The sequence below is a fragment of the Micromonospora sp. NPDC049240 genome, assembly GCF_040647835.1.
GTDB lineage: Bacteria > Actinomycetota > Actinomycetes > Mycobacteriales > Micromonosporaceae > Micromonospora.
This window is the reverse complement of sequence record NZ_JBEZCX010000001.1, coordinates 57,045-284,401: the sequence shown is the minus strand read 5'-3', so window position 1 is coordinate 284,401 and position 227,357 is coordinate 57,045. Positions and strand designations below refer to the sequence as shown.

Here is a 227,357-nt window from a genome sequence, read left to right as displayed (position 1 = left end):
CCGATCAACCAGGCCAAGCGCGTCACCGAGGAGATCATCGGCACCGGCCGGGCCCGGCGTACGGTGATCGGCGCCTCGGTGGGTGGCACCGGCGCCACCGGCGGCGGGGTGCGGCTCAACGCCGTCGAGCCGGCCGGTCCGGCGGCGGCGGCCGGGATGCGTACCGGGGACGTGGTGCTCCGGCTGGACAAGCACCCGATGACCGACCCGACCGACCTGGTGGCGTTGGTGCGCAAGTACGCGCCGGGTTCGGTGGTGACGGTGGAGTACCGGCGCGGGTCGGCTCGGCAGAACACCTCGGTGACGCTCGCCGCGGACGCCAAGTGAGGACCGGTGACCCCCTCCCGCCGGGCCGCCTTCCGTGCGTAGTCTTGCCCTGACACGGACGAGGAGGCCGGAGTGTTCGAGAACCTGAACTGGTGGGAGATCGGCGCCCTGCTGCTCCTGGCATTGTTGATCTTCGGGGACCGGCTGCCCAACGTGATCAACGACGGCCTGCGGATGGTGCGCAACCTGCGGAACATGGCGCGGAACGCGACCGGAGACCTGAGCCGCGAGCTGGGGACCGACATCCAGCTGGAGGACCTGCACCCGAAGGCGTTCATCCGCAAGCACCTGCTCAGTGAGGACGACGAGCAGGCGATCCGGAAGCCGCTGCAGAGCATGTACGACAACCTGCGCTCGGACGTCACCGGCGTGCACGACGAGCTGAAGGACGTGGCCAAGGCGGCGGACCTGCGCACCCCCACGCCCCGCCCGGCGGTGGGGACCCCCACCGCCACCCCCACCCCCACCACCCCGACCCCGCGCCCGTCCTACGACGACGCCACCTGACCCCGTCCCCCACGGGATCCGCGGGGGAGGGTGAGGGGAAGTGGGTCAGCGGCCGGCGGGCTTGAGGCCGAGCGGCTTGCCGAGCAGGGACTCGCGGCGCACGGCGAGCCGGTCGGCCACCTCGAACATGGCCTTCGCGGCCGGCGCGTCCGGCTGGGTCAGCACGATCGGCTGGCCGGCGTCGCCGCCCTCGCGGACCCGGGTGTCCATCGGGATCTGCCCCAGCACCGGCACCTGCGCGCCGATGGTCCGGGTCAGCGACTCGGCCACCGCCGCGCCGCCGCCGGCACCGAAGACCTCCATCCGGGAACCGTCCGGCAGTTCGAGCCAGGACATGTTCTCGATCACACCGACCACCCGCTGGTGGGTCTGCAACGCGATGGCGCCGGCCCGCTCGGCCACCTCGGCGGCGGCTGCCTGCGGCGTGGTGACCACCAGGATCTCGGCGTTCGGCAGCAGTTGGGCCACCGAGATCGCGATGTCGCCGGTGCCCGGCGGCAGGTCGAGCAGGAGGACGTCCAGGTCACCCCAGTAGACGTCGGCAAGAAACTGCTGGAGCGCGCGGTGCAGCATCGGGCCGCGCCAGACCACCGCCGCGTTGCCGGGAGTGAACATGCCGATCGAGATGACCTTCACGCCGTGCGACTGCGGCGGCATGATCATGTCCTCGACCCGGGTCGGCGCGCCGTCGGCGCCGAGCATGCGGGGCACCGAGTGGCCGTAGATGTCGGCGTCCACCACGCCGACCGACAGGCCGCGGGCGGCCAACGCGGCAGCCAGGTTGACCGTGACGCTGGACTTGCCGACGCCGCCCTTGCCGCTGGCCACCGCGTAGACGCGGGTCCGTGAGCCGGGCTGGGCGAACGGGATCACCGGCTCGGCGGTGCCACCGCCGCGCAGCTTCGACTGCAACTCCTGGCGCTGCTCCGGGCTCATCACCCCGAAGATGATCTCGACGCGACTCACCCCGGGCACCGCCCCGACCGCGGCGGTGATGTCGGTACGCAGCTTGTCCTTCAGCGGGCAGCCGGCCACGGTGAGCAGCAGCTCCACCCGCACCACGCCGTCGTCGTCCCGCTCCGCGGAGCGGACCATGCCGAGTTCGGTGATCGGCCGACGGATCTCCGGGTCGTTGACGGTGGCCAGCGCGGCCTGGATCGCGTCGGAGACGGTGCTGACGGGTGCTGACATGCCGGTAATGCTACGTCGGGCTCTGGTGGCGGGCGTCGTGGGCGTGGTCACCGTCGAGCTCGTCGCGGGGCTCGTCGAGCGGGCGCCCACCGGGCGGTCGCCGTGCCCCTCGGTCCTGCTGTCCGCGGTCCTGCTGTCCCCGCTCGTGCTGCCGCCGTTCCAGCTTGCGCCGCCGCTCGGCTGCCTCGTCCAGCTCCTCGGCCAGCCGGGTCAGCTCGGAGCGGAGGAAGTCCCGGGTCGCCACGTCCCCCATCGCGATCCGCAACGCGGCGATCTCCCGGGCCAGGTACTCCGTGTCGGCCTTCTGCATGGTGGCCCGCCGCCGGTCCTCGTCCAGCGAGACCCGGTCCCGGTCCGCCTGCCGGTTCTGCGCGAGCAGGATCAGCGGGGCGGCGTACGAGGCCTGGAGGGAGAGCACCAGCGTCAGGAACGTGAACGTGTACGGGTCGAACCGCAGGTGCGCCGGGGCGAGCGTGTTCCACAGGAACCAGGCGGCCAGGATCAGCGTCATGTAGACCAGGAAGTTGGCCGTGCCCATGCCCCGGGCGATGCCCTCGGCCCAGCGGCCGAAGGAATCCGCGTCGATCCGGGGCAGGTGCAGGCCCCGGGGGGCGCGCGGCTGGTCGAGCCGCTCGCCGCGTCGCTGCTCACTCATCGTCCACGGTCCCGTCGTCGGTGGCGGACGGGGTCGGTGCCGCGTCCCGGTCCCGCCAGTCGCGCGGCAGGGAATGGTCCAGCACGTCGTCCACCGTGACGGCGCCGACCAGCCGGTTGCTCCGGTCCACCACCGGCATGCCCACCATGTCGTAGGTGGCCATCCGGCGGGTGATCTCGGTCAGCGGGGTGGACGTCCGGAGCGGGTCGATGTCGTTGACCACGATGCCGCCGAGCAGGTCGGCCGGAGGCTCGCGGAGCAACCGCTGGAAGTGCACCATACCCAGGTAACGGCCGGTCGGCGTGGTCAACGGCGCGCGGGTCACGAAGACCTGCGCCGCCACGGCGGGCGAGAGCTGCACCTCCCGGATCCGGGCCAGGGCCTCGGCGACGGTGGCGTCCGGTGGCAGGATCACCGGCTCGGAGGTCATCACGCTGCCGGCGGTGCCCGAGGCGTAGCGCAGCAGTTGGCGCACCGGATCGGCCTCGTTCGGCTCCATCAGGTCGAGCAGCACGTCCTGCTCCGGCGGGGGCAGCTCGTTGAGCAGGTCGGCGGCGTCGTCCGGGTCCATCTCCTCGAGTACGTCGGCGGCCCGTTCCCGGTCCAGGGCGGCCAGGATCTCCACCTGGTCGCGCTCGGGCAGCTCGCTGAGCACGTCGGCGAGACGCTCGTCGTCGAGCGCGGCGGCCACCTCGTTGCGCCGGGCGTCGGGCAGGTCCTGGAGCGCGTTGGCCAGGTCGGCCGGGCGCATGTCCTCCAGCACGGCGAGCAGGTTGGCCGTACCCCGGTTGTTGTCGCCCACGACGCCGAGGCCGCGGACCCGGTCCCACTCGACCTGGTGCAGGTGGCCGCGGCGGGTGAGCCGGCCGGTCTGCTCGCGGACGGCGACCCGGGTCAGCGCCCACTCGCCGCCGCGGCTGTGCTCCATGGCCACGTCCACCACCGAGCCGGTCGGCCCGCTGTCGAGCTGGACCCGCCGGTCGAGCAGTTCCTGGAGCACCAGCAGCTCGTTCGGTCGTTTCTCGAACCGGCGCAGGTTGAGCGTGCCGCTGCCGAGCACCACGGCGTCCGGGTCGATCGAGGTGATCCGGTTGATGGAGAGGAAGATGCGGCGCCGCATGGGCATCTCGGCGACCAGCCCCACCACCTCCGGCGGTCGTTGGGTCGGACGCATTCGGGCGACCGCGTCGCGGACGCGGCCCACCTGGTCGCCGTTCGGGTCGAAGACGGCGACTCCGGCGAGTCGAGCGATGTAGACCCGGTTCGGCGTGCTCACGGGCACCAGCCTAAGGGCCTACTCTCTAACAGCATGTCGACCTTGGCCTACGAGATCGTGGACGTCTTCACCGACCGCCCGTTCGCCGGCAACCCGCTGGCCGTGGTGTTCGGCGCGGAAGCGCTGGCCACCGAACAGATGCAGGCGCTCGCGCTGGAGTTCAACCTGTCCGAGACGGTCTTCGTGCTGGCGCCCACCCAGGCCGGCGCCACCTACCGGGCCCGCATCTTCACCCCGACCGACGAGCTGCCGTTCGCCGGGCACCCCAGCGTGGGCGCCGCGGTGACCGCCGGCCGGCGCGGCCTCTTCGAGGTGGGCCGGGTCACCCAGGAATGCGGCGCCGGCGTGCTGCCGGTCGAGGTGACCCCCACCGGAGCGACGCTGACCGGGGGCACCCCGACGCTCGGCCCGGAACTCGACCCGGAGCCGCTGCTGGAGATCGTCGGGCTCACCGCGGCCGACCACGCCGGGCCACCGCCGCGCGTCGCCGGGTGCGGCCTGGAGTTCCCCTACCTTCCGGTACGCCCCGACGCGGTGGCCCGGGCGCGGCTGAACACGGCGGCGGCGGAGCGGTACGGCGTCGAGCACGTCAGCCTCTTCTCCTGGGACCCGGAGTCGCAAACCGCGCACGCCCGGGTCTTCGTGCCCGGGATCGGCGTCCCGGAGGACCCGGCGACCGGTTCGGCCGCGCTCGGGCTGGGCGTCTGGCTGGTCGCCAGCGGCCTGCTGCCGGGCGAGGGTCGGACGCCGTACGCGGTGCGCCAGGGCATCGAGATCCACCGGCCCTCGTCGTTGGCCTGCACCGTGACCGCGGCCGGCGGGACGGCGGTCGGCGCGACCGTCTCCGGTCAGGTGGTGCCGGTGGCCCGCGGCGAGATCACCGTCCCGCCCTTCGTCGGCTGAGCGGCCCGTTGACGGTTGAGCCGTCTCCGGCGGCGGGCCATGTGCGGGGGCGCCGGCGCTGTCGGTGCGCAGGAAGGAGCAGTCCGCCGCGCCTACGAACTTGATGGCGTGAACGGTTCACCGGTCCCGTGAACCGGCATCGGCTGCTGGCGACCGGGTAGCGGTGACCCGTCGACGCCATCAAGTTGGTAGCGCCGTAGGTGAGGTCTCCCGTGCGAGCCCGCCCGCTCCGAGGAACCCATCCGGCGGTGGTAATGCGGGAGGATGGGCGGGTGAGCGACGAGGTGGACGAACGGGTGAGCCTGCCGTTGGTGGACGAGGCGGTGAAGAAGGCCGCCGTCTGTTGGGTCGGCGTCGGCGACGGCCCGGCGTACGCGCTGTGGTGCCTGCCGCTGGACGGCGCGTTGCTGGTGGTGACCGGCCCCGGCGAGCAGGCGGCGCCTGGGCTGGCCGACACCGAGGCGGCCGAGGTGACGCTGCGCGGCGACCACGGCGGGCGGATCGTGAGCTGGCCGGCGCGGGTGGGTCGGCTCCGGCCGGGCACCGAGGAGTGGGACACCGTCGCGCCGCTGGTGGCGGCGAAGCGGCTCAACGCGTCCGGCTCGGCCACCGAACTGGTGGCCCGGTGGGCGGCCGAGGGCTGCGCGCTCAACCGGCTCACGCCGGCCGGCACGGCGGTGAGCGGCACCGACCTGCCGGACGGCCCGTTGACCGAACAGCCGCGCCCGGCGTCCGTGGTCCGAGCCGTCCGCAAGCCGTTCCGCCTGCACCGCGTCCGCCGCCGCTGACCCGCCGCCGCTGACCCGCCGCCGCTGACCCGCCACGGAACGTAGGGGGCGGCGGTCAGTCCCGCAGCGGCGGCGGGTCGACCGGCACCGGGACCGGCGCGGCGCGGCGGCCGGCCCGCGCGCCCCCGAGCACGACCACGGCGACGCCCACCAGCAGCAGCGCCAGCCCGGGCAGGGCCAGCGGCCGGGGTAGCTGACCGAGCCAGACCCAGCCGATCAGCGCCGCGCCGGGCGCCTCCAGCAGGATCAGCACGCTGACCGTGGTGGCGGAGACCCGGTGCAGCGCGTAGTTGAACATCGAGTGCCCGAGGAGCTGGGCGCCGGCCACCAGGCCGAGGATGGCCAGCCACGTCCCGCCGTCGTAGCCGTGCAGGCGTACGCCGCCGACCAGGCAGACCACCAGCAGGATCAGCGCGCACACGCCGTAGCAGACGGTGGTGTAGCCGGTGGTGCTGACGCTGGCCCGGGCACGTTCGCCGAGGGCGGTGTAGACGGCCGCGAACATGCCGCCGGCCACGGCCAGCAGGTCGCCGGCGAACGCCCGGCCGGAGACGGCGACGTCGGCGCCGGTGGCGAGCGCCGCGCCGAGCACCGCCACCGCGATGCCGGCCCAGACCGCCGCCGGCAGCCGATGCCCCTGCCAGCGGGCGATCAGCCCCTGCCAGACCGGCTGCGTCGCGCCCAGCGCGGTCGCCGCCGCGACCGAGGTGAGCTTCGCGCTCGGCATCCAGGTGGCGAAGTGGGCGGCCAGCGCCACCCCGGAGAGCACGCAGTACAGCCCCTCCCGACGGCCCGGCCCGACCAGGAGCGCCCGGAGTTCGGCCCGTCGACGGGTCACCGCGACCGGACCGAGCACCGCCACCGACAACATGTTGCGCCAGAACGCGACAGCCAGGGCCGGCGCGGCGGCGAACGCCACCAGCGGCGCGGACGACGAGACGGCGGCGACGGCCAGCGCGAGCGCGCCGACGGTCAGCGTGTCGAGCGGCGGGCGGTGTCCAGCGGTGTGCACGGCTCCGATCATGCGCGTTCCGGCGCTCCCCGGGCCGAACTGTCGCCGAACCGGCCACCGGAGCGGCCGCGGTGCACGACAGTGCGGGAGTGGAGGCAGAGCGGGACGACGCGGCGGAGTCGGGCACCGTGGTCACGCCGTCGGCCGAGTTCCCGCCGCTCGACGCCGAGGAGCGGGCCGCGCTCGGCCGGCTCGGCACGCGCTGGCACGGCCCCCGGGAGGCCGGCGACCCGCCCGTCGACCCGACGCTCGGCCGGCGCGGGCAGTCGCCCCGACCCACCCGGTTCGGGCGGTTGGCCCCGATCGACCTGTTCGACGTGGCGCAACCGGACGAACTGGTCGCCACCGGACCGGCGTACCTGCCCGGCAACCGGGCCGGCCGGGCGGTGGCCCGGGTCCGCCGGACCCTGCTCGGCCCGCCGCTGGCCAGCAGTTCCGTGCTCTACGAGCGGATGCGCAAGCTGGTCGCGCTGCCGGTGCTCTCCTCGGACCTGCTCAGCTCCGTCGCGTACGGGCCGGAGGCGATGCTCGCCGTGCTGGTGCTGGCCGGTGGTGCCGCGCTCGGGCTGGCGTTGCCGCTGGCCGCGCTGCTGGCGGTGCTGATGGTCGCGGTCGGGCTCTCCTACCGGCAGACCATCCCGGCCTATCCGCACGGCGCCGGGTCGTACCTCGTGGCCGGGGACAACCTGGGGCGTACGGCGGGACTGGCCGCCGCAGCCGGGCTGATGCTCGACTACGTGCTGACCGTGTCGGTGTCGGTGGCCGCCGGCGTGCACGCGGTCACCTCGGCGCTGCCCGGGTTCACCAGGTGGACCGTGCCGCTCGGGGTGCTGGTGATCGCCGTGCTGCTCGCCGGCAACCTGCGTGGCGTACGCACCGCCGGCAACATCTTCGTGCTGCCCACGTACGCGTTCGTGGTGGTGGTCCTCGCGGTGCTGGCGGTCGGCTACGCGAAGGCCGCGGCGCGGGGTTTCGCGCCGGTGCCGCCGCCGACGGTGCCCGCCGCGGAGGGGTTGGGGCTGCTACTGGTGCTGCGCGCGTTCTCCTCCGGCGCGGTGTCGATGACCGGCATCGAGGCGGTCTCCAACGCGGTGCCGGCGTTCCGCCCGACCGAGTGGCGCAACGCCCGCACCACGCTGGGCTGGATGGTCGCCATGCTGGTCACGCTCTTCGCCGGCCTGGTCGGGCTGATCCACCTCGACGGCCTGGTGCCCCGGGCGGACGAGACCGTGCTGTCCCAGCTCGGCCGCGTCACGTTCCCCACCGGCCCGGGGTACGCGATCCTCCAGGCCACCACCGCGCTGATCCTGCTGCTGGCCGCGAACACCGCGTTCAACGACTTCCCCCGGCTGCTGTTCTTCATGGCCCGGGACGGGCACGCGCCGCGCCGCTTCCTGCACATGGGTGACCGGCTGGCGTTCAGCAACGGGCTGGTCGCGCTCGCGCTCGCCGCGGCGGCCGTCTTCGTCGCCTTCGGTGGGCACACCCAGACGCTGATCCCGCTCTACGCGGTCGGCGTCTTCCTCGCGTTCACGCTGTCGCAGATCGGGATGGTGGTGCACTGGCGACGCCGGCGCGGGCGGGGCTGGCGGCGCCGGCTCGCGGTGAACGCGGTCGGCGCGACGCTCTCCGGGCTGGTGCTGCTGACCGCCGCGGTCGCCAAGTTCACCGAGGGCGCCTGGGTGGTGGTGGTCGCGGTGCCGCTGCTGGTGCTGCTGTTCCGCCGGATCCACCGGCACTACGCCACGCTGCACCGGGCGCTGGCGCTGCACCCGCCGCCGCCCGGGGCGCCGCCCGGCCCGGCCGGCTCCGCCGAGGGCGAGGAACTGCCCCAGCAGGTACGCCACCTGGTGATCGTGCCGGTGGCCCGGCTGAACCGGGCCTCGCTGCGCGCGCTGGCGTACGCGGCCTCGCTGGGCCGGCCGACGCTGGCCGTGCACATCGCGCCGGAGGAGGCCGAGGCGGACCGGTTCCGGGACCAGTGGCGGGCCTGGGGCGACCACCTGCGGCTGGAGACGATCGTGTCGCCGTACCGTTCGGTGATCGGGCCGCTGGCGCACTACCTGGAGGCGCTGCACGCCGCCGGCCCGGAGCTGACGCTCACCGTGATCGTGCCGGAGGTGGTGCTGCGCCGGCGTCGGCACCGGTTGCTGCACAGCCGCGCCGAGCAGCGGCTGCGCGCCGCGCTGCGGGCGCTGCCCGGCGTGGTGGTGACGAGCGTCCCGGTGCACGTGTCGCAGTGACGCCTCAGACGTCGTGGACCTCCAGCACGCGGGTGGTGGGGGCGGCGTCGCCCAGCTCCGCCCGGAGCGCGGCGCGCTCCGGGTCGACCAGGAACGCGTCGAGCCCGTCGCGGGCGGCGAACCGGATCACGTGCACCTCGGTCTCCCCGTCCCCGGTGCGCAACCGTCGCTCCAGCCGCCCGCCGTGCCGGTCGAGCAGCGCCAGCACCGCGTCCTCGTAGCGCCGGCCGGCGTCGGCGTCGGCGCTCAGGTCGACCAGCGCGACCAGCAGGACCTCGTTCCCCGTCGTCATGGCGTCGAGTGTCCCAGCCGGCCGACCGGCGCGGTGTCCCGCAGCGGCCCGGCCGGTCGGCGCGGTCCCTCAGCCGGCGAGACCGACGGCCTCGGCGCTGGCCGTCCAGAGCCGGGCCGCCAGCGCCGGGTCGGCCGCCCAGGGGCGCGGCCGGTGCGGCCTGCGGTCGGCGTAGTAGCCGCCGTCGATCAGCCGGGACGGGTCCTGGCCGGCGAGCCAGACCAGCGTCTCCGCGCCCTTCTCCGGGGTGCGGAACGGCAGCAGCCGCATGCCGAGCGCCACCACCCGGCTCTCGTTGCCGAACCGGGTGCTCACCACGCCGGGGTGGAACGCGTACGACCGCACCCGTGGCCAGCGCCGCGCCGCCTCGGCGGTGAACAGGATGTTCGCCTGCTTGCTGGTGCCGTACGCGCGGAACGGCCGGTAGTGGCGCAGCGTGGCGTTGAGGTCGTCCGGGTCGAGCACGCCGCTGCGGTGCGCGTTGGAGGCGGTCACCACCATCCGGCGCACCCGGTCGGCCAGCAGGTTGCTGAGCAGGAACGGGGCGAGGTGGTTGGCCTGCATGCTCAGCTCGAAGCCGTCGACCGTGGTGACCGGTTCGAGCACGATCGCGCCGGCGTTGTTGGCCAGCACGTCGATCCGGTCGTAGTTCGCGCGCAGCCGCTCGGCGAGCCCGCGTACGTCGTCGAGCACGGCGAAGTCGGAGCGGAACAGCTCCGGCTGCTCGCCGCTGGACTCGCGCACCCGCTCGCCGGCGGCGCGCAGCCGGGCCGGGTCCCGACCGACCAGCACCACCTGGTCACCGCGGCGGGCCAGCTCGACGGCGGCGGCCAGCCCGATGCCCGAACTCGCGCCGGTCAGCACCACGATCCGACGCTCAGTGAGATCTTCCACAGGTCCATTCACCCCGGTCACGGCACGAGGTTACCGTGACGTAGCCCCGTCCTTTGGGATCGTTAAGTTCCGACTTCCACCGCCGCGTCGCGTGCTGCCGCCGGACGCTGATAGGAGCGCATCCATGACCGCTGTCGGTCGCCCCCGCCGGTCCTGCCTGGCGGTTCCCGGGTCCAGCGTCAAGATGCTCGGCAAGGCCCAGGGCCTCCCTGCCGACCAGGTCTTCCTGGATCTGGAGGACGCGGTCGCCCCGCTGGCCAAGCCGGACGCGCGCAAGAACATCGTGGCCGCGCTGAACGACGGGGACTGGGCCGGCAAGACCCGCGTGGTCCGGGTGAACGACCTGACCACGCCGTGGACCTACCGGGACGTCATCGAGGTGGTCGAGGGCGCCGGGGCGAACCTGGACTGCATCATGCTGCCGAAGGCGCAGAACGCCGAGCAGGTGCACTGGCTGGACCTGCTGCTCACGCAGATCGAGAAGACGCTCGGGCTGGAGGTCGGCCGGATCGGCATCGAGGCGCAGATCGAGAACGCCGCCGGCCTGGTCAACGTGGACGCCATCGCCGCCGCCTCGCCCCGGGTCGAGACGATCATCTTCGGCCCGGCCGACTTCATGGCCTCGATCAACATGAAGTCGCTGGTGGTCGGCGCGCTGATCCCGGACTACCCGGGCGATCCCTACCACTACATCCTGATGCGCATCCTGATGGCCGCCCGGATGCACGACAAGCAGGCCATCGACGGCCCGTTCCTCCAGATCCGCGACACCGACGCGTTCCGCGAGGTGGCGAAGCGCTCGGCCGCGCTGGGCTTCGACGGCAAGTGGGTGCTGCACCCGGGCCAGATCGACGCCGCGAACGAGGTCTACTCGCCGGCGCAGGCCGACTACGACCACGCCGAGCTGATCCTCGACGCGTACGACTTCTACACGTCCGAGGCGGGCGGGAAGCTGGGCGCGGTGATGCTCGGCGACGAGATGATCGACGAGGCGTCCCGGAAGATGGCGTTGGTGATCTCGGCCAAGGGCCGGGCCGCCGGGATGACGCGTACCTCCTCGTTCACCCCGCCCTCGGCGTGACCGCGCGCCGGGCCGCCCCGCGCGGGGCGGCCCGGTCGCGTCAGTAGTTGGTGGAGCTGTCCGAGTTGATGGCGATCGCGATCATCACGATGTAGAAGATGATGCCGGCGACCAGCAGGGCGGTGAGGATCCAGCCGACGATGATGGCCGCCTTCGCCATCCCCTCGCCCTGCTCGCCGGTCTCCCGGATCTGCCGCTGGGCCACGTGCCCCATGATCGCGCCGATCGGCGCGGTGATGCACGACGTGAAGCCGACCAGCGAGAGCACCAGCGCCACGATGGCCAGCGTGTTCGTTCGGCTCGCCGGCGGCGCGTAGCCGGGGTAGGCGCCGGGCGGCGGGTACGCGCCCGGCTGCGGGTAGCCGGCCGGCGGGTAGCCGGGCGCCGCGTACGGGTCGCCGGGCGGGGGCGCGTAGGGCGACTTCCCGACCGCGTACGGGTCCTCGGGCGCGTAGGGGTCGACCGGCGGGCTCGACTGCGGCCCGGCCGAGGGGTCGTGCCAGCCACCGGGCGGCGGGGGATAGCTCATCTGATCATCTCCAGGTACGTGGTCCGGGTCAGGGTAGCCACCACCGGAAAACCCGGAGCACCCCCTTTCCGGGTGCCGCATTGCCCGGAAGGTCCACAGCGGGCAGGATCCTCGACATGGCACTTGACGCGCGTGGGGGTCGGTCGCGACGGGACACGAGCCGGCCGGGGTCGGTGCGCCGCCCGCGCGCCGGGGAGCCGGCGGGCGCCGCCGACCAGGAACGGGCCGCGCCGCTCCCGGAGCCGGCCACCATGCGGCTGGACGGCCGGGTCGCGCTGGTGACCGGCGCGGGCAGCGCGGACGGCATCGGGTACGCGACCGCGCGCCGGCTGGCCGACCTGGGCGCCCGGGTGGCGATCGTGTCGACCACCCGACGGATCCACGACCGCGCCGAGGAACTGGGGGTCACCGGTTTCGTCGCCGACCTCACCGACGAGTCGGAGGTGGGCGCGCTCGCCGACGCGGTGGCCGAGCAGCTCGGCGACGTCGAGGTGCTGGTCAACAACGCGGGCCTGGCCAGCCGGGCCAGCCCGGAGGTGCTGCGGCCGGTGGCCCAGTTGACCTACGACGAGTGGCGCGGCGAGATCGACCGCAACCTGACCACCGCGTTCCTGTGCAGTCGCGCGTTCATCAACGGGATGTCGGAGCGCGGCTGGGGGCGGATCGTCAACCTGGCCGCCACCGCCGGTCCGGTCAACGCGCTGCCCACCGAGGCGGGCTACGCGGCGGCCAAGGCCGGCGTGGTGGGGCTGACCCGGGCGCTGGCGATGGAGATGATCGCCGACGGGGTGACCGTGAACGCGGTGGCGCCCGGCATCATCCACACCGCCGCGTCCACCATGGCCGAGATCAAGCAGGGGCTCGGCACGCCGGTGGGCCGCCCCGGCCTGCCGGACGAGGTGGCCGCCGCGATCGCGTTCCTCTGCTCACCGGCCGCGTCGTACATCACCGGGCAGATGCTGGTGGTCGACGGCGGCAACAGCGTCCGGGAGGCGCAGTTCCGCTGACGCGTCAGTAGCCGTTGTTGTCGGCGTTGGCCCAGATCGCCAGCCCGATCCAGCCGCAGCAGACCAGCAGGCCGAGCGCGGTGAAGACGTAGCTGAGGATCAGCCCCCAGGTGGCGAGCTGGTCGCCCTCCTCGCCGGTCTGCCGGATCTGCCGCTTGGCCAGGTGGCCGCAGACGATGCCGGCGGGCGCGAAGACGAACGCGAAGACCAGCGACAGGATGGCGAGCACGTTGGGGCCGCCGCGCGGGCGCGGGCCCTCGCCGGGCGGGCCGTACTGGCCGTAGGGCGGCTGCGGGGCGTACGGCGGCTGCTGTCCCCACTGCGGCTGGTGCCCGTACGGCGGTTGTGGCCCGTGCGGCTGGCCGCGGTCCGGCGGCTCGTACGGCGACGGTGGCTGCTCGTCGGTCACGCCGGCCCCCTCGGATCCGCAGGTCAACCGCCCTTTCTCTTGCGGACGCTACCCGCAGCGGTGAACCTTTTCACAGCGGTTGTGTGGACTGGTCACCTTGGCGCGGCCGGTTGCGGGGCCGATACTGACCGAGCGTTCAGTTACCCATGAGTAATGCGCCGACCCCGGAGGCTGAGATGGCCCGACTCGCCCAGACGCCCGGCCTGACCGATGTGCAGCGGTCGATCCTGGAAACGGTCCGGGAGTTCGCCGACAAGGAGATCATTCCGCACGCCCAGCGGCTGGAGCACGCCGACGAGTACCCGACCGACATCCTCGACGGGATGCGCGAGATGGGGCTGTTCGGCCTCACCATCGACGAGGAGTACGGCGGTCTCGGCGAGTCGCTGCTGACCTACGCGCTGGTGGTCGAGGAGCTGTCCCGGGGCTGGATGTCGATCTCCGGCATCGTCAACACGCACTTCATCGTGGCGTACCTGGTCTCGCAGCACGGCTCGGCCGACCAGAAGGCCCGCCTGCTGCCGAAGATGGCCACCGGCGAGGTGCGGGGCGCGTTCTCCATGTCGGAGCCGGAGTGCGGCTCGGACGTCTCGGCGATCAAGTCGAAGGCGGTCCGCGACGGCGACACCTTCGTGCTCAACGGCCAGAAGATGTGGCTGACCAACGGCGCGTACTCCTCGGTGGTGGCCACCCTGGTCAAGACCGACACCGGGGCCGACTCGGTCTACGGCAACATGAGCACGTTCCTGCTGGAGAAGGAGCCCGGCTTCGGCGAGACCGCGCCCGGCCTGACCATCCCCGGCAAGATCGACAAGATGGGGTACAAGGGCGTCGAGACCACCGAGATGGTGCTCGACGGCGTCGCCGTCCCCGCCTCCGCCGTGCTCGGCGGCGAGGAGCAGGTCGGCCGCGGCTTCTACCAGATGATGGACGGCATCGAGGTCGGCCGGGTCAACGTGGCGGCCCGCGCCTGCGGCATCTCGATCCGCGCGTTCGAGCTGGCCGTCGCGTACGCCCAGCAGCGCAAGACGTTCGGCCAGCCGCTCGCCCGGCACCAGGCGATCGCGTTCAAGCTCGCCGAGATGGGCACCAAGATCGAGGCCGCGCACGCGCTCATGGTCAACGCGGCCCGGCTCAAGGATGCCGGCCAGCGCAACGACGTCGAAGCCGGCATGGCCAAGCTGCTCGCCTCGGAGTACTGCGCCGAGGTGGTCCAGGAGGCGTTCCGCATCCACGGCGGCTACGGCTACTCCAAGGAGTACGAGATCGAGCGCCTGATGCGGGAGGCCCCGTTCCTGCTGATCGGCGAGGGCACCTCGGAGATCCAGAAGACCATCATCTCCCGCGGCCTGCTCAAGCAGTACAAGCTCTGAAGGACGGGCCCCCTCTTAACGTTTCCGGTAGAGAAGGGGCCCCCTCTCAACGCTTCGGCCGACGCGCGACGGGGTCGGCGGCAAGGTGTCGGCGGGCGCCGCCTGTCGAAACGGTCAGCCGTGCCGGGTCAGGCCGGCCGCGGCCCGCTCCACGATGAGGCACCTGTCCTCGACGTAGTCGATGCCGGCCGCCTCGGCGATCCGGCGCGCCTCGGCGGAGACGATCCCGAGCTGCAACCAGACCGCCGGCGCGCCGACCGCCACCGCCTGTCGGACCACCTCGACCGCGTCCCGCGCCGGGCGGAACACGTCCACCAGATCGACCGGGTGCGGGATGTCGGCAAGCGTCGGATATGCCTTCTCGCCGAACAACTCGTCGACGGTCGGGTTCACCGGGATGATCCGCCACCCGTGCCGCTGCATCTCCAGCGGCACGCGGTGCGCGGCCTTGCCCGGATCACGGGAGGCCCCGACGACGGCGATCACGGCGGAGTCGGCGAGGAGCTGCTGGGCGGACCGCATTCACCGAGACTAACCCGCCCGCCCGGTCACAGCAGGGCGAGCTGTTCGGCGGCCGGTGTCGGTGGCGTGGTGTCGGGCAGCCGCCGGTTGTCGCCGACCTCACCGCGGTGCAGCCCGTGCCGGCGGGCCGCCATCCGGACCCGCGCGGTCACCTCCCGCTGGTACGCCTGCGGCGCGTACGCCCCGGCCTGGTAGAGCTGGCGGTAGCGCGGCACCAGGTGGGGGAACTCGCGGGCCAGCCAGCGCGCGTACCACTCCCGGGCGCCGGGGCGCAGGTGCAGGGGCAGCGGCGTCACGTCGACGGCCCCGGCGGCGGCGATCGCCGCGACGGTGGCGTCGATCGACTCCTCGTCGTCGCTGAGGCCGGGCAGGACCGGGGCCATCAGCACGCCGACCGGGAAGCCGGCGTCGGTGAGCCGGCGGACCGCGTCCAACCGGCGGCGCGGGCTCGGCGTGCCCGGCTCGGCCAGGCGCCAGAGCGTCTCGTCCACGAAACCCACCGAGTAGGACAGCCCGACCCGGGTGACCTCGGCGGCCTGGCGCAACAGGGGCAGGTCGCGCAGCAGCAGGGTGCCCTTGGTCAGGATCGAGAACGGGTTGGCGAAGTCGCGCAGCGCCGCCAGGATCGGCGGCATGAGGCGGTAGCGCCCCTCGGCCCGCTGGTAGCAGTCCACGTTGGTGCCCATGGCGACGTGCGCGCCCCGCCAGCGTGGGGCGGCCAGCTCGCGCCGGACCAGCTCGCCGGCGTTGACCTTGACGATCACCTTGCGGTCGAAGTCGGCCCCGGCGTCCAGGTCGAGGTAGGTGTGGGTGTTGCGGGCGAAGCAGTTGTGGCTGACCACCCCGTTGGCGATGAAGTCGCCGGTGCCGGTGGTGATGTCCCACAGCGGCAGCTCCAGCCCGAGGTCCTCGATGGATGTCACCTGGAGCCGCGCCGCGCACTTGAGCGCCGTGCCCTCGATCGAGCGGCGGTCGGTGACCGCCGGATCGGTCAGGTGGAAGAAACGCAGCCGCTCCGGCAGGCCGCCGGTCAGCCGGATCTGGAGGCCCCCGTTGCGGTTGCCGGCATCGTCGAGCGCCCACCGGAAGTCGAGCCGGTCGAGCGCCTCGACCGTGTGGCGCCGGCTCTCGTCGTCGGTGACGCCGATCCGGAACACGCCCCGGCGGCAACTGCCGGCGGCGTCGAACATGCCGGCCAGGAAGCCGTGCCGCCAGTCGTCGGTCGGCTCGTCGGGTGGTCGGACCAGCGCGGCGACGACCTCGGCCCGGACCGGCCCCACCGTGCGCAGGGTGGTCAACCGGCGGGCCGGTCGCCCGGTCGTCCGCTCGACGTCGACCCCGGCGTCGGCGAGGAACCGCTCGGCCCGCTCCAGCGCCTCCGCCTCGACGGTGCGCAGCCGGAAGCGGAGACGCGGGCCGTCGGCCTCCGCCTCGTGCCGTGGCAGCCGGCGTCGGTCGGCGTCGCGGACCAGCGCGTGCAGGTAACCCCGGTGGTAGTCGGTGGAACGCTTCGGCGGAACGGCGAACCGGCCGGTGCCGAGCAGGCGGTTGCGGGTGGTCAGGTGCGGGCGCCGCCCGCCGCCGCGCATGCCGCCGGTGACGTGCTTCCAGCCGCGTTCGGTGAGGAAACGGTGGTCGCCGCTGGCCACCAGCGTGGTGCCGTCGGCCAGGGTGACCCGGTAGGCCCGCTTCACCGTCGACCAGGCGTCGAGCACGGTGGTGACGACGTAGTGCCGGTAGGCGCCGCGCCGCTGGGTGCCGTAGATCCGGTCACCGGGCGTCAGCTCGCTGATCGGCCGGGTGCGCCCGTCCGCCATCAGGATCGGCGTGTCGCCGGCCAGACAGTAGGTGCAGGCGTGGGAACAGCCACGGTAGGGGTTGATCGTCCACTCGAACGGCACGCGCGACTGACCGGGCACCCGGTTGATGATCGACTTGGCCTGCACCTCGTAGAACGTCATGCCGGCGAAGTCGGGGGTGTCGAACGTGCGGACGACCGCGTGGGGCAGCGCCAGCGGCAGGGGTGGAGCCGCTGGCGCTGCCCGGTCAGGAGTCCCCTCGTCCGGGGGAGCGGAGAGGTTGTCCCAGCGCATGGCGTTCATTCGAACACGTGTACGAACCAAGCGCAAGTGACGCGCCGGACACCGCGCGCCGTCGCGGCCGGCACGGGTGCAGGATGGACGCATGGAGACGTCGACCTTCGTGTACGACGGCGACTGCGCGTTCTGCACCCGCTGCGCGCAGTTCATCGAACGTCGTATCCCCACCGGGGCCCGGGTGGTCCCGTGGCAGTTCGCCGACCTGGCGGCACTGGGCCTGACCGAGGCCGAGTGCGAGGAGGCGGTGCAGTGGGTGGGCGCCGACGGCTCCCGGGCCGCCGGGCCGGACGCCATCGCGCGGCTGCTCGGCGACAGCGGGCCGCTCTGGCGCGTCGCCGGGGGTGGGCTGCGGCTGCCGCCGGTACGCGTCGCGGCCTGGCCCGCGTACCGCTGGGTGGCCCGCAACCGGCACCGGCTGCCCGGCGGCACCGCCGCGTGCGCCCTGCCCCAGGAGGCCCGCGAGCGCCTCTACGGCCCGACCGGCCGCCCCGACCCCACCCCCTGACCGCCCACTCCCACCCGGCCCCAACCCCGGCCCCACTGCGGCGTGATCAAGGAGTTTGGGTCGGCGTCGATCTCTGCGGAGACGCGAACTCCTTGATCACCGTGGCGGGTGGGGAGGACGGCGGGGGTGGGGTGGGGCGGCGGCGCAGGCGGCGGGCGACCGCCACCGGGCGGACCTTCTCCAGCGGCAGGAACGCGGTCATCGCCACCAGGTGCGGCGCGAACGAGATGGTGATGGTCGCGACGGTCACCAGGTGGAACGAGTAGAAGAAGCCCACCATGGCCGTCCGCCACCGCGCGGGCAGCACGAACACCAGCGGGCTGAGCAGCTCGAACGCCAGGATGCCGAACTGGGCCACGATCAGCAGGTGCGGCACCTGCGCGATCAGGTCGGCGAAGTCGGTGCCGCGGCGGATGATCGCCCGGGCCAGCACCGAGCCGGTGGCCCAGTCGAGGCCGCCGAAGCGGAACTTCGCCCAGGCGGCCAGGAAGTAGGTGCAGATGACCGCGATCTGGGTGACCCGCAGCGCCCAGCCGCCCGCCTCGGTGCGGGTCGGGTCGCCGTGCCGGGCCCGGCCGGCGGTGGGCAGCGCGGCCAGCGCCACCAGGAGCCCGAACCGGTCGTGGTCGACCTTGCCGTAGCTCATCGCCACGATCATCCACTCGAAGTAGAGCGCGAAGACCGTCCAGCCGAGCAGCCGCGGCGCGCGGCCGGTCGCGGCCAGCAGCGCGGCCACCAGCAGCACCCAGAAGACCACGCCGACCAGGGCGGGGGTGGGCGTGGGCAGCGGGAGCAGCCGGCCGACGAGCAGCGGCTGGTAGAGGTCACCGGGCACGTCGACGCGGGTGCGGACCCAGGGGGTGAAGACGACCAGGTCGGCGGCGACGAAGAGGTAGACGAGCGTGCGGAACGCGGCGATCCGGCCGCGCGGCACCGCCTCGGTGAGCCAGCCGGTCATCCGGCGGTGTCCCAGCGTACGGCCGTGCGATCGGTCCACTCGCCGGTCGGGCGTCCGCCCCGGATGTCGTGCAGGCGGACCACGATGCGCACCTCCACCAGCGCCGGTGCGCCGGGATGGCGTTCCGCGTACGCCTCGGCGACGGTGCGCAGCAGGCTGGGATCGGCGGCGTACCGGTCCTGCTGGCCCTCGATCTCGGCGCGGCGGATGCCGGTGGCGTCCTGGCCGAGCGGGACCACGGCGCCGCTCTCGTCGACACCCTCGACCCGGGTGTCGGGGGCCGGCGCGTCCGGCGGGTCGGAGGTGGAATACATCCGGAACGGCCCGAACGGGAAGTCGTCGTCCGTGCCGTGCACGGTGCCGAGCAGGAGCAGCGCCATCCCGAGCAGGGTGGCGCCGAGCCGGACGGCACGCCCGCGCGCGGTCAAGGTCTCCATCAGGCCGTGACGATACGGGAGTGAACCGTCCGGAACTGTCCCTCAGTCGGCCATTTCCCACTGCCCGTCCCGCCGGTCACCCCGGTACGCGAAACGCCGCCGGCCGGTCCCGCGAACGGGCCCGGCCGGCGGCGGAAGACGCGCCGTGCTCAGTGCTTGTGCTCGGCCAGCTTCTTGCGGACGTCGTCCATGTCCAGCTGCTCGACCTGCTCGATGAGGTTCTCCAGCGCCGACTCGGGCAGCGCGCCCGGCTGGGCGAACACGATGACGCCGTCGCGGATCGCCATCACGGTCGGGATGGAGCTGATGTTGAACTTGGCCCCCAGCTCCTGCTGCGCCTCGGTGTCGACCTTGCCGAAGACGATCTCCGGGTGCTTCTCCGAGGAGCGCTCGTAGACAGGCGCGAAGCGCTTGCACGGAGTGCACCAGTCCGCCCAGAAGTCGAGCAGGACGATGCCGTCCCGGCTGGTCACCTCGTCGAAGTTGGCCGTGGTCAGCTCAACCGTTGCCATGTGCTCTCTCCGATCACCGCGGATTGCCGTACGTCCGGTGGAACCAGGGTCGGTCCGTGAGAATTCCCGTGACCTGCGCGACGAAACGCCGGCCGCTCCGGACGTGTCCTCCAACACATCGAACCTTATCTGTTCGCAAGATCGTGCGGATCGCAAGTGCAGGACGCATTTGCGTGACGGGACGTGATGGGAGCGTTTCCAAGGAGATCACGCTGTGTTGCCGCTACGAATCGGTAATTTGCGTGCTGACAAGCGGTGATCCGGCCTGCGGAGATCGCTTAGGGGGAGGCGACCAGTAACTCTCAGTATTGTTACGAAAAGATAAATGTGACGCCGGTCTCTGTCGAACCCTGGCCCCGTACGGCAGAATCTTTCACATCAGAGCGTGGGCGGCGGGTGCCGGGGAGGGCCCCGCCGCTCATTGCGTCTCCCCCCGGGTGGCGCCCGGTGTGACATTTCCACCGCGCGAGCGCCCCGGCCCTTGCCTTAACCAGCGGTAAGGCATGCTGTGCCGAACTCCATCGCCGCCCGTCGAAGGGACCAGGATGCAGTTCGGCCGCTACTACGAGGAGTTCGAGGTCGGCGCGGTCTACCGGCACTGGCCGGGCAAGACCGTCACCGAGTACGACGACCACCTCTTCTGCCTGCTCACCATGAACCACCACCCGCTCCACCTGGACGCGCACTACGCCGAGTCCGCCTCCCAGTTCAAGCGCAACGTGGTGGTCGGCAACTACATCTACTCGCTGCTGCTGGGCATGTCCGTGCCGGACGTGAGCGGCAAGGCGATCGCCAACCTGGAGATCGAGTCCCTGCGACACGTCGCCCCGACGTTCCACGGCGACACCATCTACGGCGAGACCACGGTGCTGGACAAGCGCGAGTCGGCCTCGAAGCCCGACCGCGGCGTGGTCGCGGTGGAGACCCGCGGCTACAACCAGGACGGCACGCTGGTCTGCGTCTTCCGCCGCAAGGTCATGGTTCCGAAGCAGGAGTACGCGGCCGCCGCCGTGCCGGAGGGCGTCGACCCGGAGCGCCCGAGCTTCCCCGAGCCGCGCTGAGTCGGGCACCCCGCCGACCGGGTCCCGGTCCCGTTCCCCGGGGACGGGACCCGGACCGGCCTCCGGGGCATATGCTCTGGCTGGAGGTCCCCATGAGCCACTCCGTCGCCGGAGAGCCGCCCTCTGCCGGTCGCCGCGCCGCACCGCTCACCACCGCCGCCTACTCCGCGGCGGAATGGGACCTGTTGACCGACCTGCCCGGCCGGGTCCTCGTTGCCGCCGCCTCGCCCGGCCCCGGCCGCCCGCCACGGGGGATCGCCGCCGGGCTGGCCGGCCTGGACGCGGTGGCCGCCGGCCGCGCCTTCGACAGTGATCTGATCCGCGCGGTGGTCACCGCCATCTACGCGCGTCACGACGGGGCCGCCGTCCGGGCCGAGCGCCTCACCGACCTGGTCGACCTGCTCGCCGCCGCCCGGGCCGCGGTGCGCGTGCTGCGCCGCCGGGCCGACCCGGCCGACTCCGCCGCGTACCGGCAGTGGGTGGAGTCGGTGGCCGCCCGGGTGTGCCGGGCCGGCGGGACGGCGCCCAGCCCGGCCGACCGGCGTTTCCTGGACCGGTTGGCCGGCGCGCTCGACCTGCGCTGACGGCGCGCGCCGCCGGGTGCGTACGCTCGGCAACCGTGACCGACGACCAGCTCGACGTGGGGGTGGGGCCGTGGACCGGTGACCCGCCGGACGACCCGCGACTCGACCCGGAGCTGCTCGCCGCCGGCGACCGGCGCAACGTGGTGGACCGCTACCGCTACTGGCGGCGCGAGGCCGTGGTGGCCGACCTGGACCGGCGGCGGCACGACTTCCACGTGGCGATCGAGAACTGGCAGCACGACTTCAACATCGGCACCGTGGTCCGCAACGCCAACGCGTTCCTCGCCGCCGAGGTGCACATCGTCGGGCACCGGCGGTGGAACCGCCGGGGCGCCATGGTGACCGACCGCTACCAGCACGTCCGGCACCACCCGACGATCGAGGGGTTCGTCGCGTGGGCGGCCGGGGAGCGGCTGCCGGTGGTCGGCATCGACAACCTGCCCGGCTCCCGGCCGCTGGAGACCGCCGTCCTGCCCCGCCGCTGCGTGCTGCTCTTCGGCCAGGAGGGGCCGGGGCTGTCACCGGTGGCCCGGACGGCCTGCGACGCGTTGTTCTCGATCGCCCAGTACGGCTCCACCCGCTCGATCAACGCGGGGGTGGCCAGCGGCATCGCCATGCACTCCTGGGTCCGGTCGTACGCCGGCCCGCCGCCGCCCGGCTGACGGATCGCGGGTGTGTCGCCGGGCGAAAATCCCACGTTCGTCGGCCCGCCCCGCTTGACGGCCCGCCGCCTCGGCGGGACGGTGAAGGCGTGACTGTCGCGGTGAGTTGTCCGAGATGTGCGGGCCCGGTACGCGAGCCGGACCTGATGCACGGCGAGTACCGGTGCCTGCGGTGCGGCCCGGTCCCGCCCCTGCACGTGCCGGAGCACATCGGCTCCGAGATCATGGCGAGCGTGGTCGAGCGGGTGGCCGCCGACGGCGACACGCCCGACCGGCCCGGCGTGCCGCTCTGGTGTCCGTGGCCGCTCCCACCGGGTTGGACGCTGACCGGCGTGGCCTGGGCGGGCGACGAACGGGCCGGCATCCGGGCCACGGTGGTCGCCTGCGCCGGCCCGGCGCCGCTCGACGGTGGACCGGCCGACCTCATCTTCGTCGCCGAGGAGCCCGGTGTGGGCCTGGGTTCCCGCTTCGCGGGACTGCCCGGCCCCGATCCCGGACCCCAGGTCGAGGAGGCGCTGACCGATCCCGGCCCTGGTCACCCGGAGCGTGTGCCGCACGCGAAGATCCGGGTGGCCGGCCATCCGACTCCACTGTGGCTCGTCCGGTCCGAAACGGATCGAAGCGCGTACGCCGGAGAGGCTCGGGGAATGTGGCTCCATGCGATAGCCTGGCCGGCGAGCGCGGGTCACCTCCTCGCGGAAGAAGTCGTCCTGTGCGACCTCACCGAGTGGACACCGCCCGAGCTCGTGTACGGCGCACCGTCCCCGTACCTGCACGGGCAGGCCTGACCGGCCGGCACCGGCGAGTCGGGGAACGGACGCAGATATTCACGGTAAGACACCATGCTGATACTCTGGGTGCCGCTGCGGTACTTGGACCCGGCTCCGCGCGAGAGGATGGCCCGCTATGGTCAAGAAGGTCCTCACCTGGGCCGGCATCGCATTCTTGATCTTCTTCGTCGCCTACCGACCCAACTCGGCGGCCGACGTGTTCAAGTCTCTCGGTGGCGGCATCATGGACATCGCGCAGGGCTTCGGTGATTTCTTCACCAACCTGGTCGCCTAGCCGGCCATGGGAAGCCCTTCCGGTCCACCCTTCGACCCGGACGATCCCGACCGGGCACGCCGGGAGCGCGACACCGAGCCGATCCCCCGGATCGACCCGGACGACGGTCCCGGCTACGGCGCCGGTCCCGGCTACGGGGCCGGCCCCTCCCTCTCGGGCGACGCCGCGTTCGGCGACGGACCGGGTTTCGCCGGTGAGGGTCGCTCCGGTCGCGCCTGGGCGCGTGACCCGGAGGGCTATCCGGAGCAGCCGATCTCCGAGGAGGAGTTGGCCGGTCTCCGGGTCGACGCCTCCGGCATGGCCCCGCGCCGGGTGCTGCCCCTGGAGGACGAGCCCAGCTCGCTGGTCGCGCGCTACCTCTTCCCCACCGAGCGCTACCGGGGCGAGTGGAAGCGGCACTGGATCCACCTCAGCACACCGATCATCGTCGGCATCGCGGCCACGTTCGTGCTCGGCTACCTCTCCGGCTTCCTCGCCGGGCGGGACGTCGGCGCGCTGACCACCATCGCGGTGCTGCTCTGGTTCGCGGTGATGGGCTGGGTCGCCTGGCGGGTCGCCGACTGGTGGTACGACCGCTTCATCCTGACCAACAAGCGGGTGATGGTGGTCAACGGCATCATCACCCGCCGGGTCGCGATGATGCCGCTGGTCCGGGTCACCGACATGAAGTACGAACAGACCCCGACCGGCCGGGCCCTCAACTACGGCACGTTCGTGCTGGAGTCGGCGGGTCAGGAGCAGGCGCTCCGCGAGGTCAAGAATCTGCCCAACCCGAACGAGCTCTACCTGCGCGTGGTGGAGGAGATGTACGAGCCGCAGGCCGTCGAGGCGCGGTTGGGCAAGGAGGCCGACGAGGCCAAGGCCGACGACGGCGCCTGAAACTTTTCGTCCGAACATCTCAAGGACTGCGCACCTTTCGCCGTCGACCCGACCCGCTCGGTCGTGGGAGCCTGCCAGGCAGGACGGGGGCGCGGAGGTGGGCGTGGCGAGCAGGGATCCGCTGGAGGAGGAGTTCCGCGAGTTCGTCGCGGCCCGGTCCGGCGCCCTGCTGCGTACCGCCTATCTGCTGGCCGGTGACTGGGCGACCGCCGAGGACCTGCTCCAGACCGCGCTGACCAAGACCTACCTGGCCTGGAAGCGGCTCGGCGGGATCGACGCCATCGAGCCGTACGCCCGCCGGGTCCTGGTCAACACGTCGACCAGTTGGTGGCGTCGCCGCTGGCACGGGGAACGGCCGACGGAGGTGCTGCCCGAGCGAGCCGGCGTCGACGAGATCGAACACCAGCTCGACCGGGACGCGCTCTGGCGGCACCTCCAGGCGTTGCCCGCCCGCCAGCGGGCCGTGCTGGTGCTCCGATTCTACGAGGACATGTCGGAGGCGCAGACGGCCGCCCTGCTGGAGATCTCCCCGGGCACGGTCAAGAGTCAGACCTCCCGGGCGTTGAACACGCTACGCCGCCGCCTCGGCTCGGAGGCAGCCCTGGGCCTGCCGGGCGAGCCGGCCCCCGCACCCGGCCCGGCCGCCACCCCACCCCGCGTCCTGCCGGCCCCGGCCGGTCCGCGGGTCGGGCGCGCGCCGGCGGCCCGGCAGCCCGTCGTGCCGCCGACATCCCGCCTCCCGGCCGGGTCGGCCCGGCCGCCGGCCGCCCCCCGACCCGCCCGCCGTCCGGCCGGGTCCACGCCGTCATCCGTCGAGACGTCGACGCCGCGACTTCCGGCCGGGTCCACGCGGCAGCCCGCCGTCCCGCCGCCCGCCCCGACCACGCCGCCGGCGGCGACCGCGCCGGCCCCGGTCCGGCCCGCCGCCCCGATCCCGGCGAAGACCCGATGAGCGGCGTCCGGCCCTCCGGTGACAACCGAACCAGCAGCCCGGAGCGTCCACTCCCCGTGGGGGAGGCCGAGCTGGAACGGGCGCTGCGGGAGACGTTCTCCCGCCGGGTCGACACGCCCGCGCCGCGCCGCGCCGACCCGGCGGGGGAGGTGCTGCGCCGGGCCCGCCGCACCGGACGCCGCCGGACGCTCACCGGCCTCGCCCTGGCCGGCGTCGCGACGGTGCTGGTCACCACCGGCATGGCGCAGCTCAGCGGGCCGGACGGGCGCGGCGGTACGCCGACCGTGGTGCTCGGCGACCCGCCCGGGCTCTCCCTCTCCCCGCTGCCCAGCGAGCCGACGCCGGTGTACCGGCCGGGGCCGGTCCGCGCCGAACTCGACCTGCTCGTCGGTGACCAGCTCGACACCAGCGGCGGCCAGCGCCGGGAGCTGACCGGCGTGGACGGCGTCGAACGGGCGCAGCGGATCCACGACGGGGAGGGCTGGCTGCTCACCTCGGCCGCCACCGCTGCCGGCCGTACCCTCTGGTGGGTGTCGGCCGACGGGGGCACGCCGCAGGTGATGCTCGCCGCCGCGGACGCGGTCGCGGTCTCCGCGGACGGCCGGCAGGTGGCCTGGCGGGACGGCCCGGACGTGGTCGCCGCCAGCGTGGTCGCCGGCCAGCTCATCGCACCCACCCGGGTGAGCGCGCCGACCGGCGTCGTGCCGGTCGGCTTCACCGGCGACAACGTGCTGATCGCCCAGCCCGGCCAGGGTGGCATGAGCGTCTGGCGGCGGGCGATGGGCGGCGCGCCGGGCACCGTGAACCCGAACGTCCGCGTCGTCTACGGCACCCGTCCGGACGGCCGGCTCGTCGCCCTGGTCACCACCGGGCCGACGCGGCGGCCCTGCGTGGCACTGCTCGACCCGGCGCGCGGTCTCACCCCGACCCGGACCGGCTGCGTCGCCGAGCTGGCCGCCGACGGGCTCGGCGCCGTCTCGCCGGACGGGCGGTGGCTGCTGGTGAACGGCACCGGGCGTACCGCCCTGCTGATCGACCTGGCCGACCCGGCCGCCGCGCCGGCGACCCATCCGGCCGGCCCGAAGCTGGTCGGCCTGGTGGCCTGGACCCGGGCCGGTGTCGCGTTGCACGTGGACGCCGCCGGCGGGCTGGTCCGGGTCCGGCCGGAACGGGTGCTGGCCGGCGAACGCCCGACCCCGTCCACGATCGACGGGATGGCGCCCGGGCAACGGCCGGTGGTGGTGGCCGACACCCCCGCGCTGCCCGACGGGGCGTAGCGTCGGGCCGGTGAGCGTTCCCGCCCGCATCGACCTGCACACCCACTCCACCGCCAGCGACGGCACGCTCGGCCCGGCCGAACTGGTCCGGGCCGCCGCCGACGCCGGGCTCGACGTGGTGGCCCTGACCGACCACGACACCACGGCCGGCTGGGCGGCGGCCGTCGCCGCCCTGCCGCCCGGTCTCACCCTGGTCCGCGGCGCGGAACTCTCCTGCCGCTGGTCCGGCACCGAGCCGGCGCTCCCGCTGCACCTGCTCGCGTACCTCTTCGACCCGGCCGAACCGGAGCTGGCCGCCGAACTGGCCCGGGTCCGGCGGGCCCGCGAGGAACGCGGCGAGCGGATCGTCCGGCTGCTCCAGGCCGACGGCATCCCGGTGAGCTGGTCGGAGATCCTGGCCGGGGCGGCCGGCGGAACGGTCGGTCGGCCGCACATCGCACAGGCGCTGATCCGGGCCGGCCTGGTCGCCACCACCACCGAGGCGTTCGGCAGGGACTGGCTGGGGGAGCGGTACCGGTTGCCCAAGGACGACATCGACGTGTTCCGGGCGGTCGCGCTGGTCCGGGCCGCCGGCGGGGTGCCCGTCTTCGCCCACCCGAGGGCCAGCCGGCGCGGCCGGATCGTGCCCGACGAGCTGATCGCGGCGTTGGCGGCGGCCGGACTGGCCGGCCTGGAGGCCGACCACGAGGACCACAGCCCGGCCGAACGGGAGCACGTCCGCCGGCTCGCCGCCGAGCTGGGGCTGCTGGTCACCGGCGCGTCGGACTTCCACGGCACGCACAAGACGGTCCGGCTCGGCGCGTACACCACCGCCCCCGAGGCGTACGAGGGAATCGTCGCGCTGGCCCGGGGGGTGACCCCGGTCGCTTCAGGCTGAAGCGTTCCGGCGGCACGGCTACCGTGTCCGCGTGGATCTCAAGCTCTTCGGCGAGGTCTTCGTGACCCTGCTGGTGATCGTCGACCCGCCCGGAATGATGCCCATCTTCCTCGCGCTCACCGGGCCGCTGCCCGCCCGCGACCGGAACCGGGCCGCCTGGCAGGCCGTGGCGCTGGCGCTCGGGGTCATCGTGATCTTCGCGGTGGCGGGGCAGACGATCCTGGCCTACCTGCACGTCGACCTGCCCGCGTTGCAGGCCGCCGGTGGGCTGCTGCTGGTGCTCGTCGCGTTGGAGCTGCTGACCGGCAAGGCGGACGACCCGAGCCAGCAGGTCACCTCCAACATCGCGTTGGTGCCGCTGGGTACCCCGCTGCTGGCCGGGCCGGGCGCGATCGTGGCCACCATGCTGTTCGTGCAGCAGGCCGGCGGCGTCACCGACTACGTCGCCATCGCGCTGGCCATCGTCGCGGTGATGGTCGCGGTCTGGGTGGTGCTGCGCTTCTCCGGCGGGATCGTCAAGGTGCTCCGCCCGGGCGGCATCGAGGTGCTCACCCGGATCGCCGGCCTGCTGCTGGCCGCCATCGCGGTGCAGCTCATCGCGGACGCGATCGCCGCGTTCGTGACCGAATACGTCAACAACGCCTGAGCCTGTCGTCCGGTGTCGGACCCGGGTGGCAGGATCGCAGGCGTGCGACGACCCCCATCGACCGGCCGCCCCGCGTCGAGCAGCCGACCCACCGGTGGCCGGGCGCCCCGGCCCCGCGCCGAGCAGGCCGAGCAGCTCGGCTTCGACGGCATGCCGGAACGGCTCTTCGTCTGCACCCCCAGCAAGCTCGGCGCCTACGCCGACTGCCCCCGGCGCTACCGCTACGCGTACGTGGACCGGCCCGCCCCGCCGAAGGGGCCGCCGTGGGCGCACAACTCGCTCGGCGCCAGCGTCCACACCGCGCTCAAGAACTGGTATGCGTTGGCCCTCGACCGCCGCCGCCCCGAGGTGCTCGGCACGCTGCTCAAGGGCACCTGGGTGCGTGAGGGGTACCGCGACGACGAGCAGGAGCGCGACGCGTTCCGGCGTGCGCTGACCTGGTTGGAGTCCTACGTGGCGGGCCTCGACCCGGCCGACGAGCCGGTCGGGGTGGAGCGGGTGGTGGCGGTGAAGACAGCGGTGCTCGCCTTCAACGGCCGCACCGACCGGATCGACTCCCGCCCCGGCCCCGACGGGCGGCCCGAGCTGGTCATCGTCGACTACAAGACCGGCCGCACCGGGCTCGACGCCGACGACGCGCGCGGCTCGCAGGCGCTCGCGCTCTACGCGTACGCGGCCGAGCGGGTGTTCCGGCGGCCGTGCCGCCGGGTCGAGCTGCACCACCTGCCCACCGGCACGGTCGCCGCGCACGAGCACACGCCGGAGTCACTGCACCGGCAGCTCACCCGCGCGGAGGACACCGCCCGCGACATCATGGCCGCCGAGCGTGCGGTGGCCGACGGGGCCGACCCCGACGAGGCGTTCCCCACCGAGGCGGGGCCGCGCTGCGGCTGGTGCGACTACCGGCGCACCTGCCCCACCGGTGCGCAGGTCCCCGGCAAGGAGCCGTGGTCCGCCGTCGACCGTCCCGCGCAGCCCACCGCTGACGCCGGCTGAAACCGGCGCCCGCTGCCGCAGCCCTCATCGGCACCCGCGCTGTCGCCGCTGCCGGCCGCCGCAGCCGCCGGCTCAGGCCGCCGCGAGGCGGGCGGCGCGTTCCTTGGCGGCCTGCTGCAACGGCCCCTCCCGATAGCGCCGCGGCACCGCCGCCAGCGCCAGCCGCAACGCCCGCACCCCCACCTCCGCCGACAGCGCGGTGGTGGGCAGGCCCAGCCCGCCGTAGAGCCGAAGCGCCCAGGGCGGCAACAGACCCAGCGCGGTGCCGGCCACCCCGAGGTACGCCCAGCGCGGCGGGCCGAGACTGAGGCCGAGCCGCGCCGGCAGGTTGAGCTTCCAGGGGATCGGCGGGGCGGTCAGGAACAACGCGGTCTCGGCCGCCTCGCGGGTCATCCGCAGCTCCGGGCGTACGTCCCGGTAGTAGGCCTCGATCTCGGCGGCGGTGCCCGGCACCCCGGCCGGGTCCAGGCCGACCAGGGCCGCGGCCCGGCGCTGCTCGGTGTAGTAGCCGTCCACCTCGTCGTCGGTCAGCGCGAGCCCGGCCCGGCGGGCGGTGCTCACGAACGACTCGACCTCGGTGACGTGCACCCACCGCAGCAGGTCCGGCTCGTCGACGCGGAACTCCTCGCCGGTGACCGGGTCGGTGGCGCGCATCCGGGCGTGCAGCATCCGCAGCCGCCGGCCGGCCGCCTCCGCCTCGGCGGTGGTGCCGTAGATCGTCGTCGCCACGTAGGTCGAGGTCCGGACCAGCCGGCCCCACGCGTCGGCGCGGTAGTTGCTGTTCTGCGCGACGCCCGCCATCGCGCGTGGGTGCAACGCCTGCAGGTAGAGCGAGCGTAGGCCGGCGACGATCAGGATCGGTTCCTCGTGCACCTTCCACGTGACCGATCCCGGACCGAACAGGCCGAGGTCGTCGGTGTCCACCGATCAAGAGTGCCACGCCGGCCGGACCGGCCCGGTCGGGCCGGCTCAGTCGTCGGCGGAACGACGGGACTGGCAGGCCGGGCAGAGACCCCAGAACGTCACTTCCGCCTCGTCGAGCTGGAAGCCGTGTGCCTCGTTCGGGTCCAGGCAGGGGGCGCTGCCGACCGCGCAGTCGACATCGGCGATCACGCCGCAGCCACGGCACACCACGTGGTGGTGGTTGTCGCCCACGCGCGCCTCGTAGCGGGCGGGACTGCCGGCCGGTTCGATCCGCCGGGACAGGCCGGCGCGGGAGAGCGCGCCCAGCACGTCGTAGACCGCCTGGGTGGAGACCGAGTCGAGCCGTTCGCGGACCCGCCGGGTGATCTCGTCGACCTCCAGGTGACCGCCGTCGGCGAGCACGGCGAGCACGGCCAGCCGCGGCCGGGTGACCCGCAGCCCTCGCGACCGGAGCAGTTCCTCACCCGTGGCCATGCGCTCATGACAGCACGGAGCCGGCCGGGCCGACAAGTGAGCGTTCCGCCACGCCGGTGCCGGCCGCCGCGTGAACCGGCGCGGCGACCGGTGCGTGTGAGCAGGTGTGCGGCGGCGCCCCGTCGTAGGCTGACCGCGCGAATCCGTCCACTCGCCGGAGGTGTCGGTGTTCAGGGAAATCAACGGCCTGCCGGGCCACGTTCTGGTCATCCACGCGGTGGTGGTGCTGGTGCCGCTGCTGGCCGTGCTCACCGTCGCGTACGGCGTACTGCCCCGCTGGCGGCCCCGACTGGACTGGGCGGTGGCGGCGCTGGCCGTGGTCACCCCGATCGTGGCCTGGGTGGCGACCGAGTCGGGCGAGGAGTTGGAGGAGGCGCTGCGGTCGCGGGGCTACCCGCCCGAGGGCCTTCAGAAGATCCACGAACATGCCGAGTACGGCGAGACGCTGCTCTGGTTCACGCTCGGCCTGGCCGTGGCGGCGCTCCTGCTGCTGCTGTCCACCGCGGGCTTCGCCCGGACCCGGAACCTGCCCCGCTGGCTGCCGCTGGCGCTTACTGCCGTGGCCGCCGTGCTCGCCGTGTTCGCGCTGGTCTACGTCTACCTGACCGGTGACAGCGGCGCCAAGATGGTGTGGGACGGCATCGTCTGATGGCTACGAGCTGCATGTCTCCGCCAGTTACCGTGCGTGACTTCCGGCGAGGGAGCTATCTATTGTGAGGCACTTCAGTGTCGCCGGCCCCGACACGCCGGAACACGGCGGCCGGCGCTTCAGCGGTGCGCGACCTCGCACCGACGCTAGAACAACAACCGCGAGCAGAGCAGGCACATCAGCAGCACCAGCACCACGCCGACGACCGCGCCGATGCCGTAGGTGAGCTGTTGGGCACGCTGTTCCGAGCGGTCCATGGCGGCCATGTCCTGCGGTGGGAGCTGCCGGGGCGGTGGCGTCCGCACGTGCACCGGCGGTCGCCAGCCGGGGGGCGGCGGCGTGCTCGGCGGCGGCCCGGCGTACCCGGCCGCTGCCGGCCCGCCGGCGTTGGGCGGTCCGCCCGCATACCCGCCGGTTGCCGGCCCGCCCGTATACCCGCCGGTTGCCGGATCGACTGCGGTCCCGGGCGGGCCGGGCCACTCGCCGCCGGTCGCGGTCCAGCCGCCGGTCGGTGCGGCCGGGTCCGGCCTGGCCCAGGGACTCTCCGCCGCACCCGCACGCGACCACGGGCTGGCGGCCTCCTCGACCACGCCGGCCCCACCGGCTGGGGGCCCGGTCCCGTGCGTCCCGGCGGTGTGCGGTCCGCTCCCGTGCGTCCCGGCGGTGTGCGGTCCGCTCCCGTGCGTCCCGGAGGTGTGCGGTTCGGCGGTATGCGGTCCGGTGCGTGGCTCGGCCCTGCCGGGCTCGGTGGTGGAGCGCCCGATCGGGTCCGTCCCGGTGGTGGAGTGCTCGATCGGGTCCGTCCCGGTGGCAGACCAGGTTGCCGTGCCGCCCGCGGTCGTGGGCTGTTCCGTCGATCCAGTGTCCGGCCCGTCGTCGGTGCGGGTTGTCGGGCGACCGGTGGCATCGGTGCCGGGTGGAAGGTCCGCGTCCGTTCTCCCGGGGCGATCGGCATCGGCCGGGTCGGCGTCGACGGTGGGATCTGTCTCCGAGGGCGTTTCGGGGCTCACCCCGGCTGGCGGATGGTCAGCGGGCTGGTCGTCGGGCGGTGTCCCGTCCGGGGCGGCCGGCTGCTCGGGGCGTCGCCAGGTCTCGTCGTCGGTGCTGCCACCACTCGGCGTCGTCACGCCGACCGACGCTACCAACGCCACGGCCGACCGGCCGCCCGACGCGGCGAAGCCCGACCTACCCACGCCACACCCCACACGCCCCGTCCAGCCCGCTGATTCACGGAAAGCGTGGCTATCGGGCGCGTAATGACCCCTCTTTCCGTGAATTTGCGAGCGGGGTGACCGAGGGGCGTGACGGCCCGCCCGGCGGCGGTATCGTTGCTGCTCGTGACCGAACCCGGCATCCGTGTCCCGCGCGGCGACGACGACCGCGTGGTCGACCTCAGCGACGATCTCGTGGTGCTGCCCGAGCAGACCACCGACGACACCGACCACGGTTGGGGCGAGCGGCCCGGCGGCGATGACGACTGGCTGCTCGCTGAGCGTCCTCCGCACTGGGGCTGACCACGCCGGACCGGCACCGGCCGATCTCCCGCCGGGCGACACGGGCTGGTCCGGGCGGCGGTGGTCAGTTGCGGACCACCACGGCGAAGCGGCTGCCCTCGGGCAGCCCGACCGCGCGCCGGGCCTGCTCGGGCGGCAGAGCCAGGTAGAGCGCGGACGAGCCGTCGACCGCCCCGCCGGCCCCCACCACGTCGAGCACCAGCGCGCGCGGGGCGAGCAGCATGGGGTCCGGAGAGCCGCCGGCGGGCACCACCAGCAGGTCGACCCGGGCGCCCGGACGCAGCACCGCGAGCGCGGCCGGTTCGGCCAGCCGGATCGGCACGCCCACCGACCCGTCGGGCAGCGGCTGAGGGCCGGCGGACGGTGCGTCGGCGGACGCCGTGACGCCGGTGCCCGCGGACGATCCGGACGGAGCCGATCCGGACGGAGCCGATCCGGACGGAGCCGACCCGGACGGCGGTGAGCCGGACGGCGGTGGCCCGGGCGGACAGCCGGCCGGCGTCCGGAGCACTGCTGCGGCCAGCCCCAGCAGCACCGCGACCAGCGTCACCCGCACCAGCGTGCGGCGTCGGGGCAGCCCGCGCCAACGCACCGGCCGTAACGTCGTCTCCCGACCCGTCACCGCTGCCTCCCGCCCGCCGGCCGACCGTTCCGTCAGCAGGCTAGGCGCGCCCGGTACCGCCCCGTCGCCCCGTCGCCCGCGCCTGTGGACAACCCGGTCGCCCTGTGGACAACCGGCGACGGCGGGCACGGAAGTGGCCGCCCCCGGGCGAGGACGGCCACTTCGGGTCAGCGCGTGATCAGGAGGAGCTGGAGGCCGCCGGCGCCTTGCTGGCCGACGAGCCGGAGCCCGAGCCGGACGAGCCCGACCCGGAAGAGCCCGACCCGGAGCCGGACGAGCCGGAGCCCGACCCAGAGGACGAGCCCGACGACGACGAACCGGACGAGGACGAGTCGGACGAGGACGAGTCGGACGAGGACGAGTCGGACTTCCCCGGCTTGCTCGCGGGGCTCGACGCGCTGTCGGAACCGGACGAACGGGAATCCGTCCGGTAGAAGCCGGAGCCCTTGAACACGATGCCGACCGAGTTGAAGAGCTTGCGCAGCCGCCCCTCACACGCCGGGCACTCGGTCAGCGGCTCGTCCGAGAAGGACTGCACCGCCTCGAGCTGGTGGCCGCACGCGGTGCAGGCGTACTGGTACGTGGGCACGTTCTCCTCCGGATCTCTGGCAGGGCCGGTCTGGCACTCGTGGTCTTCGAGTGCCAATGGTGCGTCATCGCACCCGGATTCGTCCAGCGGAAGCGCCCGGTCCCACACCCGGCACCGCCACCAGCCCGTCCCCGGGTGTGATCACGCAGTGCACCGGCCGGTCGTGCGGATCGGCGGGCACGGCCGTGACCAGCTCGCCGTCGTGCAGCAGCGCCACCGTCGGCACGGTGGCGGGCACCCGGGCCAGCGCGCGGTCGTACGAGCCGCCGCCCCGGCCCAGCCGGACGCCCCGGCGGTCCACCGCCAACGCGGGCACCACCACCAGGTCCGCGCCGGCCACGGCGGTCCGGCCCCACGGTGGCCCGGTCGGCTCACGCAGCCCTCGGCCGGCGGCGCGCAGTGACTCCCGCCCGGTGTAGGCGGCCCAGTCCAGGTCCAGGTCGTCCCGGAGCACCGGCAGCAGCAGCTCCGCCCCGGGCGGCAGCGCGGCCCGCAGCACCTCCGGCAGATCGTCCCCGCCGGGCTCGGAGGCGACCGGCACGTACGCGGTCATCCGGGCCGGGCGCAGCCGGCGTACCAGGGCGGTCAGCTCGGCCTGGACGGACGCCGCCGCCTCGGCGCGACGCGGCGCGGACAGCGACCGGCGGGCGGCGAGCAGCGCGACGCGCAGTTCCCGCTTCGCCTCGTGCACCTCATCCGAAAAATCCGGCACGCAACACTCCTGACGCAACGCTTGCCTACCGGTCGCTCTGTGTCAGCATCGCACCAAGGGGCGCGGAACTTCCGGGGGGAAGGCTTTTGACGCTACGCGGGCGGTTGACGGTGGCCTTCCTCGTGGTGGTCCTCGGCCCCGTCCTGCTCGGCGCGTTCTTCGTCGGCGCCACCCTCAGCGCGGTCGACCGCAGCCGCGCCACCGAGCGGCTGGGCCTGGCCGCGGCCGGTGTGCGTACCTCGGTCGACGCGCTCTGCCAGCAACTGCGCGCGGCGGCCGACGCGGTCGCGCTGGTGGCCGACCCGGTCGCCCGGTCGCGCGCCGCCGACCAGGTGGTCGGCCGAGGGCTGGCCACCGCCGTCGTGATCGCCGACGCCGCCGGCCGGACCACCTACGCCACCGCCGGTGGGCCGGCCGGTCCCTGGCAGGACTGCGCCGGCGCGCCTACCGGCCGGGTGGGGGCGCTCGCCGTCCAGGTCCGGCTCCGCGACCCGACCGGCGCCGACCTGGGCGCGGTCGCCGCCGCGCAGCCCGTCGACCCGGCCTTCGTGGCGCGGCTCGCGGCCGTGACCGGCGTCGACGTCACCCTCCTCGACGGCCCCGGGCGGATCACCCACACGACCGAGGATCCGGGGGTACGCGCAGCGGTGCTGGCCGCCGCCGGCCAGGCGGTCGGGGACCGGGTGGCCGGGACCGGCGACGGGCGGTACGTGCGTCGGGTCGGGCCGTCCCCGGAGCAGCCGCTGCCGTTGGTGCTCTCGGTGCCGGCCCGGCGTCCACCCGTCCTGTTCGGCGCGCTGGCCGCGGCGGTGGCGTTGGCCGCGCTGCTGGCCGTGCTGGCCGCCTGGCGACTGGCCCGGGTGACGACCCGGCCCCTGGTCGAGCTGGCCGGCGCGGTGGACCGGGTGGCGCACGGCGACCTGACCGCGCGGGTGCCGGTCCGCAGCCGCGACGAGATCGGGCGGCTGGCCGCCGCGTTCAACCGGATGATGCGCGAGACCGGCAGCTACGTGGCGGCGCTGACCAGCAGCCGGGACCAGCTCCGCAACCACCTCGTCGTGCTCGGCGACACGCTGGCCAGCACGCACGACCTGCAACGCATCCTGCGGGTGATCCTGGACAGCGCGATCGCCGGGACCGGCGCGCGGGCCGGCGCGGTGCTGCTGCTCGACGGCCACGGCGTGCTGGTCGGCCAGTGCGTCGAAGGGCTGGCCGGGCGCTGGCCGACCGACGACCCGGCGGACCCGGCGACGCTGCGGGTGCCGGTCGGCACCGGCGTGGTCGGCGCGGTGGCCGCCACCGGCGAGCCGGTGCGGGGCCGCTGGACCGCGCCGGACCCGCCGACCGGGGAGCCGACCTGCGAGACGTACGTGGCGGTGCCGTTCGCCGCCCCCGACCCGCGCGGCCCGGAGCGTCCCGGGCACCCGCCGGTGGACGGCGACCCGGCCGCGCCGCCCAGCGCCGCGCTCGGCGTGCTGGCCCTCTACGACCGGCTCGGTGGCCACGAGTTCGACGACGACGACCTGGCCACGCTGCGCACCTTCGCCGGCCACGCGGCGGTGGCGGTGGAGAACGTCCGGGTGCACGAGGAGGCGCAGCGGCTCTCGCTCACCGATCCGCTGACCGGGCTGTGGAACTACCGCTACCTGCGTGAGTCGATCCGGCGGGAGGTGGAACGGGCGAACCGGTTCGGCCGGATGCTCAGCGTGCTCGCGCTCGACCTGGACCGCTTCAAGCACGTCAACGACACCTGGGGGCACGCCGCCGGGGACGCCGTGCTGGTCGAGTTCGCCCGCCGGGTACGCGGCGTGATCCGCGAGGTGGACCTGGCGTTCCGGCACGGCGGCGAGGAGTTCGTGGTGCTGCTGCCGGAGACCGACGCCCGGGGTGCCACGATCGTCGCCGAGCGGCTCGGGGCGGTGGTGCGGGACCAGCCGGTGTCGGTCGACGGTCACGGCGACGAGCCGTTGCGGGTGCCGGTGACGGTCTCCATCGGCATCGCCGTCTACCCGGACCACGCCGCCGGCGGACAGCAGGTGCTCGACGCGGCCGACGACGCGCTGTACGCGGCCAAGGCGGCCGGGCGGGACGGCTACCGGATGGCCCCCGTAGCCGTCGGAGATCCGGCTCTCACCCAGGAGATTCCGGTGGTGGCCGCCACCGTCAGCCCGCCCGACGGGCTGCCCCGGGCCGGCGCGGCGGACCCGGCGGGCGCCGCGCAGGGCGGCGCGTCTTCCGGTCCTCACCCGCCGCGGCAGAGCCGTGGCCGATAGTCTCGCGGCATGTCGGAGCACTCAGCGAACCCCTCAGCGACCCCCGGTCGCTCCCGTGCGGTCAAGGCCGTCATCCCGGCCGCCGGCCTGGCCACCCGGTTCCTGCCGGCCACCAAGGCGGTCCCGAAGGAGCTGTTGCCGGTCGTCGACCGGCCGGTTCTCCAGTACATCGTCGAGGAGGCCACCCAGGCCGGCATCACCGACGTGCTGCTGATCACCGGGCGGGGCAAGACCTCGATGGTCGACCACTTCGACCGGCGACCCGACCTGGAGGAGCGGCTCGCCAAGAAGCCGGAGCTGCTGGCTGCCGTCAAGCGCACCGAGGAACTGGCCGCCGTCTACACGGTCCGCCAGCCGGAGCAGCTCGGCCTGGGCCACGCCGTCGGGTTCGCCGAGTCGCACGTCGGCGACGACGCCTTCGCGGTGCTGCTCGGCGACGAGTTCGTCAAGCCCTCCGAGCCGTTGCTGCCGGCCATGCTGGAACTCCAGGCCCGCACCGGCGGCGTGGTGCTCGCGTTCTTCGAGGTCGACCCGGCCGAGACCAGCCGCTACGGCATCGCCTCGGTCGAGCCGGCCGAATCGGAGTACGCCGACATCGCCGAGGTCGTCAGGGTCACCGGCATGGTGGAGAAGCCCAGCCCGGAGGACGCGCCCAGCAACCTGGCCGTCCTCGGCCGGTACGTGCTGCCGGGGCGGATCTTCGACGCGATCCGGCGTACGAAGCCGGGCAGCGGCGGCGAGATCCAGCTCACCGACGCGATGGAGCTGCTGCGCACCGAGGGGGTGCCGGTGCACGCCATCGTCTACCGGGGCACCCGCTACGACACCGGCATGCCGCTCGGCTACCTCCAGACCGTGGTGCAGATCGCCGCCGAGCGGGAGGACATCGGCACCGAGTTCCGCAAGTGGCTCGCGGAGTTCGTCAACAACGGCGACGAGACCGTCACCGACGCGGTCCTGGGCGGGCTGCGCAACGCGTCCGGCGGTGCCGATACATGACCGCGACGGCCGACGCCGAGGCGGCCGCGAACGAGTTGACGCCGCTCGCCGACTACCTGGGCAGCGTGCTGCGCAGGTTACGCGCGCTGCCTCCGCTCGACCTCGACCTGACCCAGGCGTACGGCAACGTGCTCGCCGAGGACGTGGTCGCCCCGCACTCGTTCCCCGCCTTCGACCAGGCGGCGGTGGACGGGTACGCCGCGCGCTGGGAGGACATCTCCGGAGGGAGCCGGGGGCCGGGCTACGTCCCGGCCCCCTCCGGTATCCGCGGCGGGCGCAGCATCCGGCTCAACGTGGTCGGTGACCTGGGCGCGGCGAGCTGGCGGCCGGTCCGGCTCACCCCCGGCGCCTGCTTCTCGGTGGCGGCCGGCGCGCCGCTGCCGGTGGGCGCCGACGTGGTGGTGCCGGTGGAGTGGACCGACCAGGGCATGGCCGCCGTGGAGATCTTCCGCGCGCCCAAACGCGGGTACGGCCTGCGCCGCGCCGGTGAGGAACTCGTCGCCGGCACGCTGCTCGCCCGCGCCGGCGCGTACGTCTCACCGGCCCTGGTCGCGGTGTTCGCCGCCACCGGCATCGGGCACGTGGTGGTGCGCCCCAGCCCCCGGGTGGTCATCGTGGCCACCGGCGACGAACTCGTCGACGTGGGACGGGGCAGCCAGCCCGGTCAGGTGGTGGACACCAACTCGCACGCGTTGACCGCGGCGGCGGCCGAGGCGGGCGGGCTCGCGTACCGGGTCGGGATCTGCGACGACGACCCGGAGGCGCTGCGCGGCCTGCTGGAGGACCAGACGCTGCGGGCCGACCTGATCATCACCACCGGCGGCACCGGCACCGGGCCGGGCGACATGGTCCGCCGCATCCTGTCCCGCCGCGACGGCGGCCGGGCCGGGCCGGTGGCCTTCACAGAGGTGGCCCTCTATCCCGGCACGGCGCTCGGGTTCGGTACGGTCGGCGCCGAGGAGGTGCCGGTGGTGTGTCTTCCCGGTGAGCCCGGCGCGGCGCTGATCGGTTTCGAGGTGCTGGCCCGCCCGGCCATCCAACTGCTGGCCGGCGCCGAGCCGGTGTTCCGGCCCAGCGTGCGCGCGCACCTGCTGGAGACCGTCTCGTCGCCGGGCGGGCTGCGCGAGTTCCGCCCCGCGCACGTGGCCGAGCGGCGCGGTGGCGGCTACACCGTGCAGCCGCTGGCCGGTGGGCCGTACACGCTCTCCGGCCTGGCCGAGGCGAACGGCCTGCTGGTGCTCGGCGAGCGGGTCACCACCGCCGCCGCCGGCTCCACCGTGGACGTGCTGCTGCTGGACCGGCGCCGGTGAGGTTCCGGCGGGCGCCGGGGTGGCCGGCGGTGCTGGTGGACGGTCCGGTGGTGCTGCGGCCGTACCGGCGTTCCGACGCGGCGACCTGGTCGGCGATCCGGCGCGCGAACCGGGAGTGGCTGGCCCCGTGGGAGTCGCACGTGCCGGGCGGCTGGGACGCGACGAACTCGCCGGCCGCGTTCCGTCTGGTCCATGCCGACCAGCGGAGGTCGGCGCGGACCGGGGACGGCATGCCGTTCGCGGTCTGCCTGCGCGAGGACGGGCAGGAGCGGCTGGTCGGCCACCTCAACGTGGGCAGCATCGTGCGGCGGGCGTTCTGCTCCGGGTACGTGGGCTACTGGGTGGACTCGCGGGTGGCCGGGCGAGGTGTGATCCCGACCGCTGTCGCGCTCGCCGTGGACCACGCGTTCGGCCCCGGTGGCCTGCACCGGATCGAGGTGAACATCCGGCCGGAGAACGTCCCGTCCCGGCGGGTGGTGGAGAAGCTCGGCTTCCGCGAGGAGGCCTACCACGTGCGGTACATGCACATCGACGGCGCCTGGCGGGACCACATCGGATACGCGATGACCGGCGAGGAAGTGGCCGCCGAGGGCGGTCTGCTGGCGCGGTGGCACCGCGTACGTGACAGCCGGCGCTGAGCCGTTCCGGCCGTGACGCCCGGCGCGGCGCACGGTGAAGCGGGTCGGCGGCCCGTAACCTCAAGTAACTGCAAGCTGTGGCAAGCGCTGCTGGTCCGCACGATGTGCGCCGTTAACGAGAGTCGACGGAAGAAGTTGCGGCCGTGTGGCGCTCGCCCCGAACTTGGTGACGGGAGGGGTGAGGGTGCCGACGTCGGTGCTCCTCGCCGTCCTCGCCGCCGCCGGTCTGCTCGCCCTCGCTCCGGCGCTGGTCCGCCGGTACGACGCCACCGAGCGGCTGGTGGCGGAGCGGGCGCAGTCGACGGCGCGGGTGCTTCAGCGCCAGCGTCGTCGACGCACCGTGCCCGGACGCCAGCCGGTACACCCGCCCCGCACCCTCGTCGTCACCTTGAGTGAGGACTCCGACACGGGTAGTCTGGCTCGTCCGGTCTCCGCGCCCCCCGTCCGGCGGCGCTCCGGCCGGCTCCGGCCCGTCTCGGCGGCCCCCGCGCAGTCCCGCCGACGGCACCCGCCCCGCCGACGACACACCCCGGCCGTCTACCGCCGCCGCCGGGTGCTCGCCGCACTGCTGCTGCTCAACCTGGTCGAACTGGTCGGCGTGATGCTGGTCGGGCCCGGGTTCTGGATCAGTGTCTCGGTCACCGGCGCGCTGCTCGTCGCGTACGTCGTACACCTGCGGCAGCGGGCCCTCGCCGAACGCCGGCGGCGGCGCGCGGACGCCCGGGAAGCGGCCTGGCTGGCCGCCCGGCAGGCCGAGGTGCGCCGCGAACAGGCCCGGCGCGCGGCGGCCCGGCGGGAGGCGCAGCGCCGGCTGGCCGCCCAGCGGGAGGCGGTCCGGCGTACCGCGATGGGCCTGGACCGGCCGGCGGACCTGCCGCCGGCCGCGAGCGGCGGCTCGGTGTCCTACCGGCGGGCGGGCGGCCTGCGTGGTCGCCCGTACCAGTCCGGCCGGGGCGCCTGACCGCGCCTGTCCTCGGGCGCTCGCCCCGCAGGGCGCTGCGTCGATCTTGGAGTTGTGGTGCCAGGATTCGCCCCTTTGCGGGCTTATCGGAGGTGCCACAACTCCAAGATCGACGGGCCGGGTCGGGTGGGGCCTCGGGCCGGGCGGGGCGGTTCGCGTGGTGGGGCGTGACCTGTTAGCCTTGTGCCGGCCCGCCCGGTGCAAGCCGGGTGGGACCGACGCTGGTCCGCCAGCGGAGGGGCTGTGGCGCAGACTGGTAGCGCACCTCGTTCGCATCGAGGGGGTCAGGGGTTCAAATCCCCTCAGCTCCACCCAGTTCAAGGCCGTTTCCCGTTACGGGAGGCGGCCTTTGTCAATCTGGTACCGCAGTCAGGCTTGCGCTGGTCTGACCTCTGAGTGGCCACAGGTGGGCAACTCGGCACACGGACAGCATGGTGACCTGTCTGTGTTTGTGGAGTGTAGGCACGCGGGTGAGGCCGTGAAACCTGGCGCGCGCACCTGTCGCCTCGGGCACTTCAAACGCACGGCGCGTGTTATCAGCTTCCCGACAGGAGCGTTCCCTGCCTGTCCTCGCCCAGTGATTATGGGCAGCTTCGCTATTCGAATGTGAGGAAGTTCGATGCTGGGAGTGTCACGGGAAGCACTGCGACGCTCGTACGAGTGGTCACCTGAAATTTCGGAGGCTTTCCCAGCCTGCGCTCAGTTGGTTGACAAGGTTCTCACGCTGCACCGAAAGCGTTACCGGCGACTCGCGAGCCTACATGTCATCTGGTTCAAGGTGATTGGTGCGATCGAGATCGTTCTGAGTATCACGCTGCCGCTGCTATTCGTGGTTCCCATCATCCGTGACGAGCACATGAACTACGTCTTCTTGGCAGCGGTCAGCGTGGTCGTGGCCATAGCCGCCGGCCTCAGAAATTTCTACTCCTGGGACACGAACTGGCGGCTGTATCGATCCCAGGAGTTCATCTTGGCCGGCATGGTCGCGCAGTGGGAGGTGAGGATGTTGCAGATCATCGGCGGTGAAGCGACCGACGCTCAGGCTCTTGCACTCGATGAAACTGCGGCCATGCTAGCGAAGCTCACTGATCTTTTTGAGCATGAGAACAGCACCTTGTTCAATGCGGTGCTCCCGCCGGAAAGCATTAAGAGGAACGTGCGGATCGTTCAACCGTCAAGCCCGCCGTCAGCGCCATGACGCGAGTTCAGTAAGACGGAAACGGTCATGCCCGTCGGTGGAATGAACGACAACTTCCGCCATGCTCCCGTCGTCGAATCGCAACGTGAAGACGGGGTCGAGGTCGCACAGAAGGTCGAGGTATTCCCGCTCGTCATCAGTGGTGTCGACCAGGCAACCGTCGGCCGCCCAACCCGCTTCGGTCGTGGTGATCACGACGACTGCCTCGAAACAACCGAGCATCGTGGTGGCATTCGCCCACCAATCCAACCAGCACCGACTCTCGATGAACTCCACGCCACCGGTGGCCATGGCCGGCATCGGTTGTCGAAGCTCGGGCAATCGTCCCTCGCCGCTCATATGTAGTGCCGCCACAGGGGCGCCGTCACCTCATGCGTCCGGAACTCCTGGTCGATGTAGTGGGCGAGGTCGTGGCCGTAGACGATGGTGTCCGTGAGCCGGTGGATGGACAGCACCGGATGGCCGGAGGAGCCACGACCCGCCGGCAGATAGCGATGGGCGTAAACGGGAATCATCCGGGGAATCCGGGAGAGGTGCCGCCTCGCTTTGGCCTCGCGCGCGACGAGGTCGTGTGGGCGCCTTCCCCATCCGGGTGGCCACTCGCCCTTGAGGATCTCGTCGAGGGCGGTGGTGAGCGGCCAGTCGAGCTGCTCCTTGAAGGCATCGGAGCTGGGCTGACGCCAGTTCGGCCAGCCCCAACCCTCGCTGTCGGGATCGTCGACGCAGCCGGCCGTCCGGACCGGCAATCCGACACTGAGGAATGCGCGATGGTCCTCGGCGAACTCGAAGCCGAACTTCCTCTCGATGCAGTCGAACTCGGCATCGGTAAGCCCTGGCTGGATGTCCACCACATTCAGCCCGGCCAGCCGACGAGCGGCCTCGACGCCCAACGCGGCACCGGCATCCGTCACCAGGGGAGCGTAGCGGGTAGGTCAGGTGCTGAGGGATGTGCGGCGGCAGGTGTCCGGAGGCACCGAGCATGCGGTGGAAGTGCCGGTGAGGCGTCGTCGCGGTCGGTTCAAAGGCTGGTTCCCCCGTCGGAGACGGGCCTCTCCGACGGTGGTGTGAGCCAGGCGAGGGGTTGGCCGGCCAGTGCGGCGTCGGCGAGTTGCTTTGCGGAGGCGGTGGTGAGCGCGGCGCGGCTACTGTCGATCCACCGTTGGACGTTGTCGACGCCCTGGTGGCGGTATTCGACGGCTTGGACGAGGCATTCGAGTTTGTCGGCGTCCCGGGCGACAGCGGCTTCGAGGGTTTCGCCGGCTTCGTACTCGGCTACGGCCGCAGTGATGGCGTCGGTGACGCCGGGTGGGCAGCCGGCCACCTGGTCGGCGGTGACCGCGGTGTTGGGGACGGCGCTGAGGTAACGCCTGGCGATGTGTGGGATATCCGTGATGCGCGTTTCCTGGGTGTCGTGCAGGACGCAGAGCATCGTGGTCCGGGCGGGATCGGCGCCCTCCATGGCGGCGAGGATCATGCCGATCAGGGCGGTGCGGTGGGAGTGTTCGGCGATCGACTCGGGGTGCTTTACCCCGGCGAACCACCAGCCGGTACGCGCGGCGCGTTTCAGGACGCCGGCCTCGAAGATGAACCTCATCGCTGCGGCGTACTGGTCCTCGCTCATCTGTCCGTCCCTGTGCCGGTGATGCCCTCTGTACGCAGGCTGTAGACGACAGAGGTTAGTTCCTTGCGGGACTGCGCGGAGATCTGGTCACTGTCGAGGACGGCGCCGGCACGGTTGGCGAGCGCTTGTCCGGTGGCAGGGTGGTCGTAGACGAGCCCGCGTCGGGCAGTGAGCAGAGCCCATAGGTTGTGGATGTTGAGGTCGATGAACGGGTGGTCGGCGTCGAGGCGCTCGACGAGGTGCCGCAGGAGACGGGTGCCGCGCCAATCGTCGATGGTGGCGGGCATGAAGTTGTCGTTGGGCTGGCGGTAGGGGATTTCGCCGACCCAGTACGCGGAGTAGTTGAGGGCCGCGCGCTGGCAGGCGTCATCGGGATGCGCGCGGGCGATGAAGTCTCGTAGTGGCTCGACATCTCCCTGGTTGGCCATGGAGGTGACGATGGACCGGGCATCCGGCCACAGCGGTGACCAGGTGTGGAAAGCGCGGGTCCCCGGGGACTTGCGGGTGGTGCTCCGGTTGAGCCATGCGGCGGATGAGCCCGTGGGATCCATGCCGGCGAGGAAGCATGCCTGCCGGTGTAGCAGCACGTCGGGGAGGCGCTGGGCTGAGGCGCGTTCGGCCAGGACGTGTAGGGCCACGAAGAAGACGCGCTGGTCCTCTGTCCGCAGAGTTGGACCGGTGGCGACTGGGCCGCGTCGACGGTGGGACGACGGCAGGCTTCTGACGAAGGAGGGTGTCTGACCGAGGACGGCCCAGAGGATCAGGTCGGTCAGCCGATGGGTGAGCACCATGCAGCCGAGGGGTTGCTCGGCAAGGTCTGCCCGCTCGATCCTCGGATCGAGCAGGGCGGCGAGAACGGCGTCGGCCTCGACGGCGTCTCCCACGGCGTCGAGCAGCACCGGATTCGCGCCGAGGCTACCGAGCCGCTGCCGGATTCTGGCGGCCTGGCCGAACGGGACGGCGAGGAACGGTCTCCGTCCTGACTCCCAACTCTGAACGGTCGCGCGGTCGACGCCAAGCTCCACGCCGAGCTGCTCCTGAGTCAGGGGGATGGACTCCCGAATCAGCTTCAACAGGTAGCCGGTTACGTCGCCACGAGCCGAGGTGGATCGTCCGAGTGATGCCATCGCCGTCCCTACGGTGACCGGCAGTCGACGTTTCCCCATCGTGGACAGCGATGCCGGCTGACTGCTGACCAGCTCATTCGTACTGCGGGTGAGTCCTACGCGCGTCGCCGCGATCGTAGCGTCACGGTTACTGAATGTGCCAGGCCTGATCCTGTACGTGCGGGCGGGCCCTGCCAGCGGAGGTACGGATGAGTGAGGACGCCCCAGCCGAGAGCCGAGGCGAGCGGATCGAAGCAGCGGAACGTGAGGCCGCGCGGCAACGGATCCTCGCGCAGGCGGAAGCGGATCGGATACCGGCCGAGGAGACCACCCGGGCCGTGCCGGATCGGCGGTGGCGCCGTGGACAGCAGTGAGCTGTTGCCGATCGGTCGTCGGGTGGCGTACTGGCGAGGACGACGGAAGCTGTCGCAGCAGGTGTTGGCGGATCGGCTGGGCAAGTCGAAGAGTTGGGTGGACAAGGTCGAGCGCGGCGTCCGGTCGCTGGACAAGGTGTCGACGCTCCAGGACATCGCCGCCGTGCTGCGGATCGACACGGCGGTGCTGCTCGGTCGGGACAGCCGGCCGGTCGAGGTGACCGAGCGCGCCGAGGGGGTCGAGCGGATCCGGGCGGCGCTGTCGACGTACGAGATCGCCTTGCAACGGCCGGCTTCCCGCCGCCCGGTGGTGCCGGCGGACCGGATGGCGCGGGAGGTCGCGCATGCCTGGACCACCTTCCAGCGCGCCCGCTACCCGCAGGTGGTCGACCTCCTGCCGCAGGTGGTGGCCGACGCGCAGCGCGCCCACGTCCACGATCCTGGCGGGGGCCGGGTGCCGCTGGTGGAGGCGTACCGCGTGACGGCGGCGGTGCTGGTGAAGCTCGGCGCTCCCGACCTGGCGTGGTTGGCCGTGGACCGGGCGATGAGCGCCGCCACCGGGGACCGGGTCCTGGTGGCGGCCACCGCCGTGCAGCTCGGTCAGGTGTTGCGCGCGTCGTCGCGGGCGCGGACGGCGAAGGCGGTGATGCTGGCTGCCGCGTACCGGATTGTTTCGCCGGTGGTCGAGTTCGGCGACGTGGCGGAGCTGTCGCTGTGCGGGACCCTGCTGGCGCAGGGTGCCCTGGCCGCTGCCCGCGACGGCGACGACCGCGCCGCCGTCGAACTGGTCGACGAGGCCGCGGAGATGGCGGCGCGGGTGGGAGACGGGCAAGACCACCACCGGACCGGGTTCGGGCCGACGGCGGTCGAGCTTGCCCGGATCGCGGTAGCGGCGGAACGCGGTGACGCGGCAGACGCCGTGGCCCGGCACGAGCGGGTGATCACGCGGGACGGGTGGCGGTGGCTGACCGCCGAGCATCGGGCCGCGTACCTGGTGGACGTCGCCCGTGCGTACCTGCAAGCGGGTGACCCGGTCGGCGCCGGCCGGCTCGTGGTGGAGGCCGACCGGCTCGCGCCGGCCGAGATCCGCCACCGGCCGGACGGCCGGGACGTCCTCGCCCGGGTCGCCCGTGATCCGCGCGCCCCGGCGATGCTCGTCCACCTCGCCGCGGCGCTCGGGGTGGGATGACCATGACCGCGCCGTTTCTGCCCCTGGCCCGGATCCGCAACCGGCTGATTGTCGCCACCCGGTGGATTCTCCGCGTTCCCCGCAGGCTGATTGACGTCGGACGAGCCTCCACCCGATCCGTCCGCGGCCGGTTCGCGTCAATGGCGTGGGTGCGCCTGCACCATTGACGCCAATGGTCGGCGAAGTTCAAAGCGAGTGGGCGAGCGGCGAGGTTGCCGCAGACAGTTGGGATGCCGATCCCGCGTCATCCCGCTGCCTGCGGCAACCGCACCACATCGTTTATCGGTTCGTCCGACCAGACGACGCGTGGCGATGCCGTGGTGGCTTTCCGCGCGTCACTCGCCGGTTCGGATCAGGTCTTGTCCCGCTGCTCCCCACCGACAATCGCCGTGCAGCAGCCGGGGTTCGCCCAACCCTGCGCGGTGAGGTTCCAGACGATCGTCTGGCCCTCCGGGAAGTCGTAGTTGCAGGTCTTGGAGGTGCCCGCGCCGTTGCTGTTCACACACTGGCCGCTGCGGCTGCCCACCTGCCAGAAGGCGATTGCGGCCCGCCCGTCGCTCTCGTCGTCCCACACGGTGAACTTGTCGCCGTAGCTGCTGAAGTTCGCGTGCGCGATCCGGTTCGGCCAGAATCCGTAGATGGTGTCGCCGGAGTCGGCGAGTGCGGGGGTCGCGGATGCGGCAACAAGTGCCACCACAGCACTGGCGGTGAATCCGATCCTTCGGGCTATCTTCATGACGAACTCCGTTCCCGGGCACCGCATTCGGTGCCTTCATGGTTCGTTGAACACGACATCCGGGGAATCGGCACACCCGCCGCCCCCCAGCGATCTCCGCCGAGCATAGTCCACTGTGTCTACCCCCGTTCGAAAACGTCGATGGGTGATCGGTCGGTGACGCGGAGACTGCGATAGGAGCGCTCCCAAGCGCAGCTATCGGTAAAACCGCTAGAGTGCATGATAATCGCTGCTCTGGCCCTATTCGGACTGACTTATCGGGTGTCACCCGGCATGACAGGTTCAAATCCCGCGCAGTTCGACGGCCCGCCGTTGTCCTTTTCGGACTCGGCCCTGGTCGGCCATACCGCCCACCGCCACGGGTGGCCGCTCTTGAGTCGGATAGCCGCTTGTCGGATCGCTTGAGGGCCCGAGTCCCCGGCACCAGACTTGAGCGGGTTTTCACGAGTCGATGGGGGACGCTGATGCGGGAAGGCATGTCCGACTACGAGGCCCGGGCCTGGTCCAGCCTGCTGGAGAGCGAGCGGAAGCGCCGCGACGGCGTGCGGGCGCGCATGGTCGGCCAGGTCGCATCGCTCACCAGGCGTGCCGGCGAACAGATCAAGAAGATCCCCGGCGGGGGCAGGACCATGCAGTTCGGCGACGACACCATCATGAAGGCGCTGGAGGGCGGCTTCCGGGCGATCTTCCTGCCGGCCGTGCGCTCGGCGTCGCTGACGAAGCGGGCCGAGCGGTTGCGCCGTGACCACCCGGATCTGGCCGAGGGCTCGCCGTTCGGCTCGCTCGATCTCAAGGACCTCGACAAGGGTCGGCCCGCGATGACGATCCCGTTCGTCGGGGTGATCGAATCCGGCCTCGCCTCCGTCGCGGTCACCGGCGCCACGGTCAGCACCACCGTCAGCGGCGGCACGACGGCGGGAGTCGCGGTCGCCGCGGTGGCGTCGGACGTGGTGATCTCGCTGGCGCTGCTCGGCCGGGCGGTGGCGGAGGTGGCGGTCCACTACGGCTACGACCCACGGGACCCCGAGGAGGAGTTGTTCCTGATGGGGGTCCTGAACTACAGCATGGCGTCGTCGTCCGCGAGCAAGACGGCAGCGCTCGCGAGCCTGTCGCGCCTCACCCAGCAGATGATGCGCCGCGCCACGTGGAGCCAGTTGGGCCGGGACCCCCTCGTCCGGATCATCCAGCAGATCTTCAAGCTGCTCGGGCTGCGGCTGGTCCGGACGCGGCTGGCGAACGTCGTGCCGATCGCCGGCGCGCTCGTCGCCGCCGGGCTCAGCTTCGCCATGCTCCAGTCGGCCATCGAGGACGCGACCCGGCTCTACCGCGCCCGCTACCTGGCGGAGAAGCACGGTCTGTCGTGGGAGGAGTGGATCACGAAGTCGACGTCGGCGGCGGACGCGGCGGAGCCCGCCCCGCAGGCGGACGCGACGGTGGTCGAGGTCGACGAACTGCTCGACGACGTCACGTCCGTCGGGCAGGGCGACTCGTCCGTCGGGAAGGAGGCCGACGTCGTCCGGCCCGCCTCGGACGACCGGCTGAACGGTCCCCGCGGCTGACGGGTGGCGGTGGGCGTGGACACCGCCGTGAGCCGCACCAGCATGGGAATCCCGGCGGACCGATGACTTTCCGGGCCGACGACTGTCGACCGGAGCATGACCACGCACACGCTCCAGACACCCGACGTCGATCTCGTCTACGACGTGCACGCCCCGAACACCACCACCGGCGCGCACCGGCCGCTGCTCATGATCGGCCAGCCGATGTGCGCCGACGGCTTCGCGGCGCTGGCCTCGTACTTCCCGGACCGGACCGTGATCACCTACGATCCGCGCGGGCTCGGCCGCAGCGTGCGTCGGGACGGCCGGACCGACTCCGTGCCCGAGACCCAGGCCGGCGACGTACGGGCCGTCGTCGACGCGCTCGGCACGGGCCCGGTCGACATGTTCGCCAGCAGCGGCGGCGCGGTGACCGCGCTCGCCCTCGTCGCGGCGTACCCGGACACGGTGGGCACGCTGGTGGCGCACGAGCCGCCGCTCGTCACGCTGCTGCCCGACGCGGACGCCGCCGCGCGGGCCACCGCGGCCTGCCAGGAGGCGTACCAGAAGAACGGCTGGGGTGCCGGCATGGCCGCGTTCGTGGCCATGACGTCGTGGCGCGGCGAGTTCACCGACGACTACTTCGCCCGGCCCCTGCCCGACCCGGCGGCGTTCGGGATGCCGGTCGAGGACGACGGCTCCCGGGACGACCCGCTGCTCTCCGACCGGTCCGCGGCGGTCACCAGCTACCGGCCCGACGTCGACGCGCTCCGTGTGGCACCGACCCGGCTGGTCATCGCGGTGGGCGAGGAGTCGGCGGACACGTTCACCGGCCGCACGTCGGTGGCGACGGCCGAGCTGCTCGGCGGGCGGCCGGCGGTCTTCCCGAGCCACCACGGCGGCTTCGTCGGTGGGGAGGGCGGCTACGCCGGCCAGCCGGAGGCGTTCGCCCGCCGGCTGCGCGAGATCCTCGACGGCCAGGGCTGACCGGTCGGCCCCGGCCTTCCCGCCCGGCCACCACGTCGCGGGCGTCGCCGGCGAGCCGGTCACCGCACGACGGCGTCGCGGTCGCCGCGGCCTCAGGCCCGGCGCAGCTCGGTGACCATGACCGGGTAGGGGCCGGCCGGCGTGTCGGGGCCGGCCTGGTCCGCCGGGACCACGTTCTCCATCACCAGCCGCAGCGTCACCGGGTCGGCGGCGTCCAGCGTGATTCGCCACCCCCAACCGCCGGCGTACTCGGCGGCCAGCTCGATCGCCGACGCCGCGCCCGTCGCGCCGGTGAGCGTCATCGCGGTGGGCTGCTGGTGCCACGAGTCGCCCCACCAGGCGGCCAGCGAACCCGGCTGCTCCCCGCTGGCGATCACGAGCAGGCCGTCCTGCGGGCCGTCGTCCGGATGCGTCCACGCGTACGCCACGGTGGTCAGGTGGCCGCCGGCAGCGGTCGCCACGGTCAGCGTGGCCGGCGACTCGGCGAACGGATCGGCGGGCAGCATCCGGAAACCGTTGGTGCCGGCCCAGGAGCCGGTGGCGTCAGCGATGATCACCGGCCCAGCATAGGGGCGCGGAAGTCGACGACTGCCCGCAGGCGGGCGCGGGGTTTACCCGGCAGTTGAGGTGGACGCTCGTCCACGGTCACCGCCCTGCCGACCATCCGGCAGCTATGCGGCACGCCACCTCGGTTGATCCTCACCGGCCTTGCGCGTACAGCGCATCAACGTGCCCTTGGCGGTGTGGCCGAGTGCGCCCTCCGGCTTGCAGAAGGCACCCGGATGAACGGAGCCCTGGACCGTGCTGTGGGACGGCTTGGTGGTCCGAGGCGCGCTGGTGGTCCGCTTCGGCGTCGGTCGAGGGCTGGTGCGCGTCGGCTTCGGCTTGGGGGTGGGTCTTGCGGCGGCAGTTCGTGGCGCCGGATTCGGGGACCCGGTCGTCGGGGATGCCGACGGGGACTCGACCGGCGTGATGACCGAAGGGGAGCCAGCAGGGGAAGCGACCGCTGCCGGGCTGTCGCCGCCGTTAATCGAGGGCGAGACCGCGGCGATCGATGTCGGCTTCTCGTCCGTGGAGCCGCTTACTGCGGCGACCCCGCCGCCGCAGCAGCAGAGCACCAGCACGCCCGAGGCCACGACCGCGACCCTCGCGCCGCTGGAGAGCCGGCGCCACCAGGACTGTCTCGGAGCGGGATACGCCGGGCGGGGACCCGGGACCTGCGGTGATGGGTTCGTCACGCACCACAGTCTGCTTGCGTGCGCAACGATTGCCAGCGGTCAATCGGTGCGCTCCACATCGACGCTGCGGCAGCGTCCGGCGACGACGAGTCGCGGGATTCGGACAAGCGGTGGGCCCCGGTGGCGCCCGGTCGACCGCCCCCCGACCGGTGACCGACGACGGCCAGCCGATCGGCCCGCCGCGACACCGCCATAGATCTTGGTACTGGGCCGTCCTCGCCAGGGCCGTTCCGCACCAAGATCTCGTGCGGCGGGAACGACTACTCCGGTGGCAGCAGGGCGGTCAGGTCGGCGGCGTGCCGCAGCGTGTCGGCCAGCCGGCCGTGCAGCGCCTCGTCCAGCGGCACCGCGTCGGCCCGCCGCAGCAGCCCACGCGCAACCGCCGGCTCGTCCAGCAGCAGCGCCAGCTCGGCGCGGTAGACGAGCGCCTCGACGTGGACGGCCGGGTTGTCGGCGGCGTCGGGCCGGGCCAGCGCGCCGTCGAGGATCCGGGCGGCCTGCTCGGGCATCCCGCGCGAGTCGGCCTGCACCACCGCGTTCCGCAGGGCCCGGGCCAGCCCGGCCCGGTCGTCGTCCGCGTTCGGGGTGGCGGCCCGGGCCACGAACCGGATCCAGTTGCCGCCGGGGTCGACGATGCTGAACCCGGTGTGCCCGTCGGCGTTGTGCCGGAGCCGGGGGCGCGTCATCCGGGGCACGCCGGAGACGAGCACCTTGCCGTAGGTGGCACGCAGGCCCGCCGCGAAGGCCCGGTGGATGCCGACCGGATCGTCCACCACGACCAGGCAACTGCCGTACGAGGTGGCCGGATCGAACTCCGGCATGCCGAAGAAGTGCAGGTTCAGATCCTCCCGGCGCAGCGCCAGGTACGGGTTGGGGCGCGCCTGCCGGTGCGTCACCTCGAAACCGAGGGCCCGGTAGAACGGCGCGACGTCGTCCAGGGAGCGGCACGGCAGCAGCGGGATGGTGGTCTCGTTCGCCATCCGTCGAGCCTGGCGGCCGGCGAGTGGCACACGCACATGAAAAGACCCGAACGGTCCGGCGGCACCGACCGAACGGCCCTCGGGGCCGGCCCTCGACGGGACCGGCCCCGGGCGGGGTCACGCGCCGGTCAGGGCTTCCAGGACCCGGCGGTACGCAGGTGGTGCTCGTACTCGACGACGCCGTTGCGGTCCTTGACGTCGAAGATGAGCTGACCGCTGCGCTTGGAACCGGCCGGCAGGTTGTTGCCGGAGGTCATCAGCTTGCCGCAGCCGGAGAACGCGCCGGCGATGCCGCTCTCCTCGGTGCCGTCCGCGCCCTTCCAGGTGAAGAAGAACGGGTTGATCGAGCCGGTGCCCTTGGTGACCTCGGCGGACACGTCGGCGATCAGGAACGTGCCGTTCTTCGGGGCGGACGCGTACTCCCGGCAGGCGCTGTCCTTGGTCCGGAAGTTGCCGACGATGATCTCCACCGTGCCCTCGTCGTCGTTGACGATCAGCTTGTCGCCGGCGGGCATGTTGAACGTCTCGTCGTCGGTCGTGCCCGGCTGGGGCGTGGTGACGGACGGGTCACCGGTGGGCGGCGGGGGATCGATCGGGTTGCTGTAGCTGATGTCCGGGGTGGGCAGCGTGTCGATCGCTTCCTTGGTCTTCTTCGCGCCGCTGTAGAGCGCGAAGATCCCACCGCCGCAGCAGAGCAGCAGCAGGACCACCACCACGATGCCGACGGTGAGCCAGACGTTCCGGCCGGACTTCTTCGCCGGTGGCCCGAACGGCTGCCCCGGTGGCGGGTACGGCCCGGTCGCCGGGTACGCCTCACCGCCCGGCGGCGGATACTGCCCACCCGGCGGCGGGTACGGCGCGCCCGACGTGGGCGGATACGGCGGCTGCGCCCCGCCCGGCGGCGGGTAGCCACCCGGCGGCGGGTAGCCACCTGCCTGCGGGTAACCCTCCGCCTGCGGGTAGCCGCCCGCCTGCGGGTAATCCTCCGCCTGCGGGTAGCCGCCCGCCTGCGGGTACGCCCCACCCGGCGGGTACGGCGCGCCCGACGTCGGTGGCGCCGGCGGGTACGCCTCGGTGGACGGTGGCGGCGGGAACGCCTGGGTCGACGGCGCCGGCGGATAGGCCTGGGTCGGCGGGGCCGGCGGGATCGCCTGGGTCGGTGGGGCCGGCGGGATCGCCTCGGTCGGCGGGGCCGGCGGGATCGCCTCGGTCGGCGGCTGGGGCGCGCCGGAGGTCGGCTGGGACGGGAACGCCTCGGTGGCCTGGGCCGGCGGGAACGCCTGGGTCGGCGGGGCCGGCGGCTGGGGCGGCCCGGAGACCGGCGGCTGGGGCGGGTGGGGCGCGCCCGAGATGGGGGCCGTCGGCGCGTCCGAGGTCGGCGGCGGCGCCCAGGGGCTGCCGGACACCGGCGGCATCGGCGCGGTGGGGAACGCCTGCGTCGGCGGTTCCTGCGGCTGCTGGTCCGGGTCCTGTGACCCGGACGGAGGCTGAGGGTGGCTCACCGTACTCCTTGGGCACCTTCGGGAGGAGATTTCAGTCGGGACGACGGTACAAGCCGTCGACAACGCCGCCGTCCGGCCCTCACCGACGTGCCAGGACGGCGGCGGTACGGATCAGGTCGTCGTCCACCACGAACCGTCCGGTGATCGACGACGGCGGATCGGGCACCGGGGCGGCGGCGAGCCGGGCCGGCGCGATCTCGGCGCGGAACGTGCCCGCGTCGGGGTCGAGCGTGAGCCGGGCGTCCGGGAAGCCCAACCAGGTGCCGACGAGCGGGTACCAGACCTTGTAGACGGTCTCCTTGGCGCTGAACAGCACGGTCGGCCAGGGGAGCCCGGACGGCAGCCGGACCAGGTCCGCCTCCTCGTCGGGGCGGCACACCTTCCGGCGTACCCCCGGGGTGAGCGGGCGGTGCCGCTCGGCGTCGATGCCGACCGCGCGCACGTCGGTGGCGCGGGCGACGGCGGCGGCGCAGTAGCCCTGGGTGTGGGTGATCGCTCCGACGACGCCGGCCGGCCAGACCGGGGCGCGGTCCGGGCCGGTGGGCAGCGGCGTGACCGGCAGGCCGAGCGCGGCGAGCGCCCGGCGGGCACACGTCCGGCCGGCGGTGAAGTCGCGCCGGCGACGGGGCACCGCGCGGTCGCCCAGGCCGGCCCGCTCGGCCGGCAGCAGCGTGCCGGACCAGTCGGCCGGACCGGCCACCGCCACCGCCACGGTGGACGGCAACAGGTCACGCACGTGCGTCAGTGGGTGACGGGGACACGCGGTGACCGTACCGTAACGGCGAAGCGCAGTGTGGCGCTGAAGGAACGTTGTGGGGGGAGGCAGCGTCATCGACATCGATGGAAGGAGTGGCCGATGGCCCCCTGTGTGGAGGCGTCGGAACCACGGTCCGGCGAGCACGTCCCCGTGACGCCCGACTGGACCTGCGGCTCGTGCGGCGAAGACTGGCCCTGTGCCACCAAACGCCGGAACCTGCTGATCGAGTACCAGGTGGACCGGGCGTCGCTGAGCGTCTATCTCGGTTCCTGCCTGGCGGCCGCCACGCACGACCTGCGTGCCGCGCCGGTCACCGCGTTGCAGGACCGGTTCATCGGCTGGGTGCCGCGCGGTTCGCGTACGGTCTGAGTGTGGCGCTTCCGGTGGCCGCCGCGTCGGGTTCGCGGCGGCCACCGGTCGCGGTCTCAGCGGCGGCGGGGCCGCCGGGTGAGGGCGAAGCCGACCACGCCGGCCACGGCGGCGAGCACCCCGCCCACGCTGGTCCACACCCAGCGCGAGCCGGCTTCGGGGAGCCAGCCGGTCAGGTCGGTCTCCTCCTCGGCGGCCGGCTCCGGCGTCGGCTCGGCGGTCAGCACCGTCCCGGCCCGCGTGTTCGGCACCAGTGGCGCCGCCAGTTCACCGTCGTCACCGGACGCGCCGCCGGAGTCGGTCGCGCCGGCCAGCAGGTCCACCTCGATCGGCAGGCCCAGGTCGGGCTCGGGCAGGTCGGTGACGGAGAGCCGGACGTAGTAGGTGCCGGGCAGCGGGTCGCCGGACCACGGCTCGGCCCACGGCCGCACCCGGCGCAGCGTGCAGCCGAGCGTCACGCCGGTCGCCGACGCGTCCACGGTGGGGGTCTGCGCGCCGGCCGTGCACGCCTGCCGTCGACGCAGCCCGTCGAACACGTCGACCGTCCAGGTGGACGGGCCGGTGCGCGGCTTTCCGAAGGCGACCGTGACGCCGACCTCGTGCACCTGCCCGGCCTCGGCCCGGAACGACCAGTACAGGTGGTCGCCGGTCGAGGCGCCGACCCGTACCGGCTGGCCGGCGGTGATGGTCGTGGCGGTGAGGAACGAGGTGCCGGCCTTGGTCACGGTGGTCGCGCCCGGGGACGGGCTCGGTGCGGCGAGGGCGGCGCCGGGCGCGAGCGCGAGGCCGGCGGCGGCGGTCGCCGCGGCGACGCGGATGAGCGTACGCATCCTCAGTTCTCCCTCCAGGTGGCGACCCACCAGCGGGTGAGCAGCCCGGCGACCAGGCCGGTGACGAGGCCGGCCAGGGTGAGCAGGAGCAGCAGGGCCCAGCCGCGGCCCAGGTCCGGCCCGTCCGGGGCGGGGGAGGCGGCGACCACGTCCACGGTCAGCTCCACCGGCATGCCCGGTTCGGCGCGGGTGCCGGCGCGGGCCGCGAACGAGTTGCTGACCACCAGGCAGACGGTCCGGGCCGCCGCGGTCGCGCTCGGGGTGGGCGTCGGGCCCGCCGCGTCCTCCTCCTCGGCGGCCGACCAGCGCAGGCCGGCCGAGACCACGTCGGTACGCCCGCTGCCGGCGTCGACGCCGCGCACCAGTTCCCGCCCGTCCGGCGCGGTGGCCCGCAGCAGCACGCCGTAGTCCGGGTTCACCGGCCGGTCCAGCCCGATGCTGACCGAGGCGCGCAGCTCCTGCCCGGCACGCACCGGCACCCGGTACCAGCGGTGCTCGGAGAACGCCTCCCGGTCGGTGTAGACGCCGGGCGCGAGCAGCGGCGCGTCCGCGCAGGCCGCCGTGCCGCCGACCACCGCCGGGGTGACCGTGTACGTGTCGCGGGCCCGGTCGACGAGCTGCTTGATCCGGCCGGTCAACTCGTCGGCGCTCTGCGCCGCGGTGTAGGTGCCGCCGGTGGCGCCGGCGATGCAGAGCAACTGCCGGCGTACCTTCTCGTCGGGGGCGAGGCCGAGCGTGTCGACCACCAGCCGGGTGCCCTGCGCGGCCAGCTCGCGGGCCACCTCGCACGGGTCGGGCGGGGCGCAGGTGTCCTCGCCGTCGGTGATGAGCACGATCCGGCGGGCGGTGCTGCCGGTGCCCAGGTCCTGCGCGGCGGAGCGCAGCGCCAGCCCGACCGGGGTGAAACCGGTGGGGCGCAGCCCGGCGACGGCGGCCTTGGCCTGGGACCGGTCCACCGGGCCGACCGGCACGATCTGCTGGGTGTCCCGGCAGCCCTGCTTCTTGTCCTTGCCCCGGTAGGTGGCGCCGAGCACCCGGATGCCGAGCTGCGTCTCGTCGGGCAGGCCGTCGACCACCTCGTTGAACGCCTGTTGGGCGACGCTGATCCGACTGCGCCCGTCGATGTCGCGGGCCCGCATCGAGCCGCTGACGTCGAGCACCAGCTCGACCTTGGGTGGTTCGGCGGCGGGTTCGGTGGTCTCGTCGTCGGCCCCGGCGGGGCTCGGACCGATCAGCGCGATCGCCGCCAGCAGTCCCCACAGGACGGCCGTCGATCGTCTCTTGTTGATCACCGGGCGAGTGTAGTGAGATCCACAATGGAAGATCATCCGGGTGGTGGGTGCGACCCGGTCGACGATGGTGTCGAACTCGTTATGTTCCCGGGGGATGACCCACCGTTAGCTACCCGATGTAAACCTTTCGGGGGGTGGCGCGTTGGTCGGGAATCTGACTGAGCTGCACCCGTTGTGCGGCCGGCGCAGTGTGGTTAAGCTCTGTCTTGCGCGCCCCAATCGCCCGCTTCCCCCGTGGCAGGCGATCGGGGCGCGCTTTTTTCTGCCCCAGCCCGCCAAGCAGATCGGCGGCGCGGGCGCAAGCACATTTCGGCCCGGTGGAGAGGTCTCCACCGGGCCGTCGTGCGTTCAGGCCGCGGTCAGATCCAGCGGCCGTCCAGCCACATCCGGGCGGACCAGTCCGCGTACGGCAGCAGCTTCCCCACGAAGATCGGATAGAAGTAGCCGAAACAGAGCGCGACCAGCAGCACGTAGGCGCCCGCGATGATGCCGCCGACCAGACGGCGGTCATTGGTCTGCTCCTCGCTCGGCGGCGCGGCCGTGCCGGTGACCGGCGCGGGGGTGACGATCGCGCCCAGCACGTAGACCACGGCGAGCACCAGGAACGGCACTGCCGGCGCGGCGTAGAACGAGAACATCGTCCGGCCGTCGAGCGCGAACCAGAACCAGGGCAGCAGCCCGGCCGCCGCGCACAGCAGGATCGCCCCGGCCCGCCAGTCCCGCCGGGCCAGGCCCAGCCAGACGGTCGCGGCCAGCGCCGGCAGGAACGACCACCAGAGCAGCGGGGTGCCCAGCAGCAGCACCTCGGAGGCGCAGCTCGCCGCGCCGCAGTTGCCGTCACCGGACCAGGCGAACGCCACCGGCCGGCCCAGCAGCAGCCACTGCCACGGCCAGGACTGGTACTTGTGCGGGTCGTCGAGCTGGGTGTGGAAGCCGTACGCGGCCTTGTGGTATTCCCACAGGTTGATCAGCGCGCCGAACACGGGCGTGTCGCTCAGGCCCTCGACGTTCGGGTAGCGGCTGGCCAGACGGTAGTAACCCTCGTCGCTCAGCAGCCAACCCGACCAGGTGGCCACGTAGGTCACCACCATCAGCACGCCGGCCGCGAGCAGCCAGGGCAGCTCGTCGAGGACGGCGTCCCGCCACGGGCGGCGGACCCCGGCCGACCGGCGGACCCCGACCTCCCAGAGCAGCACCAGCAGCGCGAACGCCGGCACGAAATAGATCCCGCTCCACTTCACCGAGCAGGCGCAGCCGAGCAGCACGCCGGCGAGCAGCCGCCACCACGGCCAGTTCCGCCAGCCCGACGCCGGCCGGCCGGCGCGCCCCGGCACGGTCGGGTCGAGGCCGGCCGCCAGCGCCAGGGACCAGCGTCGCCGCCGGGCGTCCCGGTCGAGCACCAGCGCGCCGAACGCGGCCAGCACGAACAGCAGCAGGAAGATGTCGAGGATCGCGGTGCGGGACAGCACCAGGTGGAAACCGTCGAGCGCGAGCAGCAGACCCGCCGCGCAGCCGAGCGTGGTGGAGCGGAACATCCGCCGGCCGATGCGCACCAGCAGCAGCACCGACAGCGTGCCGCACACCGCCGCGCCGAACCGCCAGCCGAACTCCGGGGCGGTGGTCATCAGGTGCCCCGGCACCGAGATGTTGGTCTCGGCGTCCTGGTAGCCGAAGGCCCACTCGCCGAGCCCGATCAGCCACTTGCCCAGCGGCGGGTGGACCACGTACGACGGGCCGTTGTCCTTGTAGTTCCACTCGACGCCCCGGTCGATGAGCCCGTACGCGTCCTTGGCGTAGTAGGTCTCGTCGAAGATCTTGCCCGAGGGGTGGCCGAGCCCGACGAAGCGCAGGATCGCGGCGATCGCCACCACCACGGCGGTGGCCAGCCACGCCTGCCCCCGGCCCAGATGGTCGTCGACCGTGGCGAGCCGACGCCGGACCGCGGCCGGGATGCCACCCCCGCCGTCGTCGCCCGGTGAGCCGGCGGCCCGGTCGGTGGTGGAGGGCTCCTGTGCTGTCGAGGCACTCGTCACCCGGCGATCGTAGGCTGCGAGGGTGCCCGGTGGCGTCCATCGTCTCCGAAATTGGTACGACCATCGATGAGGGAGCGCACGCCGTGGGGGAAATGTCCGAGGTGGGACGGTTGGTGCTGCTCGGCGCGCCGCTGGGCAACCCGGCCGACGCGTCCACCCGGTTCCGCGAGGTGCTCGCCACCGCCGACGTGGTCGCCGCCGAGGACACCCGGCGGCTCACCCGGCTGGCCCGCGACCTCGACATCACCGTGCCCGGCCGGATCGTCTCCTACTTCGAGGGCAACGAGGAACGGCGTACCCCGGAACTCGCCGAGGTGCTCACCGCCGGCTACACCATCGCGCTGGTCACCGACGGCGGCATGCCGAGCGTCTCCGACCCCGGCTACCGGCTGGTGCGGGCCGCGCTGGAGGCCGGCGTCCCGGTCACCGCCGCCCCCGGCCCGAGCGCGGTCACCACCGCGCTGGCGCTGTCCGGGCTGCCCTGCGACCGGTTCTGCTTCGAGGGCTTCCTGCCCCGCACCCCCGGCGCCCGCCGTTCCCGGCTGCGCGCGCTGGCCGGCGAGGAACGCACGCTGGTGCTCTTCGAGGCGACCCACCGGATCGCCGGGGCGCTTGCCGACCTGGCCGAGGCGTTCGGCCCGGACCGGCCCGCCGCGCTCTGCCGCGAGCTGACCAAGACCTACGAGGAAGTGGTCCGCCGGCCCCTGGGCGAGCTGGCCGAGTGGGCCGCCGCGGGCGACGTACGCGGCGAGATCACGCTGGTGGTGGCCGGTGCGCCGGCGACCCCGGCGGTCCGCCCCGACGACGACGCGCTGCGCGCCGCGGTGGCCGAGCGCGAGGCGGCCGGGGCGTCCCGGCGGGACGCGATCACCGAGGTCGCGACCGCATACGGGCTGCGCCGCCGCGACGTCTACGCGGTCGTGCACCGCTGAGGCTGAGCCGCCGTGTGTGTGTAAGGAGGGGCCCCCTTTTAACACCTCGTTGTTAGAGGGGTCCCCTTCTCTACCGGAGGCGTTAGCAAGGGGCCCCTCCTTGCACCATCACCAGGCGGCGGCGAGGAAGCCGATCAGGATCAGCAGGGGGCCGGCCACGGCCAGGCCGACCGCCCAGCGCCGCTGTCGCGGGTCCGTCAGTCGGGTCGCGCCGGTCCATCGGGCGATCCCGGCGGCGCAGCCCGCCACCAGGGCCAGCCCGAGCAGCCAGCGCAGGTGCCGCCCGACGCCGGAGTCCGCGTACGCGGTGGCGCCGCCCGGTCCGGTCATCCGGGCCGGCAACGTGCTGCCGGTGGCGGTGTGTCCGGCGGGCACGCCGCTGACCCGTACGCCCTGCGCCTGGAAGCGGTCGCCGTCGGCCTGGAAGATGCCCCGGCAGCGTTGGGTGAGTCCGTCGCCCGCGCACTCGGTGATCATCACGGTGCCGCCCGTCGAGTGCCCCACCGCCAGCCAGAACGGGCCGGCGCTCACCCAGGCGAAGAACGCGGCGAGCAGACTCAGCGTCACCAGCACGGCGAGCCCGGCGGGCGGGTCCGGCGGGTGGACCGGGCGGGCCGGCTCCCGCCGGGCGCGGATCCGGACGGTCCGGCGGCGCGGCTCGTCGCGCAGCGGCGTGCCGTCCCAGTGCACCTCCTCGATCGGCGCCCAGCCGGTCGCCTCGTCGCCGGCCGGGGCGGACCGCCGCTGCCAGCGCGGCTGCCGCACCGGCACCCGGCGCGGCACGGCGTCCACCGGCGCCCCGGTGGTCGGCTCCACCTCCACCGTCGGATCCACCGGGTCCACCCGGGGCTGCGGGGCGACCGGCGTGCCGCGCGGCGCGGCCCGGGCGGACGCGGACGGCTCGGGCGCCGCTGGTCTGCTGGTCACGCCGTTCATTCCACACCTGCGACGCGGGCTCGCCGGGCAGCTCAGACCGCGTGTCGGCGACAAATCGGGCGTACGCCGGGCCGGCCCGCCCTATTGGTTCGCGGGGCGCCCACGGCAATCACTAGTCTTGACGCTCATGAGTCACGTTCTCGCCGCGGTCGCCTGGCCCTACGCCAACGGCCCGCGCCACATCGGCCACGTATCCGGATTCGGCGTTCCCTCCGACGTCTTCGCCCGGTACATGCGGATGGCCGGTCACGACGTGCTCATGGTCTCCGGCACCGACGAGCACGGCACCCCGATCCAGGTGCAGGCCGACGCCGAGGGGGTCACCGCGCGTGAGCTGGCCGACCGCTACAACCGGGTGATCGCCGAGGACCTGCGGGCGCTCGGCCTGTCGTACGACCTGTTCACCCGCACCACCACCCGCAACCACTACGCGGTGGTGCAGGAGCTGTTCACCGGGCTGCACCGCAACGGCTACATCGTCCCGAAGGTCACCACCGGGGCGATCTCCCCGTCCACCGGCCGCACCCTGCCGGACCGCTACATCGAGGGCACCTGCCCGATCTGCGGCTACGACAGCGCCCGCGGCGACCAGTGCGACAACTGCGGCAACCAGCTCGACCCGATCGACCTGATCCACCCCAAGTCGAAGATCAACGGCGAGACGCCGGAGTTCGTGGAGACCGAGCACTTCTTCCTCGACCTGCCCGCCCTCGCCGACGCGCTGCGGCAGTGGCTGGACACCCGGGAGGGCTGGCGGCCCAACGTGCTGCGGTTCTCCCGGAACCTGCTCGACGACCTCCAGCCCCGGGCCATCACCCGGGACCTGGAATGGGGCGTGCCGATCCCGCTCGACGGCTGGCAGGACCGGAACGACAAGCGGATCTACGTGTGGTTCGACGCGGTGATCGGCTACCTGTCCGCCTCCATCGAGTGGGCCCGCCGCACCGGCGACCCGGAGGCGTGGCGGAAGTGGTGGTCGGCCGACGCCGAGGGGAAGGACGCGCTCGGCTACTACTTCATGGGCAAGGACAACATCGTCTTCCACTCGGTGATCTGGCCGGCGCTGCTCGGCGGCTACTCCGGCGAGGGCGCCCGCGACGGCGAGCCCGGCCGGCTGGGCCGGCTCAACCTGCCCACCGAGGTCGTCTCCAGCGAATACCTGACCATGGAGGGGCGGAAGTTCTCCTCCTCCCGCAAGGTCGTCATCTACGTCCGGGACTTCCTGGAGCGCTACGACGCCGACGCGCTGCGCTACTTCATCGCGGTCGCCGGCCCGGAGAGCAACGACACGGACTTCACCTGGGCGGAGTTCCTCCGCCGCAACAACGACGAGCTGGTCGCCGGCTGGGGCAACCTGGTCAACCGGTCCGTGTCGATGGCGGCGAAGAACTTCGGCGCGATCCCGCCGGTCGACCCGGCCGGGCTCACCGACGCCGACCGGGCGCTGCTCGACGTCGCGAAGGCCGGCTTCGCCACCGTCGGCGACCTGATCGCCCGGCACCGGCAGAAGCAGGCCATCGGCGAGGCCATGAAGGTGGTCGCCGAGGCCAACAAGTATCTGTCCGAGCAGGCGCCCTGGAAGCTCAAGGGCGACGACGACAAGCCGCGGATGGGCACCATCCTGCACGTCGCGCTCCAGGTGGTCAGCGACGCCAACACGCTGCTCACCCCGTTCCTGCCGCACTCCGCCCAGCAGATCCACGAGCTGCTCGGCGGCACCGGCACGCACGCGCCGATGCCCGTGATCGAGGAGGTCGACGACCTCGACGGCGGCCCGGCGTACCCGGTGCTGACCGGCGACTACACGGTCGGGGCGCGCTGGGAGTCCGTACCCCTGGAGGTGGGCCGGCCGCTCGCGGCGCCCAAGCCGGTGTTCCGCAAGCTCGACCCGTCCATCGTCGACGAGGAACTGGCCCGCCTCGCCGGCTGATCACGACGGCACCGCGGCCCCGGGGGAACACCCCCGGGGCCCGCGTGTCGTCCGGGGTCAGGCCCGGGCCATGCTCGGCTTGCCGATGAACTCCATGATCGCGTTGTTGACCTCGGTCGGATGGGTCCACGGCGTGCCGTGCGGGGCGCCCTTGAGCGTGACCAGCTTGGCGTCGGACAGCATGTTCACCAGCCGCTGACCCGTCTTCGGGTACGGCAACACGTTGTCCTTGTCGCCCTGGATGATCAGCACCGGGATCTTGATGTTCGGCAGGTCGCCGCGGAAGTCGGTCTGCCAGGCGTCCACCGAGTCGTGGGTGCCCTTCGCGGACGCCTGCGCGCCGATCTGCCAGTGCGCGTGGTACGCCTCGTCGCTGACCAGCTTGCCCTTGTTCTCACTGGCGTTGAAGAACACGTCGCAGAACTGCGTCAGGTAGGCGAACCGGTCCTGGACGATCGCCTGCTGGAACCCGTCGAACAGGCTCTTCTCCACCCCCTCCGGATTGTCCGGCGTCTTCAGCAGGAACGGCGCCAACGGGGCCATCACCACCGCGCGAGACACCCGGTCCGAGCCGTACGCGCCCAGGTAGCGGGTGACCTCGCCGGTGCCCATCGAGTGCCCGACCAGGATCGCGTCCCGCAGGTCCAGCTCGGTCATCAACACGTCCAGGTCGGCGGCGAACGTGTCGTAGTCGTAGCCGAACGCCGGCTGCGCGGAACTGCCGAACCCGCGTCGGTCGTACGTGATCACCCGGTACCCGGCGGCGAGCAGCGGACCGCTCATCTTCTCCCAGGTCGCCCCGTTGAACGGGAAACCGTGGATCAGCACGATCGGCTGACCGGAACCGTGATCCTCGTAGTACAGGTCGATGGGTGCGGAGTTCTCCGTACCGACGGTGACGAAAGGCATGTCGGAATTCCCCCTCGCGTGGGTCTCGGACGCCCACGCCTTCCCCACCCGCCGCCGGCTATGCGTCGCGGCGCGGGTACGGCAGGTCCACCACCCGGTCCTCGGTCAGCTCGCCACCCGGCGCCCACACCTCGTAGACGCCCCGTTCGTGACACTGCGCCCCGGTCACCGCCACCGCGTCCGGATCCGGGCGACGCAGCCGCAACCGCAGCCAGCCCGCCTCCTCCCGCAGCACCAGACAGGGCACCCCGCGCCACACGGCAGTCCGCAGCCGCCGGGCCACCGCGTCCACCGGATAGCGGGCCGCCCGGGTCATCGCCAGCACCCGGAACCCGCCGGGCTGGTCGGCCACCGCCTCGTACTCGGCCCCGGCGTACGCGCCGACCAGCCGGGTCGAGCGCGGCGCGTCGCCGGTCGGCACGTACTCCTGGTCGGCGGCGAGGCCGGGCACCGCGGCCAGCAGGTGCCGCCACTGCGGACCGGCCAGCCGCAGCCAGCCGCGCTGCTCCGCCTGATAGGTGTAGAGCACCACCTCCACCCCCTCCGCCGGGTAGGCGAGCAGCGTGGCGTTGGCCGGCACCGGCAGGTCGGCGAAGTCCCGGGTGGCGAACTCCGGGACGAGTTGCCCGTCGCTCGGCACGAACCCGGTACCCAGCACCGGCGGCCCGATCCGGTCCCGGGGCGGCAGGGCGGTCAGCCCGCGGTGCGCCGGGCCGACCGGGACGTCGTAGTCGGACGGGTCGGCGGCCCGCCACCGCAACGCGTACGCCACGTCGCCGCCCTCGGAGTCGCCGCGCAGCACCGCCAGCCCCGCCGGCGTCCGCAGGTGCGCCACGTCGTGCTCCCGGTAGCAGAAGCCGTGCGGCAACCAGCCCCGCACGTAACCGGCGAGCTGCCGGGCGGAGAGCACCTTCACCATCCGGGTGCCCGGCCGGATCACCGCCGACGCCCGCACCGCGGCCAGCGTCGGGTCGCCCGCCGCCGCCGGCCGCTGGCTGAGCTGGTGCACGTACGCCCAGCCCCGGTCCCGGTGCACCGGCATCAGCAGCGGCGAGTCGGGCTCCTCGGTCGGCTCGGCCGCCCCGTGCACCGCCTCCACCTCGGTCGCGTGCACGAACTTCCGCCAGGGCAGGCCGCCACCCGGCCGGGGACACCACTCGAAGCCGGGCACCTCGTCGGCGCTGAACAGCTCGTACGCCGCGCCCCGGGCGAGTTCCTCGGCCGGGTGCACGCGCCCGTCGTACGCCACGCGCAGCCCGGTCCGCTCGGAGGCGGCGCCGCCGGTACGGTCCGTGACGGTCATTTCCGGGACGCTAGGCCGGCCAGATGTGGGGCGTGTGAACGGCCGGTGGCGGTCCGGGAACGCGGCCCGGCGCGAGTGTGTGATGCTGGCCGCGATGACCGAGCAGACCGAGACCCGCAAGCAGCGCGCCGCCCGCCGGGCCGGCGAGTTCCCACCCGCCCCCGAGCCGCTGCCGATGCCGGTACCGGACAGCCACACCCACCTCGACATCACCGTCGGCGAGTACGGCGTACCCCCCGGCGGCGACGGTGGCTCCTCCTCGGGCGGCGCGGGCGACGGCGACCCGGTCGCCGCCGCGCTCGCGGTCGCCGCCGACGCCGGCGTGGACCGGCTCGTCCAGGTCGGCGTGGACATCGCGTCGTCCGAGTGGAGCGCCGACGTCGCCGACCGGTACGCCGCGGTGCTGGCCACCGTGGCGCTGCACCCCAACGAGGCGCCCCGCCTCGCCGACCTGGACGAGGCGCTGCGCCGGATCGAGGCGCTCGCCGGGCGGGACCGGGTCCGTGGGATCGGCGAGACCGGGATGGACTTCTTCCGCACCGGCGAGGCGGGTCGGGCCGCGCAGGAGGAGAGCTTTCGGGCGCACATCGCCATCGCCAAGCGCCACCGCAAGGCGCTCGTCATCCACGACCGCGAGGCGCACGCCGACGTGCTGCGCATCCTCGACGACGAGGGCGCCCCGGACACCGTGGTGATGCACTGCTTCTCCGGCGACGCCGACTTCGCCCGCGCGTGCGCGCGCCGGGGCCACCTGCTCAGCTTCGCCGGCACTGTCACGTTCGGCAGCGCCGCCGCGCTGCGCGAGGCCGCCGCCGTCACCCCGCCGGATCAGATGCTGGTGGAGACCGACGCGCCGTACCTGACCCCGATGCCGTACCGGGGCCGGCCGAACGCGTCGTACCTGATCCCGCTGACGGTCCGGTTCCTGGCCGACACCACCGGCGCCGACCTGGACGAACTCTGCGCCGCGCTGTCGACCAACGGTGAGCGCGCCTTCGGCCCGTGGCGGTGAGAAGGGGTCCCTTCTCGACGCCAGGCGTTAAGAAGGGGCCCCTCCTTTCACGAACGGGCGGACGCTTACGCTACGGGGCGTGACCGGACTCCTCGGCCCGGCGGAGATCCGGGAACTCGCCGCGCGGCTCGGCGTCACGCCGACCAAGAAACTCGGCCAGAACTTCGTGCACGACCCGAACACGGTGCGCCGGATCGTCACCACCGCCGGGCTGGCCCCGGACGACGTGGCGCTGGAGGTCGGCCCCGGGCTCGGCTCGCTCACCCTGGCGCTGTTGCCGGTCGCCGCGCACGTGCACGCCGTGGAACTCGACCCGGCGCTCGCCGCCGCGCTGCCCGGCACCGCCGACCGGTTCGCCGGCCCGGACGCCGCCCGGCTCACCGTGCACCCCGCCGACGCGCTGCGGGTCACCGCCGCCGACCTGGGCGACCCGGCCCCCACCGCGCTGGTGGCGAACCTGCCCTACAACGTGGCCGTGCCGGTGGTGCTGCACCTGCTCGCCGAGCTGCCCACGCTGCGGCACGGCCTGGTGATGGTGCAGAAGGAGGTCGCCGACCGGCTCGTCGCCGGTCCCGGCTCCAAGGTGTACGGCATCCCCTCGGTCAAGCTCGCCTGGTACGCCCGCGCCCGCGCCGCCGGCAAGGTCCCGCCGAACGTGTTCTGGCCGGTGCCCAACGTCGACTCCGGCCTGGTCGCGTTCACCCGCCGCGAGCCGCCCCGACCCGACGTACCCCGCAGGGCGGTCTTCGCGGTGGTCGACGCCGCGTTCGCCCAGCGCCGCAAGACGCTGCGCGCCGCGCTGGCCGGCTGGGCCGGCGGCGCGGACCGGGCCGCCGCCGCGCTCACCGCCGCCGGCGTGGACCCGGGCGCCCGCGGCGAGTCGCTCACCGTCGAGCAGTTCGCCGCCATCGCCGCGTCGGCCCCGGACGGCTCCGCCGGGGCCCAGTAGGCTGGCGCCGTTGCCCGACCCCGCCGAGGAGCTGACCGTGCAGAAGCCGTTCGACACCCGCCTGCGCCCACGGGAGCTCCCCCGGTGACCGAGGCCTGGCGACCGGAGGACGAGGACGGGCAGCGGCGCGGCTCCAGCGGCCCGGTCAGGGTGCGGGTGCCCGCCAAGGTCAACCTGCACCTCGGGGTGGGACCGCTGCGGCGGGACGGCTACCACGAGCTGAACACCATCTACCACGCGATCTCCATCTACGACGAGCTGACCGCCCGCCGCGGCGACACGCTCGCGCTCACCATGGAGGGCGAGGGCGCCGGCGAGCTGGCCCTGGACGACACCAACCTGGTGCTGCGCGCCGCGCACGCCCTCGCCGGCTACGCCGGGGTCGCCCCGCACGCCCGGCTGCACCTGCGCAAGCACATCCCGCTCGCCGGCGGGCTGGCCGGCGGCAGCGCCGACGCCGCCGCCGCGCTGGTCGCCTGCGACGCGCTCTGGGGCACCGGCCTGTCCCGCGACGAACTGGCCGGCATCGCCGCCGACCTCGGCTCCGACGTGCCGTTCCTGATCCACGGCGGCACCGCGCTCGGCACCGGCCGGGGCGAGGCGGTCAGCCCGGTGCTGGCGCGCCCCACCTCCTGGCACTGGGTGGTGGCCATCGCCGACGGCGGCCTCTCCACCCCGGCCGCCTATCGCGAACTGGACCGGCTGCGCGACACCGGGGCCGCCGGCGCGCCGCTGGGCAGCACCGACGCGCTGCTCGGCGCGCTGCGCCAGCGGGACCCGCGAGTGCTCGCCGCCACGCTCGGCAACGACCTCCAGGACGCCGCGCTGGCCATGCGCCCGGCGCTGGCCGGGACGCTCAAGGCCGGCGAGGCCGCCGGCGCGCTCGCCGGCATCGTCTCCGGCTCCGGGCCCACCTGCGTGTTCCTCGCCGCCGACGCCGCCGACGCGGAGCGGATCGCCGACGAGCTGACCGCCGCCGGAGTGTGCCGGGAGGCGCGGGTCGCGCACGGGCCCGTGCACGGCGCCCGCATCGTCTGACGCCCCGTACCCTTGACTCAGGCGTCCCGGACCCCGGGGCGCCTGAGTCGTGTGAAAGGTGAGCCAGTGGCCAACATCGTCAACCTGGACCGGGTGTCCAAGGGGTACGGCGCCGCCGGGCCGCTGCTCACCGACGTCTCGCTCGGCCTCGACGACGCCGACCGGATCGGCGTGGTCGGTCTCAACGGCGCCGGCAAGTCGACGCTGCTGCGGATGCTCACCCGCACCGAGGAACCCGACGACGGCCGGGTCACCCACCGCCGCGACCTGCGGGTCGCCTGGCTGCCGCAGCGCCTCGACCTGGCCGGAGACCTCACCGTGCGGGACGTCGTGCTCGGCACCGCGTGGCTCGGCGAGAGCATGGGCGCCGAGCACGAATGGGCCGGCGACGCGGGCGTCCGGGCCATCCTCGACGGCCTCGGCATGCCCCACCTCGGCCTCGACGCCGCGGTCGGCACCATGTCCGGCGGGGAACGCCGCCGGGTCGCGCTCGCCGCGCTGCTGGTCCGCGACGCCGACCTGCTCGTCCTCGACGAGCCCACCAACCACCTCGACGTCGGCGGCGTCGACTGGCTGGCCCGGCACCTGGTCACCCGCAAGGGCGCGCTGGTCGTGGTCACCCACGACCGCTGGTTCCTCGACGCCGTCTGCACCACCACCTGGGAGGTCGCCGACCGGACCGTCCGGGCGTACGAGGGCGGCTTCGCCGCGTGGACGCTGGCCCGCGTCGAGCGGCAGCGGATCGCCGCCGCCACCGAGGCCCGCCGGCAGAACCTGCTCCGCAAGGAGATCGCCTGGCTGCGGCGGGGACCGCCGGCGCGGACCTCCAAGCCCAAGTTCCGCATCGACGCCGCGAACGCGCTCATCGCCGACGTGCCGGAACCGCGCGACACCATGTCGCTGCAACGGCTCGCCACCGCTCGGCTCGGCAAGCAGGTGTACGACCTGGAGCACGTCACCCTGCACGCCGGCCCGAAGGAGATCCTGCGCGACACCACCTGGCAGGTCGGCCCCGGTGACCGGATCGCGATCCTCGGCCGCAACGGCGCCGGCAAGACCACGCTGCTGCGGCTGCTCGCCGGCGTGACCCGCGCCGACGGCGGGCGCTTCGCCGCCGGGCAGACCGTGCGGCCGGCGTTCCTCTCCCAGGAACTCGCCGAACTCCCCGGCCACCTGCGCGTGCTGGAAGCCGTCGAGGAGGTGGCCCGCCGGGTGCAGTTCGGCGACCGGGAGATCAGCGCGTCCCAGCTCGCCGAGATCTTCGGCTTCGACGACCGGCGGCTCTGGACGCCGGTGAGCGACCTGTCCGGCGGCGAGCGCCGCCGCCTCCAGATGCTGCGCCTGCTGGCCGGCGAGCCCAACGTGTTGCTGCTCGACGAGCCCACCAACGACCTGGACACCGACACGCTCGCCGCGCTGGAGGACCTGCTCGACTCCTGGCCCGGCACCATCGTGGTGGCCAGCCACGACCGCTACCTGATCGAGCGGGTCACCGACGTCGCGTACGGCATGTTCGGCGACGGGCGGCTCGTGCACCTGCCCGGCGGCATCGACGAATACCTGGCCCGGGCCGCCGCGGCCGGTGGCCCGGCACCGGCCGACCTCACCCCAGGCAGCACCGCCGCGGCGGCCCGCGACGGGCTGTCCGCCGCCGAGGTACGCACCGCGAAGAAGGAACTCAACCGGCTGGAACGGCAGATCGCCAAGCTCGAACAGAAGGAGGCGGGCCTGCACGAGCAACTCGCCGCCAACGCCACCGACTATGCCCGCGTCGCCGAGCTTGACGCCCAGCTCAAGGAGGTCCGGGCCGAGCGGGACCGCACCGAGGAGACCTGGTTGGCGCTGGCCGAGGAACTGCCCGCCGGCTGAGGCGTGGGGGGTGTGCGGCGTCACTGACCGCCGTACGGGACAATCACCGAGGAACCCTCATCCGAACGGTCTTGGAGACGCTGAGATGGCCCACACCCCCGTCAACCACCCCGCGCGGCCGATCTACCGGGCGATCGGCGGGCTCGTTGGTCTGTACTTCGTCGTCTTCGGCGGCCTCGGTATCATCGCCAGCGCCGGCAACGACTTCTTCGCCCAGGACGACACCAGGGTGCTCGGCCAGGGCACCAACATGGGCTTCTCGCTGCTGTCGATCCTGATCGGCGCGGTGATCCTGGTCGGCACCGCGATCGGCCGCAACCTCGACGTGGCGGTCAACCAGTGGCTGGCGTACACGCTCATGGTCATCGGCCTGGCCGCGCTGGCGTTCCTCCAGACGGACGCCAACGTCCTCAACTTCTCGATCATGACCGTCGTCGTGGTCCTGACGCTGTCGCTGGTCCTGCTGGTGGCCGGCATGTACGGCAAGGTCGGCACCGACGACGAGCACGAGGCCTGGCAGAAGGCCCGCCTGGTGCTCTGATCCCGATCCACCCCGAAGGCCCGGCGTCCGCGCCGGGCCTTCGGCGTTTCCCGGTACGGAACCGGACGCCCCGGGGGACAATTGCCCCGAATCAGTCTCCACGGCTGGAGGGCACCATGGCGCACTTCCCGGTGAACCACCCCGCGCGACCGCTCTACCGGGTGCTGTCCGGGCTGATCGGCCTCTACATCCTGGCCTTCGGCGTCTGGGGCGTGTTCGCGACCTGGGGCGACGGGCTGTTCAGCCGGCAGGACACCTACGCCCTCGGGCTGCGCACCAACCTGGCCTTCTCGCTGGTCTCGGTGGTCTTCGGCGCGGTCCTGATCATCGGCGCGTCTCGCCGGAACAACCTCGGGCACTACATGAACCTCACCGCCGGCGCGGTCTTCCTGATCACCGGCATCCTGATGATGGCCGTGCTCCAGACCCCGGCGAACTTCCTGAACTTCTCGATGTCCACCGTCATCGTGTCGCTGCTGTTCGGGCTGATCCTGCTCGCCACCGGGCTCTACGACAAGGTCGGGCCGCCCGAGCACGCCGAGGAGGAGCGCCGCCGTCGCTACCACCCGCTCGCCGAGGGCAACCGCTAACCCTGGATCGGCCCCGGCTTCGACTCCAGGTGCGACAGGCCGTTCCAGGCCAGGTTCACCAGGTGCGCCGCCACCGTCTCCTTGCGCGGCCTGCGCACCTCCAGCCACCAGCGCCCGGTCAACGCCACCATGCCCACCAGCGCCTGCGAGTAGAGCTCGGCCAGCTTCGGGTCGTACCCCCGGCTGGAGAACTCCGCGCCGAGGATGTGCTCCACCTGGTGTGCGACGTCGTTCATCACGCTGCTGAAGTTGCCCGTCGCCGACATCAGTGGCGACTCCCGGACCAGCACCCGGAAGCCGCTGGTCTCCTCCTCGATGTAGGTCAGCAGCGTCAACGCGGCCTGCTCCAGCAGCTCGCGCGGATGGCCCGCGGTCAGTGCCGTGGTGATGCGGTCCAGCAGCGAGCGGACCTCCCGGTCCACCACCACCGCGTAGAGCCCCTCCTTGCCGCCGAAGTGCTCGTAGACCACCGGCTTGGAGACCTTGGCCCGCGACGCCACCTCCTCGATCGAGGTGGCGTCGAACCCGCGCTCGGCGAAGATCTGCCGGGCGATCGAGATCAACTGCTCGCGCCGCTGCGCCGCGGACATCCGCACCCGGGGCTTGGCCGCCGGGACGGCCCGCCGGCGAGCGCGGTCGCTGCCGGGAACGTCGGTCACCCACCCCATCCTGCCAGGCGCGGTCCGCACCGGCCGACCGGCGGCGCATTGTCGTACACCTGTTCTAAGTTGGGGTGGTGACCGATCCGCTCGCGGCAGAGGCGCGCCGGCTGCGCGTCGAGGAACACCTCTCCGTCGTGGAGATCCGGGCCCGGCTCGGCATCGGCCGCAACCGGGCGTACGCGTTGCTGCGCGGCGTGCCGCCGCCGAAGTGGACCCGCCGCCCCCGGGCCCGGGACGACGCCCGCGCCGAGGCGCTCAGGCTGCGCGCGACCGGGTGGTCGGTCAACCGGATCGCGGTGCGGCTCGGCGTGGCGAAGTCCACCGCCTACCAGTGGGTGCGGCACCTGCCGCTGGACCCGGACGCCGCGACGGCCGAGCGGCGGCGGGCGCACGCGAAGGTGATGACGGAGGCGCGTTGGGGCGCCTACCGGGAGGCGCGGGACGCGGAGCAGGCTGCCGTGCAGGCCCGGGCCGCGGCTGCGGTGGGTGGCCTCGGCGAGCGGGATCTGCTGGTGCTGGGTGCGGCGATCTACTGGTGCGAGGGAAGCAAGTCGAAGCCGTGGCGATCGCAGGATCGGCTGGAGTTCGTCAACAGCGACCCCCTGTTGCTCGCGCTGTTCCTGGCGTTTCTCGCCGCCTGTGGGGTCAACCGCGAGGGGGCGAGCTACCGACTGCTCATCCACGAGTCAGGCGAGGTCGAGGCGACCGAGCACTGGTGGGCGGAGCGGCTAGGGCTTCCGCTGGAGCGGTTCACCCGAGCGACGCTCAAACGGCACAGCCCGACAACGGTGCGGCGGAACAGCGGCGAGAGCTACCGGGGATGCCTGGTGATCACCGTTCCGCGCAGCCGGCAGCTCTACTGGCGGGTCGAGGGCCTGATCGCCGGCATCGAGACGGCCCTGACGGCGATGGGCGATGCATGAACAGCCTCCGCCGGCACGTGGACCCAGTGACGCTACGGGGGTGGCTGCTCGGTGGCGATGCGCCCGATCCGAGGCATCCGGAGGTCAGCCAGACCCGGTAAGCTGTCAGCGTTCCCCTTCGGCCGTGGTGTAACTGGCAACACCCAAGATTTTGGTTCTTGTGTTTCAGGTTCGAATCCTGGCGGCCGAGCAGTTTCAGGTATAGGTGCCCTTCGTGGGGTACGCGGCAAGCTGCCCGCTGCTCTGGTTAGCATGACCGCGAGACTGTCGCCGTCCCGACGGGAGCCAAGTCGTGTCCCAGCCCCACCTCCGCACCGTTGTCGTGCTCGCCGCCGGTGAGGGCAAGCGGATGAAGTCGTCCCTGCCCAAGGTGCTGCACCCCTTGCTCGGCCGGACCCTGCTCGGTCACGTCCTGGCCGCGGCCGGGCCGCTCGGCGCGGACCGCACCGTGGTGGTGGTCGGCCACGGCGCCGACCAGGTGCGGGCGCACCTGACCGAGGTGGCCCCGGCCGCCACGCCGGTGCTCCAGGAGCGCCAGCTCGGCACCGGGCACGCGGTCCGCATCGCGCTGGACGCGGTGCCGGACGTGGCCGGCACCGTCGTGGTGATCAACGGCGACGTGCCGCTGCTGCGGCCGGAGACCGTCGGGGCCCTGGTCGAGGCACACGAGGACGCCGCCGCCGCGGCGACCGTGCTGGCCGCCGAGGTGCCGGACCCGACCGGCCTGGGCCGGATCGTGCGGGACACGGACGGGCGGTTGGCGCAGATCGTCGAGGAGCGCGACGCCACGCCGCAGCAGCGTGCGCTGCGGGAGATCAACGCGGGCATCTACGCGTTCGACGCGGTCCGGCTCCGGGAGGCGCTGGGCAAGCTCTCCACCGACAACGACCAGGGTGAGGAGTACCTCACCGACGTCTTCGCGTTGCTCCGGGACGCGGGCGAGCCGGTGGCGGTGCACCGGGCGGCCGACCATGTGGAGACGCTGGGCTGCAACGACCGGGTGGAGCTGGCCGGGTTGCGCCGGCTGCTGCGTGACCGGGTCAACGAGGGCTGGATGCGTACCGGCGTGAGCCTCCTCGACCCGCACACCACCTGGATCGACGTGACGGTGACGCTGGAGCGGGACGCGGTGGTCGACCAGAACACCCAGTTGCGGGGTGCCACCACGGTCGGCGCGGGCGCGTCGGTCGGCCCGGACACCACGCTCGTCGACACCACGGTGGGCGAGGGCGCGAGCGTGGTGCGCAGCCACGCGGTGGGCGCCGAGGTGGGCCCGCAGGCCAGCGTCGGCCCGTACGCGTACCTGCGGCCGGAGTCGCGGCTGGCCCGCAAGGCGAAGGTCGGCACGTTCGTGGAGACCAAGAAGGCGACGATCGGTGAGGGCTCGAAGGTGCCTCACCTGTCGTACGTGGGGGACGCGACGATCGGCGACCACAGCAACATCGGCGCCGCCACGGTGTTCGTCAACTACGACGGGGTGCACAAGCACCACACCACGATCGGCAGTCACGCGCGTACCGGGGCGGACAACATGTTCGTGGCCCCGGTGCGGGTGGGCGACGGCGCGTACACCGCGGCCGGTTCGGTGATCACCGGTGACGTGCCGCCGGGCGCGATGGCGGTGGCGCGCGGTCAGCAGCGCAACGTGGAGGGCTGGGTGCTGCGCAAGCGGGCCGGCACGGCGGCGGCGGACGCGGCCCGGCAGGCCCGCGACGGCGAGGCCGGGGCGGGCGGGGCCGCAAGCGAAGGTGACTGAATCCACGGGGACCGCCGGGCGGTGGGTGGACCGGTGAACCCGGGGGATACTGCAACCGAACAGTCCCCGGCCGCGCCGGGCACCACCGACATACGGGAGCAGACGGGCCCATGGGCAGCATCGTCGCCGAGAACCGCAAGAGCCTGATGCTCTTCTCCGGGAGGGGTTTTCCGGAGCTGGCCAAGGAGATCGGTGAGGTGCTCGGCGTCGCGCCGACGCCCGCCGACGCCTACGAGTTCGCCAACGGTGAGATCTTCGTACGGTTCAAGGACTCGGTCCGTGGTTCGGACGCCTTCGTGGTGCAGTCCGTGACGCACGGGGTCAACACGTGGGTCATGGAGACCCTGATCATGGTGGACGCGCTGAAGCGTGGTTCGGCCAAGCGGATCACCGTGGTGTTGCCGTTCTACCCCTACTCGCGGCAGGACAAGAAGCACCGGGGTCGGGAGCCGATCTCGGCGCGGCTGGTGGCCGACCTGCTGAAGACCGCGGGCGCGAACCGGATCCTGACCGTGGACCTGCACACCGCGCAGATCCAGGGCTTCTTCGACGGCCCGGTGGACCACCTGTTCGCGATGGACGTGCTCGCCGAGTACGTGGAGCACAAGTACGCGGGTCGGCCGATGACGGTGGTGGCGCCGGATTCGGGCCGGGTGCGGGTGGCGGAGCGCTGGACGGACCGGCTGGGTGGTTGCCCGCTGGCGTTCATCCACAAGACCCGGGACCCGTTGAAGCCGAACCAGGTGGTGGCGAACCGCGTGGTGGGTGAGGTCGAGGGCCGGGTGTGCCTGATCGTGGACGACATGATCGACACCGGTGGCACGATCTCCAAGGCGGCGGACATCCTGAAGGAGTCCGGGGCGGCGGAGATCGTGGTCGCGTCGACGCACGCGCTGCTGTCGGACCCGGCGACGGAGCGGTTGAAGAACAGCCCGATCAGCGAGGTCGTGGTGACGAACACGCTGCCGTTGCCGCCGGAGAAGCAGCTCGACAAGCTGACCGTGCTGTCGATCGCCCCGCTGCTGGCGCGGGCGATCCGGGAGGTCTTCGACGACGGTTCGGTGACCACCCTGTTCGGTGGCCTGAGCTGACCGTGGGGTCCGGTCGCCGGCGTGGTCCGGCGGCCGGGCCGTTGCGCTGCGGACCGGCCGGCGTGGTGATAGTGGGGGACTGCCGGCGGGCGCGGAATTCGCTCGGGTAGACTAATCCGGTTGCCACGGCGAGGGTGCCCGGCGGGCTGCTGAAAGCACCGCACGGAGGCGCCGTCATCGACGCGGTGCTCAGGGCGGTCGTTCATGACCTTGAGCCCCAGCGAGCCCCTCGCCCAGCACCGCCAGACGACAAGCCGCCGCAGCGAAGTATCAGGAGTTTCCCCGTGTCCGAGGTAAAGATCAGCGCCGAGCCCCGTACCGAGTTCGGCAAGGGTGGTGCCCGTCGTACCCGCCGGGCCGGCAAGGTGCCCGCCGTGCTTTACGGCCACGGCGAGAAGCCCAAGCACATCGCGCTCCCGGCGCGGGAGTTCGCCGCCGCGATCCGTAAGGGCGGCGCGAACCAGCTCTTCGCGATCGAGGTCAGTGACGGCACCCAGGTGCTGGCGCTGCCGAAGGCGATCCAGCGCGACCCGATCAAGGACTCCTTCGAGCACGTGGACCTGCTGCTGGTCCGCCGGGGCGAGAAGGTCACCGTCGAGGTCCCGGTCCAGCTGACCGGTGAGGCCGCGAAGGACACCCTGATCGTGCACGACCACGACACGCTCTCGGTGACCGCCGACGCCACCAAGGTGCCGGACCACCTGGAGGCGTCGATCGAGGGCGCCGAGCCGGGCACCACGATCACCGCCGCCGACGTCGAGCTGCCGTCCGGCGTCGAGCTGGCCACCGACGAGGAGACCGCTGTCGCCTCGGTGACCGCCGCCCCGACCGCCGAGCAGCTCGAGGCCACCCTCCCCGAGGTCGAGGTGGCCACCGAGGAGGCCGAGGCCGAGACCGGCGAGGAGACCGCCGAGTCGCCGGAGGGTGCTCCGGCCGCCGAGGGCGAGGAGGCCCCTGCCGAGGCGAAGACCGAGGCCTGATCGGTCCGCAGGTTGTGCGACAGGCGTCCCCGGGTTTCGGGGGCGCCTGTCGGCGTATCGGGGCGGGTCGTCGGGGAAGCGAGCGGGAAGGGGCGTCGGGGTGACGGACGAGGCGGGGCCGTGGCTGGTGGTCGGCCTGGGTAACCCCGGTCGGGAGTACGCGGCCAACCGGCACAACGTCGGGTTCATGGTGGCCGACCTGCTGGCGGCGCGGGTGGGTGCGAAGTTCGGGCGGCACAAGCGGGCGATGGCCGAGGCCGCCGAGGGGCGGTTGGGGTTCGGCGGCCCGAAGCTGGTGCTGCTGAAGCCGCTCACCTACATGAACCTCTCCGGTGGGCCGGTGGCCGGGCTGGCGCAGTTCCACAAGATCCCCCCGGCGCGGGTGATCGCGGTGCACGACGAGCTGGACATCGGCTACGGGCAGGTGCGGGTGAAGTGCGGCGGCGGCGAGGGCGGCCACAACGGGCTGCGGTCGATGTCGAAGTCGCTTGGTACGAAGGACTACGTCCGGGTGCGGTTCGGCATCGGGCGGCCACCGGGCCGGCAGGACCCGGCCGACTACGTACTCTCGGATTTTTCCGCCGCGGAGCGCAAGGAGTTGGAGTTCCTGGTCGACCGCGCGGCGGACGTGGTGGAGTCGGTGGTCACCAAGGGTGTGGAGCCGACGCAGAACCTGTACCACGGGGCTTGACCGGCTCCCGGTGTGCCGGCCGGTAGTCTGCGCCTCGCGACGTGAGCGGGGCCGGCGACGGGAGCGGTGACACCATGGGCAGTCCTCCGATGATCGACGGCGCGTTCGCCCGCTGGTTGGCGTCGCGGGCGGGGCAGGCGTTGACGGACCTGCGCGCGGAGTTGGGTTTCGCGGACGCCGGGGCGCTGACGTCGGCCGGCGACAAGGTCGCGCACGACCTGATCCGGACCGAGCTGGCCCGGTGGCGCCCGGCGGACGCGGTGTTGTCGGAGGAGGACGAGGGCTCGCGGCTGGCCTGGACGGCCGAGGTGAGCCGGGAGGCGATGTCCCGGCTGACCGCCGACCGGGTGTGGATCATCGATCCGCTGGACGGCACCCGGGAGTACGCGGAGGAGGGGCGTGCCGACTGGGCGGTGCACGTGGCGCTCTGGTCGCGGCACGCGCCCACGCCGCACGGTCTGGTGGCGGGCGCGGTGGGTCTGCCGGCGGAGCACCGGGTGCTGGGCACGGACCACCCGCCGGCGTACCCGCCGATGACGGTGGAGGCGGCCACGGCCGGCGACGCACGGACCGTCCGATTGGCGGTCAGTCGTAGCCGTCCGCCGGTTTTCCTGACCGATCTGGCAGCGGACGTCGGCGCTCATCTGGTTCCGATGGGCTCGGCGGGTGCGAAGATCGCCGCGGTGGTGACCGGCGAGGTCGACGCGTACATCCATGCCGGCGGCCAGTACGAGTGGGACTCGGCCGCTCCGGTCGCTGTGGCGACGGCCACCGGACTGCACGCTTCCCGGATCGACGGTTCTGCGCTGAAATACAACGAGGCCGACCCGCGCCTACCCGATCTGCTGGTCTGCCGCAAGGATCTCGCGAGTCGGTTGCTTGCGGCGTTGCAGCGTCATTCCGGGTAACCTGAGCGTTCTTCTTCACGACTCCGACCGGAAAGGTCTGGAATCCGATGTACGGATCCGAGCGAATCGAGTTCGTGTCATGACGTCCCCCGCCGCGTACCAGGTGTCGCACCTCGACGCGCTCGAGGCGGAGAGCATCTTCGTGATGCGCGAGGTCGTCGCCGAGATGGAGCGGCCGGTCCTGCTCTTCTCCGGTGGCAAGGACTCGATCGTGATGCTCCGGTTGGCGCAGAAGGCGTTCGCGCCGGCCAACATTCCGTTCCCGGTGATGCACGTGGACACCGGGCACAACTTCCCCGAGGTGCTCGAGTACCGCGACCAGCGGGTCGCCGAGCTGGGCCTGCACCTCATCGTGGCCAGCGTGCCGGAGGCGCTGACCAAGGGAATGGTCCGCGAGTCGGCGGACGGCATGCGCAACCGCATCCAGACCCCGGTGCTGCTCGACGCGGTGGAGAAGCACCGCTTCGACGCGCTGTTCGGCGGCGCCCGGCGGGACGAGGAGAAGGCCCGGGCCAAGGAGCGGGTGTTCAGCTTCCGCGACGAGTTCGGCCAGTGGGACCCGAAAAACCAGCGCCCGGAGCTGTGGTCGCTGTACAACGGCCGGCACCACCCCGGCGAGTCGATCCGGGTGTTCCCGCTCTCCAACTGGACCGAGCTGGACGTCTGGCACTACATCGCCCGGGAGCGGATCCCGCTGCCGGCGATCTACTTCGCGCACGAGCGCGAGGTGATCGAGCGCGACGGCATGTTCTACGCGGTCAACGAGTTCTTCCGGGCCCGCGCCGGTGAGCAGCCGTTCAAGGCCCAGGTGCGGTACCGGACCGTGGGTGACGCCTCCTGCACCGCGGCGGTCCGTTCGGACGCCGACACGGTGGAGAAGGTGATCGAGGAAGTGGCCGCCACCCGGATCACCGAGCGCGGCGCGACCCGCGGCGACGACCGGGTCAGCGAGGCCGCCATGGAGGACCGCAAGCGAGAGGGCTACTTCTGATGAGTGTCGACACCTGGGCGCCGGCCGATGGTGAGACCGCCGCACGGCCGATGGACCTGCTGCGGTTCGCCACCGCCGGCAGCGTCGACGACGGCAAGTCGACCCTGATCGGCCGGCTGCTGTACGACACGAAGTCGCTCTTCAGCGACCAACTCGCCGCGGTCGAGGCGGTCAGCGCGGCGCGGGGCGACGAATACACCAACCTGGCGCTGCTCACCGACGGCCTGCGCGCCGAGCGGGAGCAGGGCATCACCATCGACGTGGCGTACCGCTACTTCGCCACGCCGCGGCGGAAGTTCATCATCGCCGACACGCCGGGGCATACCCAGTACACCCGGAACATGGTCACCGGCGCCTCCACCGCCGACCTGGCGCTGATCCTGGTGGACGCGCGCAAGGGCCTGGTGGAGCAGTCCCGCCGGCACGCGTTCCTCTGCTCGCTGCTGCGGGTGCCGCACCTGGTCCTGTGCGTCAACAAGATGGACCTGGTCGACTGGTCGCAGGAGGTCTTCGAGCGGATCGCCGACGAGTTCACCGCGTTCGCGGCGAAGCTCGACGCGCCGGACCTGACCGTGGTGCCGATCTCCGCGCTGCGCGGTGACAACATCGTCACCCGTTCGGAGAACATGCCCTGGTACGAGGGACCGTCGCTGCTGCACCACCTGGAGCGGGTGCACATCGCGTCGGACCGCAACCTGGTCGACGTGCGGTTCCCGGTGCAGTACGTGATCCGGCCGCAGTCCACCACCGTCACCGACTACCGGGGTTATGCCGGCCAGGTGGCCTCCGGCGTGCTCAAGCCGGGCGACGAGGTGATGGTGCTGCCGTCCGGCTTCACCAGCCGGATCGCCGCGGTGGAGACCGCCGACGGCCCGGTGGAGGAGGCGTTCCCGCCGATGTCGGTGACGGTCCGGCTGACCGACGAGATCGACATCTCCCGGGGCGACCTGATCTGCCGGCCGAACAACGCCCCGATGGTCGCGCAGGACATCGAGGCGATGGTCTGCTGGATGGACGAGAGCCGGCCGTTGCAGGTCGGCGGCCGGTACGCGATCAAGCACACCACCCGTTCGGCGCGGACGATCGTGCGGGAGCTGCACTACCGGCTGGACGTCAACTCGTTGCACCGGGACGAGACGGCGGCCGAGCTGAAGCTGAACGAGATCGGCCGGGTCCGGCTGCGCACCACGGTGCCGCTGCTCGCCGACGAGTACCGCCGCAACCGCACCACGGGCGGCTTCGTCATCATCGACGAGGCCACGAACCGTACGGTAGGCGCCGGCATGATCGTCGAGGCCGCCTGACGTTCTCGGGTGAGATGGGGCCCCTTCTCGACGCCAGGCGTTAGGAAGGGGCCCCTCCTTACAGCCGGGTGACGCCGGGGGCGGGGCGGGCGGTCAGGGTGTGGGGGGCGGTGAAGCCGCGGTCGGCGTACGCGGCTGTGACGGCGGCGGCCACCTCCTCGGCGGCGTCCGCGTCGACCAGGGCGAGCACGCAGCCGCCGAACCCGCCGCCGGTCATCCGCGCGCCGTACGCGCCGGCCGCGAGCGCCGCCTCGACCGCGGTGTCGATCTCCGGAACGGTGATCTCGAAGTCGTCGCGCATCGAGGTGTGCGAGGCGGTCAGCAGCGGACCGGTCTCCCGGACCCGGTCGGCGCGCAGCAAGGCGACGGTGTCGAGCACCCGCTGGTTCTCGGTGACCACGTGCCGGACCCGGCGCCGCGTCTCGTCGTCGTCGAGGCGGGCCAGCGCCGCGTCGAGACCGTCGCTGGGTACGTCGCGCAGCGCGGTCACGCCGAGCGTCGCGGCGGCCCGTTCGCAGCTCCTGCGCCGGGCCGCGTACTCGCCGTCGGCGTGCCGGTGCGGCGCGCGGGAGTCGATCACCAGCACGGCCAGCCCGGCCGCGTCCAGGTCGAACGGGATCTGCTCGACCTCCTCGGTGCGGCAGTCGAGGAAGAGCGCGTGACCGGCCCGGCCCCGGACGACCACGGACTGGTCCATGATCCCGGTGGGCGCGCCGACGTACTCGTTCTCGGCGCGTTGGGCGAGCCGGGGCCAGCGGTCGGCGGGCAGGTCGAGCCCACCGAGGTCGACAAGCGCGGCCAGCACCGCCGCCTCGATGGCGGCCGACGAGGAGAGGCCGGAGCCGACCGGCACGTCGGAGGCGATGGCGAGCCGCGCGCCGGGGACGTCGAGGCCGGCGGCCCGCAGCGCCCACACCACGCCGGCCACGTAGGCGGCCCAGCCGTCGACCCGGCCGGGCTCGTCGGCCTCCGCGGCGCCGAACTCGACCGGCTGATCGTCCAGCTCCGACCAGACCGTCCAGCGCGCGTCCGGGCCGGGCGCCGCGGCGACCACGGTACGCAGCGGCAGCGCGAAGGGCAGCACGAAGCCGTCGTTGTAGTCGGTGTGCTCGCCGATCAGGTTGACCCGCCCGGGAGCCGCCCAGTGGCCGGCCGGCTCGGCGGCGTACCGCTGCCGGAAGCCTTCGGTGGCGCGGTCCGCGACGTCGCCACTCACGAGGTGGGCCCGGTGCGGTGGTCGCGGTAGAACGCCCAGGCGTCGCCGACCATGTCGTGCAGGGTCGGCTTCTCCGGCACCCAGCCCAGCTCGTCGCGGGCCAGCGCGGACGACGCGACCAGCTCGGCGGGGTCTCCCTCGCGGCGTGGCGCCACCTCGACCGGCACCGGGTGGCCGGTGACCTCGCGGACCACGTCGACGACCTGGCGGTTGGTGAAGCCGTTGCCGTTGCCCAGGTTGTAGATCCGGTGCCGGCCTCCGGTGGCGGCGTCGAGCGCGAGCAGGTGGGCGCGGGCGAGGTCCTCGACGTGGATGTAGTCGCGGACGCAGGTGCCGTCGACGGTGGGGTAGTCGTCGCCGAAGAGTTGGAGCTTCTCGCGCCGGCCGGCCGCCACGTCGAGCGCGATCGGGATGAGGTGCGTCTCCGGGTCGTGCCGTTCGCCGATCGCCGTCCCGTCGCGCAGGTACGCCCCGGCGACGTTGAAGTAGCGCAGCGAGACGGCGCCCAGCTCGTGCGCGACCGCCTCGGAGGTGAGCACCATGTCGACGGCCAGCTTGGTCGCCCCGTACGTGTTGGTGGGCGCCTTGACGGCGGTCTCCGGGATGGGCAGCTCGGTGGGGTTGCCGTAGACGGCGGCGGTCGAGGAGAAGACCATCCGGGGCACCCGGGCGGCGCGGACGGCGTCGATCAGGGCGATCGAGCCGACGGTGTTGGTGTGCCAGTAGAGCTCGGGGCGGAGCATCGACTCGCCGGCGGCGATCAGGGCGGCGAAGTGCAGCACGCCGTCGAACCCGGCGTCGGGGGTGAGCACCCGGGCGGCCTCGTGCACCGGCAGGTCGACGTGGGTGGCGTCGGGGGCGAGCGCCTCGCGGTGGCCGGTGCGCAGGTCGTCCAGCACGGTCACCTGGTGGCCGTGGTCGAGCAGCATCCGGGTCACCACGCTGCCGATGTAGCCGGCGCCGCCGGTGACGAGCAGTTTCACGTCGATCCTCCTGCCTGGCCGCGTCCGTGTCGGCCGTTTGTGATCACCCTACGGCCGGCGGCCACGGCGCGGCGGGTCGAGTGAGTGTCACTCCATTCCACCACGATCCACCAGGATTGAACAGATCCGCACATCGGGCCGGGCTGGCGCCGGTCGCTGTCTACCATGCTTGTCATGCGGGAAGCGGGTGGTCCCGGGCCCCGGCGGCGACCGTCGGGGCGGCCCCGACGCGAATCCGGCCCGCTGGCCCGGGCCGTGGCCCGGCTCGTGGTGCGGGCCGCCGACGGCGCCACCCGGGTGGTGACCGACCTGCTCGGGGCGAGCCCCACCGCCGGGCGGGAACGGATCAGCGAGGCCGACCTGCGCGATCTCGTCGCCGCCAACACGCTGCTCGACCCGGACGAACGCCGGATCATCGACGAGGTGCTGGTGGCCGGCGCGCGGCTGGTCCGCGAGGTGATGGTGCCCCGCACCGAGGTGGTCTTCCTCGCCGCCGGCCTGCCGGTGGCCGAGGCGCAGCGGCTGGTGCGGGCCGACCCGCACACCCGCTATCCGGTGGTGGACGGTACGCACGACGACGTCGTCGGCCTGGTGCACCTGCGGGACGTGCTGCTGCGCCCGGAGCCGGCCGGCCGGGTCGTGGTCGGCGCGCTGGCCCGCGAGGTGAAGCGGCTGCCGGGCAGCAAACGGGTGCTGGCGGCGCTCACCGAGATGCGTCGGGAAGGGCACCACCTGGCCGTCGTGGTCGACGAGTACGGCGGCACCGCCGGCATCGTCACCTGCGAGGACCTGGTGGAGGAGTTGGTCGGGGAGATCCGCGACGGACGCCACGGGCCGCCCGATCCGGGGCCCGCCGGCCTGCCCGCCGTGGTCGACGGCGGGCTCAACCTGGCCGACTTCGCCGAACGCACCGGGGTGCCGCTGCCCGCCGGCCCCTACGAGACGGTCGGCGGGTACGTGATGGCCGCGCTGGGCCGCCTGCCGGTGGTCGGCGACGAGGTGCCGGTGCGGGACGACCCGGCCGACGGGCCGGATGCCGCCGATCCGGAGGGCTGGCTACTGCGGGTGCTGGCGCTCGACGGCCGGCGGGTGTCCCGCCTGGCGGTCTCCGTACGCCGGCTGCCCGAGCCCCGGCGCGAGGTCAGCGGCCCGTGCCCGCCCGTGCCCGCCCGACCCGCCGGCCCGTCATGACGGACCCGGGGGCTTGCTGACAGAATTGCCGCCATGTCCGACGTACCCGCCCGCCCGCGCGTCTTCTCCGGCATCCAGCCGACGGCCGACTCGTTCCACCTCGGGAACTACCTGGGCGCGCTGCGGCACTGGGTGGCGCTGCAGGACAGCCACGACGCGTTCTACTGCGTCGTCGACCTGCACGCGATCACCGCGGGGCACGACCCCCAGGTGCTCAGGCAGCGCACCCGGGTGGCCGCCGCGCAGCTCCTCGCGCTCGGCATCGACCCGGAACGCAGCACCCTGTTCGTCCAGTCGCAGCTGCCCGAGCACCCGCAGCTCGCCTGGGTGCTCGGCTGCATCACCGGGTTCGGCGAGGCCGGCCGGATGACCCAGTTCAAGGACAAGGCGCAGAAGCAGGGCAGTGACCGGGCCAGCGTCGGCCTGTTCACCTACCCGATCCTGCAGGCCGCCGACATCCTGCTCTACCAGGCGCACGCGGTGCCGGTCGGCGAGGACCAGCGGCAGCACCTGGAGCTCTCCCGTGACCTGGCGCAGCGGTTCAACTCGCTGTTCGGCCCCACCTTCCGGGTGCCGGTGCCGCACATCGTGAAGGACACCGCCAAGATCGTCGATCTCCAGGACCCCACCGCCAAGATGTCGAAGTCGTTCTCCGCCCCGGCCGGCATCATCGACCTGCTGGAGGACCCGGCCCGCTCGGCCAAGAAGATCCGCTCGGCGGTCACCGACACCGGCCGCGAGATCGTCTTCGACGCGGAGGGGAAGCCGGGCATCTCCAACCTGCTCACCATCTACTCCGCGCTCTCCGGACGCGGCATCGACGACCTGGTCGCCGCGTACGACGGCCGGGGCTACGGCGACCTCAAGAAGGACCTCGCCGAGGTGGTGCGGGAGTTCGTCACCCCGATCCAGGAGCGCACCAACGGCTACCTGGACGACCCGGCCCAGCTCGACAAGCTGCTCGCGCGGGGCGCGGAGAAGGCCCGGGCGGTGGCGGTCGACACGCTGCGCACCGCGTACGAACGGGTCGGGTTCCTCCCCCCGGTGCGGTCCGCGTAGCGGCGGGCGGGGAACGGTGACGGTGAGCGGAGGGATGGCGCGCAACGTGGCGGGCAGTGACGCAGCGCCGGGCGGCGAGGACACGATCCAGATCGGGATCGCGGTCGACGTGCCCGAGCCGTGGGGCGGGCTGCTCACCCGCCGCCGGGTCTCCGCCGGCGACCCGCAGGCCGTCCCGGCGCACGTCACCCTGCTCGGGCCCACCGAGATCCCGGTACGCGCGCTGCCCGCGGTCGAGGAGCACCTGAGCCGGGTGGCCGCCACGCACCTGCCGTTCACGCTGCACCTACGCGGCACCGGCACGTTCCGCCCGGTCACCCAGGTGGTCTTCGTGACGGTGGCGGCCGGGATCAGCGAGTGCGAGCTGCTCGCCGCCGCCATCAACTCGGCTCCGGAGCTGCACCGCGAGGCCCGCTTCCCGTACCACCCGCACGTCACCGTGGCCCAGGACGTGCCGCCCGAGGTGCTCGACAAGGCGTACGAGGACCTGGCCGACTTCTCCGCGCTGTTCGAGGTGGAGGCGTTCACGCTCTTCTCGCACAGCGGGGCGACCCGGTGGCAGCCCCGTCGCGACTTCCGGCTCGGCGGCCCGCGCTGAACACCCGGCCGGCCGGGCCGCCTCCGCCGAGGGCGACGATCGGCGAGGATGGCGGGGTGAACGTCTTCGGCCGGATCGAGGCGGCGGTCGGGCGTCGGATCGACGCGGCCCGCGGTCGCTCGTCCGCCTTCGACCACGTCTGGCTGGCCGGGACGCTCTACGCCGACCTGCTCGCCGGGCGGCTCGCCGCCGCCATCGCCTACTACGGCTTCTTCGCCGTGTTCGCGCTCGCCCTGGTCGCGTACTGGATCTTCGGCGCGGTGCTGCGGGACAACGAGGACGTCAGCCGCGCGGCGGCCGAGTTCCTCCGGGAGAACCTGCCCTTTGTCGACCCGGCGCAGATCGCCGAGAGCAGCAACACCGTCGGCGTGGTCGGCCTGATCATCCTGGTCTTCACCGGGATCGGCTGGGTGGAGGCGATCCGCTCGTCGCAGCGCCTGATGTACGGCTTCAACCAGCAGCCCGGCAACCTGGTGGTGCGCCACCTGGTCGACCTCGGCGTGCTGGTCGCGGTCTTCGTGCTGCTGTTCGTCTCGGTCGCCGCCGTCGACGCGCTGGAGTCGCTGCTGCGCTTCCTGCTGCGCAGCACCGGCTCGGTCGGCCTGACCACGGTCAGCGCGGTGCTGAGCGTGCTGGTCAACGCCGTGCTCGCCGCCGCGCTGCTGTTGGCCGTGCCCCGGCTGCGGATGAGCCGCCGCCGGTTGCGCCCGGCGGTGCTGACTGTCGCGATCGGGATCACGCTGCTCAACACCGTGGGGCGCTACTACGTGGTGCGCACCGAGCGGAATCCGGCGTACACGGTGGTGGCGACCGCCGTGGGCCTGCTGCTCTACCTCTACCTGCTCAACCAGATGGTGCTCTTCGGCGCCGCGCTCGCCGCCACCAGCCGGTACGGCCGGGTGGTCGACCTGGCCGAGGGCGGTGCGCGGGAGGTGGACGTGGAGGCCGACGTGCTGGACGAGGAGACCGATCCGGGCACCCCGGGCGGCGGGGGATGAGCCCGCGGATCCGGGTGGACGCGGAGTCGGCGACACCCCCGTACGAGCAGGTGCGCGCCCAGCTCGCGAGCGCCGTCGGCGACGGACGGCTGCCGGTGGGCACCCGGCTCCCCGCGGTCCGGCAGCTCGCCGCCGACCTGGGGCTGGCGGTAAACACGGTGGCGCGGGCCTACCGCGAGTTGGAGGCCGCCGGGCTGGTCCAGACCCGGGGCCGGCACGGCACGGTGGTGGCGCCCGGGCGCGACGACGCCACCGACCGGCTGCACCGGGCCGCGGCCGACTACGCCGCCGAGGCGCGTCGCCTGGGGGTGCCGCCGGAGCGGGCGGTCGCCCTGGTCCGGGCGGCGCTGGACGCCGGTACGCGTGGCCCAGCGCGGTCGCCTGAGCGGGGAGACTCGGGGGATTGCGGTCCCCGGGCGGGCGCGGAACGACAATGATGGGCCGGTGGGCGCACTCGTGACACTGGACCTGCCGGACGACTCGCCGATGCTCGGCCTGCCCTGGATCATCACGTTCGGTCCGCTGGCCGCCGACGACGAGTGGGAGCCCGTGGTCTGCGGCCCGTACGAGCGACCGCACGCGCTGGCGCTGGCCGAGGCGGTGGTGGCCGAGGAGCAGTTGATGGCGGTCGTGGAGCCGTTGCTGCCGGCGCTGACGCCGGAGGAGATCCGCGGTGAGATCGCCGCCGCGCAGATCGCCGCCGAGGACGAGGCGGCCGAGGCCGACCAGGCGGATCTCTACGGCGACTTCGAGGACGTCATCGACGACGAGCTGGAGTTGGCCGCCGAACGCCAGCCGGAGCCGCAACCGGCGGAGCCGCCGGACGCCGACGAGGTCCGCGCCGGCTTCGCCCGGATCGCCGCGCTGCTCACCGCCAAGGGCAGTTGACCACCGGCGCGGTGCCCCGAACGGACGCCGGCCCCCGGGAGCGGACTCCCGGGGGCCGATGTCACCTCACCCCCCACCACAAGGGGTCGGCAGCCCAGCCGCCCGTCGGCGCGGAGCACAACGGACGACCAGGTCATTGGCGGGTTACCCGGCTCAGCGCCGTTCGAACCACGCAGCCGCGTCCACCGGCAGGACGTGCCCGTCGCCCCGCTCGGTGAGATCGGCGCTGGCGACGAGCGGCCGGCCGAAGCCGGCGACCGTCACGTCCGCGCCGCTGAGGTTGACCACGCAGGTCAGCTCCGTGTCCCCGGCGGCCCGACGGAACGCCAGCACGCCGGGTTCGGTCTCCAGCCAGGTGATGCCGCCGAGGCCGGCCAGCGCCGGGTGCGTGCCCCGGACCCGCAGCGCCGCCCGGTACAGCTCCAGCGTCGAGCCGGGCACCCCGGTCTGGGCGGCCACCGAGAGGGCCCGCCAGGTCGCCGGCGCCGGCAGCCAGCTCAGTTCGCTGCCGTCCGGCCCGAAGCCGTACGGGGCCAGCTCGCCGCTCCACGGGATCGGCACCCGGCAGCCGTCCCGGCTCTCGCCGGTGCGCAGGAACGACGGGTCCTGGCGCAGCTCGTCGGGGAGGTCCAGCACCTCCGGCAGGCCCAGTTCCTCGCCCTGGTAGACGTAGGCGCAGCCGGGCAGCGCGAACATCAGCAGCGCGGCGGCCCGGGCGCGGCGCAGGCCGACCTCGCCGTCGCCGTACCGGGTGACGTGGCGCTGCTTGTCGTGGTTGGAGAGCACCCAGGTGGTCGGCGCGCCGACGATTGTCGACTCGGCCAGCGCGGTGTCGATCACCTTGCGGAACGAGTCGGCCGACCAGGTGGCTTCCAGGAAGTCGAAGCTGAACGCCTGGTGCAGCTCGTCCGGGCCGATGTAGCGGGCCAGCCGCTGCGGCGTCTCGGCCCACGCCTCGGCGACCGCCATCCGGCCGCCCGGGTAGCTGTCCAGGATCGGCCGCCAGGCGCGGTAGATGTCGTGCACCTCGTCCTGGTCGAAGTAGGGCAGCCGGCCCTTGCCGAGCAGATCCGACTGGCGCTGCCCGGTGGTCATCGTGCTGAAGCCGACGTCCGGCAGGCCCTCGGCCTTGATCATTCCGTGTGCCACGTCGATCCGGAAGCCGTCGACGCCGCGGTCCAGCCAGAAGCGCAGGACGTCCTCGAACTCGGCGCGTACCTCGGGGTGGCGCCAGTTCAGGTCGGGCTGGGCCGGGTCGAACAGGTGCAGGTACCACTGGCCGTCGACCACCCGGGTCCAGGCCGGGCCGCCGAAGATGCTCTCCCAGTCGTTCGGGGGCAGCTCGCCCTGCTCGCCCTTGCCGTCGGCGAACAGGTAGCGCTCGCGCTCCGGGGAACCCGGGCCGGCGGCGAGCGCCGCGGCGAACCAGGGGTGCGCGCTGGAGGTGTGGTTCGGCACCAGGTCGACGATGATCCGCAGGCCCAGCGCGTGCGCGTCGGTGATCATCTCGTCGAAGTCGGTGAGGTTGCCGAAGAGCGGGTCGACGTCGCGGTAGTCGGCCACGTCGTAGCCGGCGTCGACCTGCGGGGAGGTGTAGAACGGCGTGAGCCAGAGCGCGTCCACGCCCAGCTCGCGCAGGTAGGGCAGCCGCCCCCGGATGCCCTGGAGGTCACCGACGCCGTCGGAGTTCGCGTCCGCGAAGCTGCGGACGTAGACCTGGTAGACGACCGCGGACCGCCACCAGTCGTCGTCGGTGGCCGGTGGCGTGGGGGTGGGGGCGGAGGTCATCGGTGGCGATCCCGTTCTGTGGCGGCGCAGGGGGTGTCTGAGCAGAATGCCGCGTCGGCGCTGCAAGAGTCAAGCATTCCTTGCGCAAGAAATGACGCCGATCACCCGCCCCACCAGGGCGGTCACCGTCCGCACCTCTCCCAGATCCCGAGACGCCCGCGCCGGGGCCGGGCGGGACGGGGTCAGGCGGGGACGGGAAGGGTGGGGGTGGGGCGTTGGCGTTTGGGGGTGGGGGCGGGGCGGGCGACCGCGGTGGAGCCGCGCACCACCAACTCCGGGCGGAACAGGTACTCGGAGTTCGGGGACGGGTGCCCGTTGATCTCGTCGACCAGGGCGCGTACGGCGGCCACCGCCATGGCCGCGACCGGCTGGCGCACCGTGGTCAGCGGCGGATCGGTGAAGGCCATCAGCGGCGAGTCGTCGTAACCGACCACCGAGACGTCCTCGGGGACGGAGCGGCCGCGTTGCCGGGCCGCCCGGATCGCGCCGAGCGCCATCAGGTCCGAGCCGCAGACCAGGCCGGTCACCCCGCGCTCGATGAGCCGGCCGGCGGCGGCCTCGCCACCCTCCACGCCGAACAGGGACAGCTCGGTCAGCTCGGTCAGGTCGTCGTCGGAGATGTCGGTGAGGCGCCGCATCGCGGCCTTGTATCCGGCGACCTTGCGCTGCACCGGGACGAACCGGTCCGGGCCGGTGATCAGGCCGATCCGCCGGTGCCCGAGCGCGACCAGGTGGGCGACCGCGAGTTCGGCGGACTCCCGGTCGTCGCAGGAGACGAACGGCGCGGGGATGCCCGGCGCGTACCCATTGATCATGACGACCGGCAGCGGCCGGGCGAGCAGCGTGCGGTACCGGTCGTGGTCGGCGGCGGTGTCGGCGTGCAGGCCGGAGACGAAGACGATGCCGGAGACCTGCCGGTCCAGCAGCATCTCGACGTACTCGTCCTCGCGGACGCCGCCGGGGGTCTGGGTGCACAGCACCGGCGTGTAGCCGGTGGGCGCCAGCGCGGACTCGATGATCTGGGCGAACGCCGGGAAGATCGGGTTGTCCAGCTCGGGCACGACCAGGCCGACCAACCCGGCGCTGCGCTTGCGCAGGCGGGCCGGTCGTTCGTAGCCGAGTACGTCGAGGGCGGTGAGGACGGCCTGCCGGGTCTCCGGGGCCACTCCGGGGCGGTCGTTGAGCACCCGCGACACCGTGGCCTCGCTGACTTCGGCCTGTTGGGCGATGTCGGACAGTCGAGCGCGCATGGCGGCACTTTAGCTCAACGGCAAAGTCTTGCGTACACTTCTGCAAGCCCTTCCATTCTCTGCAACCTCTTGCTAACGTCCCCGCAACATGCGAGAGCAGCGGCGCAGCACCCCGGCGCCGGTCAGCAAGAACTTTCAGAGGTTCCCACTGGCGGTCGCCCTTCCCCCGGCGTGCCGCCATGACGACAGGAGTACCGATGCGCATCCGTACCGCGGGTGTGGTCGCCGTCCTCGGTCTGGCGCTCGCCGCGTCCGGCTGTGGTGACAGCGGCAGCGACAAGCCGGCCGCCGAGCAGTCCGCCAGCAAGGCGACCGGCGGCAAGCTGGTCATCTGGGCCGACGACAAGCGCACCGCCGCCCTCAAGCCGTTCGCCGAGGAGTTCGGCAAGGAGAACGGCGTGACCGTCGAGGTGCAGGCCGTCTCCAAGGACCTGCAGACCAACTTCGTCACCGCCTCCCAGCAGGGCAGCGGCCCGGACGCCGTGGTCGGCGCGCACGACTGGATCGGCAACCTGGTCCAGAACGGCGCCATCGACCCGGTCCAGCTCACGGCCGAGCAGAAGGCGGGCTTCAACGAGACCGCGGTCAAGGCGGTCACCTTCAACGGCCAGCTCTACGGCGTGCCCTACGCCACCGAGAACCTGGCGCTGCTCCGCAACACCGAGCTGGCCCCCGAGGCGCCGAAGACGATCGAGGACCTGGTCACCGCCGGCAAGAAGCTCAAGGCGGAGAAGAAGGCCAGCGAGATCCTCTGCCTCCAGTCCGGCCAGAACGGCGACGCGTACCACATCTACCCGCTGTACTCCTCGGCCGGCGGCTACCTGTTCGGCACCGCCGCCAACGGCGACTACGACCCGAAGGACCTGGGCGTGGGCAAGCCGGAGTCGATCGCCGCGTTCCAGAAGATCGCGAAGCTCGGTGAGAAGGGCGAGGGCGCGCTGAAGCGGTCCATCACCCCGGAGAACTCGATCTCCACCTTCACCGGCAAGAAGTGCGCCTTCCTGGTCTCCGGCCCGTGGGCCGTGGCCGACGCCAAGAAGGCCGGCATCAAGTACGACATCTCCCCGGTCCCCGGCTTCGCCGGTGGCAAGGAGGCCCAGCCGTTCGTGGGCGTCCAGGCGTTCTACGTCGCCGCCAAGGGCAAGAACAAGGCCCTGGCCCAGGAGTTCGTCACCAACTACGTGACCAAGCCCGAGCTGGCCGTCGCGCTGTACAAGGCCGAGCCGCGCCCGCCGGCGCTGACCGCGGCCTTCGACCAGGTCAAGGGCGAGGACCCGGACCTGGCGAAGTTCTCCGAGGCCGGCAAGAACGGCCAGGTGCTCCCGGCGATCCCGGCCATGGCCGCGATCTGGGACCCGTTCGGCAAGGCCGAGGCCGCCGTCATCGGTGGCGCCGACCCGGCCAAGACGATCACGGCCGCTGGCAAGACCATCCAGGGTCAGATCAAGTAATGAGCGCGCCGCTGTCCGGCCCGGGGTCCGCCACGCGGACCCCGGGCCGGGAGCCCGCTCGTCCCGGGCTCCCGCGCACCTCGCGTACCGCGCGGCACCACGCGCCGATCACCGCGACCGGCCTCGTCGTCAAGGTGGTCCTGCTCGGCCTGGTGGCCGGGATCGCGCTCTGGGCGGCGTTCCCGCTCATCGAGGCCGGGCACTGGATCGGGCTCGGCGTCCTGGTGGCCACCACCGCCGGCCTGTTCTACCTCTACCTGGGTCGCCGGCACATCCCGGCCAAGTACCTGGTCCCCGGCACGCTCTTCCTGATCGCGTTCCAGGTGCTGCCGGTGCTCCTCACCGCGAGTACCGCGTTCACGAACTTCGGCGACGGCCACCGCGGCAGCAAGGACGACGCGGTCGTCGCCATCCAGACCTCCTCGGTGAAGCAGGTGCCCGGCTCGACCGAGTACGCGCTCACCATCGCCACCAAGGGCGACCCGGCGACCGGCCCGCTGACCTTCCTGCTCAGCGACCCGAAGACCAAGGAGGTCTTCGCGGGGGACGCGGGCGGGCTGCGCCAGCTCGACGCCGGCGCCGTCACCGTCAGCAGCCTCAGCGGCAAGATCACCGCTGCGGACGGCTACACCGTGCTGAACATCGGGCAGGCCAGCAGCCGCAGCGACGCGGTCACCGCGCTGATCGTGCCGACCGACGACGGCGCCATCCGCTCCAACGGCCTCACCCGGGCCTACGAGGGCAAGGCAGCCCGGGCGTACGACGCCGGCTGCGACTGCATCAGGGACAGCGAGAGCGGCAAGACCTGGACCGCCGACGAGAAGGTCGGCTCCTTCGTCGCCGCCGACGGCGAGCGGCTCAGCCAGGGCTGGAAGGTGAACGTCGGGCTGAAGAACGTCGGCGCGGTGCTCACCGACCCGAACATCTCCGGACCGTTCTTCGGCACGCTGGCCTGGAACTTCGCGTTCGCGATCGGTTCCACCGGGTTCACCTTCCTGCTCGGCATGGCCATCGCGCTCGCGCTGCACTCGCCCCGGATGCGGGGCACCAACCTCTACCGGATGCTGCTGATCCTCCCGTACGCCATGCCGTCGTTCGCGATGCTGCTGGTCTGGCGGGACATGTTCAACACCGACTTCGGCCTGCTCAACAACCTGTTCGGGCTGGACGTCGACTGGTTCGGCGGCGCCTGGTCGGCCCGGGTCGCGGTGCTGCTGGTGCAGCTCTGGCTCGGCTACCCGTACATGTTCCTGGTGGCCACCGGCGCGCTCCAGGCCATCCCGCGGGAGCTGACGGAGGCCACCTCGGTCGACGGGGCCAGCCCGTGGCAGTCGTTCAAGGCGGTCACCCTGCCGCTGCTGCTGGTGGCGCTCTCGCCGCTGCTGATCGCGTCGTTCGCGTACAACTTCAACAACGTCAACGCGATCCTGTTCACCACCGAGGGCGGGCCGTTCGCGCCGGACAACCCGCGCAACGGCGCCACCGACCTGCTGATCACCTACACGTACCGGCTGGCGTTCGGCGCCCAGGGCGCCGAGTACGGCCTGGCCGCCACCGTCTCGATCTTCATCTTCGCGATCGTGGCGACCGTCTCGGCGATCAGCTTCCGGCGCACCCGCAAGCAGGAGGAGGTGTACTCGTGACCAGCATCGCGGAAACGCCGGCGGCCCACCGCAACCCGGTCGGCCGGTCGCGCAGCCGGTGGTTCGCCCAGGTGGGCTGGCGGCATCTGGTCGGGGTGCTGGCGGTGCTGTTCAGCCTCTTCCCGATCATGTTCGTGATCTCCGCGGCGCTCAACCCGCTCGGCACGCTCTCCTCGACCGAGCTGCTGCCGACCGGGGCGTCGCTGGAGAACTTCACCAACCTGTTCGACCGGACCGCGTTCGGCCACTGGTTCCTCAACTCGCTGCTGCTGGCGGGCGTGGCCAGCTTCGCGTCGATCTTCCTGTCGGCGCTGGCCGCGTACGCGTTCTCCCGGATGCGGTTCGCCGGGCGGCGGATCGGCCTGCTCACGCTGCTGCTGATCCAGATGTTCCCGCAGTTCCTGGCGATCGTGGCGATCTTCCTGATCTTCACCACGATCACCGACCTGTACCCGTCCATCGGCTTCAACACCCCGTGGGGCCTGTTCCTGCTCTACATGGGTGGCGCGCTGGGCGCGAACACCTGGCTGATGAAGGGCTTCTTCGACACGCTGCCGAAGGAGCTGGACGAGTCGGCGACCATGGACGGCGCGTCGCACGTGCAGGTCTTCTTCCGGATCATGCTGCCGCTGGTGGCGCCGATCCTGGCGGTGACCGGCCTGCTCGCGTTCATCGGGTCGATCAACGAGTTCATCATCGCCAACGTGTTCCTCACCAACACCGAGTCGAAGACGCTCGCGGTCGGCATGTTCGGCCTGGTCGCGGGCGAACGCAACAACAACTTCGGGATGTTCGCGGCCGGCACGCTGCTCACCGCGATCCCCACCGTGCTGGTGTTCCAACTGCTCCAGCGCTACATCGTCTCCGGCCTCACCTCCGGAGCGGTCAAAGGCTGAGCCTCCTCGGCTCACGCTGCGGCAAGGGCGTCGTGTCGGCGTACACCGGAGCGGTTTGGCGGGCGGACCGTCGCGGTCGGGTGACCGACCGCGGCGGGTGCCCGCCCACTCCCTGTCGGTACGACGCGAAAGGCCGCGGCATGTCCCTCCAACCGCACCACGACGGCTCCGCCACCTACGTCCCGGAGCAGGAGCCCGCGCTCGGGCAGACCGTCCCCGTCTTCGTCCGGGTGCCGGCCGGCGCCGGTGTCGACCAGGTGCACGTGCGGACCACCGGCGACGGCGAGCCGCACTTCGCCGCGGCGGTGGTCGACCGCACCACGGACGGTGACGTGTGGTGGCGGGCCGACGTCGAGGTCCGCAACCCGGTCAGCAACTACCGTTTCCTGCTCGACGGCACCGCCGGTGCCCGCTGGCTCAACGCGGCCGGCACCGCCGACCACGACGTGCCGGACCACGGCGACTTCAAGCTGGTCAGCCACGCGCCGCCGCCGGCCTGGGCCCGGGACGCGGTGATCTACCAGATCTTCCCGGACCGGTTCGCCCGCTCGGCCGCGGCGGACGGGCGCACCGCGCCGGACTGGGCGATCCCGTGCGACTGGGACACGCCGGTGATCGGGCGCGGCCCGGAGACGCCCCGCCAGTTCTACGGCGGCGACCTGGACGGCATCACCGAGCGCCTGGACCACCTGGACCCGCTCGGCGTCAACACGGTCTACCTCACCCCGATCTTCCCGGCCCGCTCCAACCACCGGTACGACGCGTCCAGCTTCGACACCGTCGACCCGCTGCTCGGCGGCGACGCGGCGCTGGTCCGGCTCGCCGACGCGGTACGCGCCCGGGGCTGGCGGCTGCTCGGCGACATCACCAGCAACCACACCGGTGACGCGCACCGCTGGTTCACCGCCGCGGTGTCCGACGTCAACGCGTTGGACCGGGACCTGTACTACTTCGACCTCCCGGGACAGGACTACGAGTCGTGGAACGGGGTGAAGTCGCTGCCGAAGCTCAACTGGGGCAGCGCCGAGCTGCGCCGCCGGTTCGCCACCGCCGAGGACTCGCTGCTGCGCCGCTGGCTGCGTCCGCCGTACGGGCTGGACGGCTGGCGGGTGGACGTGGCGAACATGACCGGCCGGCGGGGCCCCGACGCGTACACCCACGAGGTGGCGCGACTGCTGCGCGAGGTGGTCGCCGAGACCCGACCGGACGCGTTGCTGCTCGCCGAGCACGGCCACGACCACACCGGCGACCTGGACCGCGACGGCTGGCACGGCACGATGAACTACGTCGGGTTCACCGACCCGGTGTGGTCCTGGCTGCGCGCGGGGGACGGCCCGGTGCCGAACTTCCTCGGCACGCCCGGCGGGGTCCGGCGGCGGGACGCGGACGCGGTGCTGGCCACCATGAACGCCTACCGGTCGTTGGTCTCGTGGCGGTCGTACACGCACTCGTGGCAGCTCCTCGGCTCGCACGACTCGGCCCGGATCCGCACCGTGGTGGGCGACGCGGCCCGGCAGGAGGTCGCGGCCGGGCTGCTCGCCACCATGCCGGGGACCCCGGTCGTCTTCGCCGGTGACGAGCTGGGCCTGACCGGCCCGAACGGGGAGGGCTCGCGTACCCCGATGCCGTGGCACCGGCCGGAGAGCTGGGACCGGCGCACGTTCGACGCGTACCGGTCGCTGCTGGCGCTGCGCCGCGACGAGCCGGCGCTGCGGCACGGCGGCCTGCGGTGGGTGCACGCCGACGCGGACACGCTGGTCTTCCTGCGCGAGGCCCCGACCGGCACGGTGCTGGTGCTGGCCCGCCGCGCGCCCGGCGCCCCGGTGCGCCTGACCGGCCTGCCCGCCGCCGAGAACATCTACGGCGGCGCCCCGGCGCTGCCCCCCGGCACGGCCACCCTCCCCGCCGACGGCCCCACGTTCCAGCTCTGGAAGTGGTGAAAGGAGGGGCCCCCGGTTAACGCATTCCGCATAACAGGGGGCCCCTCCTCACACCTCAGCGGAGCAGGGCTCGGGCACCGGTCAGGTAGGTGGCGCGGTCGGGGGAGCCGGTGAGGATGCGCTGGGTGAAGTAGCCCGGGACCAGGCCGAACAGGGCCGCACCGACCGCGTCGGGGTCGGCCTCAGGGGGCAGCTCGCCGGCGTCGCGCGCCCGCCGGGCGGCGGTCACGAAATGGCCGCGCAACCGGGTGTACGTGGCGGCGACGAACTCGGCCAGCACCGGGTCCCGCTGTGCCTCGCTCCACACCTGCAACGCCAGGGGCAGCACGCCGTCCGGGCCGAGTTGGCCGTCGACGAAGGCCAGGGCACGCTCCAGCACCCCGGTCAGTGGCAGCGGCGGGTCGGCGGTGGACAGGTCGGCGAAGTTCTCGTCGGCAGTGCCGACGACCGCCTGGGCGATGGCCGTGATCAGGTCGTTCTTGCTGGGGAAGTAGCGGTAGACGGCGCCGACCGAGAGCCCGGCCTCCCTGATCACGTCCTGCATCGAGGTCTGGTGGAACCCGTCGCGCAGGAAGCAGCGCCGGGCCGCGTCGAGGATCTGCTGGCGGCGGGCGGCGAGGTGCTGTTCGGAGACGCGTGGCACGACACACATTCTAAAGCGAACGTTCGTTCTTGACGAACGCGTCGAGAGCGGCGCAGGCTCTCTCCAAGAGAACGAACATTCGTTTTAAGGAGGCGACGATGCTCCGCTCCCGCTCGCCCTGGACCCTCACCGCGCTGCTGGTCGGCGTGGCGGTGGTGGTGCAGGCGCTGCTCGTACCGCTGTTCGCGGCCCCTGCCGCGCACCTCGCGCCGCGCGACCTGCCGGTGGCCGTGGCCGGGCCGCCGCCGGCCGTCGCCGAGCTGACCGCCCGGCTGACCGCCGCCCGCCCCGGCGGCTTCACGGTGACCACGCTGCCGGACGCGGCGGCGGCCGACCGGGCGCTACGCGACCGGGAGGTCTACGCCGCGTTCGTGGCCGGCCCGGACGGCGTCACCCTGCACACCGCGCCGGCCGCCAGCCCGACCGTGGCGGCCCTGCTCACCGAGGCCGCCGGCCAGCTCTCGGCCGGTCGCCCGGTGCCGGTGACGGCGGTCGTGCCGACCGACCCGGACGACCCGCGCGGGGCCGGGTTCGCCGCCGGGTTCCTGCCGCTGGCGCTCACCGGCATGCTGGTCGGCGCGCTGCTCACGCTGCTGGTCACCGGCCGCCGCGCGCGGCTGGCCGGCCTGCTCGGGTACGCGGCGCTCGCCGGCACGGCCGGTGTCACGGTGCTGCACGGCTGGCTCGGTCTGCTCGACGGCGACCCGTGGCGGGAGGCCGGCGCGATCGGTCTCTTCTCGCTCGCCGCCGCCGCCACGGTGGCGGGTCTCGGCGCGCTGCTCGGCCGCGCCGGCATCGGCCTCGGGGCGCTGCTCGTCTTCCTGCTCGGCAACCCGCTCTCCGCGGTCGCCGCCGCGCCCGAGCTGCTGCCGCAGCCGTGGGGGACGTTCGGCCAGTTCCTGCCGGTCGGCGCGGGCGGCACGCTGCTGCGCTCGGCGGCGTTCTTCGACGGCGCGGGCGCCGGCCGACCGCTGGCCGTGCTGACCGGGTACGCGCTGGTGGGGCTGGTGCTGGTCCTGGCCGGTCGGCGGGCCGGGGCCGCCGGGGAGGTGACAGTGCCACCCGAGCCGGCCCAGGTCACGGTATGACGGCAGCTCGGCGGGGCGACTACTACGCAGTGTCGTTGATGGGGGAGGATGGCCGGCGTGGAAGCTCTTCGACTGATCCTTCTCTACGTCCATCTGATCGGCTTCGCGCTGCTGCTCGGCGGCGGGATCGCCCAGTACGTCAGCGGCCGGCTGCGGATCAACGCGGCCATGCTGTGGGGGGCGGTGATCCAGATCCTGACGGGTCTCGGGCTCTCCGCGCCCCTGCGGGACGGCGACGAGCCGGCCCCGGCGAAGCTTGTTACCAAGTTGGTGCTCGCGCTGCTCATCTTCGTCATGGTCTTCTTCTCCCGTAAGCGGGAGTCCGTGAACCGGGGGCACTTCCTCGCGATCATCGGGTTGACGCTGCTCAACGCGGCGGTCGCGGTGTTCTGGCGGTAGTCCGCCGGGATCGGGAGCGGCCCCGGAAACGGACGTTCGGGACACGCCCGTGCACCCCTACCAGCCCCAGAAGTGATCTGCCCCACGCAAGGGTTACACCGGGGTAACGGACGCTCAACAGTCGTGCACGATTGTCGGCCGGTGGGTGGGCGCGGGCGTACGCTCCCGTCCGTAACGTGGGACGCCGGCCGCACACCGCAGGCCGGCGCAAGGGCATGCGTACCGCGCACGACGCGGGCGCAATGGGAAGGAGACGTCTTGCGCTCTGTGCGTGGGATGCGGATCGCCTCCGCCTTCGTGGCGGGTGGCCTCGTGCTGGGCGCCGCCGCGTGTGGTGAGGCTCCGGACGACAGCAAGGACAACGCCGGCGGCAACGGCGGCAAGAAGTACAGCGCCTGCATGGTGACCGACGTCGGCGGCATCGATGACAAGTCCTTCAACACCTCCGCCTGGAAGGGCCTTCAGGAGGCGAAGAAGGAGAACGACAACATCGAGATCAAGAACGTCCAGTCGAAGGCTGAGGCGGACTACGAGGTCAACCTCACCGGGTTCGTCAACCAGAAGTGCGACTTCATCCTGGCCGTCGGTGGCCTGATGTCGGACGCCACCAAGAAGGCGGCCACCGCGAACCCGAACCAGCAGTTCGCGATCGTCGACGCCAACCCGGGTGTGGGCAACATCTACCCGATGCAGTTCGACACCGCGCAGGCCGCGTTCCAGGCCGGCTACCTGGCCGCCGGGATGAGCAAGAGCGGCAAGGTGGGCACCTACGGCGGCCTGCCGATCCCGCCGGTCACCATCTTCATGGACGGCTTCGCCGACGGCGTGGCGTACTACAACAAGGCGAAGAGCAAGAACGTCCAGGTGCTGGGCTGGGACAAGGCCACCCAGAAGGGCTCCTTCACCAACGACTTCGTCAAGCAGGACGAGGGCAAGAAGGTCTCCGACGCGCTGGTCGCCCAGGGCGCCGACATCATCATGCCGGTCGCCGGTGGCGCCGGCCTCGGCACCACCGCCGCGGCCAAGGCCTCGGGCGGCAAGTACTCGGTCGTCTGGGTGGACGTCGACGGCTGCGAGAGCACCCCGGACTGCTCGGCGATCGTGACCACGGTCGTCAAGAACATCCCGGAGGCCGTCAAGGAGGCCGTGGTGAAGGCCGCCGGTGGCGAGAAGCTCCAGGCGCAGCCGGGCTTCGTCGGCACGCTGGCCAACACCGGTGTCTCGATCGCGCCGTACCACGACTTCGACAGCAAGGTCCCGGCGGACCTGAAGGCCGAGGTCGAGAAGATCAAGGCGGACATCGCCGCCGGCACCGTCACGGTCACCTCGAAGGCCCAGCCGACCAAGTGACCGCTCCGCCGGCCGCCGCGGTGAGATCATCGGCAGCGGGGCCGGCGGGCACCAGGTAGCACCATCCGGCCGTCCCGGGCGTACGGGGTCCGAACCCCGCGCCCCCGGGGCGGCCGGTCACCTTCATCCCCCATCCCCCACCCGGCGCGGTGGCGGCGCGGCAAGTCGCTACGCTGCACCATCGCTCGCACTCCAGGAGGTTGCGCTGAGACTCGAACTGCGCGGCATCACCAAGCGGTTCGGTGATCTGGTCGCCAACGACCACATCGACCTCACGGTGGAGCCTGGAGAGATCCACGCCCTGCTCGGCGAGAACGGCGCCGGCAAGTCGACCCTGATGAACGTGCTCTACGGGCTCTACCAGCCGGACGAGGGCGAGATCCTGGTCGACGGCCGGCCGCTGAAGCTGAAGGGCCCGTCGGACGCGATCGCCGCCGGGATCGGCATGGTGCACCAGCACTTCATGCTGGTGCCGGTCTTCACCGTGGCCGAGAACGTGATGCTCGGCGCCGAGCAGGTCAAGGTGCCCTTCGCCGGGTTCCTCGACCGTCGGCGGGCCCGCCGCGAGGTGGCCGAGGTGTCCGAGCGGTACAACCTCCGGGTCGACCCGGACGCGGTGATCGAGGACCTGCCGGTCGGCATCCAGCAGCGGGTGGAGATCGTCAAGGCCCTGACCCGCGACGTCGACCTGCTGATCCTCGACGAGCCGACGGCCGTGCTCACCCCGCAGGAGACCGACGAGCTGCTGACCGTCATGCGGTCGCTCAAGGCCGCCGGCAAGTCGATCGTGTTCATCACCCACAAGCTGGGCGAGGTGAAGGCGATCGCGGACCGGATCACCGTGATCCGGCGCGGCCGGACGGTCGGCACCGCCGAGCCGACCGCCAGCCGGGACGAGCTGGCCGCGTTGATGGTCGGCCGCAACGTCCGGCTGACCGTGGACAAGGAGCCGGCCCGGCCGGGCGAGCCGGTCCTGGAGGTCGCCGGCCTGGTCGTCGACGACGACCGGCAGGTACGCGCCGTCGACGGCGTCGACCTGACCGTGCACGCCGGTGAGGTGCTCGGCGTCGCGGGAGTGCAGGGCAACGGCCAGACCGAGCTGATCGAGGCGATCATGGGCCTGCGCCCGACGCTCGCCGGCACGATCAGCCTGGCCGGCGAGTCGACCCACGGCTGGTCGACGAAGAAGGTGCTCCGCGCCGGTGTCGGCTACGTGCCCGAGGACCGCAGCGTCGACGGCCTGGTCAAGGAGTTCTCCGTGGCGGAGAACCTGGTGCTGGACATCTACGACCGGCCGCCGTTCGGCAAGGGCCTGTCGCTGAAGCCGGACGCGATCGCGAAGTCGGCGAAGGAGCGGATCGCGCAGTTCGACGTCCGCACCTCGTCGGCCGACGCGGCGGTCGGCACGCTCTCCGGCGGCAACCAGCAGAAGGTGATCGTGGCCCGGGAGCTGTCCCGGCCGCTGAAGCTCCTCATCGCCGCCCAGCCCACCCGCGGCGTGGACGTCGGCTCGATCGAGTTCATCCACAGCCAGGTCATCCGCGAGCGCGACGTCGGCACCGCGGTCATGGTGGTCTCCAGCGAGCTGGACGAGGTGATCGGCCTCGCCGACCGGATCGCGGTGATGTACCGCGGCCGGGTCATCGGCATCGTCGGCCCGGACACGCCCCGCGAGGAGATCGGCCTGTTGATGGCCGGCATCACCCCCGACACCGCGGCCCCGACCGCGAACGAGGGCAGCGCCGCCGCGACCGCGGACGAGGGCAGCGCCGCCGCCCCGGCCCCCGAGGGCCCTGGCAACGAGGACGAGGCATGACGAACCCGAACCCGGCGTCGGGCTCCCCGGACAAGGAACCGGCGACCGAGGCGCAGGAAGCGCGCAGCGAGGCCCGCGCGACGCCGACCGCGCCGGCCGGCGACACCGAGCGGGCGGTCACCACCACCACCACCACCGCGTCGAAGCAGCCACCGGCCGAGGGGCCCCGGCCCAGTCTGGGCCGGCTGTTCCTGGAGAACCTCTGGGCGGCCAACACGGTCACCGTGACCGTGCTCGCGGTGGTACTGGCCATGCTGGTCGGCGCCGTGCTGATCATCGTCTCCGACCCGGACGTGCTGGCCACCTACGGCTACATCACCGCCCGCCCGGCCGACGCGCTGAACGCGAGCTGGACCGTGGTCAGCGAGGCGTACGCGAACCTGTTCAAGGGCGCGGTGTTCGACCCGGACGCGGTCGGCTTCACCGCCGCCATGGGCCCGATCTCGGAGACGCTCACCTACACCGCGCCGCTGGTCTTCACCGGCCTGTCGGTCGCGCTGGCCTTCCGGGGCGGCCTGTTCAACATCGGCGCCCAGGGCCAGGCGACCATCGGCGTCATCCTGGCCGCCGTGGCCGGCTTCGCGCTGCCGCTGCCGCCCGGCGTGCACCTGCTGGTCGCGTTGATCGCCGGTGCGCTCGGCGGTGCGCTCTGGGGCTTCATCCCGGGCATCCTCAAGGCGCGTACCGGCGCCCACGAGGTGATCAACACGATCATGCTCAACTACGTGGCGGTCTACTTCCTGTCCTGGATCATCGTCCAGAGCGGGGTGCAGAACCCGACCCGGTCGGACGCGATCAGCAAGCCGGTCGAGTCCTCCGCGCAACTGCCCCGGCTGCTCGGCGACGACCTGCGGGTGCACGCCGGCATCCTGCTCGCGGTGCTGGCCACCTGGTTCATCGCCTGGCTGCTCAACCGCTCCACGCTCGGCTTCGAGCTGCGCGCGGTGGGCGCGAACCCGGACGCCGCCCGGACCGCCGGCATCAGCGTCACCAAGACGTACGTGCTGGTGATGGTGATCGCGGGTCTGCTGGCCGGCCTCGGCGGCTCGAACATGGTGCTCGGCTCCACCGCCAACGCGCTGACCCCGCTGGTGATCGCCCAGATCGGCTTCGACGGCATCCTGGTCGCGCTGCTGGGCCGGGTCAAGCCGTGGGGCGTGCTGCTGGCCGCGCTGCTGTTCGGCGCGCTCCAGGCCGGCGGCAACCGGATGCAGTCGTACTCCGGGATCTCGCTGGAGCTGGTCACCGTGCTCCAGGCGCTCATCGTCATCTTCATCGCCGCGCCCGCCCTGGTGAAGGCGATCTTCCAGCTCCGGGCGGCCCGCGCCGCCCGGCTGCAGACGAGCCTCGCGAAGGGCTGGTGAGCATGTCCACCACCGCTGTCCCCGACGTCGCGGTCATCGCGGTCGACGAGGGTTTCTGGACGCGGGCCCGCAAGGCCGGCGCCGTCCTGCTGGCGCTGGGCGTGGTCGCTGCGGTGCTGTTCGGGGCGCTCGCCACCGACCAGCAGGCCCGCTTCACGCTCAGCGAGACCGAGGGCGGCGCCGCCCTGGAGATCAACGGCACGGTCGGCGCGATCCTGTTCGGCGTCATCGCCGCCGCGGCCGGTGCCGCGTTGCTGGCCGGTGTGCCCAAGCGTTGGTTCACGCTGCTGCTCGGCGCCGGGCTGGTCGCCTTCGTGCTGAGTTTCCTGTGCTGGCAGGTCTCCGCCGCCCCCGAGGGGCGCAACTTCATGCCGCTTGTCAACGTGCTGCGGGGCACGTTCGTCCTGGCGCTGCCGCTGATCTTCGGTGCGCTGGCCGGCGTGCTCTGCGAGCGCTCCGGCGTGGTCAACGTGGCGATCGAGGGGCAGTTGCTGATGGGCGCGTTCTCCGGCGCGCTGTTCGGCAGCATCTCCGGCAGTGTCTGGGTGGGCCTGGTGGCCGCCGCGATCGGTGGCGCGTTCATCTCGCTGCTGCTGGCCGTGTTCGCCATCCGCTACCTGGTCGACCAGGTGGTCATGGGCATCGTGCTCAACCTGCTCGCGGTCGGCATCACCGGCTTCCTCTACGAGCGGTTGATGGCGACCGACGCGGCGAAGTACAACAGCGCGCCACGCTTCAGCAACTGGGAGATCCCGCTGCTGAAGGACATCCCGCTGATCGGTCCGGCGCTGTTCCGCGGCAACATCTTCCTCTACCTGGGCCTGCTGCTGGTGCTGGTCATCCACCTGGCGCTGTTCCGCACCCGGTGGGGTCTGCGGACCCGGTCGGTGGGTGAGCACCCGACCGCCGCCGACACGCTCGGCGTGAAGGTGCTGCGGCTGCGCTACCGCAACGTGATCATGGCCGGTCTGGTGGCCGGCGTGGGTGGGGCGTCGTACACGCTGGCGCTCTACTCGTTCACCAAGAACATGATCGGCGGTAAGGGCTTCATCGCCCTGGCCGCGCTGATCTTCGGCCGGTGGAGCCCGACCGGGGCGTTGCTCGCGGCGCTCTTCTTCGGCTTCGCCGACCAGCTCGCCACCTACCTGGGCGCGATCGGCAGCAGCATTCCGAGCCAGTTCCTGGCGATGCTGCCGTACCTGGCGACGATCCTGGCGGTGGCCGGGCTGGTCGGCAGGGTGCGGGCGCCGGCCGCCGACGGCAAGCCGTACGTCAAGGGCTGACCGGTCCGACGCACCGTGCCCGGCGGGTGACCCGCCGGGCACCGTCGTCTCCGACCGCGCCCACGACCGATCGGCGTGAATTGGGCAGAATGGGAGTCGTGATGGACATCGACTGGGAGCGGCTGCGGGCCGCCGCCACCGAGGTGATGCGGCACGCCTACGTGCCGTACTCGAAGTTCCCGGTCGGGGCCGCCGCCCTGGTCGACGACGGCCGGGTGGTGGTCGGCTGCAACGTGGAGAACGCCGCGTACGGCGTGGTGCTCTGCGCCGAGTGCGGCGTGGTCTCCTCGCTGCACGCCACCGGCGGCGGCCGGATCGTGGCGCTGTCCTGCGTCGACGCGACCGGCGAGCCGCTCATGCCGTGCGGCCGGTGTCGGCAGCTGCTCTGGGAGCAGGGCGGGCCGGAGTGCCTGATCGAGGCGAAGGGCGGCCCGCTGCGGATGGCCGAGCTGCTGCCGCACGCGTTCGACGTGTCGGACATCGAGGCGGTGACCGGCGAACATCCGGTGCCGGTGGTGCCGGACCGGCTGGCCGCCTGGCGGGGGCGCGGCACGGTGTTCGTGCACCCGGACCTCTCGGCCGGGCAGCAGGTCTGGACGGCGTACTGGGAGCGGTCCGCCGGGGACACCGAGGGCGCCGAGACCGGTGTCCTGGAGGAGGGCCCGACCTGGGACGATCCGGCCGGGGCGATCGAGTGGGGGGCGGCGCGGACGCCGCGCGTGGTCGTGGTGGACGCGTCCGGCGCGATCTTCTGGGCCGGCGAGGGTGAGCCTCCGCTGGAGATTCCGGTTCGGTGGGGTTGAGCTGGGGGCCTGGGCCGGGCCGGTCAGCGTTCGCTGCGGATCCGAGTGTTGATCTATTGATGGGAACTCAAAGGTGAGTGCTTTTACGGCGGTGGACGTCATCCGGGCGAAGCGGGACGGAGGCGTGCTGAGCGACGGGCAGATCGACTGGGTGGTGGACGCGTACACCAAGGGGTTGGTGGCCGACGAGCAGATGTCGGCGCTGGCGATGGCGATCCTGCTGCGCGGCATGACCGGCCCGGAGATCGCCCGGTGGACCGCCGCCATGATCGCCAGCGGCGAGCGGCTGGACCTGTCGCCGGTGGCCCGACCCACCGTGGACAAGCACTCCACCGGCGGCGTCGGTGACAAGATCACCTTGCCGCTGACCCCGCTGGTCGCGGCGTGCGGCGCGGCGGTGCCGCAGCTCTCCGGCCGGGGCCTCGGCCACACCGGCGGCACGCTCGACAAGCTGGAGTCGATCCCGGGCTGGCGGGCGGCGCTGAGCAACGACGAGTTCATCGCCCAGCTCCGCGACGTGGGCGCGGTCATCTGCGCGGCCGGGGACGGGCTCGCCCCGGCCGACCGCAAGCTGTACGCGCTGCGCGACGTCACCGGCACGGTCGAGGCGATCCCGCTGATCGCCAGCTCGATCATGAGCAAGAAGATCGCCGAGGGCACGGGCGCGCTGGTGCTCGACGTCAAGGTCGGTTCCGGCGCCTTCATGAAGAACGCCGACGACGCCCGCGAGCTGGCCCGCACCATGGTGGAGCTGGGCGGCGCGCACGGGGTGCGCACGGTCGCCCTGCTCACCGACATGTCCACCCCGCTCGGCCTGGCCGTCGGCAACGCGGTCGAGGTGACCGAGTCGGTGGAGGTGCTGGCCGGCGGTGGCCCGGCCGACGTGGTGGAGCTGACGCTGGCGCTGGCCCGGGAGATGCTCGACGCGGCCGGCCTGCCGGACGCCGACCCGGCCGCCGCGCTGCGCGACGGGCGGGCCATGGACGCGTGGCGGGCCATGATCCGGGCGCAGGGCGGCGACCCGGACGCCCCGATGCCGACCGCCAACGAGGTCGAGCTGGTCACCGCGGACGAGGACGGCTGGGTCGCGGAGGTGGACGCGTACGCGATCGGGGTGGCCGCCTGGCGGCTCGGCGCCGGCCGGGCCCGCAAGGAGGACCCGGTCAGCGTCCCGGCCGGTGTGGTGCTGCACAAGCGTCCCGGTGATCCGGTACGCGTCGGCGACCCGCTGTTCGAGCTGCGCGCCGAGCACGCCGAGCGGATCCCGGCCGCGCTGGCGCAGGCGCGCGGGGCGTTCCGGGTGGCGCCGGCGGCCCCGACCACGACGCCACTGGTCATCGAGCGCATCGGGTGACCGGCCGCCATGGTGCCGGCCCGGTCGGAGCCGCTATCCTCCCAGGCCAGGGGGACCGACCGGCGACGAGCCGGGGCGAGCAGACAGGGACTGAGGCGTTGCGCGTATCCGCTCCCGACCCCCGGGCCGTCCGTGAGGCGAGCCTCGACGAGCTGTCCCGGCTGGGTCTTCCACTGCCCCCGCCGCAGTTCCCGCTGGTCTGGGAGCCGGGCGACGAGATCGAGTTGCGGCCCACCCCGGAGATCGAGGCGCGCATCGCGGTGCTGCACCTGATCCTGGCCCGCTGCTTCGGGATGCCCCCGCAGGCCGCGATGAGTTGGCTGCTGGAGTCGCACCTGGTGGAGATGCTGACGCCACCGGAGTGGCAGTTCGTGATGGGTGGGCGGGGCGACCACCGGTCGTTCGTGCTGCACCACGACGCGCTCTTCTCGCTGGCCTGGGTGCTCGGCCTGAGCAAGCAGCTCGACCCGACCGTGCCGGTGGACGAGCGGCTGGTCGAGCGGATGCCGAACCTGGTCACCGGCGAGACGTTCGCGCAGTGGCGGGCCCGGATCCTGGCCGCCCCGCAGCACCCCGCCGACGCCGCCGCCCTGCTCGATCTGCACTACTGCCTGGACTGGGCGTACCTGGAGACCGAGCAGGCCGGTGGCGCGTTGCCGGGGCTGGTGGACGCGAACGCGATCGGCCAGCGCCGGTGGGCGCTGGAGTGGGCGGTCGTGCTGCGTGGGCCGTACCACGACGAGCCCCCCGGTTGGGAAGAGGTCGACCTCTCCACCTGAGCCGGCTCAGCGGGGGCGGTGCGTGCCGAGCCGGACGGCGAGCGTGACCGGCACCGGCTCGGGCAGCGCGGCGATCCGCGCGGCGAGCCGTTCCGGGTCGGCGTGCCAGGCGCTGGGACCCATCCCGACGAGCGTGGTGACCTCGGCGCGGGTCAGCGCCAGCCGGGCCCGGTGCTCGTCGGCGGACTCCTCGACGAAGTGCGCGCCCAGGCTGCCGGCGACCCGGTCGGCCTTGGCCGGGTCCACCCGCAGCAGGTCGAGCGCGTCGACCAGCTCGGCGAGGTGGTCGGCGGCCGGGGTGACCACCAGCAGCGCGCCGGCCGGGTCGAGCACCCGGTGGAACTCCGGGCCGTTGCGCGGCGCGAACACGTTCAGCAGCACGGTCACGGACCGGTCGGCGAGCGGCAGCCGCTGCCAGGTGTCGGCCAGCGCGGCGGCGGCGCGCGGATGCGCCCGGGCCGCGCGGCGCAGCGCCGGCTTGGCGACGTCCAGCGCCAGGCCGGCGGCGTCCGGCAGCGCCGCCAGCACCGCCGCGAGGTAGTGCCCGGTCCCCGCGCCGGGCTCCACCACCAGGGGGTACGGGTCGTCGGGGGCGACCCGCGTCGCGGCGGCGGCCAGCGCGGCGGCGACGGTGTCGTAGTGGCCGGCGGCGAGGAAGTCAGCCCGGGCGGCGACCATCCCGGCGCTGTCCCCGCTGTGCGGGGCGCGGCCGGCGAGCAGGTTGACGTACCCCTGGCGGGCGGTGTCGAAGCTGTGCCCGCGTGGGCAGCGCAACACGCGGGTGGTGCCGGCGGTGGCGTCGGCCAGCGGCTCGCCGCAGACCGGGCAGCGCAGCCGGGTCAGCACCGACGGGAGCAGAGCGGGACCGGCCACGCCGAAGATCCTATTCCGGCGGCCGGGTGGCGGCTCTAGATTGGTGCCATGTCAACAGGCGCGCGGTTGTGGGAGCTGTTCGGCGGGCACGGGCGCGGAGTGCTTGTCACGCTGCGCCGGGACGGCCGCCCGCAGCTGTCCAACCTCGACTACCTGGCCGAGCCGGGGCTCCTCCGCTGCTCCACCACGGGTGACCGGGCCAAGGTGCGCAACCTGCGCCGGGACCCGCGGGCCAGCTTCCACGTGACCACCGCCGACGGCGGGGCGTACGCGGTGGCCGAGGGCACGGTGACGCTCACCCCGCCGGCCGCCGCGACCGACGACGCGACGGTCGAGGAGCTGGTCGAGGTCTACCGGGGCATCCGTGGCGAGCACCCGGACTGGGCCGACTACCGGGCCGCGATGGTGGCCGACGGCCGGCTGGTGCTGCGCCTGGCGGTGGAGCGGGTGTACGGCTGGCGTCCCTGAGCCGGTCCGGTGCCGGGCCGGCACCGTCGGTGACTAGGGTCTGAGCATGGTCGCAATCTCGTACGAGGACATCATCAAGGCCCCGAAGGCGCTGCTGCACGATCACCTCGACGGCGGCCTGCGGCCCGCGACGATCGTGGAGCTGGCCGCCGAGGCCGACCACGAACTGCCCACCACCGACCCGGACGCGCTGGGCCGCTGGTTCGCCGAGTCGGCGAACTCCGGCTCGCTGGAGCGCTACCTGGAGACGTTCGCGCACACCGTGGCCGTGATGCAGACCGCGTCCGCGTTGCGTCGGGTCGCCCGGGAGTGCGCGCTCGACCTGGCCGCCGACGGCGTGGTCTACGCCGAGGTCCGGTTCGCGCCCGAGCAGCACCTGGAGCGGAACCTCACGCTGGACGAGGTGGTCGACGCGGTGGTCACCGGCTTCCGGGAGGGCAGCGCGCTGGCCGGCGAGGCGGGCACCCCGATCCGGGTCGGCACGCTGCTGACCGCGATGCGGCACGCCGCCCGCTCGCAGGAGATCGCCGAGCTGGCGGTGCGTCACCGGGACACCGGCGTGGTCGGCTTCGACATCGCCGGCGCGGAGGCCGGTTTCCCGCCCACCCGGCACCTGGACGCGTTCGAGTACCTCCAGCGGGAGAACTTCCACTTCACCATCCACGCCGGTGAGGCGTTCGGGCTGCCGTCGATCTGGCAGGCGATCCAGTGGTGCGGCGCGGACCGGCTCGGCCACGGCGTCCGCATCGTCGACGACATCACCCCGGGCAACCCGGCGGTGCTGGGCCGGCTGGCCGCGTACGTGCGGGACAAGCGCATCCCGCTGGAGCTGTGCCCGTCGTCGAACGTGCAGACCGGGGCGGCGGCGTCGATCGCCGACCACCCGATCGGGCTGCTGCGCGACCTGCGTTTCCGGGTGACGGTGAACACCGACAACCGGCTGATGAGCGGCACCTCGATGTCCCGGGAGATGGCGCTGCTGGTGGAGGCCTTCGGCTACGGCTGGAAGGAACTCCAGTGGTTCACCATCAACGCGATGAAGAGCGCCTTCATCCCGTTCGACGAACGGCTGCGGATCATCGACGAGGTGATCAAGCCGGCGTACGCCGAGCTGATCGGCTGATCACGGCCGGCGCGGGTGGCCGGCGAGCAGGGCGGCCACCCCGCGCAGCACCTCCCGGGCCCGGGCGGCCTCGGCGCCCAGCCCGGTCTGCCGGCGCAGCACGGCCGGCTCGGCGCGCAGCAACGCGATCCCGCGCCGGACCAGCACCCGCGGTGCCTTGCGCTGTTCGGCCAGGTCACGGGCGAGCCGGCGGAGGAAGGTCGCGCCCCGCGGGCGGCGCAGCGCGTACGCACCGGCGAGCAGGCCCCGGCGCCGGCACTCGGCGACGATCTCGGCGGCGAAGATCCCTTCGGCCACGAAGAATGGCGATCCGTCGACGTCGAATGGCCGGGTGGCCACCCGCCGGTCCGCGCCGATCGCATAAACCGGCACTTCGGCCTTGCCCTCCCGGGCCAATCGGGCAATTGTTTCCACCGCCGTGTCCGCATCCCAGGACAGCGGGGACTCCCAGTCGACCTGTCCGTTCCGGCGCGGACACGTAGGGTCATCGCCGTCCTTGTAGAAGTCGTCCAGACAGAGCACGGGAAGTCCGGTTCGATGCGCTATATACGACTTTCCAGAGCCGGAGGGCCCGGCGAGGAGGACGACGCGGTGCGGGTGATCCATTACCTTCAGTGACTCCGGACAGACGGATTGCTATCAAATTGCATCAACATCTCATCACACCTCCGGTGAGGGACAACCTGGGCTTTCTCTTTGCGGGGCGGCGTGATGGAATCTCGGAGGTCCGACCCGCCGGGTCGGACGCTCGGCGTTGCCCGCAGGTGACGCCGGACGCGGTTTTGCGAGGGCGGTGACGTGAGCAAACGGCCAACGACGGCGGGCTCCTTCCTGTCGCGCCTGCGCCGGCCGGCGAGCCGGCTGCGCGACATGCCGATCTGGTCCAAGCTCGGTCTGATCATGATCGTGCCGACCATCGCCACGGTCGTGGTGGGCACCAGCGGTCTGGTCGACCACCTGGAGACGCTCAACAGTGCCAACCGGGCCGGCGACCTGGCCAGCCTGATCGGCTACTCGGGTGAACTGGCCGACACGATGCAGGACGAGCGGGTCGGCTCGGTGCTCTTCCTCGGTGCGAAGGAAGTCCAGACCCGGGCGCAGTACCAGGAGGCCTACAACCGGGCCAACCAGCGGGTGGACCAGGCCAAGGGCCCCTACCTGCGGCAGCGCGGTGAGATCGACGACCTGCCCCGCAACTTCCAGGTCCGGCTGAACGAGATCGACGACCAGCTCAAGGACCTGCCCGCGACCCGTAGCCAGGTGCTGAACGGCAAGCTCAAGATCGACGAGGCGGAGAAGGCGTACGAGCGCCTGATCAACGACCTGCTGTCGATCCGCGACTCGGGCACCCAGCTCGCCGGTGACAACGACCTCAGCGACCGGATGCGCGCCGCCGGCGCGGTGGCCCGGCAGAAGGAATACCTGGCCCAGCGCCGGGTGGTCGTGCACCAGGCGCTCACCCAGGGGCAGTACAGTCCCGCGCTGCGCGAGCAGTTCATCGCCAGCGGCACCGCCCAGGCCCAGGCGCTCGCCACCTTCCGCTCCGTCGCCACCCCGGCCGACTCCGAGTTCTTCGACCAGACCGTCGAGGGTCCCGACCTACGCAAGGCGGACAATCTCACCGGCTTCATGTCGGCGAACAACAGCGGCTCGATGAAGAACGCGCCGTTCGGGCCGGACCAGTGGGACCAGGCCATGGTCGGCAACGCCAAGCTGCTCCGGACCGTCGAGTCCCGCCTCGACAGCAACGTGGTCGAGCAGGCCGACGAGCTGCGCTCGGACACCCAGCGCCAGGTGTTCCTGGAGACCGGCCTGCTGCTCACCATGCTGCTGCTGGCCATCCTCTTCGCCTACCTGGTCGCCCGCTCGATGGCCCGCTCGCTGCGCGACCTGCGTCAGGGCGCCCTCTCGGTGGCCCAGTACGGCCTGCCGCAGGCGGTGGCCCGGCTGCGCGACCCGCAGGTGACCGGCCAGCTCTCCCCGGTGCAGCTGGCCAACCAGATCGCCGAGCCGCTGCCGGTCCGCAGCAAGGACGAGTTCGGCCAGGTGACCGAGGCGTTCAACGCGGTCCACCTGGAGGCGGTCCGGACCGCGGCCGAGCAGGCCGCCCTGCGCGCGTCCGTCGCGACCATGTTCGTCAACCTGGCCCGCCGCTCGCAGATCCTGGTCGACCGGCTGATCGGTCACCTCGACCGGCTGGAGCGCGGCGAGGAGGACCCGGACCGGCTGGCCGAGCTGTTCCAGCTCGACCACCTGGCCACCCGGATGCGCCGCAACGACGAGAACCTGCTGGTGCTCGCCGGCGCGGACTCCACCCGTGTGCAGCGCGAGCCGGCTGCCCTGATCGACGTGCTCCGCGCCGCCCAGTCCGAGGTCGAGCACTACACCCGCATCGAGTTCGGCGTGATCGACCGGGACATCGAGGTCGCCGCGCACGCGGTCAACGACCTGGTGCACCTGGTCGCCGAGCTGTTCGACAACGCCACCGCGTTCTCGCCGCCGGACTCGCACGTGATGGTGGAGGCCCGCCGGGTCGGCGACCGCGCCTCCCTCTACGTCGAGGACCGAGGCATCGGCATCAGCGCCGAGCAGCTCCACGACCTGAACGAGCGGCTGGCCACGCCCCCGCAGGTGGACGTGGCCGTCTCCCGGATGATGGGCCTGGTCGTGGTGGCCCGGCTCGCCGCCCGGCACGGCGTCAAGGTCGAGCTGCGGCCCGCCAGCGACCGGGGCACCGTCGCCGACGTCACGCTGCCCACCACCGTCCTGGTGCCGCGCGCCCTCGCCGGCCGGGGCGGGCCGGCAGCCGCCCTGCCCGCCGCCGGTCCGCAGCAGCCCGGCCCGGCGCCCGCCTTCGGCCAGTTCGGTCAGCCGGGCGGCCCGACGCCGGCCTTCGGGCAGTCGGGTGGTCCGGCGCCGGCCTTCGGCGCGCTGGCCGCGCTCGGCAACGGCCCGCACACCCCGCCGCCCGCGCCGCACCCCGGCACCTCCGGCAACCAGGTCACGCTCGGTGGGCGGTCCTTCGACCCGGCGCACCGCAACGGCGCCGGCACGCCGGCCAACGGCGGCCGTGCCATGCCGGCGTGGTCCGACCTGACCGGCGCCAACGCGAGCGCCGGCGACGGTTACCCGCCCCGGTCGTCCAACGGCCAGCCGATCGACCCGCTGCCCCAGCGTCGCACCCCGGGTGAGGGCGACCCGGCCACCAGCGGCCAGCAGCCGGTGATCCCACGGCAGTTGCCCAGCAGCCCCGAGGCGCGGCCGTACTCGCCGCCGCCGGTGTCCGCCCCGCCGGTCCCGCCGGTGTCCGCCCCGCCGCTGCCGCCGGTCTCCGGCGCCCCGGTCTCGGGCCACCCCTTCCCGGGCCGTCCGGTCTCGGCCGCGCCGGTCTCCGGCCACCCGGTCTCCGGTGACCCGTACTCGGGGCGTCCGGTCTCCGGTGACCCGTACTCGGGCCGTCCGGTGTCGGGTGACCCGTACCCCGGGCGTCCGGTGTCGGCGACGCCGGTCTCCGGCCACCCGCTCCCGACCCGGCCGGTGTCGGCCGTGCCGGTCTCCGGCCAGCCGGTCGGCGGAAACCCGGTGCCCGCGTCGCCGGCCGACCAGTTGCCGGCGCGTCCGGCGCCCGCGCCGCACGTGGGCGCGCCGCCGGTCTGGCCGCCGGTCGCCCCGGCCACGCCCGCACCGGCTCCCGCGGTGCCGGAACGGCTCTCCGCCGGGCTCGACATGACCACCGAGCTGCCGCGGGTGCCGCGGTCGGAGACGCCGTCGGCCGCCGCTCAGCAGCCGGCCGTCCAGCAGCCGGTCGCCCAGCCGTCGGGGCCCGCGCCGCGGCCGGCCACGCCGCAGCCGCAGCAGGCCGGCAACCGTCAGCGGTACGCGGACGAGACGATGGAGCTGCCGATCTTCCGGGAGCTGGAGTCCGCGTGGTTCCGCACCCGCCGGCCGGGGCCGAACGACGAGGCGCCGGCCCAGGCCGCGCCGGCGAACGTCGCCACGACCCAGCAGTTCGCCAAGGTGGACACCGCCGGGCGGCCGGTGCCGCAGCCGACATCCGCAACGACAGGTAACACACCGATGGCACCGACCCCGACAGCCGGCGGAGCGCCCCGTGACGACCGGCCGGCGAACGGCAACGGCCGTCCCGCGTACGCCGGTGGGTTGCCCAGCCGGCAGCCGGCGGCGCCGCAGCCGTCGTCGCCCTGGCAGACCGCGGCCGACGACGGCTGGCGTGCCGCCTCGGCGGCCACCGAGGTGCCGGTGGCGGAAACCACCCGGAAGGGTCTGCCCAAGCGGACGCCGATGGCGCAGCTCGTGCCGGGCAGCATCGACAAGCCGGCGCCGGCGGCCCAGCGGCGGACGCCGGAGGCCGTCCGAGGTCTCCTCTCGGCCTACCATCGGGGCGTGCAGCGGGGGCGTAACCACCCGACCGACAGCAACACGACCGGCCCGGAGGGCACTCCGGGACGGCAGCAGTCCTCGCAGTCTGGCTCAGGCCCGGTGGCCGGGAGCGGGCAGAAGGAGCAACAAGGATGACTAGTACGCAGGATCTCGGATGGCTGCTCGCCAACTTCGCCGACCGGGTGCCCGGCGTGGCGCACGCGGTCGCGGTCTCGGCCGACGGCCTGCTTCTCGCCTCGTCCCGTGACCTCCCGCGGGACCGCGCCGACCAGCTCGCGGCGATCGCCTCCGGCCTGGTCAGCCTGACCCAGGGCGCGGCGCGATGCTTCGAGGGCGGGGCGGTGCTGCAGACAGTGGTCGAGATGGACAACGGCTTCCTGTTCCTGATGTCCATCTCCGACGGCTCGTCGTTCGCGGTGCTCGCCGCGCGCAGCTGCGATGTGGGCCAGGTCGGGTACGAGATGGCCCTGCTCGTCGACCGGGTGGGCGACGCCCTGACCCCACAGCCGCGTACGGCTGTGGGGATGATGGGCTGAATGACGCGCTGGCCGGTGGGTCAGGAGCGGAAAGAACAAGGAAAGCGACGGATGCCACCGGGGCGAGCCGGTGCCGGGTGCGAGGGAGGTGAGCGGCGACATGGCGGATCGTGACGAGCCGACCGGAGCGTTGGTCCGGCCGTACGCCGTAACCCGTGGTCGTACCCGTCCCCGGCTCGACATCGCCCTGGAGGCACTCGTCGAGACGACGGTGCGCGGCCGAGCGATGGCCACCGGCAACGGGGGCCAAGGCCGTGAACACCAGTACATAGCCGCGTTGTGTGACGGACGCGTGCAGTCGCTTGCCGAGATCGCGGCGCGGATGCAGCTTCCGCTCGGCGTGGCCCGGGTGCTCATCGCCGACATGGCGACGGATGGCCTGGTCGCAGTCCACGAGCCGACCATTCTGGACGACTCCGACGACGCGGTGGGCACTGAATTGCTGGAGAGGGTGCTGAGTGGACTTCGCAGGCTCTGACATGTCGCACCGGCCGCCGGCCCCGAGCGGGCGCGTGACGTCGGCGAAGATCGTTATCGCCGGTGGTTTCGGCGTCGGCAAGACGACGCTGGTCGGCTCGGTCTCGGAGATCACGCCGCTGACCACGGAGGCGATCATGACCTCCGCCGGCGTGGGCGTCGACGACACCCGGCAGGTGCCGGGCAAGACGACGACCACGGTGGCGATGGACTTCGGTCGTATCTCGATCGACCGTGACCTGATCCTGTACCTCTTCGGTACGCCGGGTCAGACGCGGTTCTGGTTCATGTGGGACGAGTTGGTCCGGGGGGCGATCGGCGCGGTGGTGATGGTCGACACCCGTCGGCTCGCCGACTGCTTCGCCGCCATCGACTTCTTCGAGCACCGGCGGCTGCCGTACCTGGTGGCCATCAACTGCTTCGACGGCATGCAGTACCACGACCCGCAGGACGTACGGGACGCGCTGGCGATCTCCCGGGACGTGCCGGTGGTGCCCTGCGACGCCCGTAACCGGGAGTCGACGAAGCACGTGCTGATCTCGCTTGTCGAGTACGTGCTCACCATGCGGCGCTCCCGGGCCGTCGCGCCCGCCTGAGGCGATACGCGGAAGCGCCCGATGGCCCTGGGCCACCGGGCGCTTCCTGCCGTCCGGGGTCGAACGCGGTGCGCGGTCGTCCGGTGACCGGGCCGTCCCCCGACGGCCACCGGACGACGGTCAGGCGTACCGGGTCCAGCTGCCCTGGGACACCCGGTAGACGCCGAGCGAGTCGACCTCCATGCCGCCGTGCCGGTCCGCGCTGAACGCGTACCCGCCGGCGATGCCCTCGGTCATCTGGGTCTGGAGGAACGCCCGCAGCCGGCCCCGGTCGAGGCTGGTCGCCTTCCGGGCCGCCGCCGCGAGGAGCTGGAGCGCGTCCGCGGCGTACGGGGCGAAGCCGACCGAGGTGCCGTGCCGCTGGGTGTAGCGGTAGTCGAAGTCGCGCCGGGCCACCTGGGCGCCGCTGGTGGCGGTCAACGCGGAACCGCCCAGGCAGGCCGGGTGCACGGCGTACGCCCCCTCGACCGCCTTCGCGTTGGCCCCGCGCAGCGTGTCGTCCACCACCGCGCCGGCGTCGAAGAAGATCGCGCCGCGGTGACCGGCCCGACGCAGTTCCCGGGCCGCGTCACCGGAATCGGGCGCGGTGCCCCAGATGATGACGGCGTCCGGGTCGCCGGCGGTGGCGCGCTCGGCGACCGCCCGGAAGCTCCGCCCGGTCTCCGGCAGCCGCAGCGTGCGCGCCAGTTCCACGCCGCTGTTGCCGAGCGCCTCCCGCACCGCCCGTACGCCCGAGTCGCCGTGCGGACCGTCCGCGGCCAGCAGGGCCACCCGCCGGACCCGCTGCGATTCGAGCAGGTCCACCATCCGCCGGGCCACGTCGATGCCGTCCGGGGTGAGCTTGAAGCTGAACGTGCGCTCGGCGAGCGGCAGCACGATGCGGTCCCCCTGGCCGAGCGCCAGGAACGGCGTCTTGAGCTGCTGGGCGGCCGTCGCGAGCGCCGTCGCGGTCTCACCGAGGACGCCGCCGATCAGCGCGTGCGCCCCGGCGCGGGTCAGGTCGGCGGCGTGCCGGGCGGCGACCTGCGGGTCGCTGCCGTTGTCCCGGATCTCCAACCGGACCGACCGGAGCAGGTTCCCGACCGGGATTCCGGACCGGTTCAGCGACTCCGCGGTGATCTCCAGCGCCCGGCGCTGCACCACGCCGAGCGCCGCGCCGCGACCGCTCAGCTCCAGGCTGACGCCGACGACCAGGTTCTGGTCACCGGGCGCGCTGCTGCTTCCGCCCTCGTCCGGCCGTTGCCCCTGCGGCCCGCAACCGGCGAGCAGCAGGCTGCCGGCCGTGACCGCGAGGACGCCCCGACGGGTGAGCACGGTGGAGTCGAATGCCGGTGTCGCCAATGGAGTTGCCTTCCCACCCCGGCGAACAGGCGCCGCCGCTGGTCCGCCGGGTATGTTCCCGGCCGGCCGGACCCGACGTCAAATCATCCGGGTGTGGGTAGGAACACGCCGTCGGCGGCTCGGCTCAGGACCGGTAGCCCGCGGAACGGAACTCGTACTCCCGCTCGTCGTCGCGGTCGCCGGTGTCCCGGCTGAAGTCCCAGCCGCCGGCCGCCTCCCGGCCGGGGCGACCGCCGACCGCGAAGCCGCCGATCTCCTGGCCGCGCCGCCACCCCCGGAAGTAGCCGGTGGTGTTCTCGGCGAGGCTGGCCGCGTTCCGGACGATCCGTAGTGGACGCTCCTCGCGCAGCGGGGAACCCGGCACCAGGTTGGCCTGGGGGACCCGCTTGGGCAGGCCGGCCTTGGTCTCCGCGCCGATCGACGGGCGGGCCGCCTGCTCGGCGGCCTGCCAGCCGGTGTCGGCGGTGGACGTCCACTCCAGGTCGGCCTCGTCGCCATGCCCGACGAACCAGGCGGACTTGGCCTGCGCGAAGATCAGCAGGTCGCCGTCACCCTCGTCGGAGACCGGTGGCGGCCGGTGCTCCTTCGGCGCGGGACGCCGCTCCAGCGGGGCGGGCAGCTCGGCGCGGGGCGCCGGTCGACCGGCGTTGCCCCGGTCCACCAGCCGCAGCGGCGGCGTGTCCAACCCCGGGTCGGCCGGCCGCTCCGACTCGCCGCGCAGCGCCCGGTCGGCCAGCGGCGGTGGCTCCACCAGCCGCAGCATGGGCGGCTCCGGCGGCAGGTCGTCGGCGAGCCACGGCGGGGTGACGCGTCCCGGGTCGCTCGGCGCGTCCACGCTCCGCCCGTACGGGTAGGCGGGGGCCTCCCGCTCCCGGTCGGCCTGGTCGTCGCCGTTGTTGACGAGCGGCCAGTTGGCGCGGGAACCCGGCGGGGCGGGCGACGGCGCCGGCGGACGCGGGGACGGCACCGGAATGCTCAGGTCGGTGGCGCTGAACCCACCGGTCGGCGGCTCCGGGGCGGTGGTCTTGGGGCGCGGCGGGATGACGGTGCGCTGCCGCTCGGCCCGAGCCTTGTTGATCGCAGCGGTGGTCAGCGTCGGCCGGAACGGCTCGCCGGCCTCGGCCGGGGGCACCGAGCCACGCGAGGACGGGGGGATCGGCGTGATCCCGGGCGGCGGCGGGGGCGGCGCGGAGACCGGCCGGTTGGTCGGCCCGTCCACCCGCGACGGCAGGGGCGCGCCGGTGGGCTCGGGACGGCTCGGCGGCGCGGACGTCGGGCGGCCCAGCGACGCGGCCGGGGCGACGGGAGTGACCGGGGCGGGGGCGACCGGCGGCGGGGCGACCGGGGCGGGCGCCACCGGCGGCGGGCCGAGCGGGCGGGGCACGGTCGGGTTGGTCGGGCCGGAGACCGGTTCCGGGCGGCTGCGCCGGCCACCGGGGACCGGCTCGGGGCGGCTACGGCGACCCGCCGGCTCGGTGGCGTCGAGGTCCGGCTCGGGGCGGCTGCGCCGGCCGGCCTGCTCGGCGAGCGGCTCGGGCTGCGCCGGGCGGACCGGGCGCAGCCCTGCGGGCTGCGTCACGGCGAGTTCGTCGACCTGCTCGCCGCGGCGGGCGGCGGCCCGGCGACCGGTGGCCGGGATCGGCGTGGCGCGCTCGGCCAACGCGCCGACCAGCGCGTCGCAGCCGGCGTCGCAGGCGCGGACGGAGGCGACGGCCTGCCGGACCGTCTCGGCGACGGCGGCGGTGAGCGCCCGGTTGACGGTGGCCCGGCGGGGCGTCTCGGAGATGGCGACCCGGAGCGCGGTCACCGCCTCGGTGACGGTGTCGGCGTCGGCCAGGCCGTCGGCGGCCAGTTGCGCGGCGACCGCGTCGGCGGCGGCGCCGAGGTCACGGCCCCGCGCCGAGGTGCCGGTCAGCATGCTCGGCTCGGGCAGCGCGTCGAGGACCGCCAGCGCGACCGGCTCGGCGGGGTCGGGGTACGCGCGCAGCGCGGCCGGGTAGAGCTCGCGGAGCACCTCGCGCAGCGTCACCGCGGCCGAGTGTCGCCCGCTGGCCAGTGCCGCGTGGGCGGAGAGGACCTGCTTGTAGCCGGCCAGGTCACGGGGTGCCGGGAGCGTCACCGCGGAGAGCGCGCCGGCCTGGAGCGCCCGGGCCAGCCCGACCGCCCGGCGCTCGGCCGGCGGGGACTGCATCTCCTCCAGCGAGTCGTCGTCGGCGAACCGCTCGGCGAAGTCGTCGACCGAGTCGTCGTCAGCGATCGCCAACGGCCGGCCGGCGGCGCTGAGCAGCGAGGTGACGGTGTGGTCGTCGCTGTCCGCGGCGATGGCCACGCCGCTCGGCCCACCGGACCGCTCCACCAGCAGCGTGACCAGCCGGGCGTAGCCGGCGGGCTCGTCACCGATCTCACAGACGTGCAGCAGACGGCCTGCGTCGTCGACCACAGCGGACGTCAGCGTCGTTCCGGCCGAAGCCGTTCGGTCGGCCGGATCTGCCGAGGCCAGACCGCAGTACACGCGTACGAGCGCCACAGCGTCGTCCTCCTCCCGGGACACAGGTCTTGCTCTGCCAGAGACTGATGCTCCCCGCTCCGGGTCAGTCGCGCCAGTCCACGACGGCAGAGATCTTGCCGACAATGGTGCGCCAACCCAAACTTGCGGTTTGTGCCCCGATTTTCTTCAGCCGGCGACGACCCAGGAAACCACCGATCCCGCCGTTGGCGGAAGCACGCAGCGCCTCGTCCAGATCGTCCAGGCTGGAGCCGGCGGAGAGCATGTCCAGAACGGCCGGTAGCCGCAGGGCGTACGCCAGGTCACGGGCGACCTCGCCGGCCTCGATCAGCAGCGCCGGATCCCACGCGTCGTGCCCGCCGCGCAGGTTCTCCACCACCAGGTCGAGCTCGTAGGTGTCCTCGTCCAGCGGGGCCACGTCGGCCGGGTCGAGCCGTTCGGACAGTTCATTCCAGCTGTCCAGTTGAGAGAGGTCGTTGGGCGCACCGGAACGGATGAAGGTGACGAGCGACTCCGGCGTCTTGAAGAGCAGCAGCCGCCCCTTGTGGGTGAGGAAGACCGGCACCTCCTCGTCGCCCGCGGCGTCGTCGTCCTCGTCCGCCTCGTCGTCGGCGCCGGCCTCGTCGTCGCCGGGGACCGCCTCGTCGTCGGCGCCGTCGGCGTCCGCGTCGGCCTTGCCGCGGCGGCGCTTCCCGTCGGACTTCTCGTCCTCGTCGTCCTCCTCGGCGGAGAGGGCGGCGAACTCCTCGTCGAGGATCACCACCTCCTCGTCCTCCTCGGCCTCGACGACCTGGCGGCGGGCCAGGAAGGGGTCGTCCTGGTCGCGCTCGGCGACGTCGGTCGGGGTCAGCTCGCGCGCCGGCCGGTAGGCCCGCAGCGTGAAGCCGGTGCCGGCGGGCAGGGCGATCTCCACCGGGTCGATCCGCACCTCGTCCCAGAGTGCGCGGTCCGCCGCCGGGCGGTCGACCTCGACCTCGTCTGCTGCGGCCGAGGTGTCGGTGTCGTCGAGCTCGGGCTCGTCGGCGTCGGGCCGTTGGGGCGACTGGCGGGCCACGCTGACCTCCGTGTGCGTCTGGGTGCCCACCCGGCGGCGTCGCGCCGCCGAGTGACTCTGCGCACATACCCTAGTGGGCAACCGGTTCCGACCGGGAGCCGCACCCCGGTGGCGTCCCGAACGCCCGACAAGTAGGCTTTCTACGCATGAGGGCGCAGGCGCTGCACGGACACCTGGACGCACTGCTGCTGGCCGTGCTGGAACAGGGCGCGCAGCACGGCTACGCGATCATCGAGGCGTTGCGGGCCCGCAGCGGCGGCACGCTCGACCTGCCCACCGGCACCATCTATCCGGCGTTGCGCCGGCTGGAACGGGCCGGCCTGGTGGCCAGCACCTGGAGCACCGTCAACGGCCGGGAACGGCGCACCTACCAGCTCACCGACGCCGGCAGCCGGGCGCTGGCCGGGGAACGGGCCGGCTGGCGCGAGTTCAGCGCCACCGTGGGCCGCTTCCTCGGCCCGGCCGAGCCGCCCGCGACGCCCGCCTGAGCCGCCTCCCGCGACGCCCGCCTGAGCCGCCTCCCGCGACGCCCGCCTGAGCCGCCCGCGACGCCGGCCGGCACCGCCCGCCCGCGACACCGGCCTGAGCCGCCTCACCGACGGGCGAACCGTGGGCCGCGCGCGCTGAGCAGCCACCAGCGGGCCGACCGGGCCAGCGAGAACCAGGCCGCCGACGCCACCACCGCCCCGATGATCATCGGTGGCCAGGTCAGCGCCGCGTCCCACAGCCGCACCGACCAGCCGAACAGGGCACCGCCGGCGAGCGCGCCGACCAGCAGCCCACCGGTCAGCCCGAAGCCGACCGCGCGGGTCGACCGGACGAGCCCCGGCGAGTCCCGCCGGGCGGCGAGCGCGCCGAGCGCCAGCCCGGCCAGCGCCAGCCCGGCGATCGTCCCCCAGATGCCGTGTATCGACGAGGCGAGCAGCAGGTAGCCCGTCGGCGGTCGCGGGCCGGCGCTCCAGCTCGACCCGTGCCAGGTGAGGTCCCCGGCGGCGATCAGCACCGCGGCGACCGCGAGCGTGCGCAGCGCCAGCCCGCGCAGCGCGCCGGCGGCCAGCTCGGCCTGGAAGCCCGGCGCGAGCTGGCCGACGGTGCCGAACTCGGCCACCGCACGCCGCTCCGCCTCCGCCCGCGACAGACCGCCCTCCCGGTACGCCTCGACGGCGTCCTCCAGCGCGTGCCGCGCCTCGGTCAGCAGGTCGGCCTTGAGCCGGGTCGGCCCGTGCAGCCGCCCGGACAGCTCACGCAGCCGGCCCTCGACCGGTAGCTCCCACATGGTCACCAGCCTGCCACCCGGGGAACGCCGGCGCGTCCGGGAATTCCCCCATTGCGGGCTCAGGGGGCGAGCGCCAGATATCCGCGCTCGGCCGCCGCCTGGCGCAGCCACTGGTCGCGGTACCAGCCGGGGCGTGCCACCAACTCCTCGTGCCGGCCGCGCTGCACCACGCCGCCGTCCTCCAGCACCACGATCTCGTCCAGCCCGGCCAGGCCGCTGAGCCGGTGGCTGATCAGCAGCACCGAGTGCCCGGCCGGAGTGGCGGCCAGGGTGGCGGCGAGCACCGCGTCCGCCGCCGCCGGGTCGAGACCCTCGGTCGGCTCGTCCAGCACCAGCACCGGCGGGGCGGCCAGCAGCGCCCGGGCCAACGCCAACCGTTGCCGCTGCCCGCCGGAGAGCTGCCCGCCCTGCTCGCCGACCACGGTGTCCCAGCCCTCGGGCTGGTCGCGTACCCAGTCCAGCAGCCCGGCCGCCCGGGTGGCCCCGGCCAGGTCCGCGTCGCCGGCGTCCGGGCGGCCCAGCAGCAGGTTCTCCCGCACCGTGGCGTGGAAGACGTACGCCTCGGCGAGCAGGCCGCCGACGACCCGGGGGAGCTGACCGGCCGGGTGCTCCGCCACCGGTATGCCGCCGACGGTGACCCGGCCGGCGTCGGGGTGGACCGCGCCGGTGAGCACCGCGGCCAGCGTGCTCTTGCCGGCCCCGCTCGGGCCGACCACGGCCACCCGGCGGCCGGCCGGCAGGTCGAGGTCGAACCCGGCCAGCGCGGGCGCGGCACCGGCCCGGTAGCGGACCGTCACGCCCTCGAAGCGCACGTCGTGGCCGTCCGGCACCGGCACCGGCCCCGGGACGCCGGACGGGGCCGGCGCCGCGGGTTCGGTGAGCAGGTCGGCGACCCGGGCCAGGCCGGCCCGGAGCTGGGTCCGTTGCCGGGCGGCGGCGACCAGGGCGAGCGCCACCTCGACGGCGGCCAGCGTGCCCACCGCGAGCACGCCGACCAGCACTCCGCGCAGGTCGGCGCGCAGCGCCACGAGCACCACGGCGGCGGCGGTGAGGCCACCCACCAGCACGCCCGTCGCGTCCACCGCGAAGCCGACCGCGGCGAGCCGGCGTTCCAGCCGGGCCAGCCGGTCGGCCCGCCCGTTCGCGGCGGCCAGCGCGGCGTCGGCCGCCCCGAACGCGGCCAGGTCGGCGGCGCCGTGGGTGAGGTCGACCGCGTCCACCGCGAGCGCGCCCCGCAGCGGGGCCACCTCGTCGGCGGCCCGACGGGTGAGCCGGGTGGCCAGCGCGGGCAGCGCCACCCCGGCCACCAGCAGGCCGACCGCGAGCACGCCGGCGGCCGGCGGTGAGATCAGCGCGGCGCCACCGACGGCGAGCAGGCTGACCAGCGCCGCCGCCGCACCCGGCACCAGCACCCGCAGGAGCAGGTCCTGGGCCGCCTCGACGTCGGAGACCAGCCGGCTGAGCGCGTCCCCGGTGCGCCGGTCGGCGGCGTCGCGCCGGGCCGCGAGCGTGGCGAAGACCCGGGCCCGGACGTCGGTGATCATGCGGAGCACGGCGTCGTGGCCGGCGAGCCGTTCGGTGTAGCGGAACACGCCCCGGCCGACCGCGAGCGCCCGGACCGCGACGATGGCCACGGTGAGCCGGTCCAGCGGCGGCCGGCCGGCGGCGCTCATCAGCAGCCAGGTGGCGGTGGCCATCAGGGCCAACCCGGCGAACTCGGTGGCCGCGGCGAGCAGCCCGGCACCCAGCAGCCGGCCCAGGTACGGCCGGGCCAGGCGCAGCACGACCCGCTCGGCGTCACGACGGGCCGGCGCCGGCGGTTCCGGCGCGCCGGACGGCTCCACCGGGACCCCGGTCGGCCCGGCGGGCACCCGGCCCACCGGCGTGACGCCGTCGCCGGCGGTCACCGGGCCACCGCCGTGCGGGCGTCGCGCCCGGTCACCGTCGCGCGGGCGCGGCTGGTCACCGTCGCGCGGGCGGTCACCGTCCTGCCGACGCGGCTGGCGGGTGCCGGGCGGGCGGGCGGGGTCATCGGGCCACCGCCGGGCCGGTGGTCGTGGGGCGCAGTTCGGTGACCCGGCCGTCCTCGACGCGCAGGACCCGGTCGGCGTCGGCCAGCAGCGCGGGCCGGTGCGCGACGAGCAGCGCGGTCCGCCCGGCGACCAGCCGGCGGGTGGCGTCCAGCACCACCGCCTCACTGGCGCTGTCCAGCCGGGCGGTCGGCTCGTCGAGCAGCACCAGCGGGGCGTCCCGCAGGAACGCGCGGGCCAGCGCGACGCGCTGCCGCTGCCCGCTGGACAGGCCGTGGCCGCGCTCGCCGAGCCGGGTGCCGAGCCCGTCGGGAAGCGCGCTGACCACCTCGTCCAGCGCGGCGTCGGTGACGGCGGCGGCCAGCGCGTCGTCCGGGGTGTCCGGCGCCCCGAGGCGGATGTTGTCGGCCAGGGAACCGGCGAACAGGTGCGCCCGCTGCGGCACCCAGGCCACCTCGCGGCGCCAGGCGTCCGGGTCGGCCCCGGCCAGGTCGGTCCCGTCGACGGTGACCCGGCCGGCGGTCGGCGCGACGAAGCCGAGCAGCAGGTTGAGCAGCGTGCTCTTGCCCGCGCCGCTGGGACCGATGATCGCCACCCGGTCGCCGGGCCGGATGGTCAGCGTGACGTCGCGCAGCGCGGTCGTCCGGTCGTACGCGACGGTCACGCCCTCGAAGCGGATCTCGCCGCGGCCGTCCGGCGCCGCGTCCCCGGCGGCGGCCGGGGCGGTCGGCGCGTCGGTCGCGGACAGCGTGAACGCCTCGTCCAGCGCGGCGAGCCCCTCCATGCTGGCGTGGAACCGGCTGCCGGCGGCCCGCAGCGGCAGGTACGCCTCCGGGGTGAGCAGCAGCACCAGCAGCGCGGTGGAGAGCGTGATCCCGCCGCCGAGCAGCCGGATGCCGACCGGCACCGCGACCAGCGCGACGGAGAGCGTGGCGACCAGCTCCAGCACCAACGCGGAGAGGAACGCGATCCGCAGCGTCCGCATGGTGGCCTCGCGGTGGCCGTCGGCCATCCGGCGCACCACGTCGACCTGGGCCCGGGCCCGGCCGAACGCGCGCAGCGTGGGCAGCCCGGCGACCATGTCGAGGAAGTGGCCGCCGAGCAGCGACAGTCGCCGCCACTGCCGTTCGGTGGCGGCCTGCGCCTGCCAGCCGAGCAGCGCGCCGAAGATCGGGATGAGCGGGATGGTGAGCGCGATGATCAGCGCCGAACTCCAGTCGGCGAACACGATGCGGGCCAGCACCGCCGCCGGCACGGTCACGCTGAGCACGAGCTGGGGGAGGTACCCGGTGAAGTAGGGGTCGAGCGCGTCCAGCCCGCGCCCGGCGAGCGTGGCGAGCTGCCCGGCCCGCCGTCCGGCGACCCAGGTGGGACCGTGCCGGCCGACCGCGCGGAGCAGGTCGGCCCGGAGCGCCGCCTTGACCGTCGCGGCGGCCCGCGCCGCCACCGTGCCCTGCGCCCAGCTCACCAGCGCCCGGGCCGCGACCGCGGCCAGGAAACCGGCGAGCGCCGGCCGGTGCAGCCGCCCGTCGATCGCGGTGGCCAGCAGCGTGGCCAGCGCGGTGGCCTGGGCGACCACCAGCAGCGCGGTCAGGCCGCCCAGCGCCGCGAGCACGGCGAGGTCGCGCCGGGCCGCGGGGACCCGGCGCAGCAGACGCGGATCGAACGGGCGGCGGTTCACCAGTACACCGGTGCCCTGCCGTCGATCCGTCCTCGGAACACCCACCAGCACATCGCCTGAAAGCCTAGTAGGGCCGGCAGGAGCGGCAGCACGAGCCAGCCCAGCAGCGCCAGCGTCGGGCGGCTGGCGGCGGCCTCGGCGACCGTCAGCGAGGCCGCCGGGTCACCGGTGGCCACCAGGATCCGGGGCCAGAGCGCGGCCCCGACCAGCGGCGCCGGCAGCGCCAGCGCCGTCGCGGTCGCCGCGAACGCCACCCCGGCCCGGCCCCGGCGCAGCGCCGCGCGGGCCACCAGCAGCGCCCCCACCAGCGCCAACGGCAGGAGTACGGCGAGCGCCGGTCGCGCCACGGCGGCGCGTACCCGGTCGGAGAGCAGGCCCAGGATGGTGGTCGCGGCGACCGCGGTGAGCGCGGCGGGCACCAGGCCGCGGGCCAGCCGGGCGAGGGCCGGGGCATCGGCGGGCGGCAGCCGGAGCGTGAGGAACGTCGCACCGTGCACCGCGACCAGCCCGAGCAGCGTCAGGCCGGTGGCGGCCACGAACGGGGTCACCACATGGTCGACGCCGGCCACGTGCCCGTCGGCGGTCAGCGGCACGCCCTGGAGCAGCCCGCCGAGCAGCGCGCCCCAGCCCAGCGCGGCCAGGACGCCGCCGACCACCACGATCCGGTCCCAGCCGGCCCGGGTCGCCTCGCCGCCGGCCCGGCCGCGCAACTGCACACCGGCGGTGACCAGCACCACCCCGGCCAGCGCGCCGAGCACCACCGGGTAGAAGCCGGCGAGCAGCTCACCCTCCAGCGTGGGGAACGCGCCGAACAGGATGCCGACGGTGGCCACCAGCCAGACCTCGTTGCCGAGGAAGAACGGCCCGACCGCGGTGAGCGCGGCCCGACCGGTGCCCGCTCCGGCGCGCCGGGCCAGCAGCAGGCCGAAGCCGTAGTCGTAGCCGCCGAGCACCAGGTAGGTGGCGAAGAAGAGGCCGAGCAGGGCGTACCAGGCGAGTTCCACGGTGGCTCCCTCAGGCGAACACGGGCTGGTGGTGGGCGTCGGTGTCGGGCGCCGGCGGGCGGCCCAGCGCGGGGTCGAGCGCGCCCCGGGCGGCGTGCCGGGCCAGCAGCGTCCAGTTGGTGACCGCGAGCGCGCCGAGCAGCAGGCCGAAGCCGATCAGCGAGGCGAGCATCAGTGCGGGCGACACCGGCGAGACGGCTCGCTCGGTGGGCAGCAGCCCGTACGCCACCCAGGGCTGGCGGCCCACCTCGCGGGCGATCCAGCCGAGCAGCACGGCCACGAACGGCAGCGGCAGGCCGAACAGGAGCAGCCAGAGCGGGAACCGCAGCCGGATGATCCAGTCACGCCAGAGCAGCGGCAGCAGCAGCCAGACGCAGCCGAGCGCGAAGCCGATCAGGATCATGAAGCCGAGCCCGACGCTGGAGAGCACCGGCGGCTCCCAGTCGCCCGGGCCGAACCGCGCGGTCCAGTCGGCGACCATCGCTTCCCGGTCCGGGCCGCCGCCGAACTTGGTGGGCTGGAGCTGACCGACCGGGCCGAACTGGGCGAAGCCGAAGCCCTGCAACGCGCTCACCGCGAGCGCCGCGGTGACCAGGCCGAGCCGCAGCGAGGTGCGGAACAGCAGGAAGTCCGGGGTACGCCGGAGCAGGTGCCACGCGCTGACCGCGGCCATCAGCAGCCCACCGGTGACCAGGCTCGCGGACACCACGTGACCGAACGCGAAGCCGAACGTGGGGTTGGTCACCAGCGCCCCGAAGTCGGTGAGGTGGGCCACGCCGTCGCGTACCTCGTAGCCGACCGGGTGCTGGAGCCAGGCGTTCGCCACCATGATCCAGAACGCCGAGGCGTACGCGGTCAGCGCGACGCCCCAGAGCAGCGCCAGGTGCACGCCGCGCCGCAGCCGGTGCCACCCGAAGATCCACATCCCGAGGAACGTGGACTCCAGGAAGAACGCGACGAGCGTCTCGATGGCCAGCGGCGCGCCGAACACGTTGCCCACGTAGCGCGACAGGCCGCTCCAGTTCAGCCCGAACTGGAACTCCATCACGATCCCGGTGGCGATGCCGAGCACGTAGTTGATCACGTAGAGCTGGCCCCAGAACCGGGTCAGCCGCTCGTAGACCGGCTTGCCGGTGAGGTAGCCGGCGGTCTGGAGGCCGACCAGCAGCGTGACCAGGCCGAGCGTGACCACCACGAACAGGAAGTGGATCGAGGTGGTGGTGGCGAACTGGAGGCGGGCGAGGAGCAGGGGGTCCATGGCGCGTTCTCCCACGGGTTGGCTCGCTTGTCATAGGCACCCTACACGTAGACTTTCTACCTATGCGGACCCGTGAACCCGGAGCAGCCCCGTAGGGGGCGGCTCAGCTCAGGAACAGGGAGACCGGCAGCGCGACGAGCGTGCCGGCGACGGCCAGCGCGGTGGCGCCGAGCACCCGGGGCGGGCGGTCCGCGACCAGCAGGCGCTGCACCCGTACGTCGAGGTCCCGGTCGCCGATGCCGAGCGTGCCGGCCGGCGTCACCCGGTGCCCGGCGGCGGCGAACCGACGCAGCGCACCGGCCAGCGGCTCGTCCGCGTGCAGCTCCCGGGCCTTGTCGTCGGCGCGCATCTCGACCAGCAACGCCACCCGTGCGTGCGCGTCGCGCACCCAGCGGAACCAGGGCAGCGCCCGGCACAACGCGGTGAACGGCAGCAGCACCAGGTCGTGCCGCTCCTGCGCGTGCGCCCGCTCGTGGGTGAGCACCGCCGCCAGCTCGGCCGGGTCCAACAGGTCGACGGTGCCGGCGCTCACCACCACCCGGGGACGCACCCCGGGCAGGCAGTACGCCGCCGCACTCGGATGGTCGAGCACCAGCGCGCCGGGCACCGTCGGATCGCGCCGGGCCACCAGGCTCAGCAGCTCCCGGTGCCGGCGCTGGGCGCGGACCGCGCCGTGCACGGCGCGCACCGTGGTGGTGACCAGCACCGCGCCGATGCCGAAACCGACCCCGACCAGGCTGAGGTGCACCGCGCCCACGCCGGCCGGCAGCGTGCCGTGGGCCAGGTCGTCACCGAGCGCCAGCAGCGCGCTCCCCGTCGGCCGGTCGTAGGCGGCCAGCCCGAGCGCCATCGGCAGCCCCATGGCGGACAGCCCCAGCGCCAGCCCGACCGCCTGCCAGCAGACGATCGCCACCCGCGGCGCGCGCCACGTCCACCGCGCGGCGGCGAGGACCTGCGCGGTCAGCCAGCAGGCCAGGACGGTGGCGGCGAAGTGCACGGCATACGCCACGACAGCCGCCTACCGGTCCGTCGCCTCGTCGAGCGCCGGCCCGCCCGGTCGCGGGTCGGCCAGCCCGGCCTCGGCGCCGAGCGCGGCGCGGAGCACGTCCGCCTCCGTGCCGGTGACCGAGCGGGCGAAGCGCACCAACGCGGCGTCCCGGCTGCCGCCGAGATCGAGCGCGTCGAGCATGAGCTGGGCGATGTGCGCCTCGCGGGTGGCCGCCGGCCGGTACCGCCAGGCCCGCCCCTCCCGCTCGCGCTGGACCATGCCCTTGCCGGCGAGCCGGTCCAGCACCGTCATCACGGTGGTGTAGGCCAGCTCACGCCCGTCGAGGGCGTCGGCGACCTCGCGCACGGTCACCCCGTCCGACGTGGCGGGCACCGAGTCCCACAGCACGTCCATCACCGCACGCTCAAGGTCCCCCAGCCGAGTCACCCGCCAATCCTACCCCCCGTAGTAGACCCCACCCCACCCCCGCTCCTTCCGTGAAAGTGCGCGGATCTGGTGGGGGTAAGAGGGGGGAGGGGGGTCAGACGCCCTTGGGGTGCCAGACGGTCTTGGTCTCCAGGAGCGTGGTCATCCGGGTCAGGCCGGGGTCGGTGTGCCAGTCGTGGTCGGCCGGGGCCGGCCGGAGCACCCGCTTGAGGTTCTCCGCGGCCTTGACCTCCAGCTCCACCGCCAGCTCGGCGTCCGCCACACCGGTCAGGTCGATCGCGTTGACGTCCATGTGCGCGGCAAGCGTCGGCGCCGTTTCGGTGATCCGGCCGGTGAGGATGTTCACCACGCCACCGGGCAGGTCGGAGGTGGCCAGCACCTCGGCCAGCGTGACCGCCGCCAGCGGCGCGGCCGGGGAGGCGGCCACCACCACCGTGTTGCCGGTGACGATCGCCGGGGCGATCACGCTCACCAGGCCGAGCAGCGCCGGCGTCTCCGGGGCCACCACGGCGACCACACCGGTCGGCTCCGGCGCGGACAGGTTGAAGTAAGGGCCGGCCACCGGGTTCGCCCCGCCGTAGACCTGGGGGAGCTTGTCGGACCAGCCGGCGTACCAGACCCAGCGGTCGATCGCGGCGTCCACCTCGTCGGCCGGGACGCCGAGCGCCACGAACTGCTCGCGCCGGCCCTCCAGCATCTCGGCGACCCGGTAGAGGATCTGACCCCGGTTGTACGCGGTCGCCCCGGCCCAGCCCTTCACCGCGGCCCGGGCGGCGACCACCGCGTCCCGCGCGTCCTTGCGGGAGGCCAGCGACACGTTGGAGTCCTGCACGAGATACGACCGTCCCGACTCGCTGCGCGGGAACTTCCCGCCGATGAAGAGCTTGTACGTCTTGCGTACCGCGACCCGCTCAGACATTGAGGTACGCCTCCAGCCCCTGCCGGCCGCCCTCGCGACCGTAGCCCGACTCCTTGTAGCCGCCGAACGGTGAGGTCGGGTCGAACTTGTTGAACGTGTTGGCCCACACCACGCCGGCGCGCAGCCGGTCGGCCACCCACAGGATCCGGGAACCCTTGTCGGTCCAGATCCCGGCCGACAGCCCGTACGGCGTGTTGTTGGCCTTCTCCACCGCCTCCGCCGGGGTGCGGAACGTCAGCACGGACAGCACCGGGCCGAAGATCTCCTCGCGGGCGATCCGGTGCGCCTGGGTGACCCCGGTGAAGATGGTCGGCGCGAACCAGAACCCGCGGTCCGGCAGCTCGCACGGCGGCGACCAGCGCTCGGCCCCCTCGGCGGCGCCGACGTCGGACAGCTCGCGGATGCGCGCCAACTGCTCGGCCGAGTTGATCGCGCCGACGTCGGTGTTCTTGTCCAGCGGGTCACCGACCCGCAGCCGGGCCATCCGGCGCTTGAGCGACTCCAGCACCTGCTCGGCGACCGACTCCTGGACCAGCAGCCGGGACCCGGCGCAGCAGACGTGCCCCTGGTTGAAGAAGATGCCGTTGACGATCCCCTCGACCGCCTGGTCGACCGGGGCGTCGTCGAAGACGATGTTGGCGGCCTTGCCGCCCAGCTCCAGGGTGAGCTTCTTGCGGGTGCCGGCGACCGCGCGGGCGATGGCCTTGCCGACCTCGGTGGAGCCGGTGAACGCGACCTTGTCCACGCCCGGGTGCTCGACCAGCGCGCGGCCGGTGTCGCCGGCCCCGGTGACGATGTTGACCACGCCGGCCGGCAGGTCGGCCTGCTGGCAGATCTCGGCGAACAGCAGCGCGGTCAGCGGCGTGGTCTCGGCCGGCTTCAGCACCACCGTGTTGCCGGCGGCGAGCGCCGGGGCGATCTTCCAGGCCAGCATGAGCAGCGGGAAGTTCCACGGGATGACCTGCGCGGCCACCCCGAGCGGCTTCGGGTCCGAGCCGAAGCCGGCGTGCCCGAGCTTGTCCGCCCAGCCGGCGTAGTAGAAGAAGTGCGCGGCGACCAGCGGCAGGTCGACGTCGCGCGACTCCTTGATCGGCTTGCCGTTGTCAAGCGACTCCAGCACGGCCAGCTCACGCGAGCGCTCCTGGATGATCCGGGCGATCCGGAACAGGTACTTCGCCCGGTCCCGGCCCGGCATCGGACCCCAGACCTGCTCGTACGCCGTCCGGGCGGCCCGGACCGCGCGGTCCACGTCCGCGCTGCCGGCCTCGGCGATCTCGGCCAGGACCTCCTCGGAGGCCGGGTTGATCGACTTGAAGCTGCCACCGTCGGCCGGGTCGACGAACTTTCCGTCGACGAAGAGCCCGTACGAGGGCCTGAGGTCGACCACCGAGCGCGACTCGGGGGCGGGTGCGTATTCGAACATCGCGGTCAGTCCAGGGTGAAGTAGTCGGGGCCGGCGTAGACGCCGGTCGTCAGCTTGGTGCGCTGCATCAGCAGGTCGTTGAGCAGGCTGGACGCGCCGAACCGGAACCAGTCCGGGTCGAGCCAGTCGGCGCCGACCGTCTCGTTGACCATGACCAGGTACTTGATCGCGTCCTTGGTGTTCTTGATGCCGCCGGCCGGCTTCACGCCGACCTGCCGCCCGGTGGCGGCGCGGAAGTCGCGGACCGCCTCCAGCATCACCAGCGTCACCGGCAGCGTGGCCGCGACCGGGACCTTGCCGGTGGAGGTCTTGATGAAGTCGCCGCCGGCCAGCATGGCGAGCCAGGAGGCACGCCGCACGTTGTCGTAGGTGGCCAGCTCGCCGGTCTCCAGGATCACCTTGAGGTGCGCGTCCCCGCACGCCTCCTTGGTGGCCACGATCTCGTCGTGGACCTCCTGGTAGCGCCCGGCCAGGAACGCGCCCCGGTTGATCACCATGTCGATCTCGTCCGCGCCGGCCTCGACGGCCGCCCGGACGTCGGCGAGCTTGATCTCCAACGGTGCCTGCCCGGACGGGAACGAGGTCGCCACGCTGGCCAGGTGCACACCGCTGCCGCGCAGCACCTCGGCCACGTACGGGACCATCGCCGGGTAGACACAGACCGCGCCGACGTGCGGGCAGCTCGGGTCCGCCGGGTCGGGACGCAGCGCCTTGGCCGCCAGCGCCCGCACCTTGCCCGGGGTGTCGGCCCCTTCGAGGGTGGTCAGGTCGACCATCCGGATGGCCAGGTCGATCGCCTCGGCCTTGGCCGTGGTCTTGATGGAGCGGGTGCCGAGCTGGGCCGCCCGCTGCTCCGCGCCGACCTGGTCCACGCCCGGTAGGCCGTGCAGGAAGGTCCGCAGAGCGGTCTCGGATCGTCCCAGCTCGGAGAGGTCCGACCGGGCCGACGTCGCTGTCGCCGTCATGCCCCGAATAGTACGCACCCGCGAGTCGAGTGATCTTGGTCACATGGCGACCGGGTGAGCGGCGTCGCTGGTCCGCCCGCACCCGTCCTGCGCCAGGTCGGTGACCGGTAGGTTGAGCGATCGTGGACGTAACCGTCATTGACCATCCGCTAGCCCAGACGCGGCTGACCGCCATGCGGGACGCCCGGACCGACTCCTCGTCGTTCCGGGCGGCGCTGCGCGAACTCACCACCATGCTGGTGTACGAGGCCGCACGCTCCTTCCCCGTCGAGAACTACTCGATCCAGACCCCGGTCACCGCCACCGAGGGCACCCGGCTGGCCAACCCGCCGCTGCTCGTGCCGGTGCTGCGGGCCGGGCTCGGCATGGCCGACGCCGCGCTGGCCCTGGTGCCCGAGTCGTCGATGGGCTTCGTGGGCCTGGCCCGCGACGAGGAGACGTACGAGCCGCGCGCCTACATGGAGTCGCTGCCCCGGGACCTCAGCGGCCGGCCGGTGCTGGTGCTCGACCCGATGCTGGCCACCGGCGGCTCGCTGGAGCACTGCTGCCGGCTGCTCGCCGACCGGGGCTGCACCGACATCACCGTGCTCTGCGTGCTGGCCGCCCCGGTCGGCATCGAGCGGCTGGAGCGGAGCGGCCTGCCGCTGCGCCTGGTCACCGCGTCCATCGACGAGGGCCTGAACGACAAGATGTTCATCGTCCCCGGCCTCGGCGACGCCGGCGACCGCCAGTTCGGCGGCATGCCCCGCTTCTGACGCCCGGGTTGTCGCTGATTCACGGAAAGAGGGCGCATTTCCCCCCGGAAAGGCCCGCTTTCCGTGAATCAGGCGACCCGAGGGACGCGACCCCGGCGAGTTGGTGCGCGGGGTGCGGGGAGGCGCTAGCGTTCCGGGCCATGACTGGTGTTGCGCTCGCCGAGGAGTTGCTCCTCCTCGCGTATGACGACGAATCCGGCAAGGCCGCCATGCCGCGGATCAGCCTGGACCTGGGCATGGCCGCGGCGGTGCTGGTCGAGCTGGCCCTGGCCGGCCGGATCGCGTACGCGGACGGGAACCTCGCGGTGGTCGACCCGGCGCCGACCGGCGAGCCGATCGCGGACGCGGTGCTCGCCAAGATGGCCGCGGACACCCCGCACACGCCGGCGTCCTGGGTGCAGCGCCTACGGCACGGGCTGCGCGACAAGATCCTCGGCGACCTCTGCCAACGCGGCGTGGTCCGCGACGTCGACGAGACCGAGCTGGGCTTCATCCACGTGCACCGCTACCCGGTGGCGGACGCCTCGGTCGAGGCGGACATCCGACGGCGGCTGGCCGACGCGCTGACCAGCGGGCAGCTCCCGGACGAGCGGACCGCCGCGCTCGCCACGCTGGTCGCGGTGCTGCGGATGGAACCGGCGCTCGGGCTCACCGGCGCCGACGCGGACGACGCCGGCAAGCGGCTGGAGGAGATCGCGGCCGGCGCCGGCTTCTCCGGCACGGTGAGCCTGGACGACAGCGTGGTACGCCCCTCGGTCAGCCTGGTGATCGTCGCGCTGGGCCAGGCGGTCGACGCCGCCCTCGGCAAGCGTCAAGGAGGGGCACCCTCCTAACGCCTCCGGTATAGCAGGGGCCCCCTCTCACCCTCAGGTGTTAAGAAGGGGCCCCTCCTTGCGTCGTGGTCAGAGGCCCAGCGCGGCGGCGATCTCGGTGCGCAGCTCGGTGACGGCCGCCCGGGCGCGGCTGCGGGCCGCCGGCACGTCGCCGTCGGTCACCGGCGCCACCACCTCCAGGTACGCCTTCAGCTTCGGTTCGGTGCCGGAGGGCCGGATGACCACCCGGGCGGCGTCGGTGCGCAGGATCACCACGTCCGCCTCGGGGAGCAGGTCGGACGCCTCGGCGACCGGCTGCCCGAGCAGCGACGTCGGGGTGGCCGCCCGGATCCGCGCCATCGCGTCCGCGATCACCCGCAGGTCCTCCACCCGCACCGAGAGCTGGTCGGTGTGGTGCACACCGAACTCGGCGGCCAGCTCGTCCAGCCGGTCGGTGAGCGTCCGGCCCTGGGCCTTGAGGCCGGCGGCCAGCTCGGCGACGGTCAGCGCGGCGGTGATGCCGTCCTTGTCCCGCACGTGTCCCGGCGCGACGCAGTAGCCCAGCGCCTCCTCGTAGCCGTACACCAGCGGCTCCCGGCCGCCGCCGGCCCGGACGATCCACTTGAACCCGGTCAGCGTCTCGTCGTAGGGCAGCCCGCGTGCCTCGGCCATCGCCCGCAGCAGCGTCGACGAGACGATGGTGGTGGCGTACAGGCCGGTCACGCCGCGCCGCATCAGGTGGTCGGCGAGCAGCGCGCCCACCTCGTCGCCGCGCAGCATCCGCCAGGACCCGGCATCGCGTACGGCCACCGCGCACCGGTCCGCGTCCGGGTCGTTGGCGATCGCCAGGTCGGCGCCGGTGCGGTCGGCGAGCGCGACCAGCAGGTCCACCGCGCCCGGCTCCTCCGGGTTGGGGAAGTTGACGGTCGGGAACGCCGGATCCGGTTCCGCCTGCTCGGGCACCACCCCGGGCACGCCGAAGCCGGCCCGCGCGAACGCGGCGGTCAGCACCGCCGCACCCACCCCGTGCAGCGGCGTGTACGCCACCCTCAGGTCGCGTGGACCGGCCGGGTCCACCACCGCGGCGGCTCGGTCCACGTACGCGGCGACCAGGTCGTCACCGAGCACCTGGCCGGTCGGGCCGAGCGGCACCCGGGCGAGCGGGCCGACCGCCCGGATCGCGGCCTCGATGCCGGCGTCGGCCGGCGGCACGATCTGCGCCCCCGCGCCCAACTCACCGCCGAGCTGCGCACCCAGGTACACCTTGTAGCCGTTGTCCTGCGGCGGGTTGTGGCTGGCGGTGACCATCACGCCGGCGACGGCGCCGAGCTGCCGGACCGCGAACGCCAGCACCGGCGTGGGCAGCGGGCGGGGCAGCAGCAGCGCCGGCCGGCCCGCGCCGGTGGCCACCTGGGCGGTGCGCTCGGCGAACGCGCGGGAGCCGCGCCGGGCGTCGTACCCGATCACCAGCGGGCCCTCGCCGCCCTGGGCGGCGAGCCAGCCGACCAGCCCGGCGGCGGCCTGGGTGACCACGGCGAGGTTCATCCCGTTGGGCCCGGCGCGCAGCGGGCCGCGCAGGCCGGCGGTGCCGAACGTCAGCGGGCCGGCGAACCGGTCGGCCAGCTCGGCGGCCGTGCCGGGCAGCCCGTCGAGGACGGCGCGCAGCTCGTCCCGGTCGGCCGGGTCGGGGTCGTCGGCGAGCCAGCGCTCGGCTGAAACGCGAAGGTCGTCAAGGTCAGTGGTGTCCGCCGCCATGGCCTCTTGATAGCACGGCGGCGGATCACCACTGGTCGTCGGCCTCGACTCAGTTGTCGGCCGTGAGCCGGAACGAACCGGCCATCGCGTCGAAGATCGGCTTGCTTTCGGCGAACCGCGCGTCGGTGGAGGAGAGGTAGAACGAGTAGACCTTGCCGTCGGAGACCAGGCCCCGCCAGACGCCGTGCCGCATGGCGTCGCCCTCGCCGCAGGTGTATTCGACCTGGCCCGCGTTCTGGCCGGCGAGCGGCTGCTCGGAGACCGACACCTCGGTGTAGGGGGCCGGGCAGTTCTTGCTCTTGGCGCTGTTCTTCTTCAGGTTGCGTGAGGCGAACTCGGCCCAACTGATCGAGGTGCCGCCCCAGTCCTCCGCGATGACCCGCACCTTGCGGCCCTCGTCGTTCGGGTCGACGTAGTCGACGTAGAGGCCGCCGGTCTGCCGCTGCCAGCCCTTGGGCACCTGGATGGTGATGCCCTTGACGGTCTGCTCCTGCATCTCCGGCGCGGCGGCGGCCGAGTTCGACGGCAGCGTGCCCACGATCGGCGGCGGCGCGTCGTCACCGCCGCCGCTGGTCAGCGCGATCACGCTCACCAGCAGCACCACGGCCAGGCCGCCGGCGGCGGCGAGCTGGACCTTGCGGGGCCACGCCTTGACCTTGCCGAGCAGCCCCGGGGACGTGCCACCGCTCGCGGCCGGCGCGGTGGCCGGCGTGGTCCACGGCTGGCCGGTGCCCGGCACCGACCACTGCGCGCCGCCGCCGTACACCGGCTGGGTGGCGTCGGCGTTGCCGCCGTAGGTGGCCGGCGTGGCGGTGGGGACGTGCTGGGTGGCGTCCGTGCCCGCGCCCTGGTCGAACCGGACGGTGGCGTCCGGCGAGATGCGCTGGGTGGCCTCGGGCGCGTCCGGCCCGGACATCGCGCCGGTCGGCGTGTGCAGCGGGCCGGCGAGCGCGTCGGCGCTTGTCTCGTCGAGCGCCGCGGCGCCGGTAGCCGGCTTCGCGGCGGGGCGCTCCCCGCGCCGCAGCGCGGCGAGGCGGTCGGTGAGCGACTCGCTCGGGCCGATCATCGCCCGGCCGCCGATCTGCCCGCTGGGCTTCGGCTCCGGCGCGGCCGGCGGCGGCGTGGTCGGGCGCGGCACCGGCACCACCGCGTACGGGTCGGTGACCGAGTTGACCGCGGTGGCGGTGCTGGTCAGCGGGCCGGCGAGCAGCTCGCGCAGCATGGCCCGGGCCCGGTGCACGTCGAGGCGGCGGGCCGGGTCCTTCTCCAGCAGGCCCATCAGCACGCCGGTGAGCGGGCCGCTGCGCTGCGGCGTGGCCGGTGGGTCCTCGACCACGGCGTGCATGGTCTCGATCGGGTCGCCCTTGTCGAACGGGGGCCGGCCCTCGACCGCGGTGTAGAGCGTCACGCCGAGCGAGAACAGGTCGCTGGGCGGGCCGAACTCCTGGCCCATGGCCCGCTCGGGGGAGATGAAGTGCGGCGAGCCGAGCACCATGCCGGGCGTGGTGAGCTGCACGTCGGTGGGCATCCGGGCGACGCCGAAGTCGGTCAGCACGCAACGCCCGTCGGAGCAGATCAGCACGTTGGCCGGCTTGACGTCGCGGTGCAGCACGCTGAGCGCGTGCGCCACCTCCAGCGCGCCGAGCAGCGCGATGCCGATCTTGGCGACCGCGCGCGGCGCGACCGGCCCGTCCTCGATCACCATGTCGGCCAGACTGCGGGCGTCCAGCAGCTCCATCACGATCCACGGCCGGCCACCCTCGGTGACCACGTCGTAGACCTGCACCACGGCCGGGTGCTGGATCGCGGCGGCGGCGCGGGCCTCGCGCAGCGTCCGTTCGTAGAGCGCGTCGCGGTCGCTGGGGGCGAGCCCCGGCGGGAGGACGACCTCCTTGACCGCCACGTCGCGGCGCAGAAGTGTGTCTGTGGCCCGCCAGACCGTGCCCATGCCGCCGTTGCCCACCGGGGATCGCAGCGAGTAGCGACCACCGATGGTGGTGCCGGGCGCCGCGCGTCCAGTGGGAGGACTGGCCGGTCCGCCGCTCCACGTCGGAATCTGAGTCACAGAAAAGCCACCGGGGGATATCGAGGGGGCTGGGACACAACCCCTCTATCTTGCTGGTTCCGACGCCCGATGCGAAACCCGACGCGGCGGGCGTTTACCTACTCGACGGTATGTGGCCAGCTACTCACCTCCGGTGGGCCGCCGGTGCCGGTGTGCGGTATCCCTCACCCATCGGGCGGCGACCGCGTCCTACCATCCGGTAATGAGTGATGCGCGGTCAAGCGAGTCGGGTTTCCCGATCAAGGGCGTCTACACGGCGGCCGACCTTCCGGCGGACCTGGACGCCCGACTCGGTGAGCCGGGCGAGTACCCGTACACCCGCGGGGTCTACCCGACGATGTACACGTCCCGGCCGTGGACCATGCGGCAGTACGCCGGCTTCGGCACCGCCACCGAGAGCAACGCGCGCTACCACCAGCTCCTGCGGGCCGGCACCATGGGCCTGTCGGTCGCGTTCGACCTGCCCACCCAGATGGGGTACGACTCGGACGACCCGATCGCGCACGGCGAGGTGGGCAAGGTCGGCGTCGCCATCGACTCCATCGAGGACATGCGCACGCTCTTCGGCGGCATCCCGCTGGACAAGGTCTCCACCTCGATGACCATCAACGCCCCCGGCTCGGTGCTGCTGCTGCTCTACCAGCTCGTGGCGGAGGAGACCGGGGTGCCGGGCGGGGCGCTCAACGGCACCATCCAGAACGACATCCTCAAGGAGTACATCGCGCGGGGGACGTACATCTTCCCGCCGAAGCCCTCGCTGCGGCTGGTCGCCGACACCTTCGCCTACTGCCGGGCCGAGGTGCCGAAGTGGAACACCATTTCCATCTCCGGCTACCACATGGCCGAGGCCGGCGCGTCGCCCGCGCAGGAGATCGCGTTCACGCTGGCCAACGGCGTGGAGTACGTCCGGGCGGCGCTGGCGGCCGGGCTGGCCGTGGACGACTTCGCGCCCCGGCTGTCGTTCTTCTTCGTGGCCCGCACCACGCTGCTGGAGGAGGTCGCCAAGTTCCGCGCGGCCCGCCGCATCTGGGCCCGCCTGATGCGCGACGACTTCGGCGCGAAGAACCCGAAGTCGCTGATGCTGCGGTTCCACACCCAGACCGCCGGCGTGCAGCTCACCGCGCAGCAGCCGGAGGTCAACCTGGTCCGGGTGGCGGTGCAGGGCCTGGGCGCGGTGCTCGGCGGCACCCAGTCGCTGCACACGAACAGCTTCGACGAGGCGATCGCGCTGCCCACCGAGAAGGCGGCCCGGCTGGCGCTGCGGACCCAGCAGGTGCTGGCGTACGAGACGGATCTCACCGCCACCGTCGACCCGTTCGCCGGGTCGTACGTGATCGAGGCGATGACCGACGAGCTGGAGGCGGCGGCGGTCGAGCTGATGGACCGGGTGTTCGACCACGGCTCGGCGGTGGACGCCATCGAGGTCGGCTTCCAGAAGCGCGAGATCGAGCAGTCCGCGTACCGGATCGCCCAGGAGATCGACGCGGGCGAGCGGGTGGTGGTCGGGCTGAACCGGTTCCGGGTCGACGAGGAGGAGCCGTACGAGCCGCTGCGGGTGGACCCGTCGATCGAGGCGGCCCAGGCGGACCGGCTGGCCAGGCTGCGCGCCGAGCGGGACCCGGGAGCGGTCGAACGGGCGCTGGCCGAGCTGCGCGCCGCGGCCGAGGGTGACGCGAACGTGCTCTATCCGATGAAGGAGGCGCTGCGGGCCCGGGCCACGGTGGGCGAGGTCTGCGGGACGCTGCGCGACGTGTGGGGCATCCACCGGCCGAGTGACCGGTTCTGAGACGTCCCGACGGCGGCCCCGCCGGCACCCTCGGGTGCCCGGCGCGGGCCGCCGCTCGCATTCTCGCGGGTGTGCGATTTCGGAATGCGGGTAACCCGATCGGGTGAACGGGACGGACAGCATGTGCGGTCGGTGAGCGGACGGCCATGTCACCGTCGGGAGTCGCCCGGCAGCCGACGGTTGTCGGGCAATTGTCGGAGTGGCAGTTAATTGCCGCGACTAATGCGACAATTCGGAACGACGACTCGGCTTCTGGTAATCGATGAATCGGTTACGCGTTGTAGGAGGTGGGGGGCAGATGACCGCGTCCGACCACGATCTACCTGCTGTCCCGCAGATATTCGAGCGCTCCCACCAGGGCATTCGTGACGCTGCGCGGTCCGATCGCTACGCGAAAGATGTTGCGCAGCGTCACCGTCGGGGGTCTAGGCTGTCTGCTGTTCTGCCCGATGATCCATCCCTCTCAAGTGATCGAGAATTCGACGTGACGAGTGCGTTGACGCTGCCCTCGGGCGGCCCGCTGGCGTCGTCCCGGCCCGAGGCGCCGACCGGTTCCCAGCCCCTGCCCTTCGAGCTCGACCATCTGCTCGCGCTGCGGGTACCCGGCCTCATCGCGACCCGCCGTCACATCCACTCCCACCCGGAACTGTCCGGCGAGGAGTTCGAGACGGCCGCCCTGGTGCACCGGGAGCTTTCCCTCGCCGGCCTGAGCCCGCGACTGCTGCCGAAGGGCAACGGCGTCATCTGCGACATCGACGGCCGCCCCGACGGGCCGGTGGTCGCGCTCCGCGCCGACATCGACGCGCTGCCGCTCAGCGACCCGAAGGACGTGCCGTACCGCTCGACGGTGGACGGCGTCTGCCACGCCTGCGGCCACGACGTGCACACCGCCGTGCTGCTCGGCGTCGGCATGCTGCTCGCCCAGCTCGCCGACCTCGGCGAGCTCGACGGCCGGGTGCGGCTCATCTTCCAGCCGGCCGAGGAGATCCTGCCCTGCGGCTCGCTGGAGGTGATCGAGGCCGGCGGCCTCGACGACGTGGTGCAGATCTTCGCGCTGCACTGCGACCCGAACCTGCCGGTCGGCAAGGTCGGCCTGCGGGTCGGCCCGATCACCGCCGCCGCCGACAACGTCACCGTCCGGCTCACCGGGCCGGGCGGGCACACCGCCCGGCCGCACCTGACCGTCGACCTGGTCGACGCGCTCGGCCGGCTGGTCACCGAGGTGCCGACGCTGATCAGTCGCCGGGTGCCGGCCAACAGCGGGCTGCTGCTGGTGTTCGGCCACGCCTCGGCCGGCACCCGCTACAACGTCATCCCCTCCGAGGCGTCCGCCGCCGGAACGCTGCGGGTGATGGACCGGGAGACCTGGGAGCAGGCCCCCAAGATCGTGGCCCAGGTGGTACGGGACGTGCTCGCCCCCACCGGCGCCACCGTCGACCTGGAATACCTGCGCGGTCGCCCGCCGGTGACCAACGACGCCGGGGCGATCGGCGTGCTCACCGCCGCCACCGCGTCGGCGCTCGGGCCGGAGGGCATCGCCGAGACGCCGCAGAGCATGGGCGGCGAGGACTTCTCCTGGTACCTGGAGCACGTGCCCGGCGCGCTCGCCCGCCTCGGCGTCGGCCGGAACGGTCCCAACATGGACCTGCACCGGGCCTCCTTCGACGTGGACGAGCGCGCCATCGAGGCGGGCGTACGCCTCATGGTCCAGACCGCGCTGCGGGCACTGGCGGCGGCGCGCTGACCGGGCCGCCGCCCGGCCCGACCGGCGGCGGTCCCATCGGGTACCGGCCGGGCGGCGGCGTCCGCCGGGCCCGCACCCGCCGCCGCCAGCGCAGCAGCAACCACAGCGGTACGCCGATCACCACCGCGAACGGCAGCACGGCGCCGAGCACGGTGAGCAGCACGCGTACCGAGGTGAGGAACACCGCCCAGCCGCCGCCCAGCCCGGAGAGGAAGCCGAGGTCGGCACCCTCCTCGGCGGTGCTGGCGTCGCGACCCAGGAACGTCACGGTGATGGTGGAGAGCGCGGTCAGGTCGGCCAGCCGGCGCTTGCGTGCCTCCAGCGCGGCCAGGTCGGCCTGCCGGGTGCCCACCTCGTTCTCCAGCGTGACGAGTTGATCCACGGAACTCGCCTGGGCGAGCAGCTTGCGGGCGCTCTCCACCCGGGCCCGCTGGGTGGCGATCCGGGCGTCCAGGTCGACCACCTGCTCGGTGACGTCCTCGGTGCGGATCTCCCGGCGCTCCTGCCGGCCGTAGCCGGCGAGCTGGTCGATCACGCCGGCGAACTTGTCGGCCGGCACCCGCAGGGTCAGCACCGCCCGGGCGTCCGCCGACGAACTGGACCGCCGGTCCCCGCCGACGAAGCCGCCGGCCGCGGTGACCGCGGTGGTCGCCTCCCGCGCCGCGGCGTCCACGTCGTCCACCCGCACCTGCATCGTGCCGGTGTAGATGATGGACCGTTGGTCCACCCGCAGGTCGGCGCCGCCGGTCCCGCCGGGCGCCGCCTGGTCCCGGTCCTGCGCGGCGCCACCCTCGGCAGCCGGTGCCGCCGCGTCGCGGCCACCGCTGCTCCCATCGCTGTCCCCGCCGGCGCTGCACGCGCCCACAGCCAGCATCGCGACCAGGCCCACCGCCACCAGGGACCCGCCCCGGAGTCGTCGTCCGCCCATTCCCCGCTCCGATCGTCGTCTCGGCCCCGCCAGCCGGGACCGATACCTCGGACGCGACGCGTGGTCGCGCCGGTTCCGGCAGACTGCGCTGAGGACGTCACGATTCGATATTGGAGGAGTCACGATGCGGCTCACCAAGTACGCCCACTCCTGTCTCCGGCTGGAGCACGACGGGGGAGTGCTGGTCGTCGACCCCGGTGTCTTCAGCGACGCGGCCGGGGCGCTGGACGGGGCGGACGCGGTGCTGGTCACCCACGAGCACCCGGACCATGTGGACGTCGCCGCGCTGACCCGGGCGCTGGCCCGGCGGGCGGTGCCGGTGCACGGCCCCGCCTCGCTCGCCGGCGTGCTCGGCGACGCCGCCGAGGCGCTCGTCGTGGTCACGCCCGGTGAGTCGTTCACCGCCGCCGGCGTGCCGGTGCGCGCGTACGGGGGGCAGCACGCGGTCATCCACCCGGACATCCCGGTGATCCCGAACCTGGGCTACCTGTTCGCCGACACGGTCTACCACCCGGGCGACGCGTTGGTCGCCCCCGACGACGTCCGGGTGGACACGCTGTTCGCCCCGATCCACGCGCCCTGGTCGAAGTTCTCCGAGGTGCTCGACTTCATCCGCGCGGTCGCCCCACGCCGCGCGTACGCGCTGCACGACGGGCTGCTCAACGCCAACGGCCTCGGCGTGCTGGACCGGCAGTACACCGCGATGTCCGGCACCGACTACCGCCGACTGGAGCCGGGCACCCGGATCGATGCCTGACGTTCCCGCCGACCTGATCCGGCGGCTCTACGCCACGCCGCCGGAGAAGTTCGTCGCGGCCCGGGACGCCGCCGTCGCGCAGGCGCGGGAGGCCGGCGATCCGCGTACCGCCCGGGAGATCGGCCGGCTGCGACGCCCCACGGTCGCGGCCTGGCTGGTCAACCTGCTCGCGATCCGGCGACCCGAGCTGGTCGCCGACCTCGCCCAGCTCGCCGACTCGCTCCGCGCCGCCCAACGCGACCTGCGCGGCGGCAAGCTGCGGGAACTCTCCGCCCAGCGGCGCGCCGTGGTGGGCGCGCTGGTCGCCGAGGTACGCAGGCTGGCCGCCGCCGAACCCGCCGCGCCGCCGGCCGGGAAGCTGCCGCTGGGCGAGGTGGAGGCGACGCTCAACGCCGCGCTCTCCGACACCGAGGTGGCCGAGCAGGTACGCGCCGGCCGGCTGCTGCGGGCCAGCCACTACGCCGGGTTCGGCGAGGTGCCCCGCCCGCAGCTGCGGCTGGTGACCGGCGGCGGGGACACGGCCGGCGTACCGGAACGGGCGGGTGAGTCCGGCGGGCCGGAGCGGGCGGGTAGGTCCGGCGGGCCGGACGGGGCGACCGCGCGGGCCGAGGCGCGGCGGGCCCGCGACCAGCGGGCGGCGCGGGCCGAACGGGCCGCCCGGCGGCGGGCGGCGACCCGCGAGCTGGCGAAGGCCCACACGGACCTGGAACGGGCCGAACAGGAACTGGCCGGGGCGGGCGCGGCCGAACGGGACGGCGTGGCGGCGCTGGACCGGATCGAGACCGAGCTGGCCGAGCTGGAACGCTGCCGGGCGGTGGCCGAACAGGAGCTGAGCCGGGCCCGGCTGGCCCGTCGGGGCGCGGAACGGACGGTCACCGCCGCCCGTCGGCGGGCCGGCGAGGTGGAGGCCGTGTTGGAGGCGCTCGACGCCGAAGAGGGGGATGCCGAAGACGGTGACGACCGGGCAGACTGAGCGTGATGAACGACCACGGTGGACGGACGGCGGGCCGGCCATGACTCCCGAGCAGGTCGTCGCCGCCAGCAAGCCACTGGTGCTGGAACTCGGGGAGGCGTTCTCCCGCTGCCCGTCCACGCTGCGCCGGGCCCGGCTGCTCGGCATCTCCGGGTGGGCCTTCTACATCACCGGGCGGGCCGGCGCGCTCGGCGACGTCCGGGCCGAGACGGTGGCCGCGACGCTCGGGTTCATCGCCCCGGAAGCGGTCGCGGACGGGTGGGACGCCTCGGCGCGGACGGTGCCGCCGCTGGAGGTGGCCGCCGCCAACCTGGCCGAGTGCTGCCGGTGGGGCGCGGCCCGGCTGGGCGACGCACCCGGGGTGTCCCGGCTCGCCGGGTTGCTCGGCCGGGCCGTCGACGCGGCGGACGGCAGCGCCATGCCGCTCTTCGCCGCCTGGCGGGCCATGCCGATGCCGGTGCCCGACCCGTCCGCCGGGGCCCGCGCGGCCGTCGGCCTGCTGCTGCTGCGCGAGCACTTCGCCGGGGCGTACCTGCTTGCGGTGCGGGCCGCCGGGCTGACCCCGCTGGAGGCGGTGCTGGCCGGCCCGGAAGGGGAGGCGGGCGCCGCCGCGTGCGGATGGGCGCCGCCGTACCCGCCGATCGGACCGCTGGTACGCCGCCGGATCTGGGCCGAGGCGGTCACCGACCGCCTGGTGTCCCCGGCGTTCCACGTCCTCGGTCCGGCCGCCGGCACGGAGCTGGTCGAGCTGCTCACCGCCGCGCGACGGCACGCCCGGCGCGGATAATTGGGAGGCGGAACGGTCGGGCCGGCTGCCAGGATCGGCCGCGTGACGCTCCCCGCCGGCTGGACGGCCCGCCGCCCCACCCTCGACGACGTCCCCGCGATCCTGGCAGTGGTGCACGCCGCCGACACGTTCGCGGTGGGCCACCCGGACTTCGACGCCGACGACGTGCGGGACGCGCTGACCGCGCCCTTCGTCGACCCGGCCCGGGACTCCTGGCTGGTCACCGACCCGGACGGGACGGCGGTGGCCTGGTCGATCCTGAGCAACCCGACCGGCGTGGGCCGGGAGTGGGTGGACGTGCTCGTCGATCCGGCCCGGGGCGTCGAGCTGCGCGCCCCGCTGCTGGCCCGGCTGCTCGACCGGGTCGCCGAACGGGCCGCCGAGCGCGGCGTGCCCGCGCTGACCGCGCGCACCGGCGCGTACGCGCCGGAGACCCGCTGGGCGGGCGAGCTGGTGGCGGCCGGGTTCACCCGGGTCAAGCGGTACGTCCGGATGAGCCGCCCGTTGGCGGACCTGCCGGCCGAGCCGGCCCCGCCGGCCGGGGTGACGGTCCGGCCGCTGCGCCCCGACGACGAGGCCGACCTGCGGCTGTTCCACCGGATCCACGACACCGCGTTCCGCGACACGCTCGACTACGAGCCGCTCGACTTCGCGCGTTGGCGGGAGCTGATCCCGGCGTACGGCAGGGTCTGGGACGAGTGGTTCCTGGCCGAGGTCGACGGTGAGCCGGCCGGCGCGTTGCAGTCCTCCGACCAGGCGGTGGAGCATGGCTCGGGCTGGGTCCGGACGCTGTCCGTGCTGCCCACCCACCGGCGGCGTGGGGTGGGCGCGGCGCTCCTGCGCCGGGCGTTCGCGGTCTACGCCGCCAAGGGGCGCGTCCGGGCCGGGCTGGGCGTGGACCTGACCAACCCGACCGCCCCGGTCACGCTCTACCGCTCGGTCGGGCTGGTCGAGGAGCGCTGGACCGACATGTACGAGCGGACCGTGCCCGCCCCGGAGGTGTGACCCGGGACCCCCGGGCCGGGGGTCGGCGAGCGGGCGGCCGGTCGTCCGGCGCACACTGTCGGGGTGGGAGACGCGCTACGCGGACGCTGTGCCGGTGGGGCGGGACCGCAGCTCGGTGACGTAGTCGTCCGGTGCGCCCGCCTTCTCCGCCGCGTTCGCGATCTCCGACAGGTACCACGACGTCGGCAGGCCGCCCTCGTAGCCGTCGAAGACGTAGACCCACGCGGTCACGTCGCCGTCCAGCGTCGAGATGCGGACGGTCAGCTTGCGGTAGGTCCCGGCGGTCACGCCCTCGATCTCGTCGAGCTGGGCGGCGTCGTACGGGTGGATGTCGTAGAGCGCCACGAAGACCCGGTCACCCGGGGACTCGACCACGGTGCTGACCGAGCCCTCCCAGCCGATGACGTCCTCGCCCGCGAAGGTGAGTCGCCACCCCTCCAGCCAGCCGGTGCCCACCATCGGCGAATGCGGACAGTAGGCGCGCATGCGAGCGGGGTCCAGGTTTGAGCCGTAAGCGGCGTAGAGACGCACGGCGACGACGATAGCCCGGTCGGCGGGTGGGGGAGAATACGACGGTGCGTGTCGGGCACGACGGGGAAAAGAAAGTCACTGTGAGCACGGACGAGAGGATGGCTCAGTGAGCCAGATTGTGATCATCGGCGGTGGACCGGCCGGGTACGAGGCGGCGCTGGTCGCCGCCCAGCTGGACGCCGATGTCACCGTGGTCGAGGCGGAGGGCGCCGGCGGCGCCTGCGTGCTCTCCGACTGCGTGCCCTCCAAGACCTTCATCGCCAGCTCGGAAGTGGTCACCGGCTACCGGGACACCGAGGAGTTCGGGGTGCACTCCGACGGCCTGGAGGCGGTCACGGTCGACGCCCCGGCGGTGCACGAGCGGGTCAAGCGGCTCGCCCTCGCCCAGTCCGCCGACATCCACGCCAAGCTGGTCAAGGCCGGGGTGGAGTTCGTCGCCGGGACCGCGCGGCTCGGCGAGGACAAGCTCGGCCACACCCACCAGGTGGTCGTCACCCCCGCCGACGGCGCGGCCCCGTACCCGGTCGACGCCGCCACCGTGCTGGTCGCCACCGGCGCGACCCCGCGCCAGCTCCCCACCGCGCTCCCCGACGGGGAGCGCATCCTGACCTGGCGTCAGGTGTACGACCTGCCCGAGCTGCCCGAGCACCTGATCGTGGTGGGCTCCGGTGTCACCGGCGCCGAGTTCGCCAGCGCCTACCTCGCGATGGGCGTCCGGGTCACGCTGGTCTCCAGCCGGGACCGGGTGATGCCGCACGAGGACGCCGACGCCGCGATGGCGATCGAGCGGGTGTTCCGCAACCGGGGCATGAGCATCCTCAACAACTCCCGGGCCGAGGCGGTCCGCCGGGTCGGCGACGGCGTGGAGGTGATGCTCTCCGACGGTCGGCAGGTCACCGGCTCGCACGCGCTGATCGCGGTCGGCTCGATCCCGAACACCGCCGACCTGGGCCTGGCCGAGTACGGTGTCGAGCTGGCCCGGGGCGGCTACGTCACGGTCGACCGGGTCTCCCGCACCAACGTGCCGGGCGTCTACGCGGCCGGCGACTGCACCGGCGTGCTGCCGCTGGCGAGCGTCGCGGCCATGCAGGGCCGCATCGCGATGTGGCACGCGCTGGGCGAGGCGGTGCGACCGCTGCGCCTGCGTACCGTCGCGGCGAACGTCTTCACCGACCCGGAACTGGCCACCGTCGGCGTGTCGCAGGACGAGGTGGACGCCGGCAAGACCCCGGCCCGCCAGGTGATGCTGCCGCTGTCCGGCAACGCCCGGGCGAAGATGGACGACCTGGCCGACGGCTTCGTCAAGCTGTTCTGCCGGCCGGCCAGCGGCCAGGTGATCGGCGGTGTGGTGGTGGCGCCGAAGGCCAGCGAGCTGATCCTGCCGATCACCATGGCGGTGGAGAACAACCTCACCGTCAACGAGCTGGCCCAGACCATCACGATCTACCCGAGCCTGTCCGGCTCGATCACCGAGGCCGCCCGCCAGCTCATGCTCCACGAGCTGGAGTGACGCCTCAGAGGTGAAGTTGGCCGGTCGCGGCCAGGGCGCAGCGACCGGTGAGCCTGGTTCCCTCGGGCGCGACGTCGATGGTCAGGACCGACGGCCGGCCCATCGCGCTGCCCTGGAGGAACCGCACCCGGTCGCCGACGAGCCCTAGCCGGTGCAGGTGGGCGGCGAGCGGACCGGCCGCGGTGCCGGTGGCCGGGTCCTCGTCGATCCCGACGGTCGGGTTGAAGAACCGGCAATAGGCGTCGTGCCCGGCGCTTGCGTCGCCGGACCGGCTGTAGACGTAGCAGCCCTCTGCCCCGAGGTCCGCCAGGACCCGGGCCAGGGCCGGCCCGTGGGGTTCGACGGCGTCGACGTCCCGGGGGGAGGTCAGGGCGACGAGTAGATGGGTGCTGCCGACGGATCCGGTGACCGGGGAAAGCGTCGGATCGAGGCGTACCGGGTCGCTTGCGGTGAGCGCCTCGCCCAGCGCCTGTGCCGTCACCGGGGCCTCGGCCAGCTCGACCGGCCCCTGGTCGAGACCGATGGTGAGCACCCCGTCGTCGGCGTCGATGTGCACCGGCAGCGCCTGGCCGCCGAGCTGCTGGACGGCTCCCGGTGCCCGCGCGGCGCCGATCGTGACGAGCCACCACCAGGCGCCGAGCGCGTTGTGGCCAGCCCCGCCCACCTCGTCGCCGCCGGGCGTGAAGGACCGTAGCGAGTGGTCGGCCCCCGGCAGGGTGGGGCGGGAGACGAACGTGGTCTCGGAGAGGTTGAACTCGACGGCGATGGCGGCCATCTGCGCGTCGGTGAGATCGTCGGCGTCGGTGACGACCGCGAGCGGATTGCCGGTGAGCGGACGGTCGGCGAAGACGTCGACCACGGCGTACGGGTGGGTGTTCCGGTTCCGGCCCGCGTCCGGCGTCACCGATCGAGGAGTGTCCACGCGGTGACGTTAACCATTCGCGTCAGGCCACGTCGAGCCGGATGTTTCCGATCCGGGCGACGACGTCGAGGTGACCACCCAGCCCGGTGACGTAGGCGCGCAGTGTCTCCAGGCTGACGATCTCTCCGTGCTCGATCTGGCTGATCCGGGCCTGAGACAGACCCGCCGCTTCCGCCAACTGGGCCTGTGTCATGCCCAACTGCTTACGGATCTCCGCCAACTGTGCGCCGCTGACCGAGGCCAGCATCTGCTCCCTGAGTCGGCTGCGGCGTGCCACCCGGTTGGCGCCGTCCCAGGAGGGGTCGACCTCCCGAGCCTTCGCCTTGACGTCGCGCCAGTTCGCCCAATCGGTCATGTCCGGTCTTCCTTCGAGCTGATCAAGTGTTCCCGGAACCGTTCGTCCGCCAACGGAATGGCGATCCGGTACCAACTCTGCCACTGCCCCGACTTGTCCCCGGCCACCAGGAACACGGCTTCGCGCAAGGGGTCGAACGCAAAGATCATGCGAACCTCCGACGGACCGCTCGAACCTGGTCGCAACTCCTTCATGTGGTGATAGGCGCTGCCCTTGAGTCGATCAACCAACGGCCGGCCAAGGGCCGGGCCGTGCTCTGCCAGTAGGTCGAGCGCCTCTTCGACGAGTTCGGCGGTGCGTGGATCGCCTGCGCACAGGTCGAGGAACCAGGCTTCGACCTCAGGATGCAGTCTGATCTCCCACACTTGACAAATATAAGCCGAACTTATGTGATCCAGGCTGCGGCACTCCGAGGTTCTCGAAATCGCGGGACCTAGTCGATCGAAGCCTCGGTCCGGGACGGCGGCGGGTCCGGCTCCTCGCCGGCCCGGTCGGGCCGGGCACCGTCGACCGCGGCCAGCATCTGCTTCCTGAGCCGCCGGCGTCGGGCCACCCGCTCGGGGTCGTTCCAGGTGGGATCGAGCCGCCGGGCCTGCGCCCCGACGTCGCGCCAGTTCGTCCTGTCATTCATGATCGGTTCTCCTCCGCTGTGGTCACGTGCTCGTGGTGTCGCCCCGGCCGGCTGGGGCTGCCGGGTGCTGAGCCAGGTCATCACCCAGCCGGCCGCCGCGAAGCCGAGCGCGGCCAGGCCGCCGATCAGCAGCAGCCGCCAGCCCGACTGGGTGAGCGCCCGACCGCCCAGGTGACCGACGAGCGTGCCGTAGCCGGCCCAGGCGACGGCCGCCACCGCCTCGTAGCCCAGGAAGAGGCGGTAGGGATAGCGGCTGCGGCCGGCCGAGAAACAGGCCGCCATCCGGCCGCCGGGCACGAACCGGCAGAGCAGGATCACCAGCGGTCCGGGCTCGCGCAGCCGTCGGGTGGCCCGGGTGACGGCCCGCCGGGCCCGGCCCGGCGTCGCGTCCCGAGTCGCCCGTCGGGCCGGCGTGGTGCGGCCGAGCAGGTAGCACGCCAGGTCGCCGACGAAGACGCCGGCCGCGCCGACCGCGATGGTGAGCGGCAGGCTGAGCCCGCCGTACACGGTCAGCGCGCCGGTGGTGATCATGACGATCTGGGTCGGCACCACCGGGACGAAGGCGTCGGCGACCAGCAGCGTCAACAACAGCGCGTACGCCCACATGGGCGACGCGACGCCGGCGATGAGGTCAGCCATGACCGCCGCCGGGGATCGGGCGGGGCAACGGATCCGTGCACACCGGCGTACCGTTGACGGGACGCGGCACCGGTGCCGTCGGGTCCCCCGTTCCCGACGCCCGAGCCGCCGCGGGTCGCCGGCAGGTCCCGTGCCGGCGACCCGCACCCGGCCTCCGCTGTCGGGCCTGCGACAGCACGCCTCCCTGCGCGCCCTCCCTCGATACGATCTTGGGCGCTCTCAGCAATCCCGCACAGGAGGCTCCTCGATGGTTTCCACCCTGCTCCGGGGCGTGCTCGCCCTGACCCTGGCGGCCGGCGGCGGCGCGCTCGCCGTGGCCGGTCCCGCCGAGGCGGCGGCAGTCAAATACCAGAACTGCACCGCGCTCAACAAGACCTACAAGCACGGCGTCGGCAAGAAGGGCGCGAAGGACAAGGTGCGCGGCACCACCAAGCCGGTCACCAACTTCACGGTGTCCACCACCGTCTACAACAAGAACACCCACCTCGACCGGGACAAGGACGGCGTCGCCTGCGAGAAGCGCTGACCCGCCACCGGCGGCGCGGCCCGGAAAAGCGGTCGCGCCGTCCGGTCGGCCAGCCGTACGGTCATCGCATGCGCAGCGCGGTGAGGACCACGACGCCGGGAGTTCCCGGCGCGCCGCACTGACGTTTCCGTCGACGAGGCCCCGGGGCGATCCGCTCCGGGGCCTCGCGGCGTTCCGGGCCAGCTCGCCTCCGGGTCGTACCCGATCAAGGAGAGCGACATGATCGACCACCGTAGGCTCGGCCGGGACCTGGAACTGTTCGTCACCGACCCGCTCGCGGGCGCCGGCCTGCCGATCTGGCTGCCGGCCGGCGCCGCCGCCCGGCACGCCGTCGAGGAGTACGTGCGGGAGCTGGAACGCCGGGCCGGCTACCGGCACGTCTACTCGCCGCCCCTGGGCCGGCGGGAGCTGTTCGAACGGTCCGGGCACCTGGGCTGGTTCGCCGACGACATGTTCCCGCCGATGCGGCTGAGCGCCGACGACGAGTTCGTGCTGCGCCCGGCGCTCTGCCCGCACCACGCGCTGGTGTTCCGCGCCCGCGGCCGGTCCTACCGGGAGCTGCCGCTGCGCGTCGCCGAGCTGGGCGGAATGTACCGCGCGGAGCGCTCCGGCGTGCTCGGCGGGCTGTCCCGGGTGCGCGCCATCTCGCTCAACGACGCGCACAACTTCTGCGCGCTGGAGCAGGTCGGCGACGAGATCCGGGAGATCCTGCGGCTGATCGGCGAGGCGCACGCCGCGCTCGGCGTCCGGCCGGCCGGGTTCCGCCTGTCGCTGCGCGGGCCGGGGCAACGGTACGTCGGCGACGACGCCGGCTGGGCGCGGGCCGAGGAGCTGCTCCGCGCCGCGCTCGACGGGGTGGACGCCGTCGAGGCCCCCGGTGAGGCGGCGTTCTACGGTCCGAAGATCGACATCCAGATCGTGGACGCGGCCGGCCGGGAGTCGACCATCTCCACCGTGCAGCTCGACTTCGACAAGCCGGAGCGGTTCGACCTGTCGTACACCGACTCGGACGGGCGGCGGAAGCGGCCGGTGATGGTGCACCGGAGCCTCGTCGGCAGCATGGAGCGGCTGTTCGCGTACCTGATCGAGGTGCACCAGGGCGCGTTCCCGGCCTGGTACGCCCCGGTGCAGTTGCTCCTGCTCCCGGTCGACGACGCGCAGGCCGACGCGGCCGGTCGGCTGGCCCGGGAGGCGGAGGCGGCCGGCCTGCGGGTCGAGGTCGACGCCGGTGGCTCGCTCGGCGCGCGTATCCGGGACGCGTCCCGCCGGCGCGTCCCGTACGTCGGGGTGCTCGGCGCCCGGGAGGCGGCCGACGGCGCGGTGTCGCTGCGCCTGCGCGACGGGCGCGGGTTGGCCCCGATGCCGGCCGCGGACGCGTTGGCCCTCATCGGCGCCGTGGTGGCGAGCCGGTCCGCCGGCCTGCTCCCGCCGGCCTGACCCGGCCGCGCCGCCCGGGTGACGGGCTGTCACCCGGGCGGCGCGCGGTGTCCGGGCTGTCGCCGGGTCCACTGTCAGTTCCCGGCCGGCGCGCCGGCCGGACGCATCCCGGCCGCCGGGCCGGCGGGCGCCGGCGCGGGCACCTCGTCGGAGATGACCGCGCCGGTGAACTGCGCCCGGTAGAGCCGGGCGTACGCGCCGTCGGCGGCCACGAGCTGGTCGTGGGTGCCCTGCTCGACGATCCGGCCCTGCTCCATCATCAGGATCAGGTCGGCGTCGCGGATGGTGGACAGCCGGTGCGCGATGACGAAACTGGTCCGGTCGGAACGCAGCGCCGCCATGGCGCGTTGGAGCAGCACCTCGGTACGGGTGTCCACCGAGCTGGTCGCCTCGTCCAGGATCAGCAGCGACGGCTCGGCCAGGAACGCCCGCGCGATGGTGATGAGCTGCTTCTCGCCGGCGCTGACGTTGCTGCCCTCCTCGTCGATCACGGTGTCGTAGCCGTCCGGCAGGCTGCGCACGAACCGGTCCACGAACGTGGCCCGGGCCGCGGCCAGGATCTTCTCCTCGGTGGCGTCCGGCCGCCCGTAGGCGATGTTGTCCCGGATGGTGCCGCCGAAGAGCCAGGTGTCCTGGAGCACCATGCCGATCCGGCCACGCAGGTCGTCGCGGCGCATGGTGCTGATGTCCACCCCGTCCAGCGTGATCCGCCCGGCGTCCAGCTCGTAGAAGCGCATCACCAGGTTGACCAGGGTGGTCTTGCCGGCGCCGGTGGGACCGACGATGGCGACCGTGTGCCCCGGCTCGGCGACCAGGGAGAGGTCGTCGATCAGCGGCTTCTCCGGGTCGTACCGGAACGAGACGTGCTCGAACTCGACCCGGCCGTGCGGGTCGGCGACCCGGCCCGGCTCGCCCGGGTCGCGGGTCTGCTCGTCGGCGTCCAGCACCGCGAAGACCCGCTCGGCCGAGGCCACCCCGGACTGGAGCAGGTTGGCCATCGACGCGACCTGGGTGAGCGGCTGGGTGAACTGCCGCGAGTACTGGATGAACGCCTGCACGTCGCCGAGGCTCATCGCGCCGGAGGCCACCCGCAGGCCGCCGACCACCGCGATCGCGACGTAGCTGAGGTTCCCGATGAAGAACATCGCCGGCATGATGATCCCGGAGACGAACTGCGCGCCGAAGCTGGCGGCGAACAGCTCGTCGTTCTTGGTCCGGAAGGCGGCCTCGACCTCCTTCTGCCGACCGAACACCTTGACCAGCTCGTGCCCGGTGTACGCCTCCTCGATCTGGGCGTTCAGCTCACCGGTGTGGGTCCACTGGGCGATGAACTTGCGCTGCGACCGCTTGGCGATCTGGCCGGTGACGATCACCGACAGCGGGATCGCGACCAGGGCCACCGACGCCAGCAGCGGCGAGATCCAGAACATCATCCCGAGTACGCCGACAACGGTGAGCAGCGAGGTGAGCAACTGGCTCAGCGTCTGCTGGAGCGTCTGCGAGATGTTGTCGATGTCGTTGGTGACCCGGCTCAGCAGCTCGCCACGCGGCTGCTTGTCGAAGTAGGGCAGCGGCAGCCGGTTGAGCTTGTCCTCCACGTCGGCGCGCAGCCGCAGCACGGTGCGCTGCACCACCCCGTTGAGCACCCAGCCCTGCGCCCACATCAGGAGGCTGGCGACCACGTAGAGCGCGACCGCGAACGCCAGCACCCGGCCCAGCCGGGGAAAGTCGATGCCGGCGCCGGGCACCACGTCCATCCGGGCCAGCATGTCGGCGAAGTTGCCGTTGCCCGAGGCCCGGGCCGCGGCCACCGCCGCCTCGGTGCTGGTGCCGGGTGGCAGTTGCCGGCCGATCACCCCGTTGAAGATGATGTCGGTGGCGTGGCCGAGCACCTTCGGCCCGACCACGCTGAGCCCGACGCTGGCCAGCGCCAGGGCCAGCACCCCGGCGAGCGGGAGCCGGTGCGGCCGGAGCCGCCCCAGCAGCCGGCGCGCGGACGGGCCGAACCGCATCGCCTTCTCGGCCGGCATGCCCATGCTCATGTGCGGCGGGCCGCCGGGCCGCCGCCCGGCCGCCGGCAGCCGCTTCGGCTCGCCCCCCTGCTGCTGGGGTAGGGCGGTCGTGCTCTTCTCCGCGCTCATGCCCTCACGGCCCTCACGGCCCTCGCTGCGTTCGGTGCGTTCGGTGCGCTCGGTGCGTTCGGTGCGTTCGCTCATGCCGGCACCCCCGCGGTCTGCTGGGACGCCACGATCTCGGCGTACGTCGGGCAGTTCTCCAGCAGTTCCTCGTGTCGTCCCATGCCGACGACACCCCCGTCCTCGAGCACGATGATCTGGTCGGCGTCGACGATCGTGGAGACCCGCTGGGCCACGATCACCACCGCGGCGTCCGCGGTGACCGGCTTGAGCGCGGCCCGCAGCCGGGCGTCCGTGCCGAGGTCGAGCGCGGAGAAGGAGTCGTCGAAGAGGTAGATCTCCGGTTTGCGGACCAGCGCGCGGGCGATGGCCAGGCGTTGCCGCTGACCGCCGGAGACGTTCGTGCCGCCCTGCGCGATCGGCGCGTCCAGCCCGCCCGGCATGTCTTCGACGAAGTCGCGCGCCTGGGCGATCTCCAGCGCCGTCCACAGGTCGGCGTCGGTGGCCGCCGGGTTGCCGTAGCGCAGGTTGCTCGCCACCGTGCCGCTGAACAGGTACGGCCGTTGCGGCACCAGCCCGATCCGGCGCCACAGCTCGTCCGGGGCCAGCTCGCGGACGTCCACGCCGTCGACGAGCACCGCGCCGGCGGTGGGGTCGACCAGCCGGGGGATCAGCGTCAGCAGTGTGGTCTTGCCGGCGCCGGTGGACCCGATGATCGCCGTGGTCCGGCCCGGCCGGGCCCGGAACGAGATGTCGTGCAGCACCGGCGCGGTGGCGCCCGGGTACTGGAAGCCGGCGCCGCGCAGTTCCAGCTCGCCGTGGCCGGTGACCTCGGTGACCGGGTCGGTCGCCGGCACCACCGATGAGTCGGTGTCCAGCACCTCCTGGATGCGTTCGGCGCAGACCGCGGCGCGCGGCACCATCATCAGCATGAAGGTGGCCATCATGACCGCCATCAGGATCTGCATGAGGTATTGCAGGAACGCGGTGAGCGCGCCGACCTGGATCTCACCGGAGTCGACCCGGGCCGCGCCGAACCAGAGCACCGCGACGCTGGACACGTTGAGCACCAGCATCACGATCGGGAAGATCAGCGCCTGGAGTCGGCCGATGCGCAGCGCGGTCGCGGTCAGTTCGGTGTTGGCCACCGCGAAGCGGTCGGTCTCGTACGGCTCGCGGACGAAGGCCCGGACCACCCGGATGCCGGTGATCTGCTCGCGCAGCACCCGGTTGACGGTGTCGATCCGGGTCTGCATGAGCCGGAAGCCGGGCACCATCCGGCGGATGATCAGGCCCAGCGCGACGGCCAGCACCGGCACGCAGACCAGCATCAGCCAGGAGAGCCCGACGTCCTCGCGCAGCGCCATCACCACGCCGCCGACGCTCATGATCGGTGCCGCCACCAGCATGGTGCAGCTCAGCAGCACCAGCATCTGCACCTGCTGGACGTCGTTGGTGTTGCGGGTGATCAGCGACGGCGCGCCGAACCGGGCGACCTCACGGGCGGAGAAGCGGTTGACGTGGCCGAAGATGGCGCCGCGGACGTCCCGCCCGAAGCCCATCGCGGTGCGGGCGCCGAGGTAGACGGCGGCGATCGAGCAGGCGATCTGGAGCAGGCTGACCACCAACATCCACCCGCCGGTACGCAGGATCTGGTCGGTGTCGCCGCGCGCCACGCCCCGGTCGATGATGTCGGCGTTCAGGCTGGGTAGGTAGAGCGAGGCCATGGTGCCGACGAACTGGAGCGCCACCACGGCGGCCAGTGGTCGTCGGTACGGGCGTAGGTGCGTCTGGAGCAGGCGGATCAGCACGGATGTCTCCCCGTTGGCGACTCGGTGTCGGACTCGCTGTCGGACTCGCTGTCCCGGTTCAACCGACGGAGGTCCCCGTCGGACATGCCGGTGATGATTTCGGTCAGGAATTCGCGGATGATCGCGCGCTTGGCCGGGTCGGCGTCGACCGACGTCAGTGGGCGGTCGCTGTGGATCATGTCGATGATGGCGCGGGCGTGCTCGTGCCCCTTGTCGGTGAGCGTGAGCCGGACGGTCCGCCGGTCCTCGGGACCGCGTTGCCGGCTGACGAAGCCGTCCCGCTCCAGCGTGTCGACGATGCCGGTGAGCGTCGCCGGTCGGACGAAGCACAGCTCGGCCATCTCCCGGTGGGTGGCCTCGCCGGAGCGCAGCAGGATCATCAGCACGCGCATGCCGGCGGAGGTGAGGCCGTGGTGCTCGGCCAGGTAGCGCCCCCAGTGCTGCTCGACGACGTGGCCGGCGATGGAGATGAGCCGGCCGAGCGGCGCGTGCTGCAACGCGTCGGGGAAGCGGACGAGCGGTCCCATGTTCACGGCCGCCAGATTAGCGCCCGAATCATCAGGCCCCAAACTAATTACTGAGAATTGCCTCAGTCGCGTCCGTCACGGGGCGGCCGGGCCGGCCCCGGCTCGTCCGGCGCGGTGGCGACGTAGTCGCGCATCACGCCCGCGACCTCGCGCAGGAACGCCGCGGTGGCCTCGGCCTGCTCCGGGGTGAGCCGGGCGACCGCCCGGTCCACGCCGACCAGCATCGGGCGCAGCGCCTCCAGCACCTCGCCGACCGCGTGTTCGGTCACCTGGAGGCTCAACCGCCGGCGATCGTACGGGTGCGGGGCGCGGGCGACGTGCCCGGCCCGGACCAGTCGGTCGACGAGCGTGGTGGCCGATGCGGACCGGATGCCGAGCCGGTTGCCCAACTCGACCGGGCCCAGCGGCTCGGGGCTGGAGATCAGGTGGTCGATGGCCGCGGCGTCGGTCGCGCCGATGCCGAGGCGGCGGGCCAGCGCGGCCCGGGTGTCCCCGGCGACCCGCAGCATCTCGCGCAGGGCGCGGGCCGCTTCACTGCTCGGCGGCGGGCCGGTGCGCCCGGCCGGTCCGGTCTCCCCGGTTGACGGCACCCCCTCCATGGGTTAAAGCTAGCATCTCGGGTAGCTAGAAAATCTAGCTAAAGGGGAGGGGTGCCATGCGCACCGAGGGGCGCGGACGCTGGCTGGGACTGCTCGCCATCAGCCTCGGCGTGGCGATGATCATCGTGGACGCCACCATCGTGAACGTCGCGGTGCCGCAGATCATCCGGGACCTGGACATCACCTCCACCGACGCGCAGTGGGTCCAGGAGGCGTACACCCTGGTCTTCGCGTCGTTGCTGCTGGTCGCCGGCCGCTTCGCCGACCGGTCCGGGCGGCGGCGGATGTTCGTCATCGGGGTCGGCGTGTTCGTGGTGGCCAGCGTGCTGGCCGCGTTCGCCGACTCCGGCGAGACGCTGATCGCCGCCCGGGTGCTCCAGGGCATCGGTGGCGCGATGATGCTGCCCACCTCGCTCTCCCTGCTCAACGCCAACTTCACCGGCCGGGAACGGGGCATCGCGTTCGCGGTCTGGGGCTCCACCATCGGCGGCGCGGCGGCGCTCGGGCCGTTGCTCGGCGGCTGGCTCACCACCACGTACTCCTGGCGGTGGGCGTTCGGCATCAACGTCCCGGTCAGCCTCGCCGTGATCGTGGGCACCCTGCTGCTGGTCGCGGAGTCCCGCGACGACCGCGCCGAACGCGGCGTCGACCTGCTCGGCGCGCTGCTCTCCGTGGTCGGCATGACCGGCGTGGTGTTCGCGCTCATCGAGGGTCGCACCTACGGCTGGTGGGAGCGGGAGCGCCCGTTCACCCTGTTCGGCCTGGACTGGACCGCCTCGATCTCGCCGGTGCCGGTGGCCGCGCTCGCCGGGCTGGCCGCGCTCGGCGTCTTCCTGGCCCAGCAGATCCGCCGCAACCGGGCCGGCCGACCCGCGCTGCTCGACCTGTCGTTGTTCGGCATCGGGTCCTTCCGCAACGGCATCCTGGCTGCCGCGATCGTGAGCCTGGGCGAGTTCGGCCTGCTCTTCGCGCTGCCGCTGTGGTTCCAGAACGTGCTCGGCTACAGCGCCTTCCGGACCGGCCTGGCGCTGCTGCCGCTCGCCGTCGGCAGCTTCCTGGCCAGCGGCATCGGCGCGCCACTGACCCAGCGCTGGGGCGCGGCCCGGGTGGTCCAGCTCGGCGTCGCCGCCGAGCTGGTCGGCGTCGCCGGGCTCGGCCTCGTGGTCGCGCCGGACACCCGCTGGTGGGCCCCGGTGGCGTTCCTCTTCGTCTACGGCGTCGGCGTCGGCCTGGCCACCGCGCAACTCACCGGCGTCTCGCTGGCCGAGGTGCCGGTCCGGCGCAGCGGGCAGGGCTCCGGGTTGCAGAGCACTGCCCGGCAGGTCGGGTCGGCGCTCGGCATCGCGGTGCTCGGCACCGTGCTCTTCGCCGGCCTGGGCGGGCTGCTCGGCGACCGGCTGGCCGACCAGCCCGGCCTCGACCCGGCCGGCCGGGACCAGGTGGTGACCGCGGTGAAGGAGAGCGCCGGCGCGGCGATCGGCGGCCTGGCGGCGGATCCGCGTACCGCGCCGGTGGCCGAGGAGGCGAAGGCGGCCTTCTCCGACGCCACCCGGTACGCGGCCTTCACGGCGGCCGGGTTCCTGCTGGTCGGCCTGCTCGCCTGCCTGCGCCTGCCGAGCGTCCGCGCCGACGCCACCGGGGACGCCCCGTCGACCGGGGCGGAACCGGCCCGGGTCTGAGCCGAACGCGGGCCCGGGCGGTCAGCCGCCCAGCGCGATCGCCAGCGCGGCGGCCACGAACACGACCTGGAGCGCCGTGCGGGCGGCGAGCGGGGTGACCGGCCGTCCGCCGAGCGTCAGCCGGCGGCGGGCGGCCGAGACGTTGGCCGGGAACATGGCCAGCATCAGCAGCGCCAGGCCGGCCGCCGCCCCGCGTGCGGTGGCCGGCACGAGCAGGGCGAGCGCGCCGACGAGCTCCAGCACGCCGGTGAGCGTGACCAGCAGGCCGGGCCGGGGCAGCGCCGGCGGCACCATGGCGATCAGGTCCGCCCGGCGGGACGCGAAGTGGGCCGCGCCGGTCAGCAGGAACATCAGCGCCAGCCCGACCCGCAGCGCGGGATGCCAGCCGTCGAGCGCGTCCACGCCGAGCAGGCCGGCGATCCGGGCCGTGGCGGTGCCGGCGAGAAGTGCGATCAGGGGTGCCACTGGTGATCCCTCCGACGAGCAATCTTGTCAGCGACAAGATTGCCGCCACCGTCGGCATCTTGTCAATGACAAGTTATGGTGGGGGCATGACGTCCTCCCGCGCCTACCACCACGGGGACCTGCGCCGCGCGCTGCTCGCCGCCGCGGTCGAGGCGATCACCGAATCCGGCCCGGCCGCGCTGAGCCTGCGCGATCTCGCCCGCCGGGCCGGCGTCTCGCACGCGGCGCCCACGCACCACTTCGGTGACAAGGCGGGACTGCTCACCGCGCTCGCCACGCAGGGCTTCGACCTGCTCGGCGATGCGCTGCGGGGTGCGGGCGACGACTTCCGGGAGAGCGGCGTCGCGTACGTCGTCTTCGCGGTCCGACACCGCGCGCACTTCGAGGTGATGTTCCGTCCGGACCTCTACCGGGCCGACGACCCGGACCTGCTGGCGGCCCGGCAGCGGACCGGGGAGCTGCTGCGCGGCGGGGTGTCCCGGCACACCGGCCGGGAGCCGGACGTGGACGCGCTGGCCGCCTGGTCGATCGCGCACGGCTTCGCCGAGCTGTGGCTGGCCGGCGCCCTGCCCGACCGGGTCGGCGCCGACCCCGAGCCGGCCGCCCGTACGGTGGTCGGCCGGCTGTTCCGCTGAGCCGTCACCAGCTCGTCGGCAGCGGCATCCCCTCGGTGTAGCCGGCGGTGCTCTGCACCCCGACCAGCGCCCGCTCGTGGAACTCGTCGAGCGTCCGAGCGCCGGCGTAGGTGAACGCGCTGCGTACCCCGGAGACGATCTCGTCGATCAGGTCCTCGACGCCCGGCCGGTTCGGGTCGAGGTACATCCGGGCCGAGGAGATGCCCTCCTCGAAGATCGCCTTCCGGGCCCGGTCGAACATGCTGTCCTCGGCGGTCCGCGCGCTCACCGCCCGGGACGAGGCCATGCCGAAGCTCTCCTTGTACCGCCGGCCGTCCGCGTCGGTGTAGAGGTCGCCGGGGGACTCGTAGGTGCCGGCGAACCAGGAACCGACCATCACGTTCGAGGCGCCGGCGGCCAGCGCCAGCGCCACGTCGCGCGGGTGACGGACGCCGCCGTCGGCCCAGACGTGCCGCCCCAGCGCACGGGCCGCCGCCGCGCAGTCGAGCACCGCGGAGAACTGCGGTCGGCCCACCCCGGTCATCATCCGGGTGGTGCACATCGCGCCCGGCCCGACGCCCACCTTCACGATGTCGGCGCCGGCCTCGACCAGGTCGCGTACCCCGTCGGCGGTGACCACGTTGCCGGCCGCCACCGGGACGGCCGGGTCGAGCTTGCGGACCGCCCGCAGCGCCTGCATCATCCGCTCCTGGTGGCCGTGCGCGGTATCCACGACAAGCGTGTCCACCCCGGCCTCCAGCAGCGCTGCGGCCTTGCCGGTGACGTCGCCGTTGATGCCCACCGCCGCCGCGATGCGCAGCCGGCCCCGGTCGTCGACCGCCGGCCGGTACAGCGTCGCCCGCAGCGCGCCCGCCCGGGTCAGCACGCCGACCAGGCGGCCCTCGGCGTCCACCACCGGCGCGAGCCGCCGCCGGCCCGCCGAGAGCCGTTCGAATCCGGTACGCGGGTCCGCGTCCGCCGGCACGGTGTGCAGCTCGGTGGACATCACGTGCCGGAGCTGGGCGAAGCGGTCCACCCCCACGGTGTCCGCCTCGGTCACCACGCCCACCGGTCGGCCGTCGGTGTCGACCACGACCACCGCGCCGTGCGCGCGCTTGGGCAGCAGGTGGATGGCGTCGCCCACGGTGTCGGTCGGGCCGAGCGTGATCGCCGTGTCGTGCACCAGGTGCCGCTGCTTGACCCAGCCGACCACGTTGGCGACGACCTCGATCGGGATGTCCTGCGGGATCACCGCGACCGCACCCCGCCGGGCGACGGTCTCGGCCATCCGCCGGCCGGCCACCGCGGTCATGTTCGACACCACGAGCGGGACGGTGGTGCCGGTGCCGTCGCCGGAGGACAGTTCGACGTCGAGCCGGGAGCCCACCTCCGAACGGTTGGGCGCCATGAAGACGTCGTTGTAGGTCAGATCGTGCGCGGGAACCGCGCCATGGAGGAACCTCACCCGAACATCATTCCCGCTCCCGGGGCGTCCCGCCGCCGGTGGTGGCCCAGACCACCCGGCCCCGCGCGGTGAGAAGGGCCCCCTTCTCCACCGCAGGCGTTAGGAAGGTGCCCTTCCTTAACCCTCGATGGTGCAGATGGGGGCGCCCGCGGTGATCACGGCGCCCACCTCGGCCGCGAGGCCGCTCACCGTGCCGGCCTTGTGCGCGTGCAGCGGCTGCTCCATCTTCATCGCCTCCAGCACGACGACGAGGTCACCCTCGGCGACCGTGTCGCCGTCCGCGACGGCAATCTTGACGATGGTGCCCTGCATCGGAGAGGCGAGCGTGTCCCCGCCGACCGCGGCGCCCGCCTTGCCGCCGCCACCACGGCGGGCCGGCTTGCGGGCGGCGGGCGCGGCGGTCGCCGTACCCGCGCCGAGGCCGGCGGGGAGGACGACCTCCAGCCGCTTGCCGCCCACCTCGACCACGACGGTCTCGCGCTCGGCCGGAGCCTCGGCGGCGCCGGCGACAGCGGTGAAGGCCGGCACGGTGTTGTCGAACTCGGTCTCGATCCACCGGGTGTGCACGGTGAACGGCTCGCTGGTGAACGCCTCGTCCCGGACCACCAGGCGGTGGAACGGCAGCGCGGTGGCCATGCCGTCGACGACCATCTCGTCGAGCGCCCGGCGGGCCCGCTCCAGTGCCTCGGTACGCGTCTCGCCGACGATGATCACCTTGGCCAGCAGCGAGTCGAAGTTGCCGCCGATCACGTCGCCGGCCGAGATGCCGGTGTCCACCCGCACGCCGGGGCCGCTGGGCAGCCGCAGCGCGGTCACGGTGCCCGGCGCGGGCAGGAAGTTGCGGCCCGGGTCCTCGCCGTTGATGCGGAACTCGATGGCGTGCCCGCGCGGCGTCGGGTCCTCGGTGAGGCGCAGCTTCTCGCCGTCGGCGATGCGGAACTGCTCACGCACCAGGTCGATGCCGGCGGTCTCCTCGGTCACCGGGTGCTCGACCTGGAGCCGGGTGTTGACCTCCAGGAAGGAGATGGTGCCGTCCCCGCCGACCAGGTATTCCACCGTGCCGGCGCCGTGGTAGCCGGCCTCCCGGCAGATCGCCTTGGCGCTGTCGTGGATCTGGGCGCGCTGCGCGTCGGTGAGGAACGGCGCGGGCGCCTCCTCGACCAGCTTCTGGTGCCGGCGCTGGAGGGAGCAGTCCCGGGTGCCGACGACGATCACGTTGCCGTGCTGGTCGGCGAGCACCTGCGCCTCGACGTGGCGGGGCTGGTCCAGGTAGCGCTCGACGAAGCACTCGCCCCGGCCGAACGCGGCGACCGCCTCGCGGGTGGCGGACTCGAACAGGTGCGGGATCTCCTCCAGCGTGCGGGCCACCTTGAGGCCCCGGCCGCCGCCGCCGAACGCCGCCTTGATCGCGACCGGCAGGCCGTGCTCGGTGGCGAACGCGGTCACCTCGTCGGCGCCGGCCACCGGGTCCGGCGTGCCGGGCACCAGCGGCGCGCCGGCGCGCTGCGCGATGTGCCGGGCGGTCACCTTGTCACCCAGGTCGCGGATCGCCTGCGGGGTGGGGCCGATCCAGGTCAGCCCGGCGTCGAGGACGGCCTGGGCGAAGTCGGCGTTCTCGGAGAGGAAGCCGTAGCCGGGGTGCACCGCGTCCGCGCCGGCCCGGGCGGCCACGTCGATCAGCTTGTCGATGCGCAGGTAGCTGTCCGCGGCGGTGTCGCCCCCGAGGGCGTACGCCTCGTCGGCGAGCGTGGCGTGCAGGGCGTCCCGGTCGGAGTCCGCGTAGACGGCGACGCTGGCCAGACCGGCGTCACGGCAGGCGCGGATGACGCGGACGGCGATCTCGCCGCGGTTGGCGATGAGAACCTTGCGCACCTTGGGGGCTCCTCCCGGGAGGTCGATGCCGGGAGTGTATCGGCCGAGGTGCCGGCCCTAACGATCGCTCAGTGTGGGATGCCGCACTGTAGTCAAACTTGGTTATTACGCTTGTCCGGTGTCGGCGACGCGGATGATGATTCTGGGCCTGGTCAGGTGGATGCAGCCGGTGCACGGCTACGACGTGCGCCGCGAACTGCTCAGTTGGAGTGCGGACAAATGGGCCAACGTACAGCCCGGGTCGATCTACCACGCGTTGCGCAAGCTCACCGACGAGGGGCTGCTGCGGACCGTCTCGGTCGAGCAGGTGGGCGCGCGTCCGGCCCGCACCACGTACGAGGTGACGGCGAAGGGCGAGGACGAGTTCGAGACGCTGTTGCGGGCACAGTGGTGGCAGCTCCACGAGTCGCCGGACCCGTTCGCGGTGGCGTTCTCGTTCCTGCCGGCGCTGCCGCGCGAGGAGGCGGCGGCGGCGCTGCGCAACCGGGCCAACCTGCTGCGCGCCGGGGTGGAGTCGATGCGGGCCTCGCTGGACTCGGACTGGGTACGGGCCCGCAAGCCGGTGCACGTGGGCTGGATGTTCGAGCTGTGGCTGGCCCGGGCAGAGGCGGAGATGGCCTGGTGCGAGCGGATCGCGGAGCGGATCGAGTCCGGGGTGTCGTACCTGCCGGAGGGGATGGAACGGGCCGAGGGCTGGTCCGGCTGGACGGACGGTGACACGAAATAATCAAAGTTGACCACAAGAGCTATATCGCGTTAGCCTCGACGCGAACCGCTGACCGGTGGCCGGGTGCCCCCGGCCCGGACGACCAGGAGCAGAAATGATCGAGACCAGGGGGCTGCGGAAGTCGTTCCGCTCCCGCGCGGGTCGCGAGACGAAAACCGTGGACGCGGTCCGCGGCGTCAACCTCGACGTCGCCGAGGGGGAGATCTTCGGCTTCCTCGGGCCCAACGGCGCCGGCAAGACCACCACGCTGCGGATGCTCGCCACCCTCATCGAGCCGGACGGCGGCCAGGCCACCATCGCCGGCGCCGACCTGCGCAAGGACCCGTCCGGGGTGCGCCGCCGGATCGGCTACGTGCCCCAGGGCGGCAGCACCTGGGACGAGTCCAGCGCCCGCGAGGAGCTGGTGCTCCAGGCCCGCCTGTACGGCATCACCAAGGCCGACGCGCACCGACGCGCCGCCCGCGCGCTGGACGCGTTCCAACTCAGCGAGTACGCCGACCGCAAGTGCAAGACCTACTCCGGCGGCCAGCGCCGGCGCGTCGAGATCGCGCTCGGCATCATCCACGAACCGAAGATCGTCTTCCTGGACGAGCCGACCACCGGCCTCGACCCGCAGAGCCGTGCCCACATGTGGGACGAGATCCGCCGGCTGCGTACCGAGGGGATGACCGTCTTCATCACCACGCACTACCTGGACGAGGCCGACGCGCTCTGCGACCGGATCGCGATCATGGATCACGGCGAGATCGTCGCGGAGGGCACCCCGGCCGAGCTGAAGCGGGAGATCTCCGGCGAGGTGGTCATCGTCGGACTGGACGCCGCCACCACCCCGCAGGCCGCCGATCTGCTCGACACCGAGGCGTACGTGACCAAGCTGGAGACCGTCGACGAGGGCGGCCTGCGCCTCTACGTCGACGAGGGCGCCGTCGCCATCCCGCAGGTGCTGCGCCGCCTCGACCACGCCGGGCTGGAGCTGCGCTCGATCGAGCTGCACCGACCCAGCCTCGACGACGTCTTCCTCACCAAGACCGGCCGCTCGCTGCGCGAGTCCTGACCCCCGGAGAAGCCTGTCATGAAACTCGCCCGCGACACCTGGTTGATCTTCCAGCGCCAGGCCCAACTGCTGCTCCGCAACCCGGTCTGGGTCTTCGTCGGTGTCTTCCAGCCGGTGATGTACCTGCTGCTCTTCGCCCCGCTGCTCAAGCCAGCCCTGAACGCGCCCACCCAGGCCGCCGCGTACAAGATCTTCGTGCCCGGCCTGCTGGTCCTGCTGGCCATCTTCGGCGGCCTGTTCCAGGGCTTCGGCCTGATCGCCGAGCTGCGCGCCGGCGTCATCGAACGCTCCCGCGTCACCCCGGTCAGCCGGCTCGCCCTGCTGCTCGGCCGTGCCCTGCGCGACGTGGTCTCGCTGATCGCGCAGGCCGTCATCATCACGCTGCTGGCGGTCCTGTTCGACCTGCGCGTCTTCATCGGCTACCTGCTCCTGGCGTACCTGATGCTCGCCCTCATCGCGTTGATGACCTCGGCCGTCTCCTACGGCGTCGCGCTCAAGGTCAAGAGCGAGGACGCGCTCGCCCCGCTGATGAACACCGTCGCGCAACCGGTGCTGCTGCTCTCCGGCATCCTGCTGCCGCTCACCTTCGCCCCCGGCTGGTTGCAGGGCGTCGCCAAGTGGAACCCGTTCTCCTGGGCGGTCGACGGCACCCGCGCCCTGTTCGCCGGCGACCTGGGCAACGACAAGGTCTGGCAGGGGCTCAGCATCATCGCCGTGCTCGCCGTGGCCGGGGTCGTCTGGGCCGCCCGCCAGTTCGCCCGCAGCGTCCGGTGAAAGGCCGGGCCCCCTGTTAACGCTTCCGGTAGAGGTGGGGCCCCTTCTCACACCGCAGCGAGAGCTGCCTCTCACTGCTGGCGGGGTACCGGTCACGCGCGCGTAGCGTCGGGCCGGTGCCCCGCCTCACCCGTGACCGCACCACCTGGCTGGCCTACGCCCAGCTCGGCCTCTGGGGCTTCTTCCTCTACGGGTTCGGCCCCGTCGTACCGCTGCTCCGCGACGAGCAGGGCACCAGCGCCGCGGTGGCCGGCCTGCACAGCACCGGCATCGCGGTCGGCGCGCTGGCCGGCGGCGCGCTCTTCGCCCCGGTCGCCCGCCGCTACGGCCGCGGCCCGGCCGTCTGGCTCGGCCTCGCCGGCGTGGCCGCCGGCGTCGCCGCGCTCGGCGTGCTCCACCCGCCGCCCGCCACCATCGCCGCCGTCGCGGTCGTCGCCACCTTCGGCATGATGGTGATCAGCGGCGTCAACGTGGTACTCACCGCCCGGCACGGCCCGGCCGCCCCGGCCGCGCTCACCGAGGCCAACGCCGTGTGCGCCGGCATGGGCATCCTGGCCCCGCTGACCATCGGCGCCACCGTCGACGCCGGCCTCGGCTGGCGACCCGTGACCGCCGTCGAGGTCGGGCTGATCACGCTGGTCGCGGTCACCGCCCTGACCTTCCGGGTACGCCTGCCGAAGCGCGCCCCCGCTACCGCGGCTGCCGCCGTCCCCGTCGGGGCGCCGGCCGTCGTCCCCGCCGCGGGGCCGGCCGTCGTTCCTGCCGCGGCACCGACCGTCGTCCCCGCTGGGGCCGTCCCTGCCACGGGGCCGGCCGTCGTTCCCGCTGGAGGGCCGGCCGAGCTCGGCGCGGGTCGCCGCCCCGCTCGACCAGCCTCCCTCCGGGCTGCCGACGCCGACGGGCCGGCGGCGTCGGGACGGTTGCCGCGCGCGTACTGGATCGCCTGGGTGTTGATGGCGGTCACCGGCTCGATCGAGGTCTGCCTGTCGCTCTGGACCGCCGATGTGCTGCGTACCCACGCCGGGCTGAGTGCCGGCGGCGCGTCGGCGGCCGTCGCGGCGATCGTCTGCGGCATGTTCGCCGGGCGGGTCGCCGGGGGACGGGCGGCGCTGCGCTGGCCACCGGTGCCGCTGCTGCTCGGCGCGTTCACCGTGTCGCTCGCCGGGTTCGCGCTGTTCTGGGCCAGCCCGATCGGCTGGCTGGCGGTCACCGGCCTGATCGTGCTCGGCTTGGGCAACGCCCTGCACTACCCGCTGGCGATCTCCATCGCGCTGGCGGTGGCCGGCCCGGCCGCCGACCGGGCGGCGGGCTGGTCGTCGTACTCGATGGCGGTGGGTTTCGGGATCGCGCCGGTCGCGCTCGGCTGGGTGGCCGACGGCGTCGGACCGCACCCGGCCTTCCTGATGCTGCCATGCTTCATCGCGGCGGCCGTGCTGCTGACCGTCCGCCTGGGCCGCGCCCTGCCCCCGCTCAGCGCACCCGGGCGAGGGTTACCCCGTCGGCGATCGGCAGCATGACCACCTCGACGCGGGCGTCCGCGACGACCTCGTCGTTGAAGGCGGCGACCGCCCGGTCGTCCGCGTCACGCGGAGCAAGCACCCGGCCGGCGCGGAGCGTGCGGTCGACCGTGATCACCCCGCCGGGACACATCCGGGGCACCAGCTCGTCCCAGTGGACCGCGTTTTCGGCCGCGTCCGCGCCGAGGAACGCGAAGTCGAGGTACCGCTCCCGGGGCAGCTCACGCAGCCGGTCCGCGACCGGCCCGGTAAGCAGGTCGATCCGCTCCTCGACGCCGGCCCGCGCCCAGTGGCGGCGGGCCATCCCGGTGTCCCCCTCGAAGGTGTCGAAGCAGGCCAATCGGCCGCCGTCGGCCAACCCACGGGCGATCGCCAGCGCGGGCAACCAGGTGCAGGCGCCCACCGCCACGGCCTGCCGCACGCCGACCAGCCGGGCCAGGAACGTCAGGACCGCCACGTGCTCCGGCGCGACCCGCATGCCCGCCTCGGCCGGCAGGGCCGCCCGGGTCTCCTCGGCCAGGTCCCGGGCGATCTCGTCGGGCGCGGACCCGTGGGCCACCAGGTAGGCGTACAGCTCCGTGGTCAGCGGCAACGGCTTCGTGCTCATGCCCGGACGTTAGCCGAGATGTTCGATCTCCTGGCCGCCTGGCGCGACCTTCGTCCACAGGTCGACGACGCTCAGCCCCAACTCGCCGAGAAGCCGGCGCAACAGCGGCAGGGACAGCCCCACCACCGTGCCCGGATCACCCTCGATGCCGGTCAGGAACGCGCCGCCCAGCCCGTCGATGGTGAACGCCCCGGCCACCGCCAGCGGCTCGCCCGTCGCCACGTACGCCACGATCTCCTCGTCGCTGATGTCGGCGAAGTGCACCGTGGTCGAGGCGACCGCCTCCGCGCGGGCCCCGGCCGCCACGTCGATCAGACAGTGCCCGGTGTGCAGCACGCCGCTGCGCCCGCGCATCCGCTGCCACCGCCGGGTGGCGTCGGCCGCGTCCGCCGGCTTGCCGAGGATCTCGCCGTCGAACGCGAGCACCGAGTCACAGCCGAGCACCAGCGTGCGCTCGCCCGGGACGGAACGCAGCCGGCCGAGCACGGCCTGCGCCTTCAACCGGGCCAGTTCGAGGCACAACTCCTCAGCCCGGTCACTGACCACCTGCGACTCGTCGACGCCGCTGACCAGCACATCGGGCTCGATCCCGGCGGCCTGGAGCAGCTTGCGGCGGGCAGGACTCTGCGAGGCGAGTACGAGGCGCAGCGGCGCGGAGGTCGACACCCCGCCGACGCTACCGGCTCTCCCTCGGTGGTGGGTCGTCGGCACGTCGACGACGCCGCCAGACCAGATAGCCGCCGCCAGCGGCCAGCAGCACCCCGAGGGTCGCGAGGCCCCGGACCGTGCCGTCGTCACGGCCGGCCCCGGGCGCGGCTGCCGTCGGTGCCGGGGCGGTCACCCCGGTGGACTCGAAACCGAGCGGGGGTACGTCGGCGGTGAGTGCCGCGACCAGGTCGATCACCCCGTACCCGTACTGGTCATCGCGACCGGGCGGCCCCTTGTCGACAGCGGTCGCGGTAAGGCGGTGCGCGACCTCCTCGGCGGGGAGGTGGGGATATTTGGAGCGGATCAGAGCAGCAGCGCCGGCAACAATCGCGGTGGCATCCGAGGTGCCGCTGCCAACTCGGTAACCCCCGTTCAGCCCGGTGCTGTAGATGTCCACAGCCGGCGCGACCACGTCGATCTCCGGGCCGGCGACCGAGATGGCGGCATGGTTTCCGCTTCGATCAATTCCGCCGACCGCGACAACATCTGTCTCGCTTGCTGGATAGCCAACGAGCGAGGAATTGTTGTTATTGCCGGCCGCAGCAATAACAACGATGTCTGCCCGGATGGCGCTTCTGACAGCTCGTTGCAATTGAGGGTCTGGTGCGCCAGTAGCCGATATGCTGATCACCTGTGCATGATTTGATATGGCGTACTCGATCCCCCTAGCTAAGGCTTCTGAAGTTCCATCTCGGTGGGCTGGCGACGAGTATATTGGCAGAATCTTGGCTTTAGGGGCGATGCCTGAAGCGCCGCCTGCCTTGCTGCCATGGGCGGCAATTAACCCAGCCATCCCAGTGCCATGGCCGTCCTCGTCGCTACGGCCATCTCCCGACCCGCCAGGTATTACATCGGATCCCGGGAGTAAATTATCTGACAAGTCTGGATGGGGCTGAACTCCGCTGTCAGGAACCGCAACAACTACGCCTTCGCCTTGGCTTAAGGCGCGAGCTTCGGCTGCATTCAAGTATCTGAGGTGCCACTGAGATGCTTCGCCCGCGGCGGCTGTTTCGGTTGGCGGGACAAAAGTGTAACTTGCTAGTGCGAGAAATGATAACGTGATAATTTTGCTGCAAAATGTTATAACTCTCATCTGGGAAAGCCAATTGCCGGACCTGGGTCTATAGGCCCTTCCTCCTCAGGTGCTTGAACGATGGGATCGACTCCCTGGGTTGTCCGCCACGGGTTGTCGGCATCCCATTGGCCGGTTTCCTTCTCTGGTCGCTTGGAACCTCGACCGGAGTTGCTGAAGGGAATCGAATTTGCTGAGGTGGGACTGCCGCCGAGCGGGTGGATTCCCGGCAGGCTGCCCGGCTGAACCCTCCCGACACCTGGTCGCGAACCTGCTCCACCAGTGGGAGCTGTTCCGGCCGCTCCGCCCCCGATCACCCCACCAACGGGATTGACTCTGCGCGTAGCGCCTCCGCCAAGATGTTGCCCCGAAATCCCGGGCGGCAGCCCACCTATCAGTCCTCCGACGGGCGTGGGGCGTGGAGGAGTGAGCGAGGGAGGGGAACTCGCTCCAGACGCTCTGCGAGCTGGCTCGCCGTTTCGAGCAGGCTTGGGTGTCAGTGGCGGGGTTGGTGGAATTGGTGTTGCGGGGAGGGCCGGGCTGGAACCAACTGCTGGTGTTACGCCTGGGATGGTTGTTGGAGTCGCTGGTAAGGCCGGCCCTGGTGGTGTCGGCTTAAGAGCATTCCCTGCCCCGCCAAGAATCGGACCTACTCCGGGCGTCGGCGCGGTTGATATTTGGCGGATAGTTGTTCGGGATGTTTTTGGCTTACTTTCGGGAGTGCTGGATAGCGGGACAGGGATGACTGGGGGGATCATAGGCGCAGGGCTATCGACTCCTGCTGAAATCTCATCTACCTTCGGAACCGGTCTCGGTGGAGGTTGGCGCAGCATGACCTGGGCCAGTTGGAGTTCTCCGCTCAACCCCGTCATCAACCCGCGTGCCCGTACGTTCAACTGCTCCAGGTCGTCGTCGGTCACCGGGGGCCGCTCCGGCAGTCGGCTTCCGGCAACCGCCTTCGGGTCGGCGATCGTCGCCTCGTACGCCTGCTTCTGTCGCAGTTTGGTGGCGAACTCGTCGTACAGCGGTCGAAGTTCGCTGCGGGCGCTGCCGATGGCGCGCGCGGCGGCGGCGAGCGCGTCGTAGTTCGCGGCGGCGGCGTCGTGGGTGCGCTGCACCCGGTCGATGAGCTGGTCGAGTTCGCCGACGTACGCCTGGGCGGCGGCGTTGGTCTCGGGTGGCCACGCCTCGGCGAGACCGCGCCGGTATTCCCGGAGCCGGCCGAGGTGGGCCAGCGCCAGGTCGCACACCTTGCGCCAGCCGGCGACCTGTTTCCACTGACCGGCGGTGTCCTGGTCCTGGAGGCACGCCCACATGCCGAGCACGTCCATCAGTCGCCAGTCGGTGAGCCCGGAGGTGCGACCGCCGCCCCGTTCGATCACGGCAGGACCACCCGCCCCTGATCGGGGCCGGTGGGGTCGGTGAGTGGCGGGGTGGGGCGCGCCCCGGCGGCGGTGGTGGGGCCGGTGAGCGCCCGTTCGACGTCGGCGACCCGGGCGGAGGAGAAGGCGTCGGAGTCGTCGTAGCGGGCGGCGATCCGGCCGGCGGCCTCGGCGAGCCGGCCGGTGGCGGGTGCCAGGTCCCACACGGCGCTGACCGCGGCCTTCTGCGTCTCGTGGTGGGCCTGGAGGAACTGCACCAGCTCGATGAAGGCATCGGCCGGGTTGGGCACCGGGGCCTTCATGTCGTCGGCGATGTAGGAGAGGTGGGGCGAGTAGTTGCGCGTGACCTCGTCCTGTAGCCGGTCGGCGAACTCGCGCATCTGTCGGATATCGGCCTCGATGCCGCCGTAGCCGCGCAGCCAGCCGGCTGGCTGGTTGTCCTCCGGGATCATCGGACCTCCCTGCCCGTCACCGAACGGTTTCCCAGAGTGAGGTTAGTAGCTCCACACTGATCCTGGCAGTCCCGGCACCGCTCGCGTACGCGGGGAAGGTTTCAGCGGGGAAGGCCGGAGCTGCGCCACGCGCCGGGGCCGGCGACCGGCGTCGCGCCGGCCGGACGGGCGCTGCGCGTCCAGTGCGAGACGGCGGCCGGCGCGGGGGCCGTGACCGGGCGGGTGCGCACCATGACCGCGCCGACCAGGGCGGCCAGTTCCTCGGCGGTGGGCACGCCGCGGACGACCCGGAACATCGGCTCTTCAGCAGACATGACCCAAGGGTACGCGTCGCGAACTCGACCTTCGTCGTAGAGTGGCGTGCCGGCGGTGTGCGCGTCGGACCGGCCGGGTACCGTTTCTGCGATGTCGAACGCGCTTCCCCAACTCGTCGCTGACCGATACCGGCTCATCACGCCGCTCGGTCAGGGCGGCATGGGCCGCGTCTGGAAGGCGCGGGACGAGGTGCTGCACCGCGACGTCGCCATCAAGGAACTGGTCCCGCCGCCGGGTCTCACCCCGGACGAGCGTCGTGAGATGCGGGAACGCTCGCTGCGTGAGGCGCGCGCGATCGCCCGGCTCAACAACGTCAACGTGGTCCGCATCTTCGACGTGCTGCGCACCGACGGCGACCCGTGGATCGTCATGGAGTACGTCGCCTCGAAGTCGTTGCAGGACACGATCGCCGAGGACGGCCCGGTCTCGGTGGCCAAGGCGGTCGAGATCGGTCTCGGCGTGCTGGGCGCGTTGAAGGCCGCGCACAAGGCCGGCATCATGCACCGCGACGTGAAGCCGGGCAACGTGCTGCTCGGCGAGGACGGTCGGGTGGTGCTCACCGACTTCGGCCTGGCCACCATTCCGGGCGACCCGAACGTGACCCGCACCGGCATGGTGCTCGGCTCCCCGGCGTACATCTCCCCGGAGCGGGCGCGGGACGGCACCGCCGGTCCGGAGGCCGACCTGTGGTCGCTGGGCGCCACGCTCTACGCCGCAGTCGAGGGCAAGTCGCCGTACGCTCGCCCGTCGGCGATCGCCACGCTGGCCGCGCTCGCCACCGAGCCGATGCCGCCGCCGCGCAACGCCGGGCCGCTCAAGCCGGTGCTCCAGGGCCTGCTGCGCAAGGATCCGGACGAGCGGATCACCGCCGAGGTGGCGGAGCGCATGCTGCGCAAGGTCGGCGGCCGACGGGCCAAGGGCATCTCGCTGCTGGACGGCGTACGCCGGCCGGGGCCGAACGGTCCGCGCGCGCCGCGACCCCCGCTGGTGCCCGCGCCGCGCCCCGCCGACGACCAGGTCGAACGCGCTTCCACCTCGGCGTCCGGGGTGGCCGCCGCCGCGAGTGGGGCGGTCGCCGAGCCGACCGCGAAGGTGCCGGCGTCCACCTCGGACGCCGGACCGACCGCGAAGGTGCCGCCGCCGGTCGCCGATCCGACGACGAAGCTCGACGCCGATCCGCCGGTCGACGAGACCCGGGTGGACGACGCCGACCCGGCGCTCGACGAGACCCGGCTCGACGGTGAGCCGGTCGCCGCCGCGCCCGCGCAACGTCCGGCCCCGGCGCCGGTCAGCCCGGCTCCGGGCGGATCCGCGCCGGTCAGCCCGGCGGCGGGTGGCCCGGTGTCGTCGACCGGTCGGGCGACCGTGTTGCCGGGCGTCAAGGCGGCGCCGAACCGGCGCAACCTGCTGCTCGGCGCGCTGGTTCTGGTGCTGCTGGTCGGCCTGGCGGTGGCCGTGCCGCTGTTGAACAACGGCGACGACGACGGGGGTGACGGCGGCCGACCGACCACCGGTTCCTCGGTGGCGTCGGCGGTCCCGCCCGCGCCGAGCGCCAGCGCCTCACCGAGTGCGAGCGCGCCGTCGGCCAGCCCGTCGACCAGCCCGAGCCCGTCGGCCAGCCCGTCGCCGACCGGGTTCGTGCTGCCGGCCGGCTGGCGCTACTACACCGGCTCGAACGGCTTCAAGGTGCCGATCCCGAACGGCTGGCAGGCCCGGCCCGGCAACAACCAGGTCGTGCTCTACGAGGTGGGCGGCGCCCGCCGGGTGCTGTTCATGCAGTGGACGGACCGGCCGGAGAAGGACGCGCTCGCCGACTGGCGTGAGCAGGAGCCGTACCGGCGTTCGCGGGTCAACAACTACGAGCTTGTCGACATCGTCCCGTGCAAGGGCTACTACCGCACCTGCGCCGACTGGGACTGGCTGGAGACGCGCGACAACGGCACCCGTTTCCACGTGCGTAACCGGGGCGTGGCCACGGCCAGCAACCGGGGCTACGCGCTGCGCTGGGAGGTTCCGGCGAAGGACTGGCAGGCCAACCTGGCCGCCTTCGACGTGATCACCAAGGGTTTCGTGCCGGACCGGAAGAACTGACCCGGCGATTCCCGCGCCCGCGAAACTTGTTCGCATGACTTTCCGTAGTCGGGGGTATGAATGCCCCGACGACGAAGGAGGTGCGACATGGGTTACCGACGCAGGGACACCGGCCCCCGGCTGGCACTGTGGATGCTGGTCGCGCTCGGCGACGCCGTCCTGCTCCTGATCACCGCCGGCCTGTCCGCGCCGGTCGCGGTCCTCGGGGTGCTCACCCTTACCGTCGCCGGGGTCGCGGCGTGGCGCTGGACCCGTCGGCCTGCCGCGGTGCCCGTGCCGGTCGCCTCGCGCCGCCGGGCCTGAGCTTCGATCAGACGGTACGACGACAGCGGGACCGCCCCGGTTCGGGGCGGTCCCGCTCCGTGCACGTCCGTCAGGTGTTGTTGGCCAGCGCGATCAGCCGGGTGCGGTCGCCGTTCCAGTAGTTGCGGTCGACGTTGCCGCTGATGCCGGAGACGCTTCCGGTGCTGGTGTACTGCCAGAAGCTCCAGACCGGGGCGCCGGCCGGCAGCGTGCCGGCCGAGCTGGCCCAGCGGGCGAGCCACAGCGGGTGGTTGGCCCACGGCCCGGTCCAGCTACCGGTGCACTGGTTCCACCAGCTCGTGGTGGTGTAGATGACCGCGTACCGGCCGGTGCGGGAGCGGTAGGTGTTGAGGAAGTCCTGGATCCAGTTGCGCATGCCGGTGGTGCTCAGGCCGTAGCAGTAGCCGCCGCTGTACGGGTTGGCCTCGATGTCCAGCGCGGCGGGCAGCGTCCGGCTGTCGGCGGACCAGGCGCCACCGTTGCTGGCCAGGTAGCCGGCCTGGGTGGAGCCGGCGGAGATGTTCGGCCGGGCGAAGTGGTACGCCCCGCGGATCACGCCGGCGTTGTAGGCGTTCACGTAGTTCGTGTTGAAGTTCGGGTCCTTGTAGCTGGTGCCCTCGGTGGCCTTGATGAAGGCGAACTGGATGCCCGAGTTCCGCACGCTGGTCCAGTTGATGGTGCCCTGGTAGCGGGAGACGTCGATGCCGGGCGTGGTCGCCGCGGCGGCCGGTCCGGCGGTCGCCACGAGGGCCGCGGCCGCGGTGGCGGCGACGGCCAGGCCGGCGGCGAGGAGCCGGCGTACGGAGAGTCTGGTACGGGCCATGGTTTGCCTCCAGAGGACGTCAACTGATTGACGCCCATCTTTGGAGATAACTGCCCTGCATCGCAATAGGAAGCAAGGAAATTTTCATCGACGAGTATCGTCGTCCCTGGTGGCGCGCGAGTTCAGGTCAGCGGAGCACGCTCGGGTCAATCGCCCAGCGAAACGGCTCGGTGACCGTCAGTGTCTCGCCGGCCTTCGCCACCGCGTCCTCGACATAGTGCTCCCCGTCGAGCCGGTGCAGCCGCAGCGAGTGGCTGTCACCGTCCTGCTCGACCAGCAGGTACCACGGAATGCGGGCGATCGCGTAGAGCTGCATCTTGACCAGCCGGTCGGCGGCGGCGTTGCCGGGCGAGACGACTTCACACACCAGCCTGACCTCGCCGGCCTCGACCACGGTGCCTTCGTCGTCCGTGTCGGCGACGACCACGTCGGGGATGACCATGCGATTGACGCCGAGCCGTAGGTTCACCGCCTCGAACACCAACAATCCGAGCGGGCGGGCAGCCCGGCGCAGGCTGTCCACCAGGTTCCAGGACACCAACTGGTGCCTCTTGCTCGGGGCAGGGGTCACGATCAGGCTCCCGTCGAGCAGCTCGATGCGGTCGAGGCCGTGGTCCAACGCGAGGTAGTCGGTCTCGGTCCACAGACCAATGTGTGACCTCGGCGGCTCCCACGGAGCTGCGCTCACGAACCTCACCTCCGTTCCGGTGCCTCGTCCGATCAGTCTCACACTCTACGAGGCCGGGCCGGTCGATCGACACGACTCCGGCCGGTAGGCTCCCCGCCCATGCCCCTGATCGACGGTCTCACCACGCTCTGGGACACGCTGCTGAGCGCCCAGCCGGACCCGCCCCCGCTGCTGGTGGTGCTCACCGCCGTGGTCGCGCTCGCGGTGGTCGCCACCCGGTTGCCGTGGCGGATCGCCCGCAACGCGGTGACCATCGCCCACGAGGGCGGCCACGCGTTGGTGGCGCTGCTCACCGGCCGGCGGCTGCACGGCATCCGGCTGCACTCGGACACGTCCGGGCTGACGCTCTCCGCCGGCCGGCCCTCCGGACCGGGCATGATCCTCACGCTGCTCGCCGGCTACGTCGCCCCCTCGCTGCTCGGCCTGGCCGGTGCGTGGCTGCTGGCCGGCAACCGGATCACGCTGCTGCTCTGGGTCGCGGTGGCGCTGCTGCTGGCCATGCTGGTGCTGATCCGCAACCTGTTCGGCGCGCTGTCGCTGCTGGTCACCGGCGGTCTGGTGCTCGCCGTGTCCTGGTACACCCCGCCCCAGGTCCAGGCCGCGTTCGCCTGGACCTCGGTCTGGTTCCTGCTGTTCGGCGGCGTACGCCCGGTGTTCGAGCTGCGACGCCAACGCAGCCGGGGCCGGATGCCGGAGTCGGACGCCGACCAGCTCGCTCGGCTCACGCCGTTCCCGCCGCTGTTCTGGGTGGCCGTGTTCCTGCTGGTCAGCGTCGGCGCGCTGGTCGCCGGCGCGCTGCTGCTGGCCGGCCCGATCCTCGCCGACACCGGCCTCACCGGCTGACCCCTCCCCGCGCTCCGGCACCCGCCGGTCCGGTGCCCGCGCCGCGGCGCGGCACGCCTCGTCGCACCGGGACACGCCACCGTTCCGGGCGGTACCCGGCCCGGCGAGGCAGAATCGGACCGGTGCGATACGTGATCATCGGAGCGGGCGCGGTCGGCGGCACCATCGGCGTACTGCTGGCCGAGGCCGGCCGCGACGTGACGCTGGTGGCCCGCGGCGCCCACCTGGACGCGCTGCGCGAGCGGGGGTTGACGCTGCGGACGCCGCGCGGCACGGTGTCCGGCCGGCTGCCGGCGGCGGCCGGGCCGGGCGGCCCACCGTTGCCGGCCGACACCGTGCTGGTCCTCACCGTGAAGTCGCAGGACACCGTCGCCGCGCTGACCACCTGGGCCGACGCGCCGGTGGCGGGCGGCGGCACGGCGGGCGAGCGGCTCCCGGTCGTGCTGGCCCAGAACGGGGTGGCGAACGAACCCGCCGCGCTGCGGCTCTTCGCCCGGGTGCACCCGGTCTGCGTGTGGCTGCCCGCCACCCACCTGGAACCGGGCGTGGTGATCGCCAACGGGCACCCGCACCCGGGGATGCTGCACCTCGGGCGCTACCCGACCGGCGCCGACGACACCGGGCGGGCCGTCGCCGCCGACCTGACCGCCGCCGGGTTCGTCGCCCCGGTCCGCGACGACGTGATGCGCTGGAAGTACGGCAAGCTCCTGGCCAACCTCGGCAACAGCCTCCAGGCGCTGTTCGGCCGCGACGTGCCCGAGCCGCTGTCGGCCCGGGTCCGCGCCGAGGGCGAGGCGGCGCTGGCCGCCGCCGGTATCCCGCACACGACCCGCGAGGAGGAGGCCGCCGCGCGCGGTGACCTGGTGGCGCACCGACCGGTCGACGGCGAGACGCGGTCCGGCGGCTCCACCTGGCAGAGCCTCGCCAGGGGCGCCGGCTCCGCCGAGGCCGACCACCTCAACGGCGAGATCGTGCTGCTCGGCCGCCTGCACGGGGTGCCCACCCCGATCAACGCCGCGGTCCAGACCGCCGTCCGGCGGGCGGTCCGCGAACGGATCCCGGCCGGCGGCTTCCCCCGTGGGGAACTGGAGAAATTGGTCGGCTGAGCGGGCAACCCGAGCCGCGCCGCCAGGCGTGTCCCTGGCGAACACGGGGAGGTGGCAGTGCCCGACAGCGACGGCTTCGACGAGTTCTACCGGGGCAGCCGGCAACGGCTGCTCGGCTTCGTGTACGTGCTCACCGGTGACCTGGCCGAGGCGCAGGACGCGGTGCAGGAGGCGTACATCCGGGCCTGGCAGCGGTGGTCGACCGTGCGCGGGTACGACGACCCGGAGTCCTGGGTGCGGGTGGTGGCCAGCCGGATCGCGGTGAGCCGGTGGCGCAGCCTGCGCAGCCGGGCCCGTGCCTACCTGCGGCACGGGGCGGACGAGCACGTGCCGGCGCCGAGCACCGAGACGATGGATGTGGTGGCCGCGCTGCGCCGACTGCCCGAGGCGCAACGCACCGCCATCGCGATGCACTACCTGCTCGGCATGCCGGTCGCCGAGGTGGCCCGGGAGACCGAGGCGCCGGTCGGCACCGTCAAGGCCCGGCTGTCGAGAGGGCGGAGCGCGCTCGCCGGGCTGCTCGCCGTCGTGGATCTGGAAGAGGAGGCGGCAGATGCCTGACGACGTCACGCTCGTGGAGGCGCTGCACCGGGACCTGCGGACCGTCCGGTGGGCGGAGCCGGCGGAGATCCGGGCCACGGCCCGGCGGCGCAGCCGCCGGGCCGCCGCGTTGGCCGCCGTGTCGGTGGTGGTGGTCGCCGCGCTCGCCGCGACGATGGTGGACCGCGCCGGCGGCCCGCCGCCGCCCGCGGCCGACACCCTCCCCGGGTACGCGGAGATTCCGGTGGCGGCGATGCTGGCGCCGGGGGACGTGCCGGTCCCGACCGGTGAGCGTCTGGCCGACTCGAGTCTCGACGAGCCCGCCCGGGTCGACGACCTTCTCCAGCTCTGCGGTAAGGCCCAGGGTCTGCCGGCGGAGGAACCGCGCTCGCGTTACTCCCGTTCCCAGACAATGCTGGCCGCGGTCGTGGCCGGAAAGTCGCAGACCACTCCCGAAGTGGTGATCACCCAGGATCTCTACCGCATCGAGCCCGACGCGGCCCGCCGGTTCATCGGCGACCTGGAACACCGGGTGCGGGCCTGCGGTGCGTGGCAGGCGGCGGGCCAGGCCTACACCGATCGGGAAAGGACCGACGCCCGGGTCGAGCACCGCTGGACGATCGCCGAGAGCGGGTTCGCCGGCGACCAGGCGGTGCTGCTCCGACACACCGCCACGGTGCTGCCCGACGCGACGACGGGTCAGCCGCCCGGCTACCCGCCGGTGTTCGAGAGCCGGGTGGTCGTCCGGGTGGGTGACCTGGTCAGCGTCCTCGTGCCGGCGGGGGCGCTGCGTACCGACCTCCCCGACGCCCAGGTGCGCGAGGCGCAGATGCGGGAGGTGGCCCGGGCCGCCGCCGCGCGGATGTGCGTCGCCGCCAACCCCGGCTGCTGAACCAGGCCGCGTGTTGAGAAGGGGCCCCCGCTCTACGCGAGGCGTTAACAGGGGGGCCCTTCCTTACGCCTACAGCGGGATGTTGCCGTGCTTCTTCGGCGGCAGCGTCTCGCGCTTGGTGCGCAGCACCCGCAGCGCCCGGACGATCTGGGTCCGCGTCTCGTGCGGCGGGATCACCCCGTCGACGTAGCCGCGCTCGGCGGCGATGTACGGGTTGGCCAGCGTGTCCTCGTACTCGGCGATCTTCTCGGCGCGGACGGCGGCCGGGTCCTCGGCGTTCGCCAGCTCGGCGCGGTAGAGGATGTTCACCGCGCCCTGGGCGCCCATCACCGCGATCTGCGCGGTCGGCCAGGCGAAGTTGAGGTCCGCGCCGAGGTGCTTGGAGCCCATCACGTCGTACGCGCCGCCGTACGCCTTGCGGGTGATCACGGTGACCTTCGGGACGGTGGCCTCGGCGTACGCGTAGATGAGCTTCGCGCCGCGCCGGATGATGCCGTCCCACTCCTGCCCGGTGCCGGGCAGGAAGCCGGGCACGTCCACGAACGTCAGCACCGGCACGTTGAACGCGTCGCAGGTGCGCACGAACCGGGCCGCCTTCTCCGAGGCGGCGATGTCGAGCGTGCCGGCGAACTGCATCGGCTGGTTCGCCACCACGCCCACCGGGCGACCCTCGACGCGGCCGAAGCCGACCACCATGTTCTGCGCGTACAGCGGCTGCACCTCCAGGAACTCGCCGTCGTCGAGCACGTGCTCGATGACCCGGTGCATGTCGTACGGCTGGTTGGCCGAGTCGGGGATCAGCGTGTCCAGCTCCCGGTCGGAGTCGGTGACCGCCAGGTCGGCCGGGGCGTCGAACACCACCGGCTCGTCCAGGTTGTTCGACGGCAGGTACGACAGCAGCGCCTTCACGTAGTCGATCGCGTCCTCCTCGTCGGTGCCGAGGTAGTGCGCGTTGCCGCTGCGGGCGTTGTGGGTGCGGGCGCCGCCCAGCTCCTCCATGCCGACGTCCTCGCCGGTGACCGTCTTGATCACGTCGGGGCCGGTGATGAACATGTGCGAGGTCTGGTCGACCATCACGGTGAAGTCGGTGACCGCCGGGGAGTAGACCGCGCCGCCCGCGCACGGGCCCATGATCAGGGAGATCTGCGGGATGACACCGCTGGCCCGCACGTTGCGGAAGAAGATCTCACCGTAGAGACCGAGCGAGGCGACGCCCTCCTGGATCCGCGCGCCACCGGAGTCGTTGATGCCGACGACCGGGCAGCCGATCTTCATGGCCAGGTCCATCAGCTTGACGATCTTCTCCCCGAAGACCTCGCCGAGGGAGCCGCCGAAGACGGTGAAGTCCTGCGCGAACACGCAGACCTGCCGGCCGTCCACGGTGCCGTAGCCGGTCACCACGCCGTCGCCGTACGGGCGGGTGCGCTCCAGCCCGAAGTTCGTCGAGCGGTGCCGGGCGAACTCGTCCAGCTCGACGAACGAGCCCTCGTCGAGGAGCAGCTCGATCCGCTCACGGGCGGTCTTCTTGCCCCGCGCGTGCTGCTTCTCGACCGCGCGCGCCGACCCGGCGTGCACCGCCTCGTCGAGCCGTCGCTCCAGGTCCGCCAGCTTGCCGGCGGTCGTGTGGATGGTGGTCCCGGTCTCGGTAGTCACCCGTGGAATATAACGATGGTTCAGGTGGGTGAGGTTGTGCAGTGCGCCTCACCGCTTACCGGCGACCGGCGAACCCGGAGGGCCGTAGGCTGGCGGGATGCCCGGCTCGCCGTACACCGATCTGGACCGCCCGCCGCTGTCGGCGGCCCGGCTGCGGCGGGCGCTGGTCGCGCCGCACGGGCCCTGGCGCCGGTTGGAGCTGCTGGTGGAGACCGGCTCGACCAACGCGGACGTGGTGGCCGCCGCGCGGGCCGGCGAACCGGAGGGCCTGGTGGTGGTCGCCGAGCGGCAGACCGCCGGCCGGGGGCGGCGGGGCCGGGTCTGGCAGTCGCCGCCGCGCGCCGGCATCGCGACAAGCGTCCTGCTCCGGCCCGGGGAGGCGGTCGCCGAGCGCGGTTGGGCGCCGGTGCCGGCCACCGGGTACGGCTGGCTGCCGCTGCTGGCCGGCGTCGCGCTGGCCGAGGCGGTCCGCCTGCTGGCCGAGCTGGACGCCCGGCTGAAGTGGCCCAACGACCTGCTGGTGGACGGCGCGAAGTGCGCCGGGGTGCTGGCCGAGGCGGTGCCCGGCGACGGGGCCGTGCCGCCTGCGATCGTGGTCGGCGTCGGCCTCAACGTGACGCTGCGCGCCGCCGAGCTGCCGGAGAACCCGACCGGGCTGCCGGCCACCTCGCTCCAGCTCGCCGGCGCCACCGCCACCGACCGCGATCCGCTGCTGCGGGCGCTGCTGCGCTCGCTCGCCGACTGGTACGCGCGCTGGCGCGATGCCGGGGGCGACGCGGAGGCCAGCGGGCTGCGCGACGCGTACCAGGCCGGGTGCGCCACGATCGGCCGCCGGGTGCGGGTGCTGCTGCCGGACGGGCGCGAGGTGCACGGCACCGCGACCGGCGTCGACCCCGACGGCCAGCTCCTGGTCGACGCGTCCGGCGATACCCTCCGCCTGGCCGCCGGCGACGTCCTCCACCTGCGGTGAAAGGAGGGGCCCCCGCTTAACGCCTCCGGTATGGATGGGGCCCCTTCTCACCACCGGCGTCACGCGCTACGGCCGGTGCGGCGCGGCAGCGGCCCGCGCGGCCGATGCCGCCGGGGTGCCCCGACCGGTTACGGTCAGCGCGTCCGGTTCCGCGAGGAGGTTCGAAGTGGCGTTCCCCGAAGACGTGCTCACCGAGGACGAGCACGTCGTGCTGCACCTGCACCCGCACTGGAAGGCCCTGATCCGGCCGCTCCTGGTGCTGGCGCTCACCGTCGCGGCGGTGGTCGCCGGCTGGATCCTGCTGCCCGACGGCGACGGCGGCGCCATCGCGCTGTACGTCCTCGCCGGGCTCGGCCTGGTGCTGGTGCTCTGGCTGGGCCTGTGGCCGTTCCTGGTCTGGCGCAGCACGCACTACCTGTTCACCAACGAGCGGGTGCTGCTCCAGGAGGGCGTGCTCTCCCGCAACCGGCGGGACCTGCCGCTGACCCGGATCAACGACCACGCCATGCACCAGCGTTTCGTGGAGCGGATGCTCGGCTGCGGCACGTTGACCATCGAGTCGGCCGGTGAGCGGGGCCAGTCGGTGCTGCGCGACGTGCCACACGTGGACCGGGTGCAGACGAAGCTCTACGAGCTGGTCGAGGCCCACCACGACAAGCACAGCCTGGGCGACGGCGAGATGCGGGAGATGCTGGCCGACATGGCCGAGGGGAAGCCGCTCCGCGACCCCTCGTGAGCCGCGCCAGGGCGGGCGCCCACGTTCAGCGGCGGGCGCGGCGGGACGGGAACTCGGCGGCCAGTTCGGCGTCCAGGTCGGCGCGGAGCGCCCCGCCCAGCGCGGCGTCGACCGGAGCCGTACGCCCCTGGGGCGGCGTGTAGTCGCTCCTCGGGCGGCTCGCGCCCGGGGGCGGCTCCTCCTCCTCCAACTCGCTCACCGATTCGGCCAGCTCGGCGACCGGGTCCATCTCCGCGACGTTGTCCCACTCGTCGCGGGGCACGGCGTGCCAGGTCTCCTCGGCGTGCTTCGGCACCGGCTGGAACACGAACGTGCGGTAGGACCAGAAGCGGAACAGGGTGGCCAGCAGGACGCCGACCGTCTTCGCCACGTTCAACGCCAGCAGGCCGTGTACGCCGAGGCCGTACTTCGCCAACGCCAGGACGCCGAGTTCGATGACCAGACCGGCGCCGTTGAACAGGAAGAACAGGACGTATTCCCGCCGCAGGGCGGATTTCGGTCGATCCCGGTACGTCCAGTGCCGATTCATCAGATACGACGTGATAGTGGCGACGACGGTCGCGATCACGGTCGCCTTGAGTTGGCCGTCCCGGAAAACCGTGAGTGCCAGCGCATTGAACACCGCGTAATTGATGACGGTGTTGATACCGCCGACGATGCCGAACTTGGCCGCCTCGCGGATGAACTTCTGCCAGCGCTCGGACAGCAGACGGACTCCAGGCATGCGGAACACCTTAGGGCAGTGGGCAGGGCCGGCTGGGCCCGGCGGGTCGGGATGGGCGGTGCGTCACGCCCCGGACTCTCGATCTCGGCTCGGTGCCGGAACGGGGGGAGTTCCCGCCTCGACGAAGACGAATCGTCGGTACGACCAGAAGCGGAACAGCGTACCCAGGCCGGTGCCGACGATGAAGCTGGCGATGTTGTCGGCCAGGGGCGTCTGGAACACCGCCGGCCAGATCGCGCCCAGGCCGTAGCGGCTGATCGCCAGGCAGGCCACCGCGATGCCGAGGCCCACCCCGTTGAAGAAGAAGAACAGCGCGTACTCGCGGGCGGGGTTGGAGCGTTGGCGGTGCCGCCAGGTCCAGAACCGGTTGCCGAGGAAGGCGACCGTCGCGGCGACCACGGTGGAGATGGTCTTCGCCGCCAGCGGCGGCATGCCGCGCCCGCTCGACAGGTAGTTGAAGAGCGCGAAGTCGACGAGGAAGGCGAAGCCGCCGACGGTGGCGAACTTGCTCAGCTCGTGGATGAGGTGGCCGAAGCGGTGGAGCAGCGCTCCGAGCGGACCCGAACGGGTCGGCGGAGCCCCCGGTTGGTCCCCGGTCATCGTCGCGGCCACCCGCCGAGAGTACCGGTTGGGGGGAAGGGGGACCCGCCGCAACGGCGAGTCGGCCGCGGCAACTTCCCCGCCGTCCGCCGCGACCGGGTCGCCGGGAGGCGGTCCGGTGGTCCGTTCCGAATGTCTGTGAGCGGAGCGTAACCGACCGTACGAATGCATGCGGCGCATCACGTAATCCCGCATCCGCGGGTCGGGCGGTCGAAGGTTCGCCGAAGGATTTGCGTGAAACTGCGCGCGAAAGCGGGTATCAGATCGTGTAGCCGCAGCGTGGGCGTACCTTGTGCAGTTCTTCACAACCAGTCCCACTGACTGGGGAGGCAGCCCGGTTTACGCTGAGCCCAATCCCAGGTTTCCACGACGGCGGCGCCTCACCCGCCAGAACTCGTGCATCCCATAGATCGGTCAGCGTCGACCACAAGGAGATGTGACATGGTTGCTCCGGCTGTTGTTCGGGGTATCGATCAGGCCCCGACGTCCCACCCCAAACTGCTCGCCTGGGTCCGAGAGGTCGCGGAACTGACCACCCCGGAGCGGGTGGTGTGGGTGGACGGGTCCGACGAGGAGTGGCGTCGCCTCACCGACGAACTCGTCTCCAACGGCACCCTGATCCGGCTGAACCCCGAGAAGAAGCCCAACTCGTTCTACGCGCGGACGGACCCGACGGACGTCGCCCGGGTCGAGGAGCGCACCTTCATCTGCTCCGTCGACGAGGCGGACGCCGGCCCCACCAACAACTGGATGGCGCCGGCCGAGATGAAGCGGACGATGACGGAGCTGTACCGCGGCAGCATGCGCGGTCGCACCATGTACGTCATCCCGTTCTGCATGGGCCCGGTCGAGGCCGAGAACCCCATGTTCGGCGTCGAGATCACCGACAGCCCGTACGTGGTCGCCTCGATGCGGATCATGACCCGGATGGGGTCCTCGATCCTGGACGCGATGGGCGACGACGCCGACTTCGTGCACGCGCTGCACTCGATCGGCGCGCCGCTGGCGCCCGGCCAGCAGGACGTGGCCTGGCCGTGCAACGAGACCAAGTACATCTCGCACTTCCCGGAGACCCGGGAGATCTGGTCCTTCGGTTCCGGTTACGGCGGCAACTCGCTGCTCGGCAAGAAGTGCTACTCGCTGCGGATCGCCAGCGTGATGGGGCGCGACGAGGGCTGGCTGGCCGAGCACATGCTGATCCTCAAGATCACCTCGCCGGAGGGCAAGGTCTACCACATCGCCGGCGCCTTCCCGTCGGCCTGCGGCAAGACCAACCTGGCCATGCTGGAGCCGACCATCCCGGGCTGGAAGGTCGAGACCATCGGTGACGACATCGCCTGGATGCGGTTCGGCCCGGACGGCCGCCTCTACGCGATCAACCCGGAGTACGGCCTGTTCGGCGTCGCGCCCGGCACCGACTGGAAGACCAACGCCAACGCCATGCGGACGCTGGACCGCGGCAACTCGGTCTTCACCAATGTGGCGCTCACCGACGACGGCGACATCTGGTGGGAGGGCATGGGTGAGCCGCCGGCGCACCTGATCGACTGGAAGGGCAACGACTGGACGCCGGAGAGCGACAACCTCTCCTCGCACGCGAACAGCCGGTTCTGCACCCCGATCACGCAGTGCCCGATCCTGGCCGACGACTACTACGACCCGAACGGCGTGCCGATCGACGCGATCCTGTTCGGCGGCCGGCGGCGGGACACCGTTCCGCTGGTCAGCGAGGCGCGGGACTGGGTGCACGGCGTCTACATGGGGGCCACGCTCTCCTCGGAGACCACCGCCGCCGCGTCCGGCGCGGTCGGCGTGGTGCGCCGCGACCCGATGGCCATGCTGCCGTTCATCGGCTACCACGCCGGTGACTACTTCCGGCACTGGATCGAGATGGGCAAGGGCACGGACGGCGACGAGGCCAAGCTGCCCAAGATCTACTACGTCAACTGGTTCCGCAAGGACGCCGAGGGCAGCTTCCTCTGGCCGGGCTTCGGCGAGAACTCCCGCGTCCTCAAGTGGATCATCGGGCGCCTGGAGGGCACCGCCGACGCGGTGGAGACCCCGATCGGCATGGTCCCGGCGCAGGACGCGCTGGACATCGACGGCCTCGACATGACCCCGGAGGACGTCCGGATCGCCCTGAAGGTCGACCCGGAGGAGTGGCGCAAGGAGTTGCCGCTGGTCACCGAGTGGTTCGAGAAGTTCGGTGACAAGCTCCCCGGCGTGCTCTGGGCCGAGCTGGACGCGCTGCGCGCCCGGCTGGACGTGGAGCCGCAGAAGTAACAGGTGTGCCGGTTGCCCGCGCCGGGCAACAACGGATGCCATGAGGACGGCCGCCGAACCTGTCGAGGTCCGGCGGCCGTCCGCCGTCCGGGCGCTGACCACGCTGCTCGCCGTGACCGCGGGAGCCACCGTCGTGGTCGAGCTGCTCAACTACTGGTACGCCCCGGAGCAGGAGTTCGGCCTCGCGGTGCGCACCGGTTGGGCGATGCTCCGCTCGCTGGGTTTCCTGATCCTGATCGGGCACGTCAACCGGGGACGGGTGGCGGCCCGCCCGTTCGGGTTGATCCTGGCCGTGACCACCGTCTTCGCGGTGGGCCGCCTGATCGTGCCCCGGCAGGGGGTGCCGGCGCTGCCCGGCCTGCTCGGCTTCGCGGCGCTCACCGCGCTCTGCGTCGCCGTGGTGGTGCTGCTCTACCGCTCCGACGCGGTCCGGGCGCACCTGGTCCGGCACCGCAAGGGCCTGGTCGTCGAGGGCGGGACGATCGCCTGGCGTGAGGTGACGCCGAAGCGCCCACAGGCGAACGGGTGGCTGCTGACCGCCCGGGTCGCCGCGTTCACCTACAGCCCGTTGATGCTGGTGCCGGCGCTGGTGGCGACCGGGTCACTGCTGGACGGCGGGGTCGCCGCCGTACCCGCGGTGCTGTTCTGGATCGGCGCCGGCATCGCGGCCAGCTACGCGGTGCTGTTCTGCACCGCGTTCCTGCTGCGCGGCAAGGGCTGGGCCCGGCGGGCGCTGGTGGTGGTGACGTTCGGCGTGCTCGCGCTCGACCTCCCGCTCTGCTGGTGGCTGCTCGGCTCCGACGGCCTGATCCGCGACGGCGCCCCCCTCCTCACCGCCGCCGCCCTCACCCTCTACTCCCTCCACCGATCCACCCCCACCCCCTGACCCACCCCACCCCACCCCACCCCACCCTGACCCCGTTGATCAAGGAGTTTGCGTCAACTTCGAGCCGCTTTCCGACGCAAACCTCTTGATCAACGGGGTCAGGGTGGGGTGGGGCGGCGCGGTGGGGGGTTGGGGGAAGGTGGGCGGGGGAGGATTGGGGGGTGGGTGGTGACGCGGTGTGGGACGTGGTGGTGGTGGGGGCGGGTCCGGCCGGGGCGGCGGCGGCGCTCGCCGCGCGGCGGGCCGGGGCGACGCGGGTGCTGCTGCTCGACCGGCACGACTTCCCGCGGGACAAGGCATGCGGGGACGGGATCGCCGCGCACGCGCTGGACGTGCTCGCCGAACTGGGCGTGACCGGCGCGGTCGACGGATATCCGCCGCTGCCGGCGCTGCGCCTGGTCGGCCCCGGCGGCGGCGCGGTGGCCCGCGCGCTGCCCCGGCCCGCGTACACGGTGCCCCGGCGGGTGTTCGACGCGCGACTGGTCCGGGCGGCGGTCGGGGCGGGGGCCGAGCTGCGGCGGCACACCGTACGCCGGGTGGAGGTCGGCGTCGACCGGGTGGTGCTCGACGGGGAGTTGACCGCCCGCGCGGTGGTCGGCGCGGACGGCGCCGGCTCGGTGCTGCGCCGGGCGCTCGGGCACCCGGTGAACCCGGACCGGCACCTCGCGCTCGCCATCCGCGGCTACGCGCCGGCGCCGCCCGGCCCACCCGAGCAGCTCATCGTGACCTCGGCGGCGCGCTGGCCCGCGTACGCGTGGGTGTTTCCGATCGGCGACGGGCGGGCGAACGTCGGGTACGGGGAGGTGCTGCGCGGCGAGCCGCTGACCCGCGCGCACCTGCTGGACCGGATGGCGGCGCTGCTGCCCGGCACCGACCCGGCCACGGTGACCGACCTGCGGGCGCACCACCTGCCGCTCTCCACCCACCGGCCGGCGCCGGGCCGGGGCCGGGTGGTGCTGGCCGGCGACGCGTTGTCGTTGATCAACCCGTTCACCGGCGAGGGCATCTTCTACGCGTTGCGCTCCGGCGCGCTGGCCGGGGCGGCGGCGGCCGGCGCGCCCGCCGAGGCGGCCCGGCGGTACGCGGCGGCACTGCGCGCCCGGCTCGGCACCCATCTGCGGCACAGCTCGGCGGCGGCCTGGCTGGCCCGGCGGCAGTGGGTGGTGGACGCGGTGGTCGGCGCGGCCGGCCGGGACGAGCGGGTCTACCGGACGGTGGTGGAGCTGGGGCTCGGCGACGGCCGCCTGGACGCCCGCACACTGGGCGCGATCGCCGCCGCCGCGCCGCGCCAACGCCGGGCCCGGGGGTGACGTGCCGCGCCAACGCCGGGCCCGGGGGTAACGCGCCGGGGTCGCGCCGGACCGGGGAGTGACACGCCGGCGTCGGCGTGCCGGGCCGGAGGCGACCCGCCGTCCCGCGATGCGCCACCGCGGCACTGATCTTTCCCGTGGGTCGCTACCCTGCAAGTGATGACTCTGCGGAAACTCCTCTACTCCGTGTACGAGCGCCGGCTGACCGCGAAGCTCGCGGGCAAGCCGGTGCCCGCCCATGTCGGCGTGATGTGCGACGGCAACCGCAGATGGGCGCGGGAGATGGGCTTCGTCGATCCGAACGACGGTCACCGGATGGGCGCCGAGCGAATCAAGGAGCTGCTCCGCTGGTGCGACGCGGCCGGCGTCGGGCACGTCACGCTCTGGCTGCTCTCCACCGACAACCTCTCCCGGCCGGCCGCCGAGCTGGACCCGCTGCTCCAGATCATCGAGGATCTCACCACCGAGCTGGCCGAGCAGGGCAATCCCTGGCGGCTGCGCATGGTGGGCGCGCTCGACGTGCTGCCGGCGCAGCACGCGGCCGCGTTGAAGGCCGCCGAGGAGCGCACCCGGGACCGCGACGGCGGCGCCCAGGTCAACATCGCCGTCGGGTACGGCGGCCGGCGCGAGATCGCCGACGCGGTCCGCTCGTTGCTGCTGGAGCACGCGTCGCGCGGCGGGACGATCGAGGAGTTGGCCACCACGCTCGACGTCGACCACATCTCCGAGCACCTCTACACCAAGGGCCTGCCGGACCCGGATCTGATCATCCGGACCAGCGGGGAGCAGCGGCTCTCCGGCTTCATGCTCTGGCAGAGCGCGCACTCGGAGTTCTACTTCTGCGAGCTGAACTGGCCCGACTTCCGCAAGGTCGACTTCCTCCGCGCCCTGCGCTCGTACGCCACCCGGCAACGCCGCTACGGCACCTGACGTCGCCCGCCCTCACCACCCCGCGGGCGCGGGGTCAGGGGTTCAGGGGACCAGGTGGGGGAGGGCGGCGGTGAGGAAGTCGCCCAGGGCGGCGGGGGAGTCGAGCGTCAGGTCGGCGGCGTCGGCGACCTCGTGACCGGTCTCCGGGTTGGCGACCGCCACGCACACGCCGAGGAAGTCGGGATCGGTGGAGGCGCGGGCGCGCAGCGCGGCGAACGCCTTGATGTCGGAGACGTCGTCGCCGAAATACCACGCCCCGCCGGCGTCGCGGACCGTCTCACCGATGACCATGCCCTTGTCCCGGTCCACGGGCGGCTTCAGCTCCAGCACCATGCGGCCGGCCTGACAACGTAGGCCCAGCCGCTCGGCCTGGGCCCGGCCCCACTCCTGCACCAGGTCGCCGAGCTGCGGCGCGGTGCGCCAGTGCAGCGCGACGGAGAGCCGCTTGAACTCGACGAGCGCGCCGGGCGGCAGCTCGGCCTGGGCCTGCTCGGCCAGCTCGGCCATGGTCGGCACCCAGGGCAACGCGGCCGGCTCGGTGACCGTCTCGCCGCCCGAGTGGCTGTGCTCCAGGCCGTAGAGCCCGTACAGGTCGACGCCGGTGAGGCCGCCGAGATGGTCGCGGAGGAACTCCACCGGGCGCGCGGAGACGATCGCGATCCGGCGTACGCGCGGGGCGAGCGCCTCCAGCGCGGCGAGCACCTTCGGCGCGGGGCGGACCGCGGTGGGATCGTCGTCGACCGGCGCCAGTGTGCCGTCGAAGTCGAAGAAGAGCACCACGTCACCCGCACGCGCGGCGGTGGCCCGCCAGGCGTGCTCGGCGTCCAACGGGGTCTTCGGCTGCTGGTTGCCCAGATTCAACGGCGGCACGCGCGACAGCGTACCCCGCGCCGGGCGGCGTATTCGTGGCCGAGATGTGACGTCGGGACGACGCGGGAGTTCAGCGTTCGGCGGCTCCCCGTCCTCGGCGCCCGAACGGCACCACGGCCGCCTCCTGCCCGTGGCTGAGCAGGTACCCCTCCACGAAGCCGGTGTTCCGGTCGCCGGTGTGCGCCTCGATCTCGTTGAGTCGCGCCACCAGGAACTCGGTGAGCGCGCTGACCCGGTCGTTGAGCCGGTCGTGCAACTCGGCCACGACGGCGAGGATCACCGCCGTGCCGGTGGTGGTGAGCGCGAGGAGATTGACGACCAGGGGAAGCTGCCCGCCGTCCAGCACGCCGACCACCACGTTGCCGGTCACGCACGATGTCACCGACACCACCGCGACCACGACTGCCAACCATTTCAGGGTCATGGACAGACCCCTCCTTCTGTCCCGCAGGGCTGGGTTCGGCTGTGTCCCGTCCCCCCGCCGACGACGAGCCCTTAGCAGTACAAACGTGGACGCTAGCCGGTCCGATCCGGCCCCGAGGCGAAACGATCGGTACTGCCCTTCCGTTCTTTCGCCATCTGAGAACTACCCGGCCTGTTTGCCCCTATTTCGGACATTCGCTGGCAGTGTCGGGCGATATGCGAGGTAACGAATGGTTTCCCGGATGTGGAACTTCTCCGCGTCGGAGACGTTCGGGTCGACAAGTCGGCGCAGCAGCGCCTCGACGTCCGGGTCCATCGGGGGCGGCGTGGGGGCGGCGCGGGGGCCGGTCGTCCGGTCCCAGCCGAGCGCGGTGAACGCGGTGGTCGGATCGAGCCCGAGCCCCTCGCAGAACGCGACCACCCGCTCGGCCTCGGGGTCGCTCGCCCAGTCGCCGCGCACCCAGCGGTTGATGGTCTGGCGGGAGACGCCGGTGCGCCGGGAGACCTCGGTGCCACTCCACGCGCGCATGGCGCGGGCGTCGTCCAGCGCGCGGCGGACGAAGGTGGCAAAGGAGATCTTCCGTGCATTGGCCGTCTCGCTCACCCCGTGACGGTACGACCAGTCGCTCGCGCCGGGGTGGCTCGGCGCGCTGGTGTCACGCCGACGTGACGCCGGTGGGTGGCTGCCGATCAACGCTCCAGAACCGCTGTTTAGGGGTGTCACCCGGGCAGGATAGATAGACACCAGTACGGCGGCAAGCGGACGAAAAGCTGATACTGTCACGCCCATGAGACAACTTACGTTGTGTCACGTGCTTGAGACGACAAGTGCTCACATGCGTCACTCCGCCGGTGCGGAGGGGGCGTCGTGACCGAACTCGCGACCCGCGCCCAGGCCTTCGGACTGATCGCGGACGGCGTCTCCGCCGGGTTGAGCGCGCCCTGGCGCCTCTACCTCGCCCGGGGCTGCCGCTACCTCTCGCTCAACGTCGGCGACCGGGAGGAGTGGGACGCCTGGCGGACCCACCTCGGCTGCCCCGAGTTGAGCGTGCGGGTCTACGACTCCGGTGGCGAGATCCGCCGGGCCTCGGTGGCCGAGGTGATCCTCGACGGCTGCCGGATCAGTGTGGAGTTGGTCGAGGAGGTCAGCACCGCCGATCTGGAGCGGTTACTGGTGGTCGATCCGCTGCCCGGGGCGGACGAGCGATGAGCCGGGCGGCGGAGGTGGCCCGGTGAGCCCTTTTCTCGCCGTCGTCCTCGTCCTGGTGCTCGGCTCCACCTGCTACGCCGCCGGCCGGCTGCACGGCCAGCTCAGCTATCGGATCGGCTACCGGTTCGGCTACCGGCAGGGCTACTTCGACGGTGACCGGGGCGCCTGGAACCGTCGGCGTCGGGAGGCGCAGGCCGTCATCGCCTCGGCGCTGGCCGCGCCCGCCCCGACGGTGGTGACCTCGGTCGGGCGTACCGGCGCGCCGTTCGCCGGCACCGCCGTGCCCGCCGCGGTCACCGCCCGCCCCGACACGCCGGGCGTACGGACCGGGTCGCCGGCCGTCCGGGTCACCGCGACCGCTCGGCTCGGCGGAGCCGTCGCCCGCGCCGGCACCACGTACACCGGGTCGTCGTTCGGCGCGACCGCCGCCGGCCCCCGAGCCGGGGCGTTGGTGCGGCGGCCGGGCTGAGGCCCGCGTCCGGTACGCGCCGTGCCCGCCCGCCGTCGTGGCGGAGCGACGCCGGCGGCTCCGGCCCCGGCCGGGATGCGCGCAGGGGGCATGCATCCCGGCCGGTTCCGGCGTGTTCACCGGTGATCCAACCCAGGGCTCTAGCCGAGCGGGCCCACGGCGATTAGCGTCTAGGCATGGCACGGGGTTTTCCCGGGCCAGCCGGACAGCCCGGACCTGCGACCTCGCGCACGGGGCCCGCATCCGACCCCGTGTCCGCCGGGCACCGGAAGAGGCGGAACTCGGGTGGCCGGGTGCCCATCCGCGGAGCAGGCCTGTGACCACTCGCCGTACCCCCGCCGGAGCCGAGCCGACCCCGGCCGCGACCGCCACGACCCGCCGGACCACGCGCAGCCGGCGGAGCGCCGCCGCCACCGCCGGCACCGAGGAGCCCCGACCATCCGGCCCGGCCTTCGTCCTGGACACCTCGGTCCTCCTCTCCGACCCCGCGGCGTTCCACCGCTTCGCCGAGCACGAGGTGGTGCTGCCGCTGGTGGTCATCTCGGAGCTGGAGGGCAAGCGGCACCACCCCGAGCTGGGCTGGTTCGCCCGCCAGTCGCTGCGCATGCTGGACGAGCTGCGGGTGCGGCACGGCCGGCTGGACCGTCCGGTGCCCGCCAACGACTCCGGCGGCACGCTGCGGGTGGAGCTGAACCACACCGACGACGGCGTGCTGCCGCCCGGTTTCCGTAACGAGTCGAACGACGCCCGGATCCTCTCGGTGGCGCTCAACCTGGCCGCCGAGGGCCGCGACGTGACCCTGGTCAGCAAGGACATGCCGCTGCGGGTGAAGGCGGCCTCGGTCGGCCTGCGCGCGGACGAGTACCGGCACGGTCAGGCCAGCGACCCGACCTGGACCGGGATGGCCGAGCTGGAGCTTCCCGACGACGAGATCGGCCGGCTGTACGCGGGCGAGGCGCTCGACGTCGACGCCGCCGCGGGCCTGCCCTGTCACACCGGCCTGGTGCTGCACTCGTCGCGGGGCTCGGCGCTGGGCCGGGTGCTGCCCGACAAGACGGTACGGCTGGTCCGCGGTGACCGGGAGGCGTTCGGTCTGCACGGGCGCTCGGCGGAGCAGCGGATCGCGCTCGACCTGCTGCTGGACGAGTCGATCGGCATCGTGTCGATGGGTGGCCGGGCCGGCACCGGCAAGTCGGCGCTGGCGCTCTGCGCCGGCCTGGAGGCGGTGATGGAGCGCCGCCGGCACAAGAAGGTGATCGTCTTCCGCCCGTTGTACGCGGTCGGCGGCCAGGAGCTGGGCTACCTGCCCGGCTCGGAGTCGGAGAAGATGTCGCCCTGGGCGCAGGCCGTCTTCGACACGCTGGGCGCGGTGGTGCACGAGAACGTGCTGGAGGAGGTCACCTCGCGCGGCCTGCTGGAGGTGCTGCCGCTGACGCACATCCGGGGCCGGAGCCTGCACGACGCGTTCGTCATCGTCGACGAGGCGCAGTCGTTGGAGCGGGGGGTCCTGCTCACCGTGCTGTCCCGGATCGGTCAGGGTTCGCGGGTGGTGCTGACGCACGACGTGGCGCAGCGCGACAACCTGCGGGTGGGGCGGCACGACGGCGTGACCGCGGTGATCGAGGCGCTGAAGGGCCATCCCCTTTTCGCGCACGTCACCCTCAGCCGGTCGGAGCGTTCGCCGATCGCTGCGATGGTCACCGACCTGCTGGAGGACATCCCGAGCTGACTGGTCGTTATGCCCCACTTCGTCTCTATTTGAAGTGTGGTGCAGATCACTTTTGCCTCCTGCGGTTTCCCACCCGCCTCACCGTGCGCGATGGTGTCCATCGAGCGTCACCGACAACTCCAGTGCCTGGAGTCCCATTCGCACCCGGCACCTCGTCGAGCATTCCCCGCCACGACGGCGGGAGCCACGGGGGCCGGTGCGCCGGCGGAGACCGGTGGGTCGGGGCGCTCGCGGCACCCGGGCGCGGCCGTGCGGCCACGCGTGGTGCCGTGTCCCTGCCTCCGACGAAGGGAAACTTCGTGAGTCGGCTCTGGAGCCGGTTCGGCGCCCGTACGGCCGCTGTCGCGCTGCTCTCCGTGGGCGTCGCCGGCGGTTTCTACCTGGGCGAAGATCGTCAGACCCAGCAGCAGGGCCTGACCGCGCAGGTCGGCCTCGAGGTCGACCGGACCGAATACCTCTACCAGCGCGAACGGCAGGCCGACCATCGCCTGCAGTCGTCCAAGCAGCGCGCCGCCGAGTACCAGGCCAAGCTGCGGGCCAAGGCGGCGGCGAAGGAGGCCGCCGAGCGGGCCAAGGCCGCCGAGCGGGCCGCCGCGAACCGCAAGAAGGAGCGCGCCGAGGCGGAGGCCAAGGCGAAGGCGGAGGCCGAGGCGAAGGCCAAGCCGTACGACGGGCCGATTCCGGCGTCCTGCGCGGAGTACAGCGGCAACCGCAAGGTCGGCTGTGCGGTCATGCTGGACAAGGGTTTCGGCATCGACCAGTTCCCCTGTCTGGACAAGCTCTGGACGAAGGAGAGCGGCTGGAACCCGAAGGCGTCCAACAGCAGCTCCGGCGCGTACGGGATCCCGCAGGCGGTGCCCGGCAGCAAGATGGGCTCGGTCGCCGACGACTGGCGAACCAACCCGGCCACCCAGATCACCTGGGGCCTCGGCTACATCAAGGGCCGGTACGACACCCCGTGCGGCGCCTGGCAGCAGTCGCAGAGCGAGGGCTGGTACTGATCGAGTCGAACGGCGGCGGGAGGCCCGGTGATCCGGGTGTCCCGCCGCCGTCGTCTGTCCGCCCGAGTGGCGGTCCGCCGCATTTGCTGATAGCTGTTGACAGGTGACCTGGCAGGACAGCCCGCGCGGCGGAGACCCCCACCGGTTCGGCACCGACGCGTTCTACGCGTCGCTCGGCCGGGCGTTCGTCGCCATGTGCGCGGTGGTGCCGGTGCTGTTCCTCATCGAGGCGCTCGACGTCGGGCTGCGGCTCAACCTCGACCTCACCGCCGGCATCATCCCGCACCGCATCCAGGGCCTGGACGGCGTCTTCTTCTCGCCGTTCCTGCACGCCGGCTGGAACCACCTCTACAGCAACAGCATCCCGCTGATCCTGCTCGGCACGTTCGTGCTGGCCGCCGGCACCCGCCGGTTCCTCTGGTCCACCGCGGTGATCATCCTGGTCAGCGGGCTGGGCGTGTGGTTCACCGGCTCGCCCAGCTCGGTGGTGGTCGGCGCGAGCGGGGTGATCTTCGGCTACCTCGGCATCCTGCTCACCCGGGGCGTGGTGGAGCGGAGCTGGTGGAACTTCGCGGTGGTGCTGCTTGTCGGCCTGCTCTACGGCTGGCAGTTGCTGGGCATCCTCCCCACCGACGAGCGGATCTCCTGGCAGGGGCACCTGTTCGGGCTGCTCGGCGGCGTGGTCGCCGCGATCCTGTTCCGCCGTCGCGCGGACACCGGCACGCCGGACCCGCTCGGGTCGCCGCCGCTCCGGCTGCCCTGACGACGCGATCGATCGACCGGCGGGACGTCCTTGCCCCAGGTCACCGGCCCGCCTACCGTCGGCAGCACGGGTTGATCCCTGGCCGAAAGTGACGGTACGCCATGCGCGAAGTCGATCTCGCGGTGATCGGGGCCGGCCCGGCCGGGCTCTTCGCCGCCTACTACGCCGGGTTCCGGGGGCTCTCCGTCGCCGTGATCGACGCGCTGCCCGAGCCGGGTGGTCAGGTCACCGCGATGTACCCGGAGAAGTTGATCCTCGACGTCGCCGGCTTCCCCGCCGTCAAGGGCCGGGAGCTGATCGCGAACCTGCTCGCCCAGGCCGCGCCGTACCACCCCGACTACCTGCTCGGCGTACGCGCGGAGAAGCTGTCCTACCTCGACGGCCGGCCGGTGCTCGGGCTGGCCGGCGGTGAGCAGCTCCGCTGCGGCGCGGTGGTGGTGACCGGAGGGCTGGGCAGCTTCACGCCCCGGCCGCTGCCGGTCGCGGAGAGCTTCACCGGCGCCGGGATCGTCTACTTCGTGCCGCAGCCGGTCGAGCTGACCGACCGGCACGTGCTCATCGTGGGCGGCGGCGACTCGGCTTTCGACTGGGCGGTCACGCTCGCGCCGCTGGCCCGGTCGGTGACGCTGGCGCACCGGCGGGACCGTTTCCGCGCGCACGCCGCCACCGTCGAGCGGGTCCGCGCGCTGCCGGTGCGGGTGGTGGTCAACGCCGAGGTGAGCCGGCTGTACGGCGAGGAGCACGTCACCGGCGCCGAGCTGACCGTACGCGGCGGCGCGGTGGAGACGCTCCCGGTGGACACCGTGGTCGCCGCGCTCGGCTTCACCGCCGACCTGGGACCGCTGACCGAGTGGGGGCTGGCCCTGGACCGGCGGCACATCGTGGTCGACAGCGCCATGGCCACCAATCTGCCCCGGGTGTTCGCGGCCGGGGACATCACCGAGTACCCGGGCAAGGTCCGGCTCATCGCCACCGGCTTCGGCGAGGCGGCCACCGCCGTCAACAACGCCGCGGTCGCCATCGACCCGACGGCGCACCTCTTCCCCGGCCACTCCTCCGACGGCACGTAAGGAGGGGCCCCTTCCTAACGCCTGCGGTCGAGGTGGGGCCCCTTCTCAACACCCTGCGGGGGCCGTCAGGGCAGGCCGACCAGGTCGGCCGTCAGAGCGATCTGGTGGTCGAAGTACTCGTCCCGGTGCGGCAGCGCCCGGTTGATCCGGCCGAACAGCTCGAAGCTGATCAGCCCGAAGAGCTGGGTCCAGCCGGCCATCGCCCGGACCATCAGCGCGGGTGGCAACGGCACCCCGGTCAGCGCGGTCAGTTCGGCCACGTCGCCGCGCAGCGGCTCGGGCAGCTCCTCGTCCGGCGGCGCGAGCCGGCCGGCGGCCATCCCGTCGCGCAGGATGCCGAGCAGCGTCATCGGGGGCCGTTGGGCGGGCGCGACCGTGTCGTCCGGGGCCGCGTAGCCGGGCACCGGGCTGCCGTAGAGCAGCGCGTACTCGGCGGGGTGGGCGAGCGCCCAGGCGCGCGCCGCGCGGCTGGCGGCGAGCCAGCGACCGCGCAGGTCGTCGTGGTCGGCGTCGGCGTCGGCCGTCTCCACCGCGTCGCCGAGCGCGTCGTACGCCTCCAGGATCAGCGCGGTGAGCAGGTCGTCGCGGCTGGGGAAGTAGCGGTAGATCGCGGAGGAGGCCATGCCGAGGTCCCGGGCGACGGCGCGCAGCGAGAGGTCCGCGCCGTCGGTGGCCAGGTGACGGCGGGCGACCGCCTTGATCTCTTCGATCATCCCGGCGCGGACCCGGGCGCGGAGCGAGGGAGCGACCATGCGCCCACTGTGCCACGAGCGAGAGCGGCAATCAAAACAGAGAGCACTGCTCTTGACGGCCGTCGCTCTGTGAGTCATGCTCTTTTTCGAGAGCGGTGCTCTCCATTCGGACTACTGCTTCAGAAAAGGTGGACCTGTCATGGCCCTGCACGTGATCGTCGGTGCCGGACCCGTCGGCACCGCCACCGCCCGACTGCTCGCCGAGCGCGGCGAGCGGGTGCGCGTGGTGACCCGGCGCGGCACCGGCCCGGAACACCCGGCGGTCGAGCGGATCGCCGCCGACGCCGGTGACGCCGACCGGCTCACCGCGCTGACCGAGGGCGCGGTCGCGCTGCACAACTGCGCCAACCCGGCGTACCACAGGTGGGCCACGGACTGGCCGCCGCTGGCCGCCGCGCTGCTCACCGCCGCCGGGCGCAGCGGAGCCGTGCTCGCCACCGTCGGCAACCTCTACGGGTACGGCCCGGTCGACGCGCCGATGACCGAGGCGACCCCGCTCGCGGCCACCGGCACCAAGGGCCGGGTCCGCAACCGGATGTGGGCCGACGCCCTGGCCGCGCACCGCGCCGGTCACGCCCGGGTCACCGAGGTACGCGGCTCCGACTACATCGGCCTCGGCGGCACCTCGCTGGCCATGATGGTGCTGCCCCGGGTGCTCGCCGGGCAGCGGGTGTTCCTGCCGGTCGACTGGGACGCGCCACACACCTGGACGTACGTCCCGGACGTCGCCCGTACCCTGGTCGCCGCCGCGACCGACGCGCGGGCCTGGGGCCGGGCCTGGCACGTGCCCAGCCCGCCGGCGGCCACCATGCGGGAGTTGGCCCAGCGGACGGCGGCCCGGGCCGGCGCGCCCGCGCCGCGGCTGACCCGGCTGCCCTACCCGGTGCTCTGGGCGGCCGGCGTGGCCAACCCGTTCGCCCGGGAACTGCGCGAGACCGCACACCAGTTCGCCGGCCCGTTCGTGCTGGACTCGTCCGCGGCCACCGCCACGCTCGGCGTCGAGCCGACCCCGCTGGACCGGATCGTCGACGAGATGGTTGCCGGCCTGCGCGCCCCGGCGCCGCGTTAGGCCGGGCCCCCTGTTGACGCGCTGGTCAAGCGGGGGCCCCGCCCCTACCGGAGGCGTTAACAGGGGGCCCCGCCTTACCCCCGGCGGCGATGAGGACGGCTACCAGGGTCAGGGCGGCGCCCAGGAGGGTGTTGGGGCCGGGGTGGGAGGCGGCGGTGGGCAGGAGCACGTCCAGCAGCACCGCGCCGACGATCTGCCCGGCGATGGTGGCCAGGCCGAGCAGCAGCACCCCGGTGAACCGGACCAGCGCGGCGGCCAGCGCGATGAACACGATGCCGATCGGGCCGCCGACATAGAGCCACGGCTCGCTCGGGAAGCCGCCGGTCGGCCGGCCCCGCACCGCCACCTCCACCGCGAACGTGGCGAGCAGCGCCACCGTGCCGACCGCGAAGTTGACGAGCGTGGCGGTCATCGCGCTGTCCGCCGCCGCGCGGACCCGGCCGTTCACCGCCTGCTGCCAGGCGATGCCCACGCCGGCGGCCAGCGGCAGCAGGGCCAGCGCCAGCGCGCCCGGGTCGCCCAACCGGTCGCCCACCGCCAGCAGCACGGCCAGCACGGTGAGCACCGCGCCGATCAGCCGGTTCGGGGTGACCGCCTGCCGGCCGGTCGGGCCGATGCCGGCGCGGTCCACCAGCAGGCTGCTGCCGGACTGCCCGGCCACCACCGCGACGGTGAAGACGGCCACGCCGAGCGCGCCGATGGTCAGCCCCTGCGTCGCCACCAGGAACGCGCCGCACACGCCGCCCAGGCACTGCCACGGCCGCAGCGTGCCGGCGCGCAGCGCGCCGCGCAGCGCGGCCAGCCCTCGCCGGCCCCCTCCGGTGGCGGGGACCAGCACCAGCAGGATCACCAGGCCCAGGCCGAACGAGACCACCGCGGCGGCGATCCCGTCGGCCAGCCGTACGCCCAACTCGCCGTTGATCCGGGACTGGAGCGCCACCAGGACGCCGGCGCCGGTGGCCAGCCCCACCCCGGCGATCCGCCGGCCGGTCGACAGGGTCGGCGCTGGCGTCGGTGTCCCGGTCGTGGTCACTCCTGCTCGGCCAACGGGCGCCCGTCGAAGTCGACAGCCGAGTAGAGAGCCAGCTTCTCCAGCCGGTGGTACGAGTCGATGACCCGGATCGTGCCGCTCTTGGAGCGCATCACGATCGACTGGGTGTACGCCCCACCGGCCCGGTAGCGCACGCCGCGCAGCAGGTCGCCGGAGGTGACACCGGTGGCCACGAAGAAGCAGTTGTCGCCGGTGACCAGATCGTCGGTGAACAGCACCCGGTCCAGGTCGTGCCCGGCCGCCAGCGCCTTCTCCCGCTCCTGGTCGTCCTTCGGCCAGAGCTTGGCCTGCATCATGCCGCCCATGCACTTCAGCGCGCAGGCCGCGGTGATGCCCTCGGGAGTGCCGCCGATGCCCATCAGCACGTCGACGTCCGACTCGCCGCGCGCCGCCGCGATGGCGCCGGCGATGTCGCCGTCGGAGATGAGCCGGATGCCGGCGCCGGAGCGCCGGATCTGCTTCACCAGGTCGTCGTGGCGCGACCGGTCCAACACGCAGACCGTCACCTCACTGGTGTCGGTGCCCTTGACCTTCGCGATCCGGCGGATGTTCTCGGCGACCCCGGCGTTGATGTCGACCACGTCGGCGTACATCGGGCCGACCGCCAGTTTCTCCATGTAGAAGACCGCGCTCGGGTCGAACATCGCGCCGCGCTCGGCCACCGCCAGCACGGCGAGCGCGTTCGGCATGCCCTTGCTCATCAGCGTGGTGCCGTCGATCGGGTCGACCGCCACGTCCACCTCGGGGCCGGTCCCGTCGCCGACCTCCTCGCCGTTGAAGAGCATCGGGGCGTTGTCCTTCTCGCCCTCGCCGATCACCACGACGCCCCGCATCGGGATCGAGTTGATCAGCTTGCGCATGGCGTCGACGGCGGCGCCGTCACCGCCCTCCTTGTCGCCCCGGCCGACCCAACGGCCGGCGGCCATGGCCGCGGCCTCGGTGACCCGGACCAGATCGAGGGCGAGATTGCGGTCGAGATCCTGGGGCGTCCGCGTACCGGTGGTTGTCATGGCGGCCTCCTCCTCGCGACGTTGCGGGGTGGACCGGCGGGGGTGCCGCCGGTTTTGTCGCTGATCCTCACACGATCTCAGGTTCGCCGCCCCGGCGGGGCGGAGGAGGCCAGGATCACCTTCCCCGTCGGGCTGCGACAATGGCCGGGTGGAACCCGCACAGCCTGCCGACCGCGTACCGTCCGACGCCACGCCGCCCGACGGCCAGCCGCCGGTGCGGCCCGGCGCCACCCCGCCGGACGGGACGCCCGCGCTCGTCGAGCCGTCGACGTCCGCGCCGCCCGCCGACGCCGACGCCGGTGAGCGTCCCGCCCCGCCCCCGGGGAAAGAGAAGGCCCGCTCCGAGCGGTCCCCGAAGGACATGGTGCTGTCGCTGCTGATCCTGCTGGTGCCGATCGCGCTGCTGATCGCGTTCTACCGGGGCTTTCTCGGCGGCGACTCGCCGGTCACCGTCGACCCGGCGCCCGCGCTGGAGCAGGCCCGCGCGGCCAACGCCTTCCCGGTCGCCGCGCCGACCGGGCTGGGCGACGACTGGCGTACGGTGAACGCCCGCTTCCGGACCGAGACGGACGGCGCGACGCTGCGCATCGGGTACCTGACCCCGGAGGGTCGGGGCGCGCAGCTCGTGGAGAGCAACATCCCGGCGGAGAAGCTGCTGCCGGCCGAGCTGAGCGACGGCCAGCCGCAGGGCCCGGCCGACCTGCCGGACGGGCTGAGCTGGCAGCGGTACACCGCCCGCGGCAACGAGCAGGCGCTCGTCCTGCTGGAACCGAACCGCACGGTGATCGTGGTCGGTGACGCGGGGGAGACGGAGCTGCGCCGACTCGCCACCTCGCTGCGCTGACGTCCCCCGGTCGGGTGACCGGGATTGCCGAAGGCCGCTTCAGGGAACAGAAGGGACACGATCCCGGACGACCCACCTGGAGAGGTTGACGTGAAGATACGACGCTTCAGCGCCACCGCGTTCGCCGCGGCGCTGCTCATTCCCGGCCTGGCGGCCTGCAACGGCAACGGCACGTCCGACGCCTCCGCGACCCCGAGCGCCGGCGCCTCCGGCAGCGTCGCCCCCAGCGCCACGGCGTCCGGCAGCGCGGCCAAGCAGGCGCTGCTCGACTCCACCAACGCGATCCGGGAGGGCAACTTCCGGTTCGCCATGACCGGTGCCGGCTCCACCGCCGAGGGGCAGGTGCACCAGCCCAGCCAGAGCGCCGAGATGCGGATGACGATCGGTGACCCGTCGTCGGACCTGATGATGAAGCTGGACCTCATCCACGCCAAGCCGGACAGCTGGGTCAAGCTGGAGCTGGGCGGCACCGCCGCCACCCAGATCCCCGGCGTGAAGAACCTCAACACCGGCAAGTACCAGCACCTCGACCAGAGCCGGATCAAGGGCAACCGGGCGCTGGGCTTCGACTTCGAGAAGATCGACCCGGCCGGCAGCGCCGTGCTCACCCAGGGCATCACCGACGTACGGCAGAGCGGCGACGGCGCGTACGAGGGCACCGTCGACGTGTCGAAGGCCGCCGAGGCGGGCTCGCTCGACCCGGCCGTGATCACCGCGCTCGGGGCGCAGGCCCAGTCGGTGCCGTTCACCGCCAAGGTCGACCCGCAGGGCCGGCTCAGCGAGCTGGTGCTCAAGATCCCGGCCGCCGGCCAGAGCGCCGCGCAGGACGTCAAGATCACCTACAGCGACTACGGCGCCGCCGCCGCGGCCCAGAAGCCCCCGGCCGACCAGGTCGTCGAGGCGCCGCCGGAGCTGTACAACCTGTTCAACTGACCGGAGGTCGTCCGGCTCGTCGCCGGTACGCCGCAGTGGCATCCCGACGCCGCTGCGGCGTACCGCTTCCGGGGCTCACTCCCCGGCGCGCTGCCGGGCGGCGTCGATGCGGGCCCGCGCGCCGTCCAGCCAGCGCTGGCAGACACCGGCGAGCTGCTCGCCGCGCTCCCACAGGGCCAGCGACTCCTCCAGCGAGGTGCCGCCCGCCTCCAGCCGTTCCACCACCGAGGCCAGCTCGGCGCGCGCCTGCTCGTAGCTGAGCTGCTCGTCCTTGGTCTTCTCAGTCATCGGTCCCATCTCATCAGCCGTCGACGGTGGCGGTCAGCTCGCCCTCGGCGAGGCGTACCCGCAGTGGATCGCCCTTGGCCACCTCGGACGCCGCGCGGACCACGTGGCCGTCGGCGCGCTGGACGATGGCGTAGCCGCGGTCGAGCGTCGCCGCCGGGGAGAGCGCACGCAGCCGGGCCAGCGTGTGCCGCAGGTCGTCGTCGGCGGCGCCCAGCCGGTGCGTCAGGCACCGGCCGGCGCGGTCCCGCAGCGCGGTGACCTCGACGGCGCGCTGGTCGACCATCACCTGCGGTCGGGCCAGCACCGGACGGGAGCGGAGCAGGTCGACCCGGTGCTGCTCACGGTCGACGAGATGGCGTACGGCCCGCTCCAGCCGGGACCGGGCCTGACCGATGAGGCGGACCTCCTCGGTCAGGTCGGGCACGATCCGTTTCGCCGCGTCGGTGGGCGTGGAGGCCCGGACGTCGGCGACGTAGTCGAGCAGCGGCGCGTCGGTCTCGTGGCCGATCGCGCTGACCACCGGCGTGCGGCAGGCGAAGACCGCCCGGCACAGCGCCTCGTCGGAGAAGGGCAGCAGGTCCTCGATGCCCCCGCCGCCCCGGGCGATGACGATCACGTCGACCGTCGGGTCGGCGTCGAGCACCTTGAGCGCGCCGACGATGTCGGGCACCGCGGCGGACCCCTGCACCGCCACGTTGACGGTGCGGAAGTCGACCGCCGGCCAGCGGCGGCGGGCGTTGGTCAGCACGTCGCGCTCGGCCGCCGAGGCCCGCCCGGTGATCAGGCCGACCCGGCCCGGCAGGAACGGGAGCCGCCGCTTGCGGGACCTGTCGAACAGCCCCTCGGCGGCCAGCAGCTTCTTGAGCTTCTCCAGCCGGGCCAGCAGCTCACCGAGGCCGACCTGACGGATCTCGTCGGCGCGCAGGCTCAGCGTGCCCCGCGCGGCGTAGAACTCGGGCTTGGCGTGCAGCACCACCCGGGCGCCCTCGCGCAGCTCCGGCGCGCCCGCGTCGAGCACGTCGCGGTTGGTGGTGACGGTCAGGCTGAGATCGGCCGACGGGTCACGCAGGGTGAGGAACACGGTGGCGGCGCCGGGCCGGCGGCTGATCTGCGCCACCTGGCCGTCGACCCAGACCCAGCCGAGCCGGGCGATCCAGGCGCCGACCTTCTGGCTGACCACCCGGACCGGCCACGGCTCCTCGGAGGTGCTCCGTTCCGGGGGCGTGCTCCGCTCCGGGGGCGTGCTCCGCTCCGGGGGTGTGCCCCGACCCACCTCACCCGCGCTCACCCCGCCCACCCTACGGCCCGGGGCCGACAGGCCGGGCGAGGGCGCGGCGGGCGCACGTACCATGGTCGGGTGACTGACGCTGAGACGACTCCCCGGACCGGCAAGCGCGTGCTCCTGGCCAAGCCCCGCGGCTACTGCGCGGGCGTGGACCGGGCGGTGCAGACCGTCGAGGAGGCGTTGAAGCTCTACGGCGCGCCGATCTACGTCCGCAAGCAGATCGTGCACAACAAGCACGTGGTGCGCACGCTGGAGGCCCAGGGCGCGATCTTCGTGGAGGAGAACGAGGAGGTGCCGGAGGGCGCCACCGTCATCTTCTCCGCCCACGGTGTCGCCCCCGAGGTCTACGAGCAGGCCAAGGAGCGCTCGCTGAAGGCGATCGACGCCACCTGCCCGCTGGTCACCAAGGTGCACCACGAGGCCCGGCGGTTCGCCCAGCAGGACTACGACATTCTGCTCATCGGTCACGAGGGGCACGAGGAGGTCATCGGCACCGCCGGTGAGGCCCCCGCCCACATCCAGCTCGTCGACGGGCCGGACAGCGTCGACCAGGTCACCGTGCGTGACCCGGAGAAGGTGGTCTGGCTCTCCCAGACCACGCTCTCGGTCGACGAGACGCTGGAGACCGTGGCCCGGCTCAAGCAGCGCCTGCCGCTGCTCCAGTCGCCGCCCAGCGACGACATCTGCTACGCCACCTCCAACCGCCAGCACGTGGTCAAGGAGATCGCCCCCGAGTGCGACGTGGTGATCGTGGTCGGCTCGCGTAACTCCTCGAACTCGGTCCGCCTGGTCGAGGTCGCGCTCGACGCCGGCGCCCGCGCCGGTCACCTGGTCGACTTCGCCCACGAGATCGACGACGCCTGGCTGGCCGGGGCCCGCACCGTGGGGCTGACCTCCGGCGCGAGCGTGCCGGACGACCTGGTCCAGGACGTGCTCGCGCACCTGGCCGAGCGCGGCTTCGCCGACGTCGAGGAGATCACCACCGCCGACGAGCGGCTGACCTTCTCGCTGCCGCAGGAGCTCAAGCGCGACATGAAGGCCGCCGCGGCGCGCGGCTGACCGGGAACGGATCCGGCGCCCGACGCGTCCAACCGACCATGAAGACTCCTCGGACGGTGCTCGTAGCCCTGATCGCCGGTGCCGCGCTGACCGCCTGCGCCGGCCCGGGCGACGAGCCCGCCAGCCCCAGCCCGAGTCCGACGGGAGCCGCCCCGGTGACCAGCCAGCCCGACCCCGCACCCAGCACCGGCCCGAGCCGCCCCGACCCGACCTGGAAGGGCGGCCCGTCCACGCCGCCGGGCGTCGGCGGCACCACGATCAGCGGCACCATCCGCGCCGGCGTCGAGCCGAACTGCCTGCTGCTCGACGACCACCTGCTGGTCGGCGGCCCGCGCGACCTGCTCAAGGCCGGCGCCAAGGTGGAGGTCACCGGCCGCCCCGAGCCGGGCATGATGACCACCTGCCAGCAGGGCACCCCGTTCGTCGTCGAGTCGGCCCGCCCCGCCTGACGCACCCCGGGCCCACGGCGACCCGTTCGGGGCCACCGGACGCACGCAGGAGCCCCGCCCCCCGGACCGGGGGACGGGGCTCCCGTCGTACCAGCGGCTAGTTGACCGCGTGGATCTGCACCGAACCGCGGCCGACGACCGCGCCCTCGGTGGTGGTGACGGCCATGTCACCGAACAGCTCCCGGCCGGCGGCCGGGGTGGCGAGCGCGGTCACCGCACCGGTGAGGGTGGCGGTGGCGCCGTTGGCCAGGGACAGCGGCGTGGCCGGCGCGGAGAGCGAGCCCAGCGCCGGGGACGCGAACGAGTCACGGTAGTCGTACGCCGTGCCGCCCGCGGCGACCGCGTAGCCCTCGATGACCACCCGGTAGGTGGCGGCCACCGGGTTGGTCAGCGTGACGGCCTCCTCCGAGTCGCCGTCGGCCGACCGGCCCACCTCGGTGGTGCCCCGGAAGATGTACAGGTCCAGGTCGGCGCCGAGGTCGGCGGTGTTGCCGATCCGGGCGGAGAACGAGGTGGTCCCGGCCGGGATGTCCACCGTGTACTCCTGGGTCGCGCCCTCGGTGATGGTCGGCCGCTCGGCACGCACGCTGGACAGCGGGCCGCCGACGCCGGTCACCTGGACCGGGCCGAACGTGTTGGTCAGGTTCCAGCTCACCGGGGCCGGCGTGCCGGCGGTCACCGACGGCAGTTCGACCACGGCGGGCTCCACCTGCACGCCCTGCACACGCGCCTGGAGCGTGAACGGGTTGTCAAGCGCTGGCGACGTACGCCGCGACTCCACCTCGATCTCCCAGACACCCGGGATCGGGTTCTGGTAGTCGCGCTCCTGCGGCTTGCAGGCGGCGGCGTCGGAGAAGTTGGTGTAGCAGGCGGTGCTCGCGGTGCTCTCGACCGGCACGCCGTACGGGTTGATGGCGATGAACCGGGTCTGCGAGCCGGTCGCGATGCCGGACAGGTTGACCTGGAGCGCGCCCGCGCCCTGCGGAACCGTCACGAAGTACGACGTGAAGCTGTTCCGCTCGACCGAGCCGGTGGCCGAGAACGAGTACGCCGGGCCGGTCACCGCGTTCGAGGCGACCACGACGGTGGCGACCTCGAAGTCGACGACCGAGGTGGCCGGGTCGTCGACGGTCATGATCGCGCCGTGCGCGCCGACGGTCATCGGCTTGGCCTTCACCTTGACCGTGACGGTCGAGTTCAGCGGCAGCCAGACCTCCTTGGGGGCGGTCCAGGTGCCGTCGTTGCCACGGAAGTCGACCAGGTGCTTGACGCCCTTGTTCGGGCCGCTGGTGCGGGTCAGCTTGACCTCGTAGTAGCGGCTCTCCTTGGCCTTCTGCCCGCCCCGGTCGGCGGCGCAGCGGTTGTAGACGCCGGTGCCCACGTTCGGGCTCGGCACGAACGTGCCGGAGGCCCGGTCGTAGCGGGTCAGGTTCGGCGACAGCTCGGTGCAGACCGCGGCCTCGGAGGTGTAGGTGCGGGTCGGCACGCCCTGGGCGAGCAGGTTCCACGCGCCCGGCACGTCGACCATGCCGTAGCCCTGCGCGTACGTCGGGACGCCCGCGATCGGCTTGGCCGAGGTGTAGACGGCCCGGCGCAGCGCGGCCGGGGTGACGCCGGTGCCGGTCGCCTTCGCGGCCGACAGCAGCAGCGCGGCGGCGCCGGCGGTCTGCGGAGCGGCCATCGAGGTGCCGTTCAGCATCTGGTAGCCCGGGGGCAGCGGGTAGCCCGCCTCCGGCACCGGGTTGCCCGCCTGCCAGGTCGGCGCGGTGGAGATGGCCGAACCGGGAGCGGTGATGTTCGGCTTGAAGCCGCCGTCCTCACGCGGGCCGCGGGAGGAGAAGTTGAACAGCCAGTTGTCCTTGCGGACCACCGAGCCGTAGTTGGCCAGCCAGGTGTCCTTGCTGACGCTCGCCGCGACGCTGACCACATCGGTGGCGACCGACGGGTCGCCGACCGTGTTCAGGCCCGGACCGGAGTTTCCGGCCGAGATGAACAGCTGCACACCGTAGGTGTTGATCAGGTCGTTGTAGAGCACGGCGCGCGCGTTCGAGCCGTCGTTCAGCGCCGGCAGGCCACCGATCGACATGTTCACCACGTCGACCCTGCGGTTGACCACCAGGTCGACCATGCCGGTGGTGAGCGCCGCGGCGGTGCAGCCGCCGCCCCACGAGCAGGCGCGGGCGGAGACCAGCTTGGCGCCCGGCGCGGCGCCGTCGAAGGCGCTGTTGCCCAGCATGTCGTTGGCGGCGGTGATGCCCGCGACGTGCGTGCCGTGGGTGCTCTCGACGATGCCGATGTTGACGTAGTCGACCAGGCCGGGGCCCCCGACCGGGGTGGTGTCGACGTTGCGCCGGTACTCGACCACGAACGGGATCTGCTCCCGCACGTCCGTGGCCGGGTTGTCGGTGCCGAACTGGCCGACCTGGAACTTCTCCTTGTACGGCCGCATCACCGTGTCGTCGGTGAAGTCGTTGTTCTGGTTCACGTCGACGCGGATGTCACCGTTGGCCGGGTTGTAGAGGATGCCCCAGGCGTCGGTGGTGTCCCCGTCCCGGTTGACGTCGCCCCGCGCGTCGCTGCCGGCGGTGATGTTCTCGCGGAACACGTTGAACTTGTAGGTGCCGGCCGGCGCCGTCCAGGTGCCCAGCGAGTTGCTGAACGTCGGGCCGGTGACCTCGGTGGTCATCGGGCGCCAGGACGCGTCCTCGAGCGGGTCGGTCGCGGTGACCCAGTCGACGATCTTGCGCTCGCCGGTGGTGGTCTGCTGGAGGGCCGGCTGGTTCAGGTCGACGCCCGAGTCCATGATGCCGATGGTGACGCCGCGGCCGTCCCACTCCGGGTGGGCGGCCTTGAACGCCTCCGCGCCGGTCTCGTTGGTCGGCATGTACGGGTTGACCGCGCCGGTGTCCCCGCCGGGGCCGGCCAACGTCTCACCCTGCTCGGCGGCCTTGGCGCCGTTCGGCGCGGCCTCCGGCGTCGGGTCGGGGAGCGTGATGGTCTCGTCGAGGTCGGCGGCGGCGACGCCGGGCAGCGTGGCGGCCTTGAGCGCCTTGGCGGTGGGAACCTTGGCCAGCACGTAGCCGACCTGGTCGTACCGCTGGCTCACGGTGGCGCCGAGGCCGGTCAGCCCGTCGACGACCTTCTTGGCCGAGCCCTTCTTCGCCGCGATGATCATCGTGACGGTCGGCGCGTGCTTCGCCTCGGCCACGTCGAGCAGCTTGGCGTCGTGGGCGCCCAGGGCCTTCGCGGCGGTCGGCTGCGACGGTCGGGGGGCGGCGGGGGCCGCGCTCGCGGTCGCGGCGCCACCCCCGACGGTCATGGCCCCGGCCGCGAGGACCGAGGCGAAGAGCGCGGCGGAGGGGCGCCGGCTCCGATTGCGGGGTTGACTCACGTTCTCTTCCTCCAGAGAACAGGGCCCTTCAGGGGACAGGGCGCGTGTGACGCAGATCCTTCGTGGCGTGTCGAGTCGTGTCACTACCGGGAATGGGTTTGTGACCACTCCGTGACAAGGATCGGCCGTCATCGTCATACCGACCGTGTTAGACGTCGATGCCCGCCGACCGTTCGGCCGATGTGGACGGCTCGTTCAGCAACTCCGGCGCCTGCGGCTGCCGGGGCGCCAGCTCGACCTGCGCCGGGGCGGCCAGCTCGTCGCCCGAGACGCCCAGCTCGGCCAGCTTGCGCGCGCTGACCAGCACCCGGGCCTCCAGCGAACCGACCGCCCGGTTGTACGCCGTCACCGCCCCGCTCAGCGAGCTGCCCAGCTTGCCGACGTGGTCGCCCAGCGTGGACAGCCGCCCGTACAGCTCACGGGCCAGCGAGTGGACGGTGGCCGCGTTGCGCGCCAACGCCTCCTGCCGCCAGGAGTAGGCGACCGTACGCAGCAGCGCCACCAGCGTGGCCGGCGTGGCCAGCACCACGTTGCGGGCGAACGCGTGCTCCAACAGCGAGGGATCACGCTGCAACGCCACGTCCAGGAACGGGTCGGCCGGCACGAACAGCACCACGAACTCGGGCGTCTGGTCGAACGCGGTCCAGTAGGACTTGGCGGCCAGGCTGTCCACGTGTGCCCGCAGGTGCCGCGCGTGCGCGTCGAGCTGGGTGTCCCGCCCGCGTTCGTCGCGCGCCTCCATCGCGGTCAGGTAGGCGTCGAACGGCGCCTTGGCGTCGACCACCACCGTGCGCCCGCCGTGCAGCCGCACCACCAGGTCGGGACGCACCCCCTGGTGCTCGGTGGCGGCGGTGACCTGCTCGCTGAAGTCGCAGTGCTCCAGCATGCCGGCCGCCTCGACGATCCGCCGGAGCTGGTGCTCGCCCCAGCGTCCCCGCACCTGCGGCGCGCGCAGCGCGGCGACGAGCTGCTTGGTCTCGGTGCGCAGCTCACCGGAGACCGTGCTCATCGCGCGCACCTGCTCGCGCAGCTCGGCGTAGGCGTCGACCCTGTCGTGCTCCAGTTCGGCGACGCGTTGCTCGTAGCGGCGCAGCGAGTCGTGCAGCGGCGCGACCGCCCGCGCCACCGCCTCCTGCGACTGCGCGGTCGCCTCGTAGCTGAGCGCGCGCATCGACTGCTCCAGCCGCCCCTCACCCTCCCGGGTGGCCGCCAGCGTCGCCTCCAGCCGGGCCACGTCGGCCGCCGACCGGGCCCGCGCCGCGAGCCAGCCCACCGCGCCGCCGGCGGCGAGGCAGAGCACCACCACGGCCAGCGTCGAGAAGCTCATGCCGGAGAGCTTGCCAAACGGGTACGACGTGCGCGAGCTGGGTACGTTCGAGGTCATGGAAGGTGCCCTGTGGCTGTTCCTGGTCCTGATGCTCGGAGGTGCGTTCGTGTTCTGGCGGTGGGGGAGCAGGTCCCGGCGGGCCAACGAGATGGCGGACGCGCGGGCCGAGGCGCAGCGCTGGTACGAGCGGCTCGGCGGCCAGCTGATGAACCTGCACGGCGACGCGCCGGCAGTGCGCCAGGCGCTGGCCGACGCCGGTGAGCGCTACAACGCCGCCGGCTCGCAGCTCGAACAGGCGCGCACGCCGCACCAGTTCGCGTTGGCCCGGGAGACCGCGCTGGAGGGGCTGGCGTACATCCGGGCGGCGCGTACGGCGATGGGCATCGACCCGGGCCCGGAGCTGCCGCCGCTGGCCGCCGCCCGCGGGGTCGGCCAGCTCACCAAGGAGCGCGAGGTCAACGTGCAGGGCCAGACGTTCCGCGCCGGTCCGCAGCCGGGCAGCCACACGCCCTACTACTACCCGGGCGGTCACATGCAGGGCCGGCCGGTGCCGGCCGGCTGGTATTCCACGCCGTGGTGGAAGACCGCGCTGGGCGCGGGCGCCGGTGTGCTCGGCGGCATGCTGATCGCGGACGCGCTCTTCTCGCCCGCGTTCGCCGACCCGGGCTACGGCTACGAGGCCGGCTACCAGGAGGGCTTCCAGGACGGCTTCGGCGACGGCCAGGACTACGGCGACCCGGGCGGCGGCGACGTCGGCGGCAACGACTTCGGCGGTCAGGGCGACTTCGGCGGTCAGGGCGACTACGCCGGTGGCGATTTCGGCGGTGGCGATTTCGGCGGTGGCGATTTCGGTGGCGGCGACTGGTAGCCCGCGCCGCTGGCGTTAACAGGGGCCCCCGCCTATGCGGAATGCGTTAAGCGGGGGCCCCTCCTTGCCTCTCAGCCGGTGTTGCGCATGCCGGCGGCGATGCCGTTGACGGTGGTCAGCAGCGCCCGCTCCAGCGCCGTACCGTCGTTCGGGGCGCGCCGCCCGCCCGGCGCGGTCGCCACCGCCCGCCCGGCGGCGCCGGACTCGCGGTACTGCCGCAGCAGCGCCACCTGCAGGTGGTGCAGCGGCTCCAGGTAGGTGTCCCGCACCGCGAGCGTGCGCTGGAGCACCGGCGAGTTCTCCAGCAGGGCCGGCGAGCCGGTGACCGCCAGCACCTCCTGCTTGGTCAGCTCGTACTCCTCCTCGATCTTGGCGAAGATCGGGTGCAGCTTCTTCGGGACCAGCGTCTCCACGTAGCGGCGGGCGATGGTCAGGTCGGTCTTGGTCAGCATCATCTCGACGTTCGACAGGAACGTGCGGAAGAAGTGCCAGTTCCGGTTCATCTCGGCGAGCACGTCGGCCAGCCCGGCCGTGCGCGCGGCGGCCAGCCCGGAGCCGACGCCGAACCAGCCCGGCACGATCTGCCGGGTCTGCGTCCAGCCGAACACCCACGGGATGGCCCGCAGGCCGGACAGGCCCGCGCCGGTGTTCGGGCGCTTCGCCGGGCGGGAGCCGATGTTCAACGCGCCGAGCAGCTCGGTCGGCGTGGAGGCCCAGAAGTAGGCCGGCAGGTCCGGGTCCTCGACCAGGGAGCGGTACGACCGGAACGCCGAGTCCGACACCACGTCCATCGCCGCGTCCCAGCGCTCCAGCATCTCGGCCGGCTGCCGGGGCGCGGTGTGCAGCAGCGTGGCCTGGAGCACGGCCGCCACGGTCAGTTCCAGGTTCTCCCGGGCCAGCGCCGGCAGCGTGTACTTGTCGGAGATGACCTCACCCTGCTCGGTCACCTTGATCGCGCCGTCCAGCGTGCCGTACGGCTGGGCCAGGATCGCCTCGTGGGTGGGGCCGCCGCCCCGACCGACCGTGCCGCCCCGACCGTGGAACAACCGCAGGTGTACGCCGTGCCGGGCGGCCACGTCGCGCAGCGCGCGCTGGGCCCGGTGGATGGACCACTGGCTGGTGGTGATGCCCGCCTCCTTGTTGGAGTCGGAGTAGCCCAGCATCACCTCCTGCACGTCGCCCCGGGCCGCCACCAGCGCCCGGTAGGCCGGCAGCGACAGCAGCTCGTCGAGCAGCTCGCCGCCGGTGTTCAGCTCGGCCGGCGTCTCCAGCAGCGGCACGATGCCGATCCGGGCCCGCCCGCTCTGCACGTCGACCAGGCCGGCCTCGCGGGCCAGCACCACCGCGGCGAGCACGTCGTCCACGCCCAGCGTCATGGAGATGATGTACGACTCGATGACCTCGGGACCGAACCGGTCCTGCGCCTCGCGGATCGCGGAGAACACGTCGAACGTCTTGCGGGCCGACTCGGTGAGCGGGCTGTCCTGGGTGGAGAGCGGCCGGCGGCCGGTCAGCTCGTCGGCGAGCAGTTTGGTGCGCTCCAGCCGGGTCAGCGACGGGTAGTCGGAGACCTCGCCGACCGTCTCGTAGAGCTGCGCCAGCACCTCGTGGTGCTTCTCGGCGTGCTCCCGGATGTCCATGGTGGCCAGGTGCAGCCCGAACGCGGAGACCGTACGGATGGTGGAGGCCAGCCGCCCGACGGCGGTGAGCTGGCCGGAGTTGCGGGCCAGCGAGGCGCGCAGCAGCTCCAGGTCGGCGATCAGCTCGGTCGCGCCCCGGTAGTCGCGGCCCGGCACGTGGCCGGTGCCGGCGCGCAGCCGCTCCCGGGTGTTGGCCAGCTTCGCCTTCACGCAGCGGGCCTTGAGGCGGTAGGGCTCCTCGGCGTTGACCCGGCGGAACCGGGGCGCCACCTCGGGCAGCGCGTCCAGGTCCTTCGCCAGGCTGGCGGAGAGGTCGAGCGAGACCGCGCGCAGCCGGCGGGAGACGCTGACCTCGCTGATCAGCTCGTCCATCGCCTTCTCGGTGGCCTCGATGCCGTGCTCGTGCTGGATGCGCAGCACCTCGCGGGTGACCGTCGGGGTGACGAACGGGTTGCCGTCGCGGTCGCCGCCGATCCAGGTGCCGAACGTCAACGGGCGGGCCGTCGGCGACGTCTCCACACCGAGCGTGCGCAGCGTGTCGGCGAGGTCGTCGAGGACCTGCGGGGCGGCCTCGGCGTGCAGGTCGCGCAGGTAGTAGATGGCGTTGCGGGCCTCGTCGGTCGGGTCCGGCCGGTCCAGCCGCAGCTCGTCGGTCTGCCACATCAGGTCGAGCAGCTCGGCGAGGCGGCGGTTGGCCGGGCCCTCGTCGCTGGCGCCGTAGAGGATGGCGTTGGCGGTCTCGGCGTCCAGCTCGTCGGCGACCGCACGCAGCTTGGACAGGATGGATCGGCGGGCCGCCTCGGTGGGGTGCGCGGTGAACACCGGGCGGACGGCGAGCCGGCGGGCCGCGGCGGCGATCTCCTCGGCCGGCACGCCACGCTCGGCGATCATCTTGGCCGCCTGGTCCAGCCAGCCGCCGTGGGTGGCGCGGCGCCGGCGCAGGTCGCGGGCGCGGTGCACCTGCTCGGTGATGTTCGCCAGGTGGAAGTAGGTGGAGAAGGCGCGGGCCAGCTTCGTGCCGGTGGTGACGTCGAGCCCGGCGAGGCGTTGCGCGGCGGCCGGCGCGTCGGAGCGGACCTGGGCGCGGATCTCCTCGACCAGGTCGAGCAGCGGGCGGCCCTCCTGGCGGGCCACGGTCTGCCCGAGCAACGTGCCGAGGCGGCGGATGTCGGCCCGGAGAGCGGCGTCGGGGCCGTCGTGGTCGTGCTGGTCGGTCACGGGTGCGCTCCTTACGCGAGGACGAAGGACAGCGCTGTCCGACTCCCCTGGATGGTATCCGCGCGGGCCCCGGACGGAGGAGAGGGACGGCGTGATGATCTGCACTCTGGGACGTGCCGGCCGGTCACCGGTCGACGGCGGTGTGCCGTCCCGGGCCGGTCCGCGCGGCCCGCCGACGGGCCCGGAACACCGTGGCGGTGAGCAGCCCGACCAGCCCGACGACCACCCAGACCAGCAGCCCGGTCAACGCCCAGCCGCCACCGCGCCAGTCGAAGTAGACAGCCGACTTGAACAGGTCGGTGGCGAGCCCGGGCACGTTCCAGCGGTGCATCCCGCGCAGGAACGCGGGCAGGAACTCGGGCGCGTAGATGCCGCCGGAGCCCGGGTTGCCGAGCACCACCAGCAGCAGGATCACCAGCCCGGTGCCGAGCAGGCCGAGCCACGCCTGCACGGCCGCCGCCACCATCCCGGCCGCGAACGCCGCCAGCGCGCCGACCACCGCGATGGTGCCCACGTCGTGGTCGAACACGTCCAGCACCGGCCCGACCAGCACCGCCCCGATGCTGCCGAGCAGGATGGAGTGCACCGCGAGCGTGGCGATCCGCAGCCCGGCCTGGCGCAGCCCGCGCGGGCTGGTGCCGAGCGAGATGCCCAGCGCGGTGGAGGCCAGGTAGCCGCCGAGCACCACGCCGACCGCCAGGTAGAACGGAACCAGGCCGCGCGGGTCGCCGGCGGACACCGGCACCTCGTCGGTGACCTGCAACGGCACCCCGGCCTGCCGGGCGGCCTGGGTGAACACGTCGGTGACCAGCTCGGTGGCGGCCGGCGCGCCGGCGCTGGCGGTGGCCAGGGTCAGGCCGCCCGGGGCGGAGCTGAGCACCGCGTACACCGATCGGTCGTTGAGGCCGTCGACGGCGCGGGCCTGGCTGTCGTACCCGACGGGTTTGATGGTGTTCGTGCGGGCGCGGACGGCGGTCATCACGGCCTGCGCCTGCTGGTCGGAGGTCACCACGGCGACCGGCAGGTCGCGTGGTTCCGGCTTGTGCAGCGCGCCGACGTAGGCCGCGATGAACGCGCTGGCCAGCGCCAGGGTGCCGAGCACCAGCGCCGCGGTGCGCGGCAGCCAGTCCCGGGTCCGCAGCTCCGGCTCGTCGTCCACGCGCCCAGCCTATTGCCGGCATGTGCCCCAATTTTGCGGTTTCGCCGGGCGGAAATCGCTGGTGCCTGCCGATAGCGTTCGGATCATGACGACGCCGCGTTACCCCACCAAGCCGCAGCCGGGCGACCGGGTCGCGATCGTCTCACCCTCCGCCGGCCTGCCGGGTCTCTTCCCCCACGTGTACGAGCTGGGCCTGCGCCGGCTCCGCGAGGAGCTGCACCTGGTGCCGGTGGAGTACCCGACCACCCGCGTGATGGGCACCGACCCGCGCGACCGGGCCCGCGACCTGACCGCCGCGTTCGCCGACGCGACCATCACCGCGGTGCTGGCCACCGTCGGCGGGGACGACCTGATCACGGTCACCCCCTTTCTCGACGACGACGTGCTGCGCGCCAACCCGAAGCCGTACCTCGGCTACTCCGACAACACGAACGTGCTCAACCACCTGTACCGGCTGGGGATGGTGGCCTACCACGGCGGCTCGGTGCTGGTGCACCTCGGCCGGCCCGGCCGCCCGCACCCGCTGACGTTCGACTCGCTGCGCGCGGCGCTGTTCACCTCCGACTGGTACGACCTGACGCCGGCCGCCGAGTGGGGCGACGAGCCGCTCGACTGGCAGGACCCGACGACGCTGACCGAGGAGCCGCCGATGCTGCCCGGCGCGGGCTGGCGCTGGCACGGCCCGGCCCGGGTGGTACGCGGGCGGACCTGGGGCGGCAACCTGGAGATCCTGCACTGGCTGGCGGCGGCCGACCGGATGCCGTCCGCCGCCGAGCTGGCCGGCTCGGTGCTGCTGCTGGAGACCTCGGAGGAGATGCCGTCGGCGCAGGAGGTCTTCCGGATCGTGCGGAACCTGGGCGAGCGCGGCCTGCTGGCCGGCTTCCCGGCGATCGTGGTCGGCCGCCCCAAGGCGTGGGACTTCGGCCGGCCGCTGTCCGTCGCGGAGCGGGCCGCGTGGGGCGAGGCGCAGCGGACGGCGGTCCTGCGGGCGATCGGCCCCTACGTCGACGACCCGGTGGTGGTCTTCGACGTCGACCTCGGTCACACCGACCCGCAGTTGATCATCCCGTACGGCGGCGAGATCCTGGTCGACGCCGTCGAGCGGCGGATCGCCGTGCGCTACTGACCCCGCACGAACACGCCGGCGCCGGGTGCGCCGTCGACCCGTCCTCGCGCCTCCACCTGTCGCCTGGCCGCTCGGTGGAACGCCATGGCTGTCTCGGCTCTCGTTTGACAGCCATGGCGTTCCACCCGCCGCATCGGTGCTCGGGAGGTGCGTGGTCCGGGTCAGGGTTTGGTGGTGGCGAAGGCGCGGACCGGGAACGTGCCCATGCCGGCCACCCTCGGTGGGGCGGCGGTGAACCGGAAACCGGTGGGCGGCAGCTCGGACAGACCGGTCAGGTGCTCCACGATCGGGATGCCGGCGGCCAGCAACATGCTGTGCGCCGGGCGTTCACCGGCCGCGGCCGGGGTCATGTCGTCGATGTTGACCGAGTCGATGCCGACCAGGGTCGCGCCGGCCTCGACCAGCCAGGAAGCGCCGTCGCCGGTCAGGAACGGCGCGTCCTCGGTGGCGTACCGGTCGGTGCCGAAGTGCGTGTCCCAGCCGGTGTGCAGCAGCACTGCCCGCCCGGCCACCTCGTACGGGGCGAGCAGCAGGCGGTCCACCGCGCGGACCCCGGCGGGCACACGGACCACCAGACCGGGCAGGTCGGCCAGCCGGTCCAGGGGCACCCCGGCCAGGTCGGGGCCGTCCGCGAAGCGGTGCGACGGCGTGTCGACGTACGTGCCGGTGTTGGCGATCATGTCGATGCGCCCGACGTGGAACTCGACGCCCGGGGCGTACCGCTGGCGGGAGGTCTCCCGGGTGAGCCAGTCGGTGATCCGTGGCCCCGGCCAGCCGGGAAGCGTGACCAGGCCGTCGGTGATCTCGTGGCTCAGCTCGACCAGCCGCCGCCCGTCGGTGGCCGGGACGGTGGTGCCGCGCCCACCCTTGTGCGGCTCCTCGACCACGGTCCGGTTGGTGATCCGCACCTCGCCGACCATGAGCAGCCCCAGGTGCCGGACCAGCAACGCGGCCAGCTCGTCGTCGGTGATCCCGGGGTCGGGCACGTCCAGCCGGAACCCGTCGGTGCGCAGGCCGCCCCCGTTCGCGAAGACCACCTCGGCGTCGAAGACCGCCCGATACTCACCCATCCGCCCACCGCACCACGCCCCCTCCACCCCGTCAAGAAGCGCGGCAGAGCCACGGAAAGCGTGCTTGTCCGCACCCCGAAGGCCCTCTTTCCGCGAATCTGCGCGCGGCGGGGTGGGAGGTGAGGGGGCGCGTGGGGGGCGGCGGGACGTGTGGGTGGGGGGTGTGGGGGACGGGAGAGGGATAGGCTCGATGGGTGCACCCCCCGTCCGGCTGGACGCGGGGTCGTCGTCGTGTCAAGCGCTGGAAGTGATCACTGATGCTCACCGGACTCTTCGCCGCCGCCCTGGCCGACCCCGGGCTGGCCCGGGCGCGTGACCTGGCGCGCTCCGGTGCCGCGCAGGTCGACGGTCTCGACCTCACCGCACCCGCCGCGCTGCGCCCCTTCGCGGTCGCGGCGGTGGCCGCCGACGAGCAGGGGGCCGGGCGGCCGGTGCTCGCGGTCACCGCCACCACCCGGGAGGCCGACGACCTGGTCTCGGCGCTGGGCAGCCTGCTGCCGCCGGAGCAGGTGGCGGTCTTCCCGTCCTGGGAGACGCTGCCGCACGAGCGGCTCTCGCCCCGCTCCGACACGGTCGGCCGGCGGCTGGCCGTGCTGCGCCGGCTGGCGCACCCCGACTCGGCCGACGCGCACGGGCGTACCGGGCCGCTGCGGGTGGTCGTCGCGCCGGTCCGGTCGCTGCTCCAGCCGCAGCTCAAGGGCCTCGGCGACCTGGAGCCGGTGCAGCTCGCCGCCGGCGAGGAGGCCGACCTGGAGGAGGTCGCCCGCCGGCTCACCGACATGGCGTACGCCCGGGTCGACCTGGTCACCAAGCGCGGCGAGTTCGCCGTGCGCGGCGGCATCCTGGACGTCTTCCCGCCCACCGACGAGCACCCGTCCCGGGTCGAGTTCTGGGGCGACGAGGTGGAGGAGATCCGCACCTTCGCGGTCGCCGACCAGCGCACCATCGAGGGCGTGGCGCAGCTCTGGGCGCCGCCCTGCCGTGAGCTGCTGCTCACCCCGGAGGTCCGGCAGCGGGCCGCCGCGCTCGCCGCCGAGCACCCCGAGCTGGCCGAGATCCTCGACAAGCTGGCCGAGGGCATCCCGGTCGAGGGGATGGAGTCGCTCGCGCCGGCGCTGATCGGCGACGACGCGCTGGAACTGCTCGTCGACTGCATGCCGGCCGGCACCCACGTGCTGCTCTGCGACCCGGAGCGCATCCGCACCCGGGCGCACGACCTGGTCCGTACCTCGGAGGAGTTCCTCCAGGCGAGCTGGGCCGCGGCCGCCGTCGGCGGCCAGGCCCCGGTCGACCTCGGCGCCGCCGCCTTCAAGACCCTGGCCGAGGTACGCACGCAGGCCCGCGCCCTGCGCCAGCCCTGGTGGACGCTCGCGCCGTTCGGTCTGGTGGAGGCCGACCCTCATTCGGTCCGGAGCGCCGGCTACCGGCGCGGAGGCCGAATTATGGTCGAAGAGGCCGCGCCGGCCCGGCAGCCCTGGGAGGACGCGCCGGCCGAGGTCGACGTCACGCCCGACGACGCCATCGCGGTGAGCCTGGCCGCCCAGCCGGCGCCGCTCTACCACGGCGAGACAGCCCGGGTGGTCGACGACCTGAAGCGCTGGGCCGGCGAGGGCTGGTCGATCGCGCTGGTGTTCGAGGGGCACGGCCCCGCCCAGCGGGCCGTCGAGGTGCTCCGCGACGCCGGCCTCGGCGCCCGGCTGGTGGAGGAGGTGCCGGCCGCGCCCGTCCCGGGTGAGCTGCTGGTCTCCTGCGGCTGCCTGACCGCCGGCTTCGTCGACGAGGCGTCCAGGTTCGTGCTGCTGACCGGCAACGACGTCACCGGCGGCCGGGGCACCTCCACCCGCGACATGCGCAAGATGCCCAGCCGGCGGCGCAACACCATCGACCCCCTCGAACTGCGGGCCGGCGACTTCGTGGTGCACGAGCAGCACGGCATCGGCCGCTACGTCGAGCTGGTGCAGCGCACCGTCAACGGCGCCAGCCGGGAATACCTGGTCATCGAGTACGCGGCGAGCAAGCGCGGCCAGCCCGGCGACCGCCTCTTCGTCCCCACCGACCAGCTCGACCAGCTCTCCCGCTACGTCGGCGGCGAGCAGCCCACGCTGCACAAGATGGGTGGCTCGGACTGGCAGAAGTCCAAGGCCCGGGCCCGCAAGGCGGTCCGCGAGATCGCCGCCCAGCTCATCCAGCTCTACGCGGCCCGGAAGGCGTCCAAGGGGCACAACTTCGGGCCGGACACGCCGTGGCAGCGGGAGCTGGAGGACGCGTTCCCCTGGCAGGAGACGCCGGACCAGATGGCCGCCATCGAGGAGGTCAAGCGGGACATGGAGCAGACCGTCCCGATGGACCGGCTGATCTGCGGCGACGTCGGCTACGGCAAGACCGAGATCGCGGTCCGCGCGGCGTTCAAGGCGGTGCAGGACGGCAAGCAGGTGGCCGTGCTGGTGCCCACCACGCTGCTGGTGCAGCAGCACTACAACACGTTCGCCGAGCGGATGAGCCAGTTCCCGGTGAACATCCGGCAGCTCTCCCGGTTCCAGACCCCGAAGGAGTCCGAGCGGACGCTGGAGATGGTCGCCGAGGGCACCGTCGACATCGTCATCGGCACCCACCGGCTGCTCCAGGCGGCCACCCGGTTCAAGCAACTCGGCCTGGTGATCATCGACGAGGAGCAGCGCTTCGGCGTCGAGCACAAGGAGCACCTGAAGACGCTGCGCGCCTCGGTCGACGTGCTCGCCATGTCGGCCACCCCGATCCCGCGGACGCTGGAGATGGCGATCACCGGCATCCGGGAGATGTCCACCATCGCCACCCCGCCGGAGGAGCGGCACCCGGTGCTCACGTTCGTCGGGGCGTACGACGACCGGCAGGTGGCCGCGTCCGTCCACCGTGAGCTGCTCCGCGACGGGCAGGTGTTCTACCTGCACAACCGCGTTGAGTCGATCGACAGGGCGGCCCGCCGGATCCGCGAGCTGGTGCCCGAGGCCCGGGTCGCGGTGGCGCACGGCCAGATGGGCGAGGAGGCGCTGGAGAAGGTGATGGTCGGCTTCTGGGAGAAGGAGTTCGACGTCCTGGTCTGCACCACGATCGTGGAGTCCGGCATCGACATCCCGAACGCCAACACGTTGATCGTCGAGCGCGCCGACCTGCTCGGCCTGGCCCAGCTCCACCAGATCCGCGGCCGGGTCGGCCGGGGGAGGGAGCGCGCGTACGCGTACTTCCTCTACCCGCCGGAGAAGCCGCTCACCGAGAACGCGCACGAGCGGCTGGCCACCATCGCGCAGCACACCGAACTGGGCGCCGGCATGTACGTGGCGATGAAGGACCTGGAGATCCGGGGCGCCGGCAACCTGCTCGGCGGCGAGCAGTCCGGCCACATCGAGGGCGTCGGCTTCGACCTGTACGTCCGGATGGTCGGCGAGGCGGTGTCGGCGTTCAAGGGTGAGAGCACCGAGGAGGAGACCGACGTCAAGATCGACCTGCCGATCGACGCGCACCTGCCGCACGACTACGTCGGCGTGGAACGGCTGCGGCTGGAGATGTACCGCAAGCTCGCCGAGGCCCGCGACGCCGAGCGGCTGCGTGAGGTGGTGGCCGAGATGACCGACCGGTACGGCGAGCCGCCCGCCCCGGTGCAGAACCTGGTCGCGGTGGCGAACTTCCGGCTGCTGGCCCGCCGCTACGGCCTGACCGACGTGTCGATGCAGGGCAAGCACATCCGGTTCGGCCCGCTGCCGCTGCCCGACTCGAAGCAGATGCGGCTCAAGCGCTATCACCCCGACTCGGTCTACAAGCAGGCGCTCGACCAGGTCAGCGTGCCCCGGCCGAGCACCAGGCGGATCGGTGGCGAGCCGCTGCGCGACCAGGCCCTGTTGGAGTGGTGCGCGCAGCTCCTCAAGGACGTGTTGGGGGAACCGGCGGCGGCGCAGCCGGCCGGGGTGGGGGCGCGGTGAGGTGGGCGGCGTCACAGCCGGATACGGGGCGTGAGAGAGTGACCGTCATGCGTGCTCGCCGTCTTGTCGCCGTCGCCAGCGTGGCGGTCGGCCTCGTCGCCCTCTCCGGTTGCCGTACCGAGCCCGGGGTCGCCGCCTACGTCGGCGACACCCGCGTCACCGAGGATCGGGTCACCTCGATCCTCGACGAGGTCCGGGACGGCCTGGCCAGCCAGCCGGCCACCGCTCCGCAGGCCGACGCGTTGCTGCCGGCCCGGGACCAGGTGGTCGCCACCCTCGTGCTGTCGGACGTGTGCCGGGAACTCGCCGCCGACAAGGGCTACCAGCCGCAGGGCCAGGTGACGCCGGAGCAGGTGGCGCAGCAGACCGGGCTGCCCGCCGACGCGACGTACGCGAAGAAGGTGGCCGAGTTCTACACCTGCATGTCCGGCCTGCCGGCCGGCGAGCCGGCCGCCCCCACGGCCGAGGACCTGGCCACCGTGATCGCGGCGGGCCGGGCCGCCGGCGCCATCCCGCCGGACGTGAAGGACGCCGACGCGGCCAGCCAGCTCGACGGGCAGCAGCTCCGCTCCGCGCTGGCCACCCGCAAGGTGCTCGCCGACGCCATCGGCGGGTACGACGTCTCGGTCAACCCGCGCTACCGCCCGCTGGCGTTCCCGCTGCTCAGCTTCAAGGGCGACGTGCCGGCGGTGGCCGTGCCGCTGGGCGAGCCGGGCTCGTCGGTCACCGACGTCTCCACCCCGGAGCCGGAGACCGGTGAGTCGGTGCCGGTGATCGACCCGTCGGCGGCGCCCGGCGCATGACCGCGCGCATCGTCCTGCTGGTCACCTCGCCCCGGCTGCCGGCCGGTCTGCTGACGTCGGCCGCCTGGGACGCCGTACGCTCCGCGCCGGTCCTCACCGGCGCGGAGAGCGAGCTGACCCGGGCGGTCCGGACGGCCGGCGCCGAAGTGCGCGTGGTGACCGAGGGCGCGACGCAGGCGCTGCTGGATGCCGCCGCGACCCAGGGCGGGGCGGTCTGGCTGGCGGGCCCGGCCGGCGACGAGGCGCTCGCCCGCGAGCTGGGGCTACGGCTGGCCCGGCAGCCCGGCCTGGCCGAGTTGGAGCTGATGTACGGCTCGTGGGATCCGCCGGGTGCCCGGCTGCTGGACGCGGTCGAGGTGATGGACCGGCTGGCCTCCCCGGGCGGTGATCCGTGGAAGCGGGCGCAGACGCACCGCAGCCTGGCCCCGTTCCTGCTGGAGGAGTGCTACGAGGCGTACGACGCGATCGGCGACGGCGACACCGACGCGCTGCGCGAGGAGCTGGGTGACGTGCTGCTCCAGGTGCTGCTGCACGCCCGGCTCGCGGAGGACCTGCCGGAGGGGGCGAGCTGGACCGTCGACGACGTGGCCGGCGGCCTGGTCGACAAGATGGTGCGGCGCAACCCGCACGTGTTCTCCGGCGAGCAGGCCGGCTCGATCGAGGAGATCGAGGCGAACTGGGAGCGGATCAAACGGGCCGAGAAGACCCGTGACTCGGTGCTGGACGGCATCGCGCTGAGCCAGCCCGCGCTGGCCCTGGCCGCGAAGATCCTGGACCGCGCCGGCCGGGTGGGGCTGGCCGTGCCGCCCCCGCTGGCGGAGTCCCAGGTGGACGCGGAGGCGCGGCTCGGCGCGAGCCTGCTGGCCACCGTCGCCGCCGCCCGGCAGGCCGGCATCGACCCGGAGGCCGCGCTCCGCCGCGCCACCTTGGCGTACGCCGACGCGGTCCGCGCCGCCGAACGCCGGTGACCCCGCCGCCGATCTTGCACTTTCCGCCCCGACAAATCGGCTGAATCCGGCATCGGAGGGGCCGCAACTGCAAGATCGCGGGGGATGGGCGCCGGGGGTGATCGGTAGGGTTCGGGGATGGAAGCGTTTGGGGTGCTTGCGGAGCGGATCGTCGAGGCCGTGCTGGAGAGTCGGCCCGGGTTGGCGACCTCGGTCGGGGACCACCGCTACGACGACCGTCTGCCCGACCTCTCCGCCGACGCGCTCGCCGCCGACCGGGCGATGCTCCGGGACGCGGCCGACGCGCTCTCCGAGATCGACCCCGACGTGCTCGACACCGACGAGAGCGTCGACCACGCGCTGCTCAGCGCCCTGGTCGACCGCGGGCTGTTCGAGGACTCCGAGATCCGCAGCCACGAGTGGGACCCACTGCGGCACAACCCGGGTCCGCTGCTGCACGCGTTGCTGGCCCGGCCGTACGCCCCGGTCGAGGAGCGGCTGACCCACCTGGCCGGGCGCCTCTGGGCCGTACCGGATGCGCTGGCGACCGCGCGCGCGACGCTGCGGGACATGCCGCGGGTCCACGCCGAGACGGCGGTCGGGCAGTTCACCGGCGCGGCGGCGCTGGTCCGCGACGAGGTGCCGGCGCTGCTCGCCCAGGCGCCGGCGCTGCGCGACCGGGTGGGGCCGGCCGCCACCGCGGCGATCGCCGCGCTCGACGAGTTCGTGGCGTGGCTGCGGGCCGGGCTGGCGGCCGACGCCGGGCCGGGGCGCGACCCCCGGCTGGGCCGGCGGCGCTGGGAGGCGCGGCTGTGGCACACGCTCGACACCGAGCTGGGCGCGGCCGAGGTGCAGCGCCGCGCCTGGGCCAACCTCGACCGGGTCACCGACGAGATCCGCGCGGCGGCCGTCGAGCTGGTCGGCGGTCCGGCCGACGACGAGACGGTAGGCCGCGCGCTGGACCTGCTGGCCGCCGAGCACCCGGACGACGCCACCATCGTCGACCTCGCCTCCGGCACGGTCGACGAGGCCACCGACTTCGTCCGCCACCACGATCTGGTCAGCCTCGTCGAGGACCCGTGCGTGATCCAGGAGATGCCGGAGTTCGCGCGCGGCGTCGCGGTGGCCTACTGCGACTCGCCGGGCCCGCTGGAGACGGCCGACGTGCCGACGTTCTACTGCATCGCGCCCACCCCGGCGGACTGGCCGGCGCAGCGGGTCGAGTCGTTCTACCGGGAGTACAACGACCACATGATCCGCAACCTGACCGTGCACGAGGCGATGCCCGGTCACTTCCTCCAGCTCGCGCACGCCCGCCGGTACGCCGGCCCGACCCGGGTGCGCGCGCTCACCGAGTCCGGCGTGTTCATCGAGGGCTGGGCGGTCTACACCGAGGAACTGATGGCCGGGCTCGGCTTCGGCGGGCTGCCGGTGCGGTTGCAGCAGCTCAAGATGCAGCTCCGGATGACCATCAACGCGCTGCTCGACCAGCTCGTGCACTGCGACGACCTGCCCGAGGCCGAGGCGATGGCGTTGATGACCGGGCGCGGCTTCCAGGAGGAGGGCGAGGCGGCCGGCAAGTGGCGGCGGGCGTTGCTGACCTCCACCCAGCTCTCCACCTACTTCGTCGGCTACAGCGAGATGGCGGACATCGCCGCCGCCCGGCCGGCGGGCGTGCCGGTGCGCGACTGGCACGACGCGATGCTGTCGCACGACTGCCCGCCGCCGCGTCACCTGCGCACCCTGCTGGGGGTGTGAGGGTCAGGACGCCTTCGGGCGGCGGTCCACCACACCGGCGCCGGCCGGCACCGCGAACGCGCCGGCCTCGACCGTCTCGGTGTAGCGGCTCATGGTGAGCTCGGCCGGTTTGCCGTCGAGTGTGCCGGTGAAGCTGCCGAGCACCCCCTCGGTGGTGACGCAGGCGGTGAAGCGTTCCCCGGCGTCGGTGACGTCGATGCAGGTGGCGTGGTGCCCGGCCAGCGTGGTGTCGGTCTGTTTGATGACCGCCTGGGGCTCCAGCGCGGCGGCGGTGAGCAGCCGGATCACCGCCGGCGGGGTGACCAGCCCCTGCTTGCGCGCCTCGTCGTAGACGATCACCGACGGCTTGCCGGCGGTCAGCACCGGCGGGGACATGGTGCAGGAGGTGCGGGCGGTGGTGCTCGCGCACCGGGTCACCGCCTCCTGGGTCACCGTGATCTTGCCGCCGGGCCAGGCGTAGGTGGAGCGGAGCGGCTTCGCGGTCTGCGCGATCGAGGCGGTCCCGCCGCCGGTGAGCTGGTATTCCGCGGCCCAGGTCCGCTCCAGCGCCCGGTCCATCCGCGCGGCGAGGTCGTTGACCAGGTCGGCCCGGCCGAGCGCGACGTCCGCGTCGTCCAGGGCCTGACAGCCGGTGACCGAGAGCGACGCGATGACCGAGGCGGCGAGCACGCGGAGGGTCGTCGAAGCGGCAGGCATGATGCCCAGCCTTGTCGATCGACGCAACCTATCGCAAACCCGTTGCCGGTTGACGACCGGTAAACCGGGAATGTCCGTCTCATTCGCTGCCCCGGGGTGCGCCCCGAGCGCCGTACCGGAGAGCGGGGACCGATACGCTGCGTTCAACACCTGCCTCAGCCGCACCGTCGCGGCCCACACCGGACCGGAACACACAAACGAGGAGCGACTCAGTGGCAACCATCGAGGGAATTGTCGCCCGGGAGATCCTGGACTCGCGGGGCAACCCGACGGTCGAGGTCGAGGTCGGGCTCGACGACGGCACGATCGCCCGCGCCGCGGTGCCGTCCGGCGCCTCCACCGGCGCCTTCGAGGCGGTCGAGCTGCGCGACGGCGACAAGGACCGCTACCTGGGCAAGGGTGTCGAGAAGGCGGTCGCGAACATCGAGGACCGGATCGTCGACCAGCTCATCGGCTACGAGGCCAGCGAGCAGCGGCTGATCGACCAGAAGATGATCGACATCGACGGCTCGGACAACAAGGGCGAGCTGGGCGCGAACGCCATCCTCGGCGTCTCCCTGGCCGTGGCGAAGGCCGCCGCCGGCAGCGCCGAGCTGAGCCTCTTCCGCTACCTGGGCGGTCCGAACGCGCACCTGCTCCCGGTGCCGATGATGAACATCCTCAACGGTGGCGCGCACGCCGACTCGAACGTCGACGTCCAGGAGTTCATGATCGCGCCGATCGGCGCGCCGACGTTCCGGGACGCGGTCCGCTCCGGCGCCGAGGTCTACCACGCGCTGAAGTCGGTGCTGAAGAAGAAGGGCCTGTCGACCGGCCTCGGCGACGAGGGCGGCTTCGCCCCGAACCTGCCCACCAACGCCGCCGCGCTGGACCTGATCGCCGAGGCGGTGGAGAAGGCCGGCTACCGGCTCGGCACCGACATCGTCTTCGCGCTCGACGTGGCCGCCACCGAGTTCTTCGACAACGGCTCCTACACGTTCGAGGGCAGCACCAAGAGCGCCGAGGAGATGAGCAACTACTACACCAAGCTCGCCGGCGACTACCCGATCGTCTCCATCGAGGACCCGCTCGCCGAGGACGACTGGAGCGGCTGGGCCACGCTCACCGCCGCGCTGGGCGACCGGATCCAGATCGTCGGTGACGACCTGTTCGTGACCAACCCGCAGCGCATCGCCCGGGGCATCGCCGAGCGGGCCGCCAACGCGGTGCTGGTCAAGGTCAACCAGATCGGCTCGCTCACCGAGACGCTGGACGCCGTGGACCTGGCCCACCGGGCCGGCTTCCGGTGCATGATGAGCCACCGCTCCGGCGAGACCGAGGACACCACCATCGCCGACCTGGCGGTCGCCACCGGCTGCGGTCAGATCAAGACCGGCGCGCCGGCCCGCTCCGACCGGGTCGCCAAGTACAACCAGCTCCTGCGGATCGAGGAGGAGCTGGCCGACGCGGCGCGGTACGCCGGCGCCGGCGCGTTCCCGCGTTACCGTTCGGCCTGAGGTCGACGCTCCGGGGGAGGGGTGTGACGATGCAGCAGCGCCGCACACCGGGTGGCCAGCGGCCCGCCCGTCGGCCGGGTCAGGCCGGCCGGGCGGGCGGGGGCCGAACCCGGTCCACGGCCCGCGACGGCGTCCGCGCGGAGGCGCGCGCCGCCGGTCGGTCACCCGGCGCGTCCCGCGTCACCGAGGGCGTACGCTCCGCGAACCGTCCGGGCGCGGCCCGGCGTACCGCGGCCGGCGGCACGGTCAAGCGGCTCACCGCACCCCAACCCCGGCGCTTCACCGGGCGCGCCACCGTGCTGTTCGCGGTGCTGATCGCGCTCGCCCTGGCGTACACCTACCCGGTCCGGGTCTACCTGGACCAGCAGACCGACATCGAGCGGATGGAGGCGTCCCAGGCGGGGCAGCGGGCGGAGATCGACCGGCTCACCGCCGAGGCGGCCAAGTGGAAGGACCCGGAGTACGTCAAGACGCAGGCCCGGGAACGGTTCTTCATGGGCAAGCCGGGGGAGACGCTGCTGGTGGTGCTCTCCGACCCGGACGGGGCCGCCAAGGACGCCGGCAAGGGCGCGAAGCCGGGGGCGCCGAGACCGCCCGACCCCTGGTACGACACGCTGTGGTCGAGCGTGCAGGCGGCGAACGCCGAGCGCCCCGACAAGTGAGCTGTTTCTTCGAGAGGCACAACCCGTGAGCGTCGTACCACCGCAGGAGCCGGCGGCGGACTCCGTACCCCCGCCGGAACGCCGACCGGCCACCGAGGCCGACCTGGCCGCGGTCGCCGCGCAGCTCGGACGCACACCGCGCGGCACCCGGGCGGTGGCCCACCGGTGCCCGTGCGGCCTGCCCGACGTGGTGGAGACGACGCCCCGGCTGGCTGACGGCACGCCGTTCCCGACGCTGTTCTACCTGACCTGCCCGCGGGCCACCGCGGCGTGCAGCCGGCTGGAGTCGGCCGGGCTGATGAAGGAGATGGCCGACCGGCTCGCCGAGGACCCGGAGCTGGCCGCCCGTTACCGGGCCGCGCACGAGGACTACCTGGCCCGCCGCGACGCGATCGGCGAGGTGCCGGAGATCGCCGGCATCTCGGCCGGCGGGATGCCCGGGCGGGTGAAGTGCCTGCACGTGCATCTCGGCCACGCGTTGGCCGCCGGCCCCGGGGTGAAC

Annotated in this window: 218 protein-coding genes, 2 tRNA genes and 3 pseudogenes (2 of these 223 cut by a window edge); 128 read left to right on the top strand and 95 right to left on the bottom strand. The window is 73.1% G+C overall.

The genetic code is table 11. The features are described from left to right. Positions 1-327: the 3' portion of a trypsin-like peptidase domain-containing protein gene (locus AB0B02_RS01375; protein ID WP_357293011.1), read on the top strand. Its footprint begins 981 nt before the window's first position; only the last 327 of its 1,308 coding nucleotides appear in the window; its start codon lies beyond the left edge, outside the window; it ends in the stop codon at positions 325-327. A 72-nt stretch (positions 328-399) separates the two neighbouring features. Next, entirely contained in the window at positions 400-834 is a 435-nt protein-coding gene (locus AB0B02_RS01370; RefSeq protein WP_357292991.1) for a preprotein translocase subunit TatB, read from the top strand. 45 nt (positions 835-879) lie between these two features. Here the strand turns inward: AB0B02_RS01370 and AB0B02_RS01365 are convergent, their stop codons facing one another. Genes AB0B02_RS01365 through AB0B02_RS01355 form a run of 3 tightly spaced genes read right to left on the bottom strand, consistent with a single transcriptional unit; the run spans position 880 to position 3,956 of the window. Then, a complete protein-coding gene (locus AB0B02_RS01365; protein WP_281943133.1) occupies positions 880-2,025 on the bottom strand; it encodes a P-loop NTPase in 1,146 nt (381 codons plus the stop codon). Between the two features lie 10 nt (positions 2,026-2,035). Next, complete coding sequence (locus AB0B02_RS01360) at positions 2,036-2,680, bottom strand: DUF1003 domain-containing protein (RefSeq protein ID WP_357292942.1); 645 nt, start codon at positions 2,678-2,680, stop codon at positions 2,036-2,038. Next, on the bottom strand, positions 2,673-3,956 hold the full coding sequence (locus tag AB0B02_RS01355) for a CBS domain-containing protein (protein ID WP_281943129.1): 1,284 nt from the start codon (positions 3,954-3,956) through the stop codon (positions 2,673-2,675). Before AB0B02_RS01355 ends, AB0B02_RS01360 begins: the two co-directional genes overlap by 8 nt. A 33-nt stretch (positions 3,957-3,989) precedes the next feature. On the opposite strand from AB0B02_RS01355, the gene AB0B02_RS01350 reads away from it, so the two are divergent. Beyond that, positions 3,990-4,859, top strand: a complete 870-nt coding sequence (locus AB0B02_RS01350; RefSeq protein ID WP_281943127.1) for a PhzF family phenazine biosynthesis protein — start codon at positions 3,990-3,992, stop codon at positions 4,857-4,859. Between the two features lie 254 nt (positions 4,860-5,113). Continuing rightward, positions 5,114-5,647 carry a hypothetical protein gene (locus AB0B02_RS01345; RefSeq protein WP_281943125.1) on the top strand — a complete coding sequence of 178 codons (534 nt, stop codon included), beginning with the start codon at positions 5,114-5,116 and terminating at the stop codon, positions 5,645-5,647. A gap of 55 nt (positions 5,648-5,702) precedes the next feature. Here AB0B02_RS01345 and AB0B02_RS01340 read toward each other — a convergent pair whose 3' ends face one another. After that, a complete protein-coding gene (locus AB0B02_RS01340; protein ID WP_281943123.1) occupies positions 5,703-6,671 on the bottom strand; it encodes a DMT family transporter in 969 nt (322 codons plus the stop codon). Between the two features lie 77 nt (positions 6,672-6,748). Between AB0B02_RS01340 and AB0B02_RS01335 the strand changes: the two genes are divergently transcribed. Then, positions 6,749-8,902, top strand: coding sequence for an APC family permease (locus AB0B02_RS01335; protein WP_357292902.1), 2,154 nt, complete (start codon positions 6,749-6,751; stop codon positions 8,900-8,902). A 4-nt stretch (positions 8,903-8,906) separates the two neighbouring features. Here the strand turns inward: AB0B02_RS01335 and AB0B02_RS01330 are convergent, their stop codons facing one another. Then, entirely contained in the window at positions 8,907-9,194 is a 288-nt protein-coding gene (locus AB0B02_RS01330; protein WP_281943119.1) for a hypothetical protein, read from the bottom strand. 69 nt (positions 9,195-9,263) lie between these two features. Next, positions 9,264-10,088 carry an SDR family NAD(P)-dependent oxidoreductase gene (locus AB0B02_RS01325; protein WP_357292891.1) on the bottom strand — a complete coding sequence of 275 codons (825 nt, stop codon included), beginning with the start codon at positions 10,086-10,088 and terminating at the stop codon, positions 9,264-9,266. Positions 10,089-10,212: 124 nt separating this feature from the next. Here AB0B02_RS01325 and AB0B02_RS01320 point away from each other — a divergent pair, with 124 nt between their 5' ends. Next, complete coding sequence (locus AB0B02_RS01320; RefSeq protein WP_357292884.1) at positions 10,213-11,169, top strand: CoA ester lyase; 957 nt, start codon at positions 10,213-10,215, stop codon at positions 11,167-11,169. Positions 11,170-11,209: 40 nt separating this feature from the next. Here the strand turns inward: AB0B02_RS01320 and AB0B02_RS01315 are convergent, their stop codons facing one another. Then, complete coding sequence (locus AB0B02_RS01315; RefSeq protein ID WP_281943111.1) at positions 11,210-11,698, bottom strand: DUF4190 domain-containing protein; 489 nt, start codon at positions 11,696-11,698, stop codon at positions 11,210-11,212. Between the two features lie 116 nt (positions 11,699-11,814). Between AB0B02_RS01315 and AB0B02_RS01310 the strand changes: the two genes are divergently transcribed. After that, the gene (locus tag AB0B02_RS01310; protein WP_281943110.1) at positions 11,815-12,705 is read left to right on the top strand and encodes an SDR family NAD(P)-dependent oxidoreductase; all 891 of its coding nucleotides are present in this window, start codon (positions 11,815-11,817) and stop codon (positions 12,703-12,705) included. A gap of 4 nt (positions 12,706-12,709) precedes the next feature. Here the strand turns inward: AB0B02_RS01310 and AB0B02_RS01305 are convergent, their stop codons facing one another. After that, on the bottom strand, positions 12,710-13,114 hold the full coding sequence (locus tag AB0B02_RS01305; protein WP_107154907.1) for a DUF4190 domain-containing protein: 405 nt from the start codon (positions 13,112-13,114) through the stop codon (positions 12,710-12,712). Between the two features lie 176 nt (positions 13,115-13,290). Here AB0B02_RS01305 and AB0B02_RS01300 point away from each other — a divergent pair, with 176 nt between their 5' ends. After that, a complete protein-coding gene (locus tag AB0B02_RS01300; RefSeq protein WP_281943105.1) occupies positions 13,291-14,487 on the top strand; it encodes an acyl-CoA dehydrogenase family protein in 1,197 nt (398 codons plus the stop codon). 114 nt (positions 14,488-14,601) lie between these two features. Here the strand turns inward: AB0B02_RS01300 and AB0B02_RS01295 are convergent, their stop codons facing one another. Next, positions 14,602-15,009 carry a CoA-binding protein gene (locus AB0B02_RS01295; RefSeq protein ID WP_357292853.1) on the bottom strand — a complete coding sequence of 136 codons (408 nt, stop codon included), beginning with the start codon at positions 15,007-15,009 and terminating at the stop codon, positions 14,602-14,604. 26 nt (positions 15,010-15,035) lie between these two features. Beyond that, entirely contained in the window at positions 15,036-17,102 is a 2,067-nt protein-coding gene (locus AB0B02_RS01290) for an intein-containing Rv2578c family radical SAM protein (RefSeq protein ID WP_357295766.1), read from the bottom strand. A gap of 91 nt (positions 17,103-17,193) precedes the next feature. Here AB0B02_RS01290 and AB0B02_RS01285 point away from each other — a divergent pair, with 91 nt between their 5' ends. Continuing rightward, positions 17,194-17,613 (top strand): DUF393 domain-containing protein, encoded by a 420-nt coding sequence (locus tag AB0B02_RS01285; RefSeq protein WP_357292847.1) that lies wholly within the window; start codon positions 17,194-17,196, stop codon positions 17,611-17,613. A 46-nt stretch (positions 17,614-17,659) separates the two neighbouring features. On the opposite strand, the gene AB0B02_RS01280 is transcribed toward AB0B02_RS01285, so the two are convergent. From AB0B02_RS01280 to trxA, 3 genes are all read right to left on the bottom strand, one after another. Then, positions 17,660-18,571 carry an MFS transporter permease gene (locus AB0B02_RS01280; RefSeq protein ID WP_357292843.1) on the bottom strand — a complete coding sequence of 304 codons (912 nt, stop codon included), beginning with the start codon at positions 18,569-18,571 and terminating at the stop codon, positions 17,660-17,662. Beyond that, entirely contained in the window at positions 18,568-19,008 is a 441-nt protein-coding gene (locus AB0B02_RS01275; RefSeq protein ID WP_281943098.1) for a hypothetical protein, read from the bottom strand. The genes AB0B02_RS01280 and AB0B02_RS01275 overlap by 4 nt, the downstream gene beginning before the upstream one ends. Positions 19,009-19,157: 149 nt before the next feature. Further along, positions 19,158-19,520 carry a thioredoxin gene (gene trxA / locus AB0B02_RS01270; protein ID WP_281943096.1) on the bottom strand — a complete coding sequence of 121 codons (363 nt, stop codon included), beginning with the start codon at positions 19,518-19,520 and terminating at the stop codon, positions 19,158-19,160. Positions 19,521-20,065: 545 nt separating this feature from the next. On the opposite strand from trxA, the gene AB0B02_RS01265 reads away from it, so the two are divergent. From AB0B02_RS01265 to AB0B02_RS01215, 11 genes are all read left to right on the top strand, one after another. After that, on the top strand, positions 20,066-20,581 hold the full coding sequence (locus tag AB0B02_RS01265; protein ID WP_357292824.1) for a MaoC family dehydratase: 516 nt from the start codon (positions 20,066-20,068) through the stop codon (positions 20,579-20,581). 92 nt (positions 20,582-20,673) lie between these two features. Next, the gene (locus tag AB0B02_RS01260; protein WP_281943092.1) at positions 20,674-21,165 is read left to right on the top strand and encodes a hypothetical protein; all 492 of its coding nucleotides are present in this window, start codon (positions 20,674-20,676) and stop codon (positions 21,163-21,165) included. A 35-nt stretch (positions 21,166-21,200) separates the two neighbouring features. Next, positions 21,201-21,827, top strand: coding sequence for an RNA methyltransferase (locus AB0B02_RS01255; RefSeq protein WP_281943089.1), 627 nt, complete (start codon positions 21,201-21,203; stop codon positions 21,825-21,827). 89 nt (positions 21,828-21,916) lie between these two features. After that, positions 21,917-22,615, top strand: coding sequence for a DUF6758 family protein (locus AB0B02_RS01250; RefSeq protein WP_308447852.1), 699 nt, complete (start codon positions 21,917-21,919; stop codon positions 22,613-22,615). Between the two features lie 118 nt (positions 22,616-22,733). Further along, positions 22,734-22,892 carry a hypothetical protein gene (locus AB0B02_RS01245; RefSeq protein ID WP_013283898.1) on the top strand — a complete coding sequence of 53 codons (159 nt, stop codon included), beginning with the start codon at positions 22,734-22,736 and terminating at the stop codon, positions 22,890-22,892. Positions 22,893-22,898: 6 nt separating this feature from the next. Then, a complete protein-coding gene (locus AB0B02_RS01240; protein ID WP_281943086.1) occupies positions 22,899-23,771 on the top strand; it encodes a PH domain-containing protein in 873 nt (290 codons plus the stop codon). A 103-nt stretch (positions 23,772-23,874) separates the two neighbouring features. Next, positions 23,875-24,723 (top strand): SigE family RNA polymerase sigma factor, encoded by an 849-nt coding sequence (locus AB0B02_RS01235; RefSeq protein WP_357292800.1) that lies wholly within the window; start codon positions 23,875-23,877, stop codon positions 24,721-24,723. A 56-nt stretch (positions 24,724-24,779) separates the two neighbouring features. Then, on the top strand, positions 24,780-26,000 hold the full coding sequence (locus AB0B02_RS01230) for a hypothetical protein (protein WP_357292793.1): 1,221 nt from the start codon (positions 24,780-24,782) through the stop codon (positions 25,998-26,000). 10 nt (positions 26,001-26,010) lie between these two features. Continuing rightward, the gene (locus AB0B02_RS01225) at positions 26,011-26,877 is read left to right on the top strand and encodes a PHP domain-containing protein (RefSeq protein WP_357292790.1); all 867 of its coding nucleotides are present in this window, start codon (positions 26,011-26,013) and stop codon (positions 26,875-26,877) included. Between the two features lie 31 nt (positions 26,878-26,908). Further along, positions 26,909-27,523, top strand: a complete 615-nt coding sequence (locus AB0B02_RS01220) for a MarC family protein (RefSeq protein WP_281943080.1) — start codon at positions 26,909-26,911, stop codon at positions 27,521-27,523. Between the two features lie 150 nt (positions 27,524-27,673). Continuing rightward, on the top strand, positions 27,674-28,519 hold the full coding sequence (locus AB0B02_RS01215; protein ID WP_281943798.1) for a PD-(D/E)XK nuclease family protein: 846 nt from the start codon (positions 27,674-27,676) through the stop codon (positions 28,517-28,519). A 72-nt stretch (positions 28,520-28,591) separates the two neighbouring features. Here AB0B02_RS01215 and AB0B02_RS01210 read toward each other — a convergent pair whose 3' ends face one another. Further along, complete coding sequence (locus AB0B02_RS01210) at positions 28,592-29,443, bottom strand: oxygenase MpaB family protein (protein WP_357292781.1); 852 nt, start codon at positions 29,441-29,443, stop codon at positions 28,592-28,594. Between the two features lie 45 nt (positions 29,444-29,488). Beyond that, positions 29,489-29,917, bottom strand: a complete 429-nt coding sequence (locus tag AB0B02_RS01205) for a Fur family transcriptional regulator (RefSeq protein ID WP_281943076.1) — start codon at positions 29,915-29,917, stop codon at positions 29,489-29,491. A gap of 166 nt (positions 29,918-30,083) precedes the next feature. Here AB0B02_RS01205 and AB0B02_RS01200 point away from each other — a divergent pair, with 166 nt between their 5' ends. Next, on the top strand, positions 30,084-30,566 hold the full coding sequence (locus AB0B02_RS01200; protein WP_281943074.1) for a DUF2231 domain-containing protein: 483 nt from the start codon (positions 30,084-30,086) through the stop codon (positions 30,564-30,566). A 146-nt stretch (positions 30,567-30,712) separates the two neighbouring features. Here the strand turns inward: AB0B02_RS01200 and AB0B02_RS01195 are convergent, their stop codons facing one another. Next, positions 30,713-30,877 (bottom strand): hypothetical protein, encoded by a 165-nt coding sequence (locus tag AB0B02_RS01195; RefSeq protein ID WP_357292766.1) that lies wholly within the window; start codon positions 30,875-30,877, stop codon positions 30,713-30,715. Between the two features lie 1,020 nt (positions 30,878-31,897). On the opposite strand from AB0B02_RS01195, the gene AB0B02_RS01190 reads away from it, so the two are divergent. After that, entirely contained in the window at positions 31,898-32,080 is a 183-nt protein-coding gene (locus AB0B02_RS01190) for a hypothetical protein (protein WP_281943797.1), read from the top strand. Between the two features lie 64 nt (positions 32,081-32,144). On the opposite strand, the gene AB0B02_RS01185 is transcribed toward AB0B02_RS01190, so the two are convergent. Further along, positions 32,145-32,702, bottom strand: coding sequence for a flagellar biosynthesis protein FlgA (locus AB0B02_RS01185; protein ID WP_357292762.1), 558 nt, complete (start codon positions 32,700-32,702; stop codon positions 32,145-32,147). A gap of 104 nt (positions 32,703-32,806) precedes the next feature. On the opposite strand from AB0B02_RS01185, the gene AB0B02_RS01180 reads away from it, so the two are divergent. Continuing rightward, positions 32,807-33,136: a hypothetical protein gene (locus AB0B02_RS01180; RefSeq protein WP_357295864.1), complete on the top strand. Its 330-nt coding sequence runs from the start codon at positions 32,807-32,809 to the stop codon at positions 33,134-33,136. Between the two features lie 14 nt (positions 33,137-33,150). Here the strand turns inward: AB0B02_RS01180 and AB0B02_RS01175 are convergent. Together AB0B02_RS01175 and AB0B02_RS01170 are read right to left on the bottom strand one after the other, a co-directional pair. Then, positions 33,151-33,291 (bottom strand): annotated as a pseudogene (locus AB0B02_RS01175) (FmdB family zinc ribbon protein); the annotation flags it as partial. Positions 33,292-33,355: 64 nt separating this feature from the next. After that, the gene (locus AB0B02_RS01170; RefSeq protein WP_281943068.1) at positions 33,356-34,003 is read right to left on the bottom strand and encodes a 5-formyltetrahydrofolate cyclo-ligase; all 648 of its coding nucleotides are present in this window, start codon (positions 34,001-34,003) and stop codon (positions 33,356-33,358) included. An 86-nt stretch (positions 34,004-34,089) separates the two neighbouring features. Between AB0B02_RS01170 and AB0B02_RS01165 the strand changes: the two genes are divergently transcribed. From AB0B02_RS01165 to AB0B02_RS01135, 7 genes are all read left to right on the top strand, one after another. Then, positions 34,090-36,276 (top strand): diguanylate cyclase, encoded by a 2,187-nt coding sequence (locus tag AB0B02_RS01165; RefSeq protein ID WP_357292749.1) that lies wholly within the window; start codon positions 34,090-34,092, stop codon positions 36,274-36,276. A gap of 9 nt (positions 36,277-36,285) precedes the next feature. Further along, complete coding sequence (locus tag AB0B02_RS01160; RefSeq protein WP_357292739.1) at positions 36,286-37,275, top strand: UTP--glucose-1-phosphate uridylyltransferase; 990 nt, start codon at positions 36,286-36,288, stop codon at positions 37,273-37,275. Further along, positions 37,272-38,585: a gephyrin-like molybdotransferase Glp gene (gene glp / locus AB0B02_RS01155; protein ID WP_107157119.1), complete on the top strand. Its 1,314-nt coding sequence runs from the start codon at positions 37,272-37,274 to the stop codon at positions 38,583-38,585. The genes AB0B02_RS01160 and glp overlap by 4 nt, the downstream gene beginning before the upstream one ends. Continuing rightward, complete coding sequence (locus tag AB0B02_RS01150) at positions 38,582-39,223, top strand: GNAT family protein (protein WP_357292727.1); 642 nt, start codon at positions 38,582-38,584, stop codon at positions 39,221-39,223. Before glp ends, AB0B02_RS01150 begins: the two co-directional genes overlap by 4 nt. Positions 39,224-39,401: 178 nt before the next feature. Further along, entirely contained in the window at positions 39,402-40,184 is a 783-nt protein-coding gene (locus AB0B02_RS01145; RefSeq protein WP_357292720.1) for a hypothetical protein, read from the top strand. A gap of 237 nt (positions 40,185-40,421) precedes the next feature. Next, a tRNA-Ala gene (locus AB0B02_RS01140) sits at positions 40,422-40,495 on the top strand. Between the two features lie 392 nt (positions 40,496-40,887). Then, positions 40,888-41,382: a DUF4231 domain-containing protein gene (locus AB0B02_RS01135; protein WP_281943059.1), complete on the top strand. Its 495-nt coding sequence runs from the start codon at positions 40,888-40,890 to the stop codon at positions 41,380-41,382. Here the strand turns inward: AB0B02_RS01135 and AB0B02_RS01130 are convergent. The 4 genes from AB0B02_RS01130 to AB0B02_RS01115 form a co-directional block, all read right to left on the bottom strand. Next, a complete protein-coding gene (locus tag AB0B02_RS01130) occupies positions 41,371-41,736 on the bottom strand; it encodes a hypothetical protein (RefSeq protein ID WP_281943057.1) in 366 nt (121 codons plus the stop codon). The genes AB0B02_RS01135 and AB0B02_RS01130 overlap by 12 nt on opposite strands. Then, positions 41,718-42,293, bottom strand: coding sequence for a hypothetical protein (locus AB0B02_RS01125; protein WP_357292702.1), 576 nt, complete (start codon positions 42,291-42,293; stop codon positions 41,718-41,720). The genes AB0B02_RS01130 and AB0B02_RS01125 overlap by 19 nt, the downstream gene beginning before the upstream one ends. Before the next feature lie 107 nt (positions 42,294-42,400). Further along, positions 42,401-43,003 (bottom strand): HD domain-containing protein, encoded by a 603-nt coding sequence (locus tag AB0B02_RS01120; RefSeq protein WP_281943053.1) that lies wholly within the window; start codon positions 43,001-43,003, stop codon positions 42,401-42,403. Beyond that, positions 43,000-44,130 carry a helix-turn-helix transcriptional regulator gene (locus AB0B02_RS01115; RefSeq protein WP_357292689.1) on the bottom strand — a complete coding sequence of 377 codons (1,131 nt, stop codon included), beginning with the start codon at positions 44,128-44,130 and terminating at the stop codon, positions 43,000-43,002. Before AB0B02_RS01115 ends, AB0B02_RS01120 begins: the two co-directional genes overlap by 4 nt. 188 nt (positions 44,131-44,318) lie before the next feature. On the opposite strand from AB0B02_RS01115, the gene AB0B02_RS01110 reads away from it, so the two are divergent. Beyond that, positions 44,319-44,483 carry a hypothetical protein gene (locus AB0B02_RS01110; protein ID WP_281943049.1) on the top strand — a complete coding sequence of 55 codons (165 nt, stop codon included), beginning with the start codon at positions 44,319-44,321 and terminating at the stop codon, positions 44,481-44,483. Beyond that, positions 44,470-45,672: a helix-turn-helix domain-containing protein gene (locus AB0B02_RS01105; RefSeq protein ID WP_281943047.1), complete on the top strand. Its 1,203-nt coding sequence runs from the start codon at positions 44,470-44,472 to the stop codon at positions 45,670-45,672. The genes AB0B02_RS01110 and AB0B02_RS01105 overlap by 14 nt, the downstream gene beginning before the upstream one ends. 352 nt (positions 45,673-46,024) lie before the next feature. Here AB0B02_RS01105 and AB0B02_RS01100 read toward each other — a convergent pair whose 3' ends face one another. Next, positions 46,025-46,408, bottom strand: a complete 384-nt coding sequence (locus AB0B02_RS01100; RefSeq protein ID WP_281943045.1) for a hypothetical protein — start codon at positions 46,406-46,408, stop codon at positions 46,025-46,027. A 476-nt stretch (positions 46,409-46,884) separates the two neighbouring features. Here AB0B02_RS01100 and AB0B02_RS01095 point away from each other — a divergent pair, with 476 nt between their 5' ends. Both AB0B02_RS01095 and AB0B02_RS01090 read left to right on the top strand, forming a co-directional pair. Continuing rightward, entirely contained in the window at positions 46,885-47,967 is a 1,083-nt protein-coding gene (locus AB0B02_RS01095) for an EcsC family protein (protein ID WP_357292662.1), read from the top strand. Between the two features lie 96 nt (positions 47,968-48,063). Then, the gene (locus AB0B02_RS01090; protein WP_281943041.1) at positions 48,064-48,933 is read left to right on the top strand and encodes an alpha/beta hydrolase; all 870 of its coding nucleotides are present in this window, start codon (positions 48,064-48,066) and stop codon (positions 48,931-48,933) included. Positions 48,934-49,025: 92 nt separating this feature from the next. On the opposite strand, the gene AB0B02_RS01085 is transcribed toward AB0B02_RS01090, so the two are convergent. From AB0B02_RS01085 to AB0B02_RS01070, 4 genes are all read right to left on the bottom strand, one after another. Beyond that, positions 49,026-49,490 carry a hypothetical protein gene (locus AB0B02_RS01085; protein ID WP_357292634.1) on the bottom strand — a complete coding sequence of 155 codons (465 nt, stop codon included), beginning with the start codon at positions 49,488-49,490 and terminating at the stop codon, positions 49,026-49,028. Between the two features lie 941 nt (positions 49,491-50,431). Next, positions 50,432-51,151, bottom strand: a complete 720-nt coding sequence (locus AB0B02_RS01080) for a VOC family protein (protein WP_357292629.1) — start codon at positions 51,149-51,151, stop codon at positions 50,432-50,434. A gap of 128 nt (positions 51,152-51,279) precedes the next feature. After that, complete coding sequence (locus tag AB0B02_RS01075) at positions 51,280-52,653, bottom strand: hypothetical protein (RefSeq protein WP_357292624.1); 1,374 nt, start codon at positions 52,651-52,653, stop codon at positions 51,280-51,282. A 79-nt stretch (positions 52,654-52,732) separates the two neighbouring features. Further along, positions 52,733-53,389: a 4'-phosphopantetheinyl transferase superfamily protein gene (locus AB0B02_RS01070; RefSeq protein WP_281943032.1), complete on the bottom strand. Its 657-nt coding sequence runs from the start codon at positions 53,387-53,389 to the stop codon at positions 52,733-52,735. 120 nt (positions 53,390-53,509) lie between these two features. On the opposite strand from AB0B02_RS01070, the gene AB0B02_RS01065 reads away from it, so the two are divergent. Continuing rightward, a complete protein-coding gene (locus AB0B02_RS01065) occupies positions 53,510-53,779 on the top strand; it encodes a hypothetical protein (protein ID WP_107157130.1) in 270 nt (89 codons plus the stop codon). 56 nt (positions 53,780-53,835) lie between these two features. On the opposite strand, the gene AB0B02_RS01060 is transcribed toward AB0B02_RS01065, so the two are convergent. From AB0B02_RS01060 to AB0B02_RS01050, 3 genes are all read right to left on the bottom strand, one after another. Next, complete coding sequence (locus AB0B02_RS01060) at positions 53,836-54,609, bottom strand: peptidase (protein WP_281943029.1); 774 nt, start codon at positions 54,607-54,609, stop codon at positions 53,836-53,838. Between the two features lie 2 nt (positions 54,610-54,611). After that, positions 54,612-55,901 carry a VWA domain-containing protein gene (locus tag AB0B02_RS01055; protein ID WP_357292604.1) on the bottom strand — a complete coding sequence of 430 codons (1,290 nt, stop codon included), beginning with the start codon at positions 55,899-55,901 and terminating at the stop codon, positions 54,612-54,614. Between the two features lie 359 nt (positions 55,902-56,260). Next, positions 56,261-57,934: a phospholipid carrier-dependent glycosyltransferase gene (locus AB0B02_RS01050; protein ID WP_357292596.1), complete on the bottom strand. Its 1,674-nt coding sequence runs from the start codon at positions 57,932-57,934 to the stop codon at positions 56,261-56,263. 83 nt (positions 57,935-58,017) lie between these two features. On the opposite strand from AB0B02_RS01050, the gene rsmI reads away from it, so the two are divergent. Then, on the top strand, positions 58,018-58,866 hold the full coding sequence (gene rsmI / locus AB0B02_RS01045) for a 16S rRNA (cytidine(1402)-2'-O)-methyltransferase (RefSeq protein WP_281943024.1): 849 nt from the start codon (positions 58,018-58,020) through the stop codon (positions 58,864-58,866). A gap of 108 nt (positions 58,867-58,974) precedes the next feature. Here rsmI and AB0B02_RS01040 read toward each other — a convergent pair whose 3' ends face one another. After that, complete coding sequence (locus AB0B02_RS01040) at positions 58,975-59,802, bottom strand: hypothetical protein (protein WP_281943022.1); 828 nt, start codon at positions 59,800-59,802, stop codon at positions 58,975-58,977. Between the two features lie 127 nt (positions 59,803-59,929). On the opposite strand from AB0B02_RS01040, the gene metG reads away from it, so the two are divergent. After that, on the top strand, positions 59,930-61,732 hold the full coding sequence (gene metG, locus AB0B02_RS01035) for a methionine--tRNA ligase (protein WP_281943021.1): 1,803 nt from the start codon (positions 59,930-59,932) through the stop codon (positions 61,730-61,732). A 57-nt stretch (positions 61,733-61,789) separates the two neighbouring features. On the opposite strand, the gene AB0B02_RS01030 is transcribed toward metG, so the two are convergent. Further along, the gene (locus AB0B02_RS01030; RefSeq protein WP_357292560.1) at positions 61,790-62,641 is read right to left on the bottom strand and encodes an alpha/beta hydrolase; all 852 of its coding nucleotides are present in this window, start codon (positions 62,639-62,641) and stop codon (positions 61,790-61,792) included. A gap of 58 nt (positions 62,642-62,699) precedes the next feature. After that, a complete protein-coding gene (locus AB0B02_RS01025) occupies positions 62,700-63,944 on the bottom strand; it encodes a hypothetical protein (protein ID WP_357292549.1) in 1,245 nt (414 codons plus the stop codon). 82 nt (positions 63,945-64,026) lie between these two features. Here AB0B02_RS01025 and AB0B02_RS01020 point away from each other — a divergent pair, with 82 nt between their 5' ends. From AB0B02_RS01020 to AB0B02_RS00995, 6 genes are all read left to right on the top strand, one after another. Next, positions 64,027-64,956, top strand: coding sequence for a TatD family hydrolase (locus AB0B02_RS01020; protein ID WP_357292542.1), 930 nt, complete (start codon positions 64,027-64,029; stop codon positions 64,954-64,956). 79 nt (positions 64,957-65,035) lie between these two features. After that, positions 65,036-65,905 (top strand): 16S rRNA (adenine(1518)-N(6)/adenine(1519)-N(6))-dimethyltransferase RsmA, encoded by an 870-nt coding sequence (rsmA, locus tag AB0B02_RS01015; RefSeq protein ID WP_281943015.1) that lies wholly within the window; start codon positions 65,036-65,038, stop codon positions 65,903-65,905. Positions 65,906-65,989: 84 nt separating this feature from the next. Further along, positions 65,990-66,943, top strand: coding sequence for a 4-(cytidine 5'-diphospho)-2-C-methyl-D-erythritol kinase (locus tag AB0B02_RS01010; RefSeq protein ID WP_357292530.1), 954 nt, complete (start codon positions 65,990-65,992; stop codon positions 66,941-66,943). A 66-nt stretch (positions 66,944-67,009) separates the two neighbouring features. Beyond that, complete coding sequence (locus tag AB0B02_RS01005; RefSeq protein WP_357292522.1) at positions 67,010-68,812, top strand: ABC-F family ATP-binding cassette domain-containing protein; 1,803 nt, start codon at positions 67,010-67,012, stop codon at positions 68,810-68,812. Positions 68,813-68,897: 85 nt separating this feature from the next. Further along, on the top strand, positions 68,898-69,353 hold the full coding sequence (locus AB0B02_RS01000; protein WP_281943012.1) for a DUF4383 domain-containing protein: 456 nt from the start codon (positions 68,898-68,900) through the stop codon (positions 69,351-69,353). A gap of 116 nt (positions 69,354-69,469) precedes the next feature. Then, positions 69,470-69,943 (top strand): DUF4383 domain-containing protein, encoded by a 474-nt coding sequence (locus AB0B02_RS00995; protein WP_357292513.1) that lies wholly within the window; start codon positions 69,470-69,472, stop codon positions 69,941-69,943. Here AB0B02_RS00995 and AB0B02_RS00990 read toward each other — a convergent pair. Further along, complete coding sequence (locus AB0B02_RS00990) at positions 69,940-70,602, bottom strand: TetR/AcrR family transcriptional regulator (RefSeq protein ID WP_281943008.1); 663 nt, start codon at positions 70,600-70,602, stop codon at positions 69,940-69,942. The genes AB0B02_RS00995 and AB0B02_RS00990 overlap by 4 nt on opposite strands. Before the next feature lie 77 nt (positions 70,603-70,679). Here AB0B02_RS00990 and AB0B02_RS00985 point away from each other — a divergent pair, with 77 nt between their 5' ends. The 9 genes from AB0B02_RS00985 (at position 70,680) to cysN (ending at position 79,249) form a co-directional block, all read left to right on the top strand. Then, positions 70,680-71,528 carry a helix-turn-helix domain-containing protein gene (locus AB0B02_RS00985; protein ID WP_357292503.1) on the top strand — a complete coding sequence of 283 codons (849 nt, stop codon included), beginning with the start codon at positions 70,680-70,682 and terminating at the stop codon, positions 71,526-71,528. Positions 71,529-71,646: 118 nt separating this feature from the next. Beyond that, positions 71,647-71,718 (top strand) — tRNA-Gln (locus AB0B02_RS00980). 102 nt (positions 71,719-71,820) lie between these two features. After that, positions 71,821-73,284 (top strand): bifunctional UDP-N-acetylglucosamine diphosphorylase/glucosamine-1-phosphate N-acetyltransferase GlmU, encoded by a 1,464-nt coding sequence (gene glmU / locus AB0B02_RS00975; protein ID WP_357292498.1) that lies wholly within the window; start codon positions 71,821-71,823, stop codon positions 73,282-73,284. Between the two features lie 110 nt (positions 73,285-73,394). Continuing rightward, complete coding sequence (locus AB0B02_RS00970) at positions 73,395-74,375, top strand: ribose-phosphate diphosphokinase (RefSeq protein WP_107157145.1); 981 nt, start codon at positions 73,395-73,397, stop codon at positions 74,373-74,375. A gap of 284 nt (positions 74,376-74,659) precedes the next feature. After that, the gene (locus tag AB0B02_RS00965) at positions 74,660-75,355 is read left to right on the top strand and encodes a 50S ribosomal protein L25/general stress protein Ctc (RefSeq protein ID WP_281943004.1); all 696 of its coding nucleotides are present in this window, start codon (positions 74,660-74,662) and stop codon (positions 75,353-75,355) included. 100 nt (positions 75,356-75,455) lie between these two features. After that, the gene (gene pth, locus AB0B02_RS00960; protein ID WP_281943002.1) at positions 75,456-76,046 is read left to right on the top strand and encodes an aminoacyl-tRNA hydrolase; all 591 of its coding nucleotides are present in this window, start codon (positions 75,456-75,458) and stop codon (positions 76,044-76,046) included. A 74-nt stretch (positions 76,047-76,120) separates the two neighbouring features. Continuing rightward, positions 76,121-76,954, top strand: coding sequence for an inositol monophosphatase family protein (locus AB0B02_RS00955; RefSeq protein WP_357292471.1), 834 nt, complete (start codon positions 76,121-76,123; stop codon positions 76,952-76,954). A 79-nt stretch (positions 76,955-77,033) separates the two neighbouring features. Then, positions 77,034-77,945, top strand: coding sequence for a sulfate adenylyltransferase subunit CysD (gene cysD, locus AB0B02_RS00950; protein ID WP_357292462.1), 912 nt, complete (start codon positions 77,034-77,036; stop codon positions 77,943-77,945). Further along, positions 77,945-79,249 (top strand): sulfate adenylyltransferase subunit CysN, encoded by a 1,305-nt coding sequence (gene cysN / locus AB0B02_RS00945; protein ID WP_281942995.1) that lies wholly within the window; start codon positions 77,945-77,947, stop codon positions 79,247-79,249. The genes cysD and cysN overlap by 1 nt, the downstream gene beginning before the upstream one ends. 58 nt (positions 79,250-79,307) lie before the next feature. On the opposite strand, the gene galK is transcribed toward cysN, so the two are convergent. Further along, positions 79,308-80,465: a galactokinase gene (galK, locus tag AB0B02_RS00940; protein WP_357292452.1), complete on the bottom strand. Its 1,158-nt coding sequence runs from the start codon at positions 80,463-80,465 to the stop codon at positions 79,308-79,310. After that, positions 80,462-81,448, bottom strand: coding sequence for a UDP-glucose 4-epimerase GalE (gene galE, locus AB0B02_RS00935; protein ID WP_281942992.1), 987 nt, complete (start codon positions 81,446-81,448; stop codon positions 80,462-80,464). Before galE ends, galK begins: the two co-directional genes overlap by 4 nt. A 174-nt stretch (positions 81,449-81,622) precedes the next feature. On the opposite strand from galE, the gene AB0B02_RS00930 reads away from it, so the two are divergent. The 6 genes and pseudogenes from AB0B02_RS00930 (at position 81,623) to AB0B02_RS00905 (ending at position 86,182) form a co-directional block, all read left to right on the top strand. Next, on the top strand, positions 81,623-82,639 hold the full coding sequence (locus AB0B02_RS00930; protein ID WP_281942990.1) for a hemolysin family protein: 1,017 nt from the start codon (positions 81,623-81,625) through the stop codon (positions 82,637-82,639). Positions 82,640-82,672: 33 nt separating this feature from the next. Next, positions 82,673-83,698, top strand: coding sequence for a tryptophan--tRNA ligase (gene trpS / locus AB0B02_RS00925; RefSeq protein ID WP_281942988.1), 1,026 nt, complete (start codon positions 82,673-82,675; stop codon positions 83,696-83,698). A 34-nt stretch (positions 83,699-83,732) separates the two neighbouring features. Beyond that, on the top strand, positions 83,733-84,296 hold the full coding sequence (locus AB0B02_RS00920) for a 2'-5' RNA ligase family protein (protein ID WP_281943795.1): 564 nt from the start codon (positions 83,733-83,735) through the stop codon (positions 84,294-84,296). A 56-nt stretch (positions 84,297-84,352) separates the two neighbouring features. Beyond that, positions 84,353-85,294, top strand: a complete 942-nt coding sequence (locus tag AB0B02_RS00915) for a YihY/virulence factor BrkB family protein (RefSeq protein WP_357292434.1) — start codon at positions 84,353-84,355, stop codon at positions 85,292-85,294. Continuing rightward, positions 85,291-85,662, top strand: a pseudogene (locus tag AB0B02_RS00910) (GntR family transcriptional regulator); the annotation flags it as partial. The gene AB0B02_RS00915 and the pseudogene AB0B02_RS00910, both read left to right, overlap by 4 nt. A 76-nt stretch (positions 85,663-85,738) precedes the next feature. Then, complete coding sequence (locus AB0B02_RS00905; RefSeq protein ID WP_281942984.1) at positions 85,739-86,182, top strand: hypothetical protein; 444 nt, start codon at positions 85,739-85,741, stop codon at positions 86,180-86,182. 153 nt (positions 86,183-86,335) lie between these two features. Here the strand turns inward: AB0B02_RS00905 and AB0B02_RS00900 are convergent, their stop codons facing one another. Both AB0B02_RS00900 and AB0B02_RS00895 read right to left on the bottom strand, forming a co-directional pair. After that, positions 86,336-87,970, bottom strand: coding sequence for a glycoside hydrolase family 13 protein (locus AB0B02_RS00900; RefSeq protein WP_281942982.1), 1,635 nt, complete (start codon positions 87,968-87,970; stop codon positions 86,336-86,338). Between the two features lie 182 nt (positions 87,971-88,152). Beyond that, positions 88,153-89,220: a LacI family DNA-binding transcriptional regulator gene (locus AB0B02_RS00895; protein ID WP_281942980.1), complete on the bottom strand. Its 1,068-nt coding sequence runs from the start codon at positions 89,218-89,220 to the stop codon at positions 88,153-88,155. 197 nt (positions 89,221-89,417) lie between these two features. On the opposite strand from AB0B02_RS00895, the gene AB0B02_RS00890 reads away from it, so the two are divergent. The 4 genes from AB0B02_RS00890 (at position 89,418) to AB0B02_RS00875 (ending at position 95,150) form a co-directional block, all read left to right on the top strand. Further along, on the top strand, positions 89,418-90,671 hold the full coding sequence (locus AB0B02_RS00890; protein ID WP_281942978.1) for a maltose ABC transporter substrate-binding protein: 1,254 nt from the start codon (positions 89,418-89,420) through the stop codon (positions 90,669-90,671). Continuing rightward, positions 90,671-92,314 carry an ABC transporter permease subunit gene (locus AB0B02_RS00885; RefSeq protein WP_357292411.1) on the top strand — a complete coding sequence of 548 codons (1,644 nt, stop codon included), beginning with the start codon at positions 90,671-90,673 and terminating at the stop codon, positions 92,312-92,314. The genes AB0B02_RS00890 and AB0B02_RS00885 overlap by 1 nt, the downstream gene beginning before the upstream one ends. Further along, the gene (locus AB0B02_RS00880; protein WP_281942974.1) at positions 92,311-93,210 is read left to right on the top strand and encodes a sugar ABC transporter permease; all 900 of its coding nucleotides are present in this window, start codon (positions 92,311-92,313) and stop codon (positions 93,208-93,210) included. The genes AB0B02_RS00885 and AB0B02_RS00880 overlap by 4 nt, the downstream gene beginning before the upstream one ends. Positions 93,211-93,350: 140 nt before the next feature. Continuing rightward, complete coding sequence (locus tag AB0B02_RS00875) at positions 93,351-95,150, top strand: alpha-amylase family glycosyl hydrolase (protein WP_357292402.1); 1,800 nt, start codon at positions 93,351-93,353, stop codon at positions 95,148-95,150. A gap of 55 nt (positions 95,151-95,205) precedes the next feature. Here the strand turns inward: AB0B02_RS00875 and AB0B02_RS00870 are convergent, their stop codons facing one another. Continuing rightward, positions 95,206-95,793: a TetR/AcrR family transcriptional regulator gene (locus tag AB0B02_RS00870; protein WP_357292395.1), complete on the bottom strand. Its 588-nt coding sequence runs from the start codon at positions 95,791-95,793 to the stop codon at positions 95,206-95,208. 98 nt (positions 95,794-95,891) lie between these two features. Between AB0B02_RS00870 and AB0B02_RS00865 the strand changes: the two genes are divergently transcribed. The 9 genes from AB0B02_RS00865 (at position 95,892) to AB0B02_RS00825 (ending at position 106,029) form a co-directional block, all read left to right on the top strand. After that, on the top strand, positions 95,892-96,881 hold the full coding sequence (locus AB0B02_RS00865) for a hypothetical protein (RefSeq protein ID WP_357292387.1): 990 nt from the start codon (positions 95,892-95,894) through the stop codon (positions 96,879-96,881). Between the two features lie 57 nt (positions 96,882-96,938). Further along, complete coding sequence (locus AB0B02_RS00860; RefSeq protein WP_091061503.1) at positions 96,939-97,280, top strand: hypothetical protein; 342 nt, start codon at positions 96,939-96,941, stop codon at positions 97,278-97,280. 276 nt (positions 97,281-97,556) lie between these two features. Next, entirely contained in the window at positions 97,557-98,630 is a 1,074-nt protein-coding gene (locus tag AB0B02_RS00855; RefSeq protein WP_281943794.1) for a BMP family ABC transporter substrate-binding protein, read from the top strand. Between the two features lie 205 nt (positions 98,631-98,835). Then, a complete protein-coding gene (locus AB0B02_RS00850; protein WP_281943793.1) occupies positions 98,836-100,446 on the top strand; it encodes an ABC transporter ATP-binding protein in 1,611 nt (536 codons plus the stop codon). Further along, positions 100,443-101,810, top strand: coding sequence for an ABC transporter permease (locus AB0B02_RS00845; protein ID WP_357292378.1), 1,368 nt, complete (start codon positions 100,443-100,445; stop codon positions 101,808-101,810). The genes AB0B02_RS00850 and AB0B02_RS00845 overlap by 4 nt, the downstream gene beginning before the upstream one ends. Before the next feature lie 2 nt (positions 101,811-101,812). After that, on the top strand, positions 101,813-103,093 hold the full coding sequence (locus AB0B02_RS00840) for an ABC transporter permease (protein ID WP_357292369.1): 1,281 nt from the start codon (positions 101,813-101,815) through the stop codon (positions 103,091-103,093). A 101-nt stretch (positions 103,094-103,194) separates the two neighbouring features. After that, positions 103,195-103,896, top strand: coding sequence for a cytidine deaminase (locus tag AB0B02_RS00835; RefSeq protein ID WP_357292356.1), 702 nt, complete (start codon positions 103,195-103,197; stop codon positions 103,894-103,896). Between the two features lie 73 nt (positions 103,897-103,969). Next, positions 103,970-105,250, top strand: coding sequence for a thymidine phosphorylase (locus tag AB0B02_RS00830; protein WP_357292350.1), 1,281 nt, complete (start codon positions 103,970-103,972; stop codon positions 105,248-105,250). Positions 105,251-105,348: 98 nt separating this feature from the next. Then, a complete protein-coding gene (locus tag AB0B02_RS00825) occupies positions 105,349-106,029 on the top strand; it encodes a DUF4272 domain-containing protein (RefSeq protein WP_107157173.1) in 681 nt (226 codons plus the stop codon). 6 nt (positions 106,030-106,035) lie between these two features. Here AB0B02_RS00825 and AB0B02_RS00820 read toward each other — a convergent pair whose 3' ends face one another. Beyond that, positions 106,036-106,887 carry a putative RNA methyltransferase gene (locus AB0B02_RS00820; protein WP_357295730.1) on the bottom strand — a complete coding sequence of 284 codons (852 nt, stop codon included), beginning with the start codon at positions 106,885-106,887 and terminating at the stop codon, positions 106,036-106,038. A 63-nt stretch (positions 106,888-106,950) separates the two neighbouring features. On the opposite strand from AB0B02_RS00820, the gene AB0B02_RS00815 reads away from it, so the two are divergent. Both AB0B02_RS00815 and AB0B02_RS00810 read left to right on the top strand, forming a co-directional pair. Then, positions 106,951-107,370, top strand: coding sequence for a PPOX class F420-dependent oxidoreductase (locus tag AB0B02_RS00815; protein ID WP_281942962.1), 420 nt, complete (start codon positions 106,951-106,953; stop codon positions 107,368-107,370). A gap of 46 nt (positions 107,371-107,416) precedes the next feature. Beyond that, a complete protein-coding gene (locus AB0B02_RS00810) occupies positions 107,417-108,493 on the top strand; it encodes an adenosine deaminase (protein ID WP_281942960.1) in 1,077 nt (358 codons plus the stop codon). On the opposite strand, the gene AB0B02_RS00805 is transcribed toward AB0B02_RS00810, so the two are convergent. Continuing rightward, positions 108,494-108,790 (bottom strand): hypothetical protein, encoded by a 297-nt coding sequence (locus AB0B02_RS00805; protein ID WP_281942959.1) that lies wholly within the window; start codon positions 108,788-108,790, stop codon positions 108,494-108,496. Between the two features lie 501 nt (positions 108,791-109,291). Here AB0B02_RS00805 and AB0B02_RS00800 point away from each other — a divergent pair. The 4 genes from AB0B02_RS00800 to AB0B02_RS00785 all read left to right on the top strand — a co-directional run bounded on the left by AB0B02_RS00800 (position 109,292) and on the right by AB0B02_RS00785 (position 114,503). Further along, positions 109,292-113,029: a nitrate- and nitrite sensing domain-containing protein gene (locus tag AB0B02_RS00800; RefSeq protein WP_357292334.1), complete on the top strand. Its 3,738-nt coding sequence runs from the start codon at positions 109,292-109,294 to the stop codon at positions 113,027-113,029. Then, a complete protein-coding gene (locus AB0B02_RS00795) occupies positions 113,026-113,430 on the top strand; it encodes a roadblock/LC7 domain-containing protein (RefSeq protein ID WP_013731521.1) in 405 nt (134 codons plus the stop codon). The genes AB0B02_RS00800 and AB0B02_RS00795 overlap by 4 nt, the downstream gene beginning before the upstream one ends. Before the next feature lie 100 nt (positions 113,431-113,530). Next, positions 113,531-113,908 carry a DUF742 domain-containing protein gene (locus AB0B02_RS00790; protein WP_107157253.1) on the top strand — a complete coding sequence of 126 codons (378 nt, stop codon included), beginning with the start codon at positions 113,531-113,533 and terminating at the stop codon, positions 113,906-113,908. 1 nt (position 113,909) lies between these two features. Beyond that, entirely contained in the window at positions 113,910-114,503 is a 594-nt protein-coding gene (locus AB0B02_RS00785) for an ATP/GTP-binding protein (protein WP_107157178.1), read from the top strand. Positions 114,504-114,623: 120 nt separating this feature from the next. On the opposite strand, the gene AB0B02_RS00780 is transcribed toward AB0B02_RS00785, so the two are convergent. The 3 genes from AB0B02_RS00780 to AB0B02_RS00770 form a co-directional block, all read right to left on the bottom strand. Then, positions 114,624-115,844, bottom strand: coding sequence for an ABC transporter substrate-binding protein (locus AB0B02_RS00780; protein WP_357292303.1), 1,221 nt, complete (start codon positions 115,842-115,844; stop codon positions 114,624-114,626). Between the two features lie 124 nt (positions 115,845-115,968). Further along, positions 115,969-118,395, bottom strand: a complete 2,427-nt coding sequence (locus AB0B02_RS00775; protein ID WP_281942952.1) for a transposase — start codon at positions 118,393-118,395, stop codon at positions 115,969-115,971. A gap of 40 nt (positions 118,396-118,435) precedes the next feature. Continuing rightward, the gene (locus tag AB0B02_RS00770) at positions 118,436-119,434 is read right to left on the bottom strand and encodes a DNA primase (protein WP_357292295.1); all 999 of its coding nucleotides are present in this window, start codon (positions 119,432-119,434) and stop codon (positions 118,436-118,438) included. 116 nt (positions 119,435-119,550) lie between these two features. On the opposite strand from AB0B02_RS00770, the gene AB0B02_RS00765 reads away from it, so the two are divergent. Next, on the top strand, positions 119,551-119,892 hold the full coding sequence (locus AB0B02_RS00765; protein WP_281942948.1) for a helix-turn-helix transcriptional regulator: 342 nt from the start codon (positions 119,551-119,553) through the stop codon (positions 119,890-119,892). Positions 119,893-119,996: 104 nt separating this feature from the next. Here AB0B02_RS00765 and AB0B02_RS00760 read toward each other — a convergent pair whose 3' ends face one another. The 11 genes from AB0B02_RS00760 to deoC form a co-directional block, all read right to left on the bottom strand. Beyond that, on the bottom strand, positions 119,997-120,680 hold the full coding sequence (locus AB0B02_RS00760; protein WP_281942946.1) for a permease prefix domain 1-containing protein: 684 nt from the start codon (positions 120,678-120,680) through the stop codon (positions 119,997-119,999). Positions 120,681-120,739: 59 nt separating this feature from the next. Beyond that, positions 120,740-122,524, bottom strand: coding sequence for a thiol reductant ABC exporter subunit CydC (cydC, locus tag AB0B02_RS00755; RefSeq protein WP_357295711.1), 1,785 nt, complete (start codon positions 122,522-122,524; stop codon positions 120,740-120,742). A gap of 59 nt (positions 122,525-122,583) precedes the next feature. Further along, positions 122,584-122,712 carry a hypothetical protein gene (locus AB0B02_RS00750; RefSeq protein WP_357292279.1) on the bottom strand — a complete coding sequence of 43 codons (129 nt, stop codon included), beginning with the start codon at positions 122,710-122,712 and terminating at the stop codon, positions 122,584-122,586. Further along, positions 122,709-124,391 (bottom strand): thiol reductant ABC exporter subunit CydD, encoded by a 1,683-nt coding sequence (gene cydD / locus AB0B02_RS00745; protein ID WP_281942942.1) that lies wholly within the window; start codon positions 124,389-124,391, stop codon positions 122,709-122,711. The genes AB0B02_RS00750 and cydD overlap by 4 nt, the downstream gene beginning before the upstream one ends. Further along, complete coding sequence (locus tag AB0B02_RS00740; RefSeq protein WP_357292252.1) at positions 124,388-125,395, bottom strand: cytochrome d ubiquinol oxidase subunit II; 1,008 nt, start codon at positions 125,393-125,395, stop codon at positions 124,388-124,390. Before AB0B02_RS00740 ends, cydD begins: the two co-directional genes overlap by 4 nt. Positions 125,396-125,405: 10 nt before the next feature. Next, complete coding sequence (locus tag AB0B02_RS00735) at positions 125,406-126,653, bottom strand: cytochrome ubiquinol oxidase subunit I (RefSeq protein WP_357292246.1); 1,248 nt, start codon at positions 126,651-126,653, stop codon at positions 125,406-125,408. A gap of 103 nt (positions 126,654-126,756) precedes the next feature. Then, positions 126,757-127,662 (bottom strand): M56 family metallopeptidase, encoded by a 906-nt coding sequence (locus tag AB0B02_RS00730; protein ID WP_357292234.1) that lies wholly within the window; start codon positions 127,660-127,662, stop codon positions 126,757-126,759. Between the two features lie 9 nt (positions 127,663-127,671). Continuing rightward, entirely contained in the window at positions 127,672-128,088 is a 417-nt protein-coding gene (locus AB0B02_RS00725; protein WP_107157189.1) for a BlaI/MecI/CopY family transcriptional regulator, read from the bottom strand. A gap of 94 nt (positions 128,089-128,182) precedes the next feature. Further along, positions 128,183-129,007 (bottom strand): aldehyde dehydrogenase family protein, encoded by an 825-nt coding sequence (locus AB0B02_RS00720; protein WP_281942933.1) that lies wholly within the window; start codon positions 129,005-129,007, stop codon positions 128,183-128,185. After that, the gene (locus tag AB0B02_RS00715) at positions 129,000-130,430 is read right to left on the bottom strand and encodes an aldehyde dehydrogenase family protein (protein ID WP_281942931.1); all 1,431 of its coding nucleotides are present in this window, start codon (positions 130,428-130,430) and stop codon (positions 129,000-129,002) included. Before AB0B02_RS00715 ends, AB0B02_RS00720 begins: the two co-directional genes overlap by 8 nt. Positions 130,431-130,435: 5 nt before the next feature. Further along, the gene (deoC, locus tag AB0B02_RS00710; RefSeq protein WP_357292213.1) at positions 130,436-131,395 is read right to left on the bottom strand and encodes a deoxyribose-phosphate aldolase; all 960 of its coding nucleotides are present in this window, start codon (positions 131,393-131,395) and stop codon (positions 130,436-130,438) included. A 122-nt stretch (positions 131,396-131,517) separates the two neighbouring features. On the opposite strand from deoC, the gene upp reads away from it, so the two are divergent. Further along, positions 131,518-132,150: a uracil phosphoribosyltransferase gene (gene upp, locus AB0B02_RS00705; protein WP_281942927.1), complete on the top strand. Its 633-nt coding sequence runs from the start codon at positions 131,518-131,520 to the stop codon at positions 132,148-132,150. A gap of 140 nt (positions 132,151-132,290) precedes the next feature. Continuing rightward, entirely contained in the window at positions 132,291-132,983 is a 693-nt protein-coding gene (locus AB0B02_RS00700) for a GPP34 family phosphoprotein (protein ID WP_281942925.1), read from the top strand. 69 nt (positions 132,984-133,052) lie between these two features. Here AB0B02_RS00700 and AB0B02_RS00695 read toward each other — a convergent pair whose 3' ends face one another. Together AB0B02_RS00695 and AB0B02_RS00690 are read right to left on the bottom strand one after the other, a co-directional pair. After that, positions 133,053-134,717, bottom strand: a complete 1,665-nt coding sequence (locus tag AB0B02_RS00695; RefSeq protein ID WP_357292197.1) for a phospho-sugar mutase — start codon at positions 134,715-134,717, stop codon at positions 133,053-133,055. A 49-nt stretch (positions 134,718-134,766) separates the two neighbouring features. Next, positions 134,767-136,782 carry a serine/threonine-protein kinase gene (locus AB0B02_RS00690; RefSeq protein ID WP_281942921.1) on the bottom strand — a complete coding sequence of 672 codons (2,016 nt, stop codon included), beginning with the start codon at positions 136,780-136,782 and terminating at the stop codon, positions 134,767-134,769. A 202-nt stretch (positions 136,783-136,984) separates the two neighbouring features. On the opposite strand from AB0B02_RS00690, the gene AB0B02_RS00685 reads away from it, so the two are divergent. Beyond that, positions 136,985-138,568, top strand: coding sequence for a methylmalonyl-CoA mutase family protein (locus AB0B02_RS00685; RefSeq protein ID WP_357292184.1), 1,584 nt, complete (start codon positions 136,985-136,987; stop codon positions 138,566-138,568). A 484-nt stretch (positions 138,569-139,052) separates the two neighbouring features. Further along, entirely contained in the window at positions 139,053-140,312 is a 1,260-nt protein-coding gene (locus AB0B02_RS00680) for an amidohydrolase (RefSeq protein ID WP_281942918.1), read from the top strand. On the opposite strand, the gene AB0B02_RS00675 is transcribed toward AB0B02_RS00680, so the two are convergent. Then, positions 140,269-141,240 carry a DUF4349 domain-containing protein gene (locus AB0B02_RS00675; RefSeq protein ID WP_281942916.1) on the bottom strand — a complete coding sequence of 324 codons (972 nt, stop codon included), beginning with the start codon at positions 141,238-141,240 and terminating at the stop codon, positions 140,269-140,271. The two genes, AB0B02_RS00680 and AB0B02_RS00675, sit on opposite strands and share 44 nt — an antisense overlap. Before the next feature lie 124 nt (positions 141,241-141,364). Here AB0B02_RS00675 and AB0B02_RS00670 point away from each other — a divergent pair, with 124 nt between their 5' ends. Genes AB0B02_RS00670 through AB0B02_RS00655 form a run of 4 tightly spaced genes read left to right on the top strand, consistent with a single transcriptional unit; the run spans position 141,365 to position 144,762 of the window. Then, a complete protein-coding gene (locus tag AB0B02_RS00670) occupies positions 141,365-141,997 on the top strand; it encodes an MBL fold metallo-hydrolase (RefSeq protein WP_357292164.1) in 633 nt (210 codons plus the stop codon). Next, positions 141,990-142,970 carry a hypothetical protein gene (locus AB0B02_RS00665; protein WP_357292158.1) on the top strand — a complete coding sequence of 327 codons (981 nt, stop codon included), beginning with the start codon at positions 141,990-141,992 and terminating at the stop codon, positions 142,968-142,970. The genes AB0B02_RS00670 and AB0B02_RS00665 overlap by 8 nt, the downstream gene beginning before the upstream one ends. A gap of 40 nt (positions 142,971-143,010) precedes the next feature. Continuing rightward, positions 143,011-143,757, top strand: a complete 747-nt coding sequence (locus AB0B02_RS00660; protein ID WP_281942911.1) for a hypothetical protein — start codon at positions 143,011-143,013, stop codon at positions 143,755-143,757. Positions 143,758-143,799: 42 nt separating this feature from the next. Continuing rightward, on the top strand, positions 143,800-144,762 hold the full coding sequence (locus tag AB0B02_RS00655; protein ID WP_357292151.1) for a GNAT family N-acetyltransferase: 963 nt from the start codon (positions 143,800-143,802) through the stop codon (positions 144,760-144,762). A gap of 75 nt (positions 144,763-144,837) precedes the next feature. On the opposite strand, the gene AB0B02_RS00650 is transcribed toward AB0B02_RS00655, so the two are convergent. Continuing rightward, positions 144,838-145,293: a gamma-glutamylcyclotransferase gene (locus AB0B02_RS00650; protein ID WP_281942908.1), complete on the bottom strand. Its 456-nt coding sequence runs from the start codon at positions 145,291-145,293 to the stop codon at positions 144,838-144,840. Between the two features lie 106 nt (positions 145,294-145,399). Here AB0B02_RS00650 and AB0B02_RS00645 point away from each other — a divergent pair, with 106 nt between their 5' ends. After that, positions 145,400-146,803 carry an NAD(P)H-quinone dehydrogenase gene (locus AB0B02_RS00645; RefSeq protein WP_357292138.1) on the top strand — a complete coding sequence of 468 codons (1,404 nt, stop codon included), beginning with the start codon at positions 145,400-145,402 and terminating at the stop codon, positions 146,801-146,803. A 4-nt stretch (positions 146,804-146,807) separates the two neighbouring features. Here AB0B02_RS00645 and AB0B02_RS00640 read toward each other — a convergent pair whose 3' ends face one another. The 4 genes from AB0B02_RS00640 to AB0B02_RS00625 all read right to left on the bottom strand — a co-directional run bounded on the left by AB0B02_RS00640 (position 146,808) and on the right by AB0B02_RS00625 (position 149,350). Further along, positions 146,808-147,725: a PhzF family phenazine biosynthesis protein gene (locus tag AB0B02_RS00640; RefSeq protein WP_357292127.1), complete on the bottom strand. Its 918-nt coding sequence runs from the start codon at positions 147,723-147,725 to the stop codon at positions 146,808-146,810. 22 nt (positions 147,726-147,747) lie between these two features. Continuing rightward, entirely contained in the window at positions 147,748-148,080 is a 333-nt protein-coding gene (locus AB0B02_RS00635) for a helix-turn-helix transcriptional regulator (RefSeq protein WP_357292114.1), read from the bottom strand. Continuing rightward, positions 148,077-148,397 carry a type II toxin-antitoxin system RelE/ParE family toxin gene (locus AB0B02_RS00630; RefSeq protein ID WP_357295693.1) on the bottom strand — a complete coding sequence of 107 codons (321 nt, stop codon included), beginning with the start codon at positions 148,395-148,397 and terminating at the stop codon, positions 148,077-148,079. Before AB0B02_RS00630 ends, AB0B02_RS00635 begins: the two co-directional genes overlap by 4 nt. Before the next feature lie 116 nt (positions 148,398-148,513). Continuing rightward, complete coding sequence (locus AB0B02_RS00625; RefSeq protein ID WP_357292103.1) at positions 148,514-149,350, bottom strand: DedA family protein; 837 nt, start codon at positions 149,348-149,350, stop codon at positions 148,514-148,516. A 247-nt stretch (positions 149,351-149,597) separates the two neighbouring features. Between AB0B02_RS00625 and AB0B02_RS00620 the strand changes: the two genes are divergently transcribed. Together AB0B02_RS00620 and thrS are read left to right on the top strand one after the other, a co-directional pair. Then, positions 149,598-149,876 (top strand): excalibur calcium-binding domain-containing protein, encoded by a 279-nt coding sequence (locus AB0B02_RS00620; protein ID WP_281942903.1) that lies wholly within the window; start codon positions 149,598-149,600, stop codon positions 149,874-149,876. Positions 149,877-150,080: 204 nt separating this feature from the next. Beyond that, positions 150,081-151,313: a threonine--tRNA ligase gene (gene thrS / locus AB0B02_RS00615; RefSeq protein ID WP_357295680.1), complete on the top strand. Its 1,233-nt coding sequence runs from the start codon at positions 150,081-150,083 to the stop codon at positions 151,311-151,313. 74 nt (positions 151,314-151,387) lie between these two features. On the opposite strand, the gene AB0B02_RS00610 is transcribed toward thrS, so the two are convergent. The 4 genes from AB0B02_RS00610 to AB0B02_RS00595 all read right to left on the bottom strand — a co-directional run bounded on the left by AB0B02_RS00610 (position 151,388) and on the right by AB0B02_RS00595 (position 156,385). Beyond that, positions 151,388-153,454, bottom strand: a complete 2,067-nt coding sequence (locus tag AB0B02_RS00610; RefSeq protein WP_357295671.1) for an ABC transporter ATP-binding protein — start codon at positions 153,452-153,454, stop codon at positions 151,388-151,390. Between the two features lie 71 nt (positions 153,455-153,525). Next, positions 153,526-155,259 carry an ABC transporter ATP-binding protein gene (locus AB0B02_RS00605; RefSeq protein WP_357292090.1) on the bottom strand — a complete coding sequence of 578 codons (1,734 nt, stop codon included), beginning with the start codon at positions 155,257-155,259 and terminating at the stop codon, positions 153,526-153,528. Beyond that, entirely contained in the window at positions 155,253-155,786 is a 534-nt protein-coding gene (locus tag AB0B02_RS00600; protein WP_281943787.1) for a MarR family transcriptional regulator, read from the bottom strand. Before AB0B02_RS00600 ends, AB0B02_RS00605 begins: the two co-directional genes overlap by 7 nt. A gap of 62 nt (positions 155,787-155,848) precedes the next feature. Then, positions 155,849-156,385 carry a MarR family transcriptional regulator gene (locus AB0B02_RS00595; RefSeq protein WP_357292077.1) on the bottom strand — a complete coding sequence of 179 codons (537 nt, stop codon included), beginning with the start codon at positions 156,383-156,385 and terminating at the stop codon, positions 155,849-155,851. A 56-nt stretch (positions 156,386-156,441) separates the two neighbouring features. Between AB0B02_RS00595 and AB0B02_RS00590 the strand changes: the two genes are divergently transcribed. Further along, on the top strand, positions 156,442-158,064 hold the full coding sequence (locus AB0B02_RS00590) for an MFS transporter (protein ID WP_357292067.1): 1,623 nt from the start codon (positions 156,442-156,444) through the stop codon (positions 158,062-158,064). Between the two features lie 21 nt (positions 158,065-158,085). Here AB0B02_RS00590 and AB0B02_RS00585 read toward each other — a convergent pair whose 3' ends face one another. Next, on the bottom strand, positions 158,086-158,529 hold the full coding sequence (locus tag AB0B02_RS00585; protein WP_281942896.1) for a DoxX family membrane protein: 444 nt from the start codon (positions 158,527-158,529) through the stop codon (positions 158,086-158,088). 86 nt (positions 158,530-158,615) lie between these two features. On the opposite strand from AB0B02_RS00585, the gene AB0B02_RS00580 reads away from it, so the two are divergent. Then, positions 158,616-159,164, top strand: a complete 549-nt coding sequence (locus AB0B02_RS00580) for a TetR/AcrR family transcriptional regulator (RefSeq protein ID WP_281942894.1) — start codon at positions 158,616-158,618, stop codon at positions 159,162-159,164. Positions 159,165-159,168: 4 nt separating this feature from the next. Here the strand turns inward: AB0B02_RS00580 and AB0B02_RS00575 are convergent, their stop codons facing one another. Both AB0B02_RS00575 and AB0B02_RS00570 read right to left on the bottom strand, forming a co-directional pair. Continuing rightward, positions 159,169-160,608: a GuaB1 family IMP dehydrogenase-related protein gene (locus tag AB0B02_RS00575; RefSeq protein ID WP_357291998.1), complete on the bottom strand. Its 1,440-nt coding sequence runs from the start codon at positions 160,606-160,608 to the stop codon at positions 159,169-159,171. Positions 160,609-160,725: 117 nt separating this feature from the next. Then, positions 160,726-162,480: a biotin carboxylase N-terminal domain-containing protein gene (locus tag AB0B02_RS00570; protein ID WP_281942890.1), complete on the bottom strand. Its 1,755-nt coding sequence runs from the start codon at positions 162,478-162,480 to the stop codon at positions 160,726-160,728. Positions 162,481-162,613: 133 nt separating this feature from the next. Here AB0B02_RS00570 and AB0B02_RS00565 point away from each other — a divergent pair, with 133 nt between their 5' ends. From AB0B02_RS00565 to AB0B02_RS00550, 4 genes are all read left to right on the top strand, one after another. After that, entirely contained in the window at positions 162,614-163,207 is a 594-nt protein-coding gene (locus AB0B02_RS00565; RefSeq protein ID WP_281943785.1) for a PadR family transcriptional regulator, read from the top strand. 94 nt (positions 163,208-163,301) lie between these two features. Then, positions 163,302-164,261 carry an ATP-binding cassette domain-containing protein gene (locus tag AB0B02_RS00560; RefSeq protein ID WP_357291984.1) on the top strand — a complete coding sequence of 320 codons (960 nt, stop codon included), beginning with the start codon at positions 163,302-163,304 and terminating at the stop codon, positions 164,259-164,261. A gap of 18 nt (positions 164,262-164,279) precedes the next feature. Beyond that, positions 164,280-165,035, top strand: a complete 756-nt coding sequence (locus AB0B02_RS00555) for an ABC transporter permease (protein WP_107157220.1) — start codon at positions 164,280-164,282, stop codon at positions 165,033-165,035. A gap of 116 nt (positions 165,036-165,151) precedes the next feature. Beyond that, positions 165,152-166,552, top strand: a complete 1,401-nt coding sequence (locus AB0B02_RS00550; RefSeq protein ID WP_357291972.1) for an MFS transporter — start codon at positions 165,152-165,154, stop codon at positions 166,550-166,552. On the opposite strand, the gene AB0B02_RS00545 is transcribed toward AB0B02_RS00550, so the two are convergent. The 3 genes from AB0B02_RS00545 to AB0B02_RS00535 are packed head-to-tail and all read right to left on the bottom strand — an operon-like array spanning position 166,506 to position 168,834. Beyond that, entirely contained in the window at positions 166,506-167,159 is a 654-nt protein-coding gene (locus AB0B02_RS00545) for a class I SAM-dependent methyltransferase (protein WP_357291964.1), read from the bottom strand. The genes AB0B02_RS00550 and AB0B02_RS00545 overlap by 47 nt on opposite strands. 9 nt (positions 167,160-167,168) lie before the next feature. Beyond that, positions 167,169-167,825 carry a Maf family protein gene (locus AB0B02_RS00540; RefSeq protein WP_357291960.1) on the bottom strand — a complete coding sequence of 219 codons (657 nt, stop codon included), beginning with the start codon at positions 167,823-167,825 and terminating at the stop codon, positions 167,169-167,171. A 10-nt stretch (positions 167,826-167,835) separates the two neighbouring features. After that, positions 167,836-168,834, bottom strand: coding sequence for a S8 family serine peptidase (locus AB0B02_RS00535; protein WP_357291956.1), 999 nt, complete (start codon positions 168,832-168,834; stop codon positions 167,836-167,838). Positions 168,835-169,760: 926 nt separating this feature from the next. Here AB0B02_RS00535 and AB0B02_RS00530 point away from each other — a divergent pair. Continuing rightward, entirely contained in the window at positions 169,761-170,342 is a 582-nt protein-coding gene (locus AB0B02_RS00530) for a hypothetical protein (RefSeq protein WP_357291944.1), read from the top strand. Here the strand turns inward: AB0B02_RS00530 and AB0B02_RS00525 are convergent. Together AB0B02_RS00525 and AB0B02_RS00520 are read right to left on the bottom strand one after the other, a co-directional pair. Then, on the bottom strand, positions 170,318-170,773 hold the full coding sequence (locus AB0B02_RS00525) for a hypothetical protein (protein ID WP_357291929.1): 456 nt from the start codon (positions 170,771-170,773) through the stop codon (positions 170,318-170,320). The two genes, AB0B02_RS00530 and AB0B02_RS00525, sit on opposite strands and share 25 nt — an antisense overlap. A gap of 101 nt (positions 170,774-170,874) precedes the next feature. After that, positions 170,875-171,087 carry an acyl-CoA carboxylase subunit epsilon gene (locus tag AB0B02_RS00520; protein WP_357291925.1) on the bottom strand — a complete coding sequence of 71 codons (213 nt, stop codon included), beginning with the start codon at positions 171,085-171,087 and terminating at the stop codon, positions 170,875-170,877. Positions 171,088-171,178: 91 nt separating this feature from the next. Between AB0B02_RS00520 and AB0B02_RS00515 the strand changes: the two genes are divergently transcribed. Then, positions 171,179-173,179, top strand: a complete 2,001-nt coding sequence (locus AB0B02_RS00515; protein ID WP_357291921.1) for a serine/threonine-protein kinase — start codon at positions 171,179-171,181, stop codon at positions 173,177-173,179. Positions 173,180-173,266: 87 nt separating this feature from the next. Then, positions 173,267-173,482, top strand: coding sequence for a hypothetical protein (locus AB0B02_RS00510; RefSeq protein WP_107157229.1), 216 nt, complete (start codon positions 173,267-173,269; stop codon positions 173,480-173,482). Between the two features lie 70 nt (positions 173,483-173,552). On the opposite strand, the gene AB0B02_RS00505 is transcribed toward AB0B02_RS00510, so the two are convergent. Then, complete coding sequence (locus tag AB0B02_RS00505) at positions 173,553-174,305, bottom strand: GH25 family lysozyme (protein ID WP_357291918.1); 753 nt, start codon at positions 174,303-174,305, stop codon at positions 173,553-173,555. 127 nt (positions 174,306-174,432) lie between these two features. Beyond that, positions 174,433-174,993, bottom strand: coding sequence for a Uma2 family endonuclease (locus AB0B02_RS00500; protein WP_281942869.1), 561 nt, complete (start codon positions 174,991-174,993; stop codon positions 174,433-174,435). A 99-nt stretch (positions 174,994-175,092) separates the two neighbouring features. On the opposite strand from AB0B02_RS00500, the gene AB0B02_RS00495 reads away from it, so the two are divergent. From AB0B02_RS00495 to AB0B02_RS00480, 4 genes are all read left to right on the top strand, one after another. After that, positions 175,093-175,836 carry a M50 family metallopeptidase gene (locus tag AB0B02_RS00495; RefSeq protein ID WP_281942867.1) on the top strand — a complete coding sequence of 248 codons (744 nt, stop codon included), beginning with the start codon at positions 175,093-175,095 and terminating at the stop codon, positions 175,834-175,836. Between the two features lie 122 nt (positions 175,837-175,958). After that, the gene (locus AB0B02_RS00490; RefSeq protein WP_281942866.1) at positions 175,959-176,942 is read left to right on the top strand and encodes a 2-dehydropantoate 2-reductase N-terminal domain-containing protein; all 984 of its coding nucleotides are present in this window, start codon (positions 175,959-175,961) and stop codon (positions 176,940-176,942) included. 57 nt (positions 176,943-176,999) lie between these two features. Beyond that, positions 177,000-177,503: a SigE family RNA polymerase sigma factor gene (locus tag AB0B02_RS00485; protein ID WP_281942863.1), complete on the top strand. Its 504-nt coding sequence runs from the start codon at positions 177,000-177,002 to the stop codon at positions 177,501-177,503. Next, on the top strand, positions 177,496-178,374 hold the full coding sequence (locus tag AB0B02_RS00480; RefSeq protein ID WP_357291910.1) for a hypothetical protein: 879 nt from the start codon (positions 177,496-177,498) through the stop codon (positions 178,372-178,374). Before AB0B02_RS00485 ends, AB0B02_RS00480 begins: the two co-directional genes overlap by 8 nt. Before the next feature lie 69 nt (positions 178,375-178,443). Here AB0B02_RS00480 and AB0B02_RS00475 read toward each other — a convergent pair whose 3' ends face one another. After that, the gene (locus AB0B02_RS00475; RefSeq protein WP_357291907.1) at positions 178,444-180,027 is read right to left on the bottom strand and encodes an acyl-CoA carboxylase subunit beta; all 1,584 of its coding nucleotides are present in this window, start codon (positions 180,025-180,027) and stop codon (positions 178,444-178,446) included. A 97-nt stretch (positions 180,028-180,124) separates the two neighbouring features. Between AB0B02_RS00475 and AB0B02_RS00470 the strand changes: the two genes are divergently transcribed. Next, entirely contained in the window at positions 180,125-180,997 is an 873-nt protein-coding gene (locus tag AB0B02_RS00470) for a biotin--[acetyl-CoA-carboxylase] ligase (protein WP_281942831.1), read from the top strand. A gap of 166 nt (positions 180,998-181,163) precedes the next feature. Beyond that, the gene (locus AB0B02_RS00465; RefSeq protein WP_357291903.1) at positions 181,164-181,733 is read left to right on the top strand and encodes a PH domain-containing protein; all 570 of its coding nucleotides are present in this window, start codon (positions 181,164-181,166) and stop codon (positions 181,731-181,733) included. Between the two features lie 25 nt (positions 181,734-181,758). Here AB0B02_RS00465 and AB0B02_RS00460 read toward each other — a convergent pair whose 3' ends face one another. Next, entirely contained in the window at positions 181,759-182,457 is a 699-nt protein-coding gene (locus AB0B02_RS00460; RefSeq protein ID WP_281942827.1) for a GtrA family protein, read from the bottom strand. Positions 182,458-182,520: 63 nt separating this feature from the next. Beyond that, positions 182,521-183,057, bottom strand: a complete 537-nt coding sequence (locus AB0B02_RS00455) for a GtrA family protein (protein WP_308447854.1) — start codon at positions 183,055-183,057, stop codon at positions 182,521-182,523. A gap of 441 nt (positions 183,058-183,498) precedes the next feature. Here AB0B02_RS00455 and AB0B02_RS00450 point away from each other — a divergent pair, with 441 nt between their 5' ends. The 4 genes from AB0B02_RS00450 to AB0B02_RS00435 all read left to right on the top strand — a co-directional run bounded on the left by AB0B02_RS00450 (position 183,499) and on the right by AB0B02_RS00435 (position 188,466). After that, entirely contained in the window at positions 183,499-185,340 is a 1,842-nt protein-coding gene (locus tag AB0B02_RS00450) for a phosphoenolpyruvate carboxykinase (GTP) (protein WP_281942823.1), read from the top strand. A gap of 40 nt (positions 185,341-185,380) precedes the next feature. Further along, the gene (locus AB0B02_RS00445; protein WP_357291897.1) at positions 185,381-186,226 is read left to right on the top strand and encodes a hypothetical protein; all 846 of its coding nucleotides are present in this window, start codon (positions 185,381-185,383) and stop codon (positions 186,224-186,226) included. Positions 186,227-186,387: 161 nt separating this feature from the next. Beyond that, a complete protein-coding gene (locus AB0B02_RS00440) occupies positions 186,388-187,536 on the top strand; it encodes a geranylgeranyl reductase family protein (protein WP_357291894.1) in 1,149 nt (382 codons plus the stop codon). A 159-nt stretch (positions 187,537-187,695) separates the two neighbouring features. Continuing rightward, positions 187,696-188,466 carry an isoprenyl transferase gene (locus AB0B02_RS00435; protein WP_357291892.1) on the top strand — a complete coding sequence of 257 codons (771 nt, stop codon included), beginning with the start codon at positions 187,696-187,698 and terminating at the stop codon, positions 188,464-188,466. Between the two features lie 42 nt (positions 188,467-188,508). Here AB0B02_RS00435 and otsB read toward each other — a convergent pair whose 3' ends face one another. From otsB to AB0B02_RS00420, 3 genes are all read right to left on the bottom strand, one after another. Further along, positions 188,509-189,336: a trehalose-phosphatase gene (gene otsB / locus AB0B02_RS00430; RefSeq protein ID WP_357291889.1), complete on the bottom strand. Its 828-nt coding sequence runs from the start codon at positions 189,334-189,336 to the stop codon at positions 188,509-188,511. A 70-nt stretch (positions 189,337-189,406) separates the two neighbouring features. After that, complete coding sequence (locus tag AB0B02_RS00425) at positions 189,407-189,760, bottom strand: hypothetical protein (RefSeq protein ID WP_107162326.1); 354 nt, start codon at positions 189,758-189,760, stop codon at positions 189,407-189,409. A gap of 162 nt (positions 189,761-189,922) precedes the next feature. Next, positions 189,923-190,363, bottom strand: a complete 441-nt coding sequence (locus AB0B02_RS00420) for an XRE family transcriptional regulator (RefSeq protein WP_281942814.1) — start codon at positions 190,361-190,363, stop codon at positions 189,923-189,925. Between the two features lie 264 nt (positions 190,364-190,627). On the opposite strand from AB0B02_RS00420, the gene AB0B02_RS00415 reads away from it, so the two are divergent. From AB0B02_RS00415 to AB0B02_RS00390, 6 genes and pseudogenes are all read left to right on the top strand, one after another. Further along, on the top strand, positions 190,628-190,969 hold the full coding sequence (locus tag AB0B02_RS00415) for a hypothetical protein (RefSeq protein ID WP_107162328.1): 342 nt from the start codon (positions 190,628-190,630) through the stop codon (positions 190,967-190,969). A 22-nt stretch (positions 190,970-190,991) separates the two neighbouring features. Then, positions 190,992-191,186, top strand: a pseudogene (locus AB0B02_RS00410) (hypothetical protein); the annotation flags it as partial. Positions 191,187-191,754: 568 nt separating this feature from the next. Further along, a complete protein-coding gene (locus AB0B02_RS00405) occupies positions 191,755-193,167 on the top strand; it encodes a PhoH family protein (protein ID WP_281942809.1) in 1,413 nt (470 codons plus the stop codon). A 299-nt stretch (positions 193,168-193,466) separates the two neighbouring features. Next, positions 193,467-194,168 (top strand): transglycosylase SLT domain-containing protein, encoded by a 702-nt coding sequence (locus tag AB0B02_RS00400; RefSeq protein ID WP_281942807.1) that lies wholly within the window; start codon positions 193,467-193,469, stop codon positions 194,166-194,168. A gap of 103 nt (positions 194,169-194,271) precedes the next feature. Next, positions 194,272-194,931, top strand: coding sequence for a rhomboid family intramembrane serine protease (locus tag AB0B02_RS00395; RefSeq protein ID WP_281942805.1), 660 nt, complete (start codon positions 194,272-194,274; stop codon positions 194,929-194,931). Between the two features lie 101 nt (positions 194,932-195,032). Next, positions 195,033-196,001: an NAD(P)/FAD-dependent oxidoreductase gene (locus tag AB0B02_RS00390; RefSeq protein WP_281942803.1), complete on the top strand. Its 969-nt coding sequence runs from the start codon at positions 195,033-195,035 to the stop codon at positions 195,999-196,001. A 65-nt stretch (positions 196,002-196,066) separates the two neighbouring features. On the opposite strand, the gene AB0B02_RS00385 is transcribed toward AB0B02_RS00390, so the two are convergent. After that, positions 196,067-196,753 (bottom strand): TetR/AcrR family transcriptional regulator, encoded by a 687-nt coding sequence (locus AB0B02_RS00385; RefSeq protein WP_281942801.1) that lies wholly within the window; start codon positions 196,751-196,753, stop codon positions 196,067-196,069. Positions 196,754-196,892: 139 nt separating this feature from the next. Here AB0B02_RS00385 and AB0B02_RS00380 point away from each other — a divergent pair, with 139 nt between their 5' ends. Further along, positions 196,893-197,822, top strand: a complete 930-nt coding sequence (locus AB0B02_RS00380) for an NAD-dependent epimerase/dehydratase family protein (protein WP_357291878.1) — start codon at positions 196,893-196,895, stop codon at positions 197,820-197,822. Positions 197,823-197,847: 25 nt separating this feature from the next. Here AB0B02_RS00380 and AB0B02_RS00375 read toward each other — a convergent pair whose 3' ends face one another. Beyond that, positions 197,848-198,855 carry a DMT family transporter gene (locus AB0B02_RS00375; protein ID WP_357291874.1) on the bottom strand — a complete coding sequence of 336 codons (1,008 nt, stop codon included), beginning with the start codon at positions 198,853-198,855 and terminating at the stop codon, positions 197,848-197,850. After that, entirely contained in the window at positions 198,852-199,883 is a 1,032-nt protein-coding gene (glpX, locus tag AB0B02_RS00370; protein ID WP_107162337.1) for a class II fructose-bisphosphatase, read from the bottom strand. The genes AB0B02_RS00375 and glpX overlap by 4 nt, the downstream gene beginning before the upstream one ends. Before the next feature lie 148 nt (positions 199,884-200,031). Between glpX and AB0B02_RS00365 the strand changes: the two genes are divergently transcribed. Together AB0B02_RS00365 and AB0B02_RS00360 are read left to right on the top strand one after the other, a co-directional pair. Beyond that, the gene (locus AB0B02_RS00365; protein ID WP_281942794.1) at positions 200,032-200,727 is read left to right on the top strand and encodes a DUF4245 family protein; all 696 of its coding nucleotides are present in this window, start codon (positions 200,032-200,034) and stop codon (positions 200,725-200,727) included. A gap of 90 nt (positions 200,728-200,817) precedes the next feature. After that, entirely contained in the window at positions 200,818-201,660 is an 843-nt protein-coding gene (locus AB0B02_RS00360) for a hypothetical protein (RefSeq protein WP_281942792.1), read from the top strand. Between the two features lie 75 nt (positions 201,661-201,735). Here the strand turns inward: AB0B02_RS00360 and AB0B02_RS00355 are convergent, their stop codons facing one another. Continuing rightward, positions 201,736-201,948 carry an exodeoxyribonuclease VII small subunit gene (locus AB0B02_RS00355; protein WP_281942790.1) on the bottom strand — a complete coding sequence of 71 codons (213 nt, stop codon included), beginning with the start codon at positions 201,946-201,948 and terminating at the stop codon, positions 201,736-201,738. Positions 201,949-201,961: 13 nt separating this feature from the next. Further along, entirely contained in the window at positions 201,962-203,245 is a 1,284-nt protein-coding gene (gene xseA, locus AB0B02_RS00350; RefSeq protein ID WP_357295644.1) for an exodeoxyribonuclease VII large subunit, read from the bottom strand. Positions 203,246-203,305: 60 nt separating this feature from the next. Here xseA and AB0B02_RS00345 point away from each other — a divergent pair, with 60 nt between their 5' ends. Further along, positions 203,306-204,292 carry a 4-hydroxy-3-methylbut-2-enyl diphosphate reductase gene (locus tag AB0B02_RS00345; protein WP_281942788.1) on the top strand — a complete coding sequence of 329 codons (987 nt, stop codon included), beginning with the start codon at positions 203,306-203,308 and terminating at the stop codon, positions 204,290-204,292. 38 nt (positions 204,293-204,330) lie between these two features. Then, positions 204,331-204,741 carry a hypothetical protein gene (locus tag AB0B02_RS00340; protein WP_281942786.1) on the top strand — a complete coding sequence of 137 codons (411 nt, stop codon included), beginning with the start codon at positions 204,331-204,333 and terminating at the stop codon, positions 204,739-204,741. Between the two features lie 97 nt (positions 204,742-204,838). Here the strand turns inward: AB0B02_RS00340 and AB0B02_RS00335 are convergent, their stop codons facing one another. Next, positions 204,839-208,132 (bottom strand): S8 family serine peptidase, encoded by a 3,294-nt coding sequence (locus AB0B02_RS00335; protein WP_281942784.1) that lies wholly within the window; start codon positions 208,130-208,132, stop codon positions 204,839-204,841. 148 nt (positions 208,133-208,280) lie between these two features. Then, positions 208,281-209,459: a DNA recombination protein RmuC gene (locus tag AB0B02_RS00330; protein WP_357291864.1), complete on the bottom strand. Its 1,179-nt coding sequence runs from the start codon at positions 209,457-209,459 to the stop codon at positions 208,281-208,283. A 55-nt stretch (positions 209,460-209,514) separates the two neighbouring features. On the opposite strand from AB0B02_RS00330, the gene AB0B02_RS00325 reads away from it, so the two are divergent. Beyond that, complete coding sequence (locus tag AB0B02_RS00325; protein WP_357291861.1) at positions 209,515-210,327, top strand: hypothetical protein; 813 nt, start codon at positions 209,515-209,517, stop codon at positions 210,325-210,327. A 71-nt stretch (positions 210,328-210,398) separates the two neighbouring features. Here the strand turns inward: AB0B02_RS00325 and ppc are convergent, their stop codons facing one another. Together ppc and AB0B02_RS00315 are read right to left on the bottom strand one after the other, a co-directional pair. Further along, a complete protein-coding gene (ppc, locus tag AB0B02_RS00320) occupies positions 210,399-213,185 on the bottom strand; it encodes a phosphoenolpyruvate carboxylase (RefSeq protein WP_281942778.1) in 2,787 nt (928 codons plus the stop codon). Between the two features lie 124 nt (positions 213,186-213,309). Beyond that, positions 213,310-214,344, bottom strand: coding sequence for a hypothetical protein (locus AB0B02_RS00315; protein WP_357291857.1), 1,035 nt, complete (start codon positions 214,342-214,344; stop codon positions 213,310-213,312). Between the two features lie 85 nt (positions 214,345-214,429). Here AB0B02_RS00315 and AB0B02_RS00310 point away from each other — a divergent pair, with 85 nt between their 5' ends. After that, positions 214,430-215,470, top strand: coding sequence for a S66 peptidase family protein (locus tag AB0B02_RS00310; protein ID WP_357291855.1), 1,041 nt, complete (start codon positions 214,430-214,432; stop codon positions 215,468-215,470). Between the two features lie 161 nt (positions 215,471-215,631). Here AB0B02_RS00310 and AB0B02_RS00305 read toward each other — a convergent pair whose 3' ends face one another. Further along, positions 215,632-216,540, bottom strand: a complete 909-nt coding sequence (locus AB0B02_RS00305) for a cyclase family protein (RefSeq protein ID WP_357291852.1) — start codon at positions 216,538-216,540, stop codon at positions 215,632-215,634. A gap of 257 nt (positions 216,541-216,797) precedes the next feature. Here AB0B02_RS00305 and mfd point away from each other — a divergent pair, with 257 nt between their 5' ends. The 4 genes from mfd to AB0B02_RS00285 all read left to right on the top strand — a co-directional run bounded on the left by mfd (position 216,798) and on the right by AB0B02_RS00285 (position 224,001). Continuing rightward, a complete protein-coding gene (gene mfd, locus AB0B02_RS00300) occupies positions 216,798-220,493 on the top strand; it encodes a transcription-repair coupling factor (protein ID WP_357291849.1) in 3,696 nt (1,231 codons plus the stop codon). A gap of 47 nt (positions 220,494-220,540) precedes the next feature. Beyond that, positions 220,541-221,296: a hypothetical protein gene (locus AB0B02_RS00295; protein WP_357291846.1), complete on the top strand. Its 756-nt coding sequence runs from the start codon at positions 220,541-220,543 to the stop codon at positions 221,294-221,296. Continuing rightward, positions 221,293-222,264, top strand: a complete 972-nt coding sequence (locus AB0B02_RS00290) for a nucleoside triphosphate pyrophosphohydrolase (protein ID WP_357291843.1) — start codon at positions 221,293-221,295, stop codon at positions 222,262-222,264. The genes AB0B02_RS00295 and AB0B02_RS00290 overlap by 4 nt, the downstream gene beginning before the upstream one ends. A 117-nt stretch (positions 222,265-222,381) precedes the next feature. After that, positions 222,382-224,001 carry a DUF885 domain-containing protein gene (locus AB0B02_RS00285; RefSeq protein ID WP_357291840.1) on the top strand — a complete coding sequence of 540 codons (1,620 nt, stop codon included), beginning with the start codon at positions 222,382-222,384 and terminating at the stop codon, positions 223,999-224,001. Positions 224,002-224,004: 3 nt separating this feature from the next. On the opposite strand, the gene AB0B02_RS00280 is transcribed toward AB0B02_RS00285, so the two are convergent. Then, on the bottom strand, positions 224,005-224,697 hold the full coding sequence (locus tag AB0B02_RS00280; RefSeq protein ID WP_107162352.1) for a hypothetical protein: 693 nt from the start codon (positions 224,695-224,697) through the stop codon (positions 224,005-224,007). Between the two features lie 212 nt (positions 224,698-224,909). Between AB0B02_RS00280 and eno the strand changes: the two genes are divergently transcribed. The 3 genes in view from eno to AB0B02_RS00265 are tightly spaced (at most 29 nt apart) and all read left to right on the top strand, a layout consistent with a single transcriptional unit that may run on beyond the window. After that, entirely contained in the window at positions 224,910-226,193 is a 1,284-nt protein-coding gene (gene eno, locus AB0B02_RS00275; RefSeq protein WP_107162353.1) for a phosphopyruvate hydratase, read from the top strand. A gap of 29 nt (positions 226,194-226,222) precedes the next feature. Next, positions 226,223-226,855 (top strand): septum formation initiator family protein, encoded by a 633-nt coding sequence (locus AB0B02_RS00270; RefSeq protein WP_281942762.1) that lies wholly within the window; start codon positions 226,223-226,225, stop codon positions 226,853-226,855. Between the two features lie 25 nt (positions 226,856-226,880). Next, on the top strand, positions 226,881-227,357 hold the 5' portion of the coding sequence (locus AB0B02_RS00265; RefSeq protein ID WP_281942761.1) for a DUF501 domain-containing protein. 81 nt of this gene lie beyond the right edge of the window; 477 of the gene's 558 nt are visible here — the first part of the coding sequence; it begins with the start codon at positions 226,881-226,883; the stop codon falls past the right edge of the window.

Bases quoted from the DNA above. Each gene is read 5' to 3' on its own strand.
- AB0B02_RS00635 (WP_357292114.1), bottom strand. From the start codon at position 148,080: ATGACCGATTGGGCGAACTGGCGCGACGTCAAGGCGAAGGCTCGGGAG.
- trxA (WP_281943096.1), bottom strand. From the start codon at position 19,520: ATGGCAACGGTTGAGCTGACCACGGCCAACTTCGACGAGGTGACCAGC.
- AB0B02_RS00330 (WP_357291864.1), bottom strand. From the start codon at position 209,459: ATGAGCTTCTCGACGCTGGCCGTGGTGGTGCTCTGCCTCGCCGCCGGC.
- AB0B02_RS00355 (WP_281942790.1), bottom strand. From the start codon at position 201,948: ATGACTGAGAAGACCAAGGACGAGCAGCTCAGCTACGAGCAGGCGCGC.
- AB0B02_RS00460 (WP_281942827.1), bottom strand. From the start codon at position 182,457: ATGCCTGGAGTCCGTCTGCTGTCCGAGCGCTGGCAGAAGTTCATCCGC.
- AB0B02_RS01300 (WP_281943105.1), top strand. From the start codon at position 13,291: ATGGCCCGACTCGCCCAGACGCCCGGCCTGACCGATGTGCAGCGGTCG.
- AB0B02_RS01310 (WP_281943110.1), top strand. From the start codon at position 11,815: ATGGCACTTGACGCGCGTGGGGGTCGGTCGCGACGGGACACGAGCCGG.
- AB0B02_RS00445 (WP_357291897.1), top strand. From the start codon at position 185,381: ATGAGGACGGCCGCCGAACCTGTCGAGGTCCGGCGGCCGTCCGCCGTC.
- AB0B02_RS01020 (WP_357292542.1), top strand. From the start codon at position 64,027: ATGCTGGCCGCGATGACCGAGCAGACCGAGACCCGCAAGCAGCGCGCC.
- AB0B02_RS00505 (WP_357291918.1), bottom strand. From the start codon at position 174,305: ATGGCCCGTACCAGACTCTCCGTACGCCGGCTCCTCGCCGCCGGCCTG.
- AB0B02_RS00720 (WP_281942933.1), bottom strand. From the start codon at position 129,007: ATGTCTGAGCGGGTCGCGGTACGCAAGACGTACAAGCTCTTCATCGGC.
- AB0B02_RS00555 (WP_107157220.1), top strand. From the start codon at position 164,280: ATGAAACTCGCCCGCGACACCTGGTTGATCTTCCAGCGCCAGGCCCAA.
- AB0B02_RS01065 (WP_107157130.1), top strand. From the start codon at position 53,510: ATGGCCCCCTGTGTGGAGGCGTCGGAACCACGGTCCGGCGAGCACGTC.
- glp (WP_107157119.1), top strand. From the start codon at position 37,272: ATGACCGCGACGGCCGACGCCGAGGCGGCCGCGAACGAGTTGACGCCG.
- AB0B02_RS01245 (WP_013283898.1), top strand. From the start codon at position 22,734: ATGGTCAAGAAGGTCCTCACCTGGGCCGGCATCGCATTCTTGATCTTC.
- AB0B02_RS00625 (WP_357292103.1), bottom strand. From the start codon at position 149,350: ATGGCTGACCTCATCGCCGGCGTCGCGTCGCCCATGTGGGCGTACGCG.
- glpX (WP_107162337.1), bottom strand. From the start codon at position 199,883: ATGACAACCACCGGTACGCGGACGCCCCAGGATCTCGACCGCAATCTC.
- AB0B02_RS01265 (WP_357292824.1), top strand. From the start codon at position 20,066: ATGCAGTTCGGCCGCTACTACGAGGAGTTCGAGGTCGGCGCGGTCTAC.
- AB0B02_RS01345 (WP_281943125.1), top strand. From the start codon at position 5,114: ATGCGGGAGGATGGGCGGGTGAGCGACGAGGTGGACGAACGGGTGAGC.
- AB0B02_RS01040 (WP_281943022.1), bottom strand. From the start codon at position 59,802: ATGAACGGCGTGACCAGCAGACCAGCGGCGCCCGAGCCGTCCGCGTCC.
- AB0B02_RS00660 (WP_281942911.1), top strand. From the start codon at position 143,011: ATGACTCCCGAGCAGGTCGTCGCCGCCAGCAAGCCACTGGTGCTGGAA.
- AB0B02_RS00450 (WP_281942823.1), top strand. From the start codon at position 183,499: ATGGTTGCTCCGGCTGTTGTTCGGGGTATCGATCAGGCCCCGACGTCC.
- AB0B02_RS00310 (WP_357291855.1), top strand. From the start codon at position 214,430: ATGACGACGCCGCGTTACCCCACCAAGCCGCAGCCGGGCGACCGGGTC.
- AB0B02_RS00325 (WP_357291861.1), top strand. From the start codon at position 209,515: ATGGAAGGTGCCCTGTGGCTGTTCCTGGTCCTGATGCTCGGAGGTGCG.
- AB0B02_RS00715 (WP_281942931.1), bottom strand. From the start codon at position 130,430: ATGTTCGAATACGCACCCGCCCCCGAGTCGCGCTCGGTGGTCGACCTC.
- AB0B02_RS01060 (WP_281943029.1), bottom strand. From the start codon at position 54,609: ATGCGTACGCTCATCCGCGTCGCCGCGGCGACCGCCGCCGCCGGCCTC.
- AB0B02_RS00735 (WP_357292246.1), bottom strand. From the start codon at position 126,653: ATGGACCCCCTGCTCCTCGCCCGCCTCCAGTTCGCCACCACCACCTCG.
- AB0B02_RS00995 (WP_357292513.1), top strand. From the start codon at position 69,470: ATGGCGCACTTCCCGGTGAACCACCCCGCGCGACCGCTCTACCGGGTG.
- AB0B02_RS01350 (WP_281943127.1), top strand. From the start codon at position 3,990: ATGTCGACCTTGGCCTACGAGATCGTGGACGTCTTCACCGACCGCCCG.
- AB0B02_RS00815 (WP_281942962.1), top strand. From the start codon at position 106,951: ATGTCAACAGGCGCGCGGTTGTGGGAGCTGTTCGGCGGGCACGGGCGC.
- AB0B02_RS00760 (WP_281942946.1), bottom strand. From the start codon at position 120,680: ATGTGGGAGCTACCGGTCGAGGGCCGGCTGCGTGAGCTGTCCGGGCGG.
- AB0B02_RS00285 (WP_357291840.1), top strand. From the start codon at position 222,382: ATGGAAGCGTTTGGGGTGCTTGCGGAGCGGATCGTCGAGGCCGTGCTG.
- AB0B02_RS00270 (WP_281942762.1), top strand. From the start codon at position 226,223: ATGCAGCAGCGCCGCACACCGGGTGGCCAGCGGCCCGCCCGTCGGCCG.
- AB0B02_RS00545 (WP_357291964.1), bottom strand. From the start codon at position 167,159: ATGAGCACGAAGCCGTTGCCGCTGACCACGGAGCTGTACGCCTACCTG.
- AB0B02_RS01115 (WP_357292689.1), bottom strand. From the start codon at position 44,130: ATGGCATCACTCGGACGATCCACCTCGGCTCGTGGCGACGTAACCGGC.
- AB0B02_RS00580 (WP_281942894.1), top strand. From the start codon at position 158,616: ATGACGTCCTCCCGCGCCTACCACCACGGGGACCTGCGCCGCGCGCTG.
- AB0B02_RS00885 (WP_357292411.1), top strand. From the start codon at position 90,671: ATGAGCGCGCCGCTGTCCGGCCCGGGGTCCGCCACGCGGACCCCGGGC.
- AB0B02_RS00875 (WP_357292402.1), top strand. From the start codon at position 93,351: ATGTCCCTCCAACCGCACCACGACGGCTCCGCCACCTACGTCCCGGAG.
- AB0B02_RS00380 (WP_357291878.1), top strand. From the start codon at position 196,893: ATGGCCCTGCACGTGATCGTCGGTGCCGGACCCGTCGGCACCGCCACC.
- AB0B02_RS00390 (WP_281942803.1), top strand. From the start codon at position 195,033: ATGCGCGAAGTCGATCTCGCGGTGATCGGGGCCGGCCCGGCCGGGCTC.
- AB0B02_RS00280 (WP_107162352.1), bottom strand. From the start codon at position 224,697: ATGCCTGCCGCTTCGACGACCCTCCGCGTGCTCGCCGCCTCGGTCATC.
- AB0B02_RS01330 (WP_281943119.1), bottom strand. From the start codon at position 9,194: ATGACGACGGGGAACGAGGTCCTGCTGGTCGCGCTGGTCGACCTGAGC.
- AB0B02_RS00290 (WP_357291843.1), top strand. From the start codon at position 221,293: ATGACCGCGCGCATCGTCCTGCTGGTCACCTCGCCCCGGCTGCCGGCC.
- AB0B02_RS00840 (WP_357292369.1), top strand. From the start codon at position 101,813: ATGTCCACCACCGCTGTCCCCGACGTCGCGGTCATCGCGGTCGACGAG.
- AB0B02_RS00340 (WP_281942786.1), top strand. From the start codon at position 204,331: ATGAAGACTCCTCGGACGGTGCTCGTAGCCCTGATCGCCGGTGCCGCG.
- AB0B02_RS00920 (WP_281943795.1), top strand. From the start codon at position 83,733: ATGGCGCGCAACGTGGCGGGCAGTGACGCAGCGCCGGGCGGCGAGGAC.
- AB0B02_RS00295 (WP_357291846.1), top strand. From the start codon at position 220,541: ATGCGTGCTCGCCGTCTTGTCGCCGTCGCCAGCGTGGCGGTCGGCCTC.
- AB0B02_RS01285 (WP_357292847.1), top strand. From the start codon at position 17,194: ATGGAGACGTCGACCTTCGTGTACGACGGCGACTGCGCGTTCTGCACC.
- AB0B02_RS01290 (WP_357295766.1), bottom strand. From the start codon at position 17,102: ATGCGCTGGGACAACCTCTCCGCTCCCCCGGACGAGGGGACTCCTGAC.
- AB0B02_RS00895 (WP_281942980.1), bottom strand. From the start codon at position 89,220: ATGCGCGCTCGACTGTCCGACATCGCCCAACAGGCCGAAGTCAGCGAG.
- AB0B02_RS01080 (WP_357292629.1), bottom strand. From the start codon at position 51,151: ATGGCGAACGAGACCACCATCCCGCTGCTGCCGTGCCGCTCCCTGGAC.
- AB0B02_RS00435 (WP_357291892.1), top strand. From the start codon at position 187,696: ATGACTCTGCGGAAACTCCTCTACTCCGTGTACGAGCGCCGGCTGACC.
- AB0B02_RS00890 (WP_281942978.1), top strand. From the start codon at position 89,418: ATGCGCATCCGTACCGCGGGTGTGGTCGCCGTCCTCGGTCTGGCGCTC.
- AB0B02_RS00560 (WP_357291984.1), top strand. From the start codon at position 163,302: ATGATCGAGACCAGGGGGCTGCGGAAGTCGTTCCGCTCCCGCGCGGGT.
- AB0B02_RS00970 (WP_107157145.1), top strand. From the start codon at position 73,395: ATGGGCAGCATCGTCGCCGAGAACCGCAAGAGCCTGATGCTCTTCTCC.
- AB0B02_RS00425 (WP_107162326.1), bottom strand. From the start codon at position 189,760: ATGACCCTGAAATGGTTGGCAGTCGTGGTCGCGGTGGTGTCGGTGACA.
- AB0B02_RS00510 (WP_107157229.1), top strand. From the start codon at position 173,267: ATGGGTTACCGACGCAGGGACACCGGCCCCCGGCTGGCACTGTGGATG.
- AB0B02_RS00810 (WP_281942960.1), top strand. From the start codon at position 107,417: ATGGTCGCAATCTCGTACGAGGACATCATCAAGGCCCCGAAGGCGCTG.
- AB0B02_RS00520 (WP_357291925.1), bottom strand. From the start codon at position 171,087: ATGTCTGCTGAAGAGCCGATGTTCCGGGTCGTCCGCGGCGTGCCCACC.
- AB0B02_RS00930 (WP_281942990.1), top strand. From the start codon at position 81,623: ATGCGGGAAGCGGGTGGTCCCGGGCCCCGGCGGCGACCGTCGGGGCGG.
- AB0B02_RS00790 (WP_107157253.1), top strand. From the start codon at position 113,531: ATGGCGGATCGTGACGAGCCGACCGGAGCGTTGGTCCGGCCGTACGCC.
- AB0B02_RS00470 (WP_281942831.1), top strand. From the start codon at position 180,125: ATGCCCGGCTCGCCGTACACCGATCTGGACCGCCCGCCGCTGTCGGCG.
- cysD (WP_357292462.1), top strand. From the start codon at position 77,034: ATGACGTCCCCCGCCGCGTACCAGGTGTCGCACCTCGACGCGCTCGAG.
- AB0B02_RS00795 (WP_013731521.1), top strand. From the start codon at position 113,026: ATGACTAGTACGCAGGATCTCGGATGGCTGCTCGCCAACTTCGCCGAC.
- AB0B02_RS01340 (WP_281943123.1), bottom strand. From the start codon at position 6,671: ATGATCGGAGCCGTGCACACCGCTGGACACCGCCCGCCGCTCGACACG.
- AB0B02_RS00385 (WP_281942801.1), bottom strand. From the start codon at position 196,753: ATGGTCGCTCCCTCGCTCCGCGCCCGGGTCCGCGCCGGGATGATCGAA.
- AB0B02_RS01000 (WP_281943012.1), top strand. From the start codon at position 68,898: ATGGCCCACACCCCCGTCAACCACCCCGCGCGGCCGATCTACCGGGCG.
- AB0B02_RS00495 (WP_281942867.1), top strand. From the start codon at position 175,093: ATGCCCCTGATCGACGGTCTCACCACGCTCTGGGACACGCTGCTGAGC.
- AB0B02_RS01095 (WP_357292662.1), top strand. From the start codon at position 46,885: ATGTCCGACTACGAGGCCCGGGCCTGGTCCAGCCTGCTGGAGAGCGAG.
- AB0B02_RS00955 (WP_357292471.1), top strand. From the start codon at position 76,121: ATGGGCAGTCCTCCGATGATCGACGGCGCGTTCGCCCGCTGGTTGGCG.
- AB0B02_RS01275 (WP_281943098.1), bottom strand. From the start codon at position 19,008: ATGGAGACCTTGACCGCGCGCGGGCGTGCCGTCCGGCTCGGCGCCACC.
- AB0B02_RS01100 (WP_281943045.1), bottom strand. From the start codon at position 46,408: ATGAAGATAGCCCGAAGGATCGGATTCACCGCCAGTGCTGTGGTGGCA.
- AB0B02_RS00685 (WP_357292184.1), top strand. From the start codon at position 136,985: ATGAGTGATGCGCGGTCAAGCGAGTCGGGTTTCCCGATCAAGGGCGTC.
- AB0B02_RS00670 (WP_357292164.1), top strand. From the start codon at position 141,365: ATGCGGCTCACCAAGTACGCCCACTCCTGTCTCCGGCTGGAGCACGAC.
- AB0B02_RS01205 (WP_281943076.1), bottom strand. From the start codon at position 29,917: ATGGCCACGGGTGAGGAACTGCTCCGGTCGCGAGGGCTGCGGGTCACC.
- AB0B02_RS01280 (WP_357292843.1), bottom strand. From the start codon at position 18,571: ATGACCGGCTGGCTCACCGAGGCGGTGCCGCGCGGCCGGATCGCCGCG.
- AB0B02_RS00600 (WP_281943787.1), bottom strand. From the start codon at position 155,786: ATGGGACCGCTCGTCCGCTTCCCCGACGCGTTGCAGCACGCGCCGCTC.
- AB0B02_RS00845 (WP_357292378.1), top strand. From the start codon at position 100,443: ATGACGAACCCGAACCCGGCGTCGGGCTCCCCGGACAAGGAACCGGCG.
- deoC (WP_357292213.1), bottom strand. From the start codon at position 131,395: ATGACGGCGACAGCGACGTCGGCCCGGTCGGACCTCTCCGAGCTGGGA.
- AB0B02_RS00515 (WP_357291921.1), top strand. From the start codon at position 171,179: ATGTCGAACGCGCTTCCCCAACTCGTCGCTGACCGATACCGGCTCATC.
- AB0B02_RS00675 (WP_281942916.1), bottom strand. From the start codon at position 141,240: ATGGGCGGACGACGACTCCGGGGCGGGTCCCTGGTGGCGGTGGGCCTG.
- AB0B02_RS00595 (WP_357292077.1), bottom strand. From the start codon at position 156,385: ATGGAGGGGGTGCCGTCAACCGGGGAGACCGGACCGGCCGGGCGCACC.
- AB0B02_RS00865 (WP_357292387.1), top strand. From the start codon at position 95,892: ATGCTCCGCTCCCGCTCGCCCTGGACCCTCACCGCGCTGCTGGTCGGC.
- AB0B02_RS01120 (WP_281943053.1), bottom strand. From the start codon at position 43,003: ATGAGCGAGGACCAGTACGCCGCAGCGATGAGGTTCATCTTCGAGGCC.
- AB0B02_RS01320 (WP_357292884.1), top strand. From the start codon at position 10,213: ATGACCGCTGTCGGTCGCCCCCGCCGGTCCTGCCTGGCGGTTCCCGGG.
- AB0B02_RS00695 (WP_357292197.1), bottom strand. From the start codon at position 134,717: ATGGCGGCGGACACCACTGACCTTGACGACCTTCGCGTTTCAGCCGAG.
- AB0B02_RS00565 (WP_281943785.1), top strand. From the start codon at position 162,614: ATGATGATTCTGGGCCTGGTCAGGTGGATGCAGCCGGTGCACGGCTAC.
- AB0B02_RS01025 (WP_357292549.1), bottom strand. From the start codon at position 63,944: ATGACCGTCACGGACCGTACCGGCGGCGCCGCCTCCGAGCGGACCGGG.
- AB0B02_RS00665 (WP_357292158.1), top strand. From the start codon at position 141,990: ATGCCTGACGTTCCCGCCGACCTGATCCGGCGGCTCTACGCCACGCCG.
- AB0B02_RS00525 (WP_357291929.1), bottom strand. From the start codon at position 170,773: ATGATCCCGGAGGACAACCAGCCAGCCGGCTGGCTGCGCGGCTACGGC.
- AB0B02_RS01365 (WP_281943133.1), bottom strand. From the start codon at position 2,025: ATGTCAGCACCCGTCAGCACCGTCTCCGACGCGATCCAGGCCGCGCTG.
- AB0B02_RS00855 (WP_281943794.1), top strand. From the start codon at position 97,557: ATGCGGATCGCCTCCGCCTTCGTGGCGGGTGGCCTCGTGCTGGGCGCC.
- AB0B02_RS01240 (WP_281943086.1), top strand. From the start codon at position 22,899: ATGGGAAGCCCTTCCGGTCCACCCTTCGACCCGGACGATCCCGACCGG.
- mfd (WP_357291849.1), top strand. From the start codon at position 216,798: ATGCTCACCGGACTCTTCGCCGCCGCCCTGGCCGACCCCGGGCTGGCC.
- AB0B02_RS00700 (WP_281942925.1), top strand. From the start codon at position 132,291: ATGACTGGTGTTGCGCTCGCCGAGGAGTTGCTCCTCCTCGCGTATGAC.
- trpS (WP_281942988.1), top strand. From the start codon at position 82,673: ATGTCCGACGTACCCGCCCGCCCGCGCGTCTTCTCCGGCATCCAGCCG.
- AB0B02_RS00900 (WP_281942982.1), bottom strand. From the start codon at position 87,970: ATGACCTCCGCCCCCACCCCCACGCCACCGGCCACCGACGACGACTGG.
- AB0B02_RS00765 (WP_281942948.1), top strand. From the start codon at position 119,551: ATGAGGGCGCAGGCGCTGCACGGACACCTGGACGCACTGCTGCTGGCC.
- AB0B02_RS00305 (WP_357291852.1), bottom strand. From the start codon at position 216,540: ATGGGTGAGTATCGGGCGGTCTTCGACGCCGAGGTGGTCTTCGCGAAC.
- AB0B02_RS01315 (WP_281943111.1), bottom strand. From the start codon at position 11,698: ATGAGCTATCCCCCGCCGCCCGGTGGCTGGCACGACCCCTCGGCCGGG.
- AB0B02_RS01160 (WP_357292739.1), top strand. From the start codon at position 36,286: ATGTCGGAGCACTCAGCGAACCCCTCAGCGACCCCCGGTCGCTCCCGT.
- AB0B02_RS01110 (WP_281943049.1), top strand. From the start codon at position 44,319: ATGAGTGAGGACGCCCCAGCCGAGAGCCGAGGCGAGCGGATCGAAGCA.
- metG (WP_281943021.1), top strand. From the start codon at position 59,930: ATGAGTCACGTTCTCGCCGCGGTCGCCTGGCCCTACGCCAACGGCCCG.
- AB0B02_RS01215 (WP_281943798.1), top strand. From the start codon at position 27,674: ATGCCGGAACGGCTCTTCGTCTGCACCCCCAGCAAGCTCGGCGCCTAC.
- AB0B02_RS01260 (WP_281943092.1), top strand. From the start codon at position 20,674: ATGAGCCACTCCGTCGCCGGAGAGCCGCCCTCTGCCGGTCGCCGCGCC.
- cysN (WP_281942995.1), top strand. From the start codon at position 77,945: ATGAGTGTCGACACCTGGGCGCCGGCCGATGGTGAGACCGCCGCACGG.
- AB0B02_RS00785 (WP_107157178.1), top strand. From the start codon at position 113,910: ATGTCGCACCGGCCGCCGGCCCCGAGCGGGCGCGTGACGTCGGCGAAG.
- AB0B02_RS00610 (WP_357295671.1), bottom strand. From the start codon at position 153,454: ATGAGCGCGGAGAAGAGCACGACCGCCCTACCCCAGCAGCAGGGGGGC.
- AB0B02_RS01030 (WP_357292560.1), bottom strand. From the start codon at position 62,641: ATGCCTTTCGTCACCGTCGGTACGGAGAACTCCGCACCCATCGACCTG.
- AB0B02_RS00590 (WP_357292067.1), top strand. From the start codon at position 156,442: ATGCGCACCGAGGGGCGCGGACGCTGGCTGGGACTGCTCGCCATCAGC.
- AB0B02_RS01360 (WP_357292942.1), bottom strand. From the start codon at position 2,680: ATGAGTGAGCAGCGACGCGGCGAGCGGCTCGACCAGCCGCGCGCCCCC.
- AB0B02_RS00620 (WP_281942903.1), top strand. From the start codon at position 149,598: ATGGTTTCCACCCTGCTCCGGGGCGTGCTCGCCCTGACCCTGGCGGCC.
- AB0B02_RS00480 (WP_357291910.1), top strand. From the start codon at position 177,496: ATGCCTGACGACGTCACGCTCGTGGAGGCGCTGCACCGGGACCTGCGG.
- AB0B02_RS00750 (WP_357292279.1), bottom strand. From the start codon at position 122,712: ATGACCCCGCCCGCCCGCCCGGCACCCGCCAGCCGCGTCGGCAGGACG.
- AB0B02_RS01295 (WP_357292853.1), bottom strand. From the start codon at position 15,009: ATGCGGTCCGCCCAGCAGCTCCTCGCCGACTCCGCCGTGATCGCCGTC.
- AB0B02_RS00835 (WP_357292356.1), top strand. From the start codon at position 103,195: ATGGACATCGACTGGGAGCGGCTGCGGGCCGCCGCCACCGAGGTGATG.
- AB0B02_RS00455 (WP_308447854.1), bottom strand. From the start codon at position 183,057: ATGACCGGGGACCAACCGGGGGCTCCGCCGACCCGTTCGGGTCCGCTC.
- AB0B02_RS01090 (WP_281943041.1), top strand. From the start codon at position 48,064: ATGACCACGCACACGCTCCAGACACCCGACGTCGATCTCGTCTACGAC.